We start from the raw sequence: 224,545 nt of genomic DNA on the forward strand, positions 1-224,545 counted from the left end.
CAGCCGCACCGGTGATGGTCAGGCCGATTTCTGCCGTGCGGCAGATGGTGTCGGCGACGAGGTTGCCACTAGGCTGCACAGCAAGGTCCTAGTTCGGTCAGATGGAAGCTTCGCAACTCTCATCTTGTACCGGCCAGGACCCCTACATGTTGTGCCACCCCGAACCCCACCCCGTGGTCAGCTACGCACTTCAAATCGTGAAGAGCCGGTATGTCTGACGTCTACTTAGCGGGAATTCCGTGGGCGCTCATGCCGGTCAGCGCCAATTCCTGGGCTATTCACTGACGATGCTGGTACACGTAAGCAAGGCCACCGGTGTCGCGGGGGACTTTGATTCCGGCTGCTCTGACAAGCTCGGAGACCCGCTGCTGTCAGATATCCAGTTCCTCTGCGGCTACCCGAGCCGGCAGCACACGTAATGCGTTGGCAGCCGCGTGTTCTCTCCATCGAGCCCGTGTCTGTTGGTCAGCACGCTTGTATCGTGTGGATGCCATGTCCACTACTATCAGGGAATGCTGCATCCACCACCTGAACCTGCCCGTTCGGAAGGGGGCTTCGCGGCCTTCCTTTCCGCCCAACTACGACTTCTTCGCCCGCTCCAGCTCCAGCTCGACGTTGAAGTTGGCGGGCGGCCAGCTCATGTTGAGCGAGCGCAGTGCGTCGAGCACGAGGTACTTCACCGCCATGCGGGCGTACTTCTTGCGGTCACCGGGGATGCAGTACCACGGGGCGAAGTCGGTGGAGGTGCGCTTCATAGCGATCTCGTAGGCCTCCTGGTACTCGTCCCACAGTTCCCGCTCGTCGAGGTCGCCGGGGTTGTACTTCCAGTGCTTGTCCGGGTCCTCGAGGCGCTCGATGAGGTTCTGCTTCTGGAAGTCCTGGGAGATGTGGAGCATCACCTTGATGATGCGCACGTTGCGGCTGGCCATCTCGCGCTCGAACTCGACGATGGCGTCGTAACGCCGCTCGATCTCCTCCGGCGGGGCCATGTGGCGCACGCGCTGGATGAGCACGTCCTCGTAATGGGAGCGGTCGAACACCGCGATCTGGCCGACGGCGGGCTCATGCGGCCGCACCCGCCAGAGGAAGTCGTGGGAACGCTCCTCGGCGGTCGGCGCCCCGAAGGCCTTGATCTTCAGGGCCTGCGGATCGAAGGCGTTGAAGACGTGGCGGATGACGCCACCCTTGCCGGCGGTGTCCATGCCCTGGAGCACCAGCAGCACGGCGCCGGTGCCGGGCACCTTCGAGCGGCCGTTGGCGTAGAGCTTCTCCTGGAGCTCATCGAGTTCCGCGTCGTGCTCGTGGAACTCGCGCTCCCAGGCCTCCTTGTCCCACTCGAACCCGGGGGTCGAGGTGGGGTCGACGTCAGCCAGCGAGAAATCGGGGCCGACGCGGTGGGACCGGGCTTCTTCCATCGTGAACTTGTCCATGCCCACGATGGTAGTGAAACTACACGCCCGGAGAATCCGGCGAGCGCGTCGGGCCCGGGCCCGGATCCGCGGCGGAGGCGGGACGCGGCTCCGCGTCGACACCCGGTTCCTCCGGGGTGAACTGCGGGTCAGCCTCGGCGTCGGACACCGGCTCGACGAAGGGGTTGAGCTCGGATTGCGCCTGGACGACATCGTCGAGCACCGCATGAATGTACGGCGCGGCGACGTCGGAACCGTACTGGCTGGCCAGCTCCACGCCCTCGACGACGGAGGTCGCGCCGTCGACCTCGGGGTTGAAGAGGATCTCCCACACGCCGACGCGCAGGATGGCGCGGTCGACGGCGGGCAGGCGGTTCAGCTCCCAGTCCTCGGCGAGGTAACGCTCGATGGTCTCGTCGACCGTGTCGAGCTGCTCGGCGGCACCGGCGACGATGTCCCGGGTGTAGCTGGCGACGGGGGCGACCCCTTCTTCGTCGAGACGCGCCAGTTCGACGCGGTCCTCCACGATGGCGACGGGGTCGATGTCGCGGGCCTCGGCCTCAAAGAGGATATCGACGGCGCGGCGACGCGCGCGGTAACGGGCGCCGTGGCGACGCCCGTCCCGCTCCTTCTCAGTCTCAGTCAACGCCGACCCTAGTTGTTGACGCGGGAGAGGTACTCGCCGGTGCGGGTGTCCACCTTGACGACGTTGCCGGTCTCCAGGAACAGCGGCACCTGGATCTCCGCGCCCGACTCGAGGGTGGCCGGCTTGGTGCCGCCGGTGGAGCGGTCGCCCTGCAGGCCCGGCTCGGTGTGGGTGATCTCCAGGTCGACGGAGATGGGCAGCTCGGCGAAGAGCGCCTCACCCTCGTGGAAGGAGACCTGGACGCGCATGTTCTCCAGCAGGAACTGGGCGGCGTCGCCGAACTTGTCGGCGTCGAGCTCGACCTGCTCGTAGTTCTTGTCGTCCATGACCACGTAGGAGGTGCCGTCGTTGTACAGGTAGGTCATGTCGCGGCGGTCGACCGTGGCGGTCTCGACCTTGACACCGGCGTTCCACGTCTTGTCGACGTTCTTGCCGGTGACGACGTCCTTGAGCTTCGTCCGCACGAAGGCGGGGCCCTTGCCCGGCTTCACGTGCTGGAACTCCACGATCTGCTGGAGCTTGCCATCGACCTTGAGCACAAGGCCGTTCTTGAAATCGGCGGTGGATGCCACGAAGTGTCTCCCTATACAGTCAGCTGTTTTGACGTGATCAGCCTACACCACCCGCAGTTCCTTCCTCGCCGGGGTGATGATGCGGGCCGGACCCTGGGTGATGAGCACCGTGTCCTCGATGCGCACCCCACCCCGGCCCGGAACGTAGATGCCGGGCTCGATGGTCAGCGTCATGTGCTCCGCCAGGGTGCCCTCCCCGTGCTGCGAGGCCCACGGTCCCTCATGGACCTCCAGGCCGATGCCGTGCCCGGTGGAGTGGACGAAGTAGTCGCCGTAGCCGGCCTCCTCGATGACGGACCGGGCGGCGGCGTCGACGTCGACAAGCCGCGTGCCGGGGGTCGCGGCCTCGATGCCGGCGAGCTGGGCGCGCAGGACGATGTCGTAGACCTCGCGGGAGAAATCATCGGCCTCCCCCATGACCACGGTGCGGGTCATGTCGGAGTTGAAGCCCCGGGAGTGCGCCCCGAAGTCGAGGATGACCAGGTCACCGCGGCGCAGGATGCGGTCGCCCGCCGTGTGGTGCGGCTTGGCGGAGTGCGGCCCCGAGGCGACGATGGTGTCGAAGGAGGGGCGCTCCGCCCCCAGGCGGCGCATGCGGTGCTCGAGGTCGGCGGCGATGTCCCTCTCGGAGCGACCCACCGCCAGCTCCCCGGCGGCGATGAGCTCGTCGAAGGCCTGGGAGGCCAGCTCCGCCACCTCGATGAGGCGCAACCGCTCGGTGTTGTCCTTGGTCAGGCGGATCTCCTCGATGAGCCCGGTGACCGGCACGAGCGTGACGTCCTCCTGGCACACCGCCTGCAGTTTCTCCAGGTCGGCGACGGAGACGTAGGCCGCCTCGAAACCCACCCGCCGCGGCCCCTCGATGCGCTTGAGCAGGGCCTGCGGGGAGGGGCGCTCGATGATCGCCTCGATGTCCGGCACCTCCTCCCCGATCTGGGTGGTGTAGCGCCCGTCGGTGGAGATCTCCGCGGTGAGGTCCTTGGCCAGCACCAACGCACCCTGCGAACCGGAGAAGCCGGAGAGATAGCGCACGTGGTTGAGGTTGGTCACCAGCATTTCGTCGATACGCATCCCGGCGAGTCGTGCCGAGAGTGCGCGCCGTCGGGTGAGGAATCGGGTGTCCGCGTATGCCATGTGGCCCTCCTGCGTGAGCGTCGTGAGAAGTTTCCCCACCACACTAGCTGCTGACGAGGGCCTCCATGGCCAGCACGTAGCCCTGCGTGCCCAGCCCGGCGATGACCCCGCGGGCAATCGGCGACAGGTAGGAGTGCGCGCGGAAAGGCTCGCGGGCGTGCACGTTGGAGATGTGCACCTCGATGAACTCGCTCACCTCCACGAGGGCGTCGCGCAGCGCGACGGAGGTGTGCGTGAAACCGCCCGGGTTGATGATCACCGGCCAGCCCGCATCCGCCGCCTCGTGGACCCAGTCGATGAGCTCACCCTCGTGGTTGGACTGCCGGCACTCCACCGCGACGCCGAGCTCCGCGGCCCGTTGGGCCAGCTCCTTCTCGACGTCCGCCAGCGTCGTCGCACCGTAGACCTCCGGCTGCCGCTTGCCCAGGCGGTTGAGGTTGGGACCGTTGAGGACGAGGATCTTCACGCGCCTATCCCTCCGCAATCGCGGCGTAGGCGGCCTCAAGCTCGGGCACGCCCGGCCCCTCGAGACGGGTGGTCTCCCCGACGCCGGTGAGCGCGACGAAACGGATGTGGCCGTCGCGGTTCTTCTTGTCCCGGGTCATCGCGGCGTAGAGCTCCTCGAAGTGCCCCGCGGGGTAGCTCGTCGGCAGCCCGATGGAGCGCAGGATGTGGCCGTGGCGGGTGAGGAGCTCGGCGTCGATAAGCCCGCGGGCGGCGGAGAGATGGGCGATGAACATCATGCCGACGGCGACGGCGTGGCCGTGGCGCCAGCGGTAGTTCTCGCGCAGCTCGACGGCGTGGCCGAAGGTGTGGCCGTAGTTGAGGATCTCGCGCAGGCCGGACTCCTTGAGGTCCTCGCCGACGACGCGCGCCTTGACGGCCACGGAACGGGCGATGAGCTCGGGCAGGTGGCCGTCGGCGCGCAGGCAGGCCACGGGGTCGGACTCGTAACGCTCGAGGATGACGGGATCGGCGATGAAACCGGTCTTGATGATCTCCGCCGAACCCGCGATGAGCTCCTCCATGGGTAGGGTGGCCAGGCGGTCGAGGTCGATGAACACAGCCGCCGGCTCGTGGAAGGCGCCGACGAGATTCTTGCCCGCCGCGGTGTTGATGCCCGTCTTGCCGCCCACGGCCGCATCGACCATGGCCAACAGCGTCGTGGGCACCTGGATGACCTTGATGCCGCGCATCCACGCCGCGGCGACATAACCCGCCAGGTCCGTGACCGCCCCGCCGCCCAGACCGATGACGACGTCGCGGCGCCCGAAGGTCTCCTCCCCCAGGCGGTCCCACAGCTGCCCGGCGACATCGAGGGTCTTGCCGTCCTCGGCGTCGGGGACCTCGACGAGCACGGCCTCCAGGCCGCGCTCCACCAGGGCCCGGCCCAGCTGCTCGGCGGGCGCCACCAGCGTCGGCTGATGGATGACCATGACCTTGGCGGCCCCGGTGGCGGCCGCGGCGTCCGCGACGGCGGCGTCGAGGTCGTGGTCGATGGTGACCTCGTAGGGCGCGGGTCCGTTGACTGCGATGATCGTCATCTGGTGATCCTTCTAGAGGGAGTCGAGGAAGCCGAGGATGTCGGCGACGGACTGCTGCGGGGTGCGGCCGTCGGTGCGCACCCGGAAGTCCGCGACCTCATGGTAGAACGGCGCGCGGGTCTCCAGCAGGGTGCGGTAGTGCGCCGCCGGATCCTCCGCCGCCAGAACGGGGCGGGTGGCCTCGTGCGCGGTGCGGCGCACCCCCTCCTCGGGGGAGACGTCGATCCACACGACGCAGTGGTGGTTGAGCAGCTCGCGGGTGGTGTCGGTGATCACCGCTCCCCCGCCGAGGCTGACCACCCCGCCGGTACCGAGGGCGTCCGCCACGTGGCGGGCCTCCAGCACCCGGAAGGCGGGCTCGCCGAGCGCACTGAAGACATCGCCGCAGGACTGCCCGGTCTCATCCTCGATGAGCTGGTCCGAATCGACCAGCGGGAGGGCCAGGGCGCGCGCCAGGCGGCGGCCGATGGTGGACTTTCCGGCTCCCGGCGGGCCGACCAGCACAACCTTGGGGCTGGTGTGGCACACGTCGGTCACAGGTCCTCCCCGAAGGAGAGTCGCCCGTTGACGTACTCCAGGTAGGACTCGATGTTGCGGCGGGTCTCGCCCACCGAATCGCCGCCGAACTTCTCCAGCACGGCGCGCGCCAGCACGAGGGCGACCATGGCCTCGGCGACCACGCCGGCGGCGGGGACGGCGCAGACATCGGAACGTTGGTGGATACCGGTCGCGGCGGAACCGTCCGCCATGTCGACGGTCTGCAGGGCGCGCGGGACGGTGGAGATCGGCTTCATGGCGGCACGCACCCGCAGGGTCTCCCCGTTGGTCATGCCCCCCTCGAGCCCACCGGCGCGGTTGCTCAGGCGCTCGATGCCCTCGGCGGTGCGGACCATTTCATCGTGGGCCTCGCTGCCGCGGCGGCGGGCCTCCTCGAAGCCGTCCCCGACCTCGACGCCCTTGATCGCCTGGATGCCCATGAGGGCGGCGGCGAGCTGCGCGTCGAGGCGGTCCTCACCCGAGATATGGGAGCCCAGGCCGATGGGCAGGCCCTCGACGACGACCTCGACGATGCCGCCGAGCGTGTCGCCGGCCTTCTTCGCGGCGTCGATCTCCGCGATCATCGACTGCTCCGCAGCCTCGTCGAAGGCGCGCACCGGGGAGGCGTCGACGGCGTCGAGGTCCGCGTAGGTCGGGGTCGGGCCGGTGTAGGACTCCGAACGTCCGATGCAGATGACGTGGCTGAGGACCTCGACCCCGAGGGTCTCGCGCAGGAAGTTGCGCGCCACGGTGGCGGCGGCGACACGGGCCGCGGTCTCGCGGGCGGAGGAACGCTCGAGGATGGGGCGGGCCTCCTCGTGGTCGTACTTGATCATGCCGGCGAAATCGGCGTGACCGGGGCGCGGGCGGGTGAGCTTGGATCCCCGACCGGAGGTCATGGCGGCGGCGATCTCCGGATCCTCCATGTCGACCGGGTCGGCGGACATGATGGTCGTCCACTTCGGCCACTCGGAGTTGCCGATCATGATGGCGATCGGGCTGCCCAGGGTCTTGCCGTGGCGGATGCCGGTGAGCAGGGTGAGCTCATCGGCCTCGAACTTCATGCGCGCACCGCGGCCGTAGCCGAGGCGGCGGCGCGCCAGCTGCGCAGAGATCTCCTCCCGGGTCACCGAAACCCCGGCGGGCATGTGTTCAACCAGCGCAACCAGCGCCTGACCGTGGGATTCCCCCGCTGTAGTCCATCGAAGCATGCGGACAGTATCTCATGAGGACGCATGCACTCCGCTCATGACTCCCGGATGGGGGGCCGCGGGGTGCGTCACCTGCGGCGATCAAAGGACGGGAAGGGCCGGTAGTAACGGTTCGTGTGAGCCCGTATCGGGCAGCGCCGGTCCTGGGACTTCTCCGCGGCGCGCACGCCCGACACGAACGGTTACTACAGGGCCACCACCGCGATGAGCGTCCCCGCCACCATCGAGGGCCCGTGCGGTACGGCGCGTCGCTGCCCCCACGCGCGCACGGCCGTCACCAGCGCCGCCAGGAACACTGCGGCCACGACCGCGCCCACCCCGCCGGCGGCGGCCGCCACGATCCCCAGCGGCACCGCCAGCTTCACGTCCCCTCCCCCGATGCCGCGCCCGCACAAGAGAAACAGTGCCCAGGCCACCCCGCCCAACAGCACCGCGGGCGCCGACCACAACGCCCCGGCCACTGCTCCCACCAGCGCGGGCACGGTGAGGTGATCCGGGATACGGCGGTGGCGTTCGTCGCACACGACGACGGCCACGCACCACGCGGCCACCACGATGAGGGCTCCCCCGAGCATGCCCGCAGCCTAGTGCAGCGAGGCCTCCAGCGCCCGCCGCATGGCCGCCCGCGGGGCGGGGCGTCCGGTGAACTGCTCGAACTGGCCGTAGGCCTGGTGCGCCAGCATGATGTGCCCGCCGACGGTGAGGTAGCCGTTCGCCGCGGCCGCCACGGTGAGCGGGGTGGGCCAGGGCTCGTAGATGACGTCGAGGATCGGCGCGTGCGCCAGCTCCTGCTCCCGGCCCTCCACGGCTGCGGAGGGCACGGTCGACACGATGACCTCGGCGTCCCGGGCGGCCGCCCGCAGGTCGGAGTCGAAACCGGCGAAGCGGAAGGACGTGCCGAAGGGCTCGAGCAGGGGCGCCAGCTCTGCGCTGCGGTCGGAGCGGTTGATTACGGTGATGTCGGTGACCCCGGCATTGGCCAGCGCCCACAGTGCGGGACGCGCCGTGCCGCCGCCTCCGATGACCAGCGCCCGGCGGGTCTCACCCAGGCGCTCCCCCAGCAGCTCGCCGAGAGCCCCGGTGATGCCGTCGCAGTCGGTGTTGTCGGCGCGCCAGCCGCCCTCGATGCGCACGAGGGTGTTGGCCGAGCCGATCTGGCGGGCGCGCTCGGTGACCTCGGTGGCGAACTCCAGGGCCGCGAACTTGGCGGGCATGGTCACCGAGAAACCACGGTAGGACTCGTCCGCCCCGCCGACGATGCCGGGCAGATCCTCCGCCGTGCACTCGAGGCGGGTGTAGTCCCAGTCGGCCATGCCGAGGTCCTCGTAGCCGGCGTTGTGCAGGATCGGCGAGCGGGAGTGCTCGATGGGCGAACCGAGCACCGCCGCGCGGTGGCGGATGTCGCTGACCTCCAGCGGGTAGGTCATCGGTTGGTGTCCAGGACGCCGGATTCGAGGGCCTGCTGTACGTCGGCGAGGTGCTCCTCGAAGGTGTCGTTGAACACGGTCGTGCCGTCCCGGTCGACAGTGACGAAGAAGAGCCAGTTGCCCTCGGCCGGGTTCTCCATCGCCGTGATCGCCTCCATGGAGGCCGCCGCGATGGGGGTCTCCGGCAGGCCGTCCTTGGCGTAGGTGTTCCACGGAGTGACGGCGGCGCGGTCCTCGTCGGTGGTGGCGACCTCGACGTCCTCCAGCCCGTAGTTGACGGTGGAGTCGAACTCGAGGCGCATCGGCTCCTCGAGGCGGTTGAGGATGACCCGGGCGACCTTGTCGAAGTCCCCGGCCGGCGCCTCGCGCTCGACCAGCGAGGCGGCGGTGAGCAGCTCGTAGGGGCTCAGGTCGAGGGCGCGGGCGCGGTCGACGATGCCGGTGTCGTTGAACTGCTGCGCGGAGCGGGTGAGCAGGTCGGTGAGGATCTCCTGCGCGTCCATCTCGGGGTTGACCACGTACTGGCCGGGGACGATGAGCCCCTCGAGGCGCTTCGGGTCCTCGCCGCGGGCGGCGACGGCCTCGCGGGCCCACTCGGGCACGCCGAGCGTCGCCAGGTCGGCGGTCGCCCCCACGCGCTGCAGGTCAGCTGCGGCGACGCAGTTGGTGGAGCCCTCGGTGCAGGTCACGTTGGAGATCTGCGTGTAGATGCCGGGGCGGGAGTGTCCGCCGACGACGTTGACGTCGAGAAGCGTGGCCCCGCCGTGGATGTCGAGGAGCTCGACGCGGTTGGCCGGGTCGATGAGGGCCTGCACCGCCGCGGCCGCGGACATCTCACCCTGCAGGCGGTAGAAGCCCGGCTGAATGTTCGCGGCGTCGGGGTTGTTGGCGGCCGCGGTCTGGAAGGCGCCGTCCGTCTTGACGATTCCCTTCTCCTCCAGCTCCGGCCCCAGCTGCGACACGGAGGAACCCTCGGGGATCTCCACCAGCTGGTGCACTCCATTGCCGCTGCCCTGGAAATCACGGTCTGCCACGGTGTCGCCGCCTCCGCCGGAAATCTGGACGCCGATGTAGATGACGGCGCCGATGAGCAGGATCAACGAGGCCACCAGGACCGCCAGGCCGCGTTGCCGCCGCTTGACGAACTTCTGATCCATTCGACGGCCCCCGGGGCCGCGCTGCGGGGAGGATGTGGTCATGGGTGCTCCTGTGTGTAGGCGGCCCGTGCGTCGAGCCAGGACTGGAGGATCTCCACTGCGGCGGCCTGATCGATGATCCGACGGCCGGCCTTCTCGCTCACGCCGGAGGCGCGGAGCGCGGCGGTGGCGGCGACCGTGGTCAGCCGCTCATCGGCCATCCGCACGGGAATGGTGCGGCCCGCGTTGCTCAGCCGCCGGTGGAGGCGGAAGGCGATCTCCTTGGCGTGCTTCACGCTCGTCGAGCCGTGCCCCTGCAGGGTGCGCGGCAGTCCGACGACGATTTCGACGGCGTCGTACTCGTCGATGATCTCCAGCAGCCGGTCGATGTCGTCTTTGTCGCGGTCCTTGAAACCGGTCTCGCGGGCGACGGTCTCCACCGGGGTCGCCAGCGTGGCGTTCCGGTCGGACACGGCGACGCCGATACGGACGGTGCCGACGTCGAGTCCGATGCGGCGTCCCTGTCCGGGATCGTCCGCACCGGGGGTGTCCGGGGTGACCTTCATGGGCTGCTGTGGACCTTTCTCAGGAAGATGTCAGTGGTGCGCCTTAAAGGTATCCGCGATCACAACGTTGTCACAGCACCGACCCCGGCGTGTCTTCACTACCCTGAGAACCTCGCTTATCGACGCCCCATCGTCCCCGACGACAATGCTCGTTTCTGGCGAATTGAATCCTTCAATTCGCCAGAAACGAGCATTTCACTTCGGCACTCCTCTAGAGTCCGGCGAGCTCCTCGCGCACGGCGTGGAATCCGGCGTCGAGGCCCGCGGCGTTGGCACCGGAACCCTGGGCCATGTCCGGCTTGCCGCCGCCGCGCCCGTCGACGTAGCCGGACAGCAGCTTGACCAGGTCGCCGGACTTGGCGCCCAGCTCGATGGCCTCCTGGGTGGCGCCGACGATGAAGGGCAGCTTGTCGCCGTCCGCGGAGGCGAGGACCACGACACCCGGGCGCCCGGCCAGGCGGCCGCGCAGGTCGGTGGCGATGGTGCGCAGGTCTCCGCCGCTGACGCCGTCGGGCAGGCGGTGGGTGAGGACGGTGAACTTGCTGGCCTCCGCCGCCTGCTCGAGCAGCTCCCCGGTCCGGGAGGCCAGCTGCTGGCGGCGCAGCTGGGCGATCTCCTTCTCGGCGGCCTTGAGCTTCTCGGTGAGGGAGGCGATGCGCTCGGGCAGCTCCTCGCTCGGGGCCTTCAGCGAGGCGGCCAGCCCGGAGGCGAGGGCGGCCTCCTTCGACAGGTGGCGGAAGGAGTCGAGGCCGGAGTAGGCCTCGATGCGGCGGGCGCCGGAGCCGACGGAGGACTCGCCGAGCACGGCGACGGGGCCGATCTGCGAGGTGTGCTCGGTGTGGGTACCACCGCACAGCTCAACGGAGAAGGGGCCGCCGATCTCGACGACGCGGACGTCGGTGCCGTAGTTCTCGCCGAACAGGGCCATGGCGCCCATCTTCTTGGCCTCGTCGAGGGTGGTCTCGATGGTGTTGACGGCGAAGTCGGCGTCGACGGCCTGGTTGGTGATGGTGGAGATCTCCGCCAGCTGCTCGGGCGTGAGCTGCTCGGTGTAGTTGAAGTCGAAGCGCAGGTAGCCGGGGCGGTTGAGGGAACCGGCCTGGACGGCGGTGGGGCCGAGCACCTCGCGCAGCGCGGCGTGGATGAGGTGGGTGCCGGTGTGGGCCTGGCGGGCGCCGTGGCGCCAGGCCTCGTCGACCTCGGCGCGCACGGACTGGCCGAGGTCGATGCCGCCGGCGGTGACCTTCGCCTTGTGGATCCACAGTCGCTTGCCGATCTTCTGCACGTCCGTCACCTCGAGGATCGTGCCCTCGGCGACGAGGCGGCCGCGGTCGGCGGTCTGGCCGCCGGACTCGGCGTAGAGCGGCGAGACGTCGAGAATGACCTCGACGTCGTCGCCCTCGGTGGCGTGGGTGACGGACTGACCGTCGATGACAAGGCCGAGGACCTTGGCGTCGGCGGTGAGCTCGGAGAATCCGACGAACTCGGTGGGGTTGTTGTCGACCCACTCGCGGTAGACGGAGACGTCGGCGTGGCCGTGCTTCTTGGCCAGGTTGTCGGCCTTGGCGCGGGCCCGCTGCTCGCTCATGGCGGCCTCGAAACCGGCGACGTCGACCTCGAGGCCGGCCTCGGCGGCCATCTCGAGGGTGAGGTCGATGGGGAAACCGTAGGTGTCGTGGAGGGTGAAGGCGTCCTCGCCGGAGAACTGGGTGATGCCCTGCTCCTTGATGGTCGCGGCGGCCTCGTCGAAACGGTGGGTGCCGGACTCGAGGGTCTTGAGGAACGCGCGCTCCTCCGTCACGGCGGTGCGGACGATGCGCTCGCGGTTCTCGGCGATCTCCGGGTAGGAGGGGGTCATCGTGTCCATGATGACGTTCATGAAACGCTCGAGCGTCTCGCCGGTGGCGCCGAGGAGGCGGGCGGAGCGGATGATACGGCGCAGCAGGCGGCGCAGGATGTAGCCGCGGCCCTCGTTGGAGGGGGTGACGCCGTCGAGGATGAGCATCATGCCGGTGCGGGAGTGGTCGGCGATGACGCGGAAGCGGATGGCGTCGATCCCGTCGCCCGCGTACGTCGCGCCGGTGATCTCCTCGGCGGCGTCGATGACGGGGCGCAGCAGGTCGGTCTCGTAGACGTTGTCCACGCCCTGCAGGAGGCAGGCCACGCGCTCGACGCCCATGCCGGTGTCGATGTTCTTCTTCGGCAGGTCGCCGAGGATCTCGAAGGAGTCCTTGCCGGTGCCCTGGCCGCGCTCCTTCTCCATGAAGACGAGGTTCCAGATCTCCAGGTAGCGGGTGTCGTCGACGGCCGGGCCGCCCTCGGCGCCGTGCTCGGGGCCGCGGTCGAAGTAGATCTCGGAGCAGGGGCCACAGGGCCCGGGCACGCCCATGGACCAGTAGTTGTCGGCCATGCCCAGGCGCTGGATGCGCTCGGCGGGCACGCCGATGACGTTCTCCCAGATGCCGGCGGCCTCATCGTCGTCGAGGTAGACGGTCACCCACAGGCGCTCCGGGTCGAGGCCGTAGCCGCCCTCACTCACGGGGTTGGTCAGCAGCGCCCAGGCGTGCTTGATGGCACCTTCCTTGAAGTACTGGCCGAAGGAGAAGTTGCCGGCCATCTGGAAGAAGGTGTTGTGGCGGGTGGTGATGCCCACCTCCTCGATGTCGAGGGTGCGCACGCACTTCTGGATCGAGGTGGCGGTGCCGTTGGGGAACGGCGGGTTCTGCTCCCCCAGGAAGTAGGGCTTGAAGGGCACCATGCCCGCGTTGACGAAGAGCAGGTCCGGGTCCTCGAGAATCAGCGACGCGCTCGGCACGGCCTCGTGGCCGGCGTCGACGAAGTGCTGGGTGAAACGCTCCCGGATCTCATGGGTCTGCACGCGGGGTGTCCTTTCCTAGGGCAGCTTTATGACAGCGTCCTACTCTACCCCCTTGCCCCCTCAGATTCCGGAGGGCCCCTGGCTGAGCGCCTCCAACTCCGCCATACTCAGCGGGCGGATGACAATCGCGCCCGCATGCAGGACCCGGAACTTGTCCGGCTGGAGATGGGAGACCACGTGCGCCACGCTCGCGCGCCCTGCCTCCCGCTCGTCCCCGGCATAGAGAAGCACCATCCATTCCGCGACATCCGGGTAGTCGGGCGACGTCGGCTCCTCCACGGGGAACACCGTCTCCACTCCCGCGGACAGCACGATGACACCCGTGGACTCACCGGGCGTGAACTGCGCGAACATGGGCGTCGGGTCAAAGAGATCCTCATCCTGCGTGGTGGCGAACCAGCGGCTGAATTCCTCCGGATCCCCGCCCCAGCCCGCGACATCGGCCGCCGTGACCTGCACCTGGCGCACCGCCCCGGGGAGCTCCACCTTCTCGTGCTTATCTACGATCCGCCCCACCGACTCCAACCCATAGGCAATGTCTCCCCTCACATCAACGTCCGAAAAATCGGGGGCCACCGCGTTGCCGTCCTCCCGCAACACGACGCTTTGCCCCTGGTGCCGCGCCAGCGCGGAGGCCACATGGGCGGCAGTCGCCCAGTCTGACAGTGTGGAGGGGGTGAACACCCGCAGGTCATAGTGACCATCCTCCACCGTCACCTCGATCCCCCGCCCCATGTCACCCGACCATCCGAGCCGCAGGATCCGCCCCTCGAGGGGCCCCGGCTCCTCCTGCCCCGGTAGGACGGGCCTGATCGGCAGTCCGTGGAGGAGGCCGAACAGGCCCTGCGAATCAAGGACCGGGGAGATGACGGGGAGACGGAAGGAGACGCTCATAGCCGCAAAACTAGACCACAACTACTGGCTGCGCAGAGCGAGGGATCCGAGCACTGTGTCCACCCTCCACCGCCTCGATGTTGGCACGGGAGACGTTCTCATGGCCACCGTGGGAATTCGGGATGGTCACTGTTGAGCAATGACCCATCTAGTGGGCTGAGAATTCACGATAGTCGGAAACGAGGTTTCCTATTTCCCCCGCACAATCCTCCGCAGCCGTCCGATGTATTCAGCGATACGCTTTTCCGCGCCCGCCTCTTTCGGCCGGTAGTACTCGGCGTCGGCCAGCTCATCCGGCAGGTACTGCTGCGCCACCACCCCACGGGCATCATCGTGCGGATAGAGATAGCCGACGGCGTGGCCGAGCTTCTTCGCGCCCTCGTAATGACCGTCGCGCAGGTGCGGTGGCACGTGCCCGATCCTGCCCGCCCGGATGTCGGCCTGCGCGGCGTTGATCGCCTCGTACACCGCGTTGGATTTCGGGGCGGTCGCCAGGTGCACCGTCGCCTGGGCCAGGGTGAGCCGGGCCTCCGGCATGCCGATCATGGCCACCGCCTGCGCCGCCGCGACGGCAGTCTGCAAGGCGGTGGGGTCGGCCATGGCGATCTCCTCGCTTGCCGCGATGACCAGGCGACGGGCGATGAACCGCGGGTCCTCCCCCGCCTCGATCATGCGCGCCAGGTAGTGCAGCGCGGCGTCGACATCCGAGCCGCGGATCGACTTGATGAACGCGCTCACCACGTCGTAATGCTGATCGCCGTCACGGTCGTAGCGCACCACCGCCCGGTGGACGTTGTCACGGATGACCTCGATGCTTATCGACGCCCCGTCGGCCACCGCCTCCGCCGCCGCCTCCAGGTAGGTCAGGGCCCGCCGGGCGTCGCCGCCGGCCAGGAGGACGAGCTGCTCGAGGGCGTCGTCGTCGATAAGCACGCGGCCGGCGAGGCCGCGCTCGTCGAGAAGCGCACGGGTGAGGACGTCGCGGACGGCGGCGTCGTCCAGCGGCTGGAGCTGGAGGAGCAGCGAGCGGGAGAGCAGCGGCGCGACGACGGAGAAGGAGGGGTTTTCCGTGGTGGCGGCGACGAGCAGCACGGTGCGGTTCTCGACGGCCGCGAGCAGGGCGTCCTGCTGCGTCTTGGAGAAACGGTGGACCTCGTCGATGAACAGCACGGTGCGCTGGCCGTGGATGAGGTCGCGGCGGGCGCGGTCGATGACCTCCCGGACCTGCTTGACGCCCGAGTTGAGCGCCGAGAGGCCGACGAAGTTCTGCTCCGTCGCGGCGGAGATGAGCGAGGCGATGGTCGTCTTGCCCGTCCCCGGCGGACCGTAGAGGATGACCGAGGCCTCCCCCGAGCCCTCGACGAGTCGGCGCAGCGGCCGCCCGGGGCCGAGGAGGTGCTCCTGCCCGGCCACCTCGTCGAGGGTGCGCGGGCGCATCCGCGCCGCCAGGGGGGCGTGCTGGCCGGCGTGGAAGAAGTCGGACCCGTGGGAATCGTCGACGGGGCCGTCGTCGAACAGCGCGTCCTGGGCCATTAGCGCAGGCCCGGTTCCGCCACCCGATCCGCGATGCCCTGGCTGAACGCGGCGATGACCCCGTAGGAGGGGTCGACGCCCCGCGCGGCGTAGCGGGCGAGGGCCTCGAAGGTCTCGAAGATGTCGCGGCGCACGACGATCTCCTCGGGCGTGAAGGGCCCGTGGGAGGAGGGGCGCAGCAGATCCGCCACCCCGGCCATGGTGGCCGGATCGACCGGATCATCACCCGATTCATGCAGGACGGACACAGCAGCCGACATCGAACCGAAGTGCAGCAGCGCGATGGACGACAGCGCCCAGCCCAACAGGGCCGCCATGATCCGCGAATGCAGATGAGCCTCATTACGCACATTCGGCCACAAGGTGTTCACCTCATGCGACCACGCCTCGATGAAGACATCCGCCTCATCGTCGGTGATCGGGTGGCTGAACAGGAACTGCGGGAACCCGGCGATGACGCAGGCCAGGTCGAAGGACACGTCGCGGAAACCCGCCCACTCGTAGTCGAGGAAGTGGGTCTTCTCCGCCACGATGATGTTGTCCGGCGAGAGATCAAAGGGCGTGAACGCCCGGTGGTGGGCGGAGAGCAGACGGTGGCGGCCGTCGGCGGCGAACTCGCTCACCAGGTCCGGGATCTCGATCCCGGCGTTGCGCAGGAGCTCCTCGCCCAGCTGGATGGACTGGCTGAGGGAGGCCTCACGCAGCTCCTGGATCTCCCCCGACTCCGGGTGCTGGCGCAGCATCCGGGAGAAGAGGATGTTGAAGTCCTGCTCCCGCTCCGCCGTGCCGGCGTGCATCCGCCCCAGCGCCGAGCCGAGGTTGCGCAGGATGGACACCCGCCGTTCCGGGTCCTGCAGCTCGAGCAGGTCGGCGAAGGTGTCGCCGTCCCCGGAATCTGTGAGCACGATGATGCGCTGCGCCACGTCATGGGCCAGCAGCACCGGCCCGGGGCGCACCTCCTCCGAGAGGGAGGTGGTGAACTGGTAGGCCACGATCTCCCGGACCAGGGCCGCATCGTCGAGCGCGTCGCCGGTCTCCGGGACGAACTTGAGGATCACGGAACGCTGCTGCAGGAACGGCGACGACGCGACACGCGCGCGGAGCACCACGGCGCTCCCGGATCCGCCCAGTTGGGTGACCTCGGAGAGCTGCTGGCTCCCCCCGAAGCGCTTGGACAGCAGATCCTCGGCGATGTCGACGATGTCGGCGTGGTTGAGCATTACTTAGGCCTTCTGCTCCTGGGTCGGGGCCGGCTTGGCGTCGATACCCGTCTCCTTGCGCTGCTGCGCGGTGATGGGGGCCGGTGCCTCGGTGAGCGGATCGACGCCGCCGCCGGACTTGGGGAACGCGATGACGTCGCGGATGGAGTCGAAGCCACCGAGCAGGGAGACGATGCGGTCCCAGCCGAAGGCGATGCCACCGTGCGGCGGGGCGCCGAAGGCGAAGGCGTCGAGGAGGAAGCCGAACTTCTCCTGCGCCTCCTCCGGGGCGATGCCCATGACGTTGAACACGCGCTCCTGGACGTCGCGCTCGTGGATACGGATCGACCCGCCGCCGATCTCGTTGCCGTTGCAGACGATGTCGTAGGCGTAGGCGGTGGCCTCACCCGGGCTGGTGTCGAAGGTGTCCTTCCACTCCGGCTTCGGGGAGGTGAAGGCGTGGTGGACGGCGGTCCAGGCGGAAGAACCCAGGGCGACGTCGCCGGAGGCGGTGGCCTCGGCCGCAGGCTCGAAGAGCGGGGCGTCGACGACCCAGGTGAAGGCCCAGTCGCCCTCCTTGATGAGGCCCAGCTTGCGGGCGATCTCGCCGCGGGCGGCCCCGAGCAGGGCGCGGGAGGACTTGGTTTCTCCAGCGGCGAAGAAGATGGCGTCGCCCGGCTGCGCGCCGACGTGGGCGGCGATGCCGGCCCGCTCGGCGTCGGTGATGTTCTTGGCCACCGGGCCGCCGAGCTCGCCGTCCTCGCCGACGAGGATGTAGGCCAGGCCCTTGGCGCCGCGCTGCTTCGCCCACTCCTGCCAGCCGTCGAGCTGGCGGCGCGGCTGCGAGGCCCCGCCCGCCATGACGACGGCGCCGACGTAGTCGCTCTTGAACACGCGGAAGGTGGTGTCCGCGAAGAACTCGGTGCACTCCGTGATCTCGATGTCGAAGCGCAGGTCCGGCTTGTCGGAACCGAAGCGACGCATGGCCTCGGCGTAGGTGATCCGCGGCAGCGGGGTGGGCACGTCGTAGCCGATGAGCTTCCACAGCTCGACGAGGATCTCCTCCGCCAGGGCGATGACGTCATCCTGGTCGACGAAGCTCATCTCGACGTCGAGCTGCGTGAACTCCGGCTGGCGGTCCGCGCGGAAATCCTCGTCGCGGTAGCAGCGGGCGATCTGGTAGTAGCGCTCCATGCCGGCGACCATGAGCAGCTGCTTGAACAGCTGCGGGGACTGCGGCAGGGCATAGAAGGAACCCGGCTTGAGGCGGGCCGGCACGAGGAAGTCGCGCGCGCCCTCCGGGGTGGAGCGGGTGAGCGTCGGGGTCTCGATCTCCGTGAAGTCATGGTTGTCCAGCACGCGGCGGGCCGCCTGGTTCGCGCGCGAACGCAGACGCAGGGCCTCGGCCTGGCGCTCGCGGCGCAGGTCGAGGTAGCGGTACTTGAGGCGGGCCTCCTCGCCGACCTCTCCGCCCTGGGAGGAGTCGTCGATCTGGAAGGGCAGGGCCGCCGCCTTGTTGAGGACGCTCAGCTCCGTGACGTTGAGCTCGATCTCACCGGAGGCGAGGTTGGGGTTCTCGGAGCCTTCCGGGCGCGGCTCGACGATGCCGGTGACCTGGATGCAGTACTCGGAACGCAGGTCGTGGGCGCGCTCGGCGACATCCGACTCGCGGAAGACCACCTGGGCCAGGCCCGAGCGGTCGCGCAGGTCGATGAAGATGACGCCGCCATGATCGCGACGACGGGCCACCCAGCCCGTCAGGGTCACGGTCTGGCCAGCGGTTTCTTTGCGGAGATCGCCCGCGAGGTGAGTGCGCAGCACGTTCGTTCTACGTCCTTCCAGGAGTAAGCATGAGGTGGGAAGTGAGTCTTGTTCTCCGGAGGAGTCTACCCCGCCGAAAAACTCACCGTTTCACTCCCCCACCTGCATATGTGATCTATGGCATTATCAACACATGACATTCCGTAAAGACGCCAACGTCACCGGTGGTCGCCGAGCCACCACTGGCGGTAGTGGCGGACGCATCGCCGCCGGCGGCGGTATCGGCTCCCTGCTCCTCATCGGCCTCTTCCTGCTCATGGGCGGAAACCCCTCCGACATCGGCGGAATGCTCGGCGGCGGCCAGTCCTCCGGCGGCCCCGAAAGCCAGCTCGAACACTGCCAGACCGCGGAGGACGGCAACAAGTACGCCGACTGCCGCGTCGACTACACCGCCCAGTCGGTGGACCAGATGTGGGCGACCATGCTTCCCGAGCAGGCCGGCATCGACTACCAGGCCCCCGGCCGCGTGGTGTTCACCAATGTGACCAACTCCGGCTGTGGGCAGGCGACCTCGGCTACGGGCCCCTTCTACTGCCCCGCCGACCAGTCCGCCTACTTCGACGTCTCCTTCTTCGACCAGCTCGACCGCCTCGGCGGCACCAACTCCCCGCTGGCGCAGATGTACATCGTCGCCCACGAGTTCGGCCACCACATCCAGCAGCTCGAGGGCACCCTGTCCCTGTCCAACTACAACGATCCCGGCGAGGACTCCAACGCCGTGAAGATCGAGCTGCAGGCCGACTGCTACGCCGGCCTCTGGGTCTCCCACGCCGACAAGGGCGAGAACGCCATGCTCGAGCCCATCACCCGAGAGCAGGTGGCCACCGCCATCGACACCGCGCGCGCCGTCGGCGACGACAACATCCAGCAGCGCACCGGCGGCGAGGTCCGCCCCGACCTGTGGACCCACGGCTCCTCCGAGCAGCGCCAGAACGCCTTCCTCACCGGCTACAACGAGGGCACCATGGCCGCCTGCGACACCCTCGACCGCGGGGTGTACCGCTCCTAATCCGGCTGCCCTGCACCACCCCGGCCCCGACCTCGGGGCTCGGGGCTCGGGGCTCGCGCTCGTGGGCTCGGGATCACCGCGATCCCGAGCCCACGAGCGCGTTTCCGGGGCGATCTCGAGGGGACGATCGCGAGGTTGCGATGCCGAACCCCGAGGGCAGCGTCAGCTGACGATCTTGTCCAGTCCGTCCACACGGGGCAGGCTCTTCGGCGGGTTGAAGTTCTGCAACGCCCGCTGAACCATCTGGAGCATCTCACACGTACCTCCGGGCTTGGCGTCCAAACCGCTCTTGTCAGTTCGAAGCACTGTGGTGCCGAGGTTCTGCAGCGCCTTCTCGCGCTCCCTCTCGTCGAGGATCACCTTCTCCGGTTCGTCCCCGTACTCCCCGGTGTATTTCGACTTCCCGTCAAACTCCAGGACCAACCACCCGTTGATGAGGATGTCGACGAAGTAGTGCTGCCCGGTGATCGTGTCCTTGAACTCCACCTGTGTCTCCACCGTCACGATCTCCGTGATCCCAGACTCCTCGAGCAGCAGGCGTGCTTTCGTCTCCCACGGGCTGCCGATCTGCGGCCGCGACAGCTCGACAGCCCGGAGGAACTTGCGTTTTCCGGGAAAGCGTCCGTACGCAGCGACTTCTTTCCGCAGGCGGGCCTCGTCCACATTGGGCCATTTTCTTCGCACCGAGTCGATGGCAGCGACCGCCTCAAAGTGGCTTTCATGTCGCGCGATATCGACGAGCGCCCGTAGCAGAACTGTGACCCTGACGCCTCCTAGAGTCGTCGCCTGCGATTCCGGGAGAATCGCTGAGCGATATCGGGCGCCGTTTATCCACCCCGCTTTGGCGCCCGGCCGTCCCCTGCCAGGAAGGTGGAGATCAACAGCGTCCTCCACTCCCAGCAACATGACACCCCACAGACGGGCGGCGGCCATCCCCGAGACCACCGCTTTATCTGCGGAGATCCCCACGGCCACCGCCCGTGCTTCGGCCCTCTTCCAGGGCGGGAGTTCGTGGTAGTACTGCTTGTCTATCGCGATCTCGGCGGTCAGCTTGACCAGTCTGCCACTCTGTACCCCCTCACTGATCTCGGTGGAGCTCAACGTTTCTGTTCGCAGGTCCCTGAGCTGGTGTCTGTCTTTCCAATCTGGCGTCATGCCTGCAGGATGGCAGCGATGCAGCCGGCTGGCACCGGTCGATCGTTCCGGGGCGTTTGTTCTGTGGACAACCAGTGGTTATCCACAGGCTGAGCGGACTCCTGTTGCAGACTTGAAAGAACTCGGGTAGGGACTCGGGATCATGTCTTCGCGTTCGTGACCTCGGCATTAGCGCGATTCTGGGCCCAATAGACGCCATTTGGGCTGAACCCGAGGGGACGAAAGCGAGCCCCGAGCCCCGAGCCCCGAAGGGGCAGGGTGGCGGGGGCGGGCCGGGGCAGACGCCGCCTTAGGCCCCGAACCCCAGGCGCTCCCGCTCCGCCCTGATGATCGCCTCGGCGAGCTGCCCCTCGGTGACATCCACCGCGTCATCCACCTGGGCGGATTCGGAGGGGCGGGCGTAGGCGTCGAAAAGCTGGGCCTTGCCGGCGAGCATCTCCACCATGCGCTCATCAACGGTGTCGTCGCCGATGAGCCGGTGAACGAGCACCGTGGAGGTCTGCCCCATGCGGTGGGCGCGGGCGATGGCCTGCGCCTCGATCGACGGCTTGACCTGCGGTTCCACGAGGATGACCACGGAGGCCGCCTGGATGTTGAGGCCGGTGCCGCCCGCAGTGATCTGCGCCAGCAGCACGGACCCGGCCGGGGCGGAACCGAGGTCGTCGATGAGCGACTGCCGCGTCGCCGGCGCCACCTGGCCCGACAGGCGCCCGACCACGCGCGCCCCCAAGGCTGCCTCGAGCCGGTCGAGCACCTCGAGGAAGTAGGTGAAGATGAGCACGCGGCGCCCGGCCTCCGCGGCCTCCTCGACGATCTCCTGGATGCGCTCGAGTTTGGCCGGCACGGATCCGGGGGTGGTCATGGCGGCGCGGCGCATGGCCATGAAGTTGCCCTCCTCGACGGCCGCGGCGTAGTGCCGCTCATCCGCCGGGGTGAGGTCGATCCAGTCGGTCTGGTCGAGGCGCTCGGGGAGTTCGTCAAGGACGTCGGCTTGATTTCGACGCAGGTAGGCCGGGGCGATGCGCTTGCGGAAGTCCGCCGCGGCCATCTCCGACATGCCGGTGCTCACCAGCTCCGGGGCGACAAAGCTCACCAGGGTGGCGAATTCGGAGACCCGGTTCTCCAGGGGCGTGCCGGAGAGGAGGAGGGCGTAGCGGGCGGCGTCGAGAAGCGCGCGGACGGCGCGGGTGCGGCCGGTGGCGGGGTTCTTGATGAAGTGCGCCTCATCCACCACCACGAAATCGGGCGCCGCCAGCGTCGTGGTGCGCGCCCCGTCGTAGGTGAGCAGGCAGATGCCGCCCTCCGATTCCCAGGCGCGGACCGCCTCCCCACGCTCGGGGCCGTGGGCGCGGTAGACGGGCAGGTCGGTGAAGCGGCGGGCCTCGCGCTCCCAGTTGCGCAGCACGGAGGCCGGGCAGACGACGAGCGTGCGGCGCTGCCCGGAGGCGTGCAGGTGCGCCGCCGCGGCCAGCGCCTGGACCGTCTTGCCCAGGCCCATGTCGTCGCCGAGGATGACCTTCTCCTGCACGAGGGCGAAGCGGGCACCGAAGGACTGGTAGCCGCGCAGGTGCAGGTCCCGCAGGTGCGTCTGGTCGAGGCGGAGCGCGCGGATGCGGGCGAGGATGTCGGCGGCCAGGTCCTCGCCGCCCTCGACCTGCAGGTCCAGCAGGGTGGACAGCAGCGCCTGGTAGTGCGCCGGGCGCGAGAGGTAGTCGGACCAGCTGTCCCCCGACACGCTCACCGGCCGCGCGGGCGCGAGCAGCTCCGGGTGGATGTCGGCCCATGCGATGTCGTCGAGGAACTCGTTCCACTCCGGACCCTCGCCCACGAGCACGTCCCACACTCCCCCGGCGGCGGGAATCCGCTCCGCCGCGGCCAGGAGGCGCCGGCGCCGGGCGCGCTGGATCTCGTCGAGGGCGGTGAGCTGGTCGAACTGCGCGAGCAGCCGGACGAGCGCCGTCGCGGCAGCCGTCGGGGTGTCACCGATTCCGGTCGAGTGCGTACCGACGGCCTCCTGCCGCAGAGTCTCCGCCGCCGCGCGCAGCCGCCGCGCGGTGGTCTCCCCGATGCCCGGCACCTGCGTGAGCCGCCCGGTCGGGGTGGCCAGCACATCCGCCACCGTGGACACGCCGATCGTCTCCAGCCCGGTGAAGCGCAGCCGCTCGTTGGTGGCGGTCTTGAGCGCGTCGACGGGCAGCTGCCGCAGGAGGAGGTCGGCCCGCTCTGCGGTCAGGGCGTCGAGAAGCCGCTCCGCTTCGCGACGCAGCGCCGGCTCCGAATGCGGATCCTGCGCCAGCGCCCGCGCCCGGGCGAGCACCCGCGACTGCGCCTCGGCGTCGTGGGACACGAACGTCGAGCCCGGCGCGCCTAGCGTCTTCTCGACGGCCGTCCGCACCGCCGGCAGCAGGTGATCGGCGGGCCCGCCCGGCTGCAGGCGCACGCCGCGGGACTGCAGCAGGTCGGCCAGCTCGGCCAGCTCCAGGTAGCGGGCGACCTCGGCGTCGAGCGCCTGGAAGGAGTGGTCCTGCAGGCGTGCCTGCAGGTCCCGGGCCGCCGCCCGCGCCTGCTCGATGCGGCCACCGGCGAAGATGCGCCCCAGGATGGAGGGGGCGGCGTCCTTCGCCCGCTCGCGCAACAGGGAAATGACCCCGGCGGCGGAGAGGAACTGACGGATGCGCCCCCAGGAGTTGGGCAGGCCGTCGATCTCCAGGAGGGCGTAGAAGCGGGGCGGCCAGGCCACCGCGCCCGGGGGAAGCATGATGAAGCCGAGGGACACGGCGCCGGGGGCGCGGGGCGGGGTGCGGGGGGCGTCGATAAGCTGCTGCGCACGGGCGGCGCGCTCGGCCACCTCGGCGGCCTGCCGCAGCAGGGCGTCCAGCTCAGGACGTGTGAACTCGGCCATGAGTGACATCTTCTCATTACCCTGGATCCTGTGACCGAGCAGACTGCCCCCAACCGCGCCATCCCCTTCCTGGCGGCCTTCAACGACATCGAGGCCCACCTGCGGGAACTGCTGAGCGCGAAGAAGACCGACAATTTCCGCTGGATGGTCGATCAGGCGGTGCGGCGGCACCTCATCTCCGAACAACACGCGGTGGACCTGCGCGAATACGGAGAGCTGCGCAACGCCATCAGCCACGGCCGCTACACCGACGACATGCGGCCCATCGCAGAGCCGCTGCCGGAGACGGTGGCGGACATCGAGCGCATCCGCCTGCTGCTGCGCGATCCCCCGACGGCGCTGGGCGTGCTGGGACACCACGAGGTGCGCACGGTCGCCCCGGACGACGACATCCGGGAGGCCCTGCGCGTCATCCGTTCGACGACGATCTCGCAGCTGCCGATCTACGAGGGCGGGCGGTGCATCGGCATCCTCACCACGAACACCATCGCGCGCTGGGTGGCGGCGGATCTCGACGACAACGATCATCTCGACGCCCGCACTGTCGCCGAGGTCCTCGACTGGGCCGAGGACAATGACCGCGCGATCTTCCTGCCGCGTGGGGTGCTGGCGCAGGAGGCGGTCGACGCCCTGACCAAGCCCCGGAAGGACGGGTCGATGCCCCGGGCGGCGATCATCACCGAGGACGGGCGGACGGATCAGAGGCCGATCCGGGTCATCGGCGGCTCGGACATCGCGGTGCTCATGGAGGCGGTCGACTCCTGAGAGCGATGGAGAGTCGCTCGGCCAAATGCTCGTTTTTGGCGAATTGCCGCGCCCAATTCGCCAGAAACGAGCATTCCTGCCGGAGCCACTCCGCCGCCCCCTTGACATGATGTTGATACGTCACCTACACTAAGGCCATTAGCAGACAACCTTAGGAGAAACCCCATGCAGTTCGGCATTTTCACCATCGGCGACGTCACCCCGGACCCCACCACCGGCCAGGCCCCCACCGAGCACGAGCGGATCAAGGCCACCGTCGCCATGGCCCGCAAGGCCGAGGAGGTCGGCCTCGACGTCTTCGCCACCGGCGAGCACCACAACCCGCCCTTCGTCGCCCCCGGCACGCCCCCGGTCCTGCTGGCCCACATCGCGGCCCAGACCGAGAAGCTCCAGCTGTCCACCGCCACGACGCTCATCACCACCAATGACCCGGTGAAGATCGCCGAGGACTACGCCTACCTCCAGCACCTGGCCGACGGCCGCGTCGACCTCATGATGGGGCGCGGCAACACCGGCCCGGTGTACCCGTGGTTCGGCAAGGACATCCGCCAGGGCATCCCGCTGGCGATCGAGAACTACCACCTCCTGCGCCGCCTGTGGCGCGAGCCGGTGGTCAACTGGCAGGGCGAGTTCCGCACCCCGCTGCAGGGCTACACCTCCACCCCGGCCCCGCTCGACGGCGTCCCGCCGTTCGTGTGGCACGGCTCGATCCGTTCCGTGCAGATCGCGGAGCAGGCCGCCTTCTACGGTGACGGCTTCTTCCACAACAACATCTTCTGGAACAAGGAGCACACCGCGAAGATGGTCGACATCTACCGTCGTCGCTTCGAGGCTTACGGCCACGGCCAGGCGGATCAGGCCATCGTGGGCCTGGGCGGCCAGGTGTTCATCGGCGAGACGGAGAAGGCCGCGAAGGACTTCTTCCGCCCCTACTTCGACAACGCCCCGGTCTACGGCCACGGCCCGTCGATGGAGGAGTTCACCCACATGACCCCGCTGACCGTCGGCACGGTCGAGCAGGTCGTCGAGCGCACCATGGAGTTCGCCGACTGGGTGGGCGACTACCAGCGCCAGCTCTTCCTCGTCGATCACGCCGGCCTGCCGCTGGAGGTCGTCCTCGAGCAGATCGAGCTGCTGGGCACCCAGGTCGTGCCGGAGCTGCGTCGCCGCATGGAGGCCCGTCGCCCGGCGCACGTGCCCTCCGATCCGCCGTCCCACGCCTCCCTCAAGGCGAACCCGGACAGCCCGCACTTCCTGGTCAACCCGGGTGAGGAGCAGAAGTAGTGCGTACCCTCACCGTCATCTCGGCCGGCCTGTCGAATCCCTCGACGACCCGCCAGGTCGCCGATCAGATCGCCTCCGCCGCCACCGCCGCGGTCTCGGCGCGCGGCGAGACCCTGCAGATCCAGGTCCTGGAACTGCGCGAACTGGTCAATGATCTCGGCCGTGCGCTGACCACCGGCATGTCCTCCGAGGCGCTCGACGCCGCCAAGGAGATGGTCTCGGCCTCCGACGGCCTCATCGTGGCCACCCCGGTGTTCAAGGCCAGCTACTCGGGCCTGTTCAAGACCTTCTTCGACGTGCTCGACCAGGACGCGCTCAACGGCATGCCCGTCATCATCGCGGCCACCGCCGGCACGGCGCGCCACTCCCTGGTGCTCGACTTCGCCCTCCGCCCGCTGCTCACCTACATGCGCGCCTTCGTGGTGCCCACGGGCGTCTTCGCCGCGACGGACGATTTCGGCTCCGAGGAAGGCTCGCTTCTCGACGCCCGCGTCAACCGCGCCGCCGCCGAACTCGCCGACCAGATGGTGGCCTCCGCCAGCGTCGGTGGCCTCGGCGGGGTCACCGCCGCCGGCCAGGCCAGCCGCCGCCGCACGGGCGTCGACCCGGCGGAGAACCTCGTCCCGTTCTCCCAGCTCCTGCGCGGCCACGACGGCATGTGACCTTAGTTACACTGGGGCGCATGTCTCCCAGCGTCGTCGAGCTCTTCAGCATCGGCATCGGCCCGTCATCGTCCCACACCGTGGGGCCGATGCGGGCCGCCGCTGCTTTCCTGGCCGCCCACGGCCGCCCGGCGCACGTCGACATCACTCTCCGCGGCTCCCTGGCCGCCACCGGCGTCGGGCACGGCACCGACCGCGCCATCCTCCTCGGACTCTGCGGCCACACCCCCACCACCGCTCCCCCGGACCCGCCGCTGGGCACCCACATCGAGCCCACCGGGACCATCGACGGCCTATCCTACTCCTTCACCTTCGACCCGGAACCCGCGCCAGAGCACCCCAACTGCGTCATCTTCGCCGCGGAAGGAGCGGAGGAGACGTACTTCTCGGTGGGCGGCGGGTTCATCGCCACCCGCGCGGAGCTCGGCGCCAGGCCGGAGGAGGCTCCCGTCCCCTACCCCTTCTCCACCGCCGCCGAGCTGCTCGCACACTGCGCCCGGGAGGAGCTGAGCGTCGCAGAGGTGATGGCGGCGAACGAGGGGGACGTCGAGAAGCATCTCGATGAGGTCTGGGAGACCATGCAGGACTGCGTCGCGCGGGGTGTGTCCACCTCCGGGCTGCTGCCCGGGCCGCTGGGCGTGGTGCGGCGCGCGCCGGGCCTGCACGAACGGCTGCGGCAGGAACCGGGGGCCGGCGGGCTGGAGGCCATGGAATGGGTCAACCTGTGGGCCCTGGCCGTCAACGAGGAGAACGCCGCCGGGGGACGCGTGGTCACCGCCCCCACCAACGGCGCCGCGGGCATCATCCCCGCCACCCTGCACTACGCCCGCGAGTACCTGCCGGACTTCGATGAGGCGGCCGCCCGCCGCTTCCTGCCCACGGCGGGGGCGGTGGGGATCATCATCAAGCACAACGCCTCCATCTCCGGCGCCGAGGTGGGCTGCCAGGGCGAGGTCGGGTCCGCCGCCGCCATGGCCGCCGCCGGGCTGTGCGCGCTGCTCGGCGGCACGCCCTCCCAGGTGGAGCACGCCGCCGAGATCGCCCTCGAGCACCACCTCGGCCTGACCTGCGACCCGGTCGGCGGGCTGGTGCAGATCCCGTGCATCGAACGCAACGCCATCGGCGCGGTCAAGGCCATCAACGCCGCCCGCCTCGCGTGGCGCGGCACCGGCACCCACCGGGTGAGCCTCGACGAGGTGATCCGCACCATGGCCGCCACCGGCCGCGACATGATGAGCAAGTACAAGGAGACCGCCACCGGGGGTCTCGCCGTCCACCTCGGGGTGCCGGTGGCCCTGCCGGAGTGCTGAGCCTGAGGCATATCCCCTCAGGAATAGCTCGGCATGGATAGGTCGAGTAGAACCACCGCCGGACGGCCCCTCCACTCGAGATATCCATGGCGAGCTATACCTGGGGAGATATGCCTATCATGACCCCATGCATCTCGACGCCGAGTTCCTCGCCCCCACCACCCACATCGACGCCGACCACCCCGACATCACCGCCCTCGCCCACGCCCTGAGCGGCGCCGAGCCGCCGGAGACCGTGCGCACTGTCTTCGCCTACGTCCGCGACCGCATCTCCCACCCCGCCGACACCGGGGGCACCGGCGTCACCGTCACCGCTTCCGACACTCTGCGCGCCGGGGAGGGCCTCTGCTACAACCAGGCCGCGCTGCTCGTGGCCCTGTACCGCGCGGCCGGGATCCCCGCGGCCCTGCGCTTCCAGGAGGTGGAGACCGAGACCGGGCGCCGCGTCCTCCACGGTATCGCCACGGTGTGGGCCCCCTACTTCTCGGAGACCGGCGGCTTCATCCTCCTCGACCCCCGCTACCCGGAAGGCGATCCCCGCCACTCCGGCCACGAGTGGCAGACCCGGGCGCTGGGCCACCCCTTCGAGCGCAACCTGCCGCTCATCCACACCGACATGCTCCCGGCCGTGGTCCGCGCGCTGGAATCCGCGGACGACGCGCAGGAGCTGCTGCGCGCGGGCCTGCCGGGAACGCTCAACTAGCCGAAGGCCTCGTCGAGCACCGCCGACTCCGCCACCTGGCGCCCGAGGTACTCGGCCACCTCGGCCTCGCGCCTGTCCGCATCCCACCCCAGAAGCGGGGCGATGGTCTCGGCCACCAGACGGGCCGCGGCCTCCTGCACGAGCCCCAGGGTGCCCACCGTGAGGCGCCGGTCGAGGACGTCCCGGAGGGTCTCGGCGGCCTCCTCGCTCACCGCGTACACGGCCTGCGCGAGGATGTCGGCGCTGCCCGGGATGGAGGTACCCAGGTGCGGGTGCTCCACGACGAGGCGCAGCACCGCCTCATGCTCGGTGCCGTAGAGCCGCGCCAGGTGGATGCGGGTGTCGCGCGGGAGTCCGGCCGCGGGGACCCGCGCCGCGGCGGCCTCGAAGGCGGCGGTCACGGTGTCGTAGTCGCCGAAGGAGGTCGACAGGTCGAGGTGGCGGGAATCGAAGTCGCGCGTCGGCGGCAGTTCCCCGCGGTGGGCCGTGATGAGGGCGTCGGTGACCTGCTGCCCCATCGCGCGCCCGGTCGTCCACTTGCCTCCGGTCACCGAGTACAGGCCCGGCAGCCCGGTGGAGGCGTGGTCGAGGATCTCGAAGCGGCGGGAGGATGTGTAGGTGTCGGAACCGTCGTCGATGAGCGGGCGCACGCCGACGATGGTCGATTCCACGTCCGCGCGCAGCAGCGGCGTCGCGGAGACCGAGTCGAGGGTCTCGCGCAGGAGGTTGATGTCCTCGACCTCGGTGACGGCGTCGTCGGCGCTGCCGGACATGGGGGTGTCCGTGGGGCCGACGAGGGTCTTGCCCTGCCACGGGTTGACCACGATGTGGCGGCCGTTGCGCCCGCGGACGAAGACGCCGTCCCGGTTGCCCAGGTCGCGGGTGACCAGGTGCACGCCCTTGGCCTGCCGGACCCGGACCCCGGCGGTGGTCGCCAGGTCCCCGAGCGCGGAGGCGACCCAGGGGCCGGCGGCGTTGACCGTCACGGTCGCCGTGATGTCCTGGCTGTCGTTGACGCGGACGCCGCGGACCGCGCCGGCGTCGTCACGCAACAGGCCGGTGACCTCGGCGTGGTTGAGCGCGGTGCCGCCGTCGGCGACGAAGGATTTGAGGATAGCCAGCAGCAGGCGCTCGGGGTGGATGTTGAGGGTGTCGTCGTGGCGCCAGGCGCCGGTGAGGCCCTCGGGGCTCAGCCACGGCACCTGCCTGAGCAGGGCTTTCTTCCCGATCCACCGGAAGCGCGGCGAGCGGATGTCCTTGGGAATGCCGGCATTGCGGCGCCAGGCCATCGCCTCGTAGAGCGCGACACCCGCGCCGAGGACGGGTGCCGGCGGCGCCGACCAGTCGTAGGCGGTGAGCAGGAAACTGCGCGGCTGCACGAGGTGCGGGGCGGCCAGCCCCAGGTAGCGGCGTTCGCTCACCGACTCGGCGACGACGCGGAAATCATACTGCTCGAGGTAGCGCAGCCCGCCGTGGATCGCCTTGGTGGTGGCCGCCGAGGTCCCCGCGCCGAAGTCGGTGCGCTCCAGCAGGATCGTCCGCAGCCCGCGCCCGGCGGCGTGGCGGGCGATCTGGACGCCGGAGATGCCGCCGCCGATGACCGCGACGTCGTAATGCCCGCCGACCGGGCCGCCGAGCACGCTCACTGCCAGGTCACCTGCGCGAAGGAGGAGATCTCCGGGTGATCGCCGACACCTTGGTCGAAGTACTGGTCGCCCGCGCGGCGCACGCCGACGGTCCCCCACCCGTCCGCGCGGGCGGCGTCGAGTTCCTCGACGAGGTCGGAGAAGAACAGGATCTGCTCGGCGGGCACGCCGAGCACCGCGCGGATGCTCGCGTAGGACGAGGCGAGCTTCTTGGGCCCGGCGTTCTCGGTGTCGAAGTGGCCGCTGAACATCGGCAGCAGGTCGCCCTCCGGGGAGTTACCGAACCAGGCGGTCTGCGCGTTGACCGACCCGGAGGAGAAGATGGTCAGGTCAATCCCCTGCTCGTGCCAGGCGCGGATCGCCGGGATGGCGTCCGCGTAGAAGTGGGACGTGAGATCACCCGCGGCGAAGCCCTCCGCCCAGATCAGCCCCTGCAAGGTCTTCAGCGGCGTGCGCTTCTCGTCGTTGTCCAGCCACCCTTCCAGGGCGGACACGAGCTTATCGACGCCCACCTCGCCCCCCAGTCCCGCCTCCTCGATGATCTGCCCCCGGGCCCGCTCCACATCCGGGTCGCCCTCCCGGGTGAGCACCTCCGCGAAGCGGGCGCGGGAATAGGGGTACAGGGTGTCGTGGACGAACCAGGTGGAGGAGGTGGTGCCCTCGATGTCGAGGACGATGACGCTCGGGCGCGGCAGGGTGATCATGGTCCTACTTCCCCGCCAGCAGCTCGTCGTGGCCCGGGAACCGGGCCGAGGTCTTCTCCCCGGTGAAGTCGCCGACCCAGCCCTCGCCGTCGTGGAAGAAGCGGATGGCGCAGAACTGGGGGTCCCGGGTGCCCATGTCGAACCAGTGGGTGGAGCCCGCCGGCACGGACAGCAGGTCACCGCGCTCGCAGACGACGGCGTGCACGGTGTCGCCGATGTGCAGGTAGAAGGTGCCGGAGCCCTCGACGAAGAAGCGGACCTCGTCGTCGGCGTGGGTGTGCTCGTCGAGGAACTTCTCGCGGGCGGCCCGGGCGGTCTCGGCGAAATCGGGCTGGCCGGTGTCACGCAGGCGGGCGACGTCGACGGTGACGAAGTTCTCCTCCGCGCTGATGCGGGCGATCTCCTCCGCGTAGGCGGCGAGGACGGACTCCTGGTCGGCGTCCTCGGCCAGTTCCCGGGTCGGCCACTGCTCGTAGCGCACCCCGAGGGTGCGCAGCTCGGCGGCGATCTCCTCCGGCTGGGCCGTGCGCAGCAGCTCGGTCTCGGGCGCGGAGGCGTTCCACTTGTACAGCAGGGTCATGATGATTCTCCTAGAGCTCTCGAAGGTGACGGACGGAGGCGAAGACCTCCTGCATGGGGCCGGTGAGCAGGCGGGTGCGCTCGGCGGCGGCCTGCCGGTAGTAGTGGTGCGCTTCCGCGTCGGGAAGCACGGCGGTGCCCCCGCTGTTCCACTCGCTGAGCTGGGCGGCCAGGCCGGAGGACAGCCCGAGGGCCTGGTTCGCCAGGGCGGCGTTGGCCAGCGGCGGCCCGTCCACGCGGTGCGGGCGGTTCCAGGGGACGCCGGTGACGTCGGCCTTGATCTGATTCCACACCGCGCTGGCGGCCCCGCCGCCGGTGACCAGCACCTCGCTCAGCTCCACGCCACCGCGCTGCACGACGTCGAGGGTGGTCGCGTACTCGTAGGCGACGGCCTCGAGGGCGCTGCGCCACAGGCGGGCGGTGTCGGTGCCGGAATCCATGCCCAGCCACGTGCCGGAGGCGTGCGGGCTGTCAGGGTTGCCGCCGGCCAGGTACGGCAGGAAGAGGACACCGTCGGAACCCGGGCGCACCTCGGCGGCGAGGGCGTCGAAGGTGGCGTAGATCGAGTCGTCCTGCTCGCGACGGGCCACCTGGTCCCGGAACCAGCGCAGGGAGAGCCCGCCCGCCCGGATGTAGCCCCAGTAGATGGCCTGCCCGGGCAGGGTGCCCAGGCTGAAGAGCATCCCCGGCATGGCCGCCACCTCGGGGAGGACGCCGTCCACACCGACGGTGAGGATGCTCGTGGTGCCGGCGGAATCGGTGGCCTGGCCGACGTTGATCATGCCGGTGGCCAGCGTCGACTGCATGACATCCCCGGCCCCGGCGACGACCGGGGTGCCCGCCGGCAGTCCGGTGCGGGCGGCGAACTCCGCGGTGACGTGGCCGATGATGTCGTCGGAGGCGACCATGCGCGGGAGGATCTCGCTCGGCAGCCCGAAGGCGGCCAGCTGGCGCGGGGAGAAGTCGCGGGTCGCGTGATCCCAGCCGACCATCCACCCGGAGGCATGGGTGGGGTCGGTGTACATCTCCTCCTGGGTCAGCCCCGCCAGGCGGGCGGAGACGTAGGGGGCGACGGACACCGTGCGGGCCACCCGCGACCACACCTCGGGGCGCTGGTCACGGATCCACTGCAGCTGGAAGGGCGCGGCGTAGGCGTCGAGCGTGGAGGTGCCGGACTCGCTGAGCCACAGCGGCTCGAGGTCGCGCCCGGCGGCGGCGGCATGGCCCTGGGCCCGGGTGTCCAGGCTGGTGATGATGGGATGGAGGACGGTGCCCTCGGCGTCGAGAAGCACCTGTCCGACGAGGATGCCCGACAACGCGATGCCGGCGACGTCGCGGCGGTTGATGCCCGCGGCGACGGCGTCGTCGAGGGCGGCGGCGATGGCCGCGCAGGCGGCGTCGACGAGGTGCTCGGGGTCCATCTCCGAGCGTCCCGGGCCGAGGTAGGTGATGGTGTGCGGGGTGTAGGCGCGGCCGACCTGGACGCCGTCGGCGGTGTAGACCGCCGCCTTGCTTCCCTGGGTGCCGACATCAACTCCGATGGTGACGCTCATCCGTCCTCCTCCGTGCAGCAGGTGAGATGTTGACACGTTTACCGGAGTTGTCATGACATCAGCAAGTTGTGGGGCGATTACATTCTTCCCCGCAGCTCCCCGACGACGGCGTCCAGCGCCACGTCCGACTGCGAGTGCTCCGCCAGATCCTTGACGGCCACCGTGCCGGCGGCGAGTTCGTTCTCACCGAGGACGAGTGCGACCCGGGCGCCGGCGCGGTCCGCGCCCTTCATCGCGCCCTTGAGGCCGCGATCGCCGTAGGCCATGTCGGCGGAGATTCCGGCGGCGCGCAGCTCGTTGATCAGCCGCGCCATCGCCTTCTTCGCCTCCGCCCCCAGGGCCACACCGTAGACGTCGACGCGGCGCTCCACGCCGGGCGGGGTGACACCCTCGGCCGCCAGGGCCAGGACGGTGCGATCGACGCCGAGGCCGTAGCCGATGCCGGAGAGGTCCTGGCCGCCGAGCTGGGCCATGAGCCCGTCGTAACGCCCGCCGCCGCCGATGCCGGACTGGGCGCCGAGGCCGTCGTGGACGAACTCGAAGCAGGTCTTGGTGTAGTAGTCGAGGCCGCGGACCATGCGCGGGTTGATGACGTACGGCACGGCCATGTCGTCGAGCAGCCCGGTGACCGTCTCGAAGTGCTCGCGCGCCTCGGTGGAGAGGTGGTCGAGCATGAGCGGGGCGTTAGCGGTCATCTCCTGGACCTCGGGGCGCTTGTCGTCGAGGACGCGCAGCGGGTTGATCTCCGCACGCTTCCGGGTCTCCTCGTCGAGCGGCAACCCGAAGAGGAAGTCCTGCAGGCGGGCGCGGTAGGCCGGGCGGCAGGTGTGATCGCCCAGCGAGGTCAGCTCCAGGCGGAACTCGCGCAGCCCGAGGGAACGGTAGGAGCGGTCGGCGAGGGCGATGATCTCGGCGTCGAGAGCCGGGTCGTCGACACCGATGGCCTCGACGCCGACCTGCTGCAGCTGGCGGTAGCGGCCCGCCTGCGGGCGCTCGTAGCGGAAGAAGGGCCCGGCGTAGACGAGCTTGACGGGCAGCTGGCCGCGATCGAGGTTGTGCTCGATGACCGCGCGCATGACGCCGGCGGTGCCCTCGGGGCGCAGGGTGACGGAACGGCCCCCGCGGTCGGCGAAGGTGTACATCTCCTTGCTCACCACATCGGTGGACTCGCCGACGCCGCGCGCGAACAGCGTGGTGTCCTCGAAGACGGGCAGCTCGATGTGCTGGAAGCCGGCGAGGTGTGCCTGCTCCACGAAGGTGTCGCGCACGTGGCGGAACACCGGGGAGACGGGCGGGAAATAGTCCGGCACGCCCTTGGGCGCGGACAGGGAGGCAAACTTCATCTTCGCGTCACTCACGGGGACTCACTTTACCTAGCGACCCAGCGCGAGCAGGAACGGGTTCGTCTGGCGCTCGGCGCGCATGGTGGTGGCGGGGCCGTGGCCGGGGAAGAGCTGCAGGGTGTCCGCCAGGTCCCACACCGGTCCGCGCAAGGTGGCGTCCATGTCCTCCGGCGAGGAGGTGGGAAAATCGGTGCGCCCGATGGAGCCCTTGAACAGCACGTCACCGGTGAAGCAGAAGTCCTCGTGGACGAGCAGCATGGAGCCGGGGGAATGCCCGGGTGCGTGGAGGGTGCGGAACTCGATGCCCGCCAGCTGCACCGTGCCGCCATCGCTCAGCGGGCGCAGATCGGCGATGGGCACCATCTTCTCCACCTCGAAGAGCACCCGCGACTGCGGCATGATGCCCTCCGGCTGGAGCATGAACTCGTCCGCCGGGTGGAGGTGGACGGGCACGCCGTAGCGGGCGGCGAGGTCCCCGGCCTCCCGGACGTGGTCGATGTGGCCGTGGGTGCACACGATCTCGCTCAGCTCTGCACCCGTCTCCTCCAGCAGGGCGTTGACCTGCCGGGCGGAGTGCATGCCGGGGTCGACGACTCCGGCGCGTCCCTCGTTGACGACGACGAACGTGTTGGTCTGGTAGGGGCCGGCGGCGAATCCATGGAGCTGCATGGGGGAAAGTCTAGGACACGACACTCCAGGTGAACAGTCCGGCACCGATGCACAGCGACCTGGGGAAACCGCGACAGGCTAGGAGGCGGGCTGGAACTCGTGGGCCTCGAAGACCACGGTGTCGGAGGAGCTCTCGGCCCCGGTGGGCAGGGCGACGTGGGGCAGCTGGCAGTCGTCGAGAAGCATCCAGCCCGTGCGGGAGTCCTGCTCCGCGGTGATCTCGCCTTCCTCGTCGATCAACGAGGCGCTGATGGGGCCGGAGGCGGCGAAGGACACCACGTAGCGCCCCTCCCCGCAGCCGGGCTGCCCGGCCGGGAACCAGTTCTCGCCGGGGCCGAGGATGATCTGCGGGGCGTAGCCGCGCCACACCTCGACCTCCCCTTCCCAGCTGCGCATGTACTCGAAGGATCGGCTCCCGGTGCGGAACGTCTCCCCCACCTCCGGCACCTCCCCCTGGTAGATGCGGTTGACCTTCACGTTGTCCAACGGCTCGGGCGCCTCCGCCGGCTCCGCGGCGGCAACCGCCGCCTGCTCTGCCACGACCTCCGGTTCCGCATCCTTCACGCCGAACACGACGGCGGCGACGATGCCGCCGAGGATGAGGACGATGGCCGCCACGATGGCCAGGAGGTGCTTGCGCTCCGAACGGGTCATGGGTGTCATCATGGCAGACAGGACAAAGCCCCGACCAACCGTGCTGGTGGCCGGGGCGGACGGGGATGAGTCTAGGACAGGGCGTTGACGGCGGCGTCGTAATCCGGCTCGTCGGTGATCTCCTCGACGAGCTGGGTGTAGACGACCTTGCCGTCCTCATCGGCGACGATCACCGCGCGGGCCAGCAGCCCCTGCAGCGGGGAGCCCTCGAGGGTGAGGCCGTAATCCTGCCCGAAGGTGGAGCGGAAGGCGGAACCGGTGGTGACGTTGTCGATGCCCTCGGCGGAGCAGAAACGGCCGTGGGCGAAGGGCAGGTCCTCGGACACGCCGAGCACGACGGTGTTGTCGAGCGAGGTGGCGCGCTTGTTGAACTCGCGGACCGAGGCCGCGCAGACGCCGGTGTCCAGGGAGGGGAAGATGTTGAGCACGACGCGCTTACCGGCGAAATCGGCCGGGGTGAGCTCGGAGAGGTCGGTGCCCACGAGGGTGAAGTCGGGCAGCTGCGCGCCGACGGCGGGCAGCTCGCCGGAGGTGGAGGTGGACTCGTTCTTGAAGGTGACGTTGGCCATGCCCCCACAATAGAGATCTCCACCACACGGTGCCACGCCCCCTCCCCGCCGGTTAGACTGACTGACCGTACATGTCCGACGACGTCAGAAGAAGGCCCCGGTGACCGACAACAGGAAACGCGGCGAGGATGCTCTCGCCCAGCTTGACCGCGAACTGAAATCCCGCGACCGCGCCGAGAAGTCCCGCCCGCTCATGATCGGCGCCGCCGCGGCCGTGGTGATCCTGGCCCTGGTCGGCGGCATCTGGTTCCTCGCCACCCGCGACACGGGTGAGCAGATCACGGCCGATGAGCAGTCGACCTCCACCCCGGAGACCCCGGAGATGGAGCCGCTGACCATGGCGCGCGCCACCGCCCTGCCCGCCACGGTGACCTGTGAGTACCCGAGCGCCGGAGACGCCTCCCGCGAGGTGAGCACCCCGGCGACCGAGAACATCTCCACCGAGGGCACCGTCGCCCTCACCCTGACGACGAACCAGGGCCCCATCGGCATGGAGCTCGACCGTTCCGTCGCCCCGTGCACCGTCAACGCCATCGAGCACTTCGCCAAGGAGGGCTACTACGACGACACGGTCTGCCACCGCCTGACCACCTCGGGCATCCACGTCCTGCAGTGTGGCGACCCCTCCGGCACCGGCGCCGGCGGCCCGGGCTTCCAGTTCGCCAACGAGTACCCCACCGATGAGCTCGACGGCCCGGCCTCCTCCCCGGTGATCTACCCGCGTGGGTCCATCGCCATGGCCAACGCCGGCCCGAACACCAACGGCTCGCAGTTCTTCCTCAACTACCAGGACTCCCCGCTGGCCCCGGACTACACCTACTTCGGCCAGATCTCCGCGGAGGGCCTGGACACGCTCGACAAGATCGCCGCCGCGGGCGCCCAGGGCGGAGCCGCCGACGGTGCTCCCGCCGACGAGGTCCGCATCGAGAAGGCCGGCTAAACAGCTTATCGACGCCTCACCTGCCCCGCCCCGGCTCTCCGGGGCGGGGCAGTGTGATTCCCGCCCCTCTGCGACATTTCGTAATCAACCTGTTGCACAGTCCTGCCGGGAGATATAAAGTACTGCCTGTTCACATATTTTCCGACCCTTCCAAGGAACTGGTATCCCCATGAAGCTCTTCTCCCGCAAGGCCATCGCCGCCGTTGCCACCTCCATCGCTCTGACCACCGCTGGTGTCGCTGCTCCGGCCATCGCCTCCGCCGAGACCGTCAACGTCGTCGCGCAGTCCGGAACCACCGGCGACACCCAGGAAGCTGGCTCTTCCGAGGGCATGTTCGCTGGCTCCTCCGACAAGGAGACCGGCCAGGTCAAGCCCGGCGAGCTCAAGGACTGGATCGGCATCTTCACCGCCATCATCGGCGCCCTCTCCGCCGCTTTCGTCTTCTTCCAGCGCATCAACGGCTAAGAAGCAGTACTTCACGCCAGTTCACCAGGCCGCCCTCCCCACGACGGGGAGGGCGGCCTGTGACGTTTCTAGTGGTCGGCGACGCCGCGCAGGACCGCGGGGTCGAAGGGCTGCCCGGTGCGGATGACGGACATCGTGCCCGTCGGCTCGAGAACCATCGCCTGCACCTGGGTGATCGACCCCAGGCCGGCGCGGCGCACGGCGGTGAGCACATCGGTGCGGCTGATGTGGGCGTGCCGCATGGCGTCGATAAGCATCTCCCCCTCGCGGACCACGAGCACCGGACGCCGGTTAAGCAGCCGACCCCAACCGGTGAAACGGCGCAGGGTGCCGAAGGCCGCCTCCAGGCACATGAGCGTGGTCAGGCCGAGGAGTCCGGCGGCCAGGGTCGGCGGGTGGCCGATGATGACGCGGCCGGACACGGCGCCGAACATGATGACGATGACCGCGTCGGAGGCGGTCATCGCCATGAGGATGCGCGAGCCGAAGAGCTTGGCCAGCAGCATGAAGCCGAGGTAGATACCCGTGGCGGTCGTGATGATGACGGGGATGCGCCAGGGTTCAATGAGCAGTTCGTCGAGGAAGCGGTCCACGCCCTCAACCGTAGCGCCCGCCGGGTCAGGCGGTGACGCGGTACACGTCGAAAACTCCCTCGGTGTTGCGCAGCGTGGTCAACAGCTGACCCAGCTGCTTGGTGTCGGACACGGAGAAGGTCATCCGCACGGTGGCGATGTGGTCGTCGGAGGCGTGCGAGTTCATCGACATCACCGACAGCTTCTGCTCGCTGAACACGCGGGTGATCTCGAAGAGCAGGCCCTGGCGGTCGAGTGCCTCGACCTGCAGGGTCGCGGCGAAGGCCCCGCCGGGGACGCCGGCGGCGGCCCAGGCGACGTCGATAAGCCGCTCGGGCTCCAGCCGCAGCTTCTCCGCGTTGGTGCAGTCCGTGCGGTGGACCGAAACTCCCCCGCCGCGGGTGACGAAGCCGAAGATCTCGTCGCCGGGCACGGGCTGACAGCACTTCGCCATCTTCGCCATGACGTCGGGGCTGCCTTCGACGAGGACGCCGGTGCCGGCCTCCGAATCCGTGGCGCGCGCCCGCGAGCTGATGATCTCGGAGATCGGGGTGCGGGCGGCCAGGGCGTCGACGGCGTCGTCCTGGTCGCCGAAAGCGGCCATGAGCTGATTCGCCACGTGCTGCGCGGAGACGCTGCCCGCGCCGATGGCGGTGTAGAGCGCATCGACGTCCGGGTAATGCAGCTGCGTGGCCACCGTCTTCATCGACTGCGCGGTGAACAGCCGGTGCATCGGCAGCCCGCCGCGCTGGACCTCGGCGGCGAGGGCGTCGCGCCCGGCGTCGAGATGCTCCTCGCGGCGTTCCTTGGCGAACCACTGCCGGATCTTCGCCTTCGCCCGCGGCGAGACGACGAAGTCCTGCCAGTCGCGGGAGGGCCCGGCGTTCTGGTCCTTGGAGGTGAACACCTCGACGCGGTCGCCGGATTTCAGCGCCGACTCAAGCGCCACGAGCTTGCCGTTGACCTTCGCGCCGATGCAGCGGTGGCCGACCTCGGTGTGCACCGCGTAGGCGAAGTCCACCGGGGTGGATTCGGCCGGCAGGTTGACCACGTCACCCTTGGGGGTGAACACGAAGATCTGCTTGGCGGTGAGGTCGTAGCGCAGGGAGTCGAGGAACTCGTTGGGGTCCGCGGCCTCCTTCTGCCAGTCGAGCAGCTGGCGCATCCACGCCATCTGGTCGACTTCCTCGCGGTCGCCCTTGTGGGAGCCCTTGGTCTCCTTGTAGCGCCAGTGCGCAGCGACGCCGAACTCGGCGTTGTAGTGCATCTCGTGGGTGCGCACCTGCACCTCCAGGGGCCGGCCCTGGAGGGCCATGACCGTGGTGTGCAGCGACTGGTACACCCCGAAGCGCGGGGAGGAGATGTAGTCCTTGAAGCGGCCCGGCAGCGCGGAGTACAGCGAGTGCACGACGCCGATGGCCGCGTAGCAGTTGTTGACGTTGTCGACGAGGATGCGGATACCCACGAGGTCGAAGATCTCGTCGAAGTCGCGGCCCCGCACGATCATCTTCTGGTAGATCGACCAGTAGTGCTTCGGGCGGCCCATGACCTCGGCCTCGATGTTGTTCTCCCGCAGCGCGGAGGTCACCTGGGTGACGATCTCCTTGAGTGCCCGGTCCCGGGACGGTGCGCGGTCGGCGACGAGGCGGACGATTTCGTCGTACTTCTTCGGGTAGAGGATGGCGAAGGAGAGGTCCTCCAGCTCCCACTTCACGCTGGCCATGCCCAGGCGGTGCGCGAGCGGGGCGATGACCTCGAGGGTCTGCCGGGCCTTCTTGGCCTGCTTTTCCGGGGGCAGGAAACGCATGGTGCGCATGTTGTGCAGGCGGTCGGCGACCTTGATCACCAGCACCCGCGGGTCCTGGGCCATGGCGACGATCATCTTGCGGATGGTCTCGGCCTCGGCGGCCGCCCCGAGGGCCACCTTGTCCAGCTTGGTCACGCCGTCGACCAGGCGCGCGACCTCGGCGCCGAAGTCATCGGTGAGCTGCTCGAGGGAGTAGTCGGTGTCCTCGACCGTGTCGTGCAGCAGTGCCGCGACGAGGGTGGTGGTGTCCATGCCGATCTCCGCGGCGATGGTGGCCACCGCCAGCGGGTGGGTGATGTAGGGGTCCCCCGACTTGCGGAACACCCCCTCGTGGAGGGTCTCCGCGAGCTCGTAGGCGCGGGAGAGCACCTCGGCGTCGGCACGCGGATGGAACTGGCGGTGGATGGACAGCAGCGGATCGAGGACCGAGTTGGTCTTCACCCGGGTGCCGGTCAGCGAGCGCGCCAGCCGGGCCGACATGCCGCGCACGCCGACGGTGGAACGGGGACGGGAACGATCGGTCATTCGTTGATCACCACCAGCGGTCGATCGGACAGACGCTCGCGGCCGCCGAGCTCCGCGACCTCGAGGACCACGACATTGCCCACCACCTCGGCGCCGCACTGCTCGATGAGTTTGCGGGCCGCGACGAGGGTGCCGCCGGTGGCCAGGACGTCATCGACGAGCACCACCTTGACCCCCGCGAGGTCCTGGCCGTCCGCCGGGATCTCCAGGGCCGCGGTCCCGTACTCGAGGGAGTAGGCCTCCGTGATCACCGGCGGCGGGAGCTTGCCCTTTTTGCGGATCGCCAGCACCCCGAGGCCCAGCTTGTAGGCCACGGCGGAGCCGAGGAGGAAGCCGCGGGCGTCGAGGCCGCCGATCATGCCGGCGTTGAGCCTGACGCAGGCGTCGGCAAGCTCGTCGACGACGATCTGGAACGCATCGGCGTCGGCGAGCACCGGGGTGAGATCCTCGAAGAGGATCCCCTCCTCCGGCCAGTCCTGCACATAACGGATCCGGGCCGCCAGGGCCTCGCGGGCGCTCCCGTACCTATTCATCTGCGTCTGCTCCAGCACCGTCGTCCTCGCTCAGCCATCGGTCCATGTTCCAGCCGATACCGGCCAGTCCTGTGTACATCACTACGTTACCCACTGTGCGGTCGATCACGAATCTGCGGGGTTGCGCCGACAGGGGGATGCTCGGGACGTCCGTCCACAGCTCCTCCTCCCGGGTCCGCAGATAGGCCAGCGACGTCGCGCGGGCCGAGGCCGCGCCCGTCTCCGCCAGGGGGTCCACCGCCATGAGCACCGCATCGAGGGCGCCCTCGACGTAGATCAGCTCGCCCCACTGGCCGGTCGCCGTGCGCGCGAGATCCGCCAGGGTGGAGGCCTCGCCCCAGGCGTCGACCACGGTGATCCCGGCCGGCTCACACGACACCCGGATCGCCTCGACCATCGCGGCCTTGCGCTCGTCGGGGCCGTCGTAGCCGACCCGCACCGTCGCGCCGGCCATCTCCTGTGCGCGCGGGATGTCGGTGCCCAGGTGCGCGTCCGCGACGTCCGCCAACTGCGGGGCCAGCGGGTCGTGGTGCGGCAGGGTGTGCAGGCCCACGGGCGGGACCTCAATGCCGCTGATGCGTGACGACGCCTCCGCCACCGCCCGCTGGTCCACGCACGCGGCGAAGGACTCCCGCGACCAGGGGCTCGCGAACACGCCCTGATCCCCCAGGACGAGGCTGTCGGTGAGATCGCCGACGGTTGCGGTGATGTCGAGGGTGTTCTCCGGGTCGTCCCGGTTCACCCAGCCCGTGTCGCCGGTGCGCACATCCGCGATGCGCAGGGCATCCTCGGCGCGCAGGTGACGGGGGTCGCTGCCCCGCGGCCACACGACGATGGTGCGCAGGTTCGGCTGATCGCCGTAGTAGTGCTCGTTGGGCACGAGCACGACTTCGCCGTGCTCCCCCACCCGGTCGATGACGAAGGGGCCGGAGGAGACCTGCAGCTCGGGGTCGAAGGCGTCCAGGTTGAAGCCGTCGCGCCAGATCGGCGCCACCTCGGCGAGGGTGACCAGGTCATCCTGCTGCAGGGCGGCGTGCAGCTCCTGCTCGCTCATGCCCGCGCGCGCCGCGATGGCGTGGGCCGGCAGTACCGTGCCCGGGCCGAAAAGATGCCGCCAGCGGCCGCCCGCCTCCTCCTTGAACACCACGGTGAAGCGCTTCTGCCCCGGCTCGCAGTCGAGGCGCAGCACCTCATCGGTCTGCGGGAGATGGGCGCCGAACAGCCCGGCGTGCACCCCGGCCTTGTAGTGGAGCAGGAAGTCGGTGCAGGTGACGGGGACGCCGTCCGAGTACGCGGCGGGCTCGGCGAGAGTGTAGACAACCTGGCGATTCGCCCCGGGCAGCACCTGCGTCTGCACCAGATCCGTGTTGGGGATCATCTGCCCGGAGGGACCCGGGACAAACACCGCCGGATACAGCCGCCCCGACAGCGCCTCCGTATTGGAGGACGTGCCCACCCACGAGGCCGCGTTGGAGGTACGCAGCGAGGTGTCGAGGAGATAACCGAAGTGGTCGGTCGAATCCGGCCCCCGCCCTCCCGGGCCCGAGCCTTCGTCGCCCGCCCCGCACGACACCAGCAGGGAGGCCCCCAGCAACACCGCCGCGGCGGCCCCCACACACTTGCGTATCGACACGTCGTCCCTCTCTGTCCCCCGGTCCCGGAACCGGTTGTTGATCTGCCCAGTATATGCGGTCAGCGGGGGACGGAAGGGACTAGGAGCGACCGGGCCGCCAGGTGGTGCCCACGCCGGGGGTGTGCGGGGTGGCGACAGTACGTCGCTTCTCGACGCCCGCGTCCTCGCCGTCGCCGTCGCCCTCCTCCTCGCGGAGCCGACCCGCGCGGTAGTCCGCGACCTCCTGGTTGTGCTTCTTCGTGTCCTTGCGGCGGTTCATCAGGCCCACGAGGATCGGGGTGGCCAGGAAGATCGAGGAGAACACGCCCTCGACGACGCCGATGAGTTGGATGAGCGCCAGGTCCTTGAGGGTGCCCACCCCCATGAGCCACACGGCCACCACCATGAGCGCGATGATCGGCAGCGCCGAGATCACCGACGTGGAGATGGAACGCATGACGGTCTGGTTGACCGCCAGGTTCGCCTCCTCCCCGTACGTCGCGCGGCGGGAATTGAGGTATCCGGCGGTGTTCTCCCGGACCTTGTCGAAGACGATGACCGTGTCGTAGATGGAGAAGGACAGCACGGTGAGCAGGCCGATGACCGAGGCCGGGGACACCTCGAAGCCGAAGAGGGCGTAGATGCCGGCGATGAGGACGGCGTCGATAAGCAGGGCGATCATCGCCGCGGCCGCCATCTCCTTCTCCAGGCGGAAGGCGATGTAGAGGAACGCCAGGCCGAGGAAGACGGCCATGGCGATGAGCATGCGCTGCGTGATCGTCGAGCCCCACGATTCGGAGACCGTCGAATCACCGATGGCGTCCGGGGAGGGCTGGCCCTGCGCGTCGAGGGGCTGGTGCTCCTCGTAGATGGCGGCGCGGGCCCGCTCCACCTGTTCGGTGGTCAGGCGCTCCGAGTTGATCTCCAGGGAGCGGGAATCGCCGGCGCCGACGATCTGCGTCAGCGTCGGGGTGACGCCGGTCGCCTCGACGAAGGTCTCCTCCACCTGCTCGGCGACGAGATCGCCGGCCGGCATGTTCATCTTGGTGCCGCCCTCGAAATCGATGCTGAGGTCGAAACCACGGATCCCGATCGCCGCGATCGAGACGACCAGCAGCGCGGCGGTGATCCAGTACCAGAGGCGGGAGCGGCCGATGAAGTCGACGCCGCCCTCGCCGGTGTACAGGCGGTTGAACGTGCCCTTGCTCATCTACTTCTCCTCCGGGGTGGCGGTGACTGCTTCTCGACGATTGCGCTCGGCCAGCTCAAACACCTGGCCCATGCCGTTGACGGACGGCTTGGCGAAGAAGGGCTTCCGGGCCGCCAGCAGCATGAGCGGGGCGGTGACCAGGAAGGTGACCAGCAGGTCGAACACGGTGGTCAGGCCGAGGGTGAACGCGAAGCCCTTGACCTCGCCGACCGCGAGGAAGTAGATGACCACCGCGCCGATGAGGGTGACCATGTTGCCGGTGACGATCGTGCGCTTCGCGCGATCCCAACCGTGCTGGGCGGCGGAACGGAAGGTCCGCCCCTCACGCACCTCATCCTTGACGCGCTCGTAGAACACGACGAAGGAGTCCGCGGTGGTGCCGATACCGATGATGAGGCCCGCGACACCCGAAAGATCCAGCGAGTACCCGATCCACCGGCCCAGCAGGATGAGCGAACCGTAGACCAGGACCCCGGCGGTGAACAGCGTGATCAGCGAGATGAAACCGAAGAGCCGGTAGTAGGCGAACACGAAGATGGTCACCAGCACCATGCCGACCAGTCCCGCGATGAGGCCCGCCTGCAGCGAGGCCACACCCAGGGACGCCGGGACCGACTGGGCGGTGCCACCCGGCTCCCCGTCCTCACCCGCGAACGACAGCGGCAGTGCGCCGTAGCGCAGGTTGTTCGCCAGCTCCGCGGCCGACTCCTGCGTGAAGCTGCCGGTGATCGACGTCGCCGAACCGAAGGGGGTCGCCGACTGGATGACCGGCGCGGAGATCACCCGGGAATCCAGGGTGATGGCCACCTGCTGCTGCAGGTAGTCACGGGTGAGGTCCGCCCAGGTCTGGGACCCGGAGTTCGCGCCGTCCGTCTTGAAGGCGAAGCTGATCTCCATCTGCCCGGAATCCGGGTTGAAACCGCCGGTGATGGGACGGTTCGAATCGATCTCGTTGCCCGTCAGGCGGGGCCCGTCCTCCGCGGTGATCCCCGACAGCAGCGGCGCCGGATCAAGCAGGTAGACCTGACCGGTCTCCGGCTCACAGGTCACCAGCGGCAGCGCGGCATCGTCGGAACCGGCGAGCGGATCCGTCGCGGCGTCACAGCGCAGCAGCGTGCTCGCCGCGGCCTGCACCGTCGGATCCGTCGACTGACGGTCCGTGCGCAGCTGCTCCGTGATCTCCTGACGACGCTCCGTCGACTCAATCGAGTTCTCCGGGCTCGGCAGCGGGGTGGCCGTGATCTCCGGCGCCGCCACCGGATCCGTCCCCTCCGGCTGCTGCTTGTTCACGGCGTCAATGACCGTGGCGATCGAGCTCTCCGCCTGCTCAGGCGTGATGATGCCCAGCTCCACCCAGCGGTTGGCCATCGTCCCGAGCGACTCGCTCAGAGACCCCATGTCCGGGTTGGACGGCGTGGCCACCGGGCGGAACAGCAGCTGCGAAGTTTGGCCGACCGCGCGGGCCTCCGAGGTGTCCTCGCCCGCCACCGTGATGACGAGCGTATTACCGTCCGTCACCACACTCGCCCCCGAGACACCCATGCCGTTGACACGGTTCTCCAGGATGGTGCGGGCCTGCGACAACTGCTCCTGCGTCGGCTCCTGCCCCTGCGGCACCAGGGTCACACGCGTGCCACCCTGCAGGTCAATGCCCAGCTTCGGGCTGGCCTGGCGGTCGCCGGTGAACAACACCAGCGCCCACACCACAGCGACGATCAGGGCGAACAGCGCCAGCGCGCGCTTCGGCCAGGCCCTCTGGGACCCCGCCTTCTCGCGTCGGGTTGTGACGGACAATGAACTGTCTCCATCTGTTTGTGGCTCTTTCTCCCACCTGCACGGCCCCGTGGGCGGCAGGTGCACAACCGATCATGCTACGTCATCACCGACCCCCACTCCGTGCGGGACCCCGGGATGTTGCCCCGAAAACAACTAACCGCCGCCCCCTCGAAAAGGGAACGGCGGTGGTGCGGGCGGGAACTAGCGGTTCTCGGGGTGCTCGGGATGCTCGGGATGCTGGGGATGCTCCGGGTGCTCCGGCTGCTCGGGGTGCTGGTAGCCGATCTGCTCATCGACGACCGGAACCACCCCGAGATCCTCCGGCGTCGCCTGGCGCATGATGGCGATACGGTCCATGGTGACCTGGACGCCCGGAGCGATCTCGACCTCGACCTGCGTCTCGCGGGCCCCGACGATCGTGCCGTGGATGCCAGCCACAGTGACCACCCGGTCCCCGACCCCGAGGGAAGACTGCATGGCCTGCATCTCTCCCTGACGACGGCGCTGGCTGCGCATCATGAGGAAGGACGGGAGAATGAACACCGCGACAATGAGGACAAGAAGAAGAATATCCATGGTGCCCCAGTGTGCCAGACGCCCATCCCCGCCGACCACCCGAGGGGGCGGATGGTGAAGTTCACTCCGCAACTGCCCTTTCCGGCGGCGGCGAGGGGCGGTTGCGGAGCGATCCTCCCTAGAGCAGACCCAGCGTCCCCTCGGGCGGCTGCAGTCCGAGGTGGCGCCACGCACTGGCGGTGGCGACGCGGCCCCGCCCGGTGCGGGCAATGAGGCCGGCGCGCACCAGGTAGGGCTCGCACACCTCCTCGACGGTGCCGGGCTCCTCGCCCACGGCGATGGCCAGGGTGTTCACGCCCACCGGCCCACCCCCGTGGCCGCGGATGAGGGCGGAGAGCACGGAGCGGTCGAGGCGGTCGAGGCCGAGGTCGTCGACGTCGAAGACGTGCAGGGCGCCCTGGGCGGCGGCGAGGTTGATGTGGCCGTCGGCGTTGACCTCGGCGAAGTCCCGGACGCGCCGCAGCAGCCGGTTGGCGATGCGTGGTGTCCCCCGCGAGCGCGAGGCGATCTCCACGGCGGCATCGGGATCCATGGTGACGTCGAGAATCTTCGCTGCGCGGGTGACCACCCGGGTGAGATCGGCGACGTCGTAGAACTCCATCTGGGCGGTGAAGCCGAAACGGTCGCGCAAGGGGCCGGTGAGCATGCCCGAGCGTGTCGTCGCCCCGACGAGGGTGAAGGGCGGCAGTTCCAGGGGGATGGAGGTGGCTCCGGGACCCTTGCCGACGATGATGTCGATGCGGAAGTCCTCCATCGCCATGTACAGCAGTTCCTCCGCCGGGCGCGCCATGCGGTGGATCTCGTCGATGAACAGGACGTCGCCCTCCATGAGGTTCGACAGCATGGCGGCGAGATCGCCCGCCCGCTCCAGTGCCGGGCCTGAGGTCATGCGCAGGTTGGTGTTGAGTTCCTGGGCGATGATCATCGCCATCGTCGTCTTACCCAGGCCGGGCGGACCCGACAGCAGCACGTGATCCGGGGTGACCCCCCGATTCCTCGCGCCGGTGAGCACGAGGGAAAGCTGGTCGCGCACCTTCTGCTGGCCGATGAACTCGTCGAGGTTCTTGGGCCGCAGCGTCGTCTCGGACTCCTGCTCCCCCGCCTGCAGCCGCGTATCCACGTCCCGGTCGATGTCGGATCCCTCCGGCAGCCGGAACTCCGTCCTCTCCATGTCGCTCACCCCGTCAGCCTACTTCCGACCGAGCTGGGCCAGCGCGGCGCGCAGTGCGGCGGCGGTGTCGAGGCCGGAATCCTCCGCGAGGACCCCCTCGACCACCGGCTGGGCCACGCGCTCCGTGAATCCGAGCCCGATGAGCGCGTCGGTGACCTGCTGTGCGACGGAGGCCGCCGCGGGGCTCAGGGCAGGCGCCCCCGTCTCCCCGGCAGGGGGCGCCGGGACGTACGCCGCCACCTTGTCCTTGAGTTCGAGGACCAGCCGCTCGGCCATCCGCTTACCGACGCCCGGAATTCGCTGCAGTGCCTTCGCGTCCTCGCCCGCGATCGCCGCGGAGATCTCCCCCGCGTCAAACACCGACAGGCAGGCCACCGCCAGGCGCGGCCCCAGCCCCGTGACGGTCTGCAGGAGGTGGAACATCCCCCGGTCCTCGTCGGAGGCGAAACCGTGGAGGATGTGGGCGTCCTCGCGCACGATGAGGCTGGTGAGCAGAAACGCCTCCTCCCCGCGCCGGAGGGTGGCCAGCGTGGAGGGGGTGGCCTCGACGCGGTAGCCGACGCCCGCGCACTCGATGACCACATGGTCCAGGCCGAGGGCGATGACGGTGCCACGCACGGATGCGATCATGGGGTTCCTCCGGAGTTGAGCAGGGCGGTGGTGCGGGCCAGCAGCGGGGCGCGCCAGCAGTGACAGACCGCCAGCGCGAGGGCGTCGGCGGCGTCGGCGGGCTTCGGCGGCGCCGAGAGGCCGAGGATGCGGGTGATCATGGCGGTCATCTGCTTCTTGTCGGCCCGGCCGTTGCCGGACACCGCCTTCTTCACCTCGGAGGGCGTGTACATGTGCACCGGGATCCCCCGCTGGGCGGCCGCCAGGACGAGCACCCCGGAGGCGTGTGCGGTGTGGATGACCGTGGACACGTTGCCGCGTTCAAACACCCGCTCGACCGCCACGACATCCGGACGATAGTCATCCATCCATTCATTGACGGCCGTGGACAGGCGCAGGAGCCGCTCAGCCAGATCGATGTCGGCCGGGGTGCGCACCACCCCGACCGCGACGGGGAGGACCTCCCTGCCCCGCCCGGCCTGGACGACGGAGAGACCGCACCGGGTCAACCCCGGGTCGATCCCCATCACCCGCAGTCCTGTCAGACTCACGCGCCCGCCTCTCTACTGTGCCAGTGTCCCCCCAGTTATAGCACACACGTCCGAATCACGCGTCGAGGGCGGCGAGGACCTCGTCCGAGAGATCCATGTTGGTGTAGACGTCCTGGACGTCGTCGGAGTCCTCGAGGGCGTCGATAAGCCGGAACATCTTCTTTGCCCCCTCGACATCGAGGGGCACCTCGACCGAGGCCCGGAAGTCCTGGTCGGCCTCGTCGACGGTGATGCCCGCCTCCTCGAGGGCCTCCTTCACGGCCGGCAGGTCGGTGGGGGCGCAGACGACCTCGAACTTCTCGCCGAGATCGTTGACCTCCTCCGCGCCGGCGTCGAGGACCGCCATGAGGACGTCGTCCTCGCTGAGCTCACCCTTGTCCACCAGCACCACGCCGGTGCGGGTGAACAGGTAGGACACGGAACCCGATTCGCCCAGGTTGCCGCCGTTCTTCGACATGGCGGTGCGCACCTCGGTGGCGGCGCGATTGCGGTTGTCGGTGAGGCACTCGATGAGCACGGCCACACCGTTGGGGCCGTAACCCTCGTAGGTGATGTTCTCCCAGTCGGAGCCACCGGCCTCCTCGCCGGCCCCGCGCTTGCGGGCACGCTCGATGTTGTCGTTGGGGACGGAGGCCTTCTTGGCCTTCTTGATCATGTCGTCCAGCGTCGGGTTACCGGCCGGATCGCCACCGCCCATGCGGGCCGCCACCTCAATGGCCTTGATCGCCTTGGCCCACTCCTTGGAGCGCTTGGCGTCGTTCGCCGCCTTCTTGTGCTTGGTGGTCGCCCACTTTGAATGGCCTGCCATCGGTTCCCTTTCTTCCTGCCCTGCTCACCACCGCTCGACCGCGGGGCACAGATCGGGGATCGCACCCCGCAGGAACGGGTAACACCGGGCGAACAGGGACATCACGTCCATTGACCCGTCCGATTATACGCAGGTCGCCCGGCGGGAACGCTAGTCCGAACCCGGCGTCTTCACCGGAATCGACTGCGCACCTTCCCGCAGGGTGCGGGTCAGCCCCTCCTGGGTGACCATCGCGACGAGGTTACCCGCGCGGTCGAAGATCCGGCCGTGGGTGAGTGCGCGGCCGGCGTGGGCGGAGGGCGAGACCTGGTCGTACATGAGCCAGTCGTCGGCACGGAAGGGCCGGAGGAACCACATCGCGTGATCGAGGCTGGCCATCTGCACCCGATGCTCCGGGTGCGGCACCAGGGAGGAATGGAGCAGGGTCATGTCGGACATGTAGGCCAGGGTGCACACGTGGAAGGTGTCGTCGTCGGGAAGCGGCTTCCGCGACCGGAACCACACCACCTGCTGGGAGGGGGTGTATTTGTTGTGCTCGTAGTGCTCCGGGGGGACGACGTGGATCTCCCAGTCGCCCCACTCCTCCAGCAGTGCCCGCGAGGACACGGGCAAGGTGTCCTCCCCGTTGGCGAACTCCTCCGGCATGGGCACGTTCCGCATGACGTCGGAATGCTCCGGGCCGATGTCCCCGCGGGCATGGAAGCTGGCCTGCATGGAGAAGATGGTCTCCCCGTTCTGCACCGCCCTCACCTGACGGGAGGAGAAGCTGCGCCCGTCGCGCAGCCGGTCGACGAGGAATACCGTCGGGTCCGCCGACTTGCCCGCGGCGAGAAAATAGCCGTGCAGGGAGTGCACGGCCTTGCCGGGCTCCACCGTCTCGGTCGCGGCGACGAGGGCCTGCGCGGCCACCTGTCCGCCGAATGTGCGGATCAGTTCCGAGTCCACGGCCGGGCCACGGTAGATGTCGTTGTCGATCTTCTCCAACCCGAGGATGTGCTCGATGTCCATGGTCCGCTACCTTACCCGGCGGAAATCAACCGGACGGTTGAGCCCGCGAGCATGGAGTTTCCGCGCGCGCCCGGTAGGCTCGGCACCCATGACCACGACCACCCGCCCCACCGCGCAGGGGCTCACCCCCGCCCGCTTCCACCGTTTCGCCGCCGCCCTGGAGATGCTGACCTGGGCACTGCTCATCACGGGGATGATCCTCAAGTACTCCGGCACCACGGAGGCCGTCGTGCCGGTGGCCGGCGGCATCCACGGCTTCGGCTTCCTCACGTTCATCGCCATCACGGCGCTGCTGTGGATCAACAACCGCTGGTCCTTCGCCCAGGGCGTTGTGGGCATGGCGGTATCGGTCGTCCCCTTCGCGGCGTGGCCGTTCACCATGTGGGCCGAGCGGAAGGGGCTTCTCGACGGCGACTGGCGTTTCCGCCCCGGCACCGCGGAGGAGCCCCGCACCCTCCCGGAGAAGGTCCTGGCGCAGTTCACCCGCCACCCGGCCCGCTCCGTCCTCATTCTGCTGGCCCTCATCGCGGTGGTGTTCACCATCCTGCTCATGATGGGCCCGCCCTATGACCCGGACGCCATCGCGGGCAGCGTCAGCTAACTCACGCTGCCGGATCGACTACCAGCCGCGCTCGGAGAGGCGGTGCGAGACCGGCAGATCGTCGACGTTGATGCCCACCATGGCCTCCCCCAGGCCGCGGGAGACATCGGCCACGATGGCGGCGTCGGCGTAGTTCTCGGTCGCGGTGACGATCGCCTTGGCCCGCTGCTCCGGGTTGCCGGACTTGAAGATGCCGGAGCCGACGAAGACGCCGTCCGCACCCAGCTGCATCATCATGGCGGCGTCCGCCGGGGTGGCGATTCCGCCGGCGGTGAGCAGCGGCACCGGCAGCTGCCCGGCGCGGGCGACCTCGACGACCAGCTCGTACGGGGCCTGCAGCTCCTTGGCGGCGACGTAGAGCTCGTCCCCCGCCAGGGAGGTCAGCCGCCGGATCTCGGCGCGGATGGTGCGCATGTGGGTGACGGCGTTGGAGACGTCTCCGGTGCCGGCCTCGCCCTTGGAGCGGATCATGGCGGCGCCCTCGTTGATGCGGCGCAGGGCCTCACCGAGGTTGGTCGCGCCACAGACGAAGGGGGTCTCGAAGGCGAACTTGTCGATGTGGTTGGCGTAGTCCGCCGGGGTGAGCACCTCGGATTCGTCGATGAAGTCGACGCCGAGGGACTGCAGAACCTGCGCCTCGACGAAGTGGCCGATGCGCGCCTTGGCCATGACCGGGATGTCCACCGCGGCGATGATGCCGTCGATCATGTCGGGGTCGGACATGCGGGACACGCCGCCCTGGGCGCGGATGTCGGCGGGCACGCGCTCGAGCGCCATGACGGCAACGGCGCCTGCCTCCTGGGCGATGACGGCCTGCTCCGGGGTGACGACATCCATGATGACGCCGCCCTTGAACTGGTCCGCGACTCCGCGCTTCGCCCGACCGGTGGTGTTGGTGCTCACAGTTGATCTGCTCCTGTTCGACAAATTACTTCTTGCCCCCGAAACTTTAGGCCGTCCCCGGGGACGCGGGCCAATCACCCGGGGATTACATGCGCGCGGCGCTACGATGTGGCGGTGCACAAAGTGATGTCGGTACCCGGGGTGTGGCTCGGCTGGATCCTCTCGCGGCTGCTCCTGGGGCGCCTCATCATCGCGGAACCCCATCCCTTCGGGGATGTCCGCTACTACCTGTCCGGCCTCGTCGGCCCGGATCCCACGGCCATGACCGAGTACCCGGACGCGGGCGTGTGGCCGCTGCGGCTCCTCGGGTGGCTGAGCACCACCGACACAACGGCGTTCCTCAGCTGCTTCGTCGTCATGTGCGCGCTTATCGACGCCGCCTTCCTCGCCCTCCTCGTCCGCCACGGCGGACAGCGCCGCTTCGTCGCGGGCTGGTTCTGGGTGTTCTTCGGCCTCGCGACGGGCCACGTCCTGTGGCTGCGCCTGGATCTCATCCCCGGCGTCCTCGTGGCGGGGGCGGCGGCACTGCTGCTCACCCGGCCCGCCGTGGCCTCGGCGGTACTGGCCTGCGCGGCGGCGGTGAAGCTGTGGCCGGCGGTCCTGGCGGCGACCCTCGTCGGCGGGACGTGGCGACGGGTGGGGGTCTTCGCCGCGACCCTCCTCGGCCTGGGCGCGCTCACGTGGCTGACCTCCGGCCGGGAGCGCCTGCTCAGCCCGCTCACCTACCAGGGGGATCGGGGCCTGCAGATCGAGTCGGTGGCGGCCACGCCCTTCCTCGTCGCCGCCCACCGCGATCCGGAGGCCTACTGGCGGGGCTACGCGGCGTCGAAAAGCTTCGAGATCCACGGCCCCGGCACCCACGTGGCCGTCCAGGTGGCGGACGCGGCCATGCTCATCGTCCTGCTCTTCGCGGCGGGCTGGGCGCTCCGGCAGCTGTGGGTCGGGCGGTGGCAGCCGCACGCGGCCATCGCGCTCATGCTGCTGCTCGTGCTCCTGCTCATGGTGAGCAACAAGGTGTTCTCGCCGCAGTACATCGTGTGGATCGGCCCGCTCCTGGCGGTGTGCCTCACCCTGGGCCGTTCCCGCCTGCTCACGGCCATGGCGGTGCTCACGGTGCTGGCGGCGGCATTGGGGCTCTACGTCTACCCCTTCCACTACGACCCGATCTGGGAGGATCCCGCCCACGCCGCCGTCCCCATCGCCATGCTGGCGCTGCGCAACGCCGTCATCGTGGCCATCACCGTCCTGGCGGCCCTGTGGCTGCGGGAGGTTCAGGCACGGTACTCGAAGAACTCGGGCAACGGGGCGGTGCCGCCCAGCCGGAAGGTCCGCACGAGGGGGCGCAACCGCAGCGCCCGGGTGTCGGCGACGGCGTCGTTGTAGAAGCGGTGGGCCAGCTGGACGCGGACCTCGGCGTCGATGAGCTGCGGGGGCAGCTCGAGCGGGGCGAGCGCCTGGCTGAGGTCGCGTTCCAGCGCCATGCGCCGGTCCACTCCCCCGTGGACCAGCGGCACCTCCTCCGCGGCGCCCGCCAGGGCCCGGACCTCCGGGAGCAGTGCCGCGACCACCGCGGCGCGACGGTCGAGGGTGGCCTGGAGGGCGGCGAGGGCGGCGTCGGTACGGATGTGCAGCCGGTTGAGCCGTTGTGCGGTGAAATACGCCCACAGCACCAGCGCCGTCAGCGCGACGGCGAGGAGGATCCACACCACCATCACTCCACCCCCACGGTCGAGCCGTCGGCGACGGTCTCGTAGACGGTGAGCACGTCAGAGGCGACGGTGTCCCAGTCGAAGCGCCGGGCCCGCTGCTCGCCCGCCGCGATGAGGCGGGCGCGGAGGGCGGGGGCGTCGATAAGCGTGCGCAGCTGCTCCCGCAGCGCGGGCGCCGAGCCGGTGCGGAAGAGCAGCGCGGCGTCGTCGGCGACGGCCGCGAAGGCCTCGATGTCGCTGGCCACGACGGCACAGCCGGCCGCCATGGCCTCGACGAGGACGATGCCGAAACTCTCCCCGCCGGTGTTGGGCGCGACGTAGATGTCGGCGCGGCCGAGGATGGCCGCCTTCTCCTCCTCCGACACCCGCCCCACGAAGGTCACGCCCGGGACCTGGCGGGGCCGGCCGCCACCGATGACGGTGACGCGGACCGGGCGCGCGAGGTCGGCGAGGGCGTCGAGAAGAATGTCGAGCCCTTTACGTGGCTCGTCGAGGCGCCCGAGGAACACGATCTCCGGGATCTCCCCCGGGGCGCGGCGGGCGGCGGCGAAACGCGCGGTGTCCACGCCGTTGGGGATGAGCACGGGATCCCCGCCGAGCTGCTCCACCTGCCAGCGCCGCGCCATTTCGGAGACCGCAATGCCGCCCCGGATCTTCTCCAGCGCCGGGCGCAGGAGGGGCCGGGCCAGCTGCAGCATGAAGGAACCCGCGCTGGAGGCGTGGTAGGTGGCCACGATGGGACCGGTGGCCATCCACAGGGCGACCATGGAATAGCTGGGCGAGTTCGGCTCGTGGATGTGCAGGACGTCGAAACGCCCCCGGAGGAGAAAGTCCCGCACCTTCGCCCGTACCGCCGGCCCGAAACTCAGCCGGGCGACGGAACCGTTGTAGCGGATGGGCACGCTGCGCCCCCCGCGGGTGACAAACTCCGGCACCGAGGTTCCCTCCGACGCCGGGCCGAGCACCTCGACGTGGTGGCCCCGCCCGCGCAGCACCTGCGCCAGATCGAGGATGTGGGCCTGCACTCCCCCGGGTTCATCGAAGGAATAGGGGCAGATGATGCCGATCCTCATCGCGGCCCCCGGTCCGCCGGCCACTGCGGTTGCAGCAGGTGCCAGTCCTCCGGGTGCGCGGCGATGCCCGCCGCGAAGTGGTCCGCGATGCGCTGCGTGGTCGCCTCCAGGGTGTCCACCTCCAGCGCCGGGGAGACCTTGAGGCCCCAGCCCTCCTCGGTGAACCAGCAGTGCACGGCGTGCAGCGCCGCGCCGGTGTCCAGCGCCAGCTGCGCCGGGCCGCGGGGGAAGGTGGTGGTCTCGCCGAAGAACTCCACCGGCACGCCTGTGCCCCGCAGGTCCCGCTCCCCCATGAGCGCGATCATGCCGGCGTCTGCCAGCACCTCCCGCAGCCGTTCCATCGGCGGCGGGCCCCCGGTGAGCGGCAGCACCTCAAAGCCGAGGGAGCGGCGATACTCCAGAAACGCCTGGTAGAGCACCTCCGGGCGCAGCCGCTCGGCGACGGTGGTGAAAGGCCCGTGGAAACGCGTGAGATACAGCCCCGCCATGTCCCAGTTGCCGGAGTGCGGCAGCGTGAGGATCACCCCGCGCCCCGCCGCCCGGGAGGCCTCAAGATGCTCGATCCCGGTGGCGCCGGCGGCGAGGCGGGCGCTGAGAAGCGGGTCCGCCTGCATGGCCGGCAACCGGAACGCCTCCCGCCAGTACCGCGCGTAGGAGCGCATCGCGGCGCGCACCAGCTCCCGCGTGACATTCTCCGCGCCGACCACCCGCGTCAGGTTGCGGCGCAGCATGTCCGCGCCGCGGCCCCCGTCGCAGGCGCGGTCGGCCGCCGCGTCGAAGAGCTTCTCGACGACACCCTCCGGCAGATGGCGCACCATCCTCCATCCCGCCAGATAGCCCAGGGCCACCGGATCCACGCTCATCGGATGGCGGCCCCCGGCGGCGGGGCGATGTGCTCCAGCGCCTCCGGGTTGCGCGAGGCGGTGAGCAGGCGTTGGACGATGGTGTACACCGAACCGACGGCGAGCAGGACCAGGGCGACGTCGATGGCGTAGGGCACGCCCAGACCCTGCAGACCCACGCCCAGCAGGCCGATGATGAGGCGTTCCGGGCGCTCGATGAGCCCACCGAGGATGGTGAAACCGCTGGCCTCGCCGCGCGCCTTGACATAGGAGGTCACCTGCGAGGCAATGAGCACCACGAAGGAGGCGACGATGAGGGCCGGGTGGGGCTGGTAGCTGAAGATGAGCCACCACGTGATGGCGGCGAACAGGGCGCCGTCGGTGATGCGGTCGCACGTGGCGTCGAGAGTCGCACCGAAGCGCGTGCCGCCCCCGCGGAGCCGGGCCATCGTGCCGTCGATGAGGTCGAAGGCCGCGAAGATGGCCGAGGCCACCGCCGCAGTGAACAGGTACCCCTGCGGGATGAGCAGCACCGCGATGGCACAGGTCACCACCGCGCCAGCGACCGTGACCACATTCGGGGTCAGGCCGAGGCGGAGCAGGCCGCGCGCCACCGGTTCCACGAGCACCGAGGCGGGGCGCCGACCGCGGGTACTAAGCACCGTCCACCTCCACCCAGGCGGCGGCCAGCAGGGCCCGGGTCTCGCGCAGCAGCTGCGGCAGGACCTTCGTGCCGCCGAGGATGGTGAGGAAGTTCGCGTCCCCCGACCACCGGGGCACGACGTGCATGTGGATGTGGTCGCCCACCGAGCCGCCCGAGGCCTTGCCCAGGTTGAAGCCGACGTTGATGCCCTCCGGGTTGGACACCCGCTTGAGCACCTTCACCGCGGTGGTGACGAAGCCCATGAGCTCCGTCATCTCCTCCGCCGTGAGGTCCTCGAGGTTGGCCACCTGGCGGTACGGGATCACCATGAGGTGACCGGCGTTGTAGGGGTAGAGGTTGAGGATGGCGTAGACCAGCTCCCCGCGCGCCACGATGAGGGATTCCTCGTCGCTGAGCTTCGGCGCCTCCAGGAAGGGGGCGGCGGGCTTGTCCGATCCGGCGGGGCGGTTCTTGATGTAGCCCATCCGGTAGGGCGCCCACAGGCGGGTGAGCGCGTCGGCCTCCCCGACACCGGTGTCGGTGACGGTGCTATCCGCGGCGGGCTGCAAGGGCTGCCTCGCTCGGCTGCTCGTTGACCCGCTCGCCGACCCAGGAGGTGATGAGCTCGATCGCCTCGGCCACCGGCACGCCGTTGACCTGCGTGCCGTCGAGGAACCGGAAGCTCACGGCGTCCGCCTCCACATCTCGCGCGCCGGCCAGGAGCATGAAGGGCACCTTGCCGGTGGTGTGGTTGCGGATCTTCTTCTGCATGCGGTCATCGGAGGTGTCCACGTCGGCGCGGATGCCGCGCTTGCGCAGCTCGGCGGTGACGGCCTCCAGGTGCGGGGCGAAGTCCTCCGCCACCGGAATACCCATGACCTGGTGCGGGGCCAGCCACACCGGGAAAGCACCGGCGTAGTGCTCGAGAAGCACGCCGAAGAAACGCTCGATGGAGCCGAAGAGCGCGCGGTGGATCATGATGGGGCGCTTCTTGGTGCCGTCGTTGGCGGTGTACTCGAGGTCGAAGCGCTCCGGCAGGTTGAAGTCCAGCTGGACGGTGGACATCTGCCAGGTACGGCCGATGGCGTCCTTGGCCTGCACGGAGATCTTCGGGCCGTAGAAGGCCGCGCCCTCCGGGTCCGGGACCAGGGCGAGGCCGGACCGGTCGGCCACGCGCTGGAGGATCTCGGTGGAGCGCTCCCAGATCTCGTCCGAGCCGACGGACTTCTGCGGGTCCCGGGTGGACAGCTCGAGGTAGAAGTCATCGAGGCCGTAGTCCTTGAGCAGGGAGATGATGAACTCCAGGACGGAGGTCAGCTCCGCCTCGAGCTGATCCTCGGTGCAGTAGATGTGGGCGTCATCCTGCGTGAAACCGCGGGCGCGGGTGAGGCCGTGGATGACGCCGGACTTCTCGTAGCGGTAGACCGTGCCGAACTCGAAGAGCCGCAGCGGCAGCTCGCGGTAGGAGCGGCCGCGGGAGGCGAAGATGAGGTTGTGCATCGGGCAGTTCATCGGCTTGGCGTAGTAGTCCACGCCCGGCTTGGTCTCGTTGCCCTCGTCGTCGTACTCCGCGTCAAGCTGCAGCGGGGGGAACATGCCGTCCTTGTAGAAGTCCAGGTGGCCGGACTTCTGGAAGAGGTCCCCCTTGGTGATGTGCGGGGTGTTGACGAAGGAGTAGCCGGCCTCGATGTGGCGACGGCGCGAATGCTCCTCCATCTCCAGGCGGATGATGCCGCCGTTGGGGTGGAAGACCGGGAACCCGGAGCCGATCTCGTCCGGGAAGGAGAACAGGTCCAGCTCGGAGCCCAGGCGGCGGTGGTCGCGCTTCTCGGCCTCGGCCAGCATGTGCTGGTACTCGTCGAGGGCCTCCTTGTCCTCCCAGGCGGTACCGTAGATGCGCTGCAGGTCGGCGTTGTCCTGGTTGCCGCGCCAGTAGGCCGCCGAGGAGCGGGTGATGGCGAAGGCCGGGATGTAGCGGGTGGTGGGCACGTGGGGGCCGCGGCACATGTCGGACCACTCGACCTCGCCGGTGCGCGGGTTGACGTTGTCGTAGGCGGTGAGCGCGCCGGCGCCAATCTCGGTGGCCTCGTCGGAGGTGGGGTCGATGTTGCCCTTGTCGGCGACGAGCTCCAGCTTGAAGGGCTCGGCCGCCAGCTCCTCCGCCGCCGCCTCGGTGGAGGCGTAGGTGCGGCGCTCGAACTTCTGGCCCGACTTGATGATCTTCTTCATCCGCTTCTCAATCGCCTTGAGATCCTCCGGGGTGAAGGGCTCGGCGACCTGGAAGTCGTAGTAGAAGCCGTTGTCGATGGCCGGGCCGATGCCCAGCTTCGTGCCCGGGAACTCGGCCTGGACGGCCTGGGCCAGCACGTGTGCGCAGGAGTGACGGATGACGGAGCGGCCCGCCTCCGAGCTGGCCGGGACCGGCCTGAACTCGGCATCGGTGTCCGGGGTGTGGGACAGGTCGCGGAGGTTGCCCTCGGCGTCCTCGACCACGACGATCGCGTCCGGGCCCTTGTTCGGCAGATCCAGCTCCCGCATCGCGGTGCCGACGGTGGTGCCGGCCGGAACCGTGAAGGACGGGAAGATGGGTGCGGTGGTGTTCACCATGAGTGTGTTGCGCTCCTTAACTTGCGCTCACGCAGGCGGCGGCATACCTGGCCGCTGCCTGCTCTTTCGTGACGGGCACGGCTGCGATCCCCCGGGCTGGCCGGGGCGCAGACGCTTCGCGCAACATACTACCCCGGGGGCAGGTCCTAAGCCTCCAGCAGGCCCTGCCCCCAGTAGGTGTCCCCGCCGGAGCCGTCGGCGCTGGTGCCCGGGGGCATCCAGTAGACCGCGGAACCGATGTGGGTGACCCATTCGTTCATGCGGTCGGCTTCATCGAGACGCTTCTGGATGGGGTCGTACTGCCGCAGCGGATCCTTCTGGAAGCACAGGAACACCAGCCCGGAGTTGGACAGCTGCTCGCTGCCCGGTTCCGGGGCGAGGTCGAAGTTGTAGGGGCGGCGCAGGAGGCGCTGCTCCGGGTGACCTTCGGCGGGCTGGGCGCGGAAGACGTGACTCTGCCGGTCGATGACGGGCAGGCCGAACTTGTCGGTGGCCTCGAAATCGGGGTCATCGAACTCGTCCTCGCCGGTGAGCGGGGCGCCGTTGTCCAGGGTGCGGCCCAGCGCCTCCTCGCGGGAGGGGCGGTCGAGGATCTCCCAGGTGTCCATGTTCATGCTGATACGCCGCATGACCATGGAGGAGGAGCCCCGCATCCACTCCGGGGCGCCCTCGTCAATCCATACCTGCTCGTCGAACTGCTCCTCCTCGCGCGGATTGATGGTCCCGTCGACCTGGCCGAAGAGGTTGCGCGGGGTCTCCCCCGGGGTGTGGGCGCCGTCCGCGCGCAGGAAGCCCTGCTGCATCCACTGCACCCGCGCATAGTCCATGCCGGAGCGCACGAGGTGGCGCGTGGCGTGGGAGGTCATGAGGGGGTCGTCCGAGCAGACCTGGATGACCAGGTCCGTCTGACCCCACTTCTCGTCGAGCTGGTCGAGCGAGTATTCAGGAAGCGGCGCCAGCCAGGCGGGTCGCTTATCGACGGCCCCGATCACCTCGAACACCCGCGGCCCAAAGCCGCACGTGATGGTGATGTTGGCGGGGGCCACGACCAGTTCCGGCTCCAGGCTGCCCAGCGGGGTCTCCCCCGTGCACAGCCGGCGGGAATCCTCCGACCACGAGGTCATGAGGCGGGACACGGCCCCGCGGTCCACCCCGTCGACGAAGTTGAAGCCGATGAGGTTGAGCGTGGCCTGCGCCGGGGTGGCGATGCCCGCCTGGTGTTCCCCGTCGAAGGGGACGATGGCGTCGTACAACCGGGGGGTGTCCCCCACCGGGTCCGGCGTCTCCTGTTGCGCCATGGGGTTTCCGTCCGGGGAGGCGCACGCCACGAGGGCGGCCCCTCCGGCAGTCACCGAGAGCCCGGTGAGGAAGCCACGGCGGGTCAAAGAAGACATGGTTGTTGTCTCACTTCCTGAAAAAGTCGTGCTTGAGGGGTGGTGCTAGTGGGACATCTCGTGGCCCTGGAGGGAGCCGTCGGAGCCGTAGCTCTCCTCGCCGGAGGCGATGGTGCGGACCGGGATGTCCTTGACTTCCTGGGTGGAACCGTCGCCGAACTCGAGGGTGATGGTGACGGTGTCGCCGGCCTCGATCGGCTCGGTGTAGTCCATGAGCATCATGTGGTCGGCGCCCGGCTTGAGCTCGTGGGTGCCGCCGGCGGGGATGACGAAGCCGCCCGGCTTCATCTGCATGACGCCGTCGACGACCTCGTGCAGCTCATGGCGCGGGACGTCGAGCTCGGAGGTGAAGGCGACCAGGTTGATGTCCTCGTCGCTGTTGTTGGTGAAGGTGCCGAAGATGCCGGTCATGTCCTTCTCGGCGGGCTTGGCCTTGATGAAGCCCTCGGTGAAGGTGACCCACTCGGCGTTGTCGCCCTCTGCCGCGGCGGCGGTGGTGGCGGTGCCGGCGGCGGTGGTGGCGGTCTCACCGGCGGTGGTGGCGGTGTCGTCGCCGCTGTCGGTGCAACCGACGAGGGCGAGGGCAGAGACGGCGAGAACAGACAGTGCGATACGGCCTCGGGTGAACATTTCTACTCCTGTGTGTGGTGACGTCCCCGGGCGAGCATCATGACGATGACGCCGAGGATGGCGAGTATGCCCACGCCTGCCAGGACCCACGCGAGCGGTCCCTGCAGCATTCCGGTCTCTTCCGGGGTGGTCTCCGGTGCTGCCTCGTCCACGTCCACGTCCACCGGGGCGGTCTCCCGCTCGCCGGCCACCGTGAAGGTGGTCATGCCGCGGGTGGAGTGACCGTCGGAGGAGGTGATCTGGAAGCCGATCTGGTAGTCACCGGGGCCGGGCTCGACATCCTCCGGCACCGCGAGGCTCACCATGCGACCGTCGATCTCCGGGGCGCCGGAGAAGAGGATCTCCCCGGTGTCGGTGTCGGAGATGGCGAAGGTGTTGAAGTCCTCCTTGACGTAACCGGAGAACTCCATCTCGATGACCCGGGGGAACTCCTCGAGGATCTCCTCGTTGGCGGGGCTGCCGCCGAGGACGACGTCATGGGCCGAGGCCACCGGATTCACCAGCGCCAGGGTGGCGGCCGCAGTGGCCGTCGCGAGCAGGCTCCGGAGGATACGGGGATGTGGCTTCGACACGGGGAGAATCACCCTTCAGGGATCGGGAATGAGGTCAGGGGCATACGATACCCGCACCGTGCGGGCATCAATAGAGCTGTCGCGGTGGTGATGGACATAGTTCCCGGGCGGTCTCGCACGACGGCGATTTCGGGAGGTTTCCACAGAAAGTTGCCGCATCACGCACGGCCGGGGCCTGCAACTATGCCGCCCACCAGGGAAAACTGTGATGCGCAGCACAGCACTCCAACTTCCGATGGATACTCATACCCTACGTGGGTATGATGCGGAACTCAATCTTTCTGCGCATGCGAAAGGCCCCGTCCGAAGAATTCTTCGGACGGGGCCTGCGGTGGTCCTAGCTGGGTTCGAACCAGCGACCTTTCCGGTGTGAACGGAACGCTCTTCCACTGAGCCATAGGACCGTGTGCGCTTTGCAACTCTACACATAACCCGCCGATGACACCTAATCCGCAGGTCAGCGCCGCTTCGGCCGCCGAAATGACAGCGACGTAATTCCCCGGCGGCCCGAAAACGCCCGATTCCGGCCCCCACCTGGCGATTTGTGTTCTGAACATCGTTGAGGATAGAGTTTTGTCTCGCACCACGGCGACAGCCACGGTGCAGTGCGGATGTAGCGCAGTTGGTAGCGCATCACCTTGCCAAGGTGAGGGTCGCGAGTTCGAGTCTCGTCATCCGCTCTCATTTCACCGGGCCAATCGGTATGAAATGAACCCGCGCGATTAGCTCAGCGGGAGAGCGCTTCCCTGACACGGAAGAGGTCACTGGTTCAATCCCAGTATCGCGCACAGAGACCCACAAGGTCTCGTTTGCGGATGTAGCGCAGTTGGTAGCGCATCACCTTGCCAAGGTGAGGGTCGCGAGTTCGAGTCTCGTCATCCGCTCTGGTACCTTCTCACCAAGGTGCCTGCGAGGCGGTAAACGCCACGGTGGAATGGCCGAGTGGTGAGGCAACGGTCTGCAAAACCGTGCACACGGGTTCGATTCCCGTTTCCACCTCTAGTTAGATCCTGCGCGATTAGCTCAGCGGGAGAGCGCTTCCCTGACACGGAAGAGGTCACTGGTTCAATCCCAGTATCGCGCACAGAGACCCTCGTGGTCTTTATTGCGGATGTAGCGCAGTTGGTAGCGCATCACCTTGCCAAGGTGAGGGTCGCGAGTTCGAGTCTCGTCATCCGCTCCACGTCGAAGGGCCGGTCCACCAGGACCGGCCCTTTCGTTACGCTGGGCCCATGCTCGCAGACATCATCGGCCCCGTCACCGACCAGCCCGAGGTCCGCGCCATCGCCGTGTCCTCCCTCACCGGCTCCCTCACCCTCGACGGAACCTCCGGCGCGCTCGGCAACGAGCTCGACCGCGCCCTCCTCCTCGCCCTGCGCGACTGGGCCGATGTCGTCCTCGTCGGGGCGGAGACCGTCCGCGCGGAAGGCTACACGGGCCAGCGCGCCAAACAGCTCGCCGTCCTCACCCGCTCCGGCGACGTCCCGCTTGCCGACGCCCTCCTCCTCACCCCCTCCTCCCCCAGCGAACTCATCGCCGACCTGCACCGACGCGGCTTCCGCCGCATCGTCTGCGAGGGAGGCCCCAGCGTCTTCACCCAGCTTCTCGACGCCCACCTCATCGACATCCTCCACCTCACGGTGGCGCCGGTGCTCGTGGCGCCCGTCGATAAGCACCTGATCACCGCCGGACACCACCGGCTGCACCTGGAACACCACGCGGCGACCGACGACGGTACCCTTTTCCTCCGCTACCGTGCGGTACGGTGATCGCGTGAATGTGACGAGCCTGTGGGTCGCCCGGACCCCCCTGACCGAGCCCACCGACAGACCACTCTCACAACTGGACGTGGTCGGACGTGCCGTGGCCTGGCCGCTGGCGCTCGCGCTCGTGCTGCACCGCATCTTCGTCCTCGCGCTCAACGGCTCCGTCACCGACGACTTCACCACCGTCTGGTCGGCCGTCCGCCGCTCCCTCGACGGGGTGCCCGTCTACAACGAGGTCTACCACCACGTCGACCCGCACTACCTCTACAACCCCGGCGCCACCCTGCTGCTCAGCCCGCTGGGCTGGCTCAGCGAGCACGATGCGGCCCGCACCGCCTTCATCATCGCCAACGCCCTGGCGATCATCGCCGCCCTCGGCCTGCTGACGCGCATGTTCGGCCAGCCGCTGCGCGGGGTCGTCTGGCCCGCGTCGATAGCGCTGGCGTTTCTCACCGAGGCCGTGCGCAACACGCTCATCTTCTCCAACATCAACGGCCTGCTGCTGCTCGCCCTCGTCGGCTACCTGGCGCTGCTGCTGCGCGGCCGCAGCTGGGCGGCCGGCCTCGTCATCGGCCTGGCGATCCTCATCAAACCCCAGTTCGCGCCCCTGCTCTTCCTGCCCGCCGTCAAGCTCGACTGGCGCGCGGTGGTCGGCGGGCTGGCCGTCCCCGTCGGCTTCAACCTCCTCGCCTGGCCGCTCGTCCCGGGCGCCGACGACTACCTCACGCGCCTGGTGCCCTATCTCTCCGAGGTCCGCGACTACGCCAACTCCTCCCTCGCCGGCGCCGCCGTCTACTTCGGCATGCCGCCGATACTGGAGAACGCCCTGTGGCTGCTCTTCGCCGCCCTCGTCGGCATCGGCGTCATCGTCCTACTGCGCTGGCGCTACACCGACCCCCTCCTGTGGGCGACAACCACCACCGGACTGCTCATGACCGGCGTGTTCTTCCTGTCCTCGCTGGGGCAGATGTACTACTCGATGATGCTCTTCCCCCTGCTGTTCACCGTCCTCCAGCGCACCAGCGTCCTCCACGCCTGGCCCGCCTGGGTGGCCGCCTTCCTCTTCCTCACCCCGGATTCCTTCCATTCCTGGCGCGAGGTCGACCTCACCCGCTGGCTCGACTTCTTCCACCCCACGCTCGGCTGGGCGCTGCTCATCGTCGTCATCACCACGCGCGCCCTCGTCTGGTGGCGGGCGGAATCAGTAGACTTCTCCCATGACCGACTTCAAGCTGATCAGCGACGACGAATGGCGCCAGCGCCTCAGCCCTGAGGAATTCCACGTCCTCCGCCGCGCCGGCACCGAACCACCCCACATCGGCGAATACACCGACACCACCACGGAAGGCGTCTACGCCTGCCGGGCGTGCGGCGCCGAACTGTTCCGATCCACCGAGAAGTTCGACAGCCACTGCGGGTGGCCGTCCTTCTTCTCCCCCCTCGCCGGGGACCGCATCATCGAACGCCGCGACACCTCGCACGGCATGGTCCGCGTCGAGGTGCTGTGCGCGGCCTGCGAGTCCCACCTCGGCCACGTCTTCGAGGGTGAGGGCTATGACACCCCCACCGACCTGCGTTACTGCATCAACTCGATCTCCCTGACACTGCGGGAGGAGTAGGTCACGGCAGGATCGCCGCGACCTCACCGATGTCCGCCACGCGACGTCCGGAGAAGAACGGGGTCTCCTCCCGCACGTGCAGGCGGGCGTCGGTGTAGCGCATCTTGTGCATGAGGTCGACGATGCGGTGCAGTTCCGGACCCTCGAAGGCCAGCATCCACTCGTAGTCGCCGAGGGCGAAGGCTGGGACGGTGTTGGCGCGGACATCCGGGAAGTCCCGGGCGGCCTGGCCGTGCTCGGCGAGGATGCGGCGGCGCTCCTTGGGGTCGAGCAGGTACCACTCGTAGGAACGCACGAAGGGGTAGACGGTGATCCACGCCTCCGCGTCCTCCCCCATGATGAAGGACGGCAGGTGCGAGCGGTTGAACTCCGCCGGGCGGTGCAGGCCGGTGCCGATCCACGTCGACTCCAGCAGCTGGCCGAGCACCGTGGTGCGACGGAAGCCCTGGTAGGCGGCCTGCAGGTCCTCGAACTGCTCGGCGTGCCACCACACCATGATGTCGGCCTCGGCGTTGATGCCGGAGACATCGTAGATGCCGCGGACGACGACCTTGCCGGCGGCCTCCAGGCCGTCGAAGAAGGCGCGGGCCTCGGCGATGATGTCGTCCCGCTCGGTGCCCAGCGCACCCGGAATGGCGCGGAAGGTGACGAACTGGGTGTAGCGCTGCATGCTGTTGAGCTCGTCAAAGTTCAGTTTGCTCACGAAATCCTCTTTCTACGGTGGGGAGGCGACGCTATCCATCATAAGTTGGATGACCCCGCCGGGGGCAACCCACGGCGCGCCTCCCCCGCCGCACACACACCCCTGGTTAGTTTTGAGGACGTGTTCACCCCAGACGCTTCCGACACCACGACGCCCGACGCGGGCACTCCGGCCGTCTTCACGCAGGCCGTCGAATCGATGCACGCGGCGCAGCTACGTGGCGAGATCACCCTCGGCACCATCCGCCCGCCGCAGCGCCTGGCACCGTTCAGCCACGCCATCGGTCTCGAGGTCGAGCGCACCTGGGACGAGGCGGCCACCGACGGTGACGCCTTCGGACGCCTCATCCTCCTCCACGATCCGGGTGCCGAGGAGGCCTGGGAGGGCGCCATGCGTCTCGTCGCCTACATCCAGGCCGACATGGACCATGAGGTCGCCTCCGACCCGCTGCTTCCCGACGTCGCGTGGGAGTGGCTCACCGAGGGCCTCGCCGGCGCGGGCGCCGACCACACCAACCTCGGTGGCACCGTCACCGCCACCGCCTCCGTCCGCTTCGGGGAGATCGGCGGGCCGCCGCGCGCCCACCAGCTGGAGATGCGCGCCTCCTGGACCGCCTCCGACCTCGACCTCGCCCCCCACGTCGAGGCGTTCTCCCGCGTCCTGGCCAACGTCGCCGGCCTGCCCCCGGAGGGCGTCGCACGCCTCGGTTAGGGCTGGTTTAAGCTTGGGATCCATGACGGCCCTGACCACGCCCCGCGACGGCACCCCCCGCGTCCTCTCGACGCCCGGTGACTTCGCCGCGGCCGCCTCCGCACTGGCGGCGGGGCAGGGTCCGCTGGCCATCGACACGGAGCGCGCCTCCGCCTTCCGTTACGACGACCGCGCCTTCCTCGTCCAGATCCGCCGCCGCGGGGTGGGCACCTTCCTCCTCGACCCCGAGGGACACCGCCGGGACTTCACCCGCGCCCTGGCGCCGGTGCTCAACGGCGAGGACTGGATCATCCACGCCGCCCCCTCGGATCTGCCTTCCCTGGCGTGGCTGGGCCTCTATCCCGGTTCGCTCTTCGACACCGAGATGGCGGGCCGGTTGGCCGGTTTCGACCACGTCAACCTCGCGTCGATGATCGAGATGCTTTTCGACGTCCACCTCGCCAAAGGCCACGGCGCCGAGGACTGGTCCCTGCGCCCCCTGCCCGCCGAGTGGCTCGCCTACGCGGCCCTCGACGTCGAGCTGCTCCTCGAGCTCGGTGACACCATGGCCGAGATCCTCGACGCGCAGGGCAAGTTGGACTGGGCCTCCCAGGAGTTCGAGCACATCCGCTCCGGGCACGCCGACATCACCGGCCCCACCGATTCGACGTGGCGCACCATGAAGGGCGTCTCCTCCCTCACCCGACCCGAGCAGCTCGCCGTGGCCCGCGAACTGTGGATGGCCCGAGAGTCCATCGCCGTCGCCGACGACCGCGCCGTCTCCCGCGTCCTCCCGACGAAGGTCCTCATCGAGGTCGCCCGCGCCCTGCCCCGCAACGCCGCCGCTTTGGCCCGCGTCCGCGGCTTCCCGGCCCGCCGCCGCTCGGCGGTGCGCTTCTGGGGCGAGGTGGTCGACCGCGCCCTCGCCTCACCCCCGCGCACGTGGCCGAAACGCGAGTTCACCCCGCGCGGGGTCCCCTCCCGACAGGCGTGGGCCAACGAGTTCCCCGAGTCCTTCGCCCGCTTCTCCGCGGCACGGGAGCTTCTCGACGCCCTCTCCCTCGACCTCGCCATCCCCACCGAGAACATCCTCAAGCCCGCCACCCTGCGGTCCGTCGCGTGGAGTTCCACGGTCGACCGCGAGGTCCGCTCCCCTCTCGACGTCCCGGATCTCCTCCGGGACCATCAGGCCCGGGACTGGCAGATCGAGCTGACGCTGCCGATTCTCAGCGAGACCCTGTTTTAGGCGTTGTTGAGGAGCCCCATGGCGGAGAGTTTCCGGATGGGGTGGATGTTGGCCCGTGGTGGCCCGCCATCCGGTGGGTGATGCAACACCCCACCCGGGTGGCGTTCCAGCCGGCCGTGGCGGGGAGGGGCGTCCGGGTCATCATCATTACGCGCGTTATGCACCTTGCAGGCCATCGACATGTTCTTGATGTTGGTCTCCCCACCCTCCTTCCAGGCCTCCAGGTGATGCACCTGGCAGAAATCCGCCGCCGTGGTACACCCCGGCACGGGGCAGAGGATCGTCTCCGCGGCCAGCAGCATGCGCTGCTTGAAAGTGGCACTGCGTTGGTCCCGGTAGAGATCCACCGGGCCTTCGACGGGGTCGTAGATCCCGACGAACCCGTGGGTGGCCATCTCATGGGCCACCAGCTCCGCACCGGTGATGGCGGTGCCATCAGTCAGGCCGAAGACCGTGTCATCCCCCTCCCGGCGTAAGACCTTGGCGTAGTCGGGTACGGCCATGACGACATGCGGGGCCAAGGGCTGGTTGCTGGCCTTCCCAGTGCTGCCCATGATGTGGGTGTAGAGGGCATCGGCCATGGCCTGCTCGTGGCTTAGTCCCTTATCCGCGGCCCGCAACGCGGTAGCCGTCGGGGTGAGGTGGGACAGCATCGCGGCGATCTCGCGTTCGGGGCGGGTGACGGTGAAGGTCCGCATGCCGTGGCCGTCGGTGTTCTTGCCCCCACGCAACGCGCGTTTGCCGTAGGCCTTCGCCGCGGCGTCCTTCACCGTGCGGTTGAGGTCGCGCACCCGGGTGGCTGCGGCCCGGTCGATCTCCGCGACGGTGCCCCGCAAACCACACAGCTGCACGCGCAGTTCCTCCACCGTCATTGATGCGCCCCGGAGGAGGGAACGGAGGTGTTTTTCGATGACGATCACCGCGTCCAGCGACAACTCCGCGGCCGCCACCCGGGCCGCCTGCTGGAGTTTCTTGTACCTGGTGGCCCCGTAGTAGGTGAAAGCCAGCTTCTCCCACAACAACGCATCGCGGACCCCGAGGGCATCGAGCTGCGCGCGGGTGACCGCCTGGGAGGAGAGCTCCTCCAGGACGGTCATGGCCCTAAGGGCTGCCAGCGCGTCGAGGGTGTTCATGCCCCGGACACTAAACCGGAAACACGCAGGCGTCGAGAAGCACGCACCGCGGCCTGTGGACAACTACCACTTATCCACAGAAACCCCGCCTCGCCGCTACTCCCCGCTTGACAAAGCCTCCAGCCACCCCTCCACCGAGGAGAGGATGCCCGCGTGGTCGAGGCCGACCTCGGCGAGGAGCTCGGAACGCGAGCAGTGCAGGGGGAACACCGAGGGGAAGCCCAGGTGACGCAGCGGGGTATCCACCTCGGCCGCGGAGAGGACCTCCCCGATGAGGGAGCCGACGCCACCGCGGATGATGCCGTCCTCGATGACGACGACAAGGTCGTGGTCGTCGGCCAGGCCGACGAGGGAGGCGGCGACGGGGACGATCCAGCGCGGGTCGACGACGGTGACGTTGACGCCCTGCTCCTCCAGCGCGGCGGCCACCGTCAGGGCGACCCCGGCGAAGGCGCCGACGGCCACGAGGAGCACGTCGAGGGCATCGTCGTCGGCGTCGCTGTAGTGGAGGATGTCGACTCCGTCGGCGAGCTGCATGAGGGCGGGGATCTCCTCGGGGAGCGCGCCCTTGGGGTAACGGATGACGGAGGGGCCGTCGGGGATCTCGAGGCAGGCGTCGAAAAGCTCGCGGAGCTGGGCGCCGTCGCGGGGGGCGGCGACCCGGATGCCGGGGACGATGCTGCTCAGCGCCATGTCCCACACGCCGTTGTGGGAGGCGCCGTCGGGGCCGGTGACGCCGGCGCGGTCGAGGACGAAGGTGACGGGCAGGTGGAGGAGCCCGACGTCCATGAGCATCTGGTCGAAGGCGCGGTTGAGGAATGTCGAGTAGATCGCCACGACAGGGTGCTTGCCCGCCAGCGCCAGGCCGGCCGCGGAGGTGACGGCGTGCTGCTCGGCGATGCCGACGTCGAAGAAGCGCGCGGGGTAGGCCTCGGCGAAGGCGGCCAGTCCGGTGGGACCAGCCATGGCGGCGGTGATGGCGACGATGTCCTCGCGTCGCTCGGCGGCGTCGAGCACCGCGGTGGTGAACACCGAGGTCCAGTCGGGCTTCGCCTGGCTGAGCGCCGCGCCGGTGAGGGGGTCGATGATGCCGGTGGCGTGCATCTGATCGGCGACGTCGTTGACGGCGGGCCCGTAGCCGTGGCCCTTCTCGGTGACGGCGTGGACGATGATGGGGCCCTGGTAGTCACGCGCGTAGGTCAGAGCGTGGAGGAGGGATTTCAAGTCGTGACCCTTGACGGGGCCGACGTACTTCATGCCCAGCTCGGGGAACATCTCGGTGGGGATGAGCTGGGATTTCACGCCCTCCTTGAAGGCGGCGAGGGCCTCGAAGGTGCGCTCCCCGACCCAGCCCATGGATTTCAGGGTCTTCTTGCCGTGCTCCATGATCTCGTCGTAGGAGCGTTCCATGCGCAGGCGGGCGAGGTTGTCGGCGAAGCCGCCGATGGTCGGCGAGTAGGAGCGGCCGTTGTCGTTGACGACGATGACCACGTTGCGCTCGTGCCCGGAGGCGATGTTGTTGAGCGCCTCCCAGCACATGCCGCCGGTGAGCGCGCCGTCGCCGACGACGGCGACGACGTTGCGGTCGAGCCCGGACATCTCGAAGGCCTTGGCCATGCCGTCGGCGTAGGACAGGGCGGCGGAGGCGTGGGAGGACTCGGTCCAGTCGTGCTCGGATTCACCGCGGGCGGTGTAGCCGGAGATGCCGCCCTTCTGGCGCAGGGTGTCGAAGTCCCCGGCCCGCCCGGTGAGGATCTTGTGCACGTAGGACTGGTGGGAGGTGTCGAAGATGATGGGGTCGGCGGGCGAGTCGAAGATCTGGTGCAGGGCGATCGTCAGCTCGACGACGCCGAGGTTGGGACCCAGGTGGCCGCCGGTCGCGGAAACCTTCTCCACGAGCAGCTGCCGGATCTCCTCCGCGAGTTCCTCCAGCTGCGGCAGGGTGAGAGCCTTGAGGTCCGCGGGTGACGACAGTCCACTGAGAATACCCATTGTTGTCTGCTCGACTCCTCACCTTGTCCGACTGGTTCCGATCATCTTACCCGGCGCTGATTCAGCGGGACAGTTCCGCCATGACCTCGAAGTGATGCGTGCCGGGGAACGCGTTGAGCACCGCGAGACGGGTGAGCCGGTAGCCGGCCTCGCCCCAGGCGGCGACGTCGCGGGAGAAGGTCGCGGGGTCGCAGCCGACGTGGATGACGCGCTCCGGGTTCTGGGCCGCGATCCCGGCGACGACCTCGGCCCCGGCGCCGGTGCGCGGCGGGTCGAGCACGACGACGCGCGGGGCGGGCAGGGTGCCGATGGCCTTCTCGACGAGTTTGTTGTGCGTCTCCAGCCGGTAGTCCGCGAGCGATTCCTGGCGCAGCTTCCCGGCCGCCGGGGAGTAGTCGACGGAGTGGATGACCCCGCCTACCGCCGCGGCCAGGGCCGGCACGAAGAGGCCGACGCCGCCGTAGAGGTCCCAGCCGGCGCCCTCCCCCGCAGGCAGGTCCGCCAGCCACTCGCGCACGAGGGCGGTGTAGGCGTCGGGGGCGGCGACATGCGCCTGCCAGAAGGCGGTGGCCGGGAAGCGGAAGGTGTGGCCGTCGGCCTCCTCGGTGACGGTGCCGGTGCCCTCCAGCACCTGCTGCACCTTCTCCACCCGGCGTCCGCGCGGGGCGCGGCGCGTCTCCACCACATGGCGCTGACCGGTGGTATCGAGGACGGCGACGATCTCCGCGCCCGGGGTGTAGGTGCGGTCGAGGAGGTCGTCGATAAGCCCCGGAACGACCTGCGTGCATGGCACGGAGATGATGTCGTGGGAGCCCTGCGCCCGGAAACCGGCGCGGCCCTGCTTATCGACGCCCAACCGCACCCGCGTCCGCCAGCCCCGCACGGGCGGGAGGGGATGCAGCTCCGGCACGGGCGGCTGCGCCACCCGTCCCAGGCGCGTGAGCTGGCTGAGGAGGATGTCGGCCTTGAGGCCGGTCTCGGCCTCCGGGTCGAGGTCACCGAAGTCGCAGCAGCCGGCCCCGGCGGCGGCCGCCGGGCAGGCCTGCGCGACGCGCAGCGGCCCGGCCGTGACGACGTCGGTGACCTCGGCGCGGGCGAAACGCTTCTTGTCCTGGGTGATGGTCACGGTGACGGTGTCGCCGGGGTAGGCGCCGCGCACGAACACGACCCGCCCGTCGAGCTCCGCGATGCCTTCACCGCCGTGCGCCATACGGGTGATCTCAAGGTCGGTCACGGGCTGCTCCTGGGTTGGGGAAGACGAAGTGATTGACCCTACACGCCGGTCGGGGCGCCGTTGCCGCCGGCCCGCTGCTGCATGGCCTGCTGCACCTGCTCGACCAGCTGCTTCGGCAGCACGACGGGCAGGGAGTTGCCGGCCAGGATGGGGTCGGAGCCGCGGTAGACGAAGGTCCGGGCGGTGATTTCGCGGGCCAGGTCGCGCATCCCCTCGGCCTTCTCGTGCGGGGCGGTGGTGGTCATGCGCAGCATCCAGCGCGGACCCTCCACGCCGATGACGCGGATCTTGCCGTGCTCGCCCTGGCCGATGATCTCCGGGCCCCACGGGCCCTGCTCGACATCGGCCTCGAGGCCGTCGCCGACCATGCCCTGGGTGATCTGCTCGCCCGCCTCCGACCACTGGCCGGCGGAGTTGGGGGCGGCGAAGGCGACGGGGGTGATGCGGCCGAATTCGGTGACGATGTGCACCATCTTCGGACCCTGCTCCCCCATCTCCACCTGGACCTGGGAGTTCTTCGGCAGCGGGATCCGCATCGAGCCGAGGTCGAGGATGCCGAGGGAGAAATCGGAGAAGTCGAACTCCGTGATGTCGACCGTGTCCCCGTCGAAGGGGCCGGTGTCGCCGTCGACGGTGGTCTCCTGCGGCTCGACGTCCACAGGAACCTCCGGCGTCACGTCCTGGTAGGTGGACTCCGCTTCTTCCTGCTTCTTACCGAACGGCCACATCGCCATGTTCCATCGTCTCCTCGGGGTGGTGGTGTCCCGTCCACTGTACTAGCGGCCGCTACACCCCGGTGGAACCGTGGCCCCCCGCCCCACGCTCGGTGTCCCCGAGGTCGGCGACCTCGACGAAGTCCACCAGCTCCACCCGCTGGACCAGCAACTGGGCGATGCGCATGCCGCGGGTGATCTCGACCGGGGTCTGCGGGTCCAGGTTGATGAGGCTCACCTTGATCTCCCCGCGGTAATCGGCGTCGACGGTGCCGGGGGCGTTGACGATGCTCAGGCCCTGCTTCGCGGCCAGCCCGGAGCGCGGGTGGATGAGGCCGACGGTGCCCAGCGGCAGGGCGAGGGCGATGCCCGTGCCGACGAGCCGGCGCTCCCCGGGGGCGAGGGTGAGATCCTCGGTGCTGTGCAGATCGACGCCCGCATCACCCCGGTGGGCGCGGACGGGCAGGGGCAGGTCCGGGTCGAGGCGCTTGATCGGGACCGGGCTGAATTCACTCGTGTACGTCACGGGGACCAATCTAGGCCATCGATTGATGGGTTAGAGTGGTGAATCGTGAGTGACACCGGTTCTGCCTCTTCCGCCGCCCCCCGCATCCTCTTCCGCGAGCGTCAGTGGGTGCCGCTCTACTGGTGGGCCCTGGCGGCGTTTCTCGTGGTCCTGACGGCGCTGCAGCTGTACCAGAACCGCACCATCGCGTGGCTCATCGTGCCGCTCATCGTGCTCTCGGCGGTCGCGGTGTGGATCCTGCTCAGCTGGTCCTCGACGGTGCTTACCGTGGAGGCCGACCCCGACGGCACCCGCTGGCTGTCGGTGAAGTCGGCGAACCTCCCCCATGATGTCGTCTCCCGTTCCCTCGCCGTGCCCGCCACGGCGAAGCGCAACGCGATGGGTCGCCAGCTCGACCCGGCGGCCTTCGTCGTCTCCCACGGCTGGATCCCCGAGATGGTCATGCTCGTGCTCGACGATCCGGCGGACTCCACCCCCTACTGGCTGGTGAGCACCCGCCGCCCCGAGGAGCTGCTCCGGGCCTTCCTGCCGGAGCAGACGGACACCTCCCTGGCCCACCTGGAGAAGTAGCGCGCGTCAGGCGCAGTCCAGGCAGATCTCCGAGCCATCGTCCTGGGTGTAGGCGACGCGGTTCCGACGCTGCACCAGGAAGCACTCGGCGCAGGTGAACTCGTCGGCCTGCTTGGGCACGACGGTGACGTTGAGCTCCTCGCCGGAAAGATCGACCGCCGGCAGGTCGAAGGGCTCGACGATGTCACCGTCGTCGTCGATGCCGGGGCTCTGGCTCTCAGCGGCCTTGAGGCCCTCGAGGGAGTCGGTCTCCAGCTCGTCCTCAACGCGACGTCGCGGAGCGTCGTAATCAGTCGCCATACCTCGTACATCCTTCACGTGTTGATCGGCCGCGTGCACGGCCGATGTGCGTAGTGTCGAGGCGCATACTAAGCCACAAATGCCGCCATGTCATACTCCCAGGCCATCGGCGTGTTAGCGGCCCCGCAGCGGACGGAGCACCCCGGCGGATTCCAGCAGGTCCTGCCAGGCCCCGGCCAGGGCGCCGGCGGCGCCGGAGACGGGTTCGCCGGCGGAACCGGGCGTCGATAAGCAGGGGGTGTGCACGACCGCCCCCGCTTCCCGGGCGATGAGCGCGCCGGCGGCGAAATCCCAGCAGTGCAGGCCGTGCTCGTAGAAGGCGTCGACGGTGCCCTCGGCGACGCGGCAGAGGTCGAGGGCGGCGGCACCCATGCGGCGGATGTCGCGGACCTGCGGGAGGATCTCCGCGAGCAGCTGCGCCTGCTGCGCCCGCCACGCCGCGGAGTAGGAGAAACCGGTGGCGACCAGCGCCAACGCCGGGTCATCCACCTTGTTGCAGCGCAGCGCCCGGCGCTCCCCCTCCCGCTCGACGTGGGCCCCGTGCCCGCGCGCCGCGGAGTAGACGTGCCCGCGCGGGACGTTGATCACGCAGCCCGCGAGCACCTCCCCGTCGACGGCCGCGGCGATCGACACCGCGTACTCGGGCAGCCCGTAGAGGAAGTTGACCGTGCCGTCGATCGGGTCGACGATCCAGGACACGCCGCTTCTCGACGCCCGCTCGCTCCCCTCCTCCCCGATGAGCCCGTCCGCAGGCCGCAGGCTGGCCAGGCGGTCGGCGATGAAGTCCTCGGCGAGGGTGTCCACGATGGTCACCGGGTCCACCGCCGAGGACTTCGTGGCGGAGAATCCCCGCAGGTCACCGCCCGCCTGCGCGGCGAGTTCCGCACGCTTGTCCAGGATCTTCGCCGCCGCCTCCCCGGCGACCGCGATGGCGATGTCCCGCAGGGCCACAGGCTGGTGTTCAGTCATGGACCCCATTGTGCCCGCAGTTTGTATGCTGGGCGCCATGAGCACAATCGGCTTCGGCATCGATATCGGCGGCTCGGGCATCAAGGGAGCCCGCGTCAACCTGGAGGACGGGGAGTTCATCGGCGAGCGCCTCAAGATCAAGACGCCGCAGCCGGCGACCCCGGAGGCCGTGGCCGCCACCGCCGCGGAGATCGTGCGCCTGGCGGAATGGGAGGGCCCCGTCGGCCTCACCCTGCCCTCCGTGATCAAGGGGCAGATCGCGCGCTCGGCGGCCAACATCGACCCCTCGTGGATCGGCACCGACGTCCACGAGCTCTTCGCCCGCCACCTCGGCGACCGCGAGATCTCCGTCCTCAACGACGCGGACGCCGCCGGCATCGCCGAGGTCGCCTTCGGTGACCCGCGCGCGCGGGAGGGCTCCGCGCTCTTCCTCACCTTCGGCACCGGCATCGGCTCGGCCCTGCTGGTCAACGGCCAGCTCTTCCCCAACACCGAGCTCGGGCACATCATCATTGATTCCGTGGAAGCTGAACGCCGGGCCTCCTCCGCGGCGAAGGACCGTGACGAACTCAGCTACAAGAAGTGGGCGAAGCGCGTCACCACCGTGCTGCGCGAGTACGAGCGACTGCTCAACCCCGGAGTCTTCGTCGTGGGCGGCGGAATTTCCCGTGAGCACGAGAAATGGGTGCCGCGCCTGGAGGTGGAGGCGCCGGTCATCCCGGCCCGCCTGCGCAACAGGGCAGGCATCGTCGGCGCGGCGATGGCCGTCGCGGCGCACGTCGCACCCTGAGGTGGTTGAACCGCGCGGGAATAATTGATCTATACTGGGCGGTTGATTGCGAGGGCGGTGCACCGCACCGTCGCAGCTGTGACGGCCCCGGGGGTGGATTCCCCTTCCCCGAACGGGGCCCACACATTCAAGTAGGCAAGGCGAAAGGGCGTACGTGGCAGCCACCGATTCTTCAGGCAATGCAGCGACTGACAACGCAGACACACCTGCGGTGGAGTCAGCCGCCGACACTCCGGTGAAGAAGGCCGCCAAGAAGGTGGCCAAGAAGACGGCCCGCAAGGTAGCCAAGAAGACCGCCCGCAAGGCGGTGAAGAAGACCACCCGCAAGGTGGCGAAGAAGACCACCCGCACGGCCACCACCAAGGCCGCCGCAGACGCCGACGTCCCCGAGGAGGATCTCGAGGACGAGGTCGAGCCCGACGAGCCTGACTTCGACGAGGCCAACCTCGAAGAAGACGAGCTCGGGGCCGAGGTCGTCGAGGACGAGGACGAGGTGGAGGAAGAGGAGGAAGAGGACGCCGGTGCCTCCGTCTGGGACGAGGACGAGTCCGCCGCCCTCCGGCAGGCCCGGAAGGACGCCGAGCTCACCGCCTCCGCCGACTCGGTCCGCGCCTACCTCAAGCAGATCGGCAAGGTCGCCCTGCTCAACGCGGAGCAGGAGGTGTCGCTGGCCAAGCGGATCGAGGCCGGCCTCTACGCCACCTACCGCATGGAGCAGATGGAGGAGGCCTTCGCCGGCGGCGACAAGGACGCCAAGCTCACCCCCGCCGTCAAGCGGGACCTGCGCGCCATCGCCCGCGACGGCCGCAAGGCCAAGAACCACCTGCTGGAGGCCAACCTGCGCCTCGTCGTGTCCCTGGCCAAGCGCTACACGGGCCGCGGCATGGCCTTCCTCGACCTCATCCAGGAGGGCAACCTCGGCCTCATCCGCGCCGTGGAGAAGTTCGACTACACCAAGGGCTACAAGTTCTCCACGTACGCCACCTGGTGGATCCGGCAGGCCATCACCCGCGCCATGGCCGATCAGGCCCGCACCATCCGTATCCCGGTGCACATGGTCGAGGTGATCAACAAGCTGGGCCGTATCCAGCGCGAGCTGCTGCAGGACCTGGGCCGCGAACCCACCCCGCTGGAGCTGGCGAAGGAGATGGACATCACCGAGGAGAAGGTCCTCGAGATCCAGCAGTACGCCCGCGAGCCGATCTCCCTCGACCAGACCATCGGCGACGAGGGTGACTCCCAACTCGGTGACTTCATCGAGGATTCCGAGGCCGTCGTCGCGGTCGACGCCGTCTCCTTCACCCTCCTGCAGGATCAGCTGCAGGACGTGCTGCAGACGCTCTCCGAGCGTGAGGCCGGCGTCGTCCGCCTCCGCTTCGGGCTCACCGACGGTATGCCGCGCACCCTCGACGAAATCGGCCAGGTCTACGGCGTCACGCGCGAACGCATCCGCCAGATCGAGTCGAAGACGATGTCCAAGCTGCGCCACCCCTCCCGCTCCCAGGTGCTGCGCGACTACCTGGACTAGTCCCCCGCTTATCGACGCCCCCCGTTCCACCCGAACGGGGGGCGTCGCCGCGTCAACTGTTTCCGCGTGAATAAACTGGGTCCTGAAAGATTCCCCGTTTCCGAAAGGACCCCCTGATGTTCGAAGATCTCTCCTATTTCGCAGAACTCCCCTCCTCCTGGGTCGAGGACGAGGGCCTGGAGTTCATCGGCGCCGGCATCCTGGACATGTTCCAGCAGTTCGCCGTCTGGTTCAGCTCCGGCTCCTCCATCGGTTACTGATGCAGTTGACCCCCGCGTGCCGTTGTGCACGCGGGGGTCACCTGATTCCGGCCGCCTACTGTGGGGGCGCCACCGGGAGCGGACCCCGCTCCATTGCTTCCGGGTGGCGGGCGGGCAGCCCCGCCCGTCCGTAGCTGAGCCTGCGGTGCACCCATTCGACGGGCCCCGGCCAGTCGAGCAGATCCCAGGCATATGCCCACAGCAGGGTGAGCAGCCACACGCCGGTGGCGGCCGCCATCTGCGGGAGGATGCCCGCCTCGCGGCCCCAGCCGAGGGTGAAGGGCTGGGTGAGCAGGAGGAAGAGCACCGACTGCAGGATGTAGCCGGACATGGAGCGTCGGCCGAGGGCGACGAAGGGGCGCAACCCGGGGTGGACGGAATCCGTGGTGCCCCGGAACACCAGGGCCAGCAGCGCCAGGGCGGCCGGGCCGGTGAGCACGCCGACGCCGGTGTTGAGGATGGCGAAGGGCATCTCCCAGGAGTGCGGGAGGATGCCCAGGGCCGCCAGGCCCCAGGGCAGTCCGACGAGGAGCACGACGAGCGCGCCGACGATCACCCAGGAACGCAGGAGGGTGCGGTGGGCGGGGGCGTCGATAAGCACGCCCCGCCGGGCCCACACGAACCCGATGATGAACAGCGGCCCGAGCATGAACACGAGGATGGGGAAGCTGACCACGGATGCCAGGCCACCCAGGGCGTTGGACCCCAGGTACTGCAGGTAGTTGTCGCTGGGGAGCTGGTAGTCGCCCGGGTTGACGGAGAAGTCGGTGAAGTTGGGCACGAACATCAGCGCGATGCCGGCAACGGTGTAGAAGACGATGTTGAGGCCGAGCAGCACCCAGGCGATGATCATGAGGGTGCGGTCGCGCAGCGTGATCATCGCGATGAGCACCAGGGCCAGCAGCGAGTACTGGACGATGATGTCGCCGAAGAAGAGCAGCACGAGGTGTGCGACGCCGATGAGCGCGAGGATGCCGTAGCGTCGCCACAGGACTTTCCTGGCGCTGCCCGGCGGGAAGCCGCGCCGCCACAGGCTCAGGGTGATGAGGCCGACGCCGAATCCCAGAAGGGTGGCGAACAGCGGCAGGCCGCGCACGTGGACGAACATGGCGTGGAAGAGCACGGCCGCCTGCTCGGCGACGGTGGCCTGACCGTGGATGCCGCCGAAGTAGCTGGCGGAATCCGCGGTTTCGGGGGCGGCCCACGCCGTGGGCAGGTTGGCCAGGGCGATGCCCAGCAGCGCCAGGCCGCGCGCGAGATCAGGGGCGAGGTAGCGGGCTTGCCGCGCGGGCGCGGTCATCGCCTCAGCTTTCGATCCACTCATTGAGGGAGTTCTCGATGCAGGTCTGCTGCTGTGCCGGGTCGGTGAGCTCGAGGCAGGTGGCCATGCCGGTCTCCCGGAAGACGACGACCACGATGACCCAGAAGATCACGGACAAGACGATGGCGATGATCGAGAGCACCAGGCCGGCGACCGACATGCCGGTGCGGCGACCCGGAGCCGGGATGGAACGGCCGCGGGCCAGCGCCACGACTGCGAGGATGACGCCGATGAGGCCCACGATGAAGGCCGCACCGCTGAAGAACACGCTGATACCGGCGATCAGCGCCAGGATGCCGACGCCCAGGGCCCACGGGGCGACCTTGTTCTTCGGGGCGTCCACCGCCCAGGTGGCGCCGCCGACGGGCTCCTGGTAGCCGCCGTAACCGTCATATCCGCCGGAGCCGCCATAAGCGTCACCGGCGGGGCGCTGCGGGTCGTTGTGGTCGAAGGGGGTGCTCATCACTGAAGCCTTTCCTCATAGAGACGCGTGGTGTCTCCAGGCTAGTCCGCAGTGCGGGATGGTTTCCCACCCCAACGCCCGGAACAGGGGAAAATCAGGGTTCACCCTGAGCCCCGGCTACCACTGGCGCAGGTAGGCGATCCGGTCGCGCAGCTGCTCCTCGCTGCACAGGGCGGTGGGCGGGCCGCCGCAGGCGTTGCGGGCCTCAGTGTGGATCGCACCGTGGGGCCGCCCGGTCCGGCCGGCGGTGATGGAGACGATGGCGTTGAGCTCCTTGCGCAGCTGGGGCAGCACATCGCTGGCGACGCGCTCGGCGGCGGCCTGGTTCCCCGGAGACTGCCGGGCCTGCTCGTTGGCGGCGGCCACCTCGTCGCGGGCGTCGAGCTGCTCCTCCTGGCGCTTGCGCAGGAGGGCCTTCATCTGTTCGGCGTCGAGAAGCCCGGGGAGGCCGAGGTAGTCGGCCTCCTCCTCCGAGCCGGCGAAGGTGGCGGTGCCGTAGGTGGAGCCGTCGTAGATGAGGGAGTCGAGTTCGGCTTCGGCGCCGAGGGACTCGTAGGCCTTCTCCTCGTCCTTCTCCGTCTCCTCGCGGTTGGCCTCGGCCAGCGCCTGGTCGTCCCAGCCCTCCTGCGGCCGGTCCGGTTTGCCCAGGACGTGGTCGCGGGAGGTCTCGAGCTTCTCCGCCAGCCCCAGCAGGACGGGGACCGAGGGCAGGAAGACCGAGGCGGTCTCACCGGGCATGCGGGAACGGACGAATCGGCCGATGGCCTGGGCGAAGAACAGCGGGGTGGAGGCCGAGGTGGCGTAGACGCCCACGGCCAGGCGCGGGACGTCGACGCCCTCGGAGACCATGCGCACGGCGACCATCCATTCGTCGGTGCTGGCCGAGAAGTCGTCGATACGCGCGGAGGAACCCGGCTCATCGGAGAGGATGACGGCCACGGGCGTCGAGGACAGCTCCCCGAGGATCCGGGCGTAGGCGCGGGCCGTCGCCGTGTCGGTGGCGATGACCAGCCCGCCGGCGTCCGGCATGTTCTTGCGCAGCTGCAGCAGGCGGGTGTGCGCGGCCTGCAGGACCGCCGGAATCCAGTCGCCCTTGGGGTCGAGCGCGGTCTTCCACGCCCGCGCCGTCTGCTCGGCGTTGAGGGGCTCGCCCAGGCGGGCGGCGTACTCTTCGCCGGCGGAGGTGCGCCAGCGGGCCTCGCCGGAGTAGGCGAGGAAGACGACGGGGCGCACGACACCGTCGGCCAGCGCGTCGGCATAACCGTAGGTGTGGTCGGAGCGGGACACCAGGTGGCCCTCCCCGTCCTCCTCGTAGCGGACGAAGGGGATGGCGGAGTCGTCGGAACGGAAGGGGGTACCGGTCAGCGCGAGGCGGTGCTCGGCGTCGGCGTAGGCCTCGCGGATGCCGTCGCCCCAGCTCTTGGCGTCGCCGCCGTGGTGGATCTCGTCGAGGATGACCAGGGAGCGCTTCGCCGCGCACACCGCGTGGTGCTTGTAGGGGTGCATGGACACCTGGGCGTAGGTGACCACCACTCCGTCATAGGCAGGGTTGACGGCGGAGGCGTTGGTGAAGTGCGGGTCGAGCGCCAACCCGACGCGGGCGGCGGCCTGCGCCCACTGGATCTTGAGGTGCTCGGTGGGCACGACGACGATGATGCGGTCGACCGTGCGGGAGCCCTTGAGCTCGGTGGCCACGCGCAGCGCGAACGTGGTCTTGCCGGCCCCCGGGGTCGCGACCGCCAGGAAATCCTTCGGTTTGTGGAGCAGGAACTTCGTCAGCGCCGATCGCTGCCAGGCGCGGAGCTGCCCCTTCGCGGCCCCGCTCACTTCCGCCGCAGGCCCTTGTAGATCCGTTCGCAGTCGGGGCACACCGGCGAACCCGGCTTGGCCTGCTTGGTCACCGGGAAGGTCTCGCCGCACAGGGCGACGACCATGTTGCCGCTCACCGCGGACTCGACGATCTGGTTCTTCTTGACGTAGTGGAAGAACTTCGGGGTGCCGTCGTCGAGGTCGGTGTCTTCCCTGATGTCGGGGCGTTCGATGGTCTTCGTACTGGTCTTCACGCGAACCATCATGCCCCACATCTGACCTGTTTGGCACACAGGGCTACCCTGAGCAGTATGGATCAGGACACCGTCGACTCTGTGGGTGACCCGGAGGAGGAATCCTCCGCCCGGGCGCCGCGGCGTTTCCGGCTGCGTCGGTTGCGCCGGCGGCGGGCGGAACTGATCACCACCGCCCGGCGCTCCCCCGCCGAGAATCTGCGCCACCGCGAGCGGGTGTACACCTGGCTGCAGGCCTCGCGTCTGCCGGCGCTGCTCATCAGCGCGGGCAGTTATCTGTGGCTCGGGGAATGGCTGCTCTCGGGTCTGCTGTTCCTCATCTCCGTGCCGCTGCCGTGGATCGCCGTGGTCATCGCCAACGGTAAGGGGGAGGTCCTGGACAAGCGCTCCCGCCACACCTATAAGCCACAGGTGGCCCGCGAGTACCAGGCCGCCGTCGAGGCGCAGCGGCGCGCGCAGCTGGAGGCCGCCGCGCCGCCGGAGCTGGAGTCCGGAGAGTCCGACATCATCGATCACGAGGAGAACCACCAGTGAGCCTTGCCGCCCTCGCCCCCGAGCTGACCGCCCTGTTCGCCGACGCCGGGTTCACCGCCGACGGCATCGCCGCCCACCTCGGGCCCGACGCCACGGAGGCGCTCCACCGGGGCGAGCCCGCCGCGGTGCGCTACGCGGCCGGGGATGATTCGGTCCTGTCGCGTCTCATCCGGGTGTTCGTGCTCCGCGACGCCGTCCCCGCCACCGAGCTCGCCGATCTGCTCGGCGCCACGCTGGCCACCCGGCTTATCGACGCCCACGCCGTCACCGTCGACCGTTCCGGCACCGCCCGCCTCGTGCTGGACATCCGTCCGCACGTCATCGTCGGCGAGAACCGCTGGGTCTTCTCCGATGCGGACGCCTCCATGACGCAGCACGTACCCGGCCCGGAGCACGTCCTCGGGGTCGGGGCGGCCAGCCTCTCCCTCCTGCACTCCACGCCGGTCACCCCGGTGGACACCGTCCTCGACCTGGGCACCGGCTCCGGGGTCCAGGCGCTCGGGCAGGTGGGCACCGCCGAGCGCATCACGGCCACGGACATCCATCCCCGCGCCCTCGACCTGGCGGCCGCCACCTTCGCCGGGGCCGGGGCCTCCGTGGAGCTGCTGCAGGGCGCCTGGTTCGAGCCGGTCGCCGGGCGGCGTTTCGACCGCATCGTGGCCAACCCGCCCTTCGTCGTCGGCCTGCCCGAGGTGGGGCACGTCTACCGCGATTCGGGGCTCAACCTCGACGGGGCCTCGGAGCTGGTGGTCTCGCAGGCCCCCGCGCACCTCGCCCCGGGGGGCACCGCGCACCTGCTGGCCGCCTGGGTGCACACGCACGAGCAGTCCTGGGCCGCCCGCGTCGCCTCGTGGCTGCCCCGGCGCGGGGTGGCGGCGTGGATCATCGAACGCGACGTCGCCGACCCGGCCCATTACGTGGGCACATGGCTGCGCGACGAGTCGATCGACCTGCGCTCCCCCGCCGCCGCCGCGCGCACGGAGGCCTGGCTGCGCCACTTCGCGGACCACGGCGTCACCGGCATCGGCTTCGGTTTCGTGGCCATCCGCGACATCGGCGACGCCCCCTCCGACATCATGGCGGAGACCATGCCGCAGGCCTTCAGCGATCCCCTCGGCCCGGAGATCGAGGAGTACTTCGACCGTATCGCCTGGCTGCGGGAGCGCAGCGCCACCGAGCTTGCCGACGCCACCTACCTCGCCCGCCCCGGCCTGGCCCGGGAGGACATCGCGCAGGCCGACGCCGAGGCGGGGGTCGGCTTCTCCCCCGCCGCGCTGCGGCTCACCCGGACGGACGGCCCGCGCTGGAGCCACGACGTCGATAAGCATCTGGCGGCGATCGTCGCCGGCCTGCACCCGCACGGGCTCTCCCTGCGGGAGACCGTCGGGCTCTACGCGCTGGCCAACGACCTCGATGAGGAGGCGCTCGTCGAATCCGCGGTGCCGGCGGTCGTCGACCTCGTGCGCCACGGGCTGGTCCTGCCGGCGGAGATGATCCTGTGAGGGCGGTACTGACGCGGGTGAGTTCGGCCTCGGTCACCGTCGACGGGCAGATCGTCGGGCAGATCGGCCCCGGCCTGCTGGCGCTGGTCGGCGTCGGGCGCGACGACGCCCCCGACGCGTGGGAGACGATGGTGCGCAAGATCGCCGAACTGCGCATTCTCGACGGCGAACTCGGGGTCGCGGAGGCCGGCCAGTCCGTGCTGCTCGTCTCCCAGTTCACCCTCCACGGACGCACGGCGAAGGGGCGGCGCCCCAGCTGGTCGGATGCCGCACCGGGGGAGGTCGCGGAGCCGGTGATCCGGAAGATCGCCGCCGGGCTGCGGGCGCGGGGCATCCCCGTCGAGGAGGGGGTCTTCGGGGCGATGATGCAGGTCGCCTCCGTCAACGAGGGACCCTTCACGGTGCTGGTGGAGTGCTGAGTTTTGGGTCGGGAACAAACGCGTCGGGTCGTGCGTTGAGTCTGTAGTACCGGCGAATTTAGGAGGCGTCCCGATGACCAACCCTTCCCTGCAGGATTCTGACGTAGAGACCACCGACCGTGGAAGCCGCCGCGGCCAGACCAACGACAATCCGTCCGCCGACCTGGTCCGTGTCTATCTCAACGGCATCGGCCGCACCGCCCTGCTCAACGCGGAGGAGGAGGTGGAGCTCGCCCAGCGCATCGAGGTCGGCCTCTACGCCGCCCACCTCCTGGAGTCGGACAAGAACCTCACCCGCGCCATGAAGCGTGACCTCAAGGTGCTGGCCAAGGACGGCAACAAGGCCCGCGCCCACCTCCTCGAAGCCAACCTGCGCCTGGTGGTCTCCCTGGCCAAGCGCTACACCGGGCGCGGCATGCCGCTGCTCGACCTCATCCAGGAGGGCAACCTGGGCCTCATCCGCGCCATGGAGAAGTTCGACTACGCCAAGGGCTTCAAGTTCTCCACCTACGCCACCTGGTGGATCCGGCAGGCGATCACCCGCGGCATGGCCGACCAGTCCCGCACCATCCGCCTCCCCGTCCACCTCGTCGAGCAGGTGAACAAGCTCTCCCGCATCAAGCGCGAGATGTACCAGCACCTCGGGCGCGAGGCGACGAACGAGGAGCTCGCCGAGGAGTCGGGCATCGAGGAGTCCCGGATCGAGATGCTGCTGCGGCAGTCCCGTGACCCCGTCTCCCTCGACATGCCGGTCGGCGCCGACGAGGAGGCCCCGCTCGGTGACTTCATCGAGGACGCCGAGGCCACCGACGCCGAGTCCGCCGTCGTCGCCACCATGCGCCACGCCGACATCCGCTCCGTCCTGGGCACCCTCGAGGAGCGGGAGCAGGACGTCATCCGCCTGCGCTACGGCCTCGACGACGGGGTGCCCCGCACCCTCGACCAGATCGGCCGCCGTTTCGGTCTCTCCCGCGAGCGCGTGCGTCAGATCGAGCGCGAGGTCATGAGCAAGCTGCGGGACGGCCACCGCGCCGCCCGTCTGCGCGAGTACGCCCTCTAGATCTTTCCCCTGCTTCCGCCGCCTTCCCGACCACCGGGAGGGCGGCGCTTCGTGAGGTAGGCTTCTAGCCATTGTCGGACATGCACAGCAGAAAGGCGTTGTGGCCGTGAAGGACCTGGTCGATACCACCGAAATGTATCTGCGGACCATCTATGAGCTCGAGGAAGAGGGCATCACCCCGCTGCGTGCCCGCATCGCCGAACGCCTCGAACAGTCCGGCCCGACCGTCAGCCAGACGGTGGCGCGTATGGAGCGCGACAACCTCGTGGTCGTCCGCCCCGACCGCTCCCTCGAGATGACCCCGCAGGGCCGCGAGCTGGCCACCGCGGTCATGCGCAAGCACCGCCTCGCCGAGCGCCTGCTCACCGACATCCTCGGCCTGGACATCCACCAGGTCCACGAGGAGGCCTGCCGCTGGGAGCACGTCATGAGCGAGGCCGTCGAGGAGCGCGTCGTCGCCGTCCTCGAGGACGCCAGCCGCTCCCCCTTCGGCAACCCCATCCCCGGACTGGCGGAGCTCGGTGTGCCCGGCGCCGCCGCGGTCGACCACGGCATCCGCGCCGTCGACCTGCCCGAGGGGCAGCCCACCGAGGCCCGCATCGTCCAGATCAACGAGATCCTCCAGGTCGACCCCGAGCAGTTCGCCCTGCTTATCGACGCCGGCATCACCGTCGGATCCACCGTCACCGTCACCCACGAGGGCGGGACCGTGCGCATCTCCTCCGGTGCCGCCGAGGTGGAGATCAACCCGGATCTCGCCCACGCCGTCCGAGTGGACATCGTCTGATGAAGCTTCTGGTCACCGGCGGTGCCGGTTACATCGGTTCCGTCTGCGCGCAGGTCCTCCTCGAGGCCGGCCACGACGTCGTCATCATCGACAACTTCAGCACCGGCAACCGGGCGGCCGTCCCGGCCGGGGCCCGGCTCGTCGAGGGCGACGTGCGCGATGTCGCCGCCACGGTGCTCGGCGAGGGAGATATCGACGGGGTCATCCACTTCGCCGCCCGCTCGCTCGTGGGCGAGTCGATGGAGAAGCCGGAGGAGTACTGGCAGCACAACGTGGTCACCACGCTGTCCCTGCTCGACGCCATGCGCGCCCACGGCGTGAACAACCTGGTTTTCTCCTCCACCGCCGCCACCTATGGCGAGCCCGCGGTGGTCCCCATCACCGAGGACATGGCCACCGCGCCGACCAACCCTTACGGCGCGTCGAAGCTGGCCATCGACTACATCATCACCTCCTACGCCCGGGCCCACGGCCTCGGTGCCACGAGCCTGCGCTACTTCAACGTCGCCGGCGCATACGGGCAGATCGGGGAGAACCGGGAGATCGAGACCCACCTCATCCCACTGGTGCTGCAGGTGGCGCTCGGCCACCGGGACAAGATCTTCATGTTCGGCGACGACTGGCCCACCGCCGACGGCACCCCGGTCCGCGACTACATCCACGTCCGTGACCTGGCCGACGCCCACGTCCTGGCGCTGCAGAGCAACCGGCCGGGCACCCACCGGATCTACAACCTCGGGTCCGGTGACGGCTACTCCGTCCGGCAGGTCATCGACATGTGCCGCGAGGTCACCGGCCACCCCATCCCCGCCGAGGTGGCGCCCCGGCGCGCCGGCGACCCCGCCACCCTCATCGCCTCCTCCGCGAAGATCCAGGAGGAGCTGGGCTGGAACCCCACGCGGACCGATCTGGAAACCATCGTCACCGACGCCTGGGCCTTCACCCGTACCCTCGGCGACGCGGCCTGGTCGGCGCGGAAGCGCTAAGCGGCGCTGTCCTCCTCGACCCCGTGCCGGGCGCGGACGATCCTCGAGCCCTCCCGGACCGAGGAAACCATGAAGCTGAACTCCCCGCGCTGGGCGGGGGCGAGCAGCAGCCGGGCGAGCATGTGCGTCGGGTCCTCCTCCAGGGCGGCCAGCAGCGCGTGGCTCGTGCGCATGCTCAGGCCCAGTTCCACCATGCACAGGGCGTAGACGCACAGCGCATTGTGGCGGATGAGGCCGGTGAACGTGCGGGCCACCGCCAGCATGAGGGGTGCCCCGGCGGCCGGCACCGCGAGGATGTCCTCGATGATGAGGTCCCGTAGCTCCGCGGTGCCCAGCAGGGTCGCCATGGTCAGCAGCACCTCCTCCTCGGCGAGGATTTCGGCCAGGGGCAGGTCACGTGATTCGTCGATAAGCAGCCGGGCATCGGCGGCCAACGCCGGGTAGCGCGCCTCGGGCAGGGCCTGCGCCCGGTCGAGGGCGAAGGCGGTCAGCTGCGCGCAGTCGGTGGCCTCGTGGTGCGGGGTGCCGTGGCGCAGGTGCTCCTGCGCCTCCTCCCGGTTCAGCTCCGGCAGCTCCCCCTGTGCGAGGAGCGGCGCCATGGCCCGGGCCACGACCACCGGGGCGACGACGTCCTTCCACCACGCCGTGCCCAGGGGCGGGAGGACCTCCGGCGACTGCGAGAAGCCGAGGGTGACGGGTTCCCCGGTGAGGATCTCCGGGGTCACCCAGGCGAGGTCGAGATCGAGCATGCTCTCCTCGGTCGCCTCGTGGAGTGTCCTGATGATGTCCGCGATCTCCGCCTCCGGCCGGGTGGTGACGATGTAGCCGAACACCATGTCCGGGTGGGTGTCATCGATCGCCCGGGCCAGCTCCGGGAGGATGTCGAGTTGATCCAGGTCGATGCGCAGGACGGGGCCGAGTTCATAGCGGTGCGCGGTTTCGGCGACGGTGAAGGTGACGAAGACGAGCGAGTCATGCGGGTAGAAGCCGAGAATGCCCGGCAGGTTGGCGGCGATCTGTCCTGGAGAGGTCAACGCGGTGGTGGCTGTCGTCATGGCTCACACCCTGCCCCGGATCCCGGCGTGACGACAGCCCGAGGCCGGGGGCGCGGCCCGAAACTGTGGATAACTGGTGGTTGTCCACAGGCGGCGGGACCGCCGAGTGGCGGTTCATTCACCGATACGGCAAGATGGGGCGGCTACACTGGACGATCACCGGAATAACACCCGTGTGAGGTGTGTTGGAAGCGGATGTAAGCCTTGAGAGCCGAAGGAGGATGAAGGGTATGCAGGACAATGAGCGCCGCATGTACGAGCTCGAATACCCGGCCCCGGAGGTGGGGGCCGGGACACCGGAGGGACCGACGCTCATCGTCGCCCTGCAGGGCTATGCCGATGCCGGCCACGCCGTCGAGGCGAGCGCCGACCATCTGCTCGCCGCGCTGGACTCCCGTCCGGTCGCGTCATTCAACAATGACGAGCTGATCGACTACCGTTCCCGCCGCCCCGCCGTGACCATGGACAACCACCAGATCACCGGCATGGAGGACCTGGACCTGGGGATGCGCGTGCTGCGTGACACCGCGGGCCGTTCCTTCCTGCTGCTGTCCGGTCCGGAGCCGGATCTGCGGTGGGAGGCCTTCACGGAGGCGGTCGCCGACCTGGTGGAGAAGTTCGGGGTGGAGCAGACCATCTGCCTCTACGCCGCCCCCATGGCCGTGCCGCACACGCGCCCGCTCGTCGTCTCCGCCCACAGCAACACCCCGCAGCTGATCAACTCGATGTTCACCTACGACGCCAAGGTGGTGCTGCCGGGTTCCGCGTCCATGATGATCGAGCGCGCGCTGCACAAGCGCGGGCTCAACGTCGCCGGTTTCACGGCGCATGTGCCGCACTACCTGGCGGCCTCGCCCTATCCGGCGGCCACCCACGAGCTGCTCGACGCCGTGGCCCGCGCCGCCGACCTGCATCTGCCGCTGCGCGCCCTCGAGCACGACATGGTGCGGGTGACCCAGCAGCTCTCGGAGCAGGTCGAGGACAGCCACGAGATCCAGCAGGTCGTCGCGCACCTGGAGCGGCAGTACGACGAGGAGTTGGAGCGCTACCGCGCCTCCAACCCCAAGGCGATGCTCCCCGGGGAGTACGAGATGCCCTCCGGCGATGAGATCGGTGAGGAGTTCGAACGCTTCCTCGCCGCCCTCAATGACACCGAGGAGGACAACCGCACCGAGGAGGTCGGTGGTCCGCTGGAGCTCCCGCAGGAGGATCCGGACGACGACGAGTAAGTCACCCACCAGTGCCCTGCCGCCCCACCCGAGGGGTCGGCCGGGCGCTGTCGTCATGCGGGGGTGGACAATCCCGGCGCACAGGGGTTGCGGCCCGACCGGGACAATGGCGATGCATTCTTCTGCCTGCGGCTAGGGTGAATAGGTGTGAACCTCGCCCAGATGCTTCCCGACCTGTCCGACGTACCTGCCTCGTTGCTGGATGAATCGATCTTCGACAGCTTCCTCAGTTGGGTCAAGGGCCGCGGGATCGAGCTCTACCCCGCGCAGGAGGAGGCGGCGCTGGGCATCCTCGCCGGGGACAACGTCATCCTGGCCACCCCGACGGGGTCGGGGAAGTCGATGGTCGCCAACGCGGCGCACTTCATCGCCATGGCGCGCGGTCAGCGTTCCTTCTACACCGCCCCCATCAAGGCGCTGGTGAGCGAGAAGTTCTTCGCGCTGTGCGAGATCTTCGGCCCCGAGAACGTCGGCATGATGACCGGTGACGCCACCGTCAACGGCAAGGCGCCGATCATCGCGGCGACCGCCGAGATCGTCGCCAACATCGCCCTGCGGGATGGGGCGGACGCGAAGATCGACCAGGTGGTCATGGACGAGTTCCACTACTACTCCGATCCGGAGCGCGGGTGGGCGTGGCAGGTGCCGCTGCTGGAGCTGCCCAAGGCGCAGTTCCTGCTCATGTCCGCCACCCTCGGCGACACGACCTTCCTGCAGGAGGACCTCAGCGAGCGCACGGGGCGCACCACCTCCCTGGTCGCCGGTTCCACCCGCCCGGTGCCGCTGGACTTCTCCTACGTCTACACCCCGGTGCACGAGACGATCGAGAACCTCCTCTCCGACGGCAAGGCGCCCATCTACGTCGTCCACTTCTCCCAGCGCGAGGCCACCGAACGCGCCCAAGCCCTGACCAGCCTGAAGATTATCGACGACGCGACGAAGGAGAAGATCGTCGCCGAGATCGGCGCCTTCCGCTTCACCACCACCTACGGCAAGACGCTCTCGCGGCTGCTGCGCCGCGGCATCGGTGTTCACCACGCGGGCATGCTGCCGAAGTACCGCCGCCTCGTCGAGCGGCTCTCGCAGACCGGCCTGCTCAAGGTCATCTGCGGCACCGACACCCTCGGCGTCGGCATCAACGTGCCCATCCGCACCGTCCTGTTCACCGGCCTGGCGAAATTCGACGGCACCCGCCAGCGCATCCTCAAGTCCCGCGAGTTCCACCAGATCGCCGGCCGCGCCGGGCGCGCCGGCTTCGACACGGAGGGCACCGTCGTCGTCGAGGCCCCGGAGCACGAGATCGAGAACTGGCGGCTGCGCGAGCGCGCCGGCTCGGACCCGAAGAAGCTGAAGAAGCTGCGCCTCAAGTCCGTCCGCGACGGCGAGGTCACCTGGTCGGAGAAGACCTACGAGCGCCTTACCGTCGCCGAGCCGGAGCCGATGAGCTCGCAGTTCCGCATGAGCAACTCCATGCTGCTCAACGTCATCGCCCGCCCCGGCAACGGCTACGAGCACCTCAAGCACCTGCTGCGCACCAACCACGACACCCGCGCCAAGCAGAACCGGGACATCCTGCACACGCTCGAGTTGTTCAAGGGACTGGTCAACGCGGGCATCGTGGTCAAGGCCGCGGAGGGCACGGACGAGGAGGGTCGCCCTTACCACCTCACGCAGGAGCTGCAGCGCGATTTCGCCCTCAACCAACCACTCTCCCCCTTCGCGTTGGCCGCGCTGACGTTGCTCGACCAGGAGTCGGACTCCTACACCGTCGACGTCATCTCCACCTTCGAGGCCATTCTCGACGACCCCCGCCCCCTCCTCCAGGCCCAGCAGAAGCAGGCCCGCGGTGAGGAGATCGCGGCGCTCAAGGCCGAGGGCGTCGACTACACCGAGCGCATGGCCATCGTCGAGGACATCACGTGGCCGCAGCCGCTGGCCGAGGAGCTCGAGGACGCCTACGAGACCTTCACCGCCGGCGCGCCCTGGGCCCGTGAGTTCGAGCTCTCCCCGAAATCCGTCATCCGCGACATGATCGAGCACGCGATGACCTTCTCGGATCTCATCGCCACCTACGGCCTCGCCCGCTCCGAGGGCGTCGTCCTGCGCTACCTCACCGACGCCTGGCGCACCCTCCGCCAGTCCGTGCCGCTGGAGGCGCTCAACGACGAGCTCGAGGACGTCATCGAGTGGCTCGGCGAGCTCATCCGCCAGGTCGACTCCTCGCTTATCGACGAGTGGGCCCAGATGGGAGACGAAGACACCCCCATCTCCCAGGAGGACCTGGCCCGCGAACTCGCCTTCGGCCTGGAGGACCCCACCGCGCTCACCGCCAACAGGCGGGCCTTCACCATCATGGTGCGCAACCTCATGTGGCGCGTGCTGGAATTGTTCGCCTGGGAGAAGGAGGACACCCTCGCCACGCTCCTCGACTACCTCGACCGCGAGGACAAGCCCGACTGGGGCGCCGAGCTCGATGCCTACTTCGACGAGTACGCCGACCTCGACACCGGCCAGGACGCCCGCAGCGGCGAGTATTTCTCACTCACCCAGGACGGCCGCGAATGGACCGCCCGCCAGATCATCAAGGACCCCGAGGGCGACAACTCCTTCCAGCTCGTCGCGGTCGTCGACCTCAACGCCTCCGACGCGGAGGGCGAGGTGCGGCTCAAGTCGCTGGAGATGGTGCGGGGCTGATCGACTTCACACTCCGGGGTCGAGCGGCACCGATCGAAGAACCCTGCCGGGCAGTTCCTAGTTCTCAGCATATTCAGCCGGAGGAATCTCCACCGGTGGTGCGTAGTACTCCTCCGGGGTAGGCGCAGGCGCGGCGGGGGGCGGAGTGCGGTTCGTGGGCGGATCGATCCCACAGAGGTCCCGGTACTCTTCAGCGGACACCTTCATCCACCCGTAGAGTCCTCCACACACGCCTTCGGCGCGACTGGAGCGCCGTTGCTCCGGACTGCCTTCGCATTCGGGTGCGAGACGCTCGACGCCATCGGAGTACAGTCCCATGGCGGGCCCGAGGTATCCGAGGCATTGGACCAATGTCGGCTGAGCAGCCTGGGTCGTCGTCGGCACCGCCTGCGGCTCCGCATCAGAGGTAGAGGATTGCATGTACTCGTGCACGGTGTAGGCCACGTCTCCCAGGGTGGAGATGTCACTGGCGGCGAGGAACCGATATGCCGGGGTTTCACAGTTGGTGGACAACGACCACCCCTGATTCATGGACTCTTCCGCAGCGATGCCGCCTGCGGCGTTGATAAGCTGCGCGGCGATGTCGACGTTCGGATTTACCGACTTGAAGGTGACCAGATACATACCGATACCGCAGCCGTTCATCGTCGCCGGGAATGTGCCTCCGCCATCGCCACTGATCGGACTACTCTCCGCAACATCGAAGACTCGGGTCATTCCGTCCCAGGATCGGCGCAATTGGTACTCGCCCCACTCCTGCGGCGCATCTGGGGCGGGGGCCGGATGGATGGAGTTGACGTCGGTGTCCTCGAGGAGCGTCGCCGCATCGACGCGGGTGTCCTCGGAGGTGGTCGACGCGACACTGCTCGACGTCGGCGGCTGCGTCGCGCCCACATCCTCAGCGTCGCCACGCAGTAGGAGGACGAAGATCGCGATACCCGTCAATAGTGTGGCTGTCAGCAACGAGATGATGACAGTGGCTTGGGTCTTGTTCATGGCTTGGTCTCCAGATCCATCTGCTTGGCACCAGCCTATCCAAAAGAACTGCAGGAAAGTGAAGGCTCTTGCGATGGTGACGCAGGTGACCAGCAGCCAGATGATGCAGTAACCCATGATGTCGCGGGCGGACCATCCTGCGACACAGAGCAGCGGCAGCGCCCAGAACGGCTGCACCTGGTTGGTTCAGGCGTCGGCCCAGGAGAAGGCCACTAGGGTCTGCTGGATGTCTGCTCCGATGGCATCAGCGTCCGGGATCGTCACCGGGCCCTGGACTGGCCACCACCGGAGGGATTGAAGAGGTTCAAACACATATCGTCCCGGTCCTCCCCGACTCGAGTACCAACATACGTCAGGGCGGTCAACTTCTCAGCGCAACAACAATGCACCAATATCCACCATGAGAACGTTGGTTTGGAGTGAAGACATTGCGAGAAAATAGTGGCGCCCAGCCGCCAGCGCTTCTCTGGAATGAACTGGGTCTCGACGCCTCGCTGCTGGATTCATAGCCTCACAGGCCTGATACGCATACAGCGTAGTTCTCGATCACATTCCAATTCCTACCCCTCCACAATCCCCCGCATGATCTCCGCGGTCTCCGTCGGGGTCGTTCCCACGCGCACGCCAGCGGCCTCGAGCGCCTTCTTCTTCGCGGCGGCCGTGCCCACGGAACCGGTGACGATGGCCCCCGCGTGCCCCATGGTCTTGCCCTCAGGCGCGGTGAATCCGGCGACATAACCGACCACAGGCTTTGACACGTGCTCGGCGATGTAGGCGGCGGCGCGTTCCTCGGCGTCGCCGCCGATCTCGCCGATCATGACGATGGCCTCGGTCGCGGGGTCCGCCTCGAACAACTCCAGGGCGTCAATGAAGTCGGTGCCGATGAGCGGGTCGCCGCCGATGCCCACGGCGGTGGAGATGCCGATATCGGAAAGCTCGTTCATCATCTGGTACGTCAGGGTGCCCGACTTGGAGATGAGCCCCACCGGACCGGAGCCGGTGATCGTCGCCGGGATGATCCCCGCCAGGGAGGATCCCGGGGTGATCAGGCCCGGGCAGTTCGGGCCGATGATTCGCACGCGGTCGGCGGCCCGCGCCAGCAGTTCCGCGGTGTCCTGCACCGGCACACCCTCGGTGATGATGACGATGAGCGGCACGCGGGCGTCGATAGCCTCGGTCACCGCCTCCTTGACGAAGGGCGCGGGCACGAACACGACCGATACGTCCGCGCCGGTAGCTTCCCGCGCCTCGGCGACGGTGGCGAAGACGGGCAGCCCGACGCCGCCGATCTCCAGGGTCTCCCCCGCCTTCTGCGGGTTGGTGCCGCCGACCACGCGGGCGCCGGCGGGGAGCATGCGCTCGGTGTGCAGGCGGCCTTCCCGTCCGGTGATGCCTTGGACGATGATGCGGGAGTCGGCGTCGGTAAGCACGGCCATGTCAGTTCCTTCCGGCCAATTCGGTGACCAGGTCGGCCGCCTCGTCCATGTCCGCGACGACGGTGACGAGCGGGTGGTCGAAGTCTTCGAGGATGGCGCGGCCCTCCTCGACGCTGTTGCCGTCGAGGCGGACGACGATGGGGCGGGAAGCTTCATCGAGCCTGGTCAGGGCCTCGACGATGCCCGTGGCCACGGCGTCACAGGAGGTGATCCCGCCGAAGACGTTGACGAACACGCTGCGCACCTGCTCATCGGAGAGGACAATTTCCAGGGCCGCGGTCATGGTCTCCGGGGACGCGCCGCCGCCGATATCGAGGAAGTTCGCCGGCCGCTGGCCGCCGTGCCGCTCCCCCGCTGCGGTGACGACATCGAGGGTCGACATGACCAGGCCGGCGCCGTTGCCGATGATCCCGACGGAGCCGTCGAGGGTGACGTATTTCAGGCCGTGCTCGCGGGCGCGCTTCTCGACGGGGTCGTGGTGGCCCGCAGCATCCGCCAGCTCGGCGCGGTTGTCGAGGCGGAAGGCGGCGTTGTCGTCGAGGGTGATCTTGCCGTCGAGCGCCAGGACGTCGCCGCCGACGGTGAGGACCAGCGGGTTGACCTCGACGAGGGTGGCGTCCTCGGCGCGGTAGACGTCGAGCAGCTGGCGGAGGACGGGGATGACCTTCAAGCGGACGTCCTCCGGCAGCGCGGCCACGAGAGTCTCCGCATCGAGCTCGCCCAGCGGATCGACCTCCACTCGGGCGATCGCCTCGGGGCGATCTGCCGCCAAATGCTCGATATCCACGCCGCCCTCCACTGAGAACATCGCCAGATAGGAACGGGAGGTGCGGTCGAGGAGCAGGGAGAAGTAGTACTCCTCGTCGATGTCGACGCACTCGACGATCATCACCTTCTCCGCCCGGTGGCCGCGGATGTCCAGCCCGAGGATCGCCTCGGCGGCCCGGTACGCATCCTCGGGGGTCTCGGCGACGCGGATCCCACCCGCCTTGCCGCGCCCGCCGATCTTCACCTGCGCCTTCACCACGACCGGGCCCCCGATCTCCGCAGCGACCGCCCGGGCTTCCGCGGGTGAGGACGCGACCGTGCCCCGGAGGACGGGCACGCCGTGCGCCTCGAAAATATCGCGCGCCTGGTACTCGTAGAGGTCCATGCGCCGAGTCTATAGATCATCACAATGATGCGGCGGAAAGTTGCTGAAGCATAACAATTCGACAGTATATTTTGTCAACGACATGTTCACCGTCCGTTAACCATGTACCGTCGTTCCTACAACCGCATACTTATACATCTGCTGTCCACATGAAGGAGTCATCATGAGCAACCGACTGATCAAGACCATCGCCATCGCCGCCACCGCAGGCATGCTCGTCACCGCGTGCACGAACAGCGATGACACCGCCGCCGACAACCCTGGCACCGTGACCACCACGACCCCGGCCGGTGAGGCCCCGACCGAGACCACGGTCACCACCGCGGACACGGCCGACCAGGTGGAGGGCGAGGACCCGGTGTTCCGCGTGATCGACGCGGTCATGGCCGACTACCCGGACGGCATCATCGTCAACATCGATCGCGAGGACGACACCGACTCCTACGAGGTGGATGTCGTCCAGGGCGAGGACGTGGTCAACCTGCAGGTCGACTTCGACGGCACCCTGCGCGAGGAGGACCGCGACGGAGACAACGATGACGTCGCCAACGCCCAGGCCTCCACCGTCTCCGCGACCGACGCCATCAAGGAGGCCCTGGAGCTGCACCCGACCGGCCTGCTCGATGCGCTCGACCTCGAGGATGAGAACGGCACCCTCCTGTGGAAGGTCCAGCTGGACGACGCCGACCGCAACGACCTGGCCGAGCTGGACGTCGCGGCCAACTAGCATTCCCCTTACCCGCCCCCGGCACCGCCTTCCCGGTGCCGGGGGCGCACTCATGTCCGCCCGCCGGCAGGACAAAGAAAGACGCCGCCGCCCGAAGGCGACGGCGTCGATAAGCACAGAGACCCTAGCGGGCGGCCTCGACCTGGACGGTCTGAGCGACTGCAGCGATGACAGCGGCGACCTTGACGGCCTCCCAGACCTGCTCCTTCGTCAGACCCTCCTCGCGGACGGTCTTGTCGTGGGCGACGACGCAGTTCTCACAGCCGTTGATGGTGGAGACGGCGAGCGACCACAGCTCGAAGTCGGCCTTGTCCACGCCCGGCTTGGAGATGATGTTCATCCGCAGGCCGAACTTGACGTTGGTGTAGTCCTCACCGAGGAAGTGCTTCGCACGGTAGGCCACGTTGTTCATGGCCATGACGGTCGCGGCGCCGAGGGCTGCCTCGTAGGCCTCGTCGGAGAGGTGGCCCTTGGCCTCCTCGGAGATCTCGGCGAACACGGTGTCGTTGCGGGTGGCGGCGGCGGAGGCGAGGAGGGTGCCCCACAGCTGCTGCTCGTTGAGCTCGGTGGAGCGGGTGAGGCTACCGAGGTTGAGCTTCTGGTCCTTGGCGTACTCGGGGAGTGCGCTGCGCAGGTTATCGATCGACATCTACTTCAGGGACTCCTGCACGACGTCCATCTTGTTGATGTTCTTGGTCGGGTCGTTGGCCTGCCAGTTGCAGGCGCAGACCTCTTCGGACTGCAGGGCGTCGAGGACGCGCAGGACCTCGTCGACGTTGCGGCCGACGGCGTCCGGGGTGACGGAGACGAACTGGATGATGCCGTCCGGGTCGATAATGAAGGTGGCGCGGTCGGCGACGCCGTCCTTGTTCTCGACGCCGAGCTCACGGATGAGCTCGTGCTTGATGTCGGAGAACATCGGGAAGGGGACGTCCTTGAGCTCGTCGTTGGTGGCGCGCCAGTTGAAGTGGGAGAACTCGTTGTCGACGGAGCCGCCGAGGATCTGGGTGTCGCGGTCCTGGAACTCCTCGTCGAGCTTGCCGAAGGCGGCGATCTCGGTCGGGCAGACGAAGGTGAAGTCCTTCGGGTAGAAGAAGATGACCTTCCACTTGCCCGGGTAGGTGTTCAGGGACACGGTCTCGAAGTAGTCCTCCGGCTGCTGGGCGTTGGCCTCGGACAGGTTGCCGCCCTTGAGGGCGAGCAGCTCGAACTCGGGGAACTTCTCTCCAACGGTCATGATTGCCATGCGAATGTCTCCTCAGGAAAAGTGAAATGTGACGGCTGTCACGAAAGGTCTGACTATTGGACTCTTCGGAAGCCGCCCTCCATTATGCCCGCAGAAAGCCTGCCAGTCAATAACTAATACCGATACACGTCCTGTAATATGATAGGCATGAACAATAAGGAGTACCGCCCCACCCTCTCCCAGCTGCGGACTTTCGTCACCATCGCCGAGAACAAGCACTTCGGCACCGCAGCCGCGAAACTGAGTATCTCCCAGCCCTCCCTCTCCCAGGCGCTCGTCGCCCTCGAGCACGGCCTGGGCATCCAGCTCATCGAGCGCTCCACCCGCCGCGTCATCGTCACCCCCGCCGGCGAGGAACTCCTCCCCTACGCCAAGGCCACCCTCGACGCCGCCGAGGCCTTTCTCGCCCAGTCGCGCGGCGCACACGGCACGCTCATCGGGCCGCTGACCATCGGCATCATCCCGACGATCGCACCTTATATCCTGCCCGCGCTACTCACCGCCGTCGGCGAGAACTACCCCGAACTCGAGCCGCGCATCGTCGAGGACCAGACCCACCACCTCGTGCAGATGCTGCGCGACGGGCAGATCGACCTGGCCATCATGGCGCTGCCCTCGGAGACCACCGGCGCCACCGACCTCCTCCTCTACGAGGAGGACTTCGCCGTCGTCGTCCCCGTCGGCCACCCCCTCGCCGGACGCACCGACCTCGGGCTCTCCGATCTCGACGCCCTCGACCTGCTGCTTCTCGACGACGGCCACTGCCTCCACGACCAGATCATCGATCTGTGCCGCAAGGCCGACCTCAACCCCACCGAGGCGACGAATTCCGTCACCCGCGCGTCCTCGCTGACCACGATCATGCAGCTCGTCGCCGCCGGACTGGGCGCCACGCTGGTGCCGGTCTCCGCGGTGACCACGGAATGTCACCGCCCGGGACTGGCCGTGAGCACCTTCCGCGAAGGAGTGAGCGCCTCCCGCGAGATCGGACTGGTGTTCCGCAATTCCAGCTCCCGCATGGAAGAGTTCTCCGCGTTCGGCGCTCTGGTGCAGGAGGCCTTCCGGGCCTCCCTGCAGCCGCGTTAGGCCCGGGTCGGGGCCGGCAGCGCCCCCTGCGCGGCCTGTCGGTACATGTGTGCCTGCGCGAGCAGCAGGGCCGGGCCAATGATGATCAACGCCAGGCCGAGGGTGATCAACGACACGATCATCGCGGCCAGACCGGCGACGATGTTGAACAGCAGCAGCGTCAGGTGGTTACGGGCGCCGGCGCGAAAGCCCGCGCCGAAGGCCCCGGCGAAACCGGTCCGGCGGTCCGCGGCGAACCACACCATGAACATGGTCAGCGGCGTCACGAGCACCGCGACCACCATGATGACCGCGAACACGCCGAAGAGCTTGGACAGCTCCGCGAGCATCTCGTCCTGCGTCGCCATCTGTGAGTTGGCCAGGTCATTGCTGCTCAGCATGATCGGCAGGGCAAATGCGGAGAACAGCACAGTGGTGATCACCTGGATGACGATGAACACCCCGAAGGTCGGCCAGAAGTTCACGTTCCCGCCGAAGTCGCCGTAACCGATCTTCGCCTTGTCCACCTGGCGCAGGGCACCGTGATAGATGAAGACGGTGAGCGCCGAGAAGAGCAGCCCGAGCAGCACCTGGCTGACCTGGTAGCCCAGGCCGTTCTGGTAGCTCATGTCGCCGGAGAAACCGCCGAAGGCGAAGTCGACGGTCATGGCCACCACGACGCTGGCCACCAGGAGCGCGAGCGTGCCGAGGATCCACACCGGCCAGTTCCGGAACGTCGTGCCGAAGGCCCAGGACACGGCCTCCATCGGGCGGACCTTGCCGGTGCCGGTGGTGGTGGTGGTGGCGGCGGGAGTCTGCTCGCTGTAGCCGGCGTAGCCCTGGTAGGGCTGCTGGCCGTAGGTGGGGGCGTCCTCCGGATGGGGCGTGGAGGGGTAGGCGGGATAGGAGTTCTCGGGTTCCTCGTGGGGCTCGTTCGGTGTCGTCATGTGGACCACGATAGGCCACGGCCGCGAAGACGGTAGGATTCAACGTCAGCCATGACTACCCGTGAAGATCTCTACGCCCGCCTCCAGGACGTCTCGCTCGCCGACGAACGTTCCTTCCGCCGCCGCCTGAGCAAGGCGCGCGCGCCGCAGGCGCTCGCCGCGATTGCGGCCGACGTCGAGCGGGCCGTCGATAAGCAGCTGCTTATCGACGCCGCCATCCCTCCCATCACCTACCCCGAGACCCTGCCCGTCTCCGCGCGACGCGAGGACATCGCCGCGGCGATCAGGGACAACCAGGTCGTCATCATCGCCGGCGAGACCGGCTCCGGCAAGACCACGCAGATCCCGAAAATCTGCCTCGACCTGGGCCGCGGCCGCCGCGGCCTCATCGGACACACCCAGCCGCGGCGCCTCGCCGCCCGCACCGTCGCCGAGCGCATCGCCGAAGAGCTGGGCCAGGACATCGGCGAGACCGTCGGCTACGCCATTCGTTTCGACGACCGCGTCTCCCCCACCTCCGCCGTCAAACTCATGACCGACGGCATCCTCCTCGCCGAGATGCAGCGCGACCGCTACCTCAACGCCTATGACACGCTCATCATCGACGAGGCCCACGAACGCTCCCTCAACATCGACTTCATCCTGGGCTACCTGCGTCGGCTGCTGCCGAAGCGGCCCGACCTCAAGGTGATCATCACCTCCGCGACGATCGACCCGGAGTCCTTCGCCCAGCATTTCGCCGACGCCCGGGGCGAACCCGCCCCCATTATCGAGGTCTCCGGCCGCACCTTCCCCGTGGAGATCCGCTACCGCCCGCTGGAGTTCGAACGCGACGGCAAGATCGTCGACCAGGACCCGCTCGACGCGCTGTGCGAGGCCTGCGAGGAACTCATGCTCGAGGGGCCGGGCGACATCCTCTGCTTCTTCCCCGGCGAACGCGACATCCGCGACGCCATGGAGGCCATCGAGGGCCGCAAGTGGCGCGGCGTCGAGGTCACCCCGCTGTTCGGACGTCTGTCCAATCAGGAACAGCACCGCGTGTTCCAGCCGCACGCGGGGCGTCGCATCGTGCTCTCCACCAACATTGCGGAAACCTCGCTGACCGTGCCGGGCATCCGCTACGTCGTGGACACCGGCACCGCCCGCATCTCGCGCTACTCCACCCGCAACAAGGTCCAGCGCCTGCCCATCGAGCCGGTCTCCCAGGCCTCGGCCAACCAGCGCTCGGGCCGCTGTGGTCGCGTGGCCGACGGTATCGCCATCCGGCTGTACTCGGAGGAGGACTTCGCCTCCCGCCCCGCGTTCACCGACCCCGAGATCCTGCGCACCAACCTCGCCAGCGTCATCCTCCAGATGGCGCTCATGCGGCTGGGCGACATCGCCGAGTTCCCCTTCGTGCAGGCCCCGGAGAACCGCGCCATCCGCGACGGCCTCCTCTTGCTCCACGAGCTCGGCGCGCTCACCGACCGGGAGCAGGACGGACAGCCCGTCCTCAGCCCCATCGGCCGCGACATCGCCCGCATCCCCGTGGACCCGCGCATGGCCCGCATGCTCGTGGAGGCCAACCGGCTCGGCGAACTCGACGCCGCGATCGTCATCGTGGCCTCCATGACCATCCAGGACGTGCGCGAACGCCCCCTCGAGCACCAGGCCCAGGCCGACCAGAAGCACGCCCGTTTCAAGGACTCCACGAGCGACTTCCTCAGCTCCCTGAAACTCTGGGACTACATCAACCAGTCCCGCGACGACCTCAGCGGCAATGCCTTCCGACGCCGCATGAAGGACGAGTTCCTCCACTACATGCGCATCCGCGAGTGGTATGACCTGGTCCGTCAGCTCCGCGAGGTCTGCCGCCAGCTCGGCTGGTCGACACGCGCCGAGGTCGCCGGGGATCGCAACGCCGACGCCATCCACCAGTCGCTGCTCTCCGGCCTGCTCTCCCACATCGGCGCCCGTCTCGGCAACACCCGCGAATTCGCCGGGGCCCGCGGCACCCGCTTCATGGTCTTCCCCGGTTCCTCCCTGGCGAAGAAGCCCCCGGAGTTCCTCATGGCCGGGGAACTGGTGGAGACTTCCCGGCTGTGGGCCCGCGACGTCGCAGCCATCGACCCGGCGTGGGTGGAGAAGCTCGCCGCCCCCCTGCTCAAGCACCAGTACTCCGACCCCGCCTGGTCGCGCTCCCGGGCCTCCGCCATCGTGCACCAGAAGTCCACCCTCTACGGGGTGACCATCGTCGCCGACCGCGTCGTCCCTTACCACCGGGTCGACCCGGAAGCCGCGCGCGACCTCTTCATCCGCCACGCCCTCATCGAGGGCGACTGGTCGACGCACCACACCTTCTTCCACTCCAACGTGGAGAAGCTCGAGGCCGCCGCCGAGGTCGAGGAGAAGGCCCGCCGCCGTGGACTCGTCATCGACGAGGAATCGCTCTTCGACTTCTACGATTCCCGCCTGCCCGCGAACATCACCACCGGTCGGCACTTCGACTCCTGGTGGAAGAAGGAGCGGCAGCAGCACCCCGACCTCCTCGACTTCGACCCCGCCGCCCTCCTGGGCGACGAGGCCGATTCCGTCACCGAGGAGGCCTTCCCCGACCGCTGGCGCAAGGGAAGCATCGACTACGACCTGGAGTACCGTTTCGAGCCCGGCCACCCACAGGACGGCGTGACCATGCTGGTGCCCGTCCCCCTGCTCGCGGGCATGGACCGCGAGGGCGTCGACTGGCTGGTGCCCGGCCTTCGCGAGGAGCTGCTCACCGAGCTCATCCGCACCCTTCCCAAGGACAAGCGCCGCGCCGTCGTTCCGGCCCCCGACGTCGCCGCCCGGGCACTGCCCCGCCTCATTCCCTACGAGGGCCCGCTGGTGACGCAGTTCACCCAGGTGCTCAACGACATGGGCGCGCGCCACATCACCGCCGAGGACTTCCGCCCCGCCGCCCTGCCGCCGCACCTGCAGATGACCTTCGGCGCCGTGGACAAGCGCGGGAAGGTCATCGACGCCGACAAGGATCTCGGCGCCCTCATCTCCCGCCAGGCCGGCTCCATCAAGTCCTCGGTGAGCAAGGTGTCCCGGGCCGCGGAGACGACCTCGGTACCGACGTGGACCGCCGACACCCTCGGCACCGTCGCCGAGGAGGTGGCGACCGTCGTCGACGGCCACGAGGTCACCGCCTACCCCGCGCTCGTGGCCACCAAGGACGGCGTGGAGATCCGCGTCCACCCCACCCGGGCCGCCGCCGACGCCTCCATGATGACCGCCACCCTGACCCTGCTCCTGCGGGAGATCCCGGTCAACGCCAACCAGATGACCAAGGGCCTGCCCCTCCAGCAGCGGGTCGCGGTGGACAACTATCCCCACGGCGGAGCAGCCGGGCTTGTCGAGGACGCCCGCGTCGCCGCCATCCGCGACCTCATGCTCACCCACGGCGGCCCGGTGCGCTCCCCGGAGGAATTCGAGGAGCTCCGTCGGAAGGTCGCCCCCGACGTTCCGGGACTGGTCCGCCGCACCGTGGTGTCCCTGGCACCCGCGCTCATCGAGTACCACTCCGTGTCCGAGGAACTCTCCGCCTGGAGCGGGGACGCCATCGAGGACATGAAGAAGCAGCTGTCCTTCCTGCTCCCACGGCACGCCGTCACCCTGCACGGGGCGGCGCAGCTGCGGCATCTCCCCCGCTACCTGCAGGCGATGCGGGTCCGCCTGGAGGAAATGGCGCAGGACCCGGACAAGGACGCCGACCGCCAGGACGAGGTCGAGGAGGCCCTCACCCACCTCCGCCTGCGCCTGGCGAAACTTCCTGCAGGCAGGGAAAAGACGCGCGAGGTCAAGGACATCCGGTGGATGATCGAGGAGCTCCGCGTCAGCCTCTTCGCCCAGCGGCTGGGCACGGCCCGCCCGGTCTCCCTGCGGCGCATTCAGAAGGCCGTGGACAAGCTCCGCTGATCAGCCCTCGAGAGCGGCGGCGTCCTCGCGGGCGCGACGACGCATGAGCCGGATCTCGGATTCGAAGTCCTCGGCCGACTCGAAGGACTTGTACACGGAGGCGAAGCGCAGGTAGCCCACTTCGTCGAGGACGCGGAGGGGCTCGAGGATGGCCAGGCCGATGTCATTGGCGTTGACCTGCGAGCTGCCGTGCGAACGGACGGTCTCCTCCACCTCCTGCGCCAGGCGCTTGAGGGCGTCGTCGGAGACATCGCGTCCCTGGCAGGCGCGCCGCACACCGAGGACCACCTTGTCCCGGCTGAAGGGCTCCGTCACTCCATTGCGCTTGATGACGAGCAGGACGGCCTTTTCGATGGTGGTGAAGCGACCCTCGCACGCGGTGCATTCGCGGCGGCGCCGGATCGACGCCCCCGCGTCGACAATGCGCGAATCAATGACCCGGGAGTGATCGTGGTGGCAGAACGGGCAGTACACGGTGGACCGTCAACACCTTTCTTAAGGACCGTTGGACAGGGCACGAGCTGGACCCATGATCATACCCGCGGGGAACTCCCCCTAACGTGCCTGTCCGACGGCCGCCGGTGGGGTGTGCTCCGTCCATTGCCCCCCGTCGCCGGTGTCCCCGAGAATGGCGGCGCCGATGAGCGCGCTGCCGAACAGAGCGCCGACCAGGTAGGTCGTCCAGGTGTCCCGGCGGCGGACTCCCCGCTCCCGCCACGTGACCTGCGCGCTGGAGGAATGCGGAGCCACAGCTCGTTGCTGCGTTCGATCCAGCGGGCGCAGAGTTCGAACACCCCGCTCCCGAGCGGTACCCTCGACGAAGCCGGAGGGCTCCCAGACGGCGGCCGTAGGAACACGGAGGACATCACCGTCGAGCGCGCGTCCACCAGGTCGGGAGTCATTGAGGAAGATGGTCATGTCAGTTCCTTTCATCGGTTGTCCCGAGACTATCGGGCGACCCCGACACTCTCGAACACTCACGTCGTTCAGATGTTCGATGTAGATGCTATGTTCGATTTATAGCACTCGTTCGAAACTTTGTCCACACGCCGACGCCCACAGTCGAACATCCGTACCAGATCGTGGTAGACATGTAGCAGGTGAACGGCACACTGGATCCACGACCGTTCGATCCCGCCCCTCCGAACCCGCCCCGCCGCCGAACCTGAAGCCCCGAGAAGGAGCCCACGACCATGACATCCACCACTCCCAGCCCGACGGGCAAGCCGGACCCGTCGACACTGTCCGACCGGCAGCGCCGCATCCTGGAGGTCATCCGGGATGCCGTGGTGCTGCGCGGCTACCCGCCGAGCATCCGCGAAATCGGTGACGCTGCCGGCCTGCAGTCCACCTCCTCGGTGGCCTACCAGCTCAAGCAGCTGGAGAAGAAGGGCTTCCTGCGCCGCGATCCGAACAAGCCCCGCGCCGTCGACGTGCGCACGCTGCCCTCGACCGATTCCGCCCGCAAGCCCGGCCGCAAGGCCTCCCCCAAGCCCTCCGCCGCCCCCGAGGACGCCAGCCCGGCGAACTTCATTCCCGTGCTTGGCCGCATAGCTGCCGGGTCCCCCCTGCTGGCGGAGCAGACCGTGGAGGACTACTACCCGCTGCCCGCCGACCTGGTGGGCGACGGCGAACTCTTCATGCTGCAGATCGACGGCGAATCGATGCGGGATGCCGGCATTCTTCACGGGGACTGGGTCGTGGTTCGCTCGCAGCCGGTGGCGGAGCAGGGCGAATTCGTCGCCGCGCTCATTGATGGCGAAGCGACGGCGAAGGAGTTCCACAAGGACTCGACCGGCGTCTGGCTCCTCCCGCACAACGAGGACTTCTCCCCCATTCCGGGCGACAAGGCGGAGATCATGGGCAAGATCGTCTCGGTGTTCCGGAAGCTCTGAGCGGGGAAACGCCACCCCCGGCAGATCGGGCACGGGAGGACCCCAAGAGCCACACCTTCCCACCCGAACGGGCATGTCACGGGCCCGGCCAGCCCGACCTGCCCGCAGACTGCCCGCTCCGCACCGCCCCCGTTGTCCCAGTACACCGGTGGAACATCTGACCTGTGACCGTGTTTTTTGCGACAATGTCAGAAACGGACACTCCCTGATGTCCGATTCGGTCAGGCACGGTGCCAGAGGAGACTTCATGTACGCAGAGGAGCGGAGGCGACAGATCGCCTCCCTGACCGCCGTGGAGGGGCGGGTCAACGTCACCGAGCTGGCACACCGCTTCGAGGTCACGGCCGAGACCATCCGCCGCGACCTGGCCGTGCTCGACCGGGAAGGGGTCGTCCACCGCGTCCACGGCGGCGCGGTGGCCAGCCAGACCTTCCAGACGACCGAGTTCTCCCTCGACGCCCGTTTCCGTTCGGCCCCCACCGCGAAGTCCGCGATTGCGCGGGCCGCCCTGCGCTACCTCCCTGAGCCGCGGGGTGGGCTGTTTCTCGACTCGGGCACGACGATCGGCACGCTGGCGGATCTCATCGCGGAGCAGCCGAATGCGTCCCAGTGGTCCATCGTGACCAACAGCCTGCCGATCTCCCTCAACCTCGCCACGCGCGGCCTCAACGAGGTCCAGTTGCTGGGCGGTTCGGTCCGGGCCATCACGCAGGCGGTCGTCGGGGACACCGCGCTGCGGACCCTCGCGCTCATGCGGGCGGACGTCGCCTTCATCGGCACCAACGCACTGACCCTGGACCACGGCTTGTCCACCGCGGACGCCCAGGAGGCGGCGATCAAGTCCGCCATGGTGACCAACGCCCACAAGGTGGTCGTGCTCTGTGACTCCACCAAGCTGGGCACCGACTACCTCGTGAGTTTCGCCGGCATCGACGACATCGACGTTGTCATCACCGACCCCGCCGCGCCGGACTCCTTCGTCACGGCGCTGCGGGAGCGCGAGGTCGACGTCATCATCGCTGAGGACTGACGCAGTCCGACCCCGCCCCGGCGTATCTCAGCCCAGGATCATCTCCGCGGCGATCTGGCGGGCGGCGGTCGCCCCGGAGGCGTTGAGGACGGCCTCGGCCACTTCCTGGCACTGTGCCAGGTCGAGGTCGGCCAGCTGGGCGCCGACGCCCGCCACGGCCGTCGAGGCCGCCGACAGGGAGGTCACGCCGAGGCCGGCGAGGACGCAGGCCAGCTTCGGGTCGGCCGCGGCCTCACCACACACGCCGACCGGGGTCTGCGTGAGTTCACCGACGCGACAGGTCTCCTTGACCAGGCGCAGGACGGCAGGCTGCCACGGGTCGGTGAGGTAGGCCAGGGACGGCGAGAGCCGGTCGGCGGCCATCGTGTACTGGGTGAGGTCGTTGGTGCCGATGGACACGAAGTCGAGGTGCGGCATGATCCGGTCGGCCATGATGGCGGCGGCGGGGACCTCGATCATGGCGCCGGGGGTCAGGCCGCGTTCGCGGCACAGTTCGGCAAACCACTTGGCCTCGCGCTCGCGGGCGACCATGGGCGCCATGACCCAGGTGGGGGCATCGTCCCCGCGGCCCTCGGCTGCCAGCGCGATGGCGTCGAGCTGGCGGACCATGATGCCGTCGTTGCCCCACGCGATGCGCAGGCCGCGCACACCGAGGGCGGGGTTCTCCTCGTGCTGCAGGGTGGCGTAGGCGATGGGCTTGTCGGAGCCCGCGTCAAGGGTGCGGATGACCACCTTGGAGTCCGGGAAGGCGTCGAAGACCTTGCGGTACACCGCGGCCTGCTCCTCCACGGTCGGCTCCTGCGAGGCGGAGAGGAAGCTCATCTCGGTGCGGTAGAGGCCGATGCCCTCCGCCTGGGTGTCGGCGGCGAGGCGGGCGGCCTGCCCGTCGGCGACGTTGGCCAGCAGCTGGATGCGGTGCCCGTCCTTTGTCTGGGCGGGGCCGCGCCACTGGGCCACGATGGCGGCGCGCTCGCGGGAGGAGGCGACCTCCGCCCGGGCGGTCTCCTCGTCGGCGTCGAGGGTGATGGTGCCGCTGGCGCCGTCGACAAGCACGGGCTCGCCGGCGGGAATCTCATTGATGGGGGGACCGGCGGCGACGATGCAGGGGACGTTGAGCTGGCGGGCGATGATCGCGGTGTGGCTGGTGGGGCCGCCGAGCTCGGTGACCAGCGCGACGACGAGCTCGGGGTTGAGGGTGGCGGTGTCGGCGGGCGAGAGGTCATCGGCCAGCAGGACCCTCTCGGAGGTGATGGAGGGCAGTCCGGGCTCCTCCTCGCCGCGCAGTTCGGCGATGACTCGGTCGCGGATGTCGCGGAGGTCGGTGGTGCGCTCGGCCATGAGCCCTCCAGCTGCCTCGAACATGTCGACAAACTTCTGGGTGGCGGCGACGGTGGCGTAGTCGGCGGGGTGGCCGTCGTTGACGTTCTTGCGTACGGCCTTGCGCCAGCCGCGGTCGTTGACCATCCCCGCGGTGACCTTGAGCACCTCGGCGGCGGCCCCCTCCACGGTGTCGGCGCGGGCGGCCAGGCGCTCGGCCACGGTGTCGGCGGCGACGGTGAAGCGCTCGTATTCGGCGTCGCGGGCCTCCTCGGCGACGGTGGCCCCGGGCTCGGGGAGTGAGGGTCGGGCGTGAACCCAGATGGCGGGGGCGTAGGCGATACCGGCGACGACGCCGGTGCCCGTAATGGTGGTGGATTCAGTTGCCATGGATTTCAGTCCCATCTCACAGTTTGCGGGTCGTGTGATGTCCAGAACATCACAAAATCCACGTCTTAGCAACGATACAGACACGACCCCCTTGACAATCGGACACAATCGGGCGATACTAATCTCACAAACGGACATTTAGTGTGACTTAGTTCATCGTTTTCATAACAGCCTCGGACCGGTGCCTCACCACTGCTTCACCGGCCTCGGGCCGCGCCTTAGGATTAACCCAGCTCAGGCCGCTGCCGGCCCCCGAAAGCCGGCAGCGGGCCCGACAGACACCACCGTGACCACAGATTTCCGAACGGACAGGGAGCCCGCCGTGATTCTCACCTTGACCCCCAACCCCAGCATCGACGCGACGATGCAACTGGGCGACAGGCTCCGCCGCGGTCTCGTCCACCGCCCCTCCGCCATCTCCCAGGTCGCGGGCGGCAAGGGCGTCAACGTCACCCATGCGCTCACCCTGGCGGACACTCCCAGCCTCGCGCTCTTCCCGGCGGACCAGAACGACCCCTTCGTGGCGCTCACCCGGCAGGCGGGGATCCCCTTCCACGCCATCCCCGTGTCCGAGGGAGTCCGAATCAACACCACCCTCACGGAACCGGACGGCACCACCACCAAGATCAACGGCCTCGGCGCCACCGTGGACCCGGCCACCCGTCGCGAGATCGAGGAGACCGTCACCCGCCTGGCCGGGCAGGCCTCCTGGCTGGTCATGGCCGGCTCCCTGCCGCCCGGGGTGCCCGCGGACTGGTACACCACGCTGCTCGCCACGGTCCGCACCGCGCATCCGGGTCTGCCCGTCGCGGTCGACACCTCCGACAGCGCCATGGCGGCACTCGGGGCCGGTCTCGGTACCGCCGCGCCGACCCTCATCAAGCCGAACGGACTGGAGCTCGGGCAGCTCGTCGGCTGGGACGGCGAGGCCCTCGAGGACGCGGCCGCCGAGGGAGATTTCTCCGGTGTCGTCGACGCCGCCCGCATCGTCGTCGAGCGGGGCATCGACGAAGTCCTGGTCACGCTCGGCCCGACGGGCGCGGTGCTGGTCACCCGCGAGGGCGTCTGGTACGCCACTCCCCCGCCGGTCGATGTCCAGTCCACGGTCGGAGCCGGTGACAGCTCCCTGGCGGGCTACCTCATCGCCCGCGCCTCCCACGCTGACCCGGCGGCGTGTCTCGCCCGGGCCGTCGCCTACGGCACCGCCGCTTCCGGCCTGCCCGGCACCACGATCCCTACCCCCGCACAATTGAATCTCAAGGAAACCCATGTCCGTCATCTCCCCTGACCTCGTCCGCCTCGACGTCGATCTCGGCGCGAGCGCCACCGACGTCATCACCGGCCTGGCCCACGTCGCCCACGACGCCGGCCGCGCCAGCTCGCCCACCCTGCTGGCCGACGCCGCACTCGCCCGCGAGGCCCAGAACCCCACCGGTGTCCCCGGCCGGGTCGCCATCCCGCACGCGCGCTCGGCGGCCGTCGAGGTCCCCACCCTCGCCTTCGCCCGCCTCTCGCGGCCCGTCGACTTCGGTGGCCCCGACGGGGATGCGGAGCTCGTCTTCCTCATCGCCGCCCCGGAGGGTGGGGGGAAAGCGCACCTGAAGATCCTCTCCAAGCTGGCCCGCGCGCTGGTGCGGGGCGATTTCCTCGACCGCCTCCGCGCGGCCACCACGCCGGAGGAGATCGTCGCGGCCGTCGACGAGGTCATCGGTGACGTCCCCGCGGCGGCGCCGCAGGAGGGCGTCGAGAAGCAGGCGACCCACCTGGTCGCCATCACGGCGTGCCCGACGGGCATCGCGCACACCTACATGGCGGCCGACGCCCTCGCGCAGAACGCGCAGGCGCGCGACGACGTGGTCCTCCACGTCGAGACGCAGGGTTCCTCCTCCACGGAGGCGCTCGACCCGGAGGTCATCAACCGGGCCGACGCCGTCATCTTCGCCACCGACGTCGGCGTCCGCGAGCGCGAGCGCTTCGCGGGTAAGCCGGTCATCGAGTCCCCCGTCAAGCGCGCCATCAACGAGCCCGGCGTCATGATCGACGAGGCCCTCGCCGCCGCCCGCGATCCGCAGGCGCGGCGGGTGAGCGGGACGGCGTCGATAAGCGAGAAGAAGCAGGAACTGAGCTGGCCGCGCCGCATCCAGCAGGCCGTCATGACCGGCGTGTCCTACATGATCCCCTTCGTCGCGGCCGGCGGCCTCCTCCTCGCCCTCGGCTTCCTCATCGGCGGCTACGCCATGGCCAACGGCTGGCAGGCCATCGCGCTGCAGCACTCGCTGGGCAACCTGCCCGGCAACGAGGTGCTTATCGACGGCGCCACCGTCGCCTTCGACCGCTCCGGCCTCGCGCTCTACCTCGGTGCGGTGCTCTTCGCCACCGGCCAGATGGCGATGGGCTTCATCGTCGCCGCCCTGTCCGGCTACACGGCCTACTCGCTGGCCGGTCGCCCCGGCATCGCCCCGGGCTTCGTGGGCGGCGCGATCTCCGTGCTCATCGGTGCCGGCTTCATCGGCGGCCTGGTCACCGGTGTGCTCGCCGGCCTCATCGCCTACTGGATCGCCTCGTGGAAGGTGCCGCGGATCCTCACCTCGCTCATGCCGGTGGTGATCATCCCGCTGCTCACCTCGCTCATCGTCGGCCTGCTCATGTTCCTGCTGCTGGGCCGCCCGCTGGAGGGCATCATGACGGGCCTGACCGACTGGCTGTCGGCGATGTCCGGCTCCTCCGCGGTGCTGCTCGGCATCATCCTCGGCCTCATGATGTGCTTCGACCTCGGTGGCCCGGTGAACAAGGCCGCGTACCTCTTCGCCACCGCCGGGCTGTCCACGGGTGACGCCGCCGCCATGCAGATCATGGCCGCCGTCATGGCCGCCGGAATGGTCCCGCCCATCGCGCTGTCGGTGGCCACGCTCCTGCGGGCCCGCCTGTTCACCCCCGCCGAGCAGGAGAACGGCAAGTCCGCGTGGCTGCTGGGCCTGTCCTTCATCTCCGAGGGTGCGATCCCCTTCGCGGCCGCCGACCCGCTGCGCGTCATCCCCTCGATGATGGCCGGTGGCGCGGTCACCGGCGCCCTGTCCATGGCGCTCGACGTCGGCTCCCGCGCCCCGCACGGCGGCGTGTTCGTCCTCTTCGCCATCGACCCGTGGTGGGGCTTCCTGCTGGCCATCCTCGCCGGTACGGCCGTCTCCGCCTGCGCCGTCATCGCACTCAAGCAGTTCTGGCCCTCCCGGGCGGTGGCAGCCGCCACAGTCGATGCCTAAACTGGGCCACATCATCCCTCAACGAAAGGACCAGCCCTCATGGCTTCCAAGACCGTGACCGTCGGCTCCGCAGTCGGACTCCACGCCCGCCCCGCCGCCATCGTCGCTGACGCCGCCGGCGAGTACGACGACGACATCATCCTCACCCTCGTCGGGGACGAGGACGGCGAAGAGGCCGACGCCGCCTCCTCCCTCATGATCATGGCGCTGGGCGCCGAGAAGGGTGACCAGGTCACCATCACCTCGGACAACGCCGAGGCCGTGGAGAAGATCGCCGCGCTCATCGAATCCGACCTGGATCAGTAGAATCGCCGACGCCTCCCGATCACCGACGATCGGGAGGCGTTTTTGTGTCTACATGTAGGCGATGATGATGGCGTCGTGCCGCTCGGCGGCCGCCGCGAAGAACTTCTGCAGGGGCGGCAGGTCATGGGAGTACGTGAGTTCGCCGACCTCAGCCAGGGCCGCGGCGATCATCTCCACCTGCACGGGCGCGAGAGCATTCCGCGTCGGCTTGTACTGCCACATCTCGCCGCCGTTGAAGGCCGGCTCGGCGTGGGTGAGCAGCAGATCCTCATCGAGGATGAACCACTCGTCGCTCAGGCGCAGGGTGGGATGGTCCCCCGCCGCAATGAGCTTATCGACGACGCCCACCCGATCCGGGGTCACCGTCAGGTGGAGATAGTCGTCCTTGGAGACGGCGAGATACACAGGAACACGCATGCCTACCGTTTTACCACCGCGCAGCCTCCCACGGCGCGGATGAGGTAGAGACAGGTGGGGTCTTTGTGATCAACATCGCGCACTCAGGCCAGCGTGACGTAGAGATCAGTGATCATGTCCGCCGGATCAGCCTCCGGCGTGGGCATGGTGACGTACTCCTCCCAGAACACCGCACCGGTGGGGCGGCCGCTGCGCCGCACGGACTCCGTCAGCTCCTGCCACGACTGTCCCAGGGTGTCGTAGGAACCGACATGGCGGGCCGTCATGGCCGCGCTGGCGGGGACGTGGTGGACCAGCTCGGGGTGGGCGGTCTCGACGGCGGCCACCTGCTCCGGGGCCAGGGGGAAACCGCCGGCCAGGTCGACGGTCTCCCCCAGGCCGGAGTAGTAGTAGGCACGCGCCGGACCAGCCGGGTGCAGACCGAGCTCAGCCAGCACGTCCGCGGCGCGGCGGAAGGCTCGGTCGAAGTAGGCGTGCATGTCGCTGGTGGGGATGACCTCGCGCGGGGCGAGGAAGGCATGGGCGGGGACGGAGATCTCGGGGCTCATACCCTCAATGGTAGAACTTCGCGTGGCGCCCTTCACCGATGCGGATGTAGAGCCACTTGAACAGCGGGTAGGCCAGGATGATCCCCGCCGAGCCCCAGGCGATGCCCTCCAGCTCGACGCCGCCGACGCTGAGCGTCAGGTTGCCGATGCCGGCGATGAGCGCCACCGCCACCGTCGTCAGGTTGACCGGGTTGTTGAAGTTGACCTTGTTGTCCTGCCAGATGCGGATACCCAGCATGCCAATGAGCCCGTAGAGCACGATCGTCGCCCCGCCGAGCACGCCCGTGGGGATGGTGAAGATGAGTGCGCCGAACTTCGGGATGAACGCCAGAGCGATGGCCGTGGCCGCCGCCACCCAGTAGGCGGCGGTGGAGTACACGCGCGTGGCGGCCATGACCCCGATGTTCTCCGCGTAGGTGGTCGTTCCCGAGCCACCGAAGGAACCCGCCAGGGTGGTGGCCAGGCCGTCGGCGACGAGCGCGTCCCCGGCCAGATCGTCCAGGTTGCGGTCCGTCATCTCCGACACGGCCTTGACGTGGCCGACGTTCTCCGCGATGAGCACGATGACCACCGGCAGCGTCACCAGGATCGCCGAGAGGTGGAACTCCGGCGAATGGAACTCCGGCACCCCGATCCACGCGGCGTTGCGGATGGTCTCCCCCGCGCCCTCGGCCAGATTGCCCGTGAGCGCGGCGAAGACCCAGCCGACCACCACGCCGATGAGGATGCCCAGGCGCGCCACCATGCCCCGCCCCGCCACGGTGGCCACCAGGATGGTGAGCATGGTCACCGCCGCCACGAGCGGCTGCGTCTGGAAGTTACCCGTGGCCACCGGCGCCAGGTTGAGGCCGATGAGCGCGACGATCGCACCCGTCACCGCCGGCGGCATGACCGCGTCGATCACCCGGCGCCCCGCCGCCTTGACGATGAACCCGACGGCCATGAGCACCAGACCCGTGACCAGCACGCCGCCGATCTGGGCGCCGGGGCCGTGCTGCTGGCTGGCGATCATCGGCGCGATGAACGCGAAGGAGGAGCCCAGGTAGGAGGGCAGACGGTTGCGGGTGATGAGCAGGAAGATCATCGTCCCCAGACCCGAGAACAACAGGGTCGTGTTGACGGGGAATCCGGTCAGGGTGGGCACCAGCAGGGTGGCCCCGAACATCGCCACGACATGCTGCATGCCGATGCCGATGGTGCGGGGCCAGCTGAGGCGTTCGTCGGGTGCGACGACCGCACCGGGGGCTATTTTCCGACCGTCACCGTGGACGGTCCAACCGAGGCTGTTGAGGGTCACGGTTACACACTAGCGTCGGTAAGCATGAATCCTGACACGCAACCGTTCGCCTGCGGATGCCGTCCTCTCGCTCATCGGCGCCGCCCTGGCCGCCTGGTTCTGGTACGAGCAGGAGGGCGGCAGCTGGATCGCCATGGTGTGGGCCACGCAGTTCGCGCGGCGGGCGGAGGAGGATTCCTGACAGGTCAAGTCGGAAGTGACGACTGCTCGTCATGACGACCGTTCGTCAGCCTGCTGAAACCTCCTGACCTGGACAAACGAAGTGACGATTCGTCGCCAGATGTGACATCTGGCGACGGATCGTCACTTCTCCCCGTCAGCCCTCCACCGCGAACTCCGCCAGCTCGGCCGCCAGGGACTGGGGCAGGCGGACGTCGATAAGCGTGCCCTCGGCGGTGTACTCCTCGGAACGGACGGTGCCGTACTCGTGGAGGCGGGAGATGAGGTCGCCGCGCGTGAAGGGCACGAGCAGCACGAGGTGGGCGTCGAGGGAGTTGAGGAAGAGCTCGATGCGCGCCTCCAGCTCCTGGATGCCCTCCCCGGTGACGGCCGAGACGTAGACGGCCTCCTCGACGGCGTGGCGCAGCTCGGCGAGCACGAGCGGGTCGGCCCGGTCGATCTTGTTCACCACGATCATCTCCGGCGGGGCATCCTCCCCGGTCTCCTTGACGATGTCGTAGATGACCTTGTTCACGGCCTCGATCTGCTTGAGCGGGAAGGGGTCCGAGCCGTCGACGACGTGGAGCACGAGGTCCGCGGCCAGCACCTCCTCGAGCGTCGACTTGAAGGCCTCGACGAGCTGGGTGGGCAGGTGCCGGACGAAGCCGACGGTGTCGGTGAAGACCACGGCGCGGCCGTCGGCCAGCTCGGCCCGGCGCGTGGTGGGGTCCAGCGTGGCGAAGAGCGCGTCCTCCACCAGCACACCCGCCCCGGTGAGGGCGTTGATGAGCGAGGACTTGCCCGCGTTGGTGTAGCCAGCGATGGCGATCTGCGGGATCGTCGACTCCTGGCGGCGCTGGCGCTTGATCTCGCGCGCCGTCTTCATGCCGGCGAGCTCGCGGCGCAGCTTAGCCATGTCCTGCCGCAGGCGGCGGCGGTCGGCCTCGATGCGGGTCTCACCGGGACCACGCAGGCCGACACCGCCGTTGGACCCGGCGCGACCACCGGCCTGGCGCGAGAGGTTGCCACCCCAACCGCGCACGCGGGTGTAGAGGTACTCCATCTGCGCCAGCGAGACCTGCGCCTTGCCCTCCTTGGACTTCGCGTGCTGGGCGAAGATGTCGAGGATGAGCATGGTGCGGTCGATGACCTTGGTGTTCAGCGCCGTCTCCAGGGCGACGAGCTGGCCGGGCGAGAGCTCGCCGTCGCAGACGACGGTGTCGGCGTCGGTGGCGGCGATGATGTCCTTGAGCTCCTGGACCTTGCCGGAGCCGATGTAGGTGCCGGGGTCGGGCTTGTCGCGGCGCTGGTAGAGCGTCTCCAGGACCTCGGCGCCCGCGGTCTCGGCGAGGGCGGCGAGTTCCGCCATGTTGGCCTCGACCTCGGCGGAGGTGCCCTCCGTCCACACGCCGACGAGGATGACCTGCTCGAGGCGGAGTTTGCGGTACTCGACCTCGGTGATGTCCTCGGAGTCCTGCGAGCGGATCTCGGTGTCGCGGGTGACGCGGCGGAAGCGATTGCGTTCGGCGAGGTCGAGCTCGCCGACAGTGGGGGTCAGCAGATCGGAGAGATCGGTGCCGGGGTCCTCCGGGAGGCTGGGCTGCGGGGCGTTGTCGCGGAAGGCGCGCGCGAGCAGCTCATCGTGGGAGGTGGGGTCATTCTGGGAAGCATCAGTCATTTCTGTTCATTGTTCCACGCCGGCCCGAGAGTTAACAGCACCGGTCCTCCGCAGCCCGCCTCGACGGGGCATCCCCCGCACGACGTTGAGGCGCAGGAGGAGGGCTTGTGGAAGTGCTGCACCACCGCGCTGACGAGGGTGGTCGGCAGCCCGGTGGCGCCCGCGATCTCGGCGGTGGTCCGCGCCCCCGCGTCGACGGCCGCGCGGATCTGCGCGACAGGGCCGGTCACAGCCACACGCTCAGCAGCTGGAAGGTGACCACGGCCAGCAGCCAGGCGACACCGAGCTGCAGCCCGAGCCCGGCCAGCGTCCACCGCACGCCGATCTCCCGGCGCTGGGCGGCCAGCGTGGCCACGCAGGGGGTGTAGGCCAGCAGGAACATCATGAACGCCCACACCGCGGCCAGGGCGTGGCCGCCGGAGGAGTCCGCGAAGTCACGGGTGATCGCCACCGACAGATCCTCTTCCGGATAAGTCTGCGCCCACGTGGAGATCACGGCCTCCTTGGCCACGAACCCGGTGATGAGCGCACCCGCGATCTCCCCCGAGCCGAATCCGGCCGGGGCGAACACCGGCGCGATCGCCTCGGAGACGGCCCCGTAGGCCGAGTCGGCGACGGGCAGCTCCGCATCGGCGAACTCGTGCCCGCCGCGCACAGGGGTGGCCTGCAGGAGGAAGACCACGGTCACGCACGCCACGATGATGGTCGCGGCGGTCCGCAGGAAGGCCGCCAGGCGGGTCCACGTCACCTGGCCGACGATGCGCGCGCCGGGCAGCTGGTAGCGCGGGAGGTCGATGACGAGCGGCTCCGAACCGAAGCTGCGCCACAGCAGTCTGCGCACGCCCATGCCGACGACCACGATGAGTGCCACCGAGATGACGTACATGGCGAAGACGACCGTCCCCGCGTGCTCCGGGAAGAAGGTGGCGGCGAGCATGACGTACACCGCCAGCCGCGCGGTACAGGAGGCGAAGGGGATGAGCAGCGCCGTGAGGATCCGGTGTTTGCGCCGCCCGAGGATGCGGGTGGCGGAGATCGCCGGCACGTTGCAGCCGAAACCGACGATGAGCGGGATGAACGCCCGCCCGGGCAGCCCGATGGCCCGCATGACGCGGTCCGCCACCACCGCCGCGCGCGCCATGTACCCGGAGTCCTCCAACACGGCCAGGCAGAGGAACATCAGCGCCATGAGCGGCACGAAGGTGAGCACCATGCCGACGCCGGCCACGAGGCCGTCGACAAGCACGGCCTCGAACACCCGCGGCAGGCCGAGCCCGCGCAGCAGGTCGGAGACGGGACCCGAGAAGAATCCGTCGAGCGCGTCCTGGAACGGGGCCGCGACGGTGGTCGTGATCTGGAACACCGCCAACATGACGGCCAGGAAGACCGCCGGCCCGGCGATCGGGTGCAGCGTCACCGCGTCGATCCGGTCGCTGAAGGTCCGGCCTCCCCGCTTATCGACGACCCCCTCCAGCACCGTCCCAATCCAGCCGAAACGTTCCTCGGCCGCCGCGAGCTCGCCACCCCAGGGCGCCTGCCGCCGGCGCTCCGGTGCGCCGTCGAGCGCATCGCGGACCACCGGCACCAGGTCCCCCAGGTGCCGCCGGTGGCGGGGGTTGAGCGCCACCACGGGCACCCCGAGGCGCTGCTCCAGGAGGTCGACGTCCACCCCGGGCGCCAGGTCGGTCTTGGTCAGCGCCACGACGACCCGCAGGTCCTGCTCGAGGAGCTGGGAGACCAGATAGAGGCCCCGGCCGAGGGCGGTGGCGTCGACGGCGACGAGGACGAGCTCCGGCGGGGTGCCGAGCAGCATGCTGCGCGTGAACTCCTCATCGGGGCTGGCCGGCTCCAGGGAGTAGGCGCCGGGCAGGTCGATGAGGTCGAAGGTCTGCTCCCCCGCCCGCCAGGTACCGCGGGCGATCTCCACCGAGGTGCCGGGCCAGTTGCCCTCCTGCACACGGGCGCCGGTGAGCGCGTTGAACAGCGTCGACTTGCCGGAGTTGGGCGCGCCGACGACGGCGACGACCGGGGATCCCTCCGGCGCGGAACGCAGTACCGGTTCGTGGCAGTTACGGACGACGGCCACTACAGCGCCGCCACCGTGAGGCGCGCGGCCGTCTGCCTGTCCAGCACGTAACGCGTGGTGCCGACGCAGATGAGGCAGGCCCCGCCGATCGTCTTGCGGTCGAGGGAGATCTCGGCGCCGTCGAGCAGGCCGAGTTCCACCAGGCGGCGGCGCACACTGTGCGGGAGATCAGGGTCGACGGACTGGAGCTGCAGCGGGCAGCGGCGGGGCGCGTCGGTGAGCGGACAGGTCATCAATGTTCCTTGGGTCTGACATAGGCGGCGGCGATAAGTAAGCCGAGCCTTACCTTACGCCCGGGCGGGCGGCGAGGGAAGAGAGACCGGCATATTTCTCCTCCGCACCCGCCGCGATAGACTCAACAACCATGAGCACCGACCTGAAGAGCATCGGACTGGGTTTTGAGCGTTGGCAGGACGCCGTCGAAGCGGCCATCGCCACCAACCAACTGGTCGTCGCCGGCGAGATCCGCGGCGGCCAGCTCATCCAGTTCACGGACGCCTCGGGCGCCCAGATCAACATCCTGGCCGTCGAACCTTTCGCCACCTTCGCGGGTTTCGAGGCCGTCACCCAGACCTTCGCCCACGTGAGCATGGTCAACGACGTCCTCGCGCTGTGCGAGATCGTCACCCCGGACGGCACCGTCCTGTCCTCGCTGACCTGCAACCTGGCGCAGGGCCCGCTGCTTGTCGACGCCCCCACCCAGACCTGGCAGCAGGTCGGCATCACCGCCCTCGCCCTGGACACCACCACCTACGCCTCCCCCGAGGCCTATGAGGCCGCCTCCGGCCAGACCGCCGGCGAGCTCGTCTCCGAGGGTGCCCGCCTGGTGACCTCCGGCTCCGGCGCCGCCGCCCCGGACGCCTCGGCCTTCTTCTCCGCCCGGATCCTCGACTCCGAGTACCGCCACAACCAGCTCACCGGGCAGCGCTTCATCCACGCCACCGTCGACGGCGCCTTCCCCTTCGACCTCTGCCTCAACGACGCCCCGGAGCTGCCCGCCCGCGACAGCGTCATCGCCGGCACCGCGATGCTCACGGCCTCCATCCTCACCCCCATGTCCGGCGGAGGTTGCGGTGGCTGCGGCGGAAGTTGCGGCTGCGGCGGACACTGAGCGGGTCCCGACATGCCCGACCGGATGTGGATCACGCCCGAACCACCCCCGCAACGGTGGATCCTGGCGTTCATCATCGCCGCCTGCGTGGCTGTCCTGGTGATCTTCCGACTCCAGGGCCTGCTGCTCATCCTCCCGATCCTGGCGGTGGCGCTGCTGGTGATGAGCCGCCGCCCCGACACCACCGAGACCCTCGCCCTGCGTTCCTCCATCGCGCTGAGCGCCGAGGACATCCGGGACATCATCGCGGAGTTCGACCAGTTCACCGTCGGCTCTGACGCCGAGACCGTCGCCGACCGCACCCTCACCCGCCCGGCGCTGCTCGACCTCGACTGCCCCGACCCGGACATCGCGGAATTCCACCACGAGTACGCGACCGCCCGGCGCTTCCTCGCCCGTCTCGACGCCCGCCTGGCCAACGACAGCCTCGAAATCTCCCAGCTGGAGACCCTGCTCACCGTCACCGACGTGCGGGCGCTCGAACTCAAGGAAGCGTGGCTGGCTGCCCGGCAGGCGGCCCAGCGGCTGGGTCCGGAGTACTGACCTGCCCCGTCGCGATGATCCGCGACGGGCCCGTGAGAGTGGAGGTGGCCCCGGCAATGGTGACGGTGACCGTGCCCCCCGGAATATGGACGGTGACCTCCCCGTCCGTGTGCCCGGCATCGGCCAGGGCGGCCCGGGCCGCAGCGACGGTGCCGGTGCCGCAGGAGCGGGTCTCCCCCACCCCGCGCTCATGGACGCGCATGTGCACGGCGCCATCCTGCAGTGGCGTGAGGATCTCCACGTTCACCCCGCCGGGGAAGAACTTGCGGTCGAACTCGGGTTCCCGCAGCTCCAGACCCGCCAGGGAGTCCGGGTCGAGCCCGGGCAACACGCACGCCAGATGCGGATTACCCAGGTCCACCCCCAGACCGGCGACGTGCAGCTCCCCCAGCCGGGCGGTGGACAGGCCCGTGACCTCGGCAGGCCCCATGTCGACGGTGACCACCGCGTCGGTGTCGTTGTACTCCCGCACCGTGACCTTCCGCCCGCCCGCGCGGGTGCCCACGGTGAACTCATCGGAGTCCACCAGGCCGCGGGAGCGCAGCCAGTGGGCGAACACGCGCACGCCGTTGCCGCACATCTCGGCCAGCGAGCCGTCCGCGTTGCGGTAATCCATGAACCACTGGCCATTGTCATCGACGACGCGCAGGACGCCGTCGGCGCCGAGACCCGCCCGGCGATCACACAGCGCGCGCAACTGTTCCGGGGTGGGATCGACAGAGGCGTCGATGATGAGGAAGTCGTTCTCCGTGCCGTGGCCCTTGGCGAAGCTGATGGTGTTCACGTCGCCGATTCTAGATGTGCTCAGCCGAGCAGCCCCAGGGCGGCACCCACGGTGTCCTCCTCGGCGGGCAGCCAGGTGATGCGCGGATCGCGCTGGAACCAGGAGCGCTGCCGCCGCACGTAGCGACGGGTGCCGGTGATGGTGCGCTCCACAGCCTCCTCCCACGTCAGCTCCCCCGCGCGTGCGGCGAGCACCTGGGCGTAGCCGATGGCGCGCCCGGCGGTGGAATCCGCGATGAGCCCCTGCTCGGAGACCAGCCGCTCGACCTCCTCCACCAGGCCCTTCTCGAACATCAGCCGGGTACGTTCCGCGATGCGCGGGTTGAGCCACTCCGCCTTCGTGCGCAGACCGAGGATCCGCGTGCCCCAGCGCGGGGGCGCGTCCTTCGGCGGTTGGGAGGCCTGGAAAGGCTGCCCCGTGAGCTCGATGACCTCGAGCGCGCGCACCGTCCGCCGGGGGTCCTTGTCCTCGATGATCCCGGCGGCCACCGGGTCCACCGCGGCAAGCTCGGCGTGGAGGGCGTCGATCCCGATATCGCCCAGGCGTGCCTCATAGCGAGCGCGGACGGCCGGGTCGGTGGGCGGGAACTGCCAGTCGTCGAGCAGCGACTGCACGTAGAGCATGGAGCCGCCGACGAGAATGGGCACCTTGCCGCGCGACATCACCTCCTCCACATCAGCCACGGCGTCGGCCTGGTAGCGGGCGACCGAGGCGGTTTCGGTCACGTCCCACACGTCGAGCTGGTGGTGCGGAATCCCCTCCCGCTCCGCGAGGGTCAGCTTGGCGGTGCCGATGTCCATCCCCCGGTAGAGCTGCATCGAATCGACATTGACCACCTCGCCGCCGAGCTCATGGGCCAGGGCCAGGCCGAGCGCCGACTTGCCCGAGGCCGTCGGGCCGACCACCGCAATAGGTGTCAGATCTGCCATGCCGCCACGTACCTTCCCACGCCGTGCGTCGTATCCGCCAGGAGGAGCTCAGCGCGCCGGGGCTGCCGGGCGGCGAGCTCGAGCCAGAGTCCGGGTTCCAGGATTCCGCCGTCCGCGGGCAGCTCCCCCGCCTGCTCTCCGGCCAGCACGGCCCGGCACCACGCGTCGGCGTCCGCGGCCTGCGGCAGCAGCGCCAGCGGGGCCCGTTCCGTCAGCCCCGCGGAACCGTCGACAGCAACAAGGGTCAAGGCCTCAGGGTTGATATCGCCCAGCTGGGTGCGCACCTCCGTCACCCGCGCGGCCGATTCCCCGAGCACGTAGCGCTGCACCAGTTCCGGCAGGAAACGCCCCTCACCCACCGTCACGTCCGGCGCTCCCCAGGCCCGGAACGAGCCCTCCACGCCGGTCTCCCACCGGGGGTCACGCGAGGAGACGAGGTGGATGGGGGCGGCGCTGGCGTCGATAAGCGAGCGCAGCCGGGACACCGTCCGCGCACCGACCACATCGCGCGGGGCCAGCTCGGCGACCATCGCCGGGGAGGCGGGCATGACGACAAGGTTGGGACTCACCCGGCACATCCTACTGACTCCTGCTGACAGGCCCGAACGCTGCGCGGTATGTTAGTTGGAGCACTATCGGCAGCCGTGTCGCGCGGCATGAAGCAAAGGACCTCCCACATGACCAACTCCCCGACGCCGTCGCCCACGCCCGGCCCCAAGCCCGGCCCGGGACCCAAGCCTGGTCCTCTGCCCGGCGGTGGACACCGTCCCACCCCGTCACCGCGCCCGGCGGCCCCCGCCGTCGCCCGCCCGCCGAAGAACGACCCCGCCCAGTGGGGCCGCGTCGAGGCCGACGGCAGCGTCTTCGTCCGCACCGCCGACGGGGAGCGCCAGATCGGTTCCTGGCAGGCCGGCACCCCCGAGGAGGGCCTCGCCCACTACGGCACCCGCTTCGATGACCTGGCCACCGAGGTCGAGCTCCTCGAGGCCCGCCTCACCGCGCACCCCGACGACGCCGCGTCCATCAAGGAAGCCGCCTCGCACCTGCGCACGACGTTACCCGAGGCCGCCGTCATCGGTGACCTCTCCTCCCTGGACAAGCGCCTGTCCGACATCATGGAGCACTCCGACGCCGCCGGTGAGCAGGCCAAGGCCGACCGCGCCCAGCGTCGTGAGCAGGCCATCGCCCGCAAGGAGGCCCTGGCCGCCGAGGCGGAGGAGCTGGCCGAGAACTCCACCGACTGGAAGGGCGCGGGCGATCGCCTGCGCGTCATCCTCGAGGAGTGGAAGACCATCCGCGGCATCGACCGCAAGACGGATGACACCCTGTGGAAGCGCTACTCGCGCGCCCGCGACGCCTTCAACCGCCGCCGCGGCTCCCACTTCGCGGAGCTCGACCGGGGCCGCGCCGCCGCCCGCCGCGCCAAGGAGGCCCTCGTCGAGCGGGCGGAGTCCCTCAAGGACTCCACCGACTGGAACGACACCGCCCGCGCTTTCCGTGACCTCATGAAGGAATGGAAGGCCGCCGGGCGCGCCCCCCGCGACGTCGATGACAAGCTGTGGGCCGCCTTCCGCGCCGCCCAGGACCACTTCTTCAACGCCCGCAATGCCGTCAACGACGAGCGGGACAAGGAGTTCGTCGCCAACGCCGAGGCCAAGGACGCCCTGCTGGCGGAGTTCGACTCCCAGATCGACCCCGCCAAGGGCCTCGACGCCGCCCGCGCCAAGCTGCGCGAGCTGCAGGAGAAGTGGGACGAGATCGGCTACGTCCCCCGCAACCAGGTCCGGGACTACGAGGAGAAGATCGGGGCCATCGAGAAGCGGGTCTCCGCCGCCGAGGACTCCCAGTGGCGCCGCACCGACCCGGAGGCCCAGGCCCGCGCCCAGCAGTTCCTGGACAAGGTCGCCGATTTCCAGGCCCAGGCCGACGCCGCCGAGGCGAAGGGCAACGCCAAGAAGGCCGAGAAGCTGCGCGCCCAGGCCGCCCAGTGGCAGGAGTGGGCCGACGCCGCCGCCAAGGCAGTCGAGGACCTCTAGCTTGCAGCTCGTCCCCCTCGATCGGCCGGTTCCCGGAGCGGAACCGGCCGATGACGTTGTCAACCTCGTCTTCCTGGCCAACCTCGCCGCGCAGGAGACCACGGGAGAGACGGCCTCCTCACTGTCCGTCGAGCGCGTCCAGCACCGCCTGCGCGGCTCGGCCGAATACGACACTCGCGCCCTGGCGCTGGTGTCTCCCGACGAGGACCCCGCCGGCTACCTCCTCCTGAGCACCCCGCTGCTGGAGGACATGCAGGTCCTCGAGGCCGAGGTCATCCTCGATGCCCTCCACCTGCCCCTGCCGGGCTCCGGTTTCAGCCCGGAGGGTCGCGGTGTCCTCGATGCGCTCTACCGAGCCGCCGAGTCCCAGGCGGGCGAACTGGGCCGCAGCCTCGTGCAGACCTGGCTGCTCCACCCCGCGGATGAGGAACCGGGCACCGGTGAGTGGGCGGACCTGCTGCGCTCCCGCGGCTACGAACTCGGCCTCCGGGAGATCCAGGGGGTCGTCACCGGCGCCGAGCCCCCGACCTGGCCGGCGGGTGTCCGCGTGGACCTGGTCCGTGACCTGCGTTTCCCGGAGCACCTGGTGGACGGCGTGCTGGCCCTCTACCACCAGGCCAGCGTCGACGTCCCGCACGGCGGGATGCACGCCGAACCCGTCGCGTGGAGCCCCGCCCGGCTCAGCGCCGCCACCGAGCGGGTCCGCACCACCAACCGCCAGGTGATCAGCGCCGTGCTCTCGGATTCCACCGGCCCCGTGGGCATCAGCGAGATCACCCGCTTCCCGGGTTCCGAGCCAGGGGTCGCCGAGCAGGGCATTACCGTCATCGCCCCCTCCGCCCGGGGCCGCGGGTTCGGGCTGGAGTTGAAGAAGGCGGTACTGCAGGCGGCGGCCGCGGAGCTCGGCGCCACGCGGATCTACACCTCCAACGCCGTGGAGAATTCGTGGATGCTCGACATCAACCGGCACCTGGGCTGGCGGATCATCTCCGGTGGTTCGGGCTGGCAGAAGTCGCTGTCCGGATAGGCCGCGTTGCCGCGTACCCCGCTGACTCTCTCCCGCCCGGAAATGCCCAGGACACCAACTGCGCGCCCCCATCAGAGGGGTACGGGAGAACGCGACCCCGCCCCCGCGCTGCGAGCCCACCCCGGTGATGCGACACTGCAGACATGAACAAGGTCGGGGGGCCGGTCATTTCCACTGCGCGCATGACCGGGGCAGAGCGTCAACGCATCATCCGGGGATGGCGGCGGAACGAGTACATCAGGTTGGCGCCCGGGCTGTACATGGACAGCGATCACTACGAGGACCTGTCCCGGGAGGAGCAGGCCCAGGCCCGGGTGGTCGCCTATGCCTGCCTGGCCGCCAGCTCCGTGGTGGTGGGTCCGTCGGCGGCTCGGCTGTGGGGGTTCCCGGTGGCTGTCGACAACAACACCCTACAGGAGGAAAAGATCCACCTGGCCTCCACCGCGATGCGCACCCGGCGCCAGCCCCTGGTCCGCTACCTCAAGATCGGACGCTCCCACGCGGACTGCATCGTCGAAGTGGAAACCGACTACGGAACGGTCCAGGTCACCGATGAGGTGACCACCGCCCTCGACCTGGCCCGGTGGTCGTCGCTGGACGAGGCGGTCCGCGCCCTCGACCACGGCCTGCAACAGGCCCTGTTCGACCGCGAGCAACTGACCACCCGCGTGTCGGACATGGCCGGGGTCATCGGGGTCGGCGACATGCGGGAGGCGGTGGCCCTCGCGTCGGAGGGTTCGGAGAGTCCCCGCGAGACGGACGTGAAGCTGCTGCTGTGGAGGATGGGGCTGGCTGCTCCGATGCAGCAGGTGAATATCAGCTCCCACCGACAGGTCTGGATCGGGCGGGCCGACTTCTTCTACCCGGAGCTGGGGCTGGTCATCGAGTATGACGGCGCAGGCAAGTACCAGGATCCCGAGGACGGCGAGACAACCAAAGCGAAAGAGTACGACCAGGACCGCGACTACCGGATGAACGGCCTGGTCACTATCCACATCTGCGATGAGACCTTGCGCAACGGCACCGCGGAGGAGCTCATCGGGCGCTATGTCGCCGCCCTGTCGTCGGTGGGGCAGCCCTACCCGGAGCACCTGTGGACGGCGGAGTGCGTGGCGTGGAACTGAGCGCGTGCGGACGTACCCCGCTGTCCCCCACTCCCCCGATATGACCTGGGGCGATCCCGTACCCGCTCCACTCACGGGTACGGGAGAACGCCGCCCGCTGGATCAGGCCTTCTTGTGCCTCTCGGTGGCCCGGGAACGACGGTCATCGATGAGCAGCGGGTTCTCGGCGGCCGTGGTGTTGGCCTGCTGCTGCAGCCGGCCGACAACGTCGAGGTTCTCGGAGGAGGCGCGGGCCTGCGCCAGCTGCTCCTGCTCGGGATTCCGGCGGAAGATCGTCGTGGCGTAGCCGAGGAAGGCGAGGATGACCGCGAGAAGCGAGATCCAGAATCCGAGGTTCATCTCCACCCCGTCCTCGGCGCTGGCGCGGGTCTGGCGCAGCCACATGGCGAAGATGGAGTACGCCAGGCCGACGGTGGTGAGCATCCAGGCGGGGATCGCCACGAAGAGTCGCCGGGTGAGCACCGTGAGGGTGGTCAGCACGCCGACGCCCAGGAAGATGAGGATGGCGTAGACGTACTCCGTGATCTTGATGCCGGCCTCCTGCGCGGCGGCGGTCTGCGCCAGCACCTCGTAGCCGCGCACCGTGCCGGCCTGGGGCAGCAGCAGGGAGACGAGGTAGAGGCCGAGGGCCGCGAGGAAGAACCAGAGCCGACCCCCCAGGTCCAGGCGGGAGGCCACTCGCCTCTCGCGGGTGGCCAGCTCCTGATGGTCGTTGCTCACGTGTGCTCCTTCTCGCTTGGGGTGTAGGTGCAGCCTACGTCAGCAGCCGCAGGAATCCGCGGCGGGCTGCGGCGCCGGACGTCCGATGGCGGGCAGGCCCAGGCCGACGCCGATGGGCGCGGTGGTGGGGACCTGTCCGGCCTCCGACATGTCACCGGCGCGGGTGCGGCGGTGGGTGATCACGCCGGCGTCGGCAAGCAGGTGGTGCGGCGCGGAGGCGGTGATGGTGGTGGTGACCACATCTCCGGGGCGGATGTCGCCGGTGGGCGCGAAGTGGACGAGGCGGCCGTCGCGGGCGCGCCCGGTGAGGCGGCCGGTCTTCTTCCGGCCCTCGGCCTGGACGAGCAGTTCCACCTCGGTGCCCACGAGCCGGGCGTTCTCCTCGGCGGAGACGCGCTCCTGGAGGGCGAGGAGGCGTTCGAAGCGCTCCTGCACGACCTCCTTGGGGATCTGGTCGGCGTACTCGGCGGCCGGGGTGCCGGGGCGCGGGGAGTACTGGAAGGTGTAGGCGGAGGTGAAGCGGGCCTTCTCCACGACGTCGAGAGTGTCCTGGAAATCCTGCTCCGTCTCGCCGGGGAAGCCGACGATGATGTCGGTGGTGATCGACGCGTGCGGGATCTTGGAGCGGACCTCGTCAAGGATGCCGAGGAACTTGGCGGAGCGGTAGGAACGGCGCATCCGCTTGAGTACGTCATCGGACCCGGACTGCAGCGGCATGTGCAGCTGCGGGCACACGGCGGGGGTTTCGGCCATGGCGTCGATGACGTCGGAGGTGAATTCCGCGGGGTGCGGGGAGGTGAAGCGCAGGCGCTCGAGGCCCTCGATCTCTCCGCAGGCGCGCAGCAGCCGGGAGAAGGCCGAGCGGTCGCGCTCCAGGGTCGGGTCGGCGAAGTTCACGCCGTAGGCGTTGACGTTCTGGCCGAGCAGCGTCACCTCGGTGACCCCCTGGTCGACCAGCGCCTGCACCTCGGCGAGGATGTCGCCCGGTCGGCGGTCGATCTCCTTGCCGCGCAGCGCGGGGACGATGCAGAAGGTGCACGTGTTGTTGCAGCCCACGGAGACGGAGACCCAGCCGGCGTAGGCGGATTCCCGCTTGGCGGGCAGGACGGAGGGGAAGGCCTCGAGGGCGTCGACGATCTCGACCTGCGCCTTGTCGTTGTGCCGGGCGCGTTCCAGCAGCGTGGGCAGGGCGCCGATGTTGTGAGTCCCGAACACCACGTCCACCCACGGCGCGCGGGCGACGACGGTGTCGCGGTCCTTCTGAGCGAGGCAACCGCCGACGGCGATCTGCAGCCCGGGGTGCGCGCGCTTGGTCGCGCGCAGGGAGCCGAGGGTGCCGTAGAGACGTTCGTCGGCGTTCTCGCGGACGGCGCAGGTGTTGAACACGATGAGGTCCGGCTGCGTATCGACGGCCGCCTCGTACCCGGCCTCCTCCAGCAGCCCGGAGAGGCGTTCGGAATCGTGGACGTTCATCTGGCACCCGAAGGTGCGCACTTCATAGGTGCGGGGGGTGTCGGTCTCAAGCTGTGCCACGGGAGGTCATTGTATCGGGGCCTGCGGGTTCGGCCTAAACGTCACACAGGTGCTTAACAATCTTCGCCCCGTTGCAGAAAAGTTAGCGGAAAGTCGTATGACCAAGCGCGGTTTATGTCTAAGATCGTTCTATGACCCAGACCACACCTGCATCGGATCGTGTCCCGGAGGACACTCCCGGGCCCCGTGACGTCATGATCAGGATGACGGACGTGCAGAAGTACTTCGACGACTTCCACGCCCTCAAGGACATCAACCTCGAGGTCCCCAGAGGGCAGGTCGTCGTGGTGCTCGGACCGTCCGGCTCCGGCAAGTCCACGCTGTGCCGCACCATCAACCGCCTGGAGACCATCGAGGGGGGCACCATCGAGATCGACGGCGTCGTCCTCCCCGAGGAGGGCAAGGACCTGGCCAAGCTGCGCGCGGACGTCGGCATGGTGTTCCAGTCCTTCAACCTCTTCCCGCACCTGACCATCAAGGACAACGTCACCCTCGGCCCCATGAAGGTGCGCCGCAAGAAGAAGGCCGAGGCGGAGAAGCGGGCCATGGAACTGCTGGAACGCGTCGGCATCGCCAACCAGGCCGACAAGTACCCCGCGCAGCTCTCGGGCGGCCAGCAGCAGCGCGTGGCCATCGCCCGCGCGTTGGCCATGAGCCCGAAGATCATGCTTTTCGACGAGCCGACCTCCGCCCTCGACCCCGAGATGGTCAATGAGGTCCTCGACGTCATGGCCAGCCTGGCCAAGGAAGGCATGACCATGGTCGTGGTCACCCATGAGATGGGGTTCGCGCGCCGCGCCGCGGACCGGGTCCTGTTCATGGCCGACGGCGCCATCGTCGAGGATGACACCCCCGACGAGTTCTTCACCTCTCCCAAGACCGACCGCGCCAAGGACTTCCTCGGCAAGATCCTCTCCCACTAAACAACCTCAAAGGACACACATCATGAAGCGCTCCACTTTCCGCCTCGCCGCCCTCACCTCCACCGTCGCCATCGCCGGCGTCACCCTCGCCGCCTGTGGCGATTCCTCCGGCGGCGGGGACGGCATGCTCGCCGCCATCGAGGCCGGCGACGTGACCATCGGCACCAAGTACGATCAGCCGGGCCTGGGCCTGCGCAACCCGGACGGCTCCATGTCCGGCCTCGACGTCGACGTCGCCGAGTACGTGGTCAACCAGATCGCAGAGGCCAAGGGCTGGGATGCCCCGAATGTCACCTGGCGCGAAACCCCCTCCGCCCAGCGTGAGACCCTCATCCAGAACGGCGAGGTCGACCTCATCGCCGCGACCTACTCCATCAACAAGGGCCGCTCCGAGTCCGTCAACTTCGGCGGCCCCTACCTGGTCACCCACCAGGCGCTGCTCGTCCGCGAGGACGAGGCCGACATCACCGACCTCGAGTCCCTCGACGGCAAGATCCTCTGCTCCGTCACCGGCTCCACCCCGGCGCAGAAGGTCAAGGACGCCCTCCCGGGTGTCCAGCTGCAGGAGTACGACACCTACTCCTCCTGTGTCGAGGCACTGCGCCAGGGCAACATCGACGCCATGACCACCGACGCCACCATCCTGCTCGGCTACTCCGCGCAGGCCCCGGGCCAGTTCAAGGTCATCGAGATGGAGAAGGACGGCGAGCCCTTCACCAACGAGTACTACGGCGTCGGCCTGGCCAAGGATGACGCCGAGGCCACCGACGCGATCAACGAGGCCCTGACCAAGCTGCACGAGTCGGGCGAGTTCGACAAGCTGCTGGAGAAGAACCTCGGCGGCAACGAGGCGGTGGCTCCGGGCAAGCCGGGCGATCTGTCCTTCCTCGACTAACTGATCCCGACTAGGAGTCCCTCATGACGACACTATGGGCCGAACTGGGCCCCCGGTTGTGGCCGGCCTTCTGGCTGACCATTCAGCTGACGGTCTACTCGGCGATAGGATCCATGATCCTCGGCACCATCCTCACCGCCATGAGGGTCTCCCCCGTGAAGATCCTGCGTGGGCTGGCCACCTTCTACATCAATACGGTGCGAAACACCCCGCTCACGCTGATCATCATCTTCTGTTCCTTCGGCCTGTACCAGAACCTCGGTCTGGTCATGGCCGACCGCGGCTCCCCCACCTTCCTGGTGGACAACAACTTCCGCCTCGCGGTGCTCGGCTTCGTGCTCTACACCTCGGCCTTCGTCGCGGAATCCCTCCGCTCGGGCATCAACACCGTCCACTTCGGGCAGGCGGAGGCGGCGCGCTCCCTGGGGCTGTCGTTCAGCCAGATCTTCGGCAACATCGTCTTCCCGCAGGCGGTGCGCGCGGCGATCGTCCCGCTGGGCAACACGCTCATCGCCCTGACGAAGAACACCACCATCGCCTCCGCGATCGGCGTCGCCGAAGCCTCCCTGCTCATGAAGTCCACCATCGAGAACCACGCCAACATGCTCTTCATCGTGTTCGGCATCTTCGCCCTGGGCTTCATCATCCTGACGCTGCCCACGGGCCTGGCCCTGGGTCGTCTCTCTGATCGTCTGGCGGTGAGGAAATAATGTCCGTACGCGCGACAGTGCTTTACGACGCCCCCGGCCCCCGCGGTCGTCGCAACAACCTCCTGTTCACCGCGCTCACCGCGGTGCTCACCCTCCTCGCCCTCGGCTGGATCGGCTGGACGCTCAACAACAACGGCCAGCTCACCGCCGCCAAGTGGTCGCCGTTCCTGGATTCCCTCACCTGGCAGACCTACATCCTGCCGGGCCTGTGGGGCACGCTCAAGGCGGCGATCGTCTCCATCGTCCTGGCACTGGTCCTCGGTGTCGTCCTGGGGCTGGGGCGCATGTCGGAGGTGGCGCCGGTCCGCTGGGTCTGCGCGGTCATCGTCGAGTTCTTCCGCGCCATCCCGGTGCTGCTGCTCATGATCTTCGCGTACCAGCTCTTCGCCATCTACCGCATGGTTCCGCCCCGTGAACTGGCCTTCGCCGCCGTCGTCTTCGGCCTGACCATGTACAACGGTTCCGTCATCGCGGAGATCCTGCGGTCGGGCATCAAGTCGCTGCCGAAGGGGCAGACCGAGGCCGCCCGCGCGCTGGGCATGTCCCATTCGCAGACCATGCGGACCATCCTCCTGCCGCAGGCGATCGCCGCCATGCTGCCGGCGCTCATCGCCCAGATGGTCATCGCGCTGAAGGACTCCGCGCTCGGCTACCAGATCGGTTACGTCGAGGTCGTCCGCTCCGGCATCCAGACCGCGTCCGTCAACCAGAACTTCCTGGCCTCGCTCACGGTCGTGGCGATCATCATGATCCTCATCAACTGGGCGCTGACCACGCTGGCGCAGCGCATCGAGCGCCAGCTGCGCGCCGGCCGCGCCCGCCGCAACATCGTGGCCAAGGTGCCCGAGCTCCCGGACCAGGGCCTCGACACCAAGGACAACGTCAACGTCGACTGGCACGATCCCGACTACGTCGAGATCAAGAACCCCGGCCGCTAGACAGAACTCCGCGCCTCCCCCAACGGGGGAGGCGCGGAGTCGATTCAGCCCAGCTGTGCCACCCGCTCGTCGAGGGCCTCGCGCGCGATGCGCAGGCTCATCCCCTGCGGGAAGCCCCGGCGGGCGAGCACCCCGACGATGCGGCGCAGCTCCTTGTCGCTCGCGGCCCGGTCGGATGGCACCTCGCGCAGCGCCGTAGCCTTCTTCTCCGCCAGGGCGCGGGCCATGGCCTCCTCGTCGGCGGCATCGATCTGCGCGAGGGCGTCCGCCCGCGTGGCGGCGTCCACGCCCTTGTCCTGCAGTTCCCGGTCGAGCACGCGCGCCGACTTCCCCCGCCGGGCGTGACGCTGGCGCACCCACTCGGTGGCGAAGGCGGCATCGTCGAGCAACCCGACCCCGGCGAGGTCGCCGAGCACGTCATCGACCACAGACGCCTCAAATTCCAGGTCGAGCAGCCGGCCGCGGAGTTCGTGGCGGGACCTGGCGCGGGCGTCGAGAAGCAGAAGCGCGCGCCTGCGCACCTCCGCCTTCGCCTCCTCGGCCGCCTGGTCGAAGAGGGTGCCGGGCCGGTACTCTGCCAGCGCCTGCCGGAGCTGCTCGATCGTGGCGTCGCGCTTCATCGGCTACTCCGCAGCCTCGGCCTCGTCCTCGTCGTCGAAGTCGACGTTGGGGACCATGTCCACCGGGTCGTCACTGAGGTCGCTCTCGGCGTTGGCGGCCTCCGGGCCGATGCCCAGCTTGGCGAAGATCCGCCGCTCGATCTCGTCCGCCAGCTCCGGGGTCTCCTTGAGCAGCAGGCGGGCCTTCTCCTTGCCCTGCCCCAGCTGGTCGCCTTCGTAGGTGAACCAGGAGCCGGACTTCTTCACGATGCCGTTCTCCACGCCCATGTCGATGAGCGAGGACTCCCGGGAAATGCCCTCGCCGTAGATGATGTCGAACTCGGCGATCTTGAACGGCGGGGACACCTTGTTCTTCACCACCTTGACGCGGGTGCGGTTGCCGATGGCGTCCTGCCCGTCCTTGAGAGTCTGGATACGCCGGACATCGAGGCGCACCGAGGCGTAGAACTTCAGTGCCTTACCGCCGGTGGTGGTCTCCGGGGAACCGAACATGACGCCGATCTTCTCGCGCAGCTGGTTGATGAAGATCGCGGTGGTGCCCGAGCTGTGCAGCGCACCGGTCATCTTGCGCAGCGCCTGGCTCATGAGGCGGGCCTGGAGGCCGACGTGGGAGTCACCCATCTCGCCCTCGATCTCCGCCTTCGGGGTGAGGGCCGCCACGGAGTCGATGACGATGATGTCGATGGCGCCGGAACGCACGAGCATGTCGGCGATCTCCAGGGCCTGCTCACCGGTATCCGGCTGGGAGACGAGCAGCGCGTCGGTGTCCACGCCGAGCTTCTTGGCGTAATCGGGGTCGAGCGCATGCTCGGCGTCGATGAACGCAGCGATACCGCCGGCCCGCTGCGCCTGCGCGATGGCGTGCAGGGCCACCGTCGTCTTACCGGAGGACTCCGGGCCGTAGACCTCGATGATGCGGCCCCGCGGGTAACCGCCGATGCCGAGCGCGACATCGATGGCGGTGTTGCCGGAGGAGATGACCTGGATCGGCGGGCGGTTGTCGTCGCCGAGGCGCATGACGGCGCCCTTACCGAAATCCTTCTCGATCATCGCCAGCGCGGCGTCGAGTGCCTTCTGCCGGTCATCGCCCTTGGCGGCGGTGGCCTTCTTCTTGGGTGCCATGGTGACGCTTCCTTCTGTTGGGTGGTCGGTGGTGCCGGTCTCGTGCTGGGTGTTGTCCACACCCTCTTAGACTCCGGTCACCTGTCAAAGGATCCCGGATTCCGCAAGCCGGCGGCACCGCGTTCATTCCGGCCCTGACGATATCCACAGGGTCGTACATGTGGACCATCGCCTTCGAACATACACGCACGCCTGTTCGAACTCAACGCCACCGTTCCGGCGTGTCGCGCCCCAGTCGCCGCTCCTCGGGAACATCGAAGTCCCGGCAGATCCCCGACCAGACTTCGCGCAGGTCAGCCCCGGCGTCGATAAGCTCCCCGACGGTGACGCCCTCCGCGGCGAGGACATGGGACCGGACGAGGTGACGGCCCTTGGCGCGTCCGAACTCGTCCTCGATGAGCTGATGGAATTCCGTCAGTCGCATGCCCCGATAGTACAGACCCGCCATCCACAGCCCGCCCCGGCGTTTCCCTGAACAGTGTTCAGTGCTAGTGTTTCCAGCCATGACCACCACCACTTCGCGCGCCTCCGTGCAGGACCTGGCCTACATCGCCGTCTTCGCGGCACTCATCATCGTGCTCGCCTTCGTCTCCGTCCCCGTGGGCGCCGCCGGCGTCCCGATCGTCCTCCAGAACGCCGCCATCGTCCTGGCCGGACTGGTGCTCGGTGGACGCCGTGGCTTCCTGGTCGCCGCACTCTTCCTCTTCCTCGGACTCATCGGCCTGCCTGTCCTCGCCGGTGGTCGCACCACCCTCGCGGCCCTGGCCGGCCCGACCGTCGGCTACCTCGCGGGCTACCTCGTGTCCGCCGGCGTCGCCGGGTTCATCGCCTACCGCGCCCGGCCGCGACAGCGCGGCGAGCAGATCCTGTGGTTCTCCCTCGCCGCGGCCGTCGGCCTCCTGCTGCAGTACACCCTCGGCGCGCTCGGCCTCGTGTGGCGGGCCGGCCTCTCACTCACCGAATCGATCGTGGCACAAGGCGCGTTCCTCGTCCCCGACGTGGCGAAATTCGCCATCATGGTCGTCATCGCCCTCGGCATCCACGCCGCGTTCCCCGACCTCCTCTCCCGCCGGAAGTAAATGCCCACCATCACCTTCGAGGACGTCTCCGTCACCTTCGACGGCGACGTACACCCGACCCTCGACCGCATCTCGCTCACCCTCAGCGAGCACCGCATCGGCATCATCGGTGCCAACGGCTCCGGAAAATCCACCCTCGCCCGCCTCATCAACGGCCTCGGCGACCCGACCTCCGGCCGCGTGCTTATCGACGCCACCGACGTCACCCGTCACGGCCGCGACATCCGTCGCCGCGTCGGCTTCGTCTTCTCCGACGCCGAGAACCAGATCGTCATGCCTCAAGTGCGTGACGACGTCGCCTTCTCCCTCCGTCGCCTGAAACTCTCCCGGTCCGAGCGCGACACGCGTGTCGACGCCGCCCTCGCCCGCTTCGGTCTCACCCACCTCGCCGAACAGTCCCCCCACACCCTCTCCGGCGGCCAGAAGCAACTCCTCGCCCTGGCCTCCGTCCTGGTCATCGAGCCCGAGCTCATCATCGCCGACGAGCCGACCACCCTGCTCGACCTGCGTAACCGCGCCCGCATCGCCGCCGAATTCGCCCGCCTCGAGCAGCAGCTCATCGTGGTCACCCACGACCTCGACATCCTCGCCGACTTCGACCGCGTCCTCTGCCTCGACTCGGGACGCATCATCGCCGACGGCTCCCCCGCCGAGGTCTGCGCCCACTACCGCTCCCTCATGCTGACATGAGGAACATCCCCCTCGGCGTCCACCTCCCCGGGGACACCCTCCTCCACCGCCTGCCCGCCGGCGCTAAGTTCCTCGCGCTCCTGGCCTTCATCCTCGCCTCAACGTTCCTGGTGAAGGATCCGCGCGTCGCGACGTTCTGGTTGGGCGCCGTGGCGCTCGGCTTCGTCGTGGCGCGGGTGCCGGTGCGGGTGGCGATCGGACAAGTACTCCCCGTACTCCCTGTGCTGGCCGTGCTCGGCGCCTTCCAATGGTGGCAGCGCGGCTGGGAATTCGCCCTGACGACAGTGCTCGTCCTGCTGGCCTCAGTCGCGGCGGCCATGCTGCTGACACTGACCACCACGATCGCCGAACTCATGGCCGCCATCGAGCGCGGCCTGTCCCCCTTCGAACGCTTCGGCCTGCCCGTGGAGACCATCTCTCTCGCCGTGTCCCTCACCCTGCGCCTCATTCCCCTCCAGCTGGCGACCGTCCACGAGGTCCTCGCCGCACGCAAGGCCCGCGGTGCCGGTTTCTCGGTGGCCGCCTTCGGAACACCCGTGCTCGTGCGTTCCATCCGGCGGGCCCGCCTGTTGGCCGAGGCCCTCATCGCCCGCGGCGCGGCGGACTGAGCTGGGATCCGGGAGGATCGCACCCCTAACACCCCTGGCGCGCCCTCCCAGCCCCAGTTCCGGCGCGATCCTCACGGCACCACCCGGTCCTGGGAGGATCGCATCGCCAAAACCCAGGCATGAAAAATCCCCGGCACAGGGCCGGGGATCTCAGGAGGAGCGGGCTACTCGCCGCGCAGCTCGCGCATGCGCTGGGCGACGGCGTCGTCGGAAACGTTCGCGCCGCCGGACTCGATGGCCTTCTCGGCCTGCCCGGAGGTGAGCTGACCGCCACCCTGCATCTCGGCGCGGATCTGCTCGAGGCGGGAGTGCCCGGCCATCTGGATGCCTGCCTGCTGGACCTCGGCCATGCGCCCCTCGACGGAGTTCTGGGCGAGCTCAGCCTGGCCGAGCGCGTTGGCGTAACGACGCTCGATCTTCTCCCGCACCTGATCCAGGTTCGGGGTGGAGCCGGCGGTGATGGCGTTCATGGACTGCAGGGACTCGGAGACCTTCTCCTGCATCTTGGCCTGCTCGAGCTGGGAGAGCAGCTTGGTGCGCTCGGAGACCTTCTGCTGCAGGGCCATGGCGTTGCGCTCGACGGCCTGCTTGGCCTGGTCGGCCTGCTGCAGGGACTGGTCGTGGAGCTGCTTGGTGTCCTCGACGGACTGCTCGGCGGTGACCAGCTGAGCGGCGAAGGCCTCGGCGGCGTTCTCGTACTCGACGGCCTTGCGCTCGTCGCCCTCGGCGCGGGCCTTGTCTGCCAGCTGCAGGGCCTGGCGGGTGTTGGCCTGGAGCTTCTCGATCTCACCGAGACGGCGGTTGAGCTGCATCTCCAGCTGGCGCTGGTTTCCGATGACGGCTGCGGCCTGCTGGGACAGCTCCTGGTGCTGACGCTGCGCGTCCTCGATGGCCTGCTGAATCTGCACCTTCGGGTCGGCGTTCTCCTCGATCTTCGAGTCGAAAAGCGCCATGAGGTACTTCCATGCCTTGACGAAGGGGTTAGCCATGTCGGATCGGGCCTTTCTGGAAATTGGTCATTGTTTTACGCCACCATGCTAGCGGAGTGGCTTTCGAACTGTCGGTTAAGCGTGCAGTGATTCTGTGGCCAGCTCGGTGGCCACGGATTGCAGGGCCATGGAGCCGGCGGCCTCGATGAGCACGTCCGCCACGGAGGTGCCCAGGGCGTGACACACCGACGCCAGGAGCTCGGAGGAGACTTCCTTGCGGCCGCGTTCCAGTTCGGAGAGGTAACCGGGGGACACGCGTGCCTGTTCAGCGAGCTCACGCAGGGTGATGCCCTGATCGGCGCGGAAGGCGCGCAGGGCGGCGCCGAGCGCCTCCCGGAGCAGCAGTTCAGGTGCGCGGCGGGTGGTGAGGAGACGGGGATCAAGTACAGCGGTGGTAACCATTACTCTTCCCAACGTCCCACCGTGGCATTTTGTTCCACCCGCTCCGCCAGGCCCGCCAACGCCGCCTCCACGGCCTGCTCCCGGATGTCCCGCCTGGTTCCGCTCAAGAGCAGCTGATGCGTATCCGCACCCGTCGGACCCTCGAAGCCGAGCCACACCTCCCCCACCGGATGCCCGTCCTGCGGGTCGGGCCCGGCCACCCCGGTCAGCGAGACCCCCCAGTCCGCCCCGCAACGCTCCCGCGCCCCGCGGGCCATGGCGGCGGCGGTCGCGGCAGTAACCGGATCCGCCCCCTCCGGCACCCCGGCGAGGGAGCATTTCAGATCGGTGGCGTAGGTGATCAGGCCGCCCCGCAGCACGGCGGAGGCCCCCGGGGTGTCGGCGAGCGTCGCGGCGGCGAGCCCTGCGGTCAGTGACTCGCAGAAGGCGACGGTGAGCCCGCGGCGTCGTAAAGCATCGACGAGGTTCACTGCTTCCTCGAATCCCACAGGTACTGCAGGCCGGTGATGACCGTGACGGCCACGGCCGCGAGCATGACGATCCAGGTCGGCAGGTCCATCCACTGCGGCAGCGGCAGCAGGTAGAGGGCGATGGCCAGGGCCTGCAGCGTCGTCTTGATCTTGCCGCCCTTCGAGGCGGGCACGACCAGGCCGCGGCGCAGCATGACCATGCGCCACAGGGTGATGCCGAATTCGCGGACGAGAATGACCACGGTCACCCACACCGGCAGCACCCCGATGAGGTTGAGTCCGATGAGTGCCGCGGTGATGAGCGCCTTATCGGCGATGGGGTCGGCGATCTTGCCGAAGTCCGTCACCAGGTTGCGGGCGCGGGCGATGTCACCGTCGAGTTTGTCGGTGATCATGAGCGCCACGAAGACGCCGAAGGCCCACCACATGTGCCCGTCGAGAAGCAGCCAGAGAAAGACGGGGATGACCAGGATGCGCAGGCTCGTCAACACGTTGGGCAGGTTGAAGTTGCTGGGCTGGGCCGGTGCGGCGGGCGATGGTGCAGTCACGCCACACACCCTACCCCGCAGCCGGGGCGTAGAATCAGCCGACATGAAACACTTCGCCGTGCATTACCAGTACCCCGAGGGCTCCGCGGACATCGTACGTCTGCGGCCGGAACACCGCGCGTGGCTCGCCTCACTTCTCGACGTCGGCCGGCTCGTCGCCTCCGGCCCCTACACCGACGGTTCCGGTGGTGCGCTCATCGTCATCCGTCTGCCCGAGACCGCGACGCTTCACGACGCCGCGGAGCTCATGGACCAGGACCCCTTCACCCGCGAGGGCGTGCTCGCCGGCCGCGAGATCCGGGAGTGGAACCCGGTGCTCAACGTGTTCCGCGCCCCGGACGAGGACTGAGCTACTTCTCCTCGATATCGCTGAGCCTGGTCGACCCGTTGCCTGCGGCGGGGAGATCGAGCTCCTCGGTGGAGTACTTCTCCTCCTCGGTGAGCTCGTGGTCCCACTCGTCCGGGCGGATGCGGGTGTCGATACCGCCCTGCGCCTGGTCGTACTTGTTCTTCCAGATGGAGGCGAGCACCGTCACCACCAGGATGCCGACGATGACCATGAGCGAGAGCTCCGTGGGGATCTCCGGCACCGAGACGTCCTCGCCGCCGTTGATGAACGGCAGGTTGTTCTCGTGCAGCGCATGGAAGAGCAGCTTGACGCCGATGAAGGCGAGGATGAGCCCCAGCCCGTAGGGCAGGTAGACGAGGCGGTCGAGCAGGCCGTCGAGAAGGAAGTACATCTGGCGCAGCCCCATGAGGGAGAAGGCGTTGGCGGTGAACACGAGGTACGCCTCGGTGGTGATGCCGTAGATCGCGGGGATCGAGTCGAAGGCGAACATGACGTCCACCAGGCCGATGGCCACGAGCGCCACGAACAGCGGGGTGAGCGCGAACTTCCCGTGGAAGCGGGTGGTCAGCTTGTCCTTGTCGTAGCCCGGGGTGACGGGCACGACCTTGCGCAGCCACCGGATGACCTTCATGTCGTTCGGGTCGGTCTCGGGGGCGTCGGTGATCTCGTCCCACAGCAGCTTGACGGCGGTCCACAGCAGGAAGATGGCGAAGAGGTAGAACACGTCCGACCAGGCGGAGATGATCGCGGCGCCGGCGAGGATGAACAGCAGGCGGAACACCAGGGCCAGGACGATGCCGATGAGCAGCACCTTCTGCTGGTACTTCCGGGGGATCTTGAACGCGCCCATGATGAGGGCGAAGACAAAGAGGTTGTCGACACTGAGCGCCTTCTCCGTGACGTAACCGGTGAAGTACTCCATGCCGTGCTGGTGGTCCCACATGAAGTAGACGAACACACCGAACAACAGCGCCAGGCCGACGTAGAACGCGGACCACGAGGCCGATTCCTTGAGGGTCGGCTCATGCGGGGTGCGCACGTGGGAGTAGAAGTCGAAGATGAAGAATCCGAGGATCAGCACAATGGTGCCGATCCAGATCCACAGGGGGACAGACAAGTGAGCCTCCGGTCTTTGCGGGTTGCTGGAAGGACCGGAGGTCTCCCCCACCTTGAGCATTCAAGGCCGACACGACCGGGACCCAACTCAGGGACCGTGCTGACGATCAGTGCCGCTTAGGGGGTACTCCCCTCCATGTCGTGCCACTATACACAGGGTGCCGGGGCACTACAGAAATGGCACCCGAGGGCCAGAACACCTGGTCAGCCCTAGAACACCCCGCGCGGCGGATCGGCGTCGACCACCTCGACCTCGGTTTCCTCTTCGAGCGGCGCCGCGGCGGGATCGGCACCCTTGATCATCCACAGGATCGTGTCCAGCTCCTCGGGCTTGACCAGCACGTCGCGGGCCTTGGAACCCTCGGAGGGGCCGACGACGCCGCGGGTCTCCATGAGGTCCATGAGGCGACCCGCCTTGGCGAACCCGATGCGCAGCTTGCGCTGCAGCATGGAGGTGGAGCCGAGCTGGGAGGTGACGACAAGTTCGACGGCCTCGAGGAGGTCATCCATGTCCTTGCCGATGTCCTCGTCGATCTCCTTCTTGGCGTCGGTGGTGCGGTCCTCGGTGACGCCCTCGGTGTACATCGGCGCGGCCTGGCCCTTGGCGGCCTCGACGACGGCCTGCACCTCCTCGTCGGTAACGAAGGCACCCTGCAGGCGCTGCGGCTTGCCGGCGCCCTGCGGGATGAACAGGGCGTCGCCCATGCCGATGAGCTTCTCGGCGCCGGCCTGGTCGAGGATGACGCGGGAGTCGGTGAGCGAGGACGTGGCGAAGGCCAGCCGGGAGGGCACGTTGGTCTTGATGAGGCCGGTGACCACGTCGACGGACGGGCGCTGGGTGGCCAGGACGAGGTGGATGCCGGCGGCGCGGGCCTTCTGGGTGATGCGGACGATGGAGTCCTCGATCTCCTTGGGCGCGGTCATCATGAGGTCGGCGAGCTCGTCGACGACGCAGATGATGAAGGGGTACGGACGGTACACGCGCTCCGAGCCGAGGGGCGTCTGGATCTCGCCGGCGCGGATCTTGCGGTTGAAGTCCTTGATGTGGCGCACGCGCGCGGACTTCATGTCCATGTAGCGCTGTTCCATCTCCTCGACGAGCCACTGCAGGGCGGCGGACGCCTTCTTCGGCTGCGTGATGATGGGCGTGATGAGGTGCGGGATGCCCTCGTATGGCGTGAGCTCGACCATCTTCGGGTCGACGAGAATCAGGCGCACCTCCTCCGGCGTCGCGCGGGTGAGCAGGGAGACGAGCATGGAGTTGATGAACGCGGACTTACCGGAGCCGGTGGAGCCGGCGACGAGCAGGTGCGGCATCTTCTGCACGGAGTGGGAGACGAAGTCGCCCTCGATGTCCTTGCCCAGGCCGATGAGCATGGAGTCGTGGTTGCCCAGGGTGGCGGGCGCGTTGAGCACGTCCGCCAGGCGGACCATCTCGCGGTCGGTGTTGGGCACCTCGATGCCGACGAGGGACTTGCCCGGGATCGGCGTGAGCAGGCGGATGTTGTCGGTGGCCACGGCGTAGGCCAGGTTGGACTGCAGGTTGGTGATCTTGGAGACCTTCACACCCGGCCCCAGCTCCACCTCGTAGCGCGTGACGGTCGGGCCGCGGGAGAACCCGGTGACGGCGGCGTCGACGTTGAACTCGCGGAAGACGTCGGTGATGGCCTCGATCATCCGGTCGTTGGTCTCGGTGCGGGTCTTGGGCTTCTCGCCGTCGATGAGCAGGTCGGTGCTGGGCAGCTGGTAGTCGGTGGTGGTCTCCGGCTGGCGGGCCTCCGGGACGGGGACGTCCGCGAGCTCGGACTTCGGGGTCGTCGCGGGGACGGCGGAGGCGTCGATACCCGAGCGGGCGACGATGGCCTGGCGCATCTGCTCGCGCGAGGCCTCCACGGCGTCGGTGGCAGTGACCGCCGGGAACTCGTCGGTGTCCACGCGCGGGGCCGGGGTGTCGAAGAGGGTGTGCTGGGTGTCGTGCTCGAATTCCTCGGCCGGGTAGTTGTCCATCGGCGTCGGGCTTTGCGACGCCCGCGCCAACGGCCGGGGCCGGGGCCGGGGACGGGGACGCGGCCGGGGTGCGCGCTCGCGCCCTTCGGCGAGGTCCTCGATGTCGGTGTCGACGTGGCCGTAGAGGTCATCGTCGATGTCGTCGTGTTCCGGGCCGGGGGTGCGGATGTCGCGGATGAGGTCGCGGGCGTAGCCGAAGGCCTGGCGGGTGGTGATGCCGGTGACCTTGAGCGCCCCGTAGACGATGATGAGGATGAGCAGGGGAATCGCCACGTAGGGGCTGAATCCCAGGGCCAGGGTGCCGCCGGTCCAGGCGCCGATGGCGCCGCCGGCGATGACGCGGCCGTCCCAGCCGGTGGGGTTGCCCGCCAGCAGGTGGACCAGGCCGAGCATGGAGACGGTGATGAGCGTGGTGCCCAGCGCGGTGCGCGCGCGGGCGCCCGGGGCGCTGCTCACGCCGAGCATGAGCGCGATGGCCAGCGCGACGAGAGCGACGGGCAGCACGAGGGCACCGGCGCCGATGGCCAGGTGCGCGGCGGTGGAGATCGCCGCGCCGACGGGTCCGGCGACGTCCATCCACACGGAGGCGCCGAGGACGGCGGCCAGGCCGATGAGGGTGAGGGCGACGCCGTCGACGTCAACGTCATGCGGCTCGCGCTCGTCGACGTCCTCCGGCTCGGGGGCCCGGGCGGTCCGGCGGGTGAGGTTGCCCATGCCGCGGGCGAGCGAGTTGAGGCCGCCGCCGACGGCGCGGAACGCGCTGCCGGTCCTCTCTTCTGAGGTCTCAGCAGCGCGGAATGCCGAGGTGGCGGGGGCCGCGGGTGTGGCCTTGCCTCCCCGTGCCGAGGGCCGGGTGCGGTCCTTCTTGGTGCGTGACGCCGAGCTTCGTACAGACATGGCCCCTACTGTAGTTGCTCACGCCACACTATTCACATCAGCCACACCGTGCTCAGGGGCAGTTTTTGGTCAAGTTCACAACCCTGACCGGTGCGCATCGGCGGGGTTCCCGTCGATGGACACCTCCACCACATCACGGCCGAAGACCCACAGAAGGATCTCCCCCACCTCGCCGGTCACGCGCACGACATTCTCGCCGTCGCCGCTCACGCCCCGCTCATCCACCGCGACAATCCGCGGCAGGCCGTGCGGGTGCAGGATCACCGGCGCCGCGCTGCCCTTGAGCATCCGCGGGGCCAGCACGCGGAGAATCCCGTGCAGCGCCCGGGTGACCGCGGCGCTGAATTCGCGCGGCCGCGCCACGCCGTCGCCCCGGCGCACGTCCTCGTGGTGGACGAAATGCTCCGCGGTGTTCATCTGCTTATCGACGAACCGCACCGGGTTCCACTTCCCCGGCCCCGCCGCCCACTTCCGCACGAGCGTGGCGTAATCCTCCTGCCTCGCCCGCGCACTCGCCAGCGCCAGCTGCCCCGCCAGCGCCGGGACGAACATGCCCGCCGCGGCGAGGGGGCGGTTCTCCCGGAGGTGAAGATGCACCGCCAGGTCGCGGGTGGTCCACCCTTCACAGAGGGTGGGGGCGTCGGGTCCGGCGTCGAGAAGCAGGGCGGCGAGGCGCTCCCGCTCGGTGGCAGAAAAAGACATGCACCCCAGCATAGTGCCGGGGTGCATGCGTGGGTCGACCTTAGAGCGAGGGGCGGGCGGATGCCTTGATCTCGTCGTCGTCGATGGCGTCGTCGAGGTCGGAAGTCATGGGCACGACCGTCGGCAGGATCATCGGCTCGCGGCGCCACTTCTGCTCCACGAAGCGGGAGATGCGGCGGCGCAGCTGCTGGACCATGCGGTACGGGTTGTTCTCGCCCTCGGCGGCCAGGTCGTTGAGGATGGTCTCCGCGAGCTCCTTGACCTCGGGGGTCATGGCGCGGTCATCCTCGGAGAAGCCCTTGGTCTCCACCGTCGGGGACTCCATGAGGCGGCCGGTGCGATTGTCGATGACCGCGGTGATGGAGATGAGGCCACCGGAACCGAGGCTCGTGCGGTCCGCGAGGACGTCCGCATCGATGTCACCCATGGTGGTGCCGTCGACGTAGAGGTTACCGACCGGAATCTGGCCGACGACCTGCGCGCGGCCGTCGACAAGATCGACGACGACGCCGTTCTGGGCGAGCACGACGCGGTCGCGCTCGGTGCCCGTGGCGATCGCCAGCTCCTTGTTGGCCCGCAGGTGGCGCCACTCGCCGTGGACCGGCATGGCGTTCTTCGGGCGGGCGGCGTTGTAGAGGAAGAGCAGCTCGCCGGCGTAACCGTGGCCGGAGGTGTGGACCTTGGCGTCCTTGCCGGTGATGACGGTGGCGCCGATCTGGGCCAGCATGTTGATGACACCGAACACGGCCTCCTCGTTGCCCGGAACGAGCGAGGAGGAGAGGATGATGAGGTCGCCGTCACGGACGGTGATCTGACGGTGCTCGCGGCGCGCCATGCGGGACAGTGCCGCCATCGGCTCGCCCTGCGTACCGGTGGTGATGAGCATGACCTTGTGCGGGGCCAGGCGCGAGGCGTCATCCATGGAGACGATCGTGCCGCGCGGGGCCTTGAGGTAGCCCATCTTCTCGGCGATCTCCATGTTGCGGATCATCGAGCGACCGTTGAACGCGACCTTGCGGCCCGCAGCGACGGCGGCGTCGACGGCCGCCTGCACGCGGTAGACGTTGGAGGCGAAGGACGCGAGGATGACGCGCTGGCGGGCATCGGCGACGATGCGCTTGAGCGTCGGGGCGACGTCGGCCTCCGAACCCGAGACACCCGGGGTGGTGGCGTTCGTCGAGTCACAGAGCATGAGGTCCACGCCCTCGTCACCGAAGCGGGACAGTGCCGGCAAGTCGGTGGGACGGCCGTCGGTCGGGGTCTGGTCGAGCTTGATGTCACCGGTGTGGATGACCAGGCCCGCGCCCGTCTTGATGGCCAGGCCGAGGCAGTCCGGGATGGAGTGGTTGACGGCCCAGAAACGGATGTTGAAGGGACCGCGGTTCTCGTTGGACTGCTCGTTGACCTCGATGAGCTTCGGGCGCAGGCGGTGCTCCTTGCACTTCGCGGCGATGAGCGCCAGCGTGAAGCGGGAGGCCAGGATCGGGATGTCCCCGCGCAGCTTGAGCAGCCACGGGATGGCACCGATATGGTCCTCGTGGCCGTGGGTGACCACGAGGGCGTCGACGCGGTCGAGGTGCTTCTCGATCGGCCCGAAGTCCGGCAGGATGAGATCCACGCCCGGCTCGCCCGAGGAGGGGAAGAGCACGCCACAGTCCACGATGAGCAGACGGTTGTTGTACTCGAAGACCGTCATGTTGCGGCCGATCTCGGAGATACCGCCGAGAGCGTAGATACGCAGGCCGTTGCGCGGAGCCTTCGGCGGCTCCGGCAGGCGCTTCGTCAGGTCCGCGCCCTGCATGGACTTGACGACGTTGCGACGCCCGCGTCCGCCCTGGTTCTGGCCACCCTGGCCGCCCTGGCCGCCCTGGTTTTGGCCCTGGCCGCCGCGACCACCACGTCCGCCGCGAGAGCGGTTGCCCCCGCGGGATCGGTTGCCGTTGCCGTTGCCGGACTGAGCGTTTCCGGCGTTTCCGGCGTTATTGGCGTTTCCGGCGTTGTTAGCGCTGTCGGCGTTCTGCTCGGTCTGTCCGTTCGTCTCCGGGGTCGGTGCCTGGAAAACCGGGGATGCAGCAGTGCTCTCGGTCTCCGGCGGGCCCGCCTTGCGGGTGACCTTCCGGGCACGATTACGGGATTCAGTCATATTTAGAGGACTCCAGCCTTCTCCATGTCACGGCGGAGGGCCTCGATCTCCTGCTCGTCGGGTGCGACGACAGGCAGACGCGGGTCCCCCACCTCAATGCCCTGCAGACGCAGGGCAGCCTTGGCCATCGTGGCTCCACCCAGGCGACCCTGGGCGGCGATGAGCGGTGAAAGAACAGTGGCGTTGATTTCCCGCGCGCGGGCGAGGTCGCCTTCCTCGAAACTTGTGTACAGCTCACGCAGTGCCTGCGGTGCGGCATGGCCGACCACGGAGACGAAACCCGAGGCGCCGAGAGACAGCCACGGGATGTTCAGCGGATCATCGCCCGAGTACCAGGCGAGACCGGTCTCACGCATGAGCGGTGCAGACTCCGCCATGTTACCCTTTGCATCCTTCACTGCACGAATGGTGGGCAGTTCCGCGAGTCGGCGGATGGTGTCCGGCTCGATGGGGATGGAGGAACGCGGCGGGATGTCGTAGAGCATGACGGGCAGCTCGGTGGCCCCGGCAACAGCCTTGAAGTGCTGGTAGAGGCCTTCCTGGCTGGGCTTCGAGTAGTAGGGCGTGACCACCAGGAGTGCATCGGCGCCTGCCGCGGCGGAGGCGCGGGCCAGCTCGATGGAATCGGCGGTGTCGTTGGTGCCGGCACCCGCGATGAGCTTCGCGCGGTCCCCCACCTCCTCCTTGACGGCGGTGAGCAGGGCCAGCTTCTCCTCCACCGTGGTGGTCGGGGATTCACCGGTGGTGCCGGCGAGCACCAGGGAATCCAGTCCGTTGTCCACGAGGTGGGCGGCGATGCGGCGTCCGGCCTCGAGGTTGAGGGCGCCGTCACGGTCGAAGGGGGTGACCATGGCGACGCAGACGGTGCCGAAGTCCTCGACTCCGGTCTGGGCGGTCAAACCTGTACTCATGGTGGTCAAGGTTACCTGTTTCGCTTTCTGGTGGGGAAATGTGCGGGCGTGTCAGAGGTCGGCCGCGTAGGGGCTGACGGCCATTTCGGTGCCGTCGGAAAGGGTGGAGATCTGGAAGTCGGAGAAGAGCACGGGCGACTGCTGCTGGAGCAGGCGCAGACAGGCGACGGCCAGGGCGCGGATCTCCACATCGGCGTGTTCGGTCGCGCGGGCGCCAATGAAGTGGCGCCAGGCGCGGTAGTTGCCGGTGACGACGATGCGCGATTCGGTGGCGTTGGGCAGCACCGCGCGGGCGGCCTGGCGGGCCTGCTTCTTGCGCAGCAGCGCGTTGGGTTCGTCGGAGAGCTTGTCCTCGAGGGCGTCGAGAAGCTCCTGGTAGACGAAGCGGGACTCGTCGACGGCGCGGAGCATGAGCGCGGTGAGTTCGGGATCCTCGGCGATGAGCGTCGGCAGCACGACCGCGGCTTCGTCGGTGTGGACGAAACGCTGCGAGAGCTGCGAGAAGCTGAAGTGCCGATGCCGGACGAGCTCATGGGTGGCCGAGCGGGAGATGCCGCGGATGTAGAGGGTGGCGGTGGCGTGCTCGAGCAGCGCGGTGTGGCCGACCTCCATGATGTGGCGCAGGTAGGCGTCGTTGGCGGCGGTGCGCGGGTTGGGCTTGTCGAAGGTCTCGTAGCAGGCGCGGCCCGCGAATTCGACGAGGGCCTCCGCGCCCGTGGCCGATTCATCGGCCTTCCAGGCGACCCCGTGCGGCGGGGTGAACTCGGTGGCGGCGATGAGCTGGACGTCCAGCTCGACGGGCATGGCCATTTAGATCCCCAGGTAGCCGTCGAGCCCCACGGTCAGCCCCGGGTGTCCGGCGATCTCGCGGACGCCGAGGAGCACGCCCGGGACGAAGGAGGTGCGGTCGTAGGAGTCCTGGCGGATGGTCAGGGACTGGCCCTGGGCGCCGAAGATGATGTCCTCGTGCGCGACCATGCCGGTCATGCGCACGCCGTGGACGCGCACGCCGTCGACGTCAGCGCCGCGGGCACCCTCAAGGGTCTGCTCCGTGGCGTCCGGAATGGGGCCCAGCCCCGCTTCTCGACGCGCCGCGGCAATCCCCTGCGCCGTGTGGATCGCGGTGCCCGACGGGGCGTCCAGCTTGTGCGGGTGGTGGTACTCGACGACCTCCGCGGAATCGAAGAAGCGGGCCGCCTGCTGGGCGAAGTTCATGGCCAGCACCGCGGAGATGGCGAAGTTCGGGGCGATGAGCACATGCCCCGCCCCCTCCTGCTGGGTCCACGCGCGGACCTGGGCCAGGCGCTCCTCGTCGAAGCCGGTGGTGCCCACGACGGCGTGGATGCCGTTCGCGGTGGTGAACTCGAGGTTGCCCATGACCGAGCCCGGGGTGGTGAAGTCGACGACTACCTCCGCGCCGGCGTCGACAAGCATCTGCAGGTCATCGCCCTGATCGACCTGGGCGACGAGCTCCAGATCATCCGCCGCCTGCACGCCCTCGCACACCGCCGAGCCGACGCGGCCCTTCGCGCCGAGCACTCCCACCTTGATGGCCATGGTTCCTCCTAGTAGTCCGATTCGGTGTCCCAGTGTAGGCGCATAGGATCGGGGCATGCGCATCAACATCACCAGCATCTATGTCGCCGACCAGCAGAAGGCCCTCGACTTCTACACCCGCGTCCTCGGTTTCGAGGTCAAGCACGACATCCCCGTCGGAGAAGGTGCCCGCTGGCTCACCCTCGTCTCCCCCTCCGATCCGGAGGGCACCGAGCTACTTCTCGAGCCCATGGGGCACCCGGCCGCGGCCGTGTTCTGCGAGGCGCTCTACGCCGACGGCCTGCCCTTCACCCAGTTCGAGGTGGCTGACATCGCGGCGGAATACCAGCGCCTGCTCGACCTCGGCGTGCGTTTCACCATGGAACCCACCGCGGCCGGGCCCGTCACCGTCGCGGTTCTCGACGACACCTGCGGGCACTACATCCAGCTCATCCAGGCTTAACAATTCGGTAAGGACCGGTGATTCGGCCGCTCATGCCGCCTATCGTGGACGTATGACCACTTATCGACGCCCCCTCGTCCCCGCCGTTCTCTCCGTCGCGGCCCTGCTGCTCACCGCGTGCAACGGCGCCGGCGGCGCCGATGCTCCGGCCACCACCACGGCGACGTCCGCTGCCCCACTCACCGTCACCTCCACCGCAGCGCCTGCGCAGGAGACGACGACCACCTCGCCCGCCCCGGTAGTCAGCTCGCTGTTCAAGGAGCCCGTGTGGGTGGAGCCCGCTCCCCTGCTCACCGGCGTGCGTGTCGGCGAGCACGACACCTTCGACCGCGTCGTCTACGACTTCGTGGGCAACGGCGAGCCCGGCTGGTACACCGAGTACCTCGACCAGCCCTACCAGCAGGGCTCGGGCCACGATGTCGAGGTCGCCGGCGAGGCCTTCCTGAAGATCGACCTCACCGGCACCACCTACCCCTTCGAGCACGAGGCCGAGGGACTGGCCGTCGGCCCCCACCCGGGTGGTGGCGTGGTGCAGCAGGTGGTGAACACGGGCACCTTCGAGGGCCACACCCTCACCTACATCGGGCTGGACAAGCAGCGCCCGTACTCCGTCACGGTGCTGCAGGACCCGTTGCGTGTGGTGGTGGACATCCAGAAGTAGTCGCAGGTCAGAGCACATGTCGGACACGTGTTCTATGGTGTGGGCATGTTCCCCACCAAGGAATCCCTGACCGCCTCGCTCGCCGCCGCCGACCTGCCCACCGCCCACGCCGACCTCGCCCGCCCCGCCGCGCTCCTGCGCCCCGAGGCGGGTGAGCCTGCGCGGGTGGGCGAATCCCGCTTCGGCGGACACCCGGACCTGCCGCCCCACCTCAACTGGCCCCGCGAGCTGCCCTTCCTAGCTGTACTTCCCCGTGACGTTGTGAACGCGTTGCATGGGGGTTAAGCCGCCGATGGCGGTGTGGGCTCGGTGGCAATTGTAGTCGTGGATAAAGTCCGCGTACGTTGCCTGCCGGGCCTTCTCACTTGTGTAGGGCTGGGCGTAGGCCCATTCGGTCATTAACGTCCGGTTGAACCGCTCGACCTTGCCGTTGGTTTGCGGACGGTACGCCCGAGTGAACCTATGAGACACATCCTGGCCGATGGCCGCGGCAAACGCGTGGGAGCGGTAGCAAGAGCCGTTATCGGTCATCACACGTTTCACCGTGATCCCCAGGCTGTCAAAGTAAGCCCGGGCTCGTGCCCAGAATCCGGCTGCGGTCTCCTTTTTCTCATCATCGAGGATCTCGGAGTAGACCACACGGGAATGATCATCGACGGCGTGATGCAGGTAGGAATACCCACGCCCCGGTTTGGCCCCGGCCCTCCACGCGGCATCACGCCGACGGCCTGCGGCGCGGTCCTTCTGTGAGCCACGGCCGTGGATTTTCCATCCTCCACCATCAGGGATCCTGCCGAGCTTCTTGATGTCGACGTGGACCATGTCACCAGGGTGGGGATACTCGTAACGGCGTGCCGGTTGTTTACGAACCGGCAGCCCGGTGGTCTGGTCGATGCACGCCAAACGGGGCATGTTGTACCGCGCCAGGACGCGGCCCACGGTGGAGCGGGGTATGCCAAGGTGGTAGCCGATCCGGTGGGGACCCCACCGACGGGTGAAACGCAAGTTGATGATGCGTCGTTCGGTGCGTTGGGGCAGTCGGTGCGGGCAAGTACGTGGTCGGCTGGATCGGTCGGTGAGGTCTTCACCTGCCCGGGCTCGTTGTACCCATCTGTTGACGGTGGCAACAGAGACCTGGAAGCGTTCGGCGACTCGGCGCTGGGACCATCCCTTCTTGAGTACAAGGTCGACGATGCGCTGCCTTCCCAAGGCAGTCAGAGAAGCATTACGGTGTGTCATGGAAGCCTTCGTGAGTGTTGTTCGTGTGGATACCTACACCACTACCGAAGGCTTCCTCTTTTCGCTCACACCGTTCACAACCTCCCGAGGAAGTACACCTAGCCCAGATCAACCTGGCGGAGGTGGCGGGCATGAGCGATCTGGACCTTCCCCGCTCCGGGCATCTCTACTTCTTCTATGACACCCTCGGCCAGCCCTGGGGCTACGAGGACAGCCACCGGGAGGGCTTCCGCCTGCTCTATGCCCGCGACCACGGCCTGGTCCCCCGCCAGGCGCCTCGTGGCGCGCACGTGCTGCCCCCACACCGGCTCCTGCCGGAGGCGGTGCTGAGTATGCCCAACGCTGACATGGACGAGGAGTCCTACGGCGAGTGGCACTACCGGGCCCCCGACACCGACGGCGTCCATCACCTGGGCGGACACCCCGTGATCATCCAGGGTCCCGTCGAGGGCGGTGACCGGGTGCTGCTCGCCGAGTTCACCTCCGGCGCGCGAGGCCAGTGGCAGTGGGGCGACCACGGGCGGCTCTACGTCACCATCTCCCGGGCGGCGCTGCGGCAGCGGAGGTGGCAGGACGCGCGGCTGGAGCTGCAGTGCTACTGAGGGGCATCCCAAGGATTGAGCAGGATCACACCGGTATCAGCGAAGTCACGTGTGTGGCGTGTGACCACTGTCAGTCCGTGGACTCCCTCTGAACTTCACGGGATCGAAGTCGACCGTGTCAGACGACATGATTACCAGTGAACCGCGCAAGGAGGTGACCCCCCTTTGTAAACGTCGAAACTCTTCGTAGGTCATGAGCACGAGGTCAGGACGACCTCGGTCAGTGATGGTCACTGGCGACTTCCGCGCTGCGCGCTTCGCACGTGACAGATCCTGGTTGAACTTTCGGGAGGACATGATGGCCTCCTCCATGAAGCAACGTGCCTACAACCTGGGTCCGTCCACTTCCCACGCCAACGCTCACCCTTCGCTCTCCGGCAGGGGCAACCTGAAAAGCTCACCTCTCCGCCTGGTCTCGCCCAGGTTTCCGCAGGTCACCGAGATCCCGCGGTGAGCTTTTCAGTCGGCCACTGCGCCGCGCGCCCACCAACGCCAGAGCCCCCGTTCACCTGGATGGTGAACGGGGGCAGTGGAGCCGGGTGTTTAGCCCTCGACCGGGGTGAGGGAGATCTTGCCGCGGTTGTCGATGTCCGCGATCTCGACCTGGATCTTGTCACCGACGTTGATCACGTCCTCGACCTTCTCGATGCGCTCGTCGCCACCGAGGTTGGAGATGTGGATGAGGCCATCGCGGCCCGGGGTCAGCGAGACGAAGGCGCCGAAGGCGACAGTCTTGACCACGGTGCCCAGGTAGCGCTCGCCGACCTTGGGCAGCTGCGGGTTGGCGATGGAGTTGATCTTCTCGATCGCGGCGTCAGCGGCCTCACCGGAGGCGGCGGACACGTAGACGGTGCCGTCGTCCTCGATGGAGACGTCAGCGCCGGTCTCCTCGGTGATGGAGTTGATGGTCTTGCCCTTCGGGCCGATGAGCTCACCGATCTTGTTGATCGGCACCTTGACGGTGGTGATCTTCGGGGCGAGCTTGCTCATCTCGTCCGGGCCGTCGATGACCTCGGCCATGGTCTCGAGGATGGCGAGACGGGCCTCCTTGGCCTGCGCGAGGGCGTCGGTAAGCACCTGCGACGGGATACCGTCGAGCTTGGTGTCCAGCTGCAGGGCGGTGATGAACTCCGGGGTGCCGGCGACCTTGAAGTCCATGTCGCCGAAGGCGTCCTCGGCGCCGAGGATGTCGGTCAGCGCGACGTACTTGGTCTCACCGTCGACCTCATCGGAGACCAGGCCCATGGCGATACCCGCGACCGGGGCCTTGAGCGGCACACCGGCGTTGTACAGGGAAAGGGTGGATGCGCACACGGAGCCCATGGAGGTCGAGCCGTTAGAGCTCAGCGCCTCGGAGACCTGGCGGATGGTGTACGGGAATTCCTCGCGGGACGGGATGACCGGCTCGAGGGCGCGCTCGGCAAGCGCGCCGTGGCCGATCTCGCGGCGCTTCGGTGAGCCGACGCGGCCGGTCTCGCCGGTGGAGTACGGCGGGAAGTTGTAGTGATGGATGTAGCGCTTGGACTTCTCCGGGGACAGCGAGTCGATCTGCTGCTCCATCTTGAGCATGTCCAGGGTGGTCACGCCGAGGATCTGGGTCTCGCCGCGCTCGAAGAGGGCGGAGCCGTGGGCGCGCGGGATGAGCTCGACCTCGACGCCGAGGTCACGGATGTCGGCGACCCCGCGGCCGTCGATACGGAAGCCCTCGGTGAGGATCTTCTGGCGCACGATCTTCTTCATCAGGGAGTTGTACGCGGCGCGCACCTCCTTGGCGGCCTGCGGGTTCTCCGCGAAGCTGCCGACGAGGGACTCCTCGACCTCGGCCATGTAGGCGTTGGCGGCGTCCTCGCGCTCGTGCTTGCCCTTGATGGTCATGATCTTGCCCAGCTTGGTGGCGGCCTTCTTCTCGACGGCCGCGAACACCTCGTCAGCGTACGGCGGGAAGACCGGGAACTCCTGGCGCTCCTTGGCGGCCTGCTCTGCCAGCCCGGCCTGGGCCTGGCATAGCAGGGCGATGAAGGGCTTGGCGGCCTCGAGGCCCTCGGAAACGGTGGCCTCGGTCGGGGCGGGGGCGCCGCCCTTGACCAGCTCAAGCACGTTGGCGCCGGCGCCGGCCTCGACCATCATGATGGCGACGTCCTCGCCCTTACGGCGGCCCTGGCGCTCGACGAGACGACCCGCGACGACCATCTCGAACACGCACTGCTCGCGCTGCGCCTGGTTCGGGAAGGCCACCCACTGGCCCTGCGGGTGCTTGTCATCGGCGATGAGCGCCATGCGCACGCCACCGACGGCGCCGGAAACCGGCAGACCCGACAGCTGGGTGGCAGCGGAGGCACCGTTGATGGCGACGACGTCGTAGTAGTCCTCCGGGACCTGCGACATGACGGTGATGACGACCTGGACCTCGTTGCGCAGACCCTTGACGAAGGTCGGGCGCAGCGGGCGGTCAATGAGGCGGCAGGCGAGGATCGCGTCGGTGGAGGGGCGACCCTCACGACGGAAGAAGGATCCCGGGATGCGGCCGGCGGCGTACATCCGCTCCTCGACGTCCACGGTCAGCGGGAAGAAGTCGAAGCCCTCGCGCGGCTGGTTGGATGCGGTGACCGTGGCCAGCAGCATGTTCTCGTCGTCGAGGTAGGTGGTCACGGCGCCGCCCGCCTGGCGAGCCAGCTGGCCGGTCTCGAAACGGATCTCGCGGGTGCCGAAATCACCGTTGTCGATGGTGACGGATGCCTCGGTGACGCCGAAATCCTCGTCGACGTGAATCTGTACAGGGTTGCTCATGAATCTCCTTGAAAAATCTTCTCGACGATCATCGGTGCCGTCGAAACAGTGTCCTTTAACAACGGGAGACATTCTACCAGGTGTGGTAGGGGTTTCGGAATAGCCGAAACCCGCCCTCCAAGCGGAGAGCGGGTTTCGGGGAAGTCTGGAGTTCGCTTAGCGACGCAGGCCCAGGCGGGCGATCAGGTCACGGTAGCGCTCGACGTTGTTGTCAGCCAGGTACTTCAGCAGACCGCGACGACGACCGACCAGCAGCAGCAGGCCACGACGGGAGTGGTGGTCGTGCTTGTGGAACTTGAGGTGCTCGGTCAGGGTATTGATGCGGTTGGTCAGCAGAGCAACCTGAGCCTCCGGGGAGCCGGTGTCGGTCTCGTGCAGGCCGTACTCGCCGAGGATTTCCTTCTTCTGCTCAGAAGTCAGAGCCATGATGATTCTCTCAATCGTTGTTTCAGTCCACATGAAATGTCCCTGGCCTGGAGCTTTAATGCCCCTGGCCGGGTGGCGCAACTGCTGTGGACCGCAGTCGCATGAAGCCTTGGAGGATCTTACCGGGCGGGGTGGGTGGGGGCCAAATCCCTACGACGCCTCAACCCGCTCCTCCTCGCGCGGCCGCACCCCCATCACAAGGTCCGCCCCCACCGCAAGGGCGTAGCGCCGGATCGATGACAGTGTCGGGTTGGAATCGTAATGCTCGAACTCTGACCCGCCGCTAGCCGATTAATAAGCTACCTGGTGTTGGTATCCCCACCCGTATCCATGACCGTGCCCATCGACTCAAATGCACAGGCATTCACTGTGGCTGAGAGACCTTCCAGAAGCCCGGGCCTCCACGGATGAAGAACACGGTCTCGCCAACCGAGCCACTCGTTGGGTCATCCAGCGCCAAACGAAAGACCGAATGAGTATGTGGGCCACCGCCAAGGACTTGTAGGTGGGTTCGGAACGGATAAAACAAGCTCCACTTTACGCCTGCCGCCAGCCAACGTGCCTACGACAACCCACACCATGCGTGCGTCCGAAGAGTCGACAAACACATGTAGGAACATAACCGACTCCCCGAGCAGCCGTCATCGTTACACGGAGCTTCCAGATCTCGATACAAAATTTTTGACAGAAAAATCCAGACCCTTTCACCAACAACCCCGACGCCAAAAACAAAGAGGTCGAAGTCTATTCAAAACAGACGACTACTCAAATCAAGATAAAACTCCTTAAAAGACAAACAATCATTTAGGTAGTCGATTTCATCTAGCGATTCAAATAAGTTACGCCTATGACTCGAAAATCCGGCCCCTCTTCGACGCCGCTTCCCCTTACACAGTTTTTCGTCCCTCACAGCACATAGACGCTCGAGCTCCTCCTTCGCATTCCTTAAACCGGGAATATCTTTCCTGCTGGGCAAGCCCAATACTTCGGAAAAACCTACCCGCTCAGCATACTCCTCATCATTCAATGCATGGAGTATCCACGACTCAGACTCTTTAACTGGAATAATTGGTACAATCTCTTGGTTTGAGCTGAGATTGAAACCAATCAAAGCTTGCTCGATCTCGTTGCGCCGTTCATTCCGGTCAACGTTATCCGAATCACGATGCACAAAGACAAGCGAACAACCAGGAGACAGAGAGAAAACCTCCTTCAGCAACGTCCTAACAGTCCCCTTCTTTCTTAAAGGAACTACGTTAACGTCATCATAACCTAGAGAATACAATGTTGTCTCGATGATCCTGATAAGCCCCTCATCGGAACTTCCCTCGCGTGCAAAATAGCACGACACAGATCCCTTCGCGGCTAGGGACATTAGACTTCATCCCCGTCATAAGAAATTAGCGACTGCACTCCCTCGATACCCTGAGATAAATAGTCTACTACTGCCGATATAGGCAGTGCGCTCCCCGAGTCTTCGAAACGACGCCAATTTCCCTCGTTAGCCCCAACCGGTCGCAGAACCAATGCTGCCGTTCTTTTGCGGTCTCCGCCCGCGCCAAACTCTGCAAGAACCTGTCGCTTGTCCGCGAAAAGCAATTCTTCAGGAGCATCCCTATGAATCATGACGTACGTTGGGGAATGCGTGTTTACAATTACTTGCCGGAGCGGATTGTCCTCCGAAACCGGTAACTCAGGGTCAACAGCTAAAGATTTTAAAAGCGAGTACATTTCCCCGAGATTGGAAGGGTGGATTCCATTCTCTGGCTCCTCTAGACAAATGAGCCCTTCGACACTGGGATCGATCTGCAACACACATAAGGCAAGGAAACGCAGAGTTCCATCCGAGAGGGAACGCGCAGGCAATAGAGGATCCTCACCAGTTCGACCAAAAAGAGTGATCTGCTGGCGTTGCTGGTCATAATCCAAGACGAGTTCCCGGAAGTTCACAAGACCGGAAACGGAATGTGCGACCCTTTCGAGAACATTTTTTTGTTTCCCCATTTCAGTAAGCCGAAAAAGCGCCTTTGGGAGGTTTCCCCCCTGGGTAGAGACGTGATCTGGGTCTGTCATATTACTCGATGAACGCATTGCCGAAGGCTCGAGGGCCAATAGGTTCCAGGTTTCAATCTCCTTTTTTGCTGCACAAACCGTCGGGAAGTCCGCGCTTCCATACTCAGAAAGAGCTGATCGCTGCGCTCCATCACTTTGAGGATATATTGCAGTCGCCCGACCTCGCCTCGATTGACCGTATTCAGTTTGACCATCCTGAGCAACAGAGATCTTTTTACCTGAGGGAGTCTCTTCAGTCAGTATGTAGTGCGTTCCTTTTCTGTTGTTTCTAATCGCGGAATCGCGAAATCTTTTATTTCCTCGGAGCCAAGGAATCTTGTCGTTGGACTCAGACACCTTCAGATATTTTAAGCTCTCTGAAACGAGCCGAATCGTGTGAAAGTCAGATTCAAACCCAGTTTCTATACGCTTTAACTCGAGAACCAATTCATACCTGAGAAAGGTCGACTTTGGAATAACTGTCCTGTTAAGATCGTCTTTCGTCTCGTTTGGGACGATCATCTCGGCAGCTACTGACATTCGGGGGTTTCCATGATCAACCCTGCGGAAAATGTCGCTTACGTTCCCAAAACTCGTAGATGACCGAAGGTTAGCCGCCGCTTGGTCAAAGGTCTCCCTAGTTGTTGCGGAGAGGAATTGTATTACGTCAAAAATATTCGATTTACCAACTGAGTTGGGCCCCGCGATACATGTGTACGGCCCGAAGTTACAATTGAAATTTACTAAATTCTTAAATCCGTTAACTTCAAGTCTAGTGAGCATGGTATTGCCTTTCACTACGGTAAACTACACTCAATTGCCTATACTCGGAATGTGATTCTTATTTTGCTCCATTATAGCGAGAGTCTCACTCGAATTTCGATGAACCTCCCTAGAGGGTGAGGATATCTATTGTCCTTATTCTAAGTTTCCTTGGGACGACCCCACCCAAGCCCCCGCCTCCGTGTAAACAACAGCAAACGGCAGCGCCTTGTTCTCGTTGCCTTCGCTGAACCAGAACAGCACGGGCCCACGCTCGCCCAGCACGACCTTCTTGGGCGCACCCCAGGACGGCAGGCTGCCGGCGATGATCGTCTCGGCGATGACACGGGCGCCCTTCTCATCGATGACAGCGCGAATTTTCTGCCGAGTAGACCTGTCCAGACCTTTAACAAAGGCCTCGTAGTCCACGTCCTGCTGCGGGACGATGAGGGTGTCCACCTTCTTGTCCTCGGTGGAGAAGTCCTTCATCCAGCGGCGGACGTCGGCCACCAACTCAAAGGCATCCAATGCAGCCACCTCGGCAGGCAGCTCCGCGAACCACGCCCGCAACTTACGGTCCTCGAGTTTCATGGTGACGCGAGCGACGAGGGCGTCGGCAAGCTCAGCGACGCGCGCCCCGGACAGCTGCACACCACTGGCCTGCCCGCCGGCATAGGTGGTGAAGGGCTCCAGCGTGGCCGTGGAACCCCAGCTGAGCTGACCGGTATCGATCTTCGCGGCCACGTCGAAAGGCGTGACCGTGACCTCGGCGAGTTCGACGAGGTGCTCGGGCATCTCGGCGTCGAGAACCTCCGGCAGCTGCACCATGGGCAGCTGCTCGGCGGCGATACGCAGGGTGACGGGGTCAAAGGCGGCGATGCCGTTACGCAGTTCCATGTGGCCCTCCGGAAGCTCAGGTGTTTGCGGCCAGCCTAGTCAATCGGGTCATGAATGCGCCGAGAAATCTCTCTACATCTACATCGACGGCGACATTGACCATCGGTCCCTGCCGCGAGAGGTCGCCGATCGTGCGCCCGCGGGTCTCCCCCGCCACGTCAACCTGCATGGGCAGCGCCAGGCACGTGACCAGCGAGGGATCGATGGCGACGGCCACCGCCAGCGGGTCGTGCAGCCCGCACCCGCCCAAGTGCGGGGCAGTCGTGGAGTAGGCGCCGATGTAATAGTCGGCGAGCGCGGCGAGTACCTCGCCGACCTCGGTGCCCTGCTCCCGCCACGACGCGACATCCGACGAGGTCAGCAGGGTTTTCAGGGTGACGTCGAGGCCGATCATCGTGACGTGGTGTGCCCGCCGGAACACCTCGTCCGTGGCCTCCGGATCCTGCCACACATTCGCCTCCGCCCACGGCCGCACGTTGCCGGGCACGGTGAGCGCGCCACCCATCATGACGATGCGGGCGTGCTCCGCGAAGTGATCGTCCTGCACCGCCGCAGCGATGCTTGTCGACGCCCCCGTCGGCACGATGACGAGGTCGGGGTGGGTACGGACGGCGTCGATAAGAAAATCGACGGCCGAGCCGGCGGGCGGTGCGACGGGTGCGGGGAGCTCCACCCCGCCGAGGCCGTTGGCGCCGTGGATGAACGCGGAGATCTCCGCCACGGCCCACCCCTCCGGCGAGGGGCCGGGGTAGACGGGGATGTCCGGGCGGCCGAAGAGTGCGAGGAGGGCGCGGGTGTTGCGGACGCCATCCGCAACCGTGACGTTGCCGTAGGTGCCGGTCACGCCGATGAGCTCGACCTCGGGCGATGCGAGGGCATAGGCGAGGGCGAAGGCGTCGTCGATACCCGTGTCGAGGTCGAGGATGAGTTTCACCCGAGGATCTCCCGGACGCGGGCGACATCGGCCCGGATCGCGCTGAGCAGCGTCTCGACGGAGTCGAACTTCTGCATGTCACGGACGTATCCGATGAAGGCCACATCGGCCTCGTAGCCGTAGAGATCGGCGTCGCGGTCAAGGATGAAGGACTCGACGCTGCGACGCTCGTCACCAAAGGTGGGGTTGGTGCCCACCGAAATCGCCGCCGGGTAGGCCACGCCGGGCTCCATGTCACCGTCGATGGCGCGCGGGCCGCGGACGGTGAACCAACCGGCGTAGACGCCGTCGGCGGGCAGCGCGACATCATCGGAAAAGTACTGGTTGGCGGTGGGGAAACCCAGCTGCTTGCCGCCGCGTCCGGCGCCGCGGACAACCGGACCGGTGACGGTGTAGGGGTGGCCGAGGGCCCAGGCGGCACGCTCGACGTCGCCGGCGTTGAGGAAGTCACGGATGTTGGAGGAGCAGATGCGCTGGCCGTCGTCGTGCAGCAGGCTGACGATCTCCACGTCGATCCCGTGCTTCTTCCCCAGGTCACGGGCGGAAGCGGCCGTACCGGCGGCATCCTTTCCGAAGGTGAAGTTCTCCCCCACCACCACGGCGCTGGCCTTGAGCGCGCCCTTGAGCAGGGTCTCGAAGTACTCCTCCGGGCTCAGCCCCACCAGCTCCCGGGTGAAATCGACGACGAGGGTGGCGTCGATGCCCATCCCCTTCGCCAGCTCCAGGCGCTGCTCCAGCGTGGTGAGCATGACCGGCGCCCGCTCGGGCAGGAACACCGACATCGGATGCGGATCGAAGGTCACCATGACCGCCGGGACGCCGCGCTCCTCCGCCAGCTGCGAGGCACGCTCAATGAGTTGCCGATGCCCGCGATGCACACCGTCGAACACCCCGATGGTCACGACGGACTCCGCGAGCGACTCAGGGACCGTGTCAATTCCGTGCCAAACAATCACCGCTACAGCCTACGGCATACACTTCCCCTATGACCGATCCCCTGGCCAGTTCCGGACTCGTCGTGGTGGACAAGCCCCAGGGCATGACCTCCCACGACGTCGTCTCCCGCCTCCGCCGCATCTTCTCCACCCGCCGCGTCGGGCACGCCGGCACCCTCGACCCCATGGCGACGGGTGTGCTCGTCGTCGGCATCGAGCGCGGCACCCGCTTCCTCGCGCACCTGGTCGCCGCGACGAAATCCTACGACGCGACGATCCGCCTCGGGGCAGCCACCACCACCGACGACGCCGAGGGGTCCGTGGTGTCGGGGGCGAGCGCGGCGTCCGTCACGGAAGAGTCTGTGCTCGCCGCGATGGCCGACCTGACCGGCGACATCATGCAGCGCCCCGCCTCCGTGAGCGCCATCAAGATCGACGGCAAGCGCGCCCACGAGCGCGTCCGCGCCGGCGAAGAGGTCGAGATCCCCGCTCGGCCGGTGACCGTGTCGCGCTTCGAGGCGCTGGCTTTCCGGCGCTCCGGCGAGTTTCTGGACGTCGACGTCTCCGTGCACTGCTCCTCCGGAACCTACATCCGCTCGCTGGCCCGCGACCTGGGCGAGGCGCTGGGCGTGGGCGGTCACCTCACCGCTTTGCGACGCACCGAGGTCGGCCCCTTCCTGCTGGCCGACGCGTTGACCTTGTCGCAGCTGGAGAAACAGCCCCGGCTGTCCCTCACCCTCGACGAAGCCCTGGCGCGTTCCTATCCGGTGCTCCCCGTGACGGAAGAAGAGGCGGAGGCCCTGGCCATGGGCAAGTGGCTCGAGCCGCGCGGCCTCGATGGGATCCATGCCGCGGTGGCGCCGGACGGACGCTCCATCGCGCTGGTCCGCGAGAAGGGAAAGCGCCTGGCGACGGTGTTCGTGGCGCGGCCGAACACGCTTTAGGCGGTGCGGCGGGCGTGCGCTTGCAGGCTCTCGCGCAGCATACGGAGGAAGCGGCTCTCCCCCTCGACGACAGTCGCGAGATCCGCATACGTCACATGCAGCCGGGGAATCCCCGCATTGGTCAGCGCCCGGTCACGCTCCCGGTCTTTGCGCATCTGCTCAGCCGGCGCGACACCGGTGGAACCGTCGTACTTGATATCACCGTCGGTCTCCACCACCTGGAAACCATTGACCATGAGGTCCACCCGGTGCCTCCCACCGAGGACAGGCACCTGCGGCTCCACACTCGTGACCTCCGGCACATCAGCGACGAGGATCTGTGCGCGGGCCCACGACTCGAGAGGGCTCTCGGCGCGGGCGTCGGCAAGCTCGAGAGCCCTGCGGGCGACACTCAACCCGCGGATCCGGCCCAGGTCATCGAGGAGGGTCGCGGCACGTTGCCGGGTCATGTTCTTCAGCGTGAGTACGTGATCGAAGGCCACGATCCCGTCGACCAGACCGTGGTAGCGACAAAGGTCCACCACCGTACGGATGATCCGAGTCACCCGAACCCCGTGAATGGCCGTGACCTGTTCCTCCGGGAGATTCGCGCGTCGATACTGCACTCCCTCAGGCCACTGCTTCACGGGAGGCCTCCCGCCGCCGGGGAGCACGATGGTGGTCGGCTCCTGGTTCCCCAGGACCGGGATCCCGTGCAACCTTGCCGCAGCCTTGCCGACGAGCACCGCCGTCCGGCTCCCCAGGCCCACCGCGAACGCCCGTATCGCCTGCTGGTCCCACGGCTGGAAATCCCGGAACGAGGCGGCAGGTACCGCGATCTCCGGGCACAGGAGCAGAAACCTCCCCTGCCTCAGTTCCCGCCGGAATGCCGGGGTACCGGCCCGACGGCTCCGCATCCTGATGAACTCGATCTCCCCGCTCCAATCCCGCACGGGTGCAGTATGGGCCGGGCCTTGCGGGCGGTCCAGCGGACCGTCACTGCGGCTGTGAATAACGTCCCGGCGGGCCCGGGTTGTCCACAGTTCCCGGTGCGGGAGTGGTGCCCGGGGGGCGGTGGCTGGTAACGGGGTATGTGGGTGGGGGCAGAAGTCGGCTGGATGGCACGGGGGTCCTCGGTTAATGCCCCGACTCGAATACCCTCTTACGTCACCGCCGTCGCCGCGATGACGTAACCGTCGGAGACCATCCACCGCCCGGAGATGAACGGCACCGGGGTGGGGCGTACGAGCAGGTAGGACACGAAGGAGCCGTCGGAGCGGATGTCGATCTCCGCGTCCTCGAAACCGAGCCACCGGTGGGTCATGGGGAACCAGGCCTTGTAGGTGGCCTCTTTGGCGCAGAAGAGCAGCCGGTCGGCGCATTCGACGCCCTCGTTGCGCAGGCGCTCGAGCTGCGGCATCTCCCCCGGGCGGGCGATGGAGCCGATGACCTCGCGCGGGAGGGGGTCGGCGGGTTCGGCGTCGAGGCCCATGGAACGCACGTGGGTCCGCGGGGCGACGACCGCCGCCCGGAACCCTTCCGTATGCGTCATGGAGCCGGTGATGTCCTGCGGCCACAGGGGCATGCCGCGCTCGCCACGGAGGATGGGCTCGTTGTCCCACTCCCCCAGGTCACGCAGGGCCTGGTGCGCACACCAGCGGGCGTCGCCGAACTCGGCCTTGCGCACGTCGACGGAATGGGAGACCAGCGCCTGCTCCAGAGGATGCAGGCCGTGGTAGTTCTGCAGGTCCGGGCGTTCGCGGTCGGTGATGACGTAACAGAAGCGCGCCGACTCCGGGAACAGGGAGGCGTTAAGCATCCTGCTCACCTCCCAGCCGCATGACCGGGTAGGGCCAGGGGTTGAGGTGACCGTGGCGTTCCCACTCGCGGGGATACCCCAGGGACACCTCGACGTGCGGGATGCCGGCGACCTCGGTGATCCCGGGCATGTGGAGGTGCCCGTATATGACGGCCTGGGCGTGGTAGCGCTCCGCCCACGTGCGGGTGTGGCGGGTACCGCACCACAGGGCGATCTCCGGGTGACGCATGGCCAGGGTGGGTTCCTGGACCAGGGGCCAGTGGTTGATGAGGACGGTGGGGCCGTCGATAAGCGAGAGCCGCTTGATGGAGTACGCCAACCGGTCCCAGCACCACGCGCGGACGTCGACGAAGGGCGCGATGGCGAACTCGTCGGTCATCATGATCTGGCGGTCGTGTGCGGCCTGGACGGCCTGTTCGACCGTCATGCCGGGGCCGCGGAAGGAGTAGTCGTAGAGGGTGAACAGCGGCACAAGCGTGACGCCGCCGAAGGTCGGGTAGGGATCCTCCGGGGTGAGCACGCCGATCTCGCGGATCGCCTCGACCAGCTCGGTGTACTTCTCGCGCCCCTGGAAGCGGTCCGTGGAACGCGAGAAGAGCTCGTGGTTGCCCGGCACCCAGATGACCTTGGCGAAGCGCTCGCGGAGCTGACCGAGGATGCGGACCACCAGGTCGGTGCGCTCGGCGACGTCACCGGCGACGATGAGCCAGTCCGAGGGGTCCTCGGGTTGGATGTCATCGATCCGCGCGACGTTCGCCTTGACGGCGCCGTGCAGATCGCTGACAGCCCAGAGCGTTGTGCTCATCTACGCACCTCCTTCCCTTGTATCTACCACAGCGCTCCCCGGGCCCCAGTGCGTTGGCACGTGAAGTTGCGGCCTGCTGCGCGTTTCCCCTGGTCGCGGGGTGTGGCTGGTGTGGTTCACGTGCCAACGCAAGGTGTGACCTAAAGGCGGGCCCAGCGCAGCGAGCGGAACCTCCACACAACCGCCACGAGGCGGATGAGGATGAAGGCCAGGAGGCCGCCCCAGAGGCCGGTGAGGCCGGCGTCGAGAAGCAGCGACAACCAGACACCGGGGAGGAAACCGCCGAGCACCGAGGCGATGGTGATGGTGCGCAGGAAGGCGGCGTCGCCGGCGCCGAGGAGGACGCCGTCGAGGGCGAAGACCACGCCGCCGAGGATGATCATGAGGATCATGAGCCACCACGGACCGGAGATGTCCGAAAGAACCCCGGCGTCAGTGGAGAAGATCCGCGGGATGACCCCGGCGCCGAGGGCGAAGACCACACCGAGGCCAGCTGCGAAGAGGAGGGAGTAGTAAGTGACCTTCACCCCGACGCCCCGGGCAACCTCCACCGATCCCCGGCCGAGCGCCGCGCCGGTGAGGGCCTGCGCGGCGATGGCCAGGGAATCGAGGACCAGCGTGATGAAGTTCCACAACTGGAGCAGGATCTGGTGCGCGGCCAAAGAAGACGTGCCGAAGCGCGCCGCCACGGCCGCCGCGGAGATGAACGCCACCTGGAAGGAGAGGGAGCGCAGGATGAGGTCGCGGCCCATGACGAGCTGGCGCCGCATGATGTCCCAGCGCGGCCGCCAGGAACCTGCATGGGCGCGTCGCAACGCCAGGAGGAAGAGCGAGGAGGTGATGGAGATTCCCACCACGTTGGCCATCGCGGAACCGGGCAGCCCGTAGCGCCCCACGAGCACCGGGATGAGGATGGCCCCCGGGATGACCCCGGCGAGGGTGTACCACAGCGGGCTGCGCGTGTTCTGCACGCCGCGGAGCCAGCCGTTGCCCGCCATGATGATGAGGGTGAGCGGGATGGCGATGGCCTCGATGCGGATCCACGTCGCCGCGGCCGCAGCGATCGCCGGGTCGCCGGTGAGCCACCGCCCGATGTGCTCGGCCAGCGCGGCCACCACCGCCGCCAGAGCCAGGCCGACGGCCAGCCCCACCCACGTGGCCTGCACCCCCTCCGCGACGGCCGCGGCCCGCTTCCCGGAGCCGTAGAGGCGGGAGGCGCGGGCGGTGGTGCCGTAGGAGAGGAAGGTCAGCTGGGTGGTCACGGTCGACTGCACGGTCGTGCCCACGGCCAGGGCGGCGAGCTCGAAGGCGCCGAGGCGGCCGATGACGGCGGTATCGAGAAGCAGGTAGAGCGGGGTCGCGGCCAGCACGCCCAACGCAGGGAGCGCCAGGGCGAAGATCTGCCGGGCGGTGACCGTCACTGCCGGCGCAGCTCCCCCAGCAGCGCCTCGGTGGTCTCGGCGGCGGTGCCGCGGAAGGTGAAGCCGGCGGCCGGGACATGCCCGCCGCCGCCCAGGGCCACGGCGATGCGCGAGACGTCGATGTCGTTGGAACGCAGGGAGACGTGCCACACCCCGGGGACGGTCTCCTTGAACACGGCACCGAGGGTGGTGCCGTCGAGGGAGCGGACGAAGTCGACGAGGCCCTCCACCGCCGGGAGGGAACCGGTCTGCACGAGGGCGTGGTCGGCGATGATGAGCGCCACGCGGTGCTCCCCCGCCTCGTGCACCTCGACGCTCGCCAGGGCGCGGCCGATCATGCGCAGATCGGCGACGGAGCCGGAGTCGAGGAGGTCGACGGCGATGCCGCGGACGTCGAGACCCGTGGACATCAGTTCCGCGGCGAAGGTGTGCATCGCCGGGCTGCCCCAGCGGAAGCTGCCGGTGTCGGTGAGCAGGCCCGCGTAGAGGGCGTGCGCGATCGGCGGATCGAGGGTGATGCCCATGATCTCGAAGAGGCGGCCGAGGACGATGGTCGTCGATTCGGCGTCGAAATCGAGGAGGTTGACCCGGCCGAAACCGGAGTTCGAGGAGTGGTGGTCGATGACCACGGTGTCCTCCGCGCGGGCCGCGATCGCCCCGGCGAGGGTGCCCGCCCGGTCGATGGAACCGCAGTCGACGGTGACGATGAGGTCCACATCCGGCAGGTGATCGGCCAGCTGCACCTCCTCCGCCCCCGGGATGGTGAGCAGGTTCGCGGCGAAGGGGTCGGCCTGCCCGATGAGGCCCACCGCCTCCTTCCCCAGCTGACGCAGGGCGCCGACGGTCGCGCAGACGGAACCGATCGCGTCGGCGTCGGGACGCACGTGACCGATGACGGCCACGGACGTGGCGGCCGCCAGGGCATCGGCGGCCTGCTCGTAATAAGGCACTAGAGGTCGCCCGTCCGGTACGGGTTGGCGTCACCGGCAGGCTTGGCGTTCTCCTTGAGCTTCGCCAGCTCCTCGTCGCGAGCGCGGGCGCGGGCCAGCAGCTCCTCCATGTGGGCGGAGGCCTCGGGCACGGTGTCCACCTCGAAGGAGAGCGTCGGGGTGAAACGGACACCGAGCTGGTCGCCGACGATCTTGCGCAGCTGGCCACGGGCGCGGTGGAGTGCCTCGGCGGCTTCGTCGTAGTCCGGCTCGTCGTCGAGGGAGCGTCCACGGACCGTGTAGAACACCGTCGCGTCGTGCAGATCGCCGGTGACCCGGGTGTCAGTGACGGTGACCAGCTCCAAGCGACGGTCCTTGACCTCGCGTTCGATGGCTGAGGCCACGATCGTCTGGATGCGCTTGGCCATGCGGGCGGCGCGGGCGTTGTCGGCCATGTCGGTCTCCTTGAGTCCGGGTGCAGATACGGGGCTTCATTCTACCCGCCGGTAGCACTCAGGGAATGCGCAGCCCCGGCATCGGCCAGGCCCGCCGCGGCATGTGCACCTGCTCGAAGGGATAGCCCAGGGACACATCGACATGCGGCACTCCCTCGACCATGATCTCCTCGGGCATGTGCAGGTGCCCATGGACGACGCCGACGGCGCGGTAGTCCCGCGCGAAGGAACGCGTGAGGGTGGTGCCGCACCACAGCGCCATGTCGGGCTGCCGCAGGCGTCGGGTGGGTTCGACCGCCAGCGGCCAGTGGTTGACCAGGAGGGTGGGGCCGTCGACCGCCGTCAGTCGCTCCCGCGAGTAGGCGACGCGCTCCGCGCACCACTCCACCACATCCACATAGGGCGCGATGTAGAGCTCATCGTCGAGGGTGGCGCGGGCGGCGCGGGCGTCGATAAGCGCCTCGGCGGCGGAACGGCCCGCGGGCCGGAAGGAATAGTCGTAGAGGGTGAACAGCGGCGCGACGGTGACGTCGCCGAAGACCGGGTACGGGTCCTCGGGCGTATCGACGCCCACCTCACGCAGCAGATCAATCAGCCGCGCGTAGCGGGCGCGGCCCTGATAGCGGTCGCTGGGCCGGGCGAAAAGCTCGTGGTTGCCGGGACACCACACCACACGCGCAAAACGCCGCCGGAGACGGGCGAGGGTGTCGACGACAATGTCGATACTCTCAGCCACGTCTCCGGCGACGATGAGCCAGTCGCCCTCCTCCGCCGGGGCGAGGCGCTCGACGCGCTCGCGGTTGGCGGGGAAGGTGACGTGCAGGTCAGAGACCAGCCACAAGGTGCTCATGCACCCCGAGGTTAGTCGCGCGGGACCTCGACCATCTCGAAGACCTCGAGCTTGTCCCCGACCTCGATGTTCGGGTAGGACAGGACCATACCGCACTCGTAACCGGCGGTGACCTCGGTGACGTCGTCCTTCTCGCGTCGCAGGGACTCGATCTTGACGTTGTCGGCGATGACGCTGCCGTCGCGGACCAGGCGGCCCGAGGCGTTGCGGCGCACCTTGCCGGACTCGACCATACAACCGGCGATGAGACCGATGGCGGAGGCCTTGAAGATGGCGCGGATCTCGGCGGAACCGATCTCCTTCTCCTCGTAGATCGGCTTCAGCATGCCCTTGAGAGCAGCCTCGACCTCTTCGATGGCGCGGTAGATGACGGTGTAGTAGCGGATGTCCACACCCTCGGCGTTGGCCTCCTCGGTGGCCTTGCCCTCGGCGCGCACGTTGAAGGCGATGATGACGGCATCCGAGGCGGCAGCCAGCGAGACGTTGGTCTGCGTGACGGCACCGACACCACGGTCGATGATGTTGAGCTCGACCTCGTCCTCCATCTCGATCTTGAGGAGGGACTCCTCCAGGGCCTCCACCGAACCGGCGTTGTCGCCCTTGAGGATGAGGTTGAGGACGCTGGTCTCCTTGAGAACGGCATCCAGATCCTCGAGGGAGACGCGCTTGCGGGACTTCGCCTGCATGGCGGAACGCTTACGGGCGTCACGCTGCGCGGCGATCTGGCGGGCGACGCGGTCGTCCTCGACGACGAGCAGGTTGTCGCCGGCGCCGGGGACGCCGTTGAGGCCCTGCATCTGGACCGGACGGGACGGACCCGCCTCTTCCACGTCGTGGCCGTGCTCGTCGATCATGCGACGCACGCGACCGTAGGTGTCACCCACGACCACGGAGTCACCGACGCGGAGGGTACCGCGCTGGACCAGGACGGTGGCCACCGGGCCACGGCCGCGGTCGAGGTGGGCCTCGATGGCGACACCCTGGGCGTCCATGTCCGGGTTGGCGCGCAGATCCAGGGAGGCATCCGCGGTGAGCACGACGGCCTCGAGCAGCTCGTCGATGTTGATGTTGGCCTTGGCGGAGATGTCGACGAACATGGTGTCGCCGCCGTACTCCTCCGGCACCAGGCCGTACTCGGTGAGCTGGCCACGGATCTTGTCCGGGGAAGCCTCCGGCTTATCGATCTTGTTCACCGCCACGACGATCGGCACATCAGCGGCCTTCGCGTGGTTGATGGCCTCCACCGTCTGCGGCATGACGCCGTCATCCGCGGCGACGACCAGGATCGCGATGTCCGTGGACTTGGCACCACGGGCACGCATGGCCGTGAAGGCCTCGTGACCCGGGGTGTCCAGGAAGGTGATCTTCCGCTCGCGGTCCTCGATGAATCGCTTGGTCTGGTAGGCACCGATGCCCTGGGTGATGCCACCGGCCTCACCGGCACCGACATCAGCCTTACGGATGGTGTCGAGCAGTCGGGTCTTACCGTGGTCGACGTGACCCATGACGGTGACCACGGGCGGGCGCTTGGCCAGCTCGTCCTCGCCGCCCTCGTCCTCACCGAACTGCAGGTCGAAGGACTGCAGGAGCTCGCGGTCCTCGTCCTCCGGGGAGACGACCTCAACCTGGTAGTTGATCTCCGCACCGAGCAGCTGGAGGGTCTCCTCCGGCACTGCTGCGGTGGCGGTGATCATCTCACCGAGGTTGAACAGGGCCTGCACCAGGGCTGCCGGATCCGCACCGATCTTCTCGGCGAAGTCGGACAGGGAGGCGCCACGGCGCAGACGCACGGTCGAGCCGCCGCCGTCGGGCAGGCGAACGCCACCGATGACGTTCGGGGCCTGCATGGCCTCGTACTCGGAGCGCTTCTGACGCTTCGACTTACGACCCCGACGCGGGGCGCCACCCGGACGTCCGAAGGCACCCGCGGTGCCACCGCGACGTCCGCCGCCGCGGAAACCGCCGCCTGCGGCGCCGCCACCGGTACCCGGGCCACCCGGGCCCCGGCCACCGGCTCCACCGCGACCGCGACCACCGGGGCCGGCCGCCTTCTGCGGCATCTGGCCCGGGGTCGGAGCCTGGGAGGTGGGCATGTTGGCCGGCGAGGGACGACGACCGCCGCCCTGTGCCGGACGGTCGGAACCGCCCTGGCCCTGACCCTGCGGACGGGGACCACCGGGGCCACCCTGACCACGGCCACCGGGGCGAGGTCCACCCTGCCCGCGGCCGCCACCCGGACGGGGTGCCGGACGGTCTCCACCACCGGTGGAGAAGGGGTTGTTGGCTACGCGCGGGCGACCACCCGGACGCGGCATGGGGCGCGGCATGGCGTTGGCGCCCGGCTTCGGGGCACCGCCCGGCTTGGGGGCGCCACCCGGCTTCGGGGCCGCCGCGGCGTCCGGAGTCGGGGCCTGGGCGGCCTCCGGCTTGGGAGCAGCAGCGGGCTTCGGGGCCGGCGCCGCAGCGGCCGGCTTGGGGGCGGCGGCCGGCTTCGGAGCCGCAGCAGCGGGCTTCGGGGCCGGCGCCGGGGCAGCCGGCTTCGGGGCGGCTGCGGGCTTGGGCGCCGGGCCCGGCTTCGGGCCGGGTCGCGGGGCACCTGCGGACGGCTGGGCTGCGGATGCGCCGCTGCCGCCGTCCTTCTTCTCGTAAAGGGCCTCCATCTTGCGCACCACCGGCGGTTCGACGGTGGACGAGGCGGTCTTCACGAACTCACCCTGCTCCTTGAGCGTGGCGAGCAGTTCCTTGCTGGTTACGCCGAGCTTCTTGGCGAGCTCATGTACGCGTAGCTTTCCGGGCACTTTTCTCCTCTGGATAGTTCCTAGAGATCGAGTGTCAAGCCCCGGAAAGGGAACTCGACCTCTAGATGATGTCTGTGACGGTCATCGCTGATGCTTCATCGTGCTGTGCTCATCAGTGTTCGGTCTTCCTTACAATGTCGGGTCCGGCAGCGTGTGCTGCGAGGTACGTACGCACGTGACCTGTGTCCAGGCTTGTCCCGGACACTCGGAACGCCCGCCCGAAGGCGCGACGCTGTTCCGCCAGCTCGAGTGCTTCGATATTCGGTGTGATCCATGCTCCCCGTCCGGGGCGCGAACGCTCCGGGTCCGCCAGGAGGCGGGAGGGATCGGTGGGATCAATAACCACCCGGAGCAGCTCGGTATCGGGCTTGCGTTCGCGGGTGGCAAGGCAGGTACGCACGCGGATCTCGCGGGGTGCGCGGGGTGCGCGGGTCTGCGTCATTCGTCTCCTACCCAGGTGGTGAACATCATCGGCACGTGGGCCACCAGATAGTTTACCCCAAAGTCACCTGAAATTGAACTCCCTGCTGCCGGTGGCCTCAGTTGATGTCGGAGTGAATGTCGATCTTCCATCCGGTCAGGCGCGCGGCGAGGCGGGCGTTCTGGCCCTCGCGGCCGATCGCCAGCGAGAGCTGGTAGTCCGGCACGGTGACCTTCGCGGTCTGGGCCTCGGCGTCGGTGATCTCGACGTTGACCACCTTGGAGGGGGCGAGCGCATTACCGACGTAGGTGGCCGGGTCCTCCGACCAGTCGATGATGTCGATCTTCTCGCCGCCGAGCTCCGTCATGATGTTAGTCACGCGCTGGCCGCGGGGGCCGATGCAGGCGCCCTTGGCGTTGAGCCCCTTCACCTTGCCGGTGACGGAGACCTTGGAGCGGTGGCCGGCCTCGCGGGCGATGCCGAGGATCTCGACGGAACCGTCGGCCACCTCGGGGATCTCCAGCTCGAAGAGGCCACGGACCAGTTCGGGGTGGGTGCGCGAGAGGTTGACCTGGACGTTGCTGGGACCCTTGTTCACGCCGACGATGTAGGCCTTCACCCGGTCGCCGTGCTCCAGCTTCTCGCCGGGGATCTGCTCGGCGGGCAGGAGGATGCCGTCCTGCGGATCGGTCTCGGTGCCCAGCTGGACGATGACGATGCCGCGGGAGTTCGCCAGCTCGTCCTTCTGCACGACACCGGAGACGACGCGCCCCTCGAAGGACTGGTACTCGTCGAAGAGGCGGACGTTCTCGGCCTCGCGGAGGCGCTTGACGATGGCGTCGCGCACCGCGCCGGCCGCGATGCGGGCGAAGTTGTCCGGGGTGTCGTCGGACTCGGAGAGGACCTCCCCGGCGTCGTCAAGCTCGGTGAGGATGACCGACACGGAGCCGGTGGCCTTGTCGATGTCCACGCGCGCCCGGGTCTCCTCTTCCTCGCCGCGGTACTCGCGGTAGGCGTGGATGAGGGCGCCGCCGATCGTCTGGAGCATGTCATCCACCGGGATGCCCTTGTCCTTCTCGATGGTGGTCAGCGCAGCCATGTCGATATTCACTTGTTGTCCTCCTGCCAGGTCAGCGCCTGGTCGTAGTCAAGTCCGGTCAGCTCGGTCTCGGCCGCCGGGGGATTCGAGAATTCAATTTCTACCACCGCGCGGGCGTTTTCCGAAAACTCCAGCACCCGCAGTTCGCGGTCCTTCTTCACGGTGCGCACGAGGACCACCGCGTTCTCCTCCGGGGCCAGCGCCCCGACGCGCCACGTCGACTTCTGCCCCTCCTCGAGCAGTTCGACGAGGCGGCCGCGGTTGCGACGCCAGTGGCGGGGAGCGGTGAGCGGCGCATCGACGCCCGGGGTGGAGACCTCCAGCGTGTACCCGGCGCCGAGGTTGACCTCGCCGCGCTCCTCGGCGGAATCGAGCAGCGTCGAGACTTCCTGGGAGACCTGCTCCAGGAGGTCGAGGTCGGGGCGAACATCGGAATCCACGAAGATGCCGATCACCGATTTCCGCCCCGCGCGCGTCACCTTCACACCCTCGATGTCGAGGCCACACGCGTCGGTGACCGGGGTGATGAGGCTGATCAGTTCTGCTTCTCCGGGAAATGCCATGCCGTTCAGCCTATCGCGGGTAGGGTGTCCGCTGTGAAACGTCGCCTCCTGTCTCTGCTGCTTCTCCCCCTGCTGGCCTCCTGCTCCGTGGAGATGCTCGGGCCCCGGCCGAACGGCGAGCTGGTGGCACTGGCGGATCAGGCCCACGCCACGGACCGCGCGGACGATGCCGCGGAGCTCGAGGCCGAGATCGCCCGCCTGTGCGGCACGCATGCCGACGGTTCCGTCCCTACCTCCTGCAGCTACACGGTGACGCCGGTGGAGCCCGCGGACGCCTTCGCGGTGACCGTCGACGCCGTCGACGAGGTCCCCGCCGCCTCCCGCGACCTCCTCGCCCGCCAGGCCGTGGCGCTCGCCTCCGGGGAGGCCGACCCCGTCACGTTGTCGGAGGCCGCGGCCACCCAGGCCCGCGCGCTTCTCGACGCCGAGTACGCCCACCTCCACGGACTCGAGGTGGCGCAGGCCTTTCATGACGTCCCCGCCCCGCTTATCGACGCCAGCGAGCACCGCATCCACGCCCTCCGCGAGCTTCTCGCACCGTCGGGGGACGTGCCCGTGGCGGCCCCGGGCTATGCGGTCTCCGGGGATCTGCAGCCCGCTGACGAGGGCTTTGTCGCCGCACTGGAATCCGCGCGGGAGGCGCGCTGGCTGCGCGCGGTCAGCGACGCGCAGGACGACGCGTGGCGCGCGTGGGTGGCGCGCACCACCTAAGTTACCGACACAGTGTTGGCATCTGTATTCTCGGACAGGTGAGTACCTCCACCGCCCGAGCCTTCCGCTGGCTCGCCCTCCTTCTCATTGCCCTCGCCGGTGCCGCGATGTCCTTCGGATCCGCCGCGACACCCACCGACCCCACCGCCATGGCGCCCGACGACGTCGACTCCACCGCGGTCGCGCGCCTCCTGCAGGAACGCCCCGGAGATAACGGCGGCGCTGCGCTGGTCCTGTTCAGCAGCGACGACCCCCTCGACCTCGCCGCCCTCGCGCCGCGCGCCGCCGAACTGGGCGGCCCCCTCATCCCCAACGACGATATGACGGCCGCCCTCGTCCCCGTCGAGGTCCACTCCACGGGCCTGACGGACAATGTCGACAAGATCACCGAGCTGCGCGCCGCCGCCTCCGCCGACCTCCCCGCGGGCGTCACGGCCCAAGTCACCGGCCCCGCCGCCATCGAGGGGGACCTTTCCGGCGTCTTCTCCGGCGCCAACCTCATGCTGCTCGCCGTAACCGGCATCATCGTCGCAGTGCTGCTCATCGTCACCTACCGCTCCCCCGTCCTGTGGATCCTGCCGCTGCTGGTCATCGGCATCGCCGACCGCGTCGCAAACACCACCTACACCTGGGCCCTCGACGCCCTGGGAGCCGTGTGGAACGAATCCACCGCCGGCATCCTCTCCGTCCTCGTCTTCGGTGCGGGCACCAACTACGCCCTGCTGCTCATCTCCCGCTACCGCGATGAGCTGCACCGCCACGAAGACCGCTTCGCAGCGATGGCCCGCGCCTGGGGCCCCACCGTGAAGACGATCTTCGCGTCCGCCGTCACCGTCATCCTCGGCGTCGCCTGCCTCCTGCTCTCCGCCGTGCCCACCACCCGTGGTCTGGGCCTGGCCTCGATGTTCGGTATCGGCATCGCCTTCCTCTTCGCCACCCTCGTCCTACCCGGCGTGCTGCTCTTCTTCGGCCGCTGGATCTTCTGGCCCCGCATCCCGCGCGAGGGCACCGAAATCCGGCACCACTTCTGGGACCGCGTCGGCGGGCTGGTCCGTTCGCGCCCCGCGCTGGTGAGCATCGTCGCCGTAATGTTGCTCGGCATCGCCTGCCTGGGCGCCCTGCAGATCCGCACCGGCCTGACCCAGGCGGAGCAGTTCATCGACACCCCCGAATCCATCACCGCCGCCGAACTCCTCGAGGAGAAGTTCCCGGAGCAGAACGCCACCCCGGCGATCGTCGCCACCCGGGAGGCGCCGCGCGTGACCGCGGTCCTGGAGGAGTCCGGGGCGAGCGTCACCCCGCAGGAACCCGCCGGCGGGTGGGAGATCCTGCAGGTCAGCGGCGGAACCACCGAGGAGCTGCGGCAGACCCTCGACGGCACCGACGCCCTCGTCGGCGGCCAGGAGGCCGAGCTGCACGACACCGAGAAGTCCGCAGCTGCGGACCGCACCCTCATCTTCCCGGTCATCCTGCTCGTCCTGCTGTTCGCCCTGATGATCCTGCTGCGCTCCGTCCTCGCGCCGCTCATCATGACCGCCACCGTGCTGTTCACCAATGTCGCGGCGCTCGGCCTCGGCTGGTGGATCTCCACCGGCATCCTCGGGTTCTCCAGCTTCGACGCCCTCACGCCGCTCTACTCTTTCGTCTTCCTCGTGGCGCTGGGTATCGACTACTCCATCTTCCTCATCACCCGCGCCCGCGAGGAGGCCCGCGAGGTGGGCACCAAGGAGGGCGTCCTGCGCTCACTGTCCGCCACCGGTGGCGTCATCACCTCCGCCGGCATCCTGCTGGCCGCCGTGTTCGCCGCCCTGGGAGTGCTGCCGCTGGTGGTGCTGGCGCAGGTGGGCATCGTCATCTTCATCGGCGTGCTGCTGGACACGCTCGTGGTGCGCACCATCCTCATCCCGGCGCTCGTGCAGCTGCTCGGCGAGAAGTTCTGGTGGCCGGGCCGGGTTCGTCCCTGACGCCGGGTCGTCATTCCTGACGTGACTGCGGTCACATTCAAGATCTGACCAGGGCATATAAATTGCGCGCACTCGTATTTGTCGACAAATACGAGTGCGCGTCATTTTATGTTTCGGCTAGCCGCGGACCAGCCCGACGATCTTCGCCACGGCCTCATCAGCCGGGACAGCGTGGGTCTCGCCGTCGCGCAGACGCAGCTCGATGAGCCCCTCCGCGAAGGAACGGCCGAGGATGAGCGCGAAAGGCATGCCCAACAGCTCGACGTCCTTGAACTTCACGCCGGGTGACACCTTGGGGCGGTCGTCGAAAAGCACCTCGATGCCCGCGGCGTCGAGCTCCGCGGCCAGCCGCTCGCCGGCCTGCAGCGCGGCGTCGTCCTTGTTCGCCACGACCACGTGCACCTGGAAGGGCGCCACCTCGAGGGGCCAGTTGAGGCCCTTGTCGTCGTGACGCTGCTCGGCGAGCACGGCCATGAGGCGGGAGACACCGATGCCGTAGGAACCCATCGTCGGCACCGCGCGCTTGCCGTTCTCGTCGAGGATCTGCACGTCGAAGGCCTCGGTGTACTTGCGTCCGAGCTGGAAGATGTGGCCGATCTCGATGCCGCGCTCCAGCGTCAGGGTGCCCTGCCCGTCCGGAGCGGGGTCGCCTTCGCGGATCTCGGCGGCCTCGATGTAGCCGTCGACGAAGAAGTCACGGCCGGCGACGAGGCCGATGACGTGGCGGTTGGGGGCGTCGGCACCCGTGATCCACGCGGTGCCCGGCACGACGCGCGGGTCGGCGAGCACGCGCACGCCGTTGGCGGCCAGCCCGCGCGGGCCGACATAGCCCTTGACCAGGAAGGGGTTCTTCTTGAAGTCCACCTCCTCCGCCATGGCGACCTCCGCCGGCTCCAGCGAGGCCTCGAGGCGCTTCATGTCCACCTCGCGGTCGCCCGGGACGAGCACGCCGAGCAGCTCCGGCTCCTGCCCCGGCTCGGTGACCTTGACCACGACGCACTTGAGCGTGTCCGCAGCCTCTGCCTCGACGCCCTCGGAGCGCGCCCACTCCACCAGGGTGGCGATGGTCTCCGCATCCGGCGTCTCGTACTCCTGCGCTTCCGGCTGACCCTCGATCGGCTTCTCGACGCCCGGCTGCGTCACCACCGCCTCCACATTCGCGGCGTAATCACCGTCGGTGGCGCGGACGAAGGTGTCCTCGCCGTTGGGGGAGATCGCCAGGAACTCCTCGGACGCCGACCCGCCCATCGCACCGGAGGTGGCCTGGCAGATGGCGTAGGAGACCCCGAGGCGGTCGAAGATCGCCTGGTAGGCGCGGCGATGCGCCTGATAGGACTCCTCGAGGCCGGTGTCGGACATGTCGAAGGAGTAGGAGTCCTTCATCACGAATTCGCGCCCGCGGAGGATGCCCGCGCGCGGCCGCTCCTCGTCGCGGTACTTCGTCTGGATCTGGTACAGCGTCACCGGGAAATCCTTGTACGACGAGTACAGGTCCTTCACCGTCGAGGTGAACATCTCCTCGTGCGTCGGACCGAGGAGCATGTCATTGTCCTTGCGGTCCTTGAGGCGGAAGAGGTGCTCGCCGTACTCGGTCCAGCGGTTGGTCTTCTCGTAGGGCTCGCGCGGGAGCAGCGCCGGGAAGAGCAGCTCCTGGCCACCGATGGCGTTCATCTCCTCGCGCACGACGTCCTCGATCTTGCGCAGCGTGCGCAGACCCAGCGGCAGCCAGGAGTACACACCGGGGGCGGCACGGCGGATGTAGCCGGCGCGGACGAGCAGCTTGTGGCTGGGCACCTCGGCATCAGCCGGGTCTTCGCGCAGTGTGCGAAGGAACAGCGAGGACAGACGTGTGATCATGGTGCCAAACATTACCCGCTACCCTTGTCCGCATGCTGATCGTGCTCCCTCCTTCCGAAACCAAGGCCCCCGGCGGCTCCGGCCCCGCGCTTGACCTGGAGGGACTGAGCTTTCCGGCACTCACCCCCGTGCGTTCCGCGCTCATCGACGACCTCTCTGCGCTGGACCTGCCCGAGGCGCTGACGGTGCTCAAGATCTCCGCGCGCCTTACCGCCGAGGCGGAGGCGAACCTCGAGCTGCGCACCTCGCCGACCATGCCCGCCCTGCACCGCTACACGGGCGTGCTTTTCGACGCCCTCTCCGCCTCCACCCTGCCCCCGCACGCCTGGGAGCGCCTCGCCGTCGGCTCCGCCCTCTTCGGCGTCGTCCGGGCGGGTGATCTCATCCCCCGCTACCGCTTCTCCGGCGGCACGCGGCTGCCCGACTCCCCCACGCTGCGGGCCCGCTGGGGCTCGTCGATCACCGAAACCCTCTCGGAGGAGGGTTTCGTCGTCGACCTGCGCTCCGGCACCTACCAGCAGCTCGGCCGCGTGCCCGGCGCGGTGACCGTGCGTGTGGAGAAGGACGGCAAGGTGGTCAGCCACTTCAACAAGCACTACAAGGGCGAACTGGCGCGGGTCCTGGCCAGTTCACCGGTGGCGGCGGCCTCTGCTGCGGATGTCGTGGAGATCGCCCGGGAGGCGGGACTCAACATCGCACCGAGCTCCGGGAGTGAGTTGAAGCTGGTGGTGTGAGCGGCGTTTTCTGGATTTACGCCAGCCTAAGTGGTGTAGTTGAAGGCATGGGTGTTGAAGCTGACATAAGGAAGGTGGCCGTCCTCTCCCCGTCGAAGGCGGCTCCCGCGCTCGGACCGGAGGTCCACGAGCAGGCCATGACTCGCCTGCGTGAGGAGTTCGGCCTCGAGCCCGTCGAGTACCCCACCACCCGCGAATTCGAGTCCTACCCCGAGGACCGCGCGCGCGACATCATGGCGGCGTTCACGGACCCGGCGATCGAGGCCATCTTCACCACACTCGGTGGCGACGACCAGGTCACCGTCATCCCCTTCCTCGACCCGGACGTCATCGCCGCGCACCCGAAACCCTTCTTCGGCTACAGCGACAACAGCAACATCCTCAACCTCCTGCACAGCCTGGGCATCCGCGCCTTCCACGGCGGCAACACCCAGGTCCAGATCGGGGCCGGCCCGCGTATCGACGACATCACCGCCACCTCACTGCGCGCCGCCCTGTCCGGCAGCGGCATCCTGGAGATCACCGACCCCGGAGAATCCGAGGACCACGGCATCCTCTGGTCCGATCCCCTGGCCCTTGAGGTCAACGGCCTGCGCGAATCGACGAAGCCCTGGCGGTGGGCGGGTCCCGCCCGGCGCGTGACGGGTCGCACCTGGGGTGGCTGCTTCGAGGTGATCACGCAGATGTCGCTGGCCGACCGCATCCCCCAGGCCGCGGATCTCGAGGGCGCCATCCTCATGCTCGAGGCTTCCCAGCGGCTGACCAACACCCACGGGATCATGGAGATCGTCCGCGCCCTCGGCGAGGCCGACATCCTCGCCGCCGCCCGGGGCGTCATGGTGGCCCGTCCCCCGTCACGCAGCCTCTTCCTCGCCGAGTACCGCGACCGGGAGGAGCAGTACGACGCCGTCATCGAGCAGGTCACCCTGTACAACCCGGAGGCGGTCGTCGTGTGCGGCGTCCCCTTCGGCCACACCCGCCCGCAGTGGATCCTCCCCTACGGCGGCGAGGTCACGCTTGACGGTGAGCAGCAGCGGATCTGGGCCGACTACAGCTGAGGCCCCGCTTCAGGGGTGGTTTATATATGGCTTGACTCACATAGCGAGACATTGTTGCTGGTGAGCGGGATACTCCGAGGGTCCGATCTCTTGACCAAGGAAACCTATGCGCCTGCGCCTTCTCCTCGTGCTCTCCGCCCCTCTGCTCCTCAGCGCCTGTGGTGGCGCGGCCCAGAGCACACCCGCCCCTGTGACGGAGACGGTGGTCAGCACCGTCACCACGACCTCCGTTGTCACGAGCACTGAAACCGTCACGGCCGAACCTCCCGTGCCGGAGCCCGCGCCGGAGCCCGCGCCGGTAGAGGCGAACGTGAATACAGTGCCGCAGGGCTTCGCTTCTCTTCCGGAGCCTGCACCGGCCGCGTCGGGGCCGTTCCGGAACTGTGCCGCAGCGCGGGCTGCCGGGGCTGCCCCGGTGTATGCGGGCCAGCCCGGTTACGGCAGCCACCTGGACCGCGACGGCGACGGTGTCGGCTGCGAGTAACCGCGTGTTCTGACGTACCCCGATCTTTCCTGCCTTTTCGCAAATCCGCAGGTCCCTGGCACCCCTGCGCAGGCAGAAGAGTACGCGAGAATGCGACCGCGGGACTCTGCCCCTGGGAAGTATCAAAGTATCAACTACCCTGGTGCACATGAGAAACCCCTTCCGCCCCACCTTCGGCGCCAGCCCCTACCACTGGGCCGGCCGTTCGGTCGTGCTCGAGGAGTTCGCGCGGAGCCTGGACGGCTACCCGGGCGAGCCCTCGCGGAGCCTGGTCATCGACGGGGCCCGCGGTATCGGCAAAACGGTACTGCTCACAGAGCTCGAGGACATCGCCGCACAACACGGCTGGATCGTGCTGCGCGCAACGGGACGCGGGAACTCCGTTCGCACTCTCATCGACACCACCATCCCGGCGAAGATCGCCGAACTCGACCCACCGGCCGGGCGAACGGTGACGGCGGTGCAGGTCAGCGGGTTCCGGGTGGACACCGAGCTACTCGACGTCGCCGATCCCGTCCCCACCCTCGGCACCCGGATGCGGGATCTGCTGGGACTGCTGCGCGGCACGGGCGTGCTCATCACGGTCGACGAGGTGCAGGACGCCGACCCGGACAACCTCTCCGACATCGCCGTCACCCACCAGGACCTCATCCGCGACGAGCATCACGTGGCGCTCGCCATGGCGGGCCTCACGCACGGGATCAACCGCCTGCTCGACCTACCGGGCACCACCTTCCTCCGGCGTGCGCGCCGCTTCGAGCTCGGCCCCCTCACCGACGAGGATGCCCGCGCCATTCTGCTGGCCACCGCAGCAGAGAGCAAGCCTTTCGATGACGACGCCGCCGACCTGGCCGTCGATATCGCCCGCGGCTACCCGTACCTGGTGCAGCTCATCGGCTACCTGGCATGGAATCGGGCGGGTGACGGCATCACCCGCGCTGACGTCGAGGCTGTGCGGGAAGAAACGATCCGCACCATGGGATCGCAGGTCCACGCCCCCTCCCTCAAGGGAGTCCCGCCGGCGCAGATGGCCTACCTGCGGGCCATGGCCGATATCGGCGGGGAAGAAGTCTCCAGCTCGGAGGTGGCCGAGCGCATCGGCAAGAAGCCGAACGAGGCCACCGACACCCGGGGCAAACTGCTGGACCGGGGCCTCATCGAGGCGCCGGCGTGGGGAAAGGTGTCCTTCACGCTCCCCTACCTGGGGGAGTTCCTGCGGAGCGACAACCGAAGCACCCGGATCAGCTAGCAGCCTGCTCACGGCGCCGCACCGCGGCACCCCCGTGGACGCCCAGTGCCGCGACCACGGCCGTGGCCACCATGACCGCCGCCATCGCCACCGGCTGCGACAGGCCCGCCGCTGCGGCCAGCCCCACCAGCGGGGAGAGCACGCCAGCCATGACGAACTGGCCGGAGCCCATGAACGCCGACGCGGACCCGGTGACGTTGCCCGCCCGGGAAATCGCCAAAGCGGAATTGTTGGCGAAATTGACGCCCATCGACGCGACGACGACGAAGAGTCCGACGAGGATGAACCAGCGGTGGGCGTCGAGAAGCGCGGCCGCGAGCAGGAAGAGCGTGGCGGCGACGAGGACACCGTTGCCGATGCGGGCCAGCGTGAGCGGCCCGACCTTCTTGACGATCCGCGCGTTGGTCAGCGCCACCACGAACATGCCGAAGGTGTTGGTGGCGAAGATGAGCGCGTACTGCACCGGGGTGAAGCCGTAGTGCTCCTGCAGGATGAACGGCGAGGCGGCGACGTAGGCGAACATCGTGGAGAAGGAGAAGATGAAACCGAGGGTGAAGCCGACGTAGGCGCGATCCCGCAGCAGGCCACCCATGGCGGAGAACAGCGGCCGGAGACCACCAGTGGTGCGCATTTCTGCAGGCTGGGTCTCCGGGATCCACCTCGCGACCAGCAGCACGCCGACGATGTTGAGTCCGAAAAGCACCCAGAACACGCCACGCCAGCCGACGGAGTTGACCACCAGCCCGCCGACGATGGGCCCGATGACGGGCGCCGCACCACCGAGCAGCATGAGGAGGGAGAACACGCGCGCCAGTTCGGGCCCCTTGGCCAGATCCCCGGCGACGGCGCGTGCCAGGACGACCGCCATGCCGGCGGCCAGACCCATGACGAAGCGGGCGGCGAACATCACCCACGCGGCCGGTGCCAGCGCGGAGGCGGCGGTGGCGACGACGAGCAGCACGGTGCCGGCGAGGAAGAGACGGCGGCGGCCGCGGGCGTCGGAAAGCGGGCCGGTGACCAGCTGGCCGATGGCCATGCCGGCGAGGAAGAAGGTGAGCGTGAGCTGTGCGCCGGCCTGAGTGAGGCCGAGGTCGCGGCCGAGCTGCGGCAGGCCGGACAGGTACATGTTGACCGACAGCGGCTCGACCGCCGAAATGAAGGCGAGGACGCCGAGGATGACGGGCGGGATGAGCGCCTTCTTCTCAACAGTCATGGTGGTCACCATAGTTACTCCGATTTTTAATGACAATGATTTTTGGTTACCTGTCAACAATATCATACCCCTCCCGGTATGCCATTCCGTACCCTGGGCGACATGCACCTCGACCACAGCTACGCCGACGCCTTCCCCGAGCTCGTCCACGCCGCCCACGCCGAGGAGCAGCCCGACCCGCAGCTGGTGGTACTCAACGAGCCCCTCGCCCGCGAGCTCGGTCTCGACCCCGCGTGGCTGCGCTCCGCAGACGGCATCCAGTTCCTCCTCGGCCGCGGCGGCAACCGCACCGTCGCGATGGGCTACGCCGGACACCAGTTCGGCCAGCTCTCCCCGCGCCTCGGCGACGGGCGCGCGCTGCTGCTCGGCGAGATCGACGGACGCGACCTCCACGCCAAGGGCACCGGCCCCACCGTCTACTCCCGGGGCGGTGACGGCCGCGGCGCGCTCGGCCCCATGCTCCGCGAATACCTCGTCTCCGAGGCGATGCACGCCCTCGGGGTGCCCACCACCCGGGCGCTGGCCGTCATCGCCACCGGGCGGAAGATCATGCGCACCGGCACGGTCCCGGGCGCCGTGCTGGTGCGCTCGGCCGCCAGTCACCTGCGCATCGGGACCGTGCAGTACACGCGCCTCATCAGCACGGACATGGAGCTGACCGAGCGGCTGTGCACCTACGCGCGCGAGCGCCACTACCCAGGGCTGAGCTCGCACGAGGAATTCTTCGCGGCGGTGATGGACGCGCAGATCGCCACCGTCTCACAGTGGATGCGCCTGGGATTCATCCACGGAGTGATGAATACCGACAACACCACCCTGTCCGGCGAGACCATCGACTACGGCCCCTGTGCCTTCCTCGACCGCTTCGACCCGGCGACGTTCTTCTCCTCCATCGACACCCACGGGCGCTACGCCTTCCGCAACCAGCCCGCCATTCTGGGCTGGAACCTCGCCCGCCTGGCGGAGGCCATGGTCCCGCTCATCGAGGTCGACACCGCCCAGGAACTCATGAACTCCTTCCCCGCCCGCTGGGAGCAGGCGCAGGCCACACAACTGGCCCGCGCGCTGGGCACCGACGACCCGGACATCGGCCGCCGCTGGCTCGAGCATCTGGAGACCAACGCCCCCGACCTCACGGAGAGCCACCGCCTGCTCAACGACGATCCCGATGCGATCTCCGACCCGCAGTGGGTCGCCGACTGGCGGGCACTCCACCCGCAGCCCATGGAGCACCCCTTCCACATCCCGCGCAACCATCTGCTCGACTCGGCACTACGCGCGGCGGAAGCCGGGGACCTGGCGGAGTTCCACGCGCTGCTCGCCGTGGTCACCGACCCCTTCAACGATCACGGCGTGGAGTTCCGCGGCCCGGCCCCGGAGGGCTTCGACGACATGTTCCGCACCTTCTGCGGAACCTAGGGCCCGGTAGTAACGGTTCGTGTCAGTCCTCCCGGCGGCGCTGACGACCCGGGACAACGCCGGCCACTCCCGGGCTCACACGAATGGTTACTACTCAGAAGTCATCGATGACGAGCTTCTTCATCTCCAGCAGATTCTGGTACGCGCCCGGGCGCTCCATGAGCTCGGCGATGTTGTCCGGCACGATCTGCCAGCTGACCCCGTAGCGGTCCTGCATCCACCCGCACTGCTCGGCCTCGGGCACCGCCGAGAGCCCGGCCCAGAAGAGGTCGATCTCCTGCTGGCCGTGCGCGTTGACCTGCAGCGACAGGCCGGGGGTGAAGGTGAAGGGCTGCTCCACCGCCGAGTCCATCGCGGTGAGCCACTCCCCGAAGAGCTGGAATTCGGAGAACATGACGCCCCCGGAGTCCGGGGAGGTCACCCGCGTCCCCACCCGCGCGCCGGGGAACAACGCGACGTAGTCGTTGACGGCCTCGCGCGCCTGGCCCTGCGCCGGGCCGCAGAACATGAGGTTGGGGATGATGAAGGGCCGCGGCTCCCCCGCCGGGTCGGTGAGCATGAGCTGCCAGTTGACGCCGAAGCGGTCCGCCACCCAGCCGTAGTGCTCGGAGAAGTCGTAGGAACCCAGCGGCATGAGGACGATGCCGCCGTCGCTGAGCTTCTCCCACAGGCGGTCGAGCTCGCCGCGGGCATCGGACATGCGGGAGGGGTCGAAGTTGACGAAGAAGCTGATCGCGGGGGTGGGGCCGAACTCCGGGCCGCCGTTGATGAGGGTGAGGCGGTAGCCGTCGATGAGAACGTCGACGGTGAGGGTCTCCCCTGCGCGGTCGGCCTGGAAGTCCGGCAGGTCGGTGGTGGGGTAGGTGACGCGGGTGTCGATGACCGCGGACGGGAAGGCGTCGGCGTAGAACTCGGCGGCGTCGTCGGCGTTCCGGTCGAACCAGATGTTGGGCACGATGCGTTGCATGGGCCCAGTCTACGGCCGTGAATCGCCGAAGGGCCACGACGCACCAGCGCCGCGGCCCCCACAGGGAAGAGTGCTACTTCTCCAGCTTGAGCGTCTTCTGGGTGTACTCCCAGAGCTCATTGAACATCTTCTCGTCGTCGGCCAGCTTGGTGCCGTAGGACGGGATCATCTCGTAGAGCTTCGGGCCCCAGTCGATCATGCGCTCACCGAAGCAGCGCTCGATGAGCTCGAGCATCGCGGCGGGGGCGATGGAGGCGCCCGGGGAGGCACCCAGCAGGCCGGCGATGGAGCCGTCGATGCTGTTGATGAGGGTGGTGCCGAACTCCAGGGAACCGAAACGCGGGGCGGCGGTCGGCTTGATCACCTGGACGCGCTGACCGGCGACGACGGTCTCCCAGTCCTCGGCGCGCGCGGAGGGGACGTAGTCCCGCAGGTCAACGAGGCGCTTCTCGAAGTCCTTGGCCACCTCGGAGACGAGGTACTTGGTCAGGGCGAACTCCTGCACGGCGACGCCGAGGTAGGACGGGATGTTGTCCAGGCGGATCGACTTGAACAGGTCGAGGTAGGAACCCTCCTTGAGGAACTTCGGGGTCCAGCCACCGTAGGGGCCGAAGAGCAGGCCCTTCTTGCCGTCGATGACGCGGGTGTCCAGGTGCGGGACGGACATCGGCGGGGCACCGACCTTGGCCTTGCCGTAGACCTTGGCGTCGTGCTGGTCGATCAGTTCCTCGTTGGTGCAGCGCAGCCACAGGCCGGAGACCGGGAAACCGGCGTAGCCGTTGACCTCGGGGACGCCCGCCTTGCGCAGCAGGTCGAGGGCGTAGCCGCCGGCGCCGACGAAGATGAACTTGGCCTTGACCACGGAGGTGTCACCCGTGTGGACGTTCTTGACGGTGATCTTCCACTTGGCACCGTCCTTCTTGATGTTCTTCACCTCGTGGCCGTAGCGGATCTCCGTGCCGGAGGCCTCGGCGGCGGTGAGGAACTGCTTGGTCAGGGCGCCGAAGTTGACGTCGGTGCCGATGTCGGTGCCGGAGTAGGCGACCTTCTCGGCGCCGAAGTCACGGTCCTTGGACATGACGGGGAGGCGCTCGGCGAACTTGGCGTCGTCCTCGACCCACTCCATGCCCGGGAAGAGGATGTTGTCCTTGAGTGCCTCGTGGCGGCGCTTGAGGTAGTCGACCTGATCGTCACCCTGGGCGAAGGCCAGGTGGGCGACCGGGTTGATCCACTCCTTGGGGTCGGCCAGCACGCCGTGATCGATCTGGTGGGACCAGAACTGGCGGGAGACCTGGAACTTCTCGTTGATGCCGATGGCCTTGGAGACGTCGATGCGGCCCTTGACCTCGGGGGTGTAGTTCAGCTCGCAGAGAGCGGAGTGGCCGGTACCGGCGTTGTTCCACGGGGAGGAGGACTCGAGTGCGGGTCCGTCCAGGCGCTCGAAGATCATCTGGGACCAGCTGGGCTCGAGCTCACGGATCATCGCACCCAGGGTGGCGCTCATGACACCGGCGCCGACGAGGGCGACATCGACCTCGTCAGTGACCTGGGGGGCGTTCTTGTTGTCGGTGGACACCTTGCATTACCTCATTCGTCGTCGAAGGTTCTGGCCGTGATGGCCCGCGCCGGGTGGCGGCAACTCCCGGCGGGCAGGACAATTCCGGGTGCGGCCTCTCCGTCCTCGGCGGATAGCCCGCTGCCCTTGTCCGGTAAACATCAACCTTACGCCCTACGTTCGCGGGGGTGTGACGAAGCCCGGTAAAACGTGAACGTGCCGGTGTCCGCCACTCCCCCCGCTGCCTGCCCCCGTGTCCCGTAATAGGGTGGTGGGCATGAGTGTCGCCGATATCTCCGACTGGTACCCGGATCTGCTCGGGCCTGGGTTCTCCGCCCTGGACATCCATCTGGGCCCCGACCCGGAGGGGGAGGCGGACATCGTCGCCACCCTGGTGCGTTTCGGCACCCCGCAGCCGGAGCGGACCTCCCTGCTGTGGGTGCACGGGATGACCGACTATTTCTTCCACGCGCACGTGGCGCGGGCGGTCGTCGAGGCGGGCTACAACTTCTACGCCCTGGATCTGCGCAAGTGCGGCCGTTCCCGCCGTGCGGGCCAGCGCTGGCACTACTCGACCGATTTCCGACACTACTTCCCGGAGCTGACGGCTGCGATCGATATCATCGGCACCCCGGTGGTCCCCGTCGCCCACTCCACGGGCGGGCTCATCGTGCCGCTGTGGGCGGATCATCTGCGGCGCCATGACTCCGCCCGCCATGCCCGGCTGGCGGGGATCGTGCTCAACTCCCCGTGGCTGGACATGATGTACCCGCCGGCGGCGGTGGCGGCGATACGCCCGGTCGCCGCTGTTCTCGGGCGGCTGCTGCCGGGGGTGCCCATCCCGGGCGGCAATCTGGGCACCTACGGCATGTCCATTCACCGGGAGCACCACGGCGACTGGGATTTCAACGTCGAGTTCAAGCCGGTGGGCGGCCACCACAAGTACCTCGGTTGGCTGCGGGAGGTGCTGCGCGCCCAGCGCCTGGTGCACCTCGACCGCATCGACGTCGGGGTGCCGGTACTCACGTTGTGTTCGGCGGCCTCGCTGCTGGGACGCGGTTTCTGCGAGGATTCGCACTGCCATGACACGGTGCTGGACACCGAGCAGATCCAGCGCTGGGCGCCTCACCTGGGAAGCGATGTCACGGTGCATCCCCTCCCCCACGCCCGCCACGATGTCTTCCTCTCGCGCCCCGAGCCGCTGGCGGAGGCCCTCGCCGCGACCGTCGCGTGGGTGGGTCGGGGGTAGACTCGGCTGCCGGTATCCATGAGTGACGGAGGAGACGACGTGAACGTCGATAAGCATTATGACCTGATCATCATCGGCACGGGCTCGGGGAATTCCCTTCCGGGGCCGGAGTTCGACGACCGGTCGATCGCGATCGTGGAGGAGGGCACCTTCGGCGGCACCTGCCTCAATGTCGGATGCATCCCGACGAAGATGTTCGTCTACCCGGCCGACATCGCCCTGGCCGCCCGCGAGTCGGGCCCCCTGGGGCTGAGCGCGCAGGTCTACCGCGTCGACTGGCCCGCCATGGTCTCCCGCATCTTCGACGAGCGCATCGACCTCATCGCCCAGGGCGGCGAGGCTTATCGACGCGGCCCGGAGACCCCCAACATCGACGTCTACGACCAGCACGCCCGCTTCGTCGGCGAGCGCACCCTGCAGGTCGGCGACCAGGTGATCTCCGGCGATCAGGTGGTCATCGCGGCGGGCTCGCGCCCGATGATCCCGGCGCAGATCGCCGAATCCGGCGTCCGCTACTACACCAACGAGGACATCATGCGGCTCGAGCAGCAGCCGCAGTCCATCATCATCGTCGGTGGCGGCTTCATCGCCCTGGAGTTCGCGCACATCTTCGAGTCGCTGGGCACGAAGGTGCACATCGTCAGCCGTTCCGCGCTCATGCGCCTCCTCGACGCCGACCTCTGCTCCCGCGTCAACGAGCAGGCCGCCAAGCGTTTCGACGTCCGCGTCGGCCGCACCGTCGCCTCCCTCGAGGACGACACCCGCGGCATCACCGCCACGCTTGACGACGGCGCCGAGATCACCGCCGACGCCCTCCTCGTCGCCACCGGACGCATCCCCAACGGCGACCGGATGGACCTCGAGCGCGGCGGCATCGAGATGACCGACGACGGCCGCGTCGCGCTCGACGAGTACGGCCGCTCCGTCTCCGCCCCGGGCGTGTGGGCGCTCGGCGACGTCTCCTCCCCCTTCATGCTCAAGCACGTGGCCAACGCCGAGATGCGCGCCGTGCGCCACAACCTGCTGCACCCCGATGACCTGCAGAAGATGCCGCACCAGCACGTCCCATCGGCGGTGTTCACCAACCCGCAGATCGCCACGGTCGGCATGACCGAACGCGCGGCGCGGGCCGCCGGCCACAACGTCACGGTGAAAATCCAGAACTACGGCGACGTCGCCTACGGCTGGGCCATGGAGGATGCGACGGGCATCTGCAAGCTCATCGCGGACCGCGACACGGGCAAGCTGCTCGGCGCCCACTACTACGGGCCGCAGGCCTCCACGCTCATCCAGCAGATGATCACCGTCATGGCCTTCGACCTCGACGTCCGCGAGGTGGCCACCAAGCAGTACTGGATCCACCCGGCGCTTCCGGAGGTCACCGAGAACGCGCTGCTCGGCCTGGAGTTCTAGGGCCGTTAGTCAGCGAGGGTGAGGATCTCGTTGCCGTCTTCGGTGATGACGATGGTGTGCTCGAACTGCGCGGTGAAGCGGAAGTCCGTGTTCTGCACGGTCCAGTCGTTGTCCCAGATGCGGTAGTCCAGCCCGCCGAGGTTGATCATCGGCTCGATGGTCAGGGTCATGCCCGGCTCGAGAATGTCGCGGTAGGCGGTGGAGTCGTAGTGGAGGACCACCAGGCCGTTGTGGAAGGTGGGCCCGACGCCGTGCCCGGTGAAATCGCGGACGACGTTGTAGCCGAAGCGGTTGGCGTAGGACTCGATGACGCGGCCGATGACGTTGATCTCGCGGCCCGGCTTGGCGGCGCGGATGCCGCGCATCATGGCCTCCTCGGTGCGCTCGACGAGCAGGCGGTGCTCCTCGGAGACGTCACCGGCGAGGAAGGTGGCGTTGGTGTCGCCGTGGACGCCATGGATGAAGGCGGTGACGTCGATGTTGACGATGTCCCCGTCCTCGATGACGGTGGAATCCGGGATGCCGTGGCAGATGATCTCGTTCATCGAGGTGCAGCAGGACTTGGGGAATCCCCGGTATCCGAGCGTCGAGGGGTACGCGCCGTGGTCGAGCATGTACTCGTGCGCGATGCGGTCGAGCTCATCGGTGGTCACTCCCGGGGCGACGGCGGCGCCGGCCTCCTTGAGCGCGTTGGCCGCGATCTTCGAGGCCACCCGCATGGCCTCGATAACCTCCGGCGTCTGCACGAAGGGCTCGCCGATGTTCTCCCGGACGTCGTCCTGCCACGCGTACTCGGGGCGCTCGATGTGGTCGGGGACGGTACGGATCGGGGACATGCGGCCTGGGACCAGGGGGGAACGGGAAGTCATGCCTGTCATGGTAGCGCCCGTTCGGCACGCATCCCGTCGAGGGTGGTGAACATATGGTCGGTGATCGCCACCGCGGTCTCCGATCCCCCACCGAGGACGACGAGCGTGGCGAAGGCGATGTCATCGTCCCGGTAACCGGCGAACCAGGCGTGCGAGCCCTCGTTGATCTCGGCCTCACCGGTCTTGCCGTGGATCTCGCCGCCGGCCTGCATGCCGCGGGCGGTGCCCGAGGTGACCACGGCGCGCATCATCTGCTGCAGCTGGGCGATGGCCTCGGGGGCGGGCGCCGGGACTTCCTCGGAGACTTCGGTGGCGTGGCCGTCGATAAGCACGGGGACGGGGGTCTCGCCGCGGGCGGCGGTGGCGGCGACGAGTGCCAGCCCGAAGGGGCTGGCGAGGTCGAGGCCCTGGCCGTAGCCGGCCTCGGTGCGGTCGAGCGGTGTCTCGCCGACGGGGACGGAACCGGTGACGGTGTGCAGGCCGGGAATGCGGTAATCAATGCCCAGGCCGAACTGCTTGCCCACCGCGGCCAGCTCGCCGGGGGCCAGCTGCGTCGAGATGTCGGCGAACGTGGTGTTGCACGAGGACGCGAAGGCGCGCTCGAGCGGCACGCTGCCCAGCGAGAACTGGTTGTAGTTGTTGACGATGCGCCCGTAAATGTTCATCGAACCGGGGCACGGCACGATCGACCCGGTGCCCAGCCCCTGCTTCTCCAGCCCGGCGGTGGCGGTGACGATCTTGAACACCGAACCCGGCGGGTAGAGGCCCGACAGCGCCAGATCGCCCTTCTTGTCGGCGGTCCTCGTCTGCGCGACCGCCAGCACCTGCCCGGTCGAGGGGCGGATGGCCACGAGCATGGCCTCCATGTCCGCCCGCAGGTCGACGGCCTGCTGCGCCGCCTGCTGGATGTCGTGGTCGAGACCGATGCGTATCGACGCCGCGGGTTTCGCCGCGTGGTACTCCACATCGTCGATGGGCGCGCGGTGCTCGTTGACGGCCGTGACCCGCCACCCGTTGGCCCCGTCGAGATCATCGGCGACGATGGCCGACACACGCGCCATGATGTCGGGCGCGAAGGAGGGGTCGCGGTTGACCATGGCGGCCTCGTCGTTGACGATGACGCCCTCGAGATCCGCCAGCTCGTCGCGCACCCGCGGCCCGTCCTGCTGGTCGACGAGGGTGACCGAGTACACGCCCCGCGCCCGGGAGAGCTCCTCCGCCAGGGCGGCGGCATCGAGGCCCGGGATGGTGCGGGCCAGGCGCGCGGCCACCGGGCGGACGTCACTGACCGTGCCCAGATCGACGAGCACCCGGTACTTGGTCCCCGGCTGCAGGATCTCCACCCCGTCGGAGGAGACGACACTGGCCTTCGTCGCCGGGACCGGACGCAGCTCCAGGTGCTGGTTGGCACCCAATCGCGGATGGAGGACGGAGGGCTGCCAGCGGACGGTCCAGTCGCCGCCGGACTTCGTCAGGGTGAGGGAGGTGTCGTAGGAGAGGTGGCGCTCGCGCGGCAGCGTCCAGTCGAGGGTGTACTGCGCGGTGGCCACGTTGTCCCGCACCACGACCTCCCCCAGCGTGGTGCTCAGCTCCTCGGCCTGCAGACCGGTCCAGGTGGCGTCGATGACGTGCCGGGCGGTGGCCGGGTCATCGATGACCGCGGACAGCGCCTCCGCGTCCCGGCTGGTCAGCGCCGCCAGAAAATCCTCCGCCACGGGCGAGGCGTCCAGGGGTTTCGGCGTACATGCCACGAGGCTCCCCGCCAGGGCGGCCACGAGCAGCACCCCACGTACATTCCCTGTCATGCCCGCAGGTTAACAGCCCCGCCGCCCCGCGCCGCCGAGGGACTCGCCCTAGGTGGTCACCTTCACCTCAGGGCGGGTTCCCTCGACCTCCTCGAGGCCCTGTTCCTCCGCGATGCGCAGGGCCTCCTCGATGAGGGTCTCCACGATCTTCGCCTCCGGGACGGTCTTGATCACCTCTCCGCGGACGAAGATCTGGCCCTTGCCGTTGCCGGAGGCCACCCCGAGGTCCGCGTCGCGTGCCTCGCCCGGTCCGTTGACCACGCAGCCCATGACGGCCACGCGCAACGGGAACTCCATGCCCTCGAGGCCGGCGGTGACCTCCTCGGCGAGCTTGTACACGTCCACCTGCGCGCGCCCGCACGAGGGGCAGGACACGATCTCCAGCTTGCGGGGGCGCAGGTTCATCGACTGCAGGATCTGGTCGCCGACCTTGATCTCCTCCACCGGGTCCGCGGAGAGCGAGACGCGGATCGTGTCACCGATGCCCTGGGAGAGCAGCGCGCCGAAGGCCACGGACGACTTGATGGTGCCCTGGAAGGCCGGACCGGCCTCCGTCACGCCGAGGTGCAGGGGGTAGTCACACTGCTCAGCGAGCTGGCGGTAGGCCTCGACCATGATGACCGGGTCGGAGTGCTTGACGGAGATCTTGATGTCCCCGAAACCGTGCTCCTCGAACAGGCCCGCCTCCCACAGCGCAGACTCGACGAGCGCCTCCGGGGTGGCTTTGCCGTACTTCTCCATGAGGCGGGCGTCGAGGGAGCCGCCGTTGACGCCGATGCGGATGGGGATGCCCGCATCCCCGGCCGCCTTCGCGACCTCCTTGACCCGGCCGTCGAACTCCTTGATGTTGCCGGGGTTGACGCGCACGGCCGCGCACCCGGCGTCGATGGCGGCGAAGATGTACTTCGGCTGGAAGTGGATGTCCGCGATGACGGGGATCGGCGACTTCTTCGCGATGATCGGCAGTGCCTCCGCGTCGATCGTCTTCGGGCACGCCACGCGCACGATGTCACAGCCCGAGGCGGTGAGCTGGGCGATCTGCTGCAGGGTGGCGTTGATGTCGTGGGTCTTGGTGGTGGTCATGGACTGCACCGAGATCGGATGGTCCGACCCGACCCCGACGTTGCCGACCATCAGCTGGCGGGTCTTGCGGCGCGGTGCGAGGGTGGGGGGTGGGGCGTCCGGGATACCAAGTCCGATGTTCATGCGCCCAACTCTAGCCGAACAGCCTCACCGGGTTGACCACGTCAGCGACGATGACCAGGCCGCCGATGGTGAGCAGCACCGCGGCCATCGCGTAGGTCACCGGCAGCAGCTTCTCGTAGTTGGCGGGACCGGCCGGGGCCAGGCCGCGCAGGCGGCGGAAGAAGTCCCGCACCTTCTCCCACAGCACCACCGCGATGTGCCCGCCGTCGAGCGGCGGCAGTGGCACGAGGTTGAACAGGGCGAGGAAGAAGTTGAGCGAGGCGAGCATCATCCAGAACATGTTCCACAGGGAGCGCTCCACCAGTTCGCCGCCGAGGCGGGAGGCGCCGACCACGCTCATCGGCCCCTCCATGTCGCGCTCGGCACCGAAGATGGAGGCCACGACACCGGGGATCTTCGCCGGGAAGGAGGCGAGGCCGCGGACGGTGGCGTCGAGAAGATCCCAGGTGAAGGCGCCGGTGGCGCCGACCGCCTCGACCGGACCGTAGCTCACCCACGCGTTGTCGATCGGTGCGCTGCTCAAGCCGACCGCGCCGGCGGTGACCTCGTTCCCGGCGGCGTCGAGACGCGTCACGGGGGCCACGGGCACGGTGACGTCGAAGGTGCGCGAACCCCGCTCGACGGTGAGGACCACGTCCTCACCGGGCCGGGTGAGCACCGTCTCGCGCAGGTTGGTGAAGGAGTCCACCGCCTCCCCGTCGATGGCGAGGATCCGGTCGCCGACCTGCACGCCGGCCTCCCCGGCGGGGCCCGTGCCGGAACAGTCGGCGAGGGTGTCCGGGCCGGTCTGGTCGGAGACGCAGGAGACCTCGCCGACGGTGGGAGTGGTGTCGATGTTCGGGTTGGGCAGCCCGGAGGTCACCGCCAGGCCGTAGATGATGATGACCCCGACGATGACGTTCATGATCACGCCGCCCGAGAGCACCGCCACCCGCTGCCACCACGGCTTGTCCACCATGGCGTGCGGCTTCTCCTCCGGGGTGAGCTCATCCTGGGCGGTCATGCCCGCGATGTCGCAGAAGCCACCGAGCGGTAAAGCCGCCAGACCGTAGGTCGTGTGCCCGCGCCGGCGGGACCACACCGTCGGGCCGAAGCCGATGAAGAAGCGCCGCACGCGCATGCCGAAGGCCCGCGCGGTGAACATGTGGCCCGCCTCGTGCAGGGCGATGGTCACCGCGATACCCAGGGCGAACAGGAACACGCCGAGCAGATAACCGCCCACAGCTCTCCTTAGTACTTGTCGATGATCGCGTTGGCCCGCGACCGGGCCTCCGCCTCAACCGCCAGGATGTCGTCGACGGTCGACGGTACACCAGCAAACTGGGCGGCCCCTGCGAGGACCTCGGCGACCGTGTCCACGATCTGCGGGAAGCGGATCCGACCGCCCAGGAACGCCGCCGCCGCCTCCTCATTGGCCGCGTTGTACACCGCCGGGAAGGTGCCCCGGCTCGTGGCCACTTCCCGGGCGAGGCGCACGGCGGGGAAGGCCTGCTCGTCGAGGGGCTCGAAACGCCAGTCATGCACCCGGGTGAAGTCGAGCGCGGGCTGCGCACCCGCCACCCGGTGCGGCCAGTGGAGAGCCAGGGAGATCGGCAGCTTCATCGAGGGCGGCGAGGCCTGCGCGATGGTCGCCCCGTCCCGGAAGGTGACCATGGAATGGATGATGGACTGCGGGTGAACCGTCACCTCGACCCGCTCGGCGGGGATGTCGAAGAGCAGGGTGGCCTCGATGAGTTCCAGTCCCTTGTTGATGAGCGTCGCCGAATTGAGCGTGTTCATCTGCCCCATCGACCACGTCGGGTGCGCGGCCGCCTGCGCCGGAGTGACATCCCACATCTGCTCCCGACTCCACCCGCGGAAAGGGCCGCCGGAAGCGGTGAGCACGAGGCTCTCCACCTCCACCGCGGTGCCCGAGTGCAGGCACTGGGCCATGGCGGAATGCTCCGAGTCCACGGGCACGATCTGGCCCGGGGCGGCCGCCGCCATGACGAGGTCACCGCCGGCGACGAGGGACTCCTTGTTGGCCAGCGCCAGCACCGCCCCCGATTCGATGGTCGCCAGCGTGGCCGCCAGCCCCATCGACCCGACCAGGGCATTGAGCACCGTGTCCGCCTCGACCGCGCGCACCAGATCCTCCGCCGCGGTGGGCCCGGCGATGACCGGCCCGCCGAGGGCCTCCGCCACCTGCGCCGCCGCCTGCTCCCCGGCCACCGCCACCCGCTCCGGGGCCAGCCCCAGCTGGCGGGCCTGGGCGATGAGCAGCTCCGGGTCCGAGCCGCCCGCCGCGATCCCGACCACCTCAAACAGCTCCGGGTTGGCCACGGCCACCTCGATCGCCTGCGTCCCGATTGACCCGGTGGAACCGAGGAGGAGAATACGCCTGGGGGTGTCAGCAGAAGTTTTCACGCGCTCCATTGTGTCACTGCTCAACTCTTGGGGGTGTTTTGTCGCACCTGGCTGAACTATGTGCAAAGATATGGGGCAAGTTAAACCTGCCTTCATGACAAGGAGAACAACGTGGCTGCTTCCCACGAGATCGTGCCTGAGGTCCACAACGGAACCTCCACCCTGGATGTGCCCTCCGCCGCTTTCGGCTGGAGTGAGCTGTCCCGGACCACCGTCCAGGTCGCGGGTTGGGTGTCGGTCCTGATCCTGCTGGGATACAACTTCGGCAACCACGAGGGCCACGTCGAGACCATCTGGCTGCTCAGCATCGCCGCCCTCGTCGCCGTCGGCCTGCTCATTCACCTGTTTGAGCCGAAGCTCTCCCAGGTCCGCACCCTGTCGGCCCGCAACCAGCCGATCAACCACAAGGAGCCGGACTGGAACTACAACCAGAAGACGCTCTCCGGCACCTACGCTGAGCTCTCCGACTCCCAGCTGCGCGCCCTCAACATCGATCCGGCCCGCGTGCGTCACCTGCGCGCCGGTTCCACCGCCGCTGCCGAGCTCGAGACCCGCTAAGCAGCACGGTTCTCCACCGCCCTCCCCCACCGGGAGGGCGGTTTTTTCATGCCCGCGTGCGGGCGTACCCCGCTGTCCCCGGGGACGCGGCAAATCCCCTGGTGGCGATCAGCGCCGGGACACAGAGGGGTACGCGCGCACGCGGCTTCAGTTCACCCAGCGGGAGACCTTGTCGTAGATCTCCGGCAGATGCGTCTCCACCCGCCGCTGCGCCACCCGCAGGCACAGCCAGTAGAAAGCGGCGGGCAGGGCGAGGGCCAGGAGCAGCCCGGGGACGACCCACCCGAAGGCGACGAGCGCCGCTCCGGGGGCCGCCGGGATCCAGCCGAGCAGCAGGGACCCGAAGGCCGCGACGAACGCCGCCCCGGAGAAGCCCGATTTGTCCGCCCACGGGCTGGTCCCCGGCCGGGCGGTGGGGAAAGGATTGTGGGTGTTCAGCAGCAGGGCGAGTCCGGCCACCGAGACGAGCAGACCGAGGGAGACCACCGCCACCAGCGCGGCGCGGGTGGTGTTCTCCGCCAGAAGGACGGCGGCGACATCGACCACGAGCACCAGCACCAGCATCGGGGTGAGCTGCGCCAGGTGGCGCGCCAGGAGCAGGGTGCGGGCGGGCACGCCGGAGACGATGTGGGACCAACCGGCGGGGCCGTCGTAGCCGAAGTCGTTGCTGGCCAGGGCCCCCGACATGAGCGCCAGCAGCACCATCCCGATGTAGAGGGTGGAATCGTCGACGAGCACGCCCTGCACCAGCAGGACCAGGGCGATGACCGGGAAGGAGGCGATGGCGCCGACCATGCGGGGATCGCGGCGGAAGTAGCGCACCCCGCGGGAGTAGATCATCGTGCCCGCAGAATACGGCAGCCCCGGCAGGAGCACCTGCTCCCGGCGCTGCGTCACCTCCTCGCGGGTGACGGCGTCAAGGGGCGCGTCGAGCCGTCGCGCGATGACCCGCCGCCACCACCACACCCCGAGCGCGACGGTGAGCGCAGTGACGGCCAGGTGCCCCAGGAACGCACCCGGGTGGTGCGCCGCCCCCAGGGCCGCGGGCGCGCCGACCGGGGTCCAGGCCAGGAGGCGGCCGATCCGGTCGAGCGGGACGTTCTCCAGCCCGAAGGACATGAGCATGTTGAAGCCGAAGATCATGACGATGACCAGGACACCGCTGAGGATGTTCATCCGCTCGGAGGACACCCGTCCCCCGCCCGAGCTGGCCATGCGGGCCAGTTCGCCGAGCAGCAGGGTCATGACGAGTACGAGCGGCATGACGACAATCCACCACCAGCCGGACAGCCACACCGCCACGCCCGTGGCGAGCACGGTGCTCACGGCGGCGATGAGGCCCCGGCTGGTGAGCAGCGTCGCCCACCCCATCGCCGGCAGCAGTTCACGTTCGCTGAGCGGCAGGGTGGCGAAGTCCGCGGCGCGCAGCTGAGATTCCCCGGAGGGAATGACCACGCCGACGGCCACGTAGGCCAGGACGCCGAGCCCCGTCATGCCGACGATGCCCCACGCCCGGTCCGCGGGGTCGAGCATCCACACGCTCAACGTCAGGCTCACCAGGCCGATGAGCGCATAGATGGCGATGAGCACCGCCATGATGAGGGCGGCGCTGTTGTCTGTGAAGGATCTCCGCCACAGCGTGCGGTGCAGGCGCAGCAGCAGGGAGGTCATCGCAGCCACCCCAGGGAGTCATCGTCGAGGTCGCGGCCACCGACGAGGCGCACGAAGGTGTCCACCAGGCTCGCGCCCGCCCGCACGTCGTCCACGTGGCCCGCGGCCAGCACCCGCCCCTGGTCGATGATGGCGACGTGGTCGCACAGCCCCTCCACCAGCTCCATGACGTGGGAGGAGAGCACGACCGTGCCACCGCGCGCCGCGTAGCGACGCAGAATCTGCTGGATGTGCCGCCCCGACACCGGGTCCACGGCCTCGAGGGGCTCATCGAGGATGAGGATCTCCGGGTTGTGCAGCAGCGCGCCGGCCAGGAGGATCTTCTTCGTCATGCCGGCGGAATAGTCGACGATGAATTTCGGGCCGGCGTCGGCGAGGCCGAGGGCGTCGAGAAGCTCGGTGGCCCTGCGCTCGACCTCGGCGGCGGGCAGGCCGCGCAGCCCGCCCAGGTACTGCAGGTATTCGCGGCCGGACAGGCGGTCGAAGACCGGCACCCCGTCGACGAGCAGGCCCATCGCCTGCTTCGCGGGGAGCGGGTCCTGCCAGACGTCATGCCCCGCCACCCAGACGCGGCCCTCCGTGGGGCGCGCCAGGCCGGCGACCATGGAGATCATCGTCGTCTTGCCCGCGCCGTTGGGGCCGACGATGCCGTAGATCGACCCGCGGGGGATGTCGAGGGAGAGCTTATCCACGGCGCGGTGCTCCCCGAAGACCTTCGTCAGGTCCCGCACCACGAGGGCTTGCTTGGTCGGATCAGTCATGCCCCCAAGGTAGCGCCGCTATTTCTCCTCTGCAGCAAGCTGGCCGCAGGCTGCGGCGATTTCCTGGCCGCGGGTGTCGCGCACCGTGCACGGCACGCCCTGCGCGATGACGCGGCGGACGAACTCGTCCTGCCGCTCCTTCGGCGAGGCGTCCCACTTCGAGCCCGGGGTCGGGTTGAGGGGGATGAGGTTGACGTGCACCTTGGGGCCGAGCGCCTTGTGCAGTTTCTTGCCCAGCAGGTCGGCGCGCCAGTCCTGGTCGTTGATGTCGCGGATGAGGGCGTACTCGATGGACACGCGGCGGCCGGACTTGTCGGCGTAGTAGCGGGCGGCGTCGAGCACCTCCTGGACCGTGAAACGGTTGTTGATGGGCACGAGCGTGTCGCGGAGCTCATCGTCCGGGGTGTGCAGGGAGACCGCCAGTCGGACCGACATGTTCTCGTCAGCCAGCTTGCGGATCGCCGGCGCCAGCCCCACCGTGGAGACGGTGACGTTGCGCTGGGAGATGCCGAAGCCCTGCGGGGAGGGCTGGGTGATCTGGCGGACCGCGGAGACGACCCGCTTGTAGTTGGCCAGCGGCTCCCCCATGCCCATGAACACGATGTTGCTCAGGCGGGAACCCTCCGCCTCCATCGTGGCGGCGGCGGCCCGTACCTGGTCCACGATCTCGGAGGCCGAGAGGTTGCGGTCGAGGCCCGCCTGGCCGGTGGCGCAGAAGGGGCACGCCATGCCGCAGCCGGCCTGGGAGGAGATGCACAGCGTCGCCCGGTCCGGGTAGCGCATGAGCACCGACTCGAGCAGGGTGCCGTCGTTGAGACGCCACAGCGACTTGGTGGTGCTGCCGTCATCGGTCTCGATGGAACGCACCGGGGAGAGCAGCGTGGGGAACAGCTCCCGCGTGATGGACTCCCGGGCCGCCACCGGCAGATCCGTCATGGTGGAGGGGTCCGCCTCGAAGCGCCCGTAGTAGTGGCGGGCGACCTGGTCGGCGCGGAACTTGGGCAGTCCGAGGTCGGTGATGCGGGCGATGCGTTCCTCGGGGGTGAGGTCGGCGAAGTGGGTGGGCGGCATGCCCCGCTTGGGGGCGGAGAACTGGAGGGTCACGGGTTCAGCCATAATGCCCCCCATCTTGGCACGTCATCGGGTTGTTACCCAAGTATTCGGCGTTGTACGTGGCGGAACTCGCACGTACAGCGTTGAATGATGGTATGACACGACCACATGACAACGATCCGGTGTACGACATGGACCCGGAGCGCACACCCGCCGTCCGCGATGAACCCATGCCGGATCATCTCGACGAGTACCGCGATGTCCACGCGGAGGAACTCCCCACCCGGGGGCCGGTCACGGAGACGACCGTGGAGACGAAGGTGAAGAACTCGGTGGCCGGCGGCACCTGGGCGGCGCTCATCATCGGCGCGCTGCTGCTCATCGCCCTGCTGGTGTTCATCCTGCAGAACCAGCAGCAGGTGGAGCTGAACATCCTGTCGTGGACGTTCCACTTCCCCGCCGGTATCGGCTATCTGTTCTCCGCCATCACGGGCGCGCTCATCATGGCGCTGGTCGGCGGGGTGCGGATGTTCGAGCTGCGCCGCCAGGTGAAGCGCCAGCGCAAGCTGCTCGGCTGAGCCGGGCTATCCGCCGAGGACGCTGAGCACGAGCCACGTCACCATGGCCGAGGGCAGCATGCCATCGAGGCGGTCCATGAGGCCGCCGTGGCCGGGCAGCAGCGTCGACATGTCCTTGATGCCCAGCTCGCGCTTGAACTGGGACTCCACCAGGTCACCGAGGGTGGCGCACACGACCAGCCCCACGCCCATGAGCGCGCCGATCCACCACGCCTCGTGCAGCAGGAGGGACACGGTGAGCGCACCGGTGACACTGCCGCCGATGACGGAACCCGCAAAGCCCTCCCAGGACTTCTTGGGGCTCACGGCCGGGGCCATCGGGTGGGAGCCGAACATGACACCGGCGATGTAGCCGCCGGTGTCGGAGGCCACCACGCACAGCATGAAGGTGATGATGAACAGGCTCCCCGGTACCCCGTCAGAGGAGAGCAGGGAGAGCATCGCCGCGAAGCTGGCGAACAGCGGGATCCAGGTGAGCACGAAGATGGCCACCGCGGTGTCCCGGAGATAGTTCTGCGGCGGGGTAGTCCGGCCGTGGTAGAACAGCCGCCCGAACATCATGAACAGCACGGCGGTGACGTAGGCCGCCACCAGGCCGGTGGTGCCGAAGGGCCAGGACAGCCACACCATGAGCTGCCCCAGCACGAGCATGGGCACCCGGGGGATGAAGTAGGAGCGCTCGCGCAGTCGCACGACCACCTCCCACGTCGCCACGCCCACCGCGGCGGCCACCAGGGGGTACCAGCCGACCGGGCCGATCCACACGGCCAGCAGGACCAGCCCGCCGAGCAGGGCGCTGACGCCGATCGCCGCCGGCAGGTTGCGGCCGGCGGAGTTCTTCGGCTTCGGCAGGTGACCCAACTTGGGTTCGCTCACCGGGAGACTCCTGGGGTGTGGGGAACGGGGGACGGGAAGATTCGGAGGGGAGGTGCTAGACCTCCATCAGCTCATCTTCCTTGCGGGACACGATCTCGTCGATCTGGGAGACGTAGGTCGCGGTGACCTTGTCCAGCTCCTTCTCCGCGGCCTGGACCTCGTCCTCGCCGGCGTCGCCGTCCTTCTGCAGCTTCTTCAGCTGCTCCATCCCCTTGCGGCGGATGTTGCGGATGGCGATCTTGCCGTCCTCGCCCTTGCCCTTGGCGACCTTGACCATGTCCTTACGACGCTCCTCGGTCAGCTGCGGGATGGTCACGCGCAGGACCTGGCCGTCGTTGGTGGGGTTGACGCCGAGGTCGGAGTTACGGATGGCGTTCTCGATGTCGTTCATGACGCTCATCTCGTACGGCTTGATGATGAGCATGCGCGGCTCGGGGACCGAGATCGTCGCCATCTGGGTGATCGGGGTGGGCACGCCGTAGTAGTCGGCGATGACGCTGTTGAACATCGCCGGGTTGGCACGGCCGGTACGGATCGTGGTCAGATCCTCACGGGTGTGCTCGACGGTGTGGGTCATACGGTCCTCGGACTCGAGGAGGATGTCGTCGATCATGGGTCGGGCCTTTCTTAAGGTGTGTTTACCTGCATCAATCTACCAGGACGGACTCAGGACTTGACCAGCGTGCCGATCTGCTCCCCCGCCACGGCGCGGGCGATGTTGCCGTCGGTGAGCAGGTTGAACACCAGGATCGGCATGTCGTTGTCCATGCAGAGGGAGAAGGCGGTGGCGTCGGCGACCTTGAGGCCCTTCTCGATGACCTCGCGCGGGGTGATCTCCGTGTACAGCTCGGCGTCCGGGTTGGTGCGCGGGTCATCCGAGTACACGCCGTCGACACCCTTGGCCAGGAAGAGGACGTCGCAGCCGATCTCCAGGGCGCGCTGGGCGGCGGTGGTGTCGGTGGAGAAGTACGGCATGCCCATGCCGGCGCCGAAGATGACCACGCGACCCTTCTCCAGGTGGCGGGCGGCGCGCAGCGGCAGGTAGGGCTCGGCGACCTGGGCCATGTTGATGGCGGTCTGCACGCGGCAGTCGACGCCCTTCTGCTGGAGGAAGTCCTGCAGTGCCAGGCAGTTCATCACCGTGCCGAGCATGCCCATGTAGTCGGAGCGGGCGCGGTCCATGCCGCGCTGCTGCAGCTCCGCACCGCGGAAGAAGTTGCCGCCGCCGATGACCACGGCGATCTCCGCGCCGGTGTTGGCCACCTCGGCGATCTGGCGGGCGACGTTCTCGACGACGTCGGGATCGATGCCGACCTCGCCTCCGCCGAACATCTCACCTCCGAGCTTCAACATGACGCGCTTGTAGCTGGTCCGTTTCGGGCTGGGGTTGGTCACCGTATGAGCTCCTTGAGAAGGGGGCGGCTGAATCGGGTCCATCCTATCCCGTGGCCCCAAGACGCGAAAACCGCCGCGCCCCGAGGGGCGCGGCGGTCGTCGATAAGCGGCTTAGGCCTGGCCGACCTCGAAGCGCTGGAAGCCGGTCAGGGTGACGCCGGCGTCATCCATGAGCTGCTTCACGGTCTTCTTGGAGTCGGCGACGGAGGTCTGCTCGAGCAGGACGACGTCCTTGTAGAAGCCGTTGAGGCGACCCTCGACGATCTTCGGGATGGCCTGCTCCGGCTTGCCCTCCTCGCGGGTGATCTGCTCCGCGATGGAGCGCTCCTTCTCGACGACCTCAGCCGGGACGTCCTCACGGGTGAGGTAGCCGGCCTTGAGGGCGGCGACCTGCATAGCGGCGGCCTTGGCGGCAGCCTCGGCCTCAGCACCGGAACCGGTGTAGGCGACGAGCACGCCGACGGCCGGCGGCAGGTCGGAGGCACGCTGGTGCAGGTACACGGCGACGTTGTCGCCCTCGACGGTGGCGGCGCGACGCAGCTCGAGCTTCTCGCCGATCTTGGCGGACATCTCCTGCAGCACCTCGGCGGCCGGCTTGCCGTCGACGTCAGCGGCGGCGAGCTCCTCCGGGGTGTTGGCCTTGGCGGCGGCGGCAGCCTCGGCGATCGTGGCGGCGAGCTCCTTGAACTCGGAGTTCTTGGCCACGAAGTCGGTCTCGGAGTTGATCTCCACCATGGTGTTGCCGGAGACGGCGATCAGGCCCTCGGAAGCCGAGCGCTCGGCACGCTTGCCCACGTCCTTCGCACCCTTGATGCGCAGGATCTCAACAGCCTTGTCGAAGTCACCATTGGACTCCTCCAGGGCCTTCTTGCAGTCGAGCATGCCGGAGCCGGTGAGCTCGCGGAGCTTCTTGACGTCTGCAGCAGTGTAGTTCGCCATAGTCGGGGCGATCCTCCTCGTATCGGAACGGTTATCGACCACACAGCGTAGTCGATGGGAAAGGCCCCCGCCGCGTACACGACCGGCGGGGGCCTCAAAGGGGTTCAGGCCAGGCGCCTGGATTTAGTTCTCGGCACCCTCGGTGGCCTCGGCAGCCTCAGCTGCGGGAGCCTCGGTGTCGACAGCAGCCTCGACGGCCTCGGCGATCGGAGCCTCGGTCTGCTCGGCAGCCTTCTCGGCGTCGGCGGCGGCCTTCTCCTGGGTGTCGCCGGCAGCCTCGCGGGAAGCGGCAAGCTGACGCTCCTCGCGTGCCTTCTTGCCCTCCTCCACAGCGGTGGAGATGACGCGGGACAGCAGGGCGGTGGAGCGGATGGCGTCGTCGTTGCCCGGGACCGGCCAGTCGACGACGTCCGGGTCGCAGTTGGTGTCCAGGATCGCCACAACCGGGATGTTGAGCTTGTGGGCCTCGTTGACCGCGATGTGCTCCTTGTTGGTGTCGATCACCCAGAGAGCGGACGGGATGCGGGTCATGTCGGCGATACCACCCAGGACGCGCTCCAGCTTGGTGCGCTCGCGGGTGAGCATGAGGATCTCCTTCTTGGTGCGACCCTCGTAGCCGTCCTCGGCAGCATCCATGGCCTGCAGCTCCTTGAGGCGGTGCAGACGCTTGGAGACGGTCTGGAAGTTGGTCAGCATGCCGCCCAGCCAACGGTGGTTGACGTAGGGCATTCCGACGCGGTCGGCCTCGACCTGAACGGCCTCCTGGGCCTGCTTCTTGGTGCCGACGAACAGGATGGAACCGCCGTGGGCGACGGTCTCCTTGACGAACTCGAACGCTGCGTCGATGTAGGTCAGGGTCTGCTGCAGGTCGATGATGTAGATGCCGTTGCGGTCGGTGAAGATGAAGCGACGCATCTTCGGGTTCCAACGACGGGTCTGGTGGCCGAAGTGGACACCGGCATCGAGAAGTTCGCGCATGGTAACGACTGCCATGTCACGCTCACTTTCTGGTAGTTTTCGGTTTTCTGATCTGTGACGTGCAGGTTTTGTCCTGCACCCTAGCGACGAGGCCGACCGCCGACACCCGGATATCCGGGACCAGGTCAACGTCGGTGTTCCCCGCCGCGCGTAGTCAGCGCACCCTTTCGGGCACACTGCTGGCGCCCACTTTAGCCCCCTGGCCTGCGTTCTCCAAACCGAGCGGCGGAGTTGTCCACAGGCCCGTCACACCCGCCCCACCATCCACAGGCTCCGTGCTTATCGACGCCCCCGTGCCCGCCGCGACGTTAACGTGACGGGCATGCGGTGGTTCGTGGTGCTCCTTTTGTTCCTGCTGGTCGCGGCGGGCGTTCCCGCCCACGCCTACGTCTCCCCCACCGGCTCCGTGCACGTACTGCGCGCCTTCGACCGTCCCGAGCACAACTGGCTGCCCGGGCACCGCGGTGTGGACCTCGCCCTGCCCGTGGGCGGCGCAGTGGTGGCGGCCGGAGACGGGGTGGTGGCGTTTGCGGGCGTGGTCGCGGGGACGCCGACGGTCTCGGTGGATCATGCCGACGGGGTGCGCACCACCTATCAGCCGGTGCACGCGCGGGTGGCGCGGGGCGAGGGGGTGCGGGAGGGCCAGGCGCTGGGAGTGCTCGGGCACCCGGTCGACGGCTGGCCCGGCCTGCACTGGGGCGCGCGGCGGGGGGCCGACGACTACCTCAATCCCTTGGGGCTACTGGATGCGCCGGTGATCAGGCTGAAGCCGAACCCCTGAGGGGGCGGGGCGCGTCCCACGCTTCCAGGTGCGGGACTGCCGAGATCGCATCCCGCACCAGCGTCGTGCTCCACGGGATGCGTCCCTCCTTCTGCAGGCAGCCGATGAGCACCAGCGGATGCACATCCAACCGACGCGCCTCAGCGTCTACCCACGTCCTGGTGATCCGGCCTGGGACCGTGGCAATGTCGCCTGCCAGGGCTAATGATCCTGCCAACTCATCGGCCTCCCGCTCCCACAGTTCCTCGCTCGGGGTGGCGAGGTCGTCTGCAATGACGCCTCCGGCCTGCTCGACGTGCCCGAGCAGAACGTGAGCCGACTCATGGAGGATGGTGAACAGGACCTTGTCCAGTCGCTTTCCGCGCCCAGAAATGCCGATGACCGGGGCGCCACCTAGAAGTAGCGCACACCCGTCCAGCTTTCCCCCCGGGAAAGCTTCGAGATACACCAGACGCACCCCTGCCTCCGCGAAGGAAGCCTGAAAGTTGGCCATGGACGACGGCTGGCGGACTGCCGACGACAGTCCCCGCACTACACCTTCGAACGCCTCCCGATCATAGGGAGCGGCCCACAGCTGTCCGGCAACCTGCCGCACACAAGCCACCCACGCACGCTGGACCAGGGTGACCGTCTCATCCGAATTGCTGCGACGGGGCGCGAAGGATATTTCGGGGACGTCATCGAGTGAACCCATCCCCAGCAATCCCACAATGTCACGCGCCTGTTCCTCTGGTGGCCCCTCAGAGACGAAGCCCCGCTTTTGCAGCTCCCGGACGGGCGCAAGCTCCCGCAGGCGAGCCCGGAGGCGCACCGCATCGATGGACGCCTGCACCTGTTCGTCCTGGGACTGCACCCACAGAAGGTAGGTTTCCTGCAGGTTGAGCCACAATTGCGCCGATGTCCCCAGAGCCGCTCCGATCTGCGCGGCAGATTCCCGCGTGATCTCGCGCTTCCCAGTGATGACCTCTGACACGAACTGAACCGGTCGGCCGAGAACTGCGGCGAAGTCCTGCTGCGTCCAGCCTCGCGCTTCAAGCTCCTCTGCCAGAAACTCGCCGGCAGGGAACGCCTCGGCCACAGACGTCGCGTCCATTCTTTTCACCTCCTTCCCTTCCTCATCGGTGGTAGTCGAGCATTTCCAGAATCACGACCAGCCGCCCGACCTCATCGGTGTCGAACCGGAGGATCAACCGGTACTTCCGGTTCAGGCGAATGGAGAATGTGCCAGCGCGATCGCCCGACAGCTTTTCCAGGTGCAGGGACTTCATGGCCCTGAGATCTCGTTCATCGGCTGAGCTCTTGATGACCTCCGCGCCCCATCGCGCTGCCTTGTAGCTCGGGTCGCGGGCGATCAGTTCCAACTCTCGGTCTGAAAAAAGACCCGCAACAACCCTCCTCACCGGGAGCGGAACAAGTAGTCAGTATGGCTGCATCACGGCTTCCATGAATCAGCGTATCCGAGTAGCGTGGGTTCGGCAAGATCACGCCCGCGGGTGCGCCTGCTTGAACACGTCCTTGAGCCGCTCCGCCGAGACGTGCGTGTAGATCTGCGTGGTCTGCAGTGAGGCGTGCCCCAGCATCTCCTGCACCACGCGTAGGTCGGCCCCGCCTTCGAGCAGGTGGGTCGCGGCGGTGTGCCGCAGCCCGTGCGGGGTGATGCGCTGCCCGGTCACCTGTCCGGCCTTCTCCACGACGCGGCGCACCTGGCGGGGATCGATGCGCCGCCCGCGCACGCCGACGAACAGCGCCGGGGTGTCCCCCGCCAGCTCGGCGCGCCCACGGTCGAGCCAGGCGATGACGGCCTCGGCGGCGGCCTCCCCGAAGGGGACGACGCGCTCCTTGTCACCCTTGCCCAGCACGCGCACCGTGCGCCGGTTCAGGTCGAGGTCGGCGACGTTGATGCCCGTCAGTTCCGAGACGCGCACCCCCGTGGCGTAGAGCATCTCCAGCATGGCGGTGTCTCGAAGGAATTCGATCTCGTCGGCGGAGGCCGCGTTGCCGACGAACTCCCCCGCCTTCGCCACTCCGAGCACTTCCGGGAGGTGTCGACTCACCTTTGGGGAGACCAGGCGGGCGGCGACATCGGAATCGAGGTGCCCCTGGCGCAGCGCCCACGTGGAGAAGCTGCGGGCGGAGGCCGTGCGCCGGGCGATGGTGGCCCGCGACCGCCCCTCCCGCACCGCCGCCGCCAGCCAGGCGCGCAGGGCGGGGAGGGTGAAACCGGCGAAGCCCTCCACCGACTCGGCCAGCGAGAGCAGGTCGGAGCGGTAGCCGCGGACTGTGGCCTCGGAGCGGCCGAGCACGAGTCGGGAGTGGTCGGCGAAGTCCTCGATCGCCGCCACCAGCTGTGACTCGTGTGCACTCATGAGGTCACAGTGTATCCGCGCGACTCCATCGCGTCCCTTCGCGCGTCACCACCCCCCGCCTGTTCAGTTCCATGAGCAGGTGCACCGCCAGCGGCAGCGGCAGTCCTGCCGCGGCGGCAATGTCCTGGGCGACGGATCCGGCGGGCTCGATGGCGTCAAAGCATCGCAGCTCGTTGCGCGTCAACGACTGCACGGGTGTGGCGGCGAAGGCCAGCTCGTACTGCTCGGAGACGTCGAGCGCCCCCACCGCACCCAGCAGCGCCCGGATGTCATCGGCACCCGTGACTAGTTGCGCGCGCCCCTCCTTGATCCTCTCGTGGCAGCCCAGCGAGCCCGCGCCGGTGACGGGCCCGGGCACCGCCATGGCTACACGCCCGAGCCCTTCACACCAAGAGAGCGTGTTCAAAGCGCCCGAGCGCCACGCGGCCTCCACGATGACGGTGCCCGCGGTGAGCGCCGCCACCAGCCGATTCCGGGTGAGAAAGCGGTGGCGCTGCGGCGGGGTGCCGGGCGGATATTCGGTCACCACGCACCCGGAGGCGGCGATCCGGTCGAGCAGCCCCGCGTTCCGGGCCGGATAGGTGCGGTCGATCCCGCAGGCGGCCACCGCCACACTCATTCCACCGGCGCCGAGCGCTGTTTCGTGGGCCACGGTGTCAATGCCCAAGGCTCCCCCGGAGACCACCGTCCATTGGTGTGAGGCCAGGCCGGTGGCGATCTGCCGGGTGGCCTCCAGCCCGTAACGGGTCGCCGCCCGCGTGCCCACGACCGCCACCGACTGCGCCACCGCCGGCGCCAACGGACCACCCCGCACCCACAGCGCGTGCGGAGGCACCGCGTCCGCCTGGTAGCTGCGCAGATGTTCGCTGCGGCCGGTGGCGGCGAAACCGAAGGCCCGGTCGAACTCGGCGGTCGGCCACTCCGCGGACTCCGGGGCGATCAGACGCGCCCCCACTGCCGCAGCCGCGGCGACGTCCTCCTCCATCCGGTCGAAGGTGTGCCGCGCGGCGGTCTGGCCCGCCAGCTCCCCGAGCCAGGAGGCCCGCGTCCGTACCCCGGACGCGATCTCGGAGGCGTCCCGCCCGGCGGCGAGCAGCTGCTGCAGGGGCCGCGACGGTCCCTCGATCACCCGGTTGAGGTAGGCCCAGTCCAGCTCGCTCATACCCCCTCCCGCAGTTCCGCCGCACGCAGTACGTGGTCGAGGTCGGGTTGGGCGGCGGCGTCGAGATCCGCCAGCGTCCAGGCCAGTTTCAGCGCGCGGTCGACGCCCCGCTGGGTGATGTCGCCCGTGGCCAGGAGGGATCCCAGCGTGGACATTCCGGCTTCATCGGCCGGGTGCTCGCGGCGCAGGCGGTGGGGATCCATCGCCGCATTGACGCACCCGAAGCGCGCACGTGCGCGCTCCCGCGCCTCCGCGACCCGTCCCGCGATGACGGCGGAGGACTCCACCTCCCCCGCCAGCACCCCGGCCGCGGAGGTCCGCGCCGTGATGTCCAGGCGATCGCGCATGGGGCCCGAGAGGTTACGCAGATAGGCGGCCCGATCCTGCGAACGACAACGGCAGCGGGCGGGATCCTCCGTCGCGCACCGGCAGGGATTCGCGGCGAGCACCAACTGGAAACGGGCGGGGAACACCACCTCGCGGTGGGCGCGCAGCAGCCTGATCTGCCCGTCCTCGAGGGGGGTGCGCAGGCCGTCGAGAATGGCGGCGGGCACCTCCGAGACTTCGTCGAGGAAGAGCACCCCGTGGTGGGCGAGGCTCACCGCGCCCGGACGCGGGTTCCCGGAGCCGCCTCCGAGCAGCGCCGCCCGCGTGACGGAGTGGTGCGGGTCAATGAACGGCGCCCGCCGCATGACGCGCCCGTTGCCCGCCACCGAGTGCACGGCGGTGGACTCGAGCGACTGCGCCGGGGTGAGCGGCGGCAGGATGCCCGGCAGGCGGGCCGCGATCATCGATTTTCCCGAGCCCGGCGGGCCCAGCAGCAGCATGTGGTGCCCGCCCGCCGCCGCGACCTCGGCGGCGAAGCGCGCCTCCCGCTGCCCGGCGAGGTCGGCGAAATCCGGCACGGAGCGATTCTCGGCACCCTCGTTACCGGCTGCCACCGGCAGCTCACCGGCCTCGGTCGCCCAGGCCCAGGCCGCCGCGAGCGTCGGAGCCGCCAGGACGCGCACCCCGTCGACCAGCGTGGCCTCGGCCGCGTTGCCCGGCGGGATGAGCGCGTGGGTGAAGCCGTGCGCGCGGGCGGCGAGCAGGGCAGGCAGGACGCCGGGAACGGCGCGGACGGTGCCGTCGAGACCCAACTCCCCCACCACCACGGCACTCCGCAGACGAGGTGCCGGCGCCCCGGCCGCCAGGACCGCCAGAGCGGTGGGCAGGTCGAAATGGGAGCCGGATTTGCGCAGGGAGGCCGGGGACATGGACACGATGATCTTCGTTTTCGGCCACGGCAGCCGGGAGTTGGTGATGGCGGTGCGCACCCGGTCCTTCGATTCGCTCACCGCCGTGTCCCCCAGCCCGACGAGGTGGATGCCCGGCAACCCGGGGCCGACGTTCACCTCGACGGTGACGGGGTGGGCGGTCACCCCGTCGAGGGCGATGGTGCGGGCTCTACCGAGCGCCATGCTCGACCCCCTCGTAAAACTCCACGTCGAAGCCGTGGCGGATGGTGGTGAACACGAGGACGTCGAAACGCACGCGGACGTGCTCCCGGCCGTCGAGCCACCGGGCGGCGGCGCGGCGGATGCGGGCCAGTTTGCGGCCGGTCACCGCCTCCGCGCCCCCGAAGCCGCGACCGGAGCGGGTCTTGACCTCGACGAACACGATCGTGCCGTCCGGTTCCCGGCAGACCAGGTCGAGCTCGCCGACGGGATAGGCGACATTGCGGTCGAGGACCTCCGCCCCGCGGTGGCGGTAGAAGGCGGCGGCCTCGGACTCTCCCAGCCGGCCGAGCCGGGTGCGACGTTTCTGGGCAACGGACATGTGATTCCCCCCTGGAATTGGTGTGGTGACTCCAGGGTGGGCGTCGAGAAGCGGGAAGAAAAGTGCAGACAAGAAGAATGGCCCCGGATCTGTGGATAACTCGAGTTATCCACAGGCGGGGCCTGTGCCGATTTGACTATTCCGGCAGAATGAGGTCCGGCTTGTCCAGCTCCTCGATGTTGACGTCCTTGTAGGTGATGACACGGACGTAGCGCACGAAACGGGCGGAACGGTACATGTCCCAGACCCACGCATCGGACATGCGGACCTCGTAGTAGACGTCGCGGCCGTCGGTGTGCGGGATGAGCTCCACGGCGTTGGCCAGGTAGAAGCGGCGCTCGGTCTCCACGACGTAGGAGAACTGGCTGACCACATCCCGGTACTCGCGGTACAGGGAGAGCTCCACCTCTGCCTCGTAGTTGTCGAGTTCCTCAGCGCTCACTACTCACTCCTCACATGCTCAAGCCAGTCGTCGTGGGCCTTCACGACGTTGGCGTAAGTGTATCGGTGCTCACGCGTCGCCCCGTGCTGACGCACCGCAGCCATGTGCGCCTTCGTGGAATAGCCCTTGTGCGACGCCAGTCCGTAGGCGGGATAGCGGGCGTCCATCTCCACCATGAGCCGGTCGCGGGTGACTTTCGCCAGGACACTGGCCGCGGAAATAGCGCGCACGTGCGCGTCCCCGCCGAGTACCGGCAGGTGGGGGACGTCCAGACCGGGGATCTTCCAGGCGTCGGTGAGGACATATCCGGGGCGCACGTCCAGGGCAGCCACCGCGCGGCGCATGCCGGAGATGTTGGCGTGCTGGATGCCGCGGGCGTCGATGGCCGTCGCGGAGATGCTCACCACCGACCACGCCACGGCGGCCTCGATGATCCGCGGGTAGAGCCGCTCCCGCCAGGCGGGCGTGAGCTTCTTCGAGTCGGTCAGTTTCTCCAGCCCCGGCAGCTCCCCCGGCGGCAGGATGCAGGCGGCGACGGTGAGTGGCCCGCAGCAGGCGCCCCGCCCCGCCTCGTCGACGCCGGCGACGGGGCCGAGACCGCGGGCGTCGAGAAGCTCCTCCACTACCCCTGGATCGCGGGGTCGGCGACACCGCCGATGCGGTTGAACGGGAAGATGATGAACTGGACCTTGCCGCGGATGTTCTCCTCCGGGATGGTGCCCTGGTGCTCATCGCCCAGGTGGGCGCGGGAATCGGCGGAGTTGGTGCGGTTGTCGCCCATCATGAAGTAGTTGCCTTCCGGCACGGTGAGCGGTCCGAAGAAGGGGCCGCCGCAGGCCTCGGAGCCGGTCGCCGGATCCACGGGATACGCCAGCGGAGTCAAGGTGTAGGACTGGTCGACGGGCGCCCCGTCCACCATCACCGCCGGGTCGCCGGCCTGGCAGGACACCGTCTGCCCGCCGGTGGCCACGATGCGCTTGACCAGGTCATTCTCATCGGGCGCGACGAGTCCCACATAGGAACCGACGTTCTGCAGCGCGCGGACGACATCGTTGTGCGATCGCTGCGACACGAAGCCTTGATTCCAGGAGTCGGTGCCCTTGAACACCACGACATCCCCCGGCTCGGGATCGCTGAAGCGGTAGCTGATCTTGTCCACGAAAATGCGGTCGCCCGTGCACCCGGCACAGCCGTGCAGCGTCGGCTCCATCGACTGCGAGGGAATCATGTACACCCGCCCGACGAACGTCTGAATGAGGAAGATCGCCAGCAGCGTCACCGCGATGACCACCGGAATCTCGATGTACCACGGCGCGGACTTCTTCTCCGCCCCGCTTGCCGACGCCGCCGTCGACCCCGTCGACTCCTCGTGGTTTCTCTCCGCATCAGTCACGGGGTCCGAGCCTAGCAGCCGGGCACGGGCCTAGACTGGATCGACATGAACTCCCCTGCCTTCCGCACGTTGCTGGCCATGCTCGCCCACCACAAGGCGGCGCTGACCGTGGCCGTGGTGCTCTCCCTGGTCGGCTCCGGACTGGGGCTGGCCCAGCCACTGGTGATCAACCGGCTCATCACCACCGTCGGGCAGGGGCCCATCGCCCACCTGGCGTGGATCCTCGTGGCGCTGCTCGTCGTGTCCTCCGTACTCGGCGCGCTGCAGTCCTACCTGCTCACGGTCACGGCGGAATCGGCCGTGAAGGCGACGCGTTACGATCTCATCGGCCACCTCCTGCGCCTGCCCATCCCCGTCTACGACCGCCACCGCACCGGCGACCTGGTCACTCGCCTGGGCTCGGACACCACCATCATCCGTGCCGCCTTCACCGGCGGACTGGTCAGCGCGATCGGTGGTGTGGCGACGATGATCGGCGCGATCGTGCTCATGGCCATGGTCGATGTCTTCATGCTGGCCCTGGTCATGGCGGTGGTGACGGTGACGCTGCTGGCCGTCATCGGCTCCTCGACACTCATTCAGCGTTACACCAAACGCGCCCAGCAGGCCGTCGGCGATCTCGGCGCCGGCATGGACCGCGCCCTCGTCGCGGTGCGCACGATCCGGGCCTCCGGCGCACAGGACTCCGTCGAAGCCACCCTGCGTGCCGACGCCGACAACGCCTGGCTGCAGGGCGTGCGCATCGCCCGCGTCGCCGCCCTCATCTTCCCCGCCGCCGGGCTGGCCATGCAGGGATCCTTCCTCCTCGTCCTGGGCCTCGGCGGCGCGCGCGTGGCCGCCGGCACCATCACCGTCGCCGACCTGGTCACCTTCGTGCTCTACCTGTTCATGGTGTCCATGCCGCTGGGCGCCATCTTCAGCGCCATCACCACCATCCGCCAGGCCATGGGTGCCATCGAACGCATCGAGCAGGTCATGGGCGAGGAGAAGGAGTCCGAGACCGGAACCACCGCCCGCCCCTCCGGGACCGTGCGTTTCGACGACGTCTCCTTCTCCTACACCGACGACACCCCCGTCCTCTCCGACGTCTCCGTGACCATCCCCGCCGGCACCAAGACCGCCATCGTCGGCCCCTCCGGCTCCGGCAAATCAACCATGCTGGCGCTCATCGAGCGCTTCTACGACCCGAATTCCGGCCGACTGTGGCTCGGCGACCAGGACATGGCGGGGTTGACGCGGGCGTCGGTACGCGACATCGTCGGCTACGTCGAGCAGGAGGCCGCCGTGCTGGCCGGCTCCGTCCGCGACAACCTCCGCCTGGCCACCCCGAACGCGACCGACGAGCAGTGCTGGTGGGCACTCGACCAGGTCAACCTGCGCGAACGCATGGAGGAGGCCGAGGGCCTGGACACCGAACTCGGCGACCGCGGCCTCACCCTCTCCGGCGGCCAGCGCCAGCGCCTCGCCCTCGCCCGCATGCTGCTCATGGATTCGCCCATCCTGCTTCTCGACGAACCCACCTCCGCCGTCGACTCCCACAACGAGCAGCTCATCCTCGACGCCATCGCCGCCTCGGCCGCCGACCGCACCCTCGTCGTCGTCGCGCACCGCCTCTCGACCGTCACCGACGCCGACCAGATCATCGTGCTTGCCGACGGCCGCATCTCCGCCGTCGGCACCCACACCTCTCTCATGGAGTCGAGTGAGCTGTACCGCGACCTGGCCTCCCGGCAGCTGCTGGCGTAGGGCCCGCCCCCGACCCCAGCAATGCGCAAACCCCGGGTCCCGTCTTGCGACGGAACTTCCGGGGTTCACTTCCTCACCCTGACTTTCGTCCGGTGAAGCAATATCTAGACTGTAACCCACGCCACAGGCGTGAGTCAATAGTCCGGCGAAACTTAGCGCTTCTCCTTGATGCGGGCTGCCTTGCCGCGCAGCTCGCGCAGGTAGTACAGCTTCGCACGGCGGACGTCGCCGCGGCGGGTGACCTCGATGGAGGCGATGTTCGGGGAGTGGACCGGGAAGGTACGCTCCACGCCGATACCGAAGGAGACCTTACGGATGGTGAAGGTCTCGCGGATGCCGGAGCCCTGGCGACGGATGACGACACCCTTGAACAGCTGGGTGCGCTCCGTCGAGCCCTCGATGACCTTGACCTGGACGTCGAGGGTGTCACCGGCACGGAAGGCCGGGATGTCGTCGCGCAGCTGTGCGGCGTCAACCTTGTCGAGAATGTTCATGCGACATGTTCCTTTTCAGTTCTGGACAGAGGACCCTGGCGGCTTCTTCCCTGGTGGGACGCTCGACCGGTTCGTGCCCGTTACATACAACCCGCCTAGTCTCCCACACCGCCCACCCCCGTGCAAAACCTCCGGTGGTACGATGACCGACGACCCCACGGGCGCCTGAGGCATCGGGCTGAGATTGCGCTGTTGTAGCCGCGCAAGCACCGTTTGAACCTGTCCGGTTAGTACCGGCGAAGGAAGAGAGGCGAGGCTGTGCAGCCCACCCATCACTCCACTGAGATTCACCCGAAGCACCGATTCGCACCCGTCGAGAAGAACGGTCTGAGCGTCCCGGAGACGGAGATCCACCTGGACGACTCCCCCACCGGCCCCAACGAGCCTTTCCGCGTCTACCGCACGCGCGGGCCGGAGTGTGACGTCACCGTCGGCCTGCCGGCGCTGCGGGCCGAGTGGATCGCGGAGCGGGGGGACGTCGAGAAGTATGAGGGCCGCCCGCGCAACCTGGCCGATGACGGCAAGACGGCGACCCGGCGCGGCGAGGCCTCGGCCGAGTGGAAGGGCGAGAAGCGCCCGACGCTGCGTGCGCTGGAGGGACAGCGGGTGACGCAGATGCACTACGCGCGGCAGGGCATCGTCACGAAGGAGATGGAGTTCGTCGCGCTGCGCGAGCACTGCGATCCGGAGTTCGTGCGCGCGGAGATCGCGCGGGGCCGGGCGATCCTGCCGAACAACATCAACCACCCGGAGTCGGAGCCGATGATCATCGGCCGGAAGTTCCTCACGAAGATAAACGCGAACATCGGCAACTCGGCCGTGAGCTCGTCGATCCAGGAGGAGGTGGAGAAGCTGCGCTGGGCGACCCGCTGGGGCGCGGACACGGTCATGGACCTGTCCACCGGCAATGACATCCACACCACGCGCGAGTGGATCATCCGTAATTCGCCGGTGCCCATCGGCACGGTGCCGATCTACCAGGCCCTGGAGAAGGTCAACGGCATCGCCGAGGACCTCACCTGGGAGATCTTCCGGGACACCGTCATCGAGCAGTGCGAGCAGGGCGTCGACTACATGACCGTCCACGCGGGCGTGCGCCTGCCCTTCATCCCGCTGACCACGGAGCGGGTGACGGGCATCGTCTCGCGCGGCGGGTCGATCATGGCGGGCTGGTGCCTGGCGCACCACAAGGAGTCCTTCCTCTACGAGAACTTCGACGAGCTGTGTGAGATCTTCGCGCAGTACGACGTCGCCTTCTCCCTCGGCGACGGTCTGCGCCCGGGCAGCCTCGCCGACGCCAACGACGACGCCCAGTTCGCCGAGTTGAAGACCATCGGCGAGCTCACCCGCCGGGCCTGGGAGTATGACGTGCAGGTCATGGTGGAGGGTCCGGGACACGTGCCGCTCAACATGATCCAGGTAAACAACGAGCTGGAGCAGGAGTGGGCCTCCGACGCCCCCTTCTACACCCTCGGCCCGCTGGTCACGGACATCGCTCCGGGTTACGACCACATCACCTCCGCCATCGGCGCCGCGCACATCGCCATGGGTGGCACCGCGATGCTGTGCTACGTCACCCCGAAGGAGCACCTCGGTCTGCCGAACCGCGATGACGTCAAGACCGGCGTGATCACCTACAAGCTGGCCGCGCACGCCGCGGACGTGGCGAAGGGCCACCCCGGCGCGCGGGACTGGGATGACGCCATGTCGAAGGCGCGTTTCGAGTTCCGCTGGCACGACCAGTTCGCCCTCTCGCTCGACCCGGAGACGGCGCAGGCCTACCACGACGAGACCCTGCCCGCCGAGCCGGCGAAGACCGCCCACTTCTGCTCCATGTGCGGCCCGAAGTTCTGTTCCATGCGCATCAGCCAGGACATCCGCGACACCTTCGGCGCGAAGCTCGGCCTGCCCCAGGTGGGTGCGCCGGAGGCGGAGGACGGGATGCGTACCATGTCGGAGGAGTTCCGCAAGCGCGGTTCCCATGTCTATCTCGAATCGGTGAATGATGCGTCCCTCCCTTGACCTGCGTTGCTACCTCGTGACCGGCTCCGGCACCCGCGAGCACATCCTTGAGGTGGTGCGCGAGGCCGTCGCCGGCGGCTGCGGCACGGTGCAGGTGCGCAGCAAGCCGATCGACGCGCTCGATCTCTACGAGCTCACCGCGGACATCGCCCGGGAGGTCGGTGACCGGGCGACCGTGCTTATCGACGACCGCGTCGACGTCGCCCTCTCCCTCATGCGGCAGGGCCTGCCCGTCCACGGCGTGCACGTCGGCCAGACGGATCTGCCGGTGGCGCAGGTCCGCGACCTGCTCGGGCCGGACGCGATCATCGGCCTGACCACGGGCACTCGAGCGATGGTCGAGGCCTCCAACGAGCTCGGCGACCTCATCGACTACATCGGCGCCGGCCCCTACCGCCCCACCCCGACGAAGGACTCCGGCCGCCCGCCGCTGGGTCTCGCGGGCTACCGGGAACTCACGGCGCTGTCGCGGGTGCCCGTGGTGGCCATCGGTGACGTCACCGCCGACGATGCCGCCGACCTGGCCGCCACCGGGGTCGCCGGCCTGGCCGTCGTGCGTGGGCTCATGAACGCCGACGATCCCCGCGCCTACGCCGCCCGCCTGGTGGCGGGTTTCGAGTGATCACCGTCGTCGGTGGCGGGCTCATCGGCCTGGCCACCGCGCTGCGTCTGGCCGACCGCGGGCACGAGGTCACCCTGCAGGACCCGGCGCCGGCCTCCGGGGCCACCCACCACGCCGGCGGAATGCTGGCCCCTGTCGCCGAGGTGGTCTACCGGCAGGAGCCCCTCTTCCCCCTCATGCTGCGCTCGGCGGAGCTGTATCCGGGGTTGATGGGGATCGTCGAGAAGCACACGGCCCTGCCCACCGGCTACCGCACGGAGGGCACCCTCGTGGTGGCGGCCGACCGGGCGGATGCGACGCACCTGGCGGAGCTGGCCGAGTACCAGGCCGGGCACGCGATGAGCGCCGAGCGGCTGCCCCTGCGGCAGGCCCGCGCGCTCGAGCCCGCCTTGTCCCCGCACCTGGCCGGCGCGGTGCACATCCCGGGTGATCACCAGGTCAACCCGCGGCTGTTCGCCGCCGCGCTTCTCGACGCCCTCACCGCCCTCTCCGTGCCCATCGTCCGCACCCAGGCCGACACATTGCCCGCGGGCCCGGTCATCCTGGCCAACGGCCTCGGCGCCGGCGCGCTCTACCCCGGCCTCAAGCTGCGCCCGGTCTACGGCGACATCCTGCGCCTCGGGGTGCCGACGCACCTGCGGCCGCTGCTCACCCGGGTGGTGCGCGGCTTCGTCGAGGACCGCCCCGTCTACCTCATCCCGCGCACCGACGACACCATCGCCATCGGCGCCACCTCCCGCGAGGACGACCGCCCGGTCCCCCGCACCGGCGCCGTCCACGACCTGCTCCGCGACGCCGGCCGCCTCGTCCCCGGCATCGAGGAGTGCGATTTCCTCGAGGCCACCACGGGTGCGCGCCCGGGCACGCCGGATGATCTTCCGTACCTTGGAAAGGTGAACGAAAACCTCATCGTCTCCACCGGGTACTTCCGCCACGGCATCCTGCTCACCGCGCTGGCCGCCGACGTGGCCGTCCACCTGGTGGAGGGCACCGACCCGGGCATCGACCTCGCGGCGTGCGACCCGCACCGACACAAGGAGTGACCATGAACCTGACCGTCAACAACGAGCCCGTCGAGACCTCCGCGACCACCCTCCTCGGCCTCGTCGAGGAGACCCTCGGCGAGCTGCCCGCCGCCGGTGTGGCCGTGGCCGTCGACGGCGATGTCGTCCCCCGTTCCGCGTGGGACCGCCCGCTCAGCGAGGGCATGACCGTCGACATTCTCACCGCAGTCCAGGGAGGCTGATCCATGCTCACCATCGCCGACCGCACCTTCGACTCGCACCTCATCATGGGCACGGGCGGGGCGACGTCGATGTCCCTGCTGGAGGAGTCACTGCGCGCCTCCGGCACCGAACTGACCACCGTGGCCATGCGCCGCCACGCCGCGGGCACCGGGGAATCCGTCTTCGACCTGCTCCAGCGCCTGGACATCGCCCCGCTGCCCAACACCGCCGGGTGCCGCACCGCACGCGACGCCGTCATCACCGCGCGGCTGGCTCGCGAGGCGCTGGGCACCAACTGGGTGAAGGTCGAGGTCATCGCCGACGAGCACACCCTGCTTCCCGACGTCGTCGAGCTCATCGACGCCTGCGAACTCCTCGTCGCCGAGGGCTTCGTGGTGCTCGCCTACACCTCCGACGATCCGGTCGTGGCCCGGCGCCTCGAGGACGTCGGCTGCGCGGCGGTCATGCCGCTGGGCTCGCCGATCGGCACCGGCCTGGGCATCCTCAACCCGCACAACATCGAGCTCATCTGCTCGCGGGCCGGCGTGCCCGTGCTTCTCGACGCCGGCGTCGGCACCGCCTCCGACGCCGCCCTGGCCATGGAGCTCGGCTGCTCCGGAGTCCTCCTCGCCTCCGCCGTCAACCGCTCCCAGGACCCGGTGGCGATGGCGACCGCGATGAAGCACGCCGTCGAGGCCGGGCGCCTGGCCGCCGGTGCGGGCCGCATCCCACGCCGCGAGCACGCCGTGGCCTCCTCCAGTTTCGACGGCCTGGTGTCCTGGTCGGATCAGGTGCTGTAGATGGATGATTCCGAGCTGCGCCGCGTCGCCCGCCAGCTGGCCCTGCCCGGCTACGGTCCGGCCCAGCAGCAGGCGCTTGCCGACGCCCACGTCCTGGTCATCGGCGCCGGTGGCCTCGGCTGCCCGGCCATGCAGTCCCTCGCCTCGGCGGGAGTCGGCCACATCACCGTCATCGACGACGACACCGTCGACATCACCAACATCCACCGCCAGATCCTCTTTGGCGCCTCCGACGTCGGCCGGGTGAAGGTCGAGGTGGTCGCCGAGCGCCTGGCCGAGCTGCAGCCCGGCATCACGGTGACGGCACTCAACGAGCGGCTGACCGTGGGCAATGCGGTGTCGCTGGTGGGATCGGTGGATCTCGTGGTCGACGGTTCCGACTCCTTCCAGACCAAGTACCTCGTCGCCGACGCCGCCGAGATCACCGGCACCCCGCTGGTGTGGGGCACCGTGCTGCGCTTCCACGGGGATGTGTGCCTGTTCACCTCCGGGCCCTCCTCGCGGGGTGTGGGGCTGCGGGATCTCTTCCCCGAGCAGCCGCCCGGGATCGAGGACTGCGCCACCGCCGGCGTCCTCGGGGCCACGACCGCCGTGGTCGGCGCCCTGTTGGCCACCACCACGATCGGCTACCTCGCCGGCCTCGACGTGGTCCCCGGACGGATGCTCAGCTACGACGCCTTCCCCGGTGCCACCCGCACCTTCCAGATCGCCGCCGACCCGGCGCGCGAGCTGGTCACCTCGCTGGAGGAGTCCTACGGGGAGGCGGTGTGTGCGGTCGGCCCCTCCCCGCTCGACGAGGTCCGCGCCGGCCGCGCCATCCTCCTCGACATCCGCGAGCCGCACGAGAAGATGCTCAACGATTCCCTCGCCTCCCTGGATCCCGTGCGGCTGCCGCTGTCGGACATCTTCGGCCCGGACACCGTGCGCCGCGCGCTGGGCGACGCGGAGCGCGTGGTGGTGCACTGTGCCTCGGGCGTGCGCTCGGCGCGGTTCTGCGCGCAGTACGCGGACCTCGGCTACGAGCTCATCGACCTGCCCGGCGGCATCAACGGGGTCTCCGGTTAGTCACTCCTCTTACGGGGGTTTCGAGTGCTTCCGGGTGGTTTGAACCAACCGGAAGCACTCATAGGGCCCTCAAGAATTGAGGTCTACCGCCCGTGGCCCGCGCGCTGGAGGGCAGCGGCCATGGAACCGCCGGCCTGCGGCTGGCGCTTGCCTCCGCGCTGGGGCTTCTTCTTCGGCTGGCCCGGCTCATCATCCAGCCGCAGCGACAGGCCGATGCGCTGGCGCTCGACGTCAACCTCCATGACCTTCACCTTGACCACCTGGCCTGAGCGCACGACCGCATGCGGGTCAGAGACGAAACGATCCGACATGGCGGAGACATGGACGAGGCCGTCCTGGTGGACGCCGACGTCGATGAACGCGCCGAAGGCGGCGACGTTGGTGACGGTGCCCTCGAGGATCATGCCGGGCTTGAGGTCCGAAACCTTCTCCACGCCCTCCTTGAAGCTGGCCGTCCTGAACTCCGGGCGGGGATCGCGGCCGGGCTTGTCCAGCTCGGCGATGATGTCGGTGACGGTGGGGACGCCGAAAGTGTCGTCAGCGAAGTCCGCGGCGCGCAGCCCAGAAAGCACGCGGGTGTTGCCGATGAGCTCCTCCACACCCAGTCCGGTGGCGGCGGCGATGCGGGCGACGACCGGGTAGGCCTCGGGGTGCACGGCGGAGGCGTCGAGAGGATCGCTGCCGCCGGAGATGCGGAGGAAGCCGGCGCACTGCTCGTAAGCCTTGGGTCCCAGGCGCGGGACCTTGAGCAGGGCCTTGCGGTTGGCGAACGCGCCATGATCGTCGCGGTGCGCCACGATGTTCTTCGCCAGGGTGCCGGTGACACCGGCGACGCGCTCGAGCAGCGGGACCGAGGCGGTGTTGAGGTCCACGCCCACGGCGTTGACGGCACTTTCCACCACCCCGTCGAGGGTGCGGGCCAGGGCGTGCTGGTTGATGTCGTGCTGGTACTGGCCGACGCCGATGGCCTTGGGGTCGATCTTCACCAGCTCCGCCAGGGGGTCCTGGAGGCGGCGGGCGATGGAGACTGCCCCACGCAGGGACACGTCCATGTCGGGGAACTCGGCGGCCGCGATCTCGGAGGCGGAGTACACGGAGGCCCCGGACTCGCTCACCACGACCGGGGTGGGACGCTTCCCGCCGGCGTCCTTGATGAGGTCCGCGATCTCGTTGCTCAGCTTCTCCGTCTCCCGGGAGGCCGTGCCATTGCCGACGGCCAGCAGATCCACCCCGTGCGTCGCACACAGCCCGGCCAGCTCCTGGCGGGCCGCGTCCCAGCGGTTCTGCGGCTGGTGCGGATACACGATGGTGGTGGCCAGCACCTTGCCCGTGGGATCGACGACGGCGCACTTCACGCCGTTCCGGAACCCGGGGTCCAGCCCCAGGGTGGCGCGCTGCCCGGCGGGGGCCGCGAGAAGGACATCGCGGAGGTTGGTGGCGAAGACATCGAGCGCCCCCTCCTCCGCCTTCTCTTTGAGACGCATACGCACGTCCAGGCCGGAGGACACCGCGAGCTTGGTGCGCCAACCGAAGCGGACGGCTTCGGCCAGCCAGCGGGACTCGGGCAGGTCAAAGTGCCGGGTGATCATGCCCTCGTAGATGGTGTCGTCGCCGGGATCGAGGTGCAGCTGGAGCACGCCCTCGGACTCGCCGCGCAGCAGCGCCAGGATCCGGTGGGAAGGCAACTTGGTGAAGGGCTCGGAGAACTCGAAGTAATCCTTGAACTTCGCGCCTTTGCTCTCCTGGCCGGCGATGACCGAGGCCGTCATCGCCCCGGTGCGGAACATCTGCTCCCGGACCTCGCCGACCAGGTCGGCGTCGAGCGCGAAACGATCGATGAGGATCGCGCGGGCTCCCTCCAGCGCCTTCTTCTCGTCCTCGAAGCCCTCGGTGAGGTAGCCCGCAGCCAGGGCCTGCGGGTCGGCGGAGGGGGTGTCGATGAGCGCATCAGTAAGGGCCTCGAGCCCCGCCTCGCGGGCGATGTCCGCCTTCGTGCGGCGCCGCTTCTTGAAAGGCAGGTACAGATCCTCCAGGCGCGCCTTCGTCTCGCAGGCGACGATGAGCGCGCGGAGGTTGTCACTGAGCTTGCCCTGCTCCTCGATCGACTCGAGGACTGCCTGCTTGCGCTCCTCGAGTTCCCGCAGGTAGGTGGCGCGTTCCTCGATGGTGCGCAGCTGCGTGTCGTCGAGGCCGCCGGTCGCTTCCTTGCGGTAGCGGGCGATGAACGGGACGGTGTTGCCTTCCGCAAGCAGGTCGAGGACGGCACGGATCTGGACCTCGCGGACCTGAAGTTCGCGGGCGATGGTGGAGACGATCATTCGGGAGAGTTTACGTGAGGCCGATGCCAGCCCCGGACACCGCGGGGCGACTGGCCTACTCGCGCATCCGTGTGCCCCCGTCCGCGGTGCACCACCTACCGGCGCGTTCTCGCGTACCCTTCTGCCTTCCGCCGGGAATTCTGACCAGGGACAACACCCCACCCCGAAAGCAATCGGGGTACGCCAGAACGCGCCCCCTCAGCGACGCCGCTGCCTCACGCCCCCGCCTTCTTCTTGTTCTGCCGCCAGCCGCGGAACACCATCAGCGCTACCAGGCCCAGGGTGATCCACAGGAGGTACTTGTTGATCACTTCGACGACCTCGAGCACCTGGTCGCCGTAGGTGAGTCCGAGCCACATGAACAGCCCGTTGACGGCCAGGATGCTCAGCACGTTGACCGCCAGCATGACGAGGAAGCGGATCTTCAGCAGCCCGGCCACGGCGTTGACCACGGTGTTCGGCACCGGTCCGGGCAGGTAGCCGAGCGGGATGAAGGCCAGGGTGCCGGCGTACATCCGGGTGGACTCAGAGGCCACCGCCTTCTGGAAGAAACGGTGCGCGCGCGGCATGTACTGCAGGGACATGTCGATGAACTCCATGCCCCACTTGCGGCCCATCGCCCAGTAGACGGGCATGAACTTCACCGCACCGACCACCGAACAGAGCAGGTAGACCCACCAGATGCCGTTGCCCACCGAGGCGTTCGCACCGGAGACCACGGCTGAGGTGTAGCCGCCGACGGCCAGGGTGTAGATGAGCGGATGCGAGAGCAGCCACGCGCGCAGCGGGATGAGCGCGAGGGACCACAGTCCCATGAGGATGAGCGCCGCGAAGAGAACCTTGTCGGTGCGGTCGGGGTGGGCGAGGAACCCGGGGAGTTCGGGTTCTTTCTGCTCTGTCATCTACGTATTGACCTTGCCATTCGGGAGATCGTGTGGCGGCGACCTCGGATCGTCTCACTGAGCGTATAGATGTTCATCGGGTCCGCCAACCCGCCGGGCCCGGCGTCGCCGATGTGCTGGATGTCGGCGCCGGCGATCTTGTTGTCGTGGGCGATCCGGCGGATGGTGGCGGGGTCGGAGGTCTCCTGACTGGTGCCGATCGCGGTCATCACGAGGCCCCCCGCGGCGTGCACGGTGCGGACGATGTCGACAAGTTCGTCCATGGTGAATCCAGGCACGGTGCCCACGGCCGGGACGAGGATGATGTCGGCCCCCGCCGCCAGGTAGTCCTCCACCGCCTGCTTATCGACAACCCTCTCCCCCACCCCGGCCCCGTGCATCTTCCCGGCGATGACGAGGCCGTCGAAAAGCTGCGCACAGAGGCGGACGCTCTCCGCGATCTGCGCGTTGCTCACCCCGGAGCCGGGGTTGCCGGTCAGGCACAGGAAGTCCGCGCCCAATTCCCCAGCGTGCAGGATGGAGGAACGCAGCGCCCGGCGGCCCGGCGCGACCTCCTGCCGTTCCTCGAGCATGGCGGCGGTCGTGTCGACGGGCTCGAGGTTAATGCCCACCGGCCGTCCGACCAGCTCGCGGAGGCGCCGCACCGGGTCCTCGGCGTCGGCGAGACCGTGGATGCGGGGGTGTTCGACGTCGAGCAGGTTGAGCAGGATGAGGTCCGCCCCGAAGGCGCGGGCGATTTCCGCATTGCTGAGGTCCGTGACCTGCGGGGTGAGCGTGACGATGTTCTCCGCACACACCACCCGCCCCTCGCTGGCCCGGATGGCCTGCTTGAGTTCCGCCCCCGACCAGCCGAGCATCTCGGAGGTGTCGGCGCTGATGAGTCGTGTCATCGGAGGCTCCCGGGGTGTTTCATGAGTTGGAAGGCGATGAAGGCCGGCACGCGCGACAGCTTCTCGTGGGCCGCGGGGTACTTCTCTTCCATCGCCGGGGTCGGTCGCGGTTCGACAAGCTTCTCGACGACAAACCCGGCCCGCCCGAACTCATCGACGAGGGTGGACAGCGGGGCCCGGCGATAGGAGGTCTGCACGCCCATTGACCAGGTTTCCTCGATGCGTTCGGTGGCGAAGTAGCTGCCGCCGTGGCGTCGCCAGTCGTCGGTGGGGTGTCCGGTGGAGATGAGGAGGCGGCCGTCGTCACGCAGGACGCGGTGCATCTCGCGCAGCACGTCGACGGGATAGTGCAGGTGATGCAGCACCAGTGCCATGAGGATGCGGTCGAAGCTGGCTTCCGCCGCCCAGGCGAGCGGCTTCTCCAGCGGTTGAACGTGGAACTCCGCGGCCGGGGCGCGTCGGCGGGCGAGGCGGATGAGCTCGGAACTGGCGTCGACACCCACCACCGAGGCCCCGCGGGCGAGGAGCTCCGCGGCGTAGAGGCCGGAGCCGCAGCCGGCGTCGAGAAGCGAGAGACCGGAGACGTCGCCGAGAAGTTCGAGCATGGCGGGTCGGTCGTAGTGGGCGTTGTAGGCGCTGTCGGCGGCGTGGCGGTCGTAGGCCTCCGCGGCCCTGTCGAACATGGCCATGTCTCAGGAACGATCCTGCCAGGCGCAGGCGGCACCGATGCCGGGCTCGGTGTGCCCTTCGCTGCTGGTGCCGTACCAGTAGGTGCCCTCCGGTAGCGCCGCCACCACGGCAGCCGTGGCGCCCCGCAGGTCGAGTGCGCTGCGGCCGTTGATGATCACCCGGTAGAGCACCTCGGTGATCGGCATCCGGCCCTGCTCCTGGGCGAACTGGGAGAGCAGCATGTTGTCGGGCTCGCAGGTGAGGTCGACGATCTCCCCGTGCACCGTGTCCACGGCGTAGCCAGCCTCGGCCAACGCAGCGGGCAGCGCTGCCGAGATCTGCTCCCATTCAGCGGGGCGGGCGAGGATGTTAAGGTCCGTGGAGATGTCTCGACTCATGGCCCCAACTTACTAGTAGCCCAGCACCGCCCGGTCCGCCGCGGAGAGCTCAACCCCGTCCAACAGTTCGGGTCGGACGGCCTGCGTGCGCAGCAGTGCCTGGTCGCGGCGCCAGCGGTCGACCTTCGCGTGGTTTCCGGAGAAGAGCACCTCCGGCACCTCAAGCCCGCGCCACTCGCGCGGCTTCGTATACGAGGGCCCCTCGAGCAGGCCGTCGGAGAAGCTGTCCTCCTCGTGGCTGCGGCGGTTGCCCAGGACGCCGGGGATCAACCGGACCACGGCCTCGGCGATGACGAGCACCGCCACTTCCCCGCCGATGAGGACGTAATCGCCGATGGAGACCTCGCGGACGCGGTAGCGCTGCTCGGCGTCGAGGATGACGCGCTGATCGATACCCTCGTAGCGGCCGCAGGCGAAGACGATGTGCTCCTCGTGAGACCATTCCTGCGCGTCCGCCTGGGTGAAGGGCGTGCCGGCCGGGGTCGGCACGATGAGCAGGGGCCGCTCGTCCCGCGCGCCGCCCGCATAGGACGATGCCACCTCCTCGACCGGCTTCTCCAGGTGCGGCAGGGAGCTCTCCAGCTCGGTGCCGGTCTCGCCGGCGGCGACGGCGTCGAGCGCGGGCCCCCACACCTCCGGCTTCATCACCATGCCGGGGCCGCCGCCGTAGGGAGTGTCGTCGACGGACTTGTGCACGTCGGTGGCCCACTGGCGCAGGTCATGCACGCCGACGGACAGTGTTCCCTGCTCGATGGCCTTGCCCAGCAGCGCGTGGCGCAGGGGGTCGAGGTACTCGGGGAAGATGGTGATGACATCCAGCCTCACAGGTCCAGCAGCCCTTCCGGCGGGGTGATGACGATGGCCTCGTTGTCCAGATCCACGATCGGCACCATGGCGTGGACGAAGGGCACCATCGCCTCGCCGCCGTCATCCACCCGGACCTCGAGGAGTCGGTGTGCGGTGCCGCGGACGACGCCGGTGATCTCGCCGATGTCCTCCGGCTCCGGCAGCGCGCCCTCGTAGGCGCGGGCGTGGGCCTCCTCCTCGCTGACGGCGCCGACGTTGAGCACGCGCAGGCCGATGAGCTCGTGGTCGTAGTAGGAGTCGTCGTCCTCGTCGATGATCGGCTCCGCGAAGAAGCGCAGCCCGCGCAGCGACTCGGCCTCGGTGCGGCCGGGGATCTCGGCGAAGGTGACCAGCAGGCGGCCCTGGTGCGGGCGCACCGCCTTGACCGTCAGGCTCAGGGTCTTGCCGGTCTGCCGCCCCTCCAGCACGGTGCCGACCGCGAAACGCCCGTCCGGGTCGTCCGTCGTGGGGTCGACGACGAGCTCGCCGCGCACGCCGTGGGGCTTGATCACACGTCCGATCTGGACCTCATTCTCGTTCACGGGTTACATGCTAGTCGTCTACGCTCGGAACCATGACTGACCACTCTGTTCCGGTCAATTCCCCGGACACGTTCGGGTCCGCGGCCCACGTCGGCGAGGACATGACGGTCCTCCCGCTTCTCGACGCCGCACCCGCCCCCGCCCCCTCCCGCCCGCGGCCGGCGGTCCAGCGGCTGCTGCAGGGCGACGGCGCCAACCTCATCGCCTTCACCTTCTCGCCGGGCCAGGACCTGCCGGACCACCGGGCGGCACACCCCATCACGGTGCAGTGCGTGGAGGGTGAACTCGACTTCACGTGCGGCGACGAGACCGTGCGGCTGGCCCCCGGCGTGGTGGTGCACCTGCGCGAACACGTCACGCACCGCGTCGACTGCCCGAGCGACGCCCCGGCGCGCAACATCCTGCTGCTGAGCATGCTGACGGGAGAACGTCATGCCTGATACCCCGCACATCAATCCCCAGGGCGCGCCCATCGCACGGACGGTCCTCATGCCGGGCGATCCGCTGCGGGCGAAGTTCATCGCGGACACCTACCTGGAAGACGTCGTCCAGTTCAACGCCGTGCGCAACATGCTC

At 68.5% G+C, this 224,545-nt stretch carries 225 protein-coding genes, 7 tRNA genes, 1 pseudogene and 1 riboswitch (1 of these 234 cut by a window edge); of the genes and pseudogenes, 80 read left to right on the forward strand and 153 right to left on the reverse strand.

The annotated features are described in order from the left end of the window. Positions 1-578: 578 nt before the first annotated feature. The 17 genes from ACFPUZ_RS00005 to aspS form a co-directional block, all read right to left on the reverse strand. Complete coding sequence (locus tag ACFPUZ_RS00005; protein WP_376998602.1) at positions 579-1,430, reverse strand: PPK2 family polyphosphate kinase; 852 nt, start codon at positions 1,428-1,430, stop codon at positions 579-581. 19 nt (positions 1,431-1,449) lie between these two features. Further along, on the reverse strand, positions 1,450-2,055 hold the full coding sequence (nusB, locus tag ACFPUZ_RS00010) for a transcription antitermination factor NusB (RefSeq protein WP_376998604.1): 606 nt from the start codon (positions 2,053-2,055) through the stop codon (positions 1,450-1,452). A gap of 8 nt (positions 2,056-2,063) precedes the next feature. Beyond that, positions 2,064-2,627 carry an elongation factor P gene (gene efp / locus ACFPUZ_RS00015; RefSeq protein WP_376998606.1) on the reverse strand — a complete coding sequence of 188 codons (564 nt, stop codon included), beginning with the start codon at positions 2,625-2,627 and terminating at the stop codon, positions 2,064-2,066. A gap of 42 nt (positions 2,628-2,669) precedes the next feature. Further along, positions 2,670-3,761, reverse strand: a complete 1,092-nt coding sequence (locus ACFPUZ_RS00020) for an aminopeptidase P family protein (protein ID WP_376998608.1) — start codon at positions 3,759-3,761, stop codon at positions 2,670-2,672. 43 nt (positions 3,762-3,804) lie between these two features. Next, positions 3,805-4,227 carry a type II 3-dehydroquinate dehydratase gene (gene aroQ / locus ACFPUZ_RS00025; RefSeq protein WP_376998610.1) on the reverse strand — a complete coding sequence of 141 codons (423 nt, stop codon included), beginning with the start codon at positions 4,225-4,227 and terminating at the stop codon, positions 3,805-3,807. 4 nt (positions 4,228-4,231) lie between these two features. Next, positions 4,232-5,305, reverse strand: coding sequence for a 3-dehydroquinate synthase (gene aroB / locus ACFPUZ_RS00030; protein WP_376998612.1), 1,074 nt, complete (start codon positions 5,303-5,305; stop codon positions 4,232-4,234). Between the two features lie 12 nt (positions 5,306-5,317). After that, entirely contained in the window at positions 5,318-5,842 is a 525-nt protein-coding gene (locus ACFPUZ_RS00035; RefSeq protein WP_376998614.1) for a shikimate kinase, read from the reverse strand. Beyond that, the gene (aroC, locus tag ACFPUZ_RS00040; protein ID WP_376998617.1) at positions 5,839-7,053 is read right to left on the reverse strand and encodes a chorismate synthase; all 1,215 of its coding nucleotides are present in this window, start codon (positions 7,051-7,053) and stop codon (positions 5,839-5,841) included. The genes ACFPUZ_RS00035 and aroC overlap by 4 nt, the downstream gene beginning before the upstream one ends. 185 nt (positions 7,054-7,238) lie before the next feature. After that, positions 7,239-7,628 (reverse strand): prepilin peptidase, encoded by a 390-nt coding sequence (locus ACFPUZ_RS00045; RefSeq protein ID WP_376998618.1) that lies wholly within the window; start codon positions 7,626-7,628, stop codon positions 7,239-7,241. Positions 7,629-7,637: 9 nt separating this feature from the next. Continuing rightward, on the reverse strand, positions 7,638-8,480 hold the full coding sequence (locus tag ACFPUZ_RS00050) for a shikimate dehydrogenase (RefSeq protein WP_376998620.1): 843 nt from the start codon (positions 8,478-8,480) through the stop codon (positions 7,638-7,640). Further along, positions 8,477-9,679: an endolytic transglycosylase MltG gene (mltG, locus tag ACFPUZ_RS00055; RefSeq protein WP_376998622.1), complete on the reverse strand. Its 1,203-nt coding sequence runs from the start codon at positions 9,677-9,679 to the stop codon at positions 8,477-8,479. Before mltG ends, ACFPUZ_RS00050 begins: the two co-directional genes overlap by 4 nt. Continuing rightward, positions 9,676-10,182, reverse strand: coding sequence for a Holliday junction resolvase RuvX (gene ruvX, locus ACFPUZ_RS00060; RefSeq protein WP_376998624.1), 507 nt, complete (start codon positions 10,180-10,182; stop codon positions 9,676-9,678). The genes mltG and ruvX overlap by 4 nt, the downstream gene beginning before the upstream one ends. Before the next feature lie 211 nt (positions 10,183-10,393). Continuing rightward, complete coding sequence (alaS, locus tag ACFPUZ_RS00065; protein WP_376998626.1) at positions 10,394-13,060, reverse strand: alanine--tRNA ligase; 2,667 nt, start codon at positions 13,058-13,060, stop codon at positions 10,394-10,396. Positions 13,061-13,120: 60 nt separating this feature from the next. Next, positions 13,121-13,954 carry a DUF4299 family protein gene (locus ACFPUZ_RS00070; RefSeq protein ID WP_376998628.1) on the reverse strand — a complete coding sequence of 278 codons (834 nt, stop codon included), beginning with the start codon at positions 13,952-13,954 and terminating at the stop codon, positions 13,121-13,123. 189 nt (positions 13,955-14,143) lie between these two features. Further along, positions 14,144-15,487: a replication-associated recombination protein A gene (locus tag ACFPUZ_RS00075; RefSeq protein ID WP_376998630.1), complete on the reverse strand. Its 1,344-nt coding sequence runs from the start codon at positions 15,485-15,487 to the stop codon at positions 14,144-14,146. Beyond that, positions 15,487-16,707, reverse strand: a complete 1,221-nt coding sequence (locus ACFPUZ_RS00080) for a phosphotransferase family protein (protein WP_376998632.1) — start codon at positions 16,705-16,707, stop codon at positions 15,487-15,489. The genes ACFPUZ_RS00075 and ACFPUZ_RS00080 overlap by 1 nt, the downstream gene beginning before the upstream one ends. A gap of 3 nt (positions 16,708-16,710) precedes the next feature. Next, positions 16,711-18,507 carry an aspartate--tRNA ligase gene (gene aspS / locus ACFPUZ_RS00085; RefSeq protein ID WP_376998634.1) on the reverse strand — a complete coding sequence of 599 codons (1,797 nt, stop codon included), beginning with the start codon at positions 18,505-18,507 and terminating at the stop codon, positions 16,711-16,713. Positions 18,508-18,640: 133 nt separating this feature from the next. On the opposite strand from aspS, the gene ypfJ reads away from it, so the two are divergent. Further along, positions 18,641-19,516 (forward strand): KPN_02809 family neutral zinc metallopeptidase, encoded by an 876-nt coding sequence (gene ypfJ / locus ACFPUZ_RS00090; RefSeq protein WP_376998636.1) that lies wholly within the window; start codon positions 18,641-18,643, stop codon positions 19,514-19,516. A gap of 162 nt (positions 19,517-19,678) precedes the next feature. On the opposite strand, the gene ACFPUZ_RS00095 is transcribed toward ypfJ, so the two are convergent. Together ACFPUZ_RS00095 and ACFPUZ_RS00100 are read right to left on the reverse strand one after the other, a co-directional pair. Beyond that, positions 19,679-20,671: a hypothetical protein gene (locus ACFPUZ_RS00095; RefSeq protein WP_376998638.1), complete on the reverse strand. Its 993-nt coding sequence runs from the start codon at positions 20,669-20,671 to the stop codon at positions 19,679-19,681. A gap of 289 nt (positions 20,672-20,960) precedes the next feature. Next, positions 20,961-23,573, reverse strand: a complete 2,613-nt coding sequence (locus tag ACFPUZ_RS00100) for a DEAD/DEAH box helicase (RefSeq protein WP_376998640.1) — start codon at positions 23,571-23,573, stop codon at positions 20,961-20,963. A 30-nt stretch (positions 23,574-23,603) separates the two neighbouring features. Between ACFPUZ_RS00100 and ACFPUZ_RS00105 the strand changes: the two genes are divergently transcribed. From ACFPUZ_RS00105 to ACFPUZ_RS00125, 5 genes are all read left to right on the forward strand, one after another. Beyond that, the gene (locus tag ACFPUZ_RS00105) at positions 23,604-24,338 is read left to right on the forward strand and encodes a CBS domain-containing protein (protein WP_376998641.1); all 735 of its coding nucleotides are present in this window, start codon (positions 23,604-23,606) and stop codon (positions 24,336-24,338) included. A 165-nt stretch (positions 24,339-24,503) separates the two neighbouring features. Continuing rightward, positions 24,504-25,622, forward strand: coding sequence for an LLM class flavin-dependent oxidoreductase (locus ACFPUZ_RS00110; RefSeq protein WP_376998643.1), 1,119 nt, complete (start codon positions 24,504-24,506; stop codon positions 25,620-25,622). Beyond that, positions 25,622-26,284 (forward strand): FMN reductase, encoded by a 663-nt coding sequence (locus tag ACFPUZ_RS00115; RefSeq protein WP_376998645.1) that lies wholly within the window; start codon positions 25,622-25,624, stop codon positions 26,282-26,284. The genes ACFPUZ_RS00110 and ACFPUZ_RS00115 overlap by 1 nt, the downstream gene beginning before the upstream one ends. 20 nt (positions 26,285-26,304) lie before the next feature. Continuing rightward, positions 26,305-27,594 (forward strand): L-serine ammonia-lyase, encoded by a 1,290-nt coding sequence (locus ACFPUZ_RS00120; protein ID WP_376998647.1) that lies wholly within the window; start codon positions 26,305-26,307, stop codon positions 27,592-27,594. A 127-nt stretch (positions 27,595-27,721) separates the two neighbouring features. Continuing rightward, complete coding sequence (locus ACFPUZ_RS00125; RefSeq protein WP_376998649.1) at positions 27,722-28,297, forward strand: transglutaminase-like domain-containing protein; 576 nt, start codon at positions 27,722-27,724, stop codon at positions 28,295-28,297. Here ACFPUZ_RS00125 and ACFPUZ_RS00130 read toward each other — a convergent pair. The 8 genes from ACFPUZ_RS00130 to tpx form a co-directional block, all read right to left on the reverse strand. After that, positions 28,294-29,943, reverse strand: a complete 1,650-nt coding sequence (locus ACFPUZ_RS00130) for a glycerol-3-phosphate dehydrogenase/oxidase (RefSeq protein ID WP_376998651.1) — start codon at positions 29,941-29,943, stop codon at positions 28,294-28,296. The two genes, ACFPUZ_RS00125 and ACFPUZ_RS00130, sit on opposite strands and share 4 nt — an antisense overlap. Continuing rightward, positions 29,940-30,647 carry an acireductone synthase gene (mtnC, locus tag ACFPUZ_RS00135; protein WP_376998653.1) on the reverse strand — a complete coding sequence of 236 codons (708 nt, stop codon included), beginning with the start codon at positions 30,645-30,647 and terminating at the stop codon, positions 29,940-29,942. Before mtnC ends, ACFPUZ_RS00130 begins: the two co-directional genes overlap by 4 nt. A gap of 4 nt (positions 30,648-30,651) precedes the next feature. Then, on the reverse strand, positions 30,652-31,227 hold the full coding sequence (locus ACFPUZ_RS00140; RefSeq protein WP_376998654.1) for a 1,2-dihydroxy-3-keto-5-methylthiopentene dioxygenase: 576 nt from the start codon (positions 31,225-31,227) through the stop codon (positions 30,652-30,654). A gap of 10 nt (positions 31,228-31,237) precedes the next feature. Beyond that, entirely contained in the window at positions 31,238-32,779 is a 1,542-nt protein-coding gene (locus tag ACFPUZ_RS00145; protein WP_376998656.1) for a xylulokinase, read from the reverse strand. A 77-nt stretch (positions 32,780-32,856) separates the two neighbouring features. Beyond that, a complete protein-coding gene (hisS, locus tag ACFPUZ_RS00150) occupies positions 32,857-34,122 on the reverse strand; it encodes a histidine--tRNA ligase (RefSeq protein ID WP_376999924.1) in 1,266 nt (421 codons plus the stop codon). 30 nt (positions 34,123-34,152) lie between these two features. After that, positions 34,153-34,791 carry an MBL fold metallo-hydrolase gene (locus tag ACFPUZ_RS00155; RefSeq protein ID WP_376998658.1) on the reverse strand — a complete coding sequence of 213 codons (639 nt, stop codon included), beginning with the start codon at positions 34,789-34,791 and terminating at the stop codon, positions 34,153-34,155. 78 nt (positions 34,792-34,869) lie between these two features. Next, positions 34,870-35,445: a hypothetical protein gene (locus tag ACFPUZ_RS00160; protein WP_376998660.1), complete on the reverse strand. Its 576-nt coding sequence runs from the start codon at positions 35,443-35,445 to the stop codon at positions 34,870-34,872. A gap of 71 nt (positions 35,446-35,516) precedes the next feature. Further along, a complete protein-coding gene (gene tpx / locus ACFPUZ_RS00165; protein ID WP_376998661.1) occupies positions 35,517-36,014 on the reverse strand; it encodes a thiol peroxidase in 498 nt (165 codons plus the stop codon). Positions 36,015-36,114: 100 nt separating this feature from the next. Between tpx and ACFPUZ_RS00170 the strand changes: the two genes are divergently transcribed. Both ACFPUZ_RS00170 and ACFPUZ_RS00175 read left to right on the forward strand, forming a co-directional pair. Continuing rightward, positions 36,115-36,954: a peptidylprolyl isomerase gene (locus tag ACFPUZ_RS00170; protein WP_376998663.1), complete on the forward strand. Its 840-nt coding sequence runs from the start codon at positions 36,115-36,117 to the stop codon at positions 36,952-36,954. Positions 36,955-37,123: 169 nt separating this feature from the next. Continuing rightward, positions 37,124-37,420 (forward strand): hypothetical protein, encoded by a 297-nt coding sequence (locus ACFPUZ_RS00175; protein ID WP_376998665.1) that lies wholly within the window; start codon positions 37,124-37,126, stop codon positions 37,418-37,420. A gap of 68 nt (positions 37,421-37,488) precedes the next feature. Here ACFPUZ_RS00175 and ACFPUZ_RS00180 read toward each other — a convergent pair whose 3' ends face one another. The 12 genes from ACFPUZ_RS00180 to ACFPUZ_RS00235 all read right to left on the reverse strand — a co-directional run bounded on the left by ACFPUZ_RS00180 (position 37,489) and on the right by ACFPUZ_RS00235 (position 50,178). Further along, positions 37,489-38,013, reverse strand: coding sequence for a DUF421 domain-containing protein (locus ACFPUZ_RS00180; RefSeq protein ID WP_376998667.1), 525 nt, complete (start codon positions 38,011-38,013; stop codon positions 37,489-37,491). Between the two features lie 25 nt (positions 38,014-38,038). Further along, positions 38,039-40,324: a RelA/SpoT family protein gene (locus ACFPUZ_RS00185; RefSeq protein ID WP_376998669.1), complete on the reverse strand. Its 2,286-nt coding sequence runs from the start codon at positions 40,322-40,324 to the stop codon at positions 38,039-38,041. Continuing rightward, the gene (locus ACFPUZ_RS00190) at positions 40,321-40,857 is read right to left on the reverse strand and encodes an adenine phosphoribosyltransferase (RefSeq protein ID WP_376998671.1); all 537 of its coding nucleotides are present in this window, start codon (positions 40,855-40,857) and stop codon (positions 40,321-40,323) included. Before ACFPUZ_RS00190 ends, ACFPUZ_RS00185 begins: the two co-directional genes overlap by 4 nt. Further along, positions 40,850-42,490 (reverse strand): ABC transporter substrate-binding protein, encoded by a 1,641-nt coding sequence (locus tag ACFPUZ_RS00195; protein ID WP_376998673.1) that lies wholly within the window; start codon positions 42,488-42,490, stop codon positions 40,850-40,852. Before ACFPUZ_RS00195 ends, ACFPUZ_RS00190 begins: the two co-directional genes overlap by 8 nt. 79 nt (positions 42,491-42,569) lie before the next feature. Beyond that, on the reverse strand, positions 42,570-43,679 hold the full coding sequence (secF, locus tag ACFPUZ_RS00200) for a protein translocase subunit SecF (RefSeq protein ID WP_376998675.1): 1,110 nt from the start codon (positions 43,677-43,679) through the stop codon (positions 42,570-42,572). Beyond that, positions 43,680-45,473, reverse strand: coding sequence for a protein translocase subunit SecD (gene secD, locus ACFPUZ_RS00205; protein ID WP_376998677.1), 1,794 nt, complete (start codon positions 45,471-45,473; stop codon positions 43,680-43,682). It lies immediately after the preceding gene. Positions 45,474-45,656: 183 nt separating this feature from the next. After that, positions 45,657-46,031 (reverse strand): preprotein translocase subunit YajC, encoded by a 375-nt coding sequence (gene yajC, locus ACFPUZ_RS00210; protein ID WP_376998679.1) that lies wholly within the window; start codon positions 46,029-46,031, stop codon positions 45,657-45,659. 118 nt (positions 46,032-46,149) lie between these two features. After that, positions 46,150-47,211: a Holliday junction branch migration DNA helicase RuvB gene (gene ruvB / locus ACFPUZ_RS00215; RefSeq protein ID WP_376998681.1), complete on the reverse strand. Its 1,062-nt coding sequence runs from the start codon at positions 47,209-47,211 to the stop codon at positions 46,150-46,152. A gap of 9 nt (positions 47,212-47,220) precedes the next feature. Next, entirely contained in the window at positions 47,221-47,832 is a 612-nt protein-coding gene (gene ruvA / locus ACFPUZ_RS00220; RefSeq protein ID WP_376998683.1) for a Holliday junction branch migration protein RuvA, read from the reverse strand. Then, complete coding sequence (ruvC, locus tag ACFPUZ_RS00225) at positions 47,829-48,362, reverse strand: crossover junction endodeoxyribonuclease RuvC (protein WP_376998685.1); 534 nt, start codon at positions 48,360-48,362, stop codon at positions 47,829-47,831. Before ruvC ends, ruvA begins: the two co-directional genes overlap by 4 nt. 55 nt (positions 48,363-48,417) lie before the next feature. Further along, complete coding sequence (locus ACFPUZ_RS00230; protein WP_376998687.1) at positions 48,418-49,170, reverse strand: YebC/PmpR family DNA-binding transcriptional regulator; 753 nt, start codon at positions 49,168-49,170, stop codon at positions 48,418-48,420. 150 nt (positions 49,171-49,320) lie between these two features. Beyond that, positions 49,321-50,178: an acyl-CoA thioesterase gene (locus ACFPUZ_RS00235; protein ID WP_376998689.1), complete on the reverse strand. Its 858-nt coding sequence runs from the start codon at positions 50,176-50,178 to the stop codon at positions 49,321-49,323. A gap of 88 nt (positions 50,179-50,266) precedes the next feature. Between ACFPUZ_RS00235 and ACFPUZ_RS00240 the strand changes: the two genes are divergently transcribed. Continuing rightward, on the forward strand, positions 50,267-50,779 hold the full coding sequence (locus tag ACFPUZ_RS00240; RefSeq protein ID WP_376998691.1) for a DUF3817 domain-containing protein: 513 nt from the start codon (positions 50,267-50,269) through the stop codon (positions 50,777-50,779). A gap of 18 nt (positions 50,780-50,797) precedes the next feature. On the opposite strand, the gene pdxS is transcribed toward ACFPUZ_RS00240, so the two are convergent. Then, a complete protein-coding gene (gene pdxS / locus ACFPUZ_RS00245) occupies positions 50,798-51,682 on the reverse strand; it encodes a pyridoxal 5'-phosphate synthase lyase subunit PdxS (protein ID WP_376998693.1) in 885 nt (294 codons plus the stop codon). Positions 51,683-51,796: 114 nt separating this feature from the next. Here pdxS and ACFPUZ_RS00250 point away from each other — a divergent pair, with 114 nt between their 5' ends. After that, the gene (locus ACFPUZ_RS00250; RefSeq protein ID WP_376998695.1) at positions 51,797-53,065 is read left to right on the forward strand and encodes a DUF2029 domain-containing protein; all 1,269 of its coding nucleotides are present in this window, start codon (positions 51,797-51,799) and stop codon (positions 53,063-53,065) included. Here ACFPUZ_RS00250 and ACFPUZ_RS00255 read toward each other — a convergent pair. From ACFPUZ_RS00255 to ACFPUZ_RS00300, 10 genes are all read right to left on the reverse strand, one after another. Next, positions 52,954-53,394 (reverse strand): hypothetical protein, encoded by a 441-nt coding sequence (locus ACFPUZ_RS00255; RefSeq protein ID WP_376998697.1) that lies wholly within the window; start codon positions 53,392-53,394, stop codon positions 52,954-52,956. The two genes, ACFPUZ_RS00250 and ACFPUZ_RS00255, sit on opposite strands and share 112 nt — an antisense overlap. After that, positions 53,394-54,464 carry a glycosyltransferase family 4 protein gene (locus ACFPUZ_RS00260; protein WP_376998699.1) on the reverse strand — a complete coding sequence of 357 codons (1,071 nt, stop codon included), beginning with the start codon at positions 54,462-54,464 and terminating at the stop codon, positions 53,394-53,396. The genes ACFPUZ_RS00255 and ACFPUZ_RS00260 overlap by 1 nt, the downstream gene beginning before the upstream one ends. After that, entirely contained in the window at positions 54,461-55,327 is an 867-nt protein-coding gene (locus ACFPUZ_RS00265) for a phosphatidylinositol mannoside acyltransferase (protein WP_376998701.1), read from the reverse strand. Before ACFPUZ_RS00265 ends, ACFPUZ_RS00260 begins: the two co-directional genes overlap by 4 nt. Then, entirely contained in the window at positions 55,324-55,968 is a 645-nt protein-coding gene (gene pgsA, locus ACFPUZ_RS00270; protein ID WP_376998702.1) for a phosphatidylinositol phosphate synthase, read from the reverse strand. Before pgsA (ACFPUZ_RS00270) ends, ACFPUZ_RS00265 begins: the two co-directional genes overlap by 4 nt. Continuing rightward, positions 55,961-56,518: an ATP adenylyltransferase gene (locus ACFPUZ_RS00275; protein ID WP_376998704.1), complete on the reverse strand. Its 558-nt coding sequence runs from the start codon at positions 56,516-56,518 to the stop codon at positions 55,961-55,963. Before ACFPUZ_RS00275 ends, pgsA (ACFPUZ_RS00270) begins: the two co-directional genes overlap by 8 nt. Continuing rightward, a complete protein-coding gene (gene thrS, locus ACFPUZ_RS00280; protein WP_376998706.1) occupies positions 56,499-58,556 on the reverse strand; it encodes a threonine--tRNA ligase in 2,058 nt (685 codons plus the stop codon). Before thrS ends, ACFPUZ_RS00275 begins: the two co-directional genes overlap by 20 nt. A 146-nt stretch (positions 58,557-58,702) precedes the next feature. Further along, the gene (locus ACFPUZ_RS00285) at positions 58,703-59,950 is read right to left on the reverse strand and encodes a Dyp-type peroxidase (protein WP_376998708.1); all 1,248 of its coding nucleotides are present in this window, start codon (positions 59,948-59,950) and stop codon (positions 58,703-58,705) included. Positions 59,951-59,995: 45 nt separating this feature from the next. Then, entirely contained in the window at positions 59,996-60,580 is a 585-nt protein-coding gene (locus tag ACFPUZ_RS00290; protein WP_376998710.1) for a copper chaperone PCu(A)C, read from the reverse strand. A gap of 2 nt (positions 60,581-60,582) precedes the next feature. Then, a complete protein-coding gene (locus ACFPUZ_RS00295; protein WP_376998712.1) occupies positions 60,583-61,152 on the reverse strand; it encodes a copper resistance CopC family protein in 570 nt (189 codons plus the stop codon). A 332-nt stretch (positions 61,153-61,484) separates the two neighbouring features. Next, a tRNA-Val gene (locus tag ACFPUZ_RS00300) sits at positions 61,485-61,556 on the reverse strand. Between the two features lie 203 nt (positions 61,557-61,759). Between ACFPUZ_RS00300 and ACFPUZ_RS00305 the strand changes: the two genes are divergently transcribed. The 9 genes from ACFPUZ_RS00305 to msrB all read left to right on the forward strand — a co-directional run bounded on the left by ACFPUZ_RS00305 (position 61,760) and on the right by msrB (position 64,537). Beyond that, positions 61,760-61,832, forward strand: a tRNA-Gly gene (locus tag ACFPUZ_RS00305). A 36-nt stretch (positions 61,833-61,868) separates the two neighbouring features. Continuing rightward, a tRNA-Val gene (locus tag ACFPUZ_RS00310) sits at positions 61,869-61,940 on the forward strand. A 23-nt stretch (positions 61,941-61,963) separates the two neighbouring features. Next, positions 61,964-62,036, forward strand: a tRNA-Gly gene (locus ACFPUZ_RS00315). A gap of 44 nt (positions 62,037-62,080) precedes the next feature. Then, positions 62,081-62,151 (forward strand) — tRNA-Cys (locus tag ACFPUZ_RS00320). Between the two features lie 13 nt (positions 62,152-62,164). After that, positions 62,165-62,236: transfer RNA gene (locus tag ACFPUZ_RS00325), tRNA-Val, on the forward strand. Between the two features lie 23 nt (positions 62,237-62,259). Next, positions 62,260-62,335 (forward strand) — tRNA-Gly (locus ACFPUZ_RS00330). Positions 62,336-62,384: 49 nt separating this feature from the next. Beyond that, the gene (locus ACFPUZ_RS00335; protein ID WP_376998714.1) at positions 62,385-62,921 is read left to right on the forward strand and encodes a dihydrofolate reductase family protein; all 537 of its coding nucleotides are present in this window, start codon (positions 62,385-62,387) and stop codon (positions 62,919-62,921) included. A gap of 10 nt (positions 62,922-62,931) precedes the next feature. Beyond that, positions 62,932-64,191, forward strand: coding sequence for a glycosyltransferase family 87 protein (locus ACFPUZ_RS00340; protein WP_376999926.1), 1,260 nt, complete (start codon positions 62,932-62,934; stop codon positions 64,189-64,191). After that, positions 64,136-64,537 carry a peptide-methionine (R)-S-oxide reductase MsrB gene (gene msrB, locus ACFPUZ_RS00345; RefSeq protein ID WP_376998716.1) on the forward strand — a complete coding sequence of 134 codons (402 nt, stop codon included), beginning with the start codon at positions 64,136-64,138 and terminating at the stop codon, positions 64,535-64,537. The genes ACFPUZ_RS00340 and msrB overlap by 56 nt, the downstream gene beginning before the upstream one ends. Position 64,538: 1 nt before the next feature. On the opposite strand, the gene hemQ is transcribed toward msrB, so the two are convergent. After that, positions 64,539-65,207 (reverse strand): hydrogen peroxide-dependent heme synthase, encoded by a 669-nt coding sequence (gene hemQ / locus ACFPUZ_RS00350; RefSeq protein WP_376999928.1) that lies wholly within the window; start codon positions 65,205-65,207, stop codon positions 64,539-64,541. 153 nt (positions 65,208-65,360) lie between these two features. Here hemQ and ACFPUZ_RS00355 point away from each other — a divergent pair, with 153 nt between their 5' ends. Further along, positions 65,361-65,951 carry a DUF3000 domain-containing protein gene (locus ACFPUZ_RS00355; RefSeq protein WP_376998718.1) on the forward strand — a complete coding sequence of 197 codons (591 nt, stop codon included), beginning with the start codon at positions 65,361-65,363 and terminating at the stop codon, positions 65,949-65,951. 22 nt (positions 65,952-65,973) lie between these two features. Then, entirely contained in the window at positions 65,974-67,176 is a 1,203-nt protein-coding gene (locus ACFPUZ_RS00360; RefSeq protein WP_376998720.1) for an HRDC domain-containing protein, read from the forward strand. On the opposite strand, the gene ACFPUZ_RS00365 is transcribed toward ACFPUZ_RS00360, so the two are convergent. From ACFPUZ_RS00365 to dut, 5 genes are all read right to left on the reverse strand, one after another. After that, positions 67,173-68,309 (reverse strand): HNH endonuclease signature motif containing protein, encoded by a 1,137-nt coding sequence (locus ACFPUZ_RS00365; protein WP_376998722.1) that lies wholly within the window; start codon positions 68,307-68,309, stop codon positions 67,173-67,175. The genes ACFPUZ_RS00360 and ACFPUZ_RS00365 overlap by 4 nt on opposite strands. 96 nt (positions 68,310-68,405) lie before the next feature. Beyond that, a complete protein-coding gene (dxs, locus tag ACFPUZ_RS00370) occupies positions 68,406-70,301 on the reverse strand; it encodes a 1-deoxy-D-xylulose-5-phosphate synthase (RefSeq protein WP_376998724.1) in 1,896 nt (631 codons plus the stop codon). A 61-nt stretch (positions 70,302-70,362) separates the two neighbouring features. Beyond that, a complete protein-coding gene (locus ACFPUZ_RS00375) occupies positions 70,363-71,535 on the reverse strand; it encodes a class I SAM-dependent RNA methyltransferase (protein ID WP_376998726.1) in 1,173 nt (390 codons plus the stop codon). 38 nt (positions 71,536-71,573) lie between these two features. Then, on the reverse strand, positions 71,574-72,269 hold the full coding sequence (locus tag ACFPUZ_RS00380) for a DUF3710 domain-containing protein (RefSeq protein WP_376998727.1): 696 nt from the start codon (positions 72,267-72,269) through the stop codon (positions 71,574-71,576). A 52-nt stretch (positions 72,270-72,321) separates the two neighbouring features. Further along, positions 72,322-72,774: a dUTP diphosphatase gene (dut, locus tag ACFPUZ_RS00385; protein ID WP_376998729.1), complete on the reverse strand. Its 453-nt coding sequence runs from the start codon at positions 72,772-72,774 to the stop codon at positions 72,322-72,324. Positions 72,775-72,819: 45 nt separating this feature from the next. Here dut and ACFPUZ_RS00390 point away from each other — a divergent pair, with 45 nt between their 5' ends. After that, entirely contained in the window at positions 72,820-73,344 is a 525-nt protein-coding gene (locus ACFPUZ_RS00390; RefSeq protein WP_376998731.1) for a DUF3093 domain-containing protein, read from the forward strand. Between the two features lie 6 nt (positions 73,345-73,350). Here ACFPUZ_RS00390 and ACFPUZ_RS00395 read toward each other — a convergent pair whose 3' ends face one another. Both ACFPUZ_RS00395 and ACFPUZ_RS00400 read right to left on the reverse strand, forming a co-directional pair. After that, entirely contained in the window at positions 73,351-73,644 is a 294-nt protein-coding gene (locus tag ACFPUZ_RS00395) for a DUF4193 domain-containing protein (RefSeq protein ID WP_376998733.1), read from the reverse strand. A 114-nt stretch (positions 73,645-73,758) separates the two neighbouring features. After that, positions 73,759-74,613 carry an inositol monophosphatase family protein gene (locus ACFPUZ_RS00400; protein ID WP_465251483.1) on the reverse strand — a complete coding sequence of 285 codons (855 nt, stop codon included), beginning with the start codon at positions 74,611-74,613 and terminating at the stop codon, positions 73,759-73,761. 37 nt (positions 74,614-74,650) lie between these two features. Between ACFPUZ_RS00400 and ppgK the strand changes: the two genes are divergently transcribed. The 3 genes from ppgK to ACFPUZ_RS00415 all read left to right on the forward strand — a co-directional run bounded on the left by ppgK (position 74,651) and on the right by ACFPUZ_RS00415 (position 77,191). After that, a complete protein-coding gene (ppgK, locus tag ACFPUZ_RS00405; RefSeq protein ID WP_376998737.1) occupies positions 74,651-75,403 on the forward strand; it encodes a polyphosphate--glucose phosphotransferase in 753 nt (250 codons plus the stop codon). Positions 75,404-75,500: 97 nt separating this feature from the next. Further along, on the forward strand, positions 75,501-76,931 hold the full coding sequence (locus ACFPUZ_RS00410) for an RNA polymerase sigma factor (RefSeq protein WP_376999930.1): 1,431 nt from the start codon (positions 75,501-75,503) through the stop codon (positions 76,929-76,931). A 116-nt stretch (positions 76,932-77,047) separates the two neighbouring features. Continuing rightward, on the forward strand, positions 77,048-77,191 hold the full coding sequence (locus ACFPUZ_RS00415) for a hypothetical protein (RefSeq protein WP_376998739.1): 144 nt from the start codon (positions 77,048-77,050) through the stop codon (positions 77,189-77,191). Positions 77,192-77,246: 55 nt separating this feature from the next. On the opposite strand, the gene ACFPUZ_RS00420 is transcribed toward ACFPUZ_RS00415, so the two are convergent. The 4 genes from ACFPUZ_RS00420 to ACFPUZ_RS00435 all read right to left on the reverse strand — a co-directional run bounded on the left by ACFPUZ_RS00420 (position 77,247) and on the right by ACFPUZ_RS00435 (position 81,038). Then, the gene (locus ACFPUZ_RS00420) at positions 77,247-78,491 is read right to left on the reverse strand and encodes a DUF418 domain-containing protein (RefSeq protein WP_376998741.1); all 1,245 of its coding nucleotides are present in this window, start codon (positions 78,489-78,491) and stop codon (positions 77,247-77,249) included. A 4-nt stretch (positions 78,492-78,495) separates the two neighbouring features. Next, positions 78,496-78,975: a DUF4190 domain-containing protein gene (locus ACFPUZ_RS00425; RefSeq protein WP_376998743.1), complete on the reverse strand. Its 480-nt coding sequence runs from the start codon at positions 78,973-78,975 to the stop codon at positions 78,496-78,498. Positions 78,976-79,092: 117 nt separating this feature from the next. Continuing rightward, positions 79,093-80,802, reverse strand: a complete 1,710-nt coding sequence (locus ACFPUZ_RS00430; RefSeq protein WP_376998745.1) for a DEAD/DEAH box helicase — start codon at positions 80,800-80,802, stop codon at positions 79,093-79,095. Next, positions 80,799-81,038 (reverse strand): DUF3039 domain-containing protein, encoded by a 240-nt coding sequence (locus ACFPUZ_RS00435; protein WP_085548839.1) that lies wholly within the window; start codon positions 81,036-81,038, stop codon positions 80,799-80,801. Before ACFPUZ_RS00435 ends, ACFPUZ_RS00430 begins: the two co-directional genes overlap by 4 nt. Positions 81,039-81,095: 57 nt before the next feature. Here ACFPUZ_RS00435 and ACFPUZ_RS00440 point away from each other — a divergent pair, with 57 nt between their 5' ends. The 6 genes from ACFPUZ_RS00440 (at position 81,096) to galE (ending at position 86,326) form a co-directional block, all read left to right on the forward strand. Further along, positions 81,096-81,572, forward strand: a complete 477-nt coding sequence (locus ACFPUZ_RS00440) for a DUF3099 domain-containing protein (protein ID WP_376998748.1) — start codon at positions 81,096-81,098, stop codon at positions 81,570-81,572. Continuing rightward, a complete protein-coding gene (locus ACFPUZ_RS00445) occupies positions 81,569-83,074 on the forward strand; it encodes a DUF7782 domain-containing protein (RefSeq protein ID WP_376998750.1) in 1,506 nt (501 codons plus the stop codon). The genes ACFPUZ_RS00440 and ACFPUZ_RS00445 overlap by 4 nt, the downstream gene beginning before the upstream one ends. Then, positions 83,071-83,493: a D-aminoacyl-tRNA deacylase gene (gene dtd / locus ACFPUZ_RS00450; protein WP_376998752.1), complete on the forward strand. Its 423-nt coding sequence runs from the start codon at positions 83,071-83,073 to the stop codon at positions 83,491-83,493. Before ACFPUZ_RS00445 ends, dtd begins: the two co-directional genes overlap by 4 nt. 73 nt (positions 83,494-83,566) lie before the next feature. Then, positions 83,567-84,553, forward strand: a complete 987-nt coding sequence (locus ACFPUZ_RS00455) for a sigma-70 family RNA polymerase sigma factor (protein ID WP_376998754.1) — start codon at positions 83,567-83,569, stop codon at positions 84,551-84,553. A 106-nt stretch (positions 84,554-84,659) separates the two neighbouring features. Further along, positions 84,660-85,340 (forward strand): metal-dependent transcriptional regulator, encoded by a 681-nt coding sequence (locus tag ACFPUZ_RS00460; protein ID WP_376999932.1) that lies wholly within the window; start codon positions 84,660-84,662, stop codon positions 85,338-85,340. Next, positions 85,340-86,326, forward strand: coding sequence for a UDP-glucose 4-epimerase GalE (gene galE / locus ACFPUZ_RS00465; protein ID WP_376998756.1), 987 nt, complete (start codon positions 85,340-85,342; stop codon positions 86,324-86,326). The genes ACFPUZ_RS00460 and galE overlap by 1 nt, the downstream gene beginning before the upstream one ends. Here galE and ACFPUZ_RS00470 read toward each other — a convergent pair. Further along, positions 86,323-87,381, reverse strand: coding sequence for a DUF4192 domain-containing protein (locus tag ACFPUZ_RS00470; RefSeq protein WP_376998758.1), 1,059 nt, complete (start codon positions 87,379-87,381; stop codon positions 86,323-86,325). The genes galE and ACFPUZ_RS00470 overlap by 4 nt on opposite strands. 230 nt (positions 87,382-87,611) lie before the next feature. Between ACFPUZ_RS00470 and ACFPUZ_RS00475 the strand changes: the two genes are divergently transcribed. After that, positions 87,612-88,610, forward strand: coding sequence for a PAC2 family protein (locus ACFPUZ_RS00475; RefSeq protein WP_376998760.1), 999 nt, complete (start codon positions 87,612-87,614; stop codon positions 88,608-88,610). Positions 88,611-88,757: 147 nt separating this feature from the next. Next, positions 88,758-91,304 carry a DEAD/DEAH box helicase gene (locus ACFPUZ_RS00480; RefSeq protein ID WP_376998762.1) on the forward strand — a complete coding sequence of 849 codons (2,547 nt, stop codon included), beginning with the start codon at positions 88,758-88,760 and terminating at the stop codon, positions 91,302-91,304. A gap of 57 nt (positions 91,305-91,361) precedes the next feature. Here the strand turns inward: ACFPUZ_RS00480 and ACFPUZ_RS00485 are convergent, their stop codons facing one another. The 3 genes from ACFPUZ_RS00485 to sucC form a co-directional block, all read right to left on the reverse strand. After that, the gene (locus ACFPUZ_RS00485) at positions 91,362-92,477 is read right to left on the reverse strand and encodes a TIGR00366 family protein (RefSeq protein WP_376998764.1); all 1,116 of its coding nucleotides are present in this window, start codon (positions 92,475-92,477) and stop codon (positions 91,362-91,364) included. A 383-nt stretch (positions 92,478-92,860) separates the two neighbouring features. Next, positions 92,861-93,736, reverse strand: coding sequence for a succinate--CoA ligase subunit alpha (sucD, locus tag ACFPUZ_RS00490; RefSeq protein ID WP_376998766.1), 876 nt, complete (start codon positions 93,734-93,736; stop codon positions 92,861-92,863). 1 nt (position 93,737) lies between these two features. Next, a complete protein-coding gene (gene sucC / locus ACFPUZ_RS00495; RefSeq protein WP_376998768.1) occupies positions 93,738-94,889 on the reverse strand; it encodes an ADP-forming succinate--CoA ligase subunit beta in 1,152 nt (383 codons plus the stop codon). A 163-nt stretch (positions 94,890-95,052) separates the two neighbouring features. On the opposite strand from sucC, the gene ACFPUZ_RS00500 reads away from it, so the two are divergent. Next, positions 95,053-95,616, forward strand: a complete 564-nt coding sequence (locus tag ACFPUZ_RS00500; protein ID WP_376998770.1) for a hypothetical protein — start codon at positions 95,053-95,055, stop codon at positions 95,614-95,616. Positions 95,617-95,740: 124 nt separating this feature from the next. Here ACFPUZ_RS00500 and ahpD read toward each other — a convergent pair whose 3' ends face one another. Together ahpD and ACFPUZ_RS00510 are read right to left on the reverse strand one after the other, a co-directional pair. Next, positions 95,741-96,265 carry an alkylhydroperoxidase, AhpD family gene (ahpD, locus tag ACFPUZ_RS00505; RefSeq protein ID WP_376998772.1) on the reverse strand — a complete coding sequence of 175 codons (525 nt, stop codon included), beginning with the start codon at positions 96,263-96,265 and terminating at the stop codon, positions 95,741-95,743. Further along, a complete protein-coding gene (locus tag ACFPUZ_RS00510; RefSeq protein WP_376998774.1) occupies positions 96,266-96,862 on the reverse strand; it encodes a peroxiredoxin in 597 nt (198 codons plus the stop codon). Between the two features lie 147 nt (positions 96,863-97,009). On the opposite strand from ACFPUZ_RS00510, the gene ACFPUZ_RS00515 reads away from it, so the two are divergent. Beyond that, on the forward strand, positions 97,010-97,948 hold the full coding sequence (locus tag ACFPUZ_RS00515) for a LysR substrate-binding domain-containing protein (protein WP_376998776.1): 939 nt from the start codon (positions 97,010-97,012) through the stop codon (positions 97,946-97,948). Here ACFPUZ_RS00515 and ACFPUZ_RS00520 read toward each other — a convergent pair. Further along, positions 97,945-98,874: a hypothetical protein gene (locus ACFPUZ_RS00520; RefSeq protein ID WP_376998778.1), complete on the reverse strand. Its 930-nt coding sequence runs from the start codon at positions 98,872-98,874 to the stop codon at positions 97,945-97,947. The two genes, ACFPUZ_RS00515 and ACFPUZ_RS00520, sit on opposite strands and share 4 nt — an antisense overlap. Before the next feature lie 51 nt (positions 98,875-98,925). Here ACFPUZ_RS00520 and hrpA point away from each other — a divergent pair, with 51 nt between their 5' ends. Beyond that, positions 98,926-102,813, forward strand: a complete 3,888-nt coding sequence (hrpA, locus tag ACFPUZ_RS00525) for an ATP-dependent RNA helicase HrpA (protein WP_376998780.1) — start codon at positions 98,926-98,928, stop codon at positions 102,811-102,813. Here the strand turns inward: hrpA and nrdR are convergent, their stop codons facing one another. Both nrdR and ACFPUZ_RS00535 read right to left on the reverse strand, forming a co-directional pair. Next, positions 102,814-103,287, reverse strand: a complete 474-nt coding sequence (nrdR, locus tag ACFPUZ_RS00530) for a transcriptional regulator NrdR (protein ID WP_376998782.1) — start codon at positions 103,285-103,287, stop codon at positions 102,814-102,816. An 81-nt stretch (positions 103,288-103,368) separates the two neighbouring features. Further along, a complete protein-coding gene (locus ACFPUZ_RS00535) occupies positions 103,369-103,731 on the reverse strand; it encodes a hypothetical protein (RefSeq protein WP_376998784.1) in 363 nt (120 codons plus the stop codon). Positions 103,732-104,006: 275 nt separating this feature from the next. On the opposite strand from ACFPUZ_RS00535, the gene lexA reads away from it, so the two are divergent. Further along, complete coding sequence (lexA, locus tag ACFPUZ_RS00540) at positions 104,007-104,708, forward strand: transcriptional repressor LexA (protein ID WP_376998786.1); 702 nt, start codon at positions 104,007-104,009, stop codon at positions 104,706-104,708. A gap of 247 nt (positions 104,709-104,955) precedes the next feature. After that, entirely contained in the window at positions 104,956-105,738 is a 783-nt protein-coding gene (locus ACFPUZ_RS00545; protein ID WP_376998788.1) for a DeoR/GlpR family DNA-binding transcription regulator, read from the forward strand. Positions 105,739-105,765: 27 nt separating this feature from the next. On the opposite strand, the gene ptsP is transcribed toward ACFPUZ_RS00545, so the two are convergent. Continuing rightward, complete coding sequence (gene ptsP / locus ACFPUZ_RS00550) at positions 105,766-107,445, reverse strand: phosphoenolpyruvate--protein phosphotransferase (RefSeq protein WP_376998790.1); 1,680 nt, start codon at positions 107,443-107,445, stop codon at positions 105,766-105,768. A gap of 322 nt (positions 107,446-107,767) precedes the next feature. Between ptsP and ACFPUZ_RS00555 the strand changes: the two genes are divergently transcribed. The 3 genes from ACFPUZ_RS00555 to ACFPUZ_RS00565 are packed head-to-tail and all read left to right on the forward strand — an operon-like array spanning position 107,768 to position 111,011. Further along, positions 107,768-108,733 carry a 1-phosphofructokinase family hexose kinase gene (locus ACFPUZ_RS00555; protein ID WP_376998793.1) on the forward strand — a complete coding sequence of 322 codons (966 nt, stop codon included), beginning with the start codon at positions 107,768-107,770 and terminating at the stop codon, positions 108,731-108,733. Next, entirely contained in the window at positions 108,714-110,705 is a 1,992-nt protein-coding gene (locus ACFPUZ_RS00560; protein ID WP_376998795.1) for a PTS fructose transporter subunit IIABC, read from the forward strand. The genes ACFPUZ_RS00555 and ACFPUZ_RS00560 overlap by 20 nt, the downstream gene beginning before the upstream one ends. Before the next feature lie 39 nt (positions 110,706-110,744). After that, positions 110,745-111,011 (forward strand): HPr family phosphocarrier protein, encoded by a 267-nt coding sequence (locus tag ACFPUZ_RS00565; protein ID WP_376998798.1) that lies wholly within the window; start codon positions 110,745-110,747, stop codon positions 111,009-111,011. 48 nt (positions 111,012-111,059) lie between these two features. On the opposite strand, the gene ACFPUZ_RS00570 is transcribed toward ACFPUZ_RS00565, so the two are convergent. The 7 genes from ACFPUZ_RS00570 to ACFPUZ_RS00600 all read right to left on the reverse strand — a co-directional run bounded on the left by ACFPUZ_RS00570 (position 111,060) and on the right by ACFPUZ_RS00600 (position 117,429). Next, positions 111,060-111,428 (reverse strand): hypothetical protein, encoded by a 369-nt coding sequence (locus tag ACFPUZ_RS00570; protein WP_376998800.1) that lies wholly within the window; start codon positions 111,426-111,428, stop codon positions 111,060-111,062. Between the two features lie 83 nt (positions 111,429-111,511). Next, positions 111,512-111,976, reverse strand: a complete 465-nt coding sequence (locus ACFPUZ_RS00575) for a GyrI-like domain-containing protein (protein ID WP_376998802.1) — start codon at positions 111,974-111,976, stop codon at positions 111,512-111,514. A 4-nt stretch (positions 111,977-111,980) separates the two neighbouring features. After that, on the reverse strand, positions 111,981-113,273 hold the full coding sequence (locus ACFPUZ_RS00580; RefSeq protein WP_376998804.1) for a uracil-xanthine permease family protein: 1,293 nt from the start codon (positions 113,271-113,273) through the stop codon (positions 111,981-111,983). Positions 113,274-113,589: 316 nt separating this feature from the next. Next, positions 113,590-115,110: a GTPase HflX gene (hflX, locus tag ACFPUZ_RS00585; protein ID WP_376998806.1), complete on the reverse strand. Its 1,521-nt coding sequence runs from the start codon at positions 115,108-115,110 to the stop codon at positions 113,590-113,592. Continuing rightward, positions 115,107-115,340 (reverse strand): hypothetical protein, encoded by a 234-nt coding sequence (locus ACFPUZ_RS00590; RefSeq protein ID WP_376998808.1) that lies wholly within the window; start codon positions 115,338-115,340, stop codon positions 115,107-115,109. Before ACFPUZ_RS00590 ends, hflX begins: the two co-directional genes overlap by 4 nt. Then, complete coding sequence (gene feoB, locus ACFPUZ_RS00595) at positions 115,337-117,196, reverse strand: ferrous iron transporter B (protein WP_376998810.1); 1,860 nt, start codon at positions 117,194-117,196, stop codon at positions 115,337-115,339. Before feoB ends, ACFPUZ_RS00590 begins: the two co-directional genes overlap by 4 nt. Then, positions 117,196-117,429: a FeoA family protein gene (locus tag ACFPUZ_RS00600; RefSeq protein ID WP_376998813.1), complete on the reverse strand. Its 234-nt coding sequence runs from the start codon at positions 117,427-117,429 to the stop codon at positions 117,196-117,198. The genes feoB and ACFPUZ_RS00600 overlap by 1 nt, the downstream gene beginning before the upstream one ends. Before the next feature lie 131 nt (positions 117,430-117,560). Between ACFPUZ_RS00600 and ACFPUZ_RS00605 the strand changes: the two genes are divergently transcribed. Beyond that, on the forward strand, positions 117,561-118,307 hold the full coding sequence (locus ACFPUZ_RS00605; protein ID WP_376998815.1) for a hypothetical protein: 747 nt from the start codon (positions 117,561-117,563) through the stop codon (positions 118,305-118,307). 12 nt (positions 118,308-118,319) lie between these two features. Further along, positions 118,320-118,850, forward strand: a complete 531-nt coding sequence (locus ACFPUZ_RS00610) for a hypothetical protein (RefSeq protein WP_376998817.1) — start codon at positions 118,320-118,322, stop codon at positions 118,848-118,850. Here the strand turns inward: ACFPUZ_RS00610 and dapF are convergent. Genes dapF through ACFPUZ_RS00625 form a run of 3 tightly spaced genes read right to left on the reverse strand, consistent with a single transcriptional unit; the run spans position 118,792 to position 121,141 of the window. Beyond that, positions 118,792-119,625: a diaminopimelate epimerase gene (dapF, locus tag ACFPUZ_RS00615; RefSeq protein WP_376999934.1), complete on the reverse strand. Its 834-nt coding sequence runs from the start codon at positions 119,623-119,625 to the stop codon at positions 118,792-118,794. The two genes, ACFPUZ_RS00610 and dapF, sit on opposite strands and share 59 nt — an antisense overlap. 29 nt (positions 119,626-119,654) lie before the next feature. Then, positions 119,655-120,563 carry a tRNA (adenosine(37)-N6)-dimethylallyltransferase MiaA gene (gene miaA / locus ACFPUZ_RS00620; protein ID WP_376998820.1) on the reverse strand — a complete coding sequence of 303 codons (909 nt, stop codon included), beginning with the start codon at positions 120,561-120,563 and terminating at the stop codon, positions 119,655-119,657. After that, positions 120,551-121,141, reverse strand: coding sequence for a hypothetical protein (locus tag ACFPUZ_RS00625; protein ID WP_376998822.1), 591 nt, complete (start codon positions 121,139-121,141; stop codon positions 120,551-120,553). The genes miaA and ACFPUZ_RS00625 overlap by 13 nt, the downstream gene beginning before the upstream one ends. A gap of 99 nt (positions 121,142-121,240) precedes the next feature. Here ACFPUZ_RS00625 and ACFPUZ_RS00630 point away from each other — a divergent pair, with 99 nt between their 5' ends. From ACFPUZ_RS00630 to ACFPUZ_RS00640, 3 genes are all read left to right on the forward strand, one after another. After that, positions 121,241-122,599 (forward strand): DUF349 domain-containing protein, encoded by a 1,359-nt coding sequence (locus ACFPUZ_RS00630; protein ID WP_376998824.1) that lies wholly within the window; start codon positions 121,241-121,243, stop codon positions 122,597-122,599. 1 nt (position 122,600) lies between these two features. Then, positions 122,601-123,626: a GNAT family N-acetyltransferase gene (locus ACFPUZ_RS00635; protein WP_376998826.1), complete on the forward strand. Its 1,026-nt coding sequence runs from the start codon at positions 122,601-122,603 to the stop codon at positions 123,624-123,626. A gap of 182 nt (positions 123,627-123,808) precedes the next feature. Continuing rightward, positions 123,809-124,750 (forward strand): hypothetical protein, encoded by a 942-nt coding sequence (locus tag ACFPUZ_RS00640; protein WP_376998828.1) that lies wholly within the window; start codon positions 123,809-123,811, stop codon positions 124,748-124,750. A 102-nt stretch (positions 124,751-124,852) separates the two neighbouring features. Here the strand turns inward: ACFPUZ_RS00640 and ACFPUZ_RS00645 are convergent, their stop codons facing one another. After that, positions 124,853-125,470 (reverse strand): Rv2732c family membrane protein, encoded by a 618-nt coding sequence (locus ACFPUZ_RS00645; RefSeq protein ID WP_376998830.1) that lies wholly within the window; start codon positions 125,468-125,470, stop codon positions 124,853-124,855. 39 nt (positions 125,471-125,509) lie between these two features. Further along, positions 125,510-127,003, reverse strand: coding sequence for a tRNA (N6-isopentenyl adenosine(37)-C2)-methylthiotransferase MiaB (gene miaB / locus ACFPUZ_RS00650; protein ID WP_376998832.1), 1,494 nt, complete (start codon positions 127,001-127,003; stop codon positions 125,510-125,512). Positions 127,004-127,197: 194 nt separating this feature from the next. On the opposite strand from miaB, the gene gluA reads away from it, so the two are divergent. The 4 genes from gluA to ACFPUZ_RS00670 are packed head-to-tail and all read left to right on the forward strand — an operon-like array spanning position 127,198 to position 130,469. Beyond that, entirely contained in the window at positions 127,198-127,926 is a 729-nt protein-coding gene (gluA, locus tag ACFPUZ_RS00655; RefSeq protein WP_376999936.1) for a glutamate ABC transporter ATP-binding protein GluA, read from the forward strand. Between the two features lie 22 nt (positions 127,927-127,948). Next, a complete protein-coding gene (locus tag ACFPUZ_RS00660; RefSeq protein ID WP_376998834.1) occupies positions 127,949-128,821 on the forward strand; it encodes a glutamate ABC transporter substrate-binding protein in 873 nt (290 codons plus the stop codon). 23 nt (positions 128,822-128,844) lie between these two features. After that, positions 128,845-129,531 carry a glutamate ABC transporter permease GluC gene (gluC, locus tag ACFPUZ_RS00665; protein ID WP_376998836.1) on the forward strand — a complete coding sequence of 229 codons (687 nt, stop codon included), beginning with the start codon at positions 128,845-128,847 and terminating at the stop codon, positions 129,529-129,531. Continuing rightward, positions 129,531-130,469, forward strand: coding sequence for an amino acid ABC transporter permease (locus tag ACFPUZ_RS00670; RefSeq protein ID WP_376998839.1), 939 nt, complete (start codon positions 129,531-129,533; stop codon positions 130,467-130,469). The genes gluC and ACFPUZ_RS00670 overlap by 1 nt, the downstream gene beginning before the upstream one ends. A 44-nt stretch (positions 130,470-130,513) precedes the next feature. Here the strand turns inward: ACFPUZ_RS00670 and recX are convergent, their stop codons facing one another. The 3 genes from recX to ACFPUZ_RS00685 form a co-directional block, all read right to left on the reverse strand. After that, the gene (recX, locus tag ACFPUZ_RS00675) at positions 130,514-131,089 is read right to left on the reverse strand and encodes a recombination regulator RecX (RefSeq protein WP_376998841.1); all 576 of its coding nucleotides are present in this window, start codon (positions 131,087-131,089) and stop codon (positions 130,514-130,516) included. A gap of 3 nt (positions 131,090-131,092) precedes the next feature. Further along, positions 131,093-132,211, reverse strand: a complete 1,119-nt coding sequence (gene recA / locus ACFPUZ_RS00680; protein WP_376998843.1) for a recombinase RecA — start codon at positions 132,209-132,211, stop codon at positions 131,093-131,095. A 202-nt stretch (positions 132,212-132,413) separates the two neighbouring features. Then, complete coding sequence (locus tag ACFPUZ_RS00685; RefSeq protein ID WP_376998845.1) at positions 132,414-132,635, reverse strand: DUF3046 domain-containing protein; 222 nt, start codon at positions 132,633-132,635, stop codon at positions 132,414-132,416. A 79-nt stretch (positions 132,636-132,714) separates the two neighbouring features. On the opposite strand from ACFPUZ_RS00685, the gene ACFPUZ_RS00690 reads away from it, so the two are divergent. Genes ACFPUZ_RS00690 through ACFPUZ_RS00700 form a run of 3 tightly spaced genes read left to right on the forward strand, consistent with a single transcriptional unit; the run spans position 132,715 to position 134,588 of the window. Beyond that, complete coding sequence (locus tag ACFPUZ_RS00690) at positions 132,715-133,290, forward strand: biotin transporter BioY (RefSeq protein ID WP_376998847.1); 576 nt, start codon at positions 132,715-132,717, stop codon at positions 133,288-133,290. Further along, positions 133,291-133,980, forward strand: coding sequence for an energy-coupling factor ABC transporter ATP-binding protein (locus ACFPUZ_RS00695; protein ID WP_376998849.1), 690 nt, complete (start codon positions 133,291-133,293; stop codon positions 133,978-133,980). After that, a complete protein-coding gene (locus ACFPUZ_RS00700) occupies positions 133,977-134,588 on the forward strand; it encodes an energy-coupling factor transporter transmembrane component T family protein (RefSeq protein WP_376998852.1) in 612 nt (203 codons plus the stop codon). Before ACFPUZ_RS00695 ends, ACFPUZ_RS00700 begins: the two co-directional genes overlap by 4 nt. Before the next feature lie 164 nt (positions 134,589-134,752). Here ACFPUZ_RS00700 and ACFPUZ_RS00705 read toward each other — a convergent pair whose 3' ends face one another. From ACFPUZ_RS00705 to pgsA (ACFPUZ_RS00720), 4 genes are all read right to left on the reverse strand, one after another. Then, complete coding sequence (locus ACFPUZ_RS00705; protein WP_376998854.1) at positions 134,753-135,577, reverse strand: PspA/IM30 family protein; 825 nt, start codon at positions 135,575-135,577, stop codon at positions 134,753-134,755. A 75-nt stretch (positions 135,578-135,652) separates the two neighbouring features. After that, a complete protein-coding gene (locus ACFPUZ_RS00710; RefSeq protein ID WP_376998856.1) occupies positions 135,653-135,979 on the reverse strand; it encodes a helix-turn-helix domain-containing protein in 327 nt (108 codons plus the stop codon). Further along, positions 135,979-136,449, reverse strand: coding sequence for a CinA family protein (locus tag ACFPUZ_RS00715; protein ID WP_376998859.1), 471 nt, complete (start codon positions 136,447-136,449; stop codon positions 135,979-135,981). The genes ACFPUZ_RS00710 and ACFPUZ_RS00715 overlap by 1 nt, the downstream gene beginning before the upstream one ends. Beyond that, a complete protein-coding gene (gene pgsA / locus ACFPUZ_RS00720; RefSeq protein ID WP_376998861.1) occupies positions 136,446-136,997 on the reverse strand; it encodes a CDP-diacylglycerol--glycerol-3-phosphate 3-phosphatidyltransferase in 552 nt (183 codons plus the stop codon). The genes ACFPUZ_RS00715 and pgsA (ACFPUZ_RS00720) overlap by 4 nt, the downstream gene beginning before the upstream one ends. Before the next feature lie 43 nt (positions 136,998-137,040). Here pgsA (ACFPUZ_RS00720) and ACFPUZ_RS00725 point away from each other — a divergent pair, with 43 nt between their 5' ends. Continuing rightward, positions 137,041-137,346 carry a YciI family protein gene (locus tag ACFPUZ_RS00725; RefSeq protein ID WP_376998862.1) on the forward strand — a complete coding sequence of 102 codons (306 nt, stop codon included), beginning with the start codon at positions 137,041-137,043 and terminating at the stop codon, positions 137,344-137,346. A gap of 1 nt (position 137,347) precedes the next feature. Here ACFPUZ_RS00725 and ACFPUZ_RS00730 read toward each other — a convergent pair whose 3' ends face one another. The 7 genes from ACFPUZ_RS00730 to dapB all read right to left on the reverse strand — a co-directional run bounded on the left by ACFPUZ_RS00730 (position 137,348) and on the right by dapB (position 146,679). Beyond that, the gene (locus tag ACFPUZ_RS00730) at positions 137,348-138,463 is read right to left on the reverse strand and encodes a TerC family protein (RefSeq protein ID WP_376998863.1); all 1,116 of its coding nucleotides are present in this window, start codon (positions 138,461-138,463) and stop codon (positions 137,348-137,350) included. A gap of 209 nt (positions 138,464-138,672) precedes the next feature. Next, entirely contained in the window at positions 138,673-141,366 is a 2,694-nt protein-coding gene (locus ACFPUZ_RS00735) for an FtsK/SpoIIIE family DNA translocase (RefSeq protein WP_376998864.1), read from the reverse strand. 75 nt (positions 141,367-141,441) lie between these two features. Beyond that, complete coding sequence (locus ACFPUZ_RS00740) at positions 141,442-142,068, reverse strand: TIGR03085 family metal-binding protein (RefSeq protein ID WP_376998865.1); 627 nt, start codon at positions 142,066-142,068, stop codon at positions 141,442-141,444. A gap of 40 nt (positions 142,069-142,108) precedes the next feature. Beyond that, positions 142,109-143,869 carry a ribonuclease J gene (locus ACFPUZ_RS00745; protein WP_376999938.1) on the reverse strand — a complete coding sequence of 587 codons (1,761 nt, stop codon included), beginning with the start codon at positions 143,867-143,869 and terminating at the stop codon, positions 142,109-142,111. Between the two features lie 344 nt (positions 143,870-144,213). Next, on the reverse strand, positions 144,214-145,122 hold the full coding sequence (gene dapA / locus ACFPUZ_RS00750; protein WP_376998866.1) for a 4-hydroxy-tetrahydrodipicolinate synthase: 909 nt from the start codon (positions 145,120-145,122) through the stop codon (positions 144,214-144,216). Positions 145,123-145,173: 51 nt separating this feature from the next. Further along, entirely contained in the window at positions 145,174-145,932 is a 759-nt protein-coding gene (gene thyX / locus ACFPUZ_RS00755) for an FAD-dependent thymidylate synthase (RefSeq protein ID WP_376998867.1), read from the reverse strand. Next, entirely contained in the window at positions 145,933-146,679 is a 747-nt protein-coding gene (gene dapB / locus ACFPUZ_RS00760) for a 4-hydroxy-tetrahydrodipicolinate reductase (RefSeq protein WP_376998870.1), read from the reverse strand. It lies immediately after the preceding gene. 55 nt (positions 146,680-146,734) lie between these two features. Here dapB and ACFPUZ_RS00765 point away from each other — a divergent pair, with 55 nt between their 5' ends. From ACFPUZ_RS00765 to ACFPUZ_RS00775, 3 genes are read left to right on the forward strand one after another with little or no spacing between them, the layout of a single operon-like run. After that, positions 146,735-147,121 (forward strand): VOC family protein, encoded by a 387-nt coding sequence (locus tag ACFPUZ_RS00765; protein WP_376998873.1) that lies wholly within the window; start codon positions 146,735-146,737, stop codon positions 147,119-147,121. 52 nt (positions 147,122-147,173) lie between these two features. Next, positions 147,174-147,782 carry an AMIN-like domain-containing (lipo)protein gene (locus tag ACFPUZ_RS00770; protein WP_376998876.1) on the forward strand — a complete coding sequence of 203 codons (609 nt, stop codon included), beginning with the start codon at positions 147,174-147,176 and terminating at the stop codon, positions 147,780-147,782. 45 nt (positions 147,783-147,827) lie between these two features. Next, on the forward strand, positions 147,828-148,067 hold the full coding sequence (locus ACFPUZ_RS00775; protein ID WP_376998878.1) for a hypothetical protein: 240 nt from the start codon (positions 147,828-147,830) through the stop codon (positions 148,065-148,067). On the opposite strand, the gene ACFPUZ_RS00780 is transcribed toward ACFPUZ_RS00775, so the two are convergent. Further along, the gene (locus ACFPUZ_RS00780; protein WP_376998880.1) at positions 148,020-149,021 is read right to left on the reverse strand and encodes an IS481 family transposase; all 1,002 of its coding nucleotides are present in this window, start codon (positions 149,019-149,021) and stop codon (positions 148,020-148,022) included. The genes ACFPUZ_RS00775 and ACFPUZ_RS00780 overlap by 48 nt on opposite strands. A 23-nt stretch (positions 149,022-149,044) precedes the next feature. Between ACFPUZ_RS00780 and ACFPUZ_RS00785 the strand changes: the two genes are divergently transcribed. Then, complete coding sequence (locus tag ACFPUZ_RS00785; protein WP_376998883.1) at positions 149,045-149,623, forward strand: DUF1963 domain-containing protein; 579 nt, start codon at positions 149,045-149,047, stop codon at positions 149,621-149,623. 45 nt (positions 149,624-149,668) lie between these two features. On the opposite strand, the gene ACFPUZ_RS00790 is transcribed toward ACFPUZ_RS00785, so the two are convergent. The 9 genes and pseudogenes from ACFPUZ_RS00790 to ACFPUZ_RS00830 form a co-directional block, all read right to left on the reverse strand. After that, the gene (locus tag ACFPUZ_RS00790) at positions 149,669-149,935 is read right to left on the reverse strand and encodes a type II toxin-antitoxin system prevent-host-death family antitoxin (protein ID WP_376998886.1); all 267 of its coding nucleotides are present in this window, start codon (positions 149,933-149,935) and stop codon (positions 149,669-149,671) included. A gap of 231 nt (positions 149,936-150,166) precedes the next feature. Then, on the reverse strand, positions 150,167-152,410 hold the full coding sequence (locus tag ACFPUZ_RS00795) for a polyribonucleotide nucleotidyltransferase (RefSeq protein ID WP_376998888.1): 2,244 nt from the start codon (positions 152,408-152,410) through the stop codon (positions 150,167-150,169). Positions 152,411-152,566: 156 nt separating this feature from the next. Continuing rightward, entirely contained in the window at positions 152,567-152,836 is a 270-nt protein-coding gene (gene rpsO / locus ACFPUZ_RS00800; protein ID WP_376998891.1) for a 30S ribosomal protein S15, read from the reverse strand. A 748-nt stretch (positions 152,837-153,584) separates the two neighbouring features. Further along, positions 153,585-154,211 carry a hypothetical protein gene (locus tag ACFPUZ_RS00805; RefSeq protein ID WP_376998893.1) on the reverse strand — a complete coding sequence of 209 codons (627 nt, stop codon included), beginning with the start codon at positions 154,209-154,211 and terminating at the stop codon, positions 153,585-153,587. Further along, a complete protein-coding gene (locus tag ACFPUZ_RS00810; RefSeq protein WP_376999940.1) occupies positions 154,211-155,245 on the reverse strand; it encodes an AAA family ATPase in 1,035 nt (344 codons plus the stop codon). Before ACFPUZ_RS00810 ends, ACFPUZ_RS00805 begins: the two co-directional genes overlap by 1 nt. Positions 155,246-155,428: 183 nt before the next feature. Further along, positions 155,429-155,671 (reverse strand): annotated as a pseudogene (locus ACFPUZ_RS00815) (AAA family ATPase); the annotation flags it as partial. Between the two features lie 135 nt (positions 155,672-155,806). After that, positions 155,807-156,547, reverse strand: a complete 741-nt coding sequence (locus tag ACFPUZ_RS00820; protein ID WP_376998895.1) for a hypothetical protein — start codon at positions 156,545-156,547, stop codon at positions 155,807-155,809. 16 nt (positions 156,548-156,563) lie between these two features. Next, positions 156,564-157,481 (reverse strand): nucleoside hydrolase, encoded by a 918-nt coding sequence (locus ACFPUZ_RS00825; protein WP_376998898.1) that lies wholly within the window; start codon positions 157,479-157,481, stop codon positions 156,564-156,566. Then, positions 157,478-158,437, reverse strand: coding sequence for a bifunctional riboflavin kinase/FAD synthetase (locus tag ACFPUZ_RS00830; RefSeq protein WP_376998900.1), 960 nt, complete (start codon positions 158,435-158,437; stop codon positions 157,478-157,480). Before ACFPUZ_RS00830 ends, ACFPUZ_RS00825 begins: the two co-directional genes overlap by 4 nt. 29 nt (positions 158,438-158,466) lie before the next feature. On the opposite strand from ACFPUZ_RS00830, the gene truB reads away from it, so the two are divergent. After that, positions 158,467-159,360 carry a tRNA pseudouridine(55) synthase TruB gene (truB, locus tag ACFPUZ_RS00835; RefSeq protein WP_376998903.1) on the forward strand — a complete coding sequence of 298 codons (894 nt, stop codon included), beginning with the start codon at positions 158,467-158,469 and terminating at the stop codon, positions 159,358-159,360. On the opposite strand, the gene ACFPUZ_RS00840 is transcribed toward truB, so the two are convergent. From ACFPUZ_RS00840 to rimP, 11 genes are all read right to left on the reverse strand, one after another. After that, a complete protein-coding gene (locus ACFPUZ_RS00840) occupies positions 159,357-160,292 on the reverse strand; it encodes a hypothetical protein (RefSeq protein ID WP_376998904.1) in 936 nt (311 codons plus the stop codon). The genes truB and ACFPUZ_RS00840 overlap by 4 nt on opposite strands. A gap of 209 nt (positions 160,293-160,501) precedes the next feature. Then, on the reverse strand, positions 160,502-161,158 hold the full coding sequence (locus tag ACFPUZ_RS00845) for a 4'-phosphopantetheinyl transferase family protein (RefSeq protein WP_376998907.1): 657 nt from the start codon (positions 161,156-161,158) through the stop codon (positions 160,502-160,504). Further along, a complete protein-coding gene (locus tag ACFPUZ_RS00850) occupies positions 161,151-161,963 on the reverse strand; it encodes a metallophosphoesterase family protein (RefSeq protein WP_376998910.1) in 813 nt (270 codons plus the stop codon). The genes ACFPUZ_RS00845 and ACFPUZ_RS00850 overlap by 8 nt, the downstream gene beginning before the upstream one ends. A 140-nt stretch (positions 161,964-162,103) precedes the next feature. Beyond that, positions 162,104-163,384: an MATE family efflux transporter gene (locus ACFPUZ_RS00855; RefSeq protein ID WP_376998912.1), complete on the reverse strand. Its 1,281-nt coding sequence runs from the start codon at positions 163,382-163,384 to the stop codon at positions 162,104-162,106. Continuing rightward, positions 163,381-164,334, reverse strand: coding sequence for a DHH family phosphoesterase (locus ACFPUZ_RS00860; RefSeq protein WP_376998914.1), 954 nt, complete (start codon positions 164,332-164,334; stop codon positions 163,381-163,383). The genes ACFPUZ_RS00855 and ACFPUZ_RS00860 overlap by 4 nt, the downstream gene beginning before the upstream one ends. Continuing rightward, positions 164,334-164,768 carry a 30S ribosome-binding factor RbfA gene (gene rbfA / locus ACFPUZ_RS00865; RefSeq protein ID WP_376998916.1) on the reverse strand — a complete coding sequence of 145 codons (435 nt, stop codon included), beginning with the start codon at positions 164,766-164,768 and terminating at the stop codon, positions 164,334-164,336. The genes ACFPUZ_RS00860 and rbfA overlap by 1 nt, the downstream gene beginning before the upstream one ends. A 58-nt stretch (positions 164,769-164,826) precedes the next feature. Further along, positions 164,827-165,618 (reverse strand): metallophosphoesterase family protein, encoded by a 792-nt coding sequence (locus ACFPUZ_RS00870; protein WP_376998918.1) that lies wholly within the window; start codon positions 165,616-165,618, stop codon positions 164,827-164,829. 11 nt (positions 165,619-165,629) lie between these two features. Beyond that, complete coding sequence (gene infB, locus ACFPUZ_RS00875) at positions 165,630-168,416, reverse strand: translation initiation factor IF-2 (RefSeq protein WP_376998920.1); 2,787 nt, start codon at positions 168,414-168,416, stop codon at positions 165,630-165,632. Between the two features lie 112 nt (positions 168,417-168,528). Continuing rightward, positions 168,529-168,858 (reverse strand): YlxR family protein, encoded by a 330-nt coding sequence (locus ACFPUZ_RS00880; protein WP_376998923.1) that lies wholly within the window; start codon positions 168,856-168,858, stop codon positions 168,529-168,531. Positions 168,859-168,955: 97 nt separating this feature from the next. Next, positions 168,956-169,948 (reverse strand): transcription termination factor NusA, encoded by a 993-nt coding sequence (gene nusA, locus ACFPUZ_RS00885; protein ID WP_376998926.1) that lies wholly within the window; start codon positions 169,946-169,948, stop codon positions 168,956-168,958. Continuing rightward, entirely contained in the window at positions 169,945-170,499 is a 555-nt protein-coding gene (rimP, locus tag ACFPUZ_RS00890) for a ribosome maturation factor RimP (RefSeq protein WP_376998928.1), read from the reverse strand. The genes nusA and rimP overlap by 4 nt, the downstream gene beginning before the upstream one ends. A 33-nt stretch (positions 170,500-170,532) precedes the next feature. Between rimP and ACFPUZ_RS00895 the strand changes: the two genes are divergently transcribed. Then, the gene (locus ACFPUZ_RS00895) at positions 170,533-171,210 is read left to right on the forward strand and encodes a hypothetical protein (protein ID WP_376998930.1); all 678 of its coding nucleotides are present in this window, start codon (positions 170,533-170,535) and stop codon (positions 171,208-171,210) included. 38 nt (positions 171,211-171,248) lie between these two features. Beyond that, positions 171,249-173,174, forward strand: a complete 1,926-nt coding sequence (locus tag ACFPUZ_RS00900; protein ID WP_376998932.1) for an MMPL family transporter — start codon at positions 171,249-171,251, stop codon at positions 173,172-173,174. A 117-nt stretch (positions 173,175-173,291) separates the two neighbouring features. Here the strand turns inward: ACFPUZ_RS00900 and ACFPUZ_RS00905 are convergent, their stop codons facing one another. Continuing rightward, a complete protein-coding gene (locus ACFPUZ_RS00905) occupies positions 173,292-175,031 on the reverse strand; it encodes a proline--tRNA ligase (protein WP_376998935.1) in 1,740 nt (579 codons plus the stop codon). Positions 175,032-175,063: 32 nt separating this feature from the next. On the opposite strand from ACFPUZ_RS00905, the gene yaaA reads away from it, so the two are divergent. The 4 genes from yaaA (at position 175,064) to ACFPUZ_RS00925 (ending at position 178,556) form a co-directional block, all read left to right on the forward strand. Further along, a complete protein-coding gene (gene yaaA, locus ACFPUZ_RS00910; protein ID WP_376998937.1) occupies positions 175,064-175,765 on the forward strand; it encodes a peroxide stress protein YaaA in 702 nt (233 codons plus the stop codon). 47 nt (positions 175,766-175,812) lie between these two features. After that, positions 175,813-176,823, forward strand: a complete 1,011-nt coding sequence (locus tag ACFPUZ_RS00915) for a S66 family peptidase (protein WP_376998939.1) — start codon at positions 175,813-175,815, stop codon at positions 176,821-176,823. 106 nt (positions 176,824-176,929) lie between these two features. After that, positions 176,930-177,307 (forward strand): excalibur calcium-binding domain-containing protein, encoded by a 378-nt coding sequence (locus tag ACFPUZ_RS00920; protein ID WP_376998941.1) that lies wholly within the window; start codon positions 176,930-176,932, stop codon positions 177,305-177,307. Between the two features lie 148 nt (positions 177,308-177,455). After that, positions 177,456-178,556, forward strand: coding sequence for an AAA family ATPase (locus ACFPUZ_RS00925; RefSeq protein ID WP_376998943.1), 1,101 nt, complete (start codon positions 177,456-177,458; stop codon positions 178,554-178,556). On the opposite strand, the gene ACFPUZ_RS00930 is transcribed toward ACFPUZ_RS00925, so the two are convergent. Then, positions 178,549-179,769 carry a multidrug effflux MFS transporter gene (locus ACFPUZ_RS00930; RefSeq protein WP_376998945.1) on the reverse strand — a complete coding sequence of 407 codons (1,221 nt, stop codon included), beginning with the start codon at positions 179,767-179,769 and terminating at the stop codon, positions 178,549-178,551. The genes ACFPUZ_RS00925 and ACFPUZ_RS00930 overlap by 8 nt on opposite strands. A 78-nt stretch (positions 179,770-179,847) precedes the next feature. Between ACFPUZ_RS00930 and ACFPUZ_RS00935 the strand changes: the two genes are divergently transcribed. Further along, entirely contained in the window at positions 179,848-181,188 is a 1,341-nt protein-coding gene (locus ACFPUZ_RS00935; protein WP_376998948.1) for a protein adenylyltransferase SelO, read from the forward strand. 94 nt (positions 181,189-181,282) lie between these two features. On the opposite strand, the gene ACFPUZ_RS00940 is transcribed toward ACFPUZ_RS00935, so the two are convergent. After that, complete coding sequence (locus tag ACFPUZ_RS00940) at positions 181,283-182,155, reverse strand: VOC family protein (RefSeq protein WP_376998950.1); 873 nt, start codon at positions 182,153-182,155, stop codon at positions 181,283-181,285. Between the two features lie 73 nt (positions 182,156-182,228). Next, on the reverse strand, positions 182,229-183,731 hold the full coding sequence (mqo, locus tag ACFPUZ_RS00945) for a malate dehydrogenase (quinone) (RefSeq protein WP_376998952.1): 1,503 nt from the start codon (positions 183,729-183,731) through the stop codon (positions 182,229-182,231). 256 nt (positions 183,732-183,987) lie between these two features. On the opposite strand from mqo, the gene ACFPUZ_RS00950 reads away from it, so the two are divergent. Together ACFPUZ_RS00950 and mtr are read left to right on the forward strand one after the other, a co-directional pair. Beyond that, the gene (locus ACFPUZ_RS00950; RefSeq protein ID WP_376998954.1) at positions 183,988-184,959 is read left to right on the forward strand and encodes an alpha/beta hydrolase; all 972 of its coding nucleotides are present in this window, start codon (positions 183,988-183,990) and stop codon (positions 184,957-184,959) included. 18 nt (positions 184,960-184,977) lie between these two features. Further along, the gene (gene mtr / locus ACFPUZ_RS00955) at positions 184,978-186,372 is read left to right on the forward strand and encodes a mycothione reductase (protein ID WP_376998957.1); all 1,395 of its coding nucleotides are present in this window, start codon (positions 184,978-184,980) and stop codon (positions 186,370-186,372) included. A 5-nt stretch (positions 186,373-186,377) separates the two neighbouring features. Here mtr and map read toward each other — a convergent pair whose 3' ends face one another. Genes map through dxr form a run of 5 tightly spaced genes read right to left on the reverse strand, consistent with a single transcriptional unit; the run spans position 186,378 to position 192,658 of the window. Further along, positions 186,378-187,241 (reverse strand): type I methionyl aminopeptidase, encoded by an 864-nt coding sequence (gene map, locus ACFPUZ_RS00960; protein WP_376998959.1) that lies wholly within the window; start codon positions 187,239-187,241, stop codon positions 186,378-186,380. A gap of 5 nt (positions 187,242-187,246) precedes the next feature. Further along, on the reverse strand, positions 187,247-189,046 hold the full coding sequence (locus ACFPUZ_RS00965; protein WP_376998962.1) for a penicillin-binding transpeptidase domain-containing protein: 1,800 nt from the start codon (positions 189,044-189,046) through the stop codon (positions 187,247-187,249). A gap of 48 nt (positions 189,047-189,094) precedes the next feature. Continuing rightward, positions 189,095-190,252 carry a flavodoxin-dependent (E)-4-hydroxy-3-methylbut-2-enyl-diphosphate synthase gene (ispG, locus tag ACFPUZ_RS00970; protein WP_376998965.1) on the reverse strand — a complete coding sequence of 386 codons (1,158 nt, stop codon included), beginning with the start codon at positions 190,250-190,252 and terminating at the stop codon, positions 189,095-189,097. Positions 190,253-190,262: 10 nt separating this feature from the next. Continuing rightward, on the reverse strand, positions 190,263-191,474 hold the full coding sequence (locus ACFPUZ_RS00975) for a M50 family metallopeptidase (protein WP_376998968.1): 1,212 nt from the start codon (positions 191,472-191,474) through the stop codon (positions 190,263-190,265). Positions 191,475-191,482: 8 nt separating this feature from the next. Continuing rightward, positions 191,483-192,658: a 1-deoxy-D-xylulose-5-phosphate reductoisomerase gene (gene dxr, locus ACFPUZ_RS00980; RefSeq protein ID WP_376998971.1), complete on the reverse strand. Its 1,176-nt coding sequence runs from the start codon at positions 192,656-192,658 to the stop codon at positions 191,483-191,485. A 111-nt stretch (positions 192,659-192,769) separates the two neighbouring features. Between dxr and ACFPUZ_RS00985 the strand changes: the two genes are divergently transcribed. Continuing rightward, entirely contained in the window at positions 192,770-193,216 is a 447-nt protein-coding gene (locus tag ACFPUZ_RS00985) for a DUF2631 domain-containing protein (protein WP_376998973.1), read from the forward strand. Between the two features lie 147 nt (positions 193,217-193,363). Here ACFPUZ_RS00985 and ACFPUZ_RS00990 read toward each other — a convergent pair whose 3' ends face one another. From ACFPUZ_RS00990 to rlmN, 3 genes are read right to left on the reverse strand one after another with little or no spacing between them, the layout of a single operon-like run. After that, positions 193,364-194,887 carry a hypothetical protein gene (locus tag ACFPUZ_RS00990; RefSeq protein WP_376998976.1) on the reverse strand — a complete coding sequence of 508 codons (1,524 nt, stop codon included), beginning with the start codon at positions 194,885-194,887 and terminating at the stop codon, positions 193,364-193,366. Continuing rightward, positions 194,884-195,648, reverse strand: a complete 765-nt coding sequence (locus tag ACFPUZ_RS00995) for an ABC transporter ATP-binding protein (RefSeq protein ID WP_376998979.1) — start codon at positions 195,646-195,648, stop codon at positions 194,884-194,886. Before ACFPUZ_RS00995 ends, ACFPUZ_RS00990 begins: the two co-directional genes overlap by 4 nt. An 18-nt stretch (positions 195,649-195,666) precedes the next feature. Beyond that, complete coding sequence (gene rlmN / locus ACFPUZ_RS01000; RefSeq protein WP_376998981.1) at positions 195,667-196,764, reverse strand: dual-specificity RNA methyltransferase RlmN; 1,098 nt, start codon at positions 196,762-196,764, stop codon at positions 195,667-195,669. A gap of 92 nt (positions 196,765-196,856) precedes the next feature. Here rlmN and ACFPUZ_RS01005 point away from each other — a divergent pair, with 92 nt between their 5' ends. After that, positions 196,857-197,279 carry a LapA family protein gene (locus ACFPUZ_RS01005; protein WP_376998983.1) on the forward strand — a complete coding sequence of 141 codons (423 nt, stop codon included), beginning with the start codon at positions 196,857-196,859 and terminating at the stop codon, positions 197,277-197,279. A gap of 6 nt (positions 197,280-197,285) precedes the next feature. On the opposite strand, the gene ACFPUZ_RS01010 is transcribed toward ACFPUZ_RS01005, so the two are convergent. The 5 genes from ACFPUZ_RS01010 to rpsB all read right to left on the reverse strand — a co-directional run bounded on the left by ACFPUZ_RS01010 (position 197,286) and on the right by rpsB (position 201,482). Further along, complete coding sequence (locus ACFPUZ_RS01010; RefSeq protein WP_376998986.1) at positions 197,286-198,155, reverse strand: phosphatidate cytidylyltransferase; 870 nt, start codon at positions 198,153-198,155, stop codon at positions 197,286-197,288. A gap of 55 nt (positions 198,156-198,210) precedes the next feature. Next, a complete protein-coding gene (frr, locus tag ACFPUZ_RS01015) occupies positions 198,211-198,768 on the reverse strand; it encodes a ribosome recycling factor (RefSeq protein ID WP_376998987.1) in 558 nt (185 codons plus the stop codon). 53 nt (positions 198,769-198,821) lie between these two features. Next, positions 198,822-199,508, reverse strand: a complete 687-nt coding sequence (gene pyrH, locus ACFPUZ_RS01020; protein ID WP_376998990.1) for a UMP kinase — start codon at positions 199,506-199,508, stop codon at positions 198,822-198,824. A 153-nt stretch (positions 199,509-199,661) separates the two neighbouring features. Beyond that, a complete protein-coding gene (gene tsf, locus ACFPUZ_RS01025; protein ID WP_376998993.1) occupies positions 199,662-200,489 on the reverse strand; it encodes a translation elongation factor Ts in 828 nt (275 codons plus the stop codon). Between the two features lie 123 nt (positions 200,490-200,612). Next, positions 200,613-201,482 carry a 30S ribosomal protein S2 gene (gene rpsB, locus ACFPUZ_RS01030; protein WP_376998995.1) on the reverse strand — a complete coding sequence of 290 codons (870 nt, stop codon included), beginning with the start codon at positions 201,480-201,482 and terminating at the stop codon, positions 200,613-200,615. Positions 201,483-201,789: 307 nt separating this feature from the next. Between rpsB and ACFPUZ_RS01035 the strand changes: the two genes are divergently transcribed. Then, positions 201,790-202,248: a peptidoglycan DD-metalloendopeptidase family protein gene (locus ACFPUZ_RS01035; protein WP_376998998.1), complete on the forward strand. Its 459-nt coding sequence runs from the start codon at positions 201,790-201,792 to the stop codon at positions 202,246-202,248. On the opposite strand, the gene ACFPUZ_RS01040 is transcribed toward ACFPUZ_RS01035, so the two are convergent. The 9 genes from ACFPUZ_RS01040 to lepB all read right to left on the reverse strand — a co-directional run bounded on the left by ACFPUZ_RS01040 (position 202,226) and on the right by lepB (position 209,339). Further along, on the reverse strand, positions 202,226-203,341 hold the full coding sequence (locus ACFPUZ_RS01040; protein WP_376999001.1) for a HigA family addiction module antitoxin: 1,116 nt from the start codon (positions 203,339-203,341) through the stop codon (positions 202,226-202,228). The genes ACFPUZ_RS01035 and ACFPUZ_RS01040 overlap by 23 nt on opposite strands. A 22-nt stretch (positions 203,342-203,363) precedes the next feature. After that, positions 203,364-203,609: a type II toxin-antitoxin system RelE/ParE family toxin gene (locus tag ACFPUZ_RS01045; protein ID WP_376999002.1), complete on the reverse strand. Its 246-nt coding sequence runs from the start codon at positions 203,607-203,609 to the stop codon at positions 203,364-203,366. A 120-nt stretch (positions 203,610-203,729) separates the two neighbouring features. Beyond that, complete coding sequence (locus ACFPUZ_RS01050; RefSeq protein ID WP_376999005.1) at positions 203,730-204,614, reverse strand: tyrosine recombinase XerC; 885 nt, start codon at positions 204,612-204,614, stop codon at positions 203,730-203,732. A gap of 4 nt (positions 204,615-204,618) precedes the next feature. Beyond that, entirely contained in the window at positions 204,619-205,776 is a 1,158-nt protein-coding gene (gene dprA / locus ACFPUZ_RS01055) for a DNA-processing protein DprA (protein WP_376999007.1), read from the reverse strand. Next, positions 205,773-207,236 carry a YifB family Mg chelatase-like AAA ATPase gene (locus tag ACFPUZ_RS01060; RefSeq protein ID WP_376999010.1) on the reverse strand — a complete coding sequence of 488 codons (1,464 nt, stop codon included), beginning with the start codon at positions 207,234-207,236 and terminating at the stop codon, positions 205,773-205,775. Before ACFPUZ_RS01060 ends, dprA begins: the two co-directional genes overlap by 4 nt. Beyond that, the gene (locus ACFPUZ_RS01065; RefSeq protein WP_376999012.1) at positions 207,223-207,594 is read right to left on the reverse strand and encodes a YraN family protein; all 372 of its coding nucleotides are present in this window, start codon (positions 207,592-207,594) and stop codon (positions 207,223-207,225) included. Before ACFPUZ_RS01065 ends, ACFPUZ_RS01060 begins: the two co-directional genes overlap by 14 nt. A gap of 136 nt (positions 207,595-207,730) precedes the next feature. Beyond that, positions 207,731-208,036 (reverse strand): DUF2469 domain-containing protein, encoded by a 306-nt coding sequence (locus tag ACFPUZ_RS01070; protein WP_040086107.1) that lies wholly within the window; start codon positions 208,034-208,036, stop codon positions 207,731-207,733. After that, positions 208,036-208,659, reverse strand: coding sequence for a ribonuclease HII (locus ACFPUZ_RS01075; protein WP_376999016.1), 624 nt, complete (start codon positions 208,657-208,659; stop codon positions 208,036-208,038). Before ACFPUZ_RS01075 ends, ACFPUZ_RS01070 begins: the two co-directional genes overlap by 1 nt. Continuing rightward, complete coding sequence (lepB, locus tag ACFPUZ_RS01080) at positions 208,659-209,339, reverse strand: signal peptidase I (RefSeq protein WP_376999942.1); 681 nt, start codon at positions 209,337-209,339, stop codon at positions 208,659-208,661. The genes ACFPUZ_RS01075 and lepB overlap by 1 nt, the downstream gene beginning before the upstream one ends. 135 nt (positions 209,340-209,474) lie before the next feature. Here lepB and ACFPUZ_RS01085 point away from each other — a divergent pair, with 135 nt between their 5' ends. Beyond that, a complete protein-coding gene (locus tag ACFPUZ_RS01085; RefSeq protein ID WP_376999019.1) occupies positions 209,475-211,175 on the forward strand; it encodes an ABC transporter ATP-binding protein in 1,701 nt (566 codons plus the stop codon). 152 nt (positions 211,176-211,327) lie between these two features. On the opposite strand, the gene rplS is transcribed toward ACFPUZ_RS01085, so the two are convergent. Continuing rightward, positions 211,328-211,669: a 50S ribosomal protein L19 gene (gene rplS / locus ACFPUZ_RS01090; protein ID WP_376999022.1), complete on the reverse strand. Its 342-nt coding sequence runs from the start codon at positions 211,667-211,669 to the stop codon at positions 211,328-211,330. 147 nt (positions 211,670-211,816) lie between these two features. After that, positions 211,817-211,932: riboswitch (TPP riboswitch) on the forward strand. Between rplS and thiC the strand changes: the two genes are divergently transcribed. The 6 genes from thiC (at position 211,928) to ACFPUZ_RS01120 (ending at position 217,404) form a co-directional block, all read left to right on the forward strand. After that, a complete protein-coding gene (gene thiC / locus ACFPUZ_RS01095; RefSeq protein WP_376999025.1) occupies positions 211,928-213,691 on the forward strand; it encodes a phosphomethylpyrimidine synthase ThiC in 1,764 nt (587 codons plus the stop codon). It overlaps the preceding riboswitch by 5 nt. Then, positions 213,675-214,313, forward strand: a complete 639-nt coding sequence (locus ACFPUZ_RS01100) for a thiamine phosphate synthase (RefSeq protein ID WP_376999944.1) — start codon at positions 213,675-213,677, stop codon at positions 214,311-214,313. The genes thiC and ACFPUZ_RS01100 overlap by 17 nt, the downstream gene beginning before the upstream one ends. Beyond that, positions 214,310-215,356, forward strand: coding sequence for a glycine oxidase ThiO (gene thiO / locus ACFPUZ_RS01105; RefSeq protein ID WP_376999028.1), 1,047 nt, complete (start codon positions 214,310-214,312; stop codon positions 215,354-215,356). Before ACFPUZ_RS01100 ends, thiO begins: the two co-directional genes overlap by 4 nt. A gap of 2 nt (positions 215,357-215,358) precedes the next feature. Beyond that, entirely contained in the window at positions 215,359-215,559 is a 201-nt protein-coding gene (gene thiS, locus ACFPUZ_RS01110) for a sulfur carrier protein ThiS (RefSeq protein ID WP_376999031.1), read from the forward strand. A 3-nt stretch (positions 215,560-215,562) separates the two neighbouring features. Continuing rightward, the gene (locus tag ACFPUZ_RS01115) at positions 215,563-216,339 is read left to right on the forward strand and encodes a thiazole synthase (protein WP_376999034.1); all 777 of its coding nucleotides are present in this window, start codon (positions 215,563-215,565) and stop codon (positions 216,337-216,339) included. Next, positions 216,340-217,404 (forward strand): ThiF family adenylyltransferase, encoded by a 1,065-nt coding sequence (locus ACFPUZ_RS01120; protein ID WP_376999036.1) that lies wholly within the window; start codon positions 216,340-216,342, stop codon positions 217,402-217,404. A gap of 83 nt (positions 217,405-217,487) precedes the next feature. Here ACFPUZ_RS01120 and ACFPUZ_RS01125 read toward each other — a convergent pair whose 3' ends face one another. The 7 genes from ACFPUZ_RS01125 to rimM form a co-directional block, all read right to left on the reverse strand. Continuing rightward, positions 217,488-219,722: a Tex family protein gene (locus ACFPUZ_RS01125; protein WP_376999038.1), complete on the reverse strand. Its 2,235-nt coding sequence runs from the start codon at positions 219,720-219,722 to the stop codon at positions 217,488-217,490. 215 nt (positions 219,723-219,937) lie between these two features. Continuing rightward, positions 219,938-220,624 (reverse strand): DedA family protein, encoded by a 687-nt coding sequence (locus ACFPUZ_RS01130; protein ID WP_376999040.1) that lies wholly within the window; start codon positions 220,622-220,624, stop codon positions 219,938-219,940. Further along, complete coding sequence (locus ACFPUZ_RS01135; RefSeq protein WP_376999042.1) at positions 220,621-221,514, reverse strand: DUF7916 family protein; 894 nt, start codon at positions 221,512-221,514, stop codon at positions 220,621-220,623. Before ACFPUZ_RS01135 ends, ACFPUZ_RS01130 begins: the two co-directional genes overlap by 4 nt. After that, positions 221,511-222,203 (reverse strand): class I SAM-dependent methyltransferase, encoded by a 693-nt coding sequence (locus ACFPUZ_RS01140; protein ID WP_376999044.1) that lies wholly within the window; start codon positions 222,201-222,203, stop codon positions 221,511-221,513. The genes ACFPUZ_RS01135 and ACFPUZ_RS01140 overlap by 4 nt, the downstream gene beginning before the upstream one ends. Positions 222,204-222,206: 3 nt before the next feature. Continuing rightward, positions 222,207-222,581 carry a hypothetical protein gene (locus ACFPUZ_RS01145; RefSeq protein ID WP_376999046.1) on the reverse strand — a complete coding sequence of 125 codons (375 nt, stop codon included), beginning with the start codon at positions 222,579-222,581 and terminating at the stop codon, positions 222,207-222,209. 12 nt (positions 222,582-222,593) lie between these two features. Further along, positions 222,594-223,406, reverse strand: a complete 813-nt coding sequence (gene trmD / locus ACFPUZ_RS01150) for a tRNA (guanosine(37)-N1)-methyltransferase TrmD (protein ID WP_376999048.1) — start codon at positions 223,404-223,406, stop codon at positions 222,594-222,596. Next, a complete protein-coding gene (rimM, locus tag ACFPUZ_RS01155; protein WP_376999050.1) occupies positions 223,403-223,969 on the reverse strand; it encodes a ribosome maturation factor RimM in 567 nt (188 codons plus the stop codon). Before rimM ends, trmD begins: the two co-directional genes overlap by 4 nt. Positions 223,970-224,070: 101 nt before the next feature. On the opposite strand from rimM, the gene ACFPUZ_RS01160 reads away from it, so the two are divergent. Then, positions 224,071-224,409 carry a cupin domain-containing protein gene (locus ACFPUZ_RS01160; RefSeq protein WP_376999946.1) on the forward strand — a complete coding sequence of 113 codons (339 nt, stop codon included), beginning with the start codon at positions 224,071-224,073 and terminating at the stop codon, positions 224,407-224,409. Then, positions 224,402-224,545: the start of a purine-nucleoside phosphorylase gene (deoD, locus tag ACFPUZ_RS01165; RefSeq protein WP_376999052.1), read on the forward strand. It continues 567 nt past the right edge of the window; the window shows 144 of its 711 coding nt (coding positions 1-144); it begins with the start codon at positions 224,402-224,404; its stop codon lies off the right edge, out of view. The genes ACFPUZ_RS01160 and deoD overlap by 8 nt, the downstream gene beginning before the upstream one ends.

Origin of the sequence: Corynebacterium nasicanis (genome assembly GCF_042658165.1) — a bacterium.
GTDB classification, from domain to species: domain Bacteria; phylum Actinomycetota; class Actinomycetes; order Mycobacteriales; family Mycobacteriaceae; genus Corynebacterium; species Corynebacterium nasicanis.

Coding starts and splice junctions, on each gene's coding strand:
- ACFPUZ_RS00005 (WP_376998602.1), bottom strand. CDS start 1,430: ATGGACAAGTTCACGATGGAAGAAGCCCGGTCCCACCGCGTCGGCCCC.
- ACFPUZ_RS00020 (WP_376998608.1), bottom strand. CDS start 3,761: ATGGCATACGCGGACACCCGATTCCTCACCCGACGGCGCGCACTCTCG.
- aroB (WP_376998612.1), bottom strand. CDS start 5,305: ATGACGATCATCGCAGTCAACGGACCCGCGCCCTACGAGGTCACCATC.
- aroC (WP_376998617.1), bottom strand. CDS start 7,053: ATGCTTCGATGGACTACAGCGGGGGAATCCCACGGTCAGGCGCTGGTT.
- ACFPUZ_RS00045 (WP_376998618.1), bottom strand. CDS start 7,628: ATGCTCGGGGGAGCCCTCATCGTGGTGGCCGCGTGGTGCGTGGCCGTC.
- ACFPUZ_RS00050 (WP_376998620.1), bottom strand. CDS start 8,480: ATGACCTACCCGCTGGAGGTCAGCGACATCCGCCACCGCGCGGCGGTG.
- mltG (WP_376998622.1), bottom strand. CDS start 9,679: ATGACCACATCCTCCCCGCAGCGCGGCCCCGGGGGCCGTCGAATGGAT.
- ruvX (WP_376998624.1), bottom strand. CDS start 10,182: ATGAAGGTCACCCCGGACACCCCCGGTGCGGACGATCCCGGACAGGGA.
- ACFPUZ_RS00070 (WP_376998628.1), bottom strand. CDS start 13,954: ATGAGCGTCTCCTTCCGTCTCCCCGTCATCTCCCCGGTCCTTGATTCG.
- ACFPUZ_RS00075 (WP_376998630.1), bottom strand. CDS start 15,487: ATGGCCCAGGACGCGCTGTTCGACGACGGCCCCGTCGACGATTCCCAC.
- ACFPUZ_RS00080 (WP_376998632.1), bottom strand. CDS start 16,707: ATGCTCAACCACGCCGACATCGTCGACATCGCCGAGGATCTGCTGTCC.
- ypfJ (WP_376998636.1), top strand. CDS start 18,641: ATGACATTCCGTAAAGACGCCAACGTCACCGGTGGTCGCCGAGCCACC.
- ACFPUZ_RS00095 (WP_376998638.1), bottom strand. CDS start 20,671: ATGACGCCAGATTGGAAAGACAGACACCAGCTCAGGGACCTGCGAACA.
- ACFPUZ_RS00100 (WP_376998640.1), bottom strand. CDS start 23,573: ATGGCCGAGTTCACACGTCCTGAGCTGGACGCCCTGCTGCGGCAGGCC.
- ACFPUZ_RS00110 (WP_376998643.1), top strand. CDS start 24,504: ATGCAGTTCGGCATTTTCACCATCGGCGACGTCACCCCGGACCCCACC.
- ACFPUZ_RS00120 (WP_376998647.1), top strand. CDS start 26,305: ATGTCTCCCAGCGTCGTCGAGCTCTTCAGCATCGGCATCGGCCCGTCA.
- ACFPUZ_RS00125 (WP_376998649.1), top strand. CDS start 27,722: ATGCATCTCGACGCCGAGTTCCTCGCCCCCACCACCCACATCGACGCC.
- mtnC (WP_376998653.1), bottom strand. CDS start 30,647: ATGATCACCCTGCCGCGCCCGAGCGTCATCGTCCTCGACATCGAGGGC.
- ACFPUZ_RS00140 (WP_376998654.1), bottom strand. CDS start 31,227: ATGACCCTGCTGTACAAGTGGAACGCCTCCGCGCCCGAGACCGAGCTG.
- ACFPUZ_RS00145 (WP_376998656.1), bottom strand. CDS start 32,779: ATGAGCGTCACCATCGGAGTTGATGTCGGCACCCAGGGAAGCAAGGCG.
- hisS (WP_376999924.1), bottom strand. CDS start 34,122: ATGAAGTTTGCCTCCCTGTCCGCGCCCAAGGGCGTGCCGGACTATTTC.
- ACFPUZ_RS00155 (WP_376998658.1), bottom strand. CDS start 34,791: ATGCAGCTCCATGGATTCGCCGCCGGCCCCTACCAGACCAACACGTTC.
- ACFPUZ_RS00160 (WP_376998660.1), bottom strand. CDS start 35,445: ATGACCCGTTCGGAGCGCAAGCACCTCCTGGCCATCGTGGCGGCCATC.
- tpx (WP_376998661.1), bottom strand. CDS start 36,014: ATGGCCAACGTCACCTTCAAGAACGAGTCCACCTCCACCTCCGGCGAG.
- ACFPUZ_RS00175 (WP_376998665.1), top strand. CDS start 37,124: ATGAAGCTCTTCTCCCGCAAGGCCATCGCCGCCGTTGCCACCTCCATC.
- ACFPUZ_RS00185 (WP_376998669.1), bottom strand. CDS start 40,324: ATGACCGATCGTTCCCGTCCCCGTTCCACCGTCGGCGTGCGCGGCATG.
- ACFPUZ_RS00190 (WP_376998671.1), bottom strand. CDS start 40,857: ATGAATAGGTACGGGAGCGCCCGCGAGGCCCTGGCGGCCCGGATCCGT.
- secF (WP_376998675.1), bottom strand. CDS start 43,679: ATGAGCAAGGGCACGTTCAACCGCCTGTACACCGGCGAGGGCGGCGTC.
- yajC (WP_376998679.1), bottom strand. CDS start 46,031: ATGGATATTCTTCTTCTTGTCCTCATTGTCGCGGTGTTCATTCTCCCG.
- ruvA (WP_376998683.1), bottom strand. CDS start 47,832: ATGATCGCATCCGTGCGTGGCACCGTCATCGCCCTCGGCCTGGACCAT.
- ACFPUZ_RS00230 (WP_376998687.1), bottom strand. CDS start 49,170: ATGGCAGGCCATTCAAAGTGGGCGACCACCAAGCACAAGAAGGCGGCG.
- ACFPUZ_RS00235 (WP_376998689.1), bottom strand. CDS start 50,178: ATGGACATCGAGCACATCCTCGGGTTGGAGAAGATCGACAACGACATC.
- ACFPUZ_RS00240 (WP_376998691.1), top strand. CDS start 50,267: ATGACCACGACCACCCGCCCCACCGCGCAGGGGCTCACCCCCGCCCGC.
- ACFPUZ_RS00255 (WP_376998697.1), bottom strand. CDS start 53,394: ATGGTGGTGTGGATCCTCCTCGCCGTCGCGCTGACGGCGCTGGTGCTG.
- ACFPUZ_RS00260 (WP_376998699.1), bottom strand. CDS start 54,464: ATGAGGATCGGCATCATCTGCCCCTATTCCTTCGATGAACCCGGGGGA.
- ACFPUZ_RS00265 (WP_376998701.1), bottom strand. CDS start 55,327: ATGAGCGTGGATCCGGTGGCCCTGGGCTATCTGGCGGGATGGAGGATG.
- thrS (WP_376998706.1), bottom strand. CDS start 58,556: ATGGTGAACACCACCGCACCCATCTTCCCGTCCTTCACGGTTCCGGCC.
- ACFPUZ_RS00285 (WP_376998708.1), bottom strand. CDS start 59,950: ATGTCTTCTTTGACCCGCCGTGGCTTCCTCACCGGGCTCTCGGTGACT.
- ACFPUZ_RS00290 (WP_376998710.1), bottom strand. CDS start 60,580: ATGTTCACCCGAGGCCGTATCGCACTGTCTGTTCTCGCCGTCTCTGCC.
- ACFPUZ_RS00335 (WP_376998714.1), top strand. CDS start 62,385: ATGCTCGCAGACATCATCGGCCCCGTCACCGACCAGCCCGAGGTCCGC.
- msrB (WP_376998716.1), top strand. CDS start 64,136: ATGACCGACTTCAAGCTGATCAGCGACGACGAATGGCGCCAGCGCCTC.
- hemQ (WP_376999928.1), bottom strand. CDS start 65,207: ATGCAGCGCTACACCCAGTTCGTCACCTTCCGCGCCATTCCGGGTGCG.
- ACFPUZ_RS00360 (WP_376998720.1), top strand. CDS start 65,974: ATGACGGCCCTGACCACGCCCCGCGACGGCACCCCCCGCGTCCTCTCG.
- ACFPUZ_RS00365 (WP_376998722.1), bottom strand. CDS start 68,309: ATGAACACCCTCGACGCGCTGGCAGCCCTTAGGGCCATGACCGTCCTG.
- dxs (WP_376998724.1), bottom strand. CDS start 70,301: ATGGGTATTCTCAGTGGACTGTCGTCACCCGCGGACCTCAAGGCTCTC.
- ACFPUZ_RS00380 (WP_376998727.1), bottom strand. CDS start 72,269: ATGGCGATGTGGCCGTTCGGTAAGAAGCAGGAAGAAGCGGAGTCCACC.
- ACFPUZ_RS00395 (WP_376998733.1), bottom strand. CDS start 73,644: ATGGCGACTGATTACGACGCTCCGCGACGTCGCGTTGAGGACGAGCTG.
- ACFPUZ_RS00400 (WP_465251483.1), bottom strand. CDS start 74,613: ATGACTGAACACCAGCCTGTGGCCCTGCGGGACATCGCCATCGCGGTC.
- ppgK (WP_376998737.1), top strand. CDS start 74,651: ATGAGCACAATCGGCTTCGGCATCGATATCGGCGGCTCGGGCATCAAG.
- ACFPUZ_RS00415 (WP_376998739.1), top strand. CDS start 77,048: ATGTTCGAAGATCTCTCCTATTTCGCAGAACTCCCCTCCTCCTGGGTC.
- ACFPUZ_RS00420 (WP_376998741.1), bottom strand. CDS start 78,491: ATGACCGCGCCCGCGCGGCAAGCCCGCTACCTCGCCCCTGATCTCGCG.
- ACFPUZ_RS00425 (WP_376998743.1), bottom strand. CDS start 78,975: ATGAGCACCCCCTTCGACCACAACGACCCGCAGCGCCCCGCCGGTGAC.
- ACFPUZ_RS00440 (WP_376998748.1), top strand. CDS start 81,096: ATGGATCAGGACACCGTCGACTCTGTGGGTGACCCGGAGGAGGAATCC.
- ACFPUZ_RS00455 (WP_376998754.1), top strand. CDS start 83,567: ATGACCAACCCTTCCCTGCAGGATTCTGACGTAGAGACCACCGACCGT.
- galE (WP_376998756.1), top strand. CDS start 85,340: ATGAAGCTTCTGGTCACCGGCGGTGCCGGTTACATCGGTTCCGTCTGC.
- ACFPUZ_RS00470 (WP_376998758.1), bottom strand. CDS start 87,381: ATGACGACAGCCACCACCGCGTTGACCTCTCCAGGACAGATCGCCGCC.
- ACFPUZ_RS00475 (WP_376998760.1), top strand. CDS start 87,612: ATGCAGGACAATGAGCGCCGCATGTACGAGCTCGAATACCCGGCCCCG.
- sucD (WP_376998766.1), bottom strand. CDS start 93,736: ATGGCCGTGCTTACCGACGCCGACTCCCGCATCATCGTCCAAGGCATC.
- sucC (WP_376998768.1), bottom strand. CDS start 94,889: ATGGACCTCTACGAGTACCAGGCGCGCGATATTTTCGAGGCGCACGGC.
- ACFPUZ_RS00500 (WP_376998770.1), top strand. CDS start 95,053: ATGAGCAACCGACTGATCAAGACCATCGCCATCGCCGCCACCGCAGGC.
- ahpD (WP_376998772.1), bottom strand. CDS start 96,265: ATGTCGATCGATAACCTGCGCAGCGCACTCCCCGAGTACGCCAAGGAC.
- ACFPUZ_RS00510 (WP_376998774.1), bottom strand. CDS start 96,862: ATGGCAATCATGACCGTTGGAGAGAAGTTCCCCGAGTTCGAGCTGCTC.
- ACFPUZ_RS00515 (WP_376998776.1), top strand. CDS start 97,010: ATGAACAATAAGGAGTACCGCCCCACCCTCTCCCAGCTGCGGACTTTC.
- ACFPUZ_RS00520 (WP_376998778.1), bottom strand. CDS start 98,874: ATGACGACACCGAACGAGCCCCACGAGGAACCCGAGAACTCCTATCCC.
- hrpA (WP_376998780.1), top strand. CDS start 98,926: ATGACTACCCGTGAAGATCTCTACGCCCGCCTCCAGGACGTCTCGCTC.
- ACFPUZ_RS00535 (WP_376998784.1), bottom strand. CDS start 103,731: ATGACCATCTTCCTCAATGACTCCCGACCTGGTGGACGCGCGCTCGAC.
- lexA (WP_376998786.1), top strand. CDS start 104,007: ATGACATCCACCACTCCCAGCCCGACGGGCAAGCCGGACCCGTCGACA.
- ACFPUZ_RS00545 (WP_376998788.1), top strand. CDS start 104,956: ATGTACGCAGAGGAGCGGAGGCGACAGATCGCCTCCCTGACCGCCGTG.
- ptsP (WP_376998790.1), bottom strand. CDS start 107,445: ATGGCAACTGAATCCACCACCATTACGGGCACCGGCGTCGTCGCCGGT.
- ACFPUZ_RS00560 (WP_376998795.1), top strand. CDS start 108,714: ATGTCCGTCATCTCCCCTGACCTCGTCCGCCTCGACGTCGATCTCGGC.
- ACFPUZ_RS00565 (WP_376998798.1), top strand. CDS start 110,745: ATGGCTTCCAAGACCGTGACCGTCGGCTCCGCAGTCGGACTCCACGCC.
- ACFPUZ_RS00570 (WP_376998800.1), bottom strand. CDS start 111,428: ATGCGTGTTCCTGTGTATCTCGCCGTCTCCAAGGACGACTATCTCCAC.
- ACFPUZ_RS00575 (WP_376998802.1), bottom strand. CDS start 111,976: ATGAGCCCCGAGATCTCCGTCCCCGCCCATGCCTTCCTCGCCCCGCGC.
- hflX (WP_376998806.1), bottom strand. CDS start 115,110: ATGACTGATGCTTCCCAGAATGACCCCACCTCCCACGATGAGCTGCTC.
- ACFPUZ_RS00600 (WP_376998813.1), bottom strand. CDS start 117,429: ATGACCTGTCCGCTCACCGACGCGCCCCGCCGCTGCCCGCTGCAGCTC.
- ACFPUZ_RS00605 (WP_376998815.1), top strand. CDS start 117,561: ATGAGCACCGACCTGAAGAGCATCGGACTGGGTTTTGAGCGTTGGCAG.
- ACFPUZ_RS00610 (WP_376998817.1), top strand. CDS start 118,320: ATGCCCGACCGGATGTGGATCACGCCCGAACCACCCCCGCAACGGTGG.
- miaA (WP_376998820.1), bottom strand. CDS start 120,563: ATGGCAGATCTGACACCTATTGCGGTGGTCGGCCCGACGGCCTCGGGC.
- ACFPUZ_RS00625 (WP_376998822.1), bottom strand. CDS start 121,141: ATGTGCCGGGTGAGTCCCAACCTTGTCGTCATGCCCGCCTCCCCGGCG.
- ACFPUZ_RS00630 (WP_376998824.1), top strand. CDS start 121,241: ATGACCAACTCCCCGACGCCGTCGCCCACGCCCGGCCCCAAGCCCGGC.
- ACFPUZ_RS00640 (WP_376998828.1), top strand. CDS start 123,809: ATGACCGGGGCAGAGCGTCAACGCATCATCCGGGGATGGCGGCGGAAC.
- gluA (WP_376999936.1), top strand. CDS start 127,198: ATGATCAGGATGACGGACGTGCAGAAGTACTTCGACGACTTCCACGCC.
- ACFPUZ_RS00660 (WP_376998834.1), top strand. CDS start 127,949: ATGAAGCGCTCCACTTTCCGCCTCGCCGCCCTCACCTCCACCGTCGCC.
- gluC (WP_376998836.1), top strand. CDS start 128,845: ATGACGACACTATGGGCCGAACTGGGCCCCCGGTTGTGGCCGGCCTTC.
- ACFPUZ_RS00670 (WP_376998839.1), top strand. CDS start 129,531: ATGTCCGTACGCGCGACAGTGCTTTACGACGCCCCCGGCCCCCGCGGT.
- recX (WP_376998841.1), bottom strand. CDS start 131,089: ATGAAGCGCGACGCCACGATCGAGCAGCTCCGGCAGGCGCTGGCAGAG.
- recA (WP_376998843.1), bottom strand. CDS start 132,211: ATGGCACCCAAGAAGAAGGCCACCGCCGCCAAGGGCGATGACCGGCAG.
- ACFPUZ_RS00685 (WP_376998845.1), bottom strand. CDS start 132,635: ATGCGACTGACGGAATTCCATCAGCTCATCGAGGACGAGTTCGGACGC.
- ACFPUZ_RS00690 (WP_376998847.1), top strand. CDS start 132,715: ATGACCACCACCACTTCGCGCGCCTCCGTGCAGGACCTGGCCTACATC.
- ACFPUZ_RS00695 (WP_376998849.1), top strand. CDS start 133,291: ATGCCCACCATCACCTTCGAGGACGTCTCCGTCACCTTCGACGGCGAC.
- ACFPUZ_RS00700 (WP_376998852.1), top strand. CDS start 133,977: ATGAGGAACATCCCCCTCGGCGTCCACCTCCCCGGGGACACCCTCCTC.
- ACFPUZ_RS00705 (WP_376998854.1), bottom strand. CDS start 135,577: ATGGCTAACCCCTTCGTCAAGGCATGGAAGTACCTCATGGCGCTTTTC.
- ACFPUZ_RS00710 (WP_376998856.1), bottom strand. CDS start 135,979: ATGGTTACCACCGCTGTACTTGATCCCCGTCTCCTCACCACCCGCCGC.
- ACFPUZ_RS00725 (WP_376998862.1), top strand. CDS start 137,041: ATGAAACACTTCGCCGTGCATTACCAGTACCCCGAGGGCTCCGCGGAC.
- ACFPUZ_RS00735 (WP_376998864.1), bottom strand. CDS start 141,366: ATGTCTGTACGAAGCTCGGCGTCACGCACCAAGAAGGACCGCACCCGG.
- ACFPUZ_RS00740 (WP_376998865.1), bottom strand. CDS start 142,068: ATGTCTTTTTCTGCCACCGAGCGGGAGCGCCTCGCCGCCCTGCTTCTC.
- ACFPUZ_RS00745 (WP_376999938.1), bottom strand. CDS start 143,869: ATGCAGGGCGCGGACCTGACGAAGCGCCTGCCGGAGCCGCCGAAGGCT.
- dapA (WP_376998866.1), bottom strand. CDS start 145,122: ATGAGTACAGGTTTGACCGCCCAGACCGGAGTCGAGGACTTCGGCACC.
- thyX (WP_376998867.1), bottom strand. CDS start 145,932: ATGGCCATGCCCGTCGAGCTGGACGTCCAGCTCATCGCCGCCACCGAG.
- dapB (WP_376998870.1), bottom strand. CDS start 146,679: ATGGCCATCAAGGTGGGAGTGCTCGGCGCGAAGGGCCGCGTCGGCTCG.
- ACFPUZ_RS00765 (WP_376998873.1), top strand. CDS start 146,735: ATGCGCATCAACATCACCAGCATCTATGTCGCCGACCAGCAGAAGGCC.
- ACFPUZ_RS00770 (WP_376998876.1), top strand. CDS start 147,174: ATGACCACTTATCGACGCCCCCTCGTCCCCGCCGTTCTCTCCGTCGCG.
- ACFPUZ_RS00775 (WP_376998878.1), top strand. CDS start 147,828: ATGTTCCCCACCAAGGAATCCCTGACCGCCTCGCTCGCCGCCGCCGAC.
- ACFPUZ_RS00780 (WP_376998880.1), bottom strand. CDS start 149,021: ATGACACACCGTAATGCTTCTCTGACTGCCTTGGGAAGGCAGCGCATC.
- ACFPUZ_RS00790 (WP_376998886.1), bottom strand. CDS start 149,935: ATGGAGGAGGCCATCATGTCCTCCCGAAAGTTCAACCAGGATCTGTCA.
- ACFPUZ_RS00795 (WP_376998888.1), bottom strand. CDS start 152,410: ATGAGCAACCCTGTACAGATTCACGTCGACGAGGATTTCGGCGTCACC.
- rpsO (WP_376998891.1), bottom strand. CDS start 152,836: ATGGCTCTGACTTCTGAGCAGAAGAAGGAAATCCTCGGCGAGTACGGC.
- ACFPUZ_RS00805 (WP_376998893.1), bottom strand. CDS start 154,211: ATGTCCCTAGCCGCGAAGGGATCTGTGTCGTGCTATTTTGCACGCGAG.
- ACFPUZ_RS00820 (WP_376998895.1), bottom strand. CDS start 156,547: ATGGAACTGCGTAACGGCATCGCCGCCTTTGACCCCGTCACCCTGCGT.
- truB (WP_376998903.1), top strand. CDS start 158,467: ATGACCGATCCCCTGGCCAGTTCCGGACTCGTCGTGGTGGACAAGCCC.
- ACFPUZ_RS00845 (WP_376998907.1), bottom strand. CDS start 161,158: ATGCTTAACGCCTCCCTGTTCCCGGAGTCGGCGCGCTTCTGTTACGTC.
- ACFPUZ_RS00850 (WP_376998910.1), bottom strand. CDS start 161,963: ATGAGCACAACGCTCTGGGCTGTCAGCGATCTGCACGGCGCCGTCAAG.
- rbfA (WP_376998916.1), bottom strand. CDS start 164,768: ATGGCCGACAACGCCCGCGCCGCCCGCATGGCCAAGCGCATCCAGACG.
- ACFPUZ_RS00870 (WP_376998918.1), bottom strand. CDS start 165,618: ATGAGCACCTTGTGGCTGGTCTCTGACCTGCACGTCACCTTCCCCGCC.
- ACFPUZ_RS00880 (WP_376998923.1), bottom strand. CDS start 168,858: ATGACGCAGACCCGCGCACCCCGCGCACCCCGCGAGATCCGCGTGCGT.
- rimP (WP_376998928.1), bottom strand. CDS start 170,499: ATGGCATTTCCCGGAGAAGCAGAACTGATCAGCCTCATCACCCCGGTC.
- ACFPUZ_RS00905 (WP_376998935.1), bottom strand. CDS start 175,031: ATGATCACACGTCTGTCCTCGCTGTTCCTTCGCACACTGCGCGAAGAC.
- yaaA (WP_376998937.1), top strand. CDS start 175,064: ATGCTGATCGTGCTCCCTCCTTCCGAAACCAAGGCCCCCGGCGGCTCC.
- ACFPUZ_RS00915 (WP_376998939.1), top strand. CDS start 175,813: ATGGGTGTTGAAGCTGACATAAGGAAGGTGGCCGTCCTCTCCCCGTCG.
- ACFPUZ_RS00920 (WP_376998941.1), top strand. CDS start 176,930: ATGCGCCTGCGCCTTCTCCTCGTGCTCTCCGCCCCTCTGCTCCTCAGC.
- ACFPUZ_RS00925 (WP_376998943.1), top strand. CDS start 177,456: ATGAGAAACCCCTTCCGCCCCACCTTCGGCGCCAGCCCCTACCACTGG.
- ACFPUZ_RS00930 (WP_376998945.1), bottom strand. CDS start 179,769: ATGACTGTTGAGAAGAAGGCGCTCATCCCGCCCGTCATCCTCGGCGTC.
- ACFPUZ_RS00935 (WP_376998948.1), top strand. CDS start 179,848: ATGCCATTCCGTACCCTGGGCGACATGCACCTCGACCACAGCTACGCC.
- ACFPUZ_RS00940 (WP_376998950.1), bottom strand. CDS start 182,155: ATGCAACGCATCGTGCCCAACATCTGGTTCGACCGGAACGCCGACGAC.
- ACFPUZ_RS00950 (WP_376998954.1), top strand. CDS start 183,988: ATGAGTGTCGCCGATATCTCCGACTGGTACCCGGATCTGCTCGGGCCT.
- mtr (WP_376998957.1), top strand. CDS start 184,978: ATGAGTGACGGAGGAGACGACGTGAACGTCGATAAGCATTATGACCTG.
- map (WP_376998959.1), bottom strand. CDS start 187,241: ATGACTTCCCGTTCCCCCCTGGTCCCAGGCCGCATGTCCCCGATCCGT.
- ACFPUZ_RS00965 (WP_376998962.1), bottom strand. CDS start 189,046: ATGACAGGGAATGTACGTGGGGTGCTGCTCGTGGCCGCCCTGGCGGGG.
- ispG (WP_376998965.1), bottom strand. CDS start 190,252: ATGAACATCGGACTTGGTATCCCGGACGCCCCACCCCCCACCCTCGCA.
- ACFPUZ_RS00990 (WP_376998976.1), bottom strand. CDS start 194,887: ATGACCTCCCTGCTGCTGCGCCTGCACCGCACGCTGTGGCGGAGATCC.
- ACFPUZ_RS00995 (WP_376998979.1), bottom strand. CDS start 195,648: ATGACTGATCCGACCAAGCAAGCCCTCGTGGTGCGGGACCTGACGAAG.
- rlmN (WP_376998981.1), bottom strand. CDS start 196,764: ATGGCTGAACCCGTGACCCTCCAGTTCTCCGCCCCCAAGCGGGGCATG.
- ACFPUZ_RS01005 (WP_376998983.1), top strand. CDS start 196,857: ATGACACGACCACATGACAACGATCCGGTGTACGACATGGACCCGGAG.
- frr (WP_376998987.1), bottom strand. CDS start 198,768: ATGATCGACGACATCCTCCTCGAGTCCGAGGACCGTATGACCCACACC.
- pyrH (WP_376998990.1), bottom strand. CDS start 199,508: ATGTTGAAGCTCGGAGGTGAGATGTTCGGCGGAGGCGAGGTCGGCATC.
- tsf (WP_376998993.1), bottom strand. CDS start 200,489: ATGGCGAACTACACTGCTGCAGACGTCAAGAAGCTCCGCGAGCTCACC.
- rpsB (WP_376998995.1), bottom strand. CDS start 201,482: ATGGCAGTCGTTACCATGCGCGAACTTCTCGATGCCGGTGTCCACTTC.
- ACFPUZ_RS01035 (WP_376998998.1), top strand. CDS start 201,790: ATGCGGTGGTTCGTGGTGCTCCTTTTGTTCCTGCTGGTCGCGGCGGGC.
- ACFPUZ_RS01040 (WP_376999001.1), bottom strand. CDS start 203,341: ATGGACGCGACGTCTGTGGCCGAGGCGTTCCCTGCCGGCGAGTTTCTG.
- ACFPUZ_RS01050 (WP_376999005.1), bottom strand. CDS start 204,614: ATGAGTGCACACGAGTCACAGCTGGTGGCGGCGATCGAGGACTTCGCC.
- dprA (WP_376999007.1), bottom strand. CDS start 205,776: ATGAGCGAGCTGGACTGGGCCTACCTCAACCGGGTGATCGAGGGACCG.
- ACFPUZ_RS01060 (WP_376999010.1), bottom strand. CDS start 207,236: ATGGCGCTCGGTAGAGCCCGCACCATCGCCCTCGACGGGGTGACCGCC.
- ACFPUZ_RS01065 (WP_376999012.1), bottom strand. CDS start 207,594: ATGTCCGTTGCCCAGAAACGTCGCACCCGGCTCGGCCGGCTGGGAGAG.
- ACFPUZ_RS01085 (WP_376999019.1), top strand. CDS start 209,475: ATGAACTCCCCTGCCTTCCGCACGTTGCTGGCCATGCTCGCCCACCAC.
- rplS (WP_376999022.1), bottom strand. CDS start 211,669: ATGAACATTCTCGACAAGGTTGACGCCGCACAGCTGCGCGACGACATC.
- ACFPUZ_RS01100 (WP_376999944.1), top strand. CDS start 213,675: ATGCGTCCCTCCCTTGACCTGCGTTGCTACCTCGTGACCGGCTCCGGC.
- thiS (WP_376999031.1), top strand. CDS start 215,359: ATGAACCTGACCGTCAACAACGAGCCCGTCGAGACCTCCGCGACCACC.
- ACFPUZ_RS01115 (WP_376999034.1), top strand. CDS start 215,563: ATGCTCACCATCGCCGACCGCACCTTCGACTCGCACCTCATCATGGGC.
- ACFPUZ_RS01120 (WP_376999036.1), top strand. CDS start 216,340: ATGGATGATTCCGAGCTGCGCCGCGTCGCCCGCCAGCTGGCCCTGCCC.
- ACFPUZ_RS01125 (WP_376999038.1), bottom strand. CDS start 219,722: ATGATCGTCTCCACCATCGCCCGCGAACTTCAGGTCCGCGAGGTCCAG.
- ACFPUZ_RS01130 (WP_376999040.1), bottom strand. CDS start 220,624: ATGACAGAGCAGAAAGAACCCGAACTCCCCGGGTTCCTCGCCCACCCC.
- ACFPUZ_RS01135 (WP_376999042.1), bottom strand. CDS start 221,514: ATGACACGACTCATCAGCGCCGACACCTCCGAGATGCTCGGCTGGTCG.
- ACFPUZ_RS01140 (WP_376999044.1), bottom strand. CDS start 222,203: ATGGCCATGTTCGACAGGGCCGCGGAGGCCTACGACCGCCACGCCGCC.
- ACFPUZ_RS01145 (WP_376999046.1), bottom strand. CDS start 222,581: ATGAGTCGAGACATCTCCACGGACCTTAACATCCTCGCCCGCCCCGCT.
- ACFPUZ_RS01160 (WP_376999946.1), top strand. CDS start 224,071: ATGACGGTCCTCCCGCTTCTCGACGCCGCACCCGCCCCCGCCCCCTCC.